The 194,492-nt window shown below is 70.7% G+C and carries 164 protein-coding genes, 5 tRNA genes and 5 pseudogenes (1 of these 174 cut by a window edge); 57 read left to right on the top strand and 117 right to left on the bottom strand.

Annotated elements, in window-relative coordinates; translation table 11 throughout:
• Positions 1–118: 118 nt before the first annotated feature.
• The 3 genes from ACRAKF_RS28200 to thyX all read right to left on the bottom strand — a co-directional run bounded on the left by ACRAKF_RS28200 (position 119) and on the right by thyX (position 3,768).
• The gene (locus ACRAKF_RS28200) at positions 119–1,804 is read right to left on the bottom strand and encodes a ribonuclease J (protein WP_447040342.1); all 1,686 of its coding nucleotides are present in this window, start codon (positions 1,802–1,804) and stop codon (positions 119–121) included.
• Positions 1,805–1,937: 133 nt separating this feature from the next.
• Positions 1,938–2,837 (bottom strand): 4-hydroxy-tetrahydrodipicolinate synthase, encoded by a 900-nt coding sequence (gene dapA / locus ACRAKF_RS28195; protein ID WP_447040341.1) that lies wholly within the window; start codon positions 2,835–2,837, stop codon positions 1,938–1,940.
• Positions 2,838–3,027: 190 nt separating this feature from the next.
• Positions 3,028–3,768 carry an FAD-dependent thymidylate synthase gene (thyX, locus tag ACRAKF_RS28190; protein WP_447040340.1) on the bottom strand — a complete coding sequence of 247 codons (741 nt, stop codon included), beginning with the start codon at positions 3,766–3,768 and terminating at the stop codon, positions 3,028–3,030.
• Between the two features lie 189 nt (positions 3,769–3,957).
• On the opposite strand from thyX, the gene ACRAKF_RS28185 reads away from it, so the two are divergent.
• Both ACRAKF_RS28185 and ACRAKF_RS28180 read left to right on the top strand, forming a co-directional pair.
• Complete coding sequence (locus ACRAKF_RS28185) at positions 3,958–4,197, top strand: hypothetical protein (protein WP_447040339.1); 240 nt, start codon at positions 3,958–3,960, stop codon at positions 4,195–4,197.
• Between the two features lie 122 nt (positions 4,198–4,319).
• Complete coding sequence (locus ACRAKF_RS28180; protein ID WP_447040338.1) at positions 4,320–4,880, top strand: PH domain-containing protein; 561 nt, start codon at positions 4,320–4,322, stop codon at positions 4,878–4,880.
• Between the two features lie 52 nt (positions 4,881–4,932).
• Here the strand turns inward: ACRAKF_RS28180 and ACRAKF_RS28175 are convergent, their stop codons facing one another.
• The 8 genes from ACRAKF_RS28175 to eccD form a co-directional block, all read right to left on the bottom strand.
• A complete protein-coding gene (locus ACRAKF_RS28175) occupies positions 4,933–5,385 on the bottom strand; it encodes a tetratricopeptide repeat protein (RefSeq protein WP_447040337.1) in 453 nt (150 codons plus the stop codon).
• A gap of 29 nt (positions 5,386–5,414) precedes the next feature.
• Positions 5,415–6,167, bottom strand: a complete 753-nt coding sequence (gene dapB / locus ACRAKF_RS28170) for a 4-hydroxy-tetrahydrodipicolinate reductase (protein WP_447040336.1) — start codon at positions 6,165–6,167, stop codon at positions 5,415–5,417.
• 60 nt (positions 6,168–6,227) lie between these two features.
• The gene (locus ACRAKF_RS28165; RefSeq protein ID WP_447040335.1) at positions 6,228–7,607 is read right to left on the bottom strand and encodes a M16 family metallopeptidase; all 1,380 of its coding nucleotides are present in this window, start codon (positions 7,605–7,607) and stop codon (positions 6,228–6,230) included.
• Complete coding sequence (locus ACRAKF_RS28160) at positions 7,604–9,823, bottom strand: polyribonucleotide nucleotidyltransferase (protein ID WP_447040334.1); 2,220 nt, start codon at positions 9,821–9,823, stop codon at positions 7,604–7,606. Before ACRAKF_RS28160 ends, ACRAKF_RS28165 begins: the two co-directional genes overlap by 4 nt.
• A 302-nt stretch (positions 9,824–10,125) precedes the next feature.
• Entirely contained in the window at positions 10,126–10,413 is a 288-nt protein-coding gene (rpsO, locus tag ACRAKF_RS28155; protein WP_447040333.1) for a 30S ribosomal protein S15, read from the bottom strand.
• A 215-nt stretch (positions 10,414–10,628) separates the two neighbouring features.
• Positions 10,629–11,027, bottom strand: a complete 399-nt coding sequence (locus ACRAKF_RS28150) for a hypothetical protein (RefSeq protein WP_447040332.1) — start codon at positions 11,025–11,027, stop codon at positions 10,629–10,631.
• Positions 11,028–11,164: 137 nt separating this feature from the next.
• The gene (locus tag ACRAKF_RS28145; protein WP_447040331.1) at positions 11,165–12,010 is read right to left on the bottom strand and encodes an outer membrane protein assembly factor BamB family protein; all 846 of its coding nucleotides are present in this window, start codon (positions 12,008–12,010) and stop codon (positions 11,165–11,167) included.
• A gap of 133 nt (positions 12,011–12,143) precedes the next feature.
• On the bottom strand, positions 12,144–13,670 hold the full coding sequence (gene eccD / locus ACRAKF_RS28140) for a type VII secretion integral membrane protein EccD (RefSeq protein WP_447040330.1): 1,527 nt from the start codon (positions 13,668–13,670) through the stop codon (positions 12,144–12,146).
• 367 nt (positions 13,671–14,037) lie between these two features.
• Here eccD and eccCa point away from each other — a divergent pair, with 367 nt between their 5' ends.
• Complete coding sequence (eccCa, locus tag ACRAKF_RS28135) at positions 14,038–18,012, top strand: type VII secretion protein EccCa (protein WP_447040329.1); 3,975 nt, start codon at positions 14,038–14,040, stop codon at positions 18,010–18,012.
• A gap of 94 nt (positions 18,013–18,106) precedes the next feature.
• On the top strand, positions 18,107–18,412 hold the full coding sequence (locus tag ACRAKF_RS28130; RefSeq protein ID WP_447040328.1) for a DUF397 domain-containing protein: 306 nt from the start codon (positions 18,107–18,109) through the stop codon (positions 18,410–18,412).
• A 118-nt stretch (positions 18,413–18,530) separates the two neighbouring features.
• On the opposite strand, the gene ACRAKF_RS28125 is transcribed toward ACRAKF_RS28130, so the two are convergent.
• The 4 genes from ACRAKF_RS28125 to ACRAKF_RS28110 form a co-directional block, all read right to left on the bottom strand.
• Entirely contained in the window at positions 18,531–18,833 is a 303-nt protein-coding gene (locus ACRAKF_RS28125; RefSeq protein ID WP_447040327.1) for a WXG100 family type VII secretion target, read from the bottom strand.
• Positions 18,834–18,889: 56 nt separating this feature from the next.
• Positions 18,890–19,228 carry a WXG100 family type VII secretion target gene (locus tag ACRAKF_RS28120; protein WP_447040326.1) on the bottom strand — a complete coding sequence of 113 codons (339 nt, stop codon included), beginning with the start codon at positions 19,226–19,228 and terminating at the stop codon, positions 18,890–18,892.
• An 87-nt stretch (positions 19,229–19,315) separates the two neighbouring features.
• Positions 19,316–20,500, bottom strand: coding sequence for a S8 family serine peptidase (locus ACRAKF_RS28115; RefSeq protein ID WP_447040325.1), 1,185 nt, complete (start codon positions 20,498–20,500; stop codon positions 19,316–19,318).
• A 1,729-nt stretch (positions 20,501–22,229) separates the two neighbouring features.
• Complete coding sequence (locus tag ACRAKF_RS28110; RefSeq protein ID WP_447040324.1) at positions 22,230–22,703, bottom strand: hypothetical protein; 474 nt, start codon at positions 22,701–22,703, stop codon at positions 22,230–22,232.
• Between the two features lie 466 nt (positions 22,704–23,169).
• On the opposite strand from ACRAKF_RS28110, the gene ACRAKF_RS28105 reads away from it, so the two are divergent.
• The 3 genes from ACRAKF_RS28105 to ACRAKF_RS28095 are packed head-to-tail and all read left to right on the top strand — an operon-like array spanning position 23,170 to position 25,960.
• Positions 23,170–23,640: a hypothetical protein gene (locus ACRAKF_RS28105; RefSeq protein ID WP_447040323.1), complete on the top strand. Its 471-nt coding sequence runs from the start codon at positions 23,170–23,172 to the stop codon at positions 23,638–23,640.
• A gap of 9 nt (positions 23,641–23,649) precedes the next feature.
• On the top strand, positions 23,650–25,431 hold the full coding sequence (locus ACRAKF_RS28100; RefSeq protein ID WP_447040322.1) for an alpha/beta hydrolase: 1,782 nt from the start codon (positions 23,650–23,652) through the stop codon (positions 25,429–25,431).
• A 58-nt stretch (positions 25,432–25,489) separates the two neighbouring features.
• A complete protein-coding gene (locus ACRAKF_RS28095; RefSeq protein ID WP_447040321.1) occupies positions 25,490–25,960 on the top strand; it encodes a hypothetical protein in 471 nt (156 codons plus the stop codon).
• Between the two features lie 5 nt (positions 25,961–25,965).
• Here ACRAKF_RS28095 and mycP read toward each other — a convergent pair whose 3' ends face one another.
• Together mycP and eccB are read right to left on the bottom strand one after the other, a co-directional pair.
• Positions 25,966–27,240, bottom strand: coding sequence for a type VII secretion-associated serine protease mycosin (gene mycP / locus ACRAKF_RS28090; protein WP_447040320.1), 1,275 nt, complete (start codon positions 27,238–27,240; stop codon positions 25,966–25,968).
• 19 nt (positions 27,241–27,259) lie between these two features.
• Complete coding sequence (eccB, locus tag ACRAKF_RS28085) at positions 27,260–28,792, bottom strand: type VII secretion protein EccB (RefSeq protein WP_447040319.1); 1,533 nt, start codon at positions 28,790–28,792, stop codon at positions 27,260–27,262.
• A gap of 205 nt (positions 28,793–28,997) precedes the next feature.
• Here eccB and eccE point away from each other — a divergent pair, with 205 nt between their 5' ends.
• From eccE to ACRAKF_RS28070, 3 genes and pseudogenes are all read left to right on the top strand, one after another.
• Positions 28,998–30,329 (top strand): type VII secretion protein EccE, encoded by a 1,332-nt coding sequence (gene eccE / locus ACRAKF_RS28080; protein WP_447042218.1) that lies wholly within the window; start codon positions 28,998–29,000, stop codon positions 30,327–30,329.
• A complete protein-coding gene (locus tag ACRAKF_RS28075) occupies positions 30,329–31,096 on the top strand; it encodes a hypothetical protein (RefSeq protein WP_447040318.1) in 768 nt (255 codons plus the stop codon). The genes eccE and ACRAKF_RS28075 overlap by 1 nt, the downstream gene beginning before the upstream one ends.
• A 127-nt stretch (positions 31,097–31,223) precedes the next feature.
• Positions 31,224–31,496, top strand: a pseudogene (locus ACRAKF_RS28070) (hypothetical protein); the annotation flags it as partial.
• 23 nt (positions 31,497–31,519) lie between these two features.
• Here the strand turns inward: ACRAKF_RS28070 and ACRAKF_RS28065 are convergent.
• On the bottom strand, positions 31,520–31,642 hold the full coding sequence (locus ACRAKF_RS28065; RefSeq protein ID WP_447042316.1) for a hypothetical protein: 123 nt from the start codon (positions 31,640–31,642) through the stop codon (positions 31,520–31,522).
• Positions 31,643–32,918: 1,276 nt separating this feature from the next.
• On the opposite strand from ACRAKF_RS28065, the gene ACRAKF_RS28060 reads away from it, so the two are divergent.
• The 6 genes from ACRAKF_RS28060 to ACRAKF_RS28035 all read left to right on the top strand — a co-directional run bounded on the left by ACRAKF_RS28060 (position 32,919) and on the right by ACRAKF_RS28035 (position 40,856).
• Positions 32,919–34,448 carry a MinD/ParA family ATP-binding protein gene (locus tag ACRAKF_RS28060; RefSeq protein ID WP_447042216.1) on the top strand — a complete coding sequence of 510 codons (1,530 nt, stop codon included), beginning with the start codon at positions 32,919–32,921 and terminating at the stop codon, positions 34,446–34,448.
• A 387-nt stretch (positions 34,449–34,835) separates the two neighbouring features.
• Entirely contained in the window at positions 34,836–36,728 is a 1,893-nt protein-coding gene (locus ACRAKF_RS28055; RefSeq protein WP_447040317.1) for an ABC transporter substrate-binding protein, read from the top strand.
• Positions 36,729–36,731: 3 nt separating this feature from the next.
• Positions 36,732–37,826: an ABC transporter permease gene (locus ACRAKF_RS28050; protein ID WP_447040316.1), complete on the top strand. Its 1,095-nt coding sequence runs from the start codon at positions 36,732–36,734 to the stop codon at positions 37,824–37,826.
• Complete coding sequence (locus tag ACRAKF_RS28045) at positions 37,823–38,794, top strand: ABC transporter permease (RefSeq protein WP_447040315.1); 972 nt, start codon at positions 37,823–37,825, stop codon at positions 38,792–38,794. Before ACRAKF_RS28050 ends, ACRAKF_RS28045 begins: the two co-directional genes overlap by 4 nt.
• The gene (locus tag ACRAKF_RS28040) at positions 38,791–39,816 is read left to right on the top strand and encodes an ABC transporter ATP-binding protein (RefSeq protein ID WP_447040314.1); all 1,026 of its coding nucleotides are present in this window, start codon (positions 38,791–38,793) and stop codon (positions 39,814–39,816) included. Before ACRAKF_RS28045 ends, ACRAKF_RS28040 begins: the two co-directional genes overlap by 4 nt.
• 29 nt (positions 39,817–39,845) lie before the next feature.
• Entirely contained in the window at positions 39,846–40,856 is a 1,011-nt protein-coding gene (locus tag ACRAKF_RS28035) for an ABC transporter ATP-binding protein (protein WP_447040313.1), read from the top strand.
• Positions 40,857–41,004: 148 nt separating this feature from the next.
• Here ACRAKF_RS28035 and ACRAKF_RS28030 read toward each other — a convergent pair whose 3' ends face one another.
• The 9 genes from ACRAKF_RS28030 to rimP form a co-directional block, all read right to left on the bottom strand.
• A complete protein-coding gene (locus ACRAKF_RS28030) occupies positions 41,005–41,955 on the bottom strand; it encodes a bifunctional riboflavin kinase/FAD synthetase (protein WP_447040312.1) in 951 nt (316 codons plus the stop codon).
• 160 nt (positions 41,956–42,115) lie between these two features.
• On the bottom strand, positions 42,116–45,694 hold the full coding sequence (locus ACRAKF_RS28025) for a trypsin-like peptidase domain-containing protein (protein WP_447040311.1): 3,579 nt from the start codon (positions 45,692–45,694) through the stop codon (positions 42,116–42,118).
• 230 nt (positions 45,695–45,924) lie between these two features.
• Positions 45,925–46,830, bottom strand: coding sequence for a tRNA pseudouridine(55) synthase TruB (gene truB / locus ACRAKF_RS28020; protein ID WP_447040310.1), 906 nt, complete (start codon positions 46,828–46,830; stop codon positions 45,925–45,927).
• Complete coding sequence (rbfA, locus tag ACRAKF_RS28015) at positions 46,827–47,279, bottom strand: 30S ribosome-binding factor RbfA (RefSeq protein WP_447040309.1); 453 nt, start codon at positions 47,277–47,279, stop codon at positions 46,827–46,829. The genes truB and rbfA overlap by 4 nt, the downstream gene beginning before the upstream one ends.
• 54 nt (positions 47,280–47,333) lie before the next feature.
• Positions 47,334–47,627, bottom strand: a complete 294-nt coding sequence (locus ACRAKF_RS28010; RefSeq protein ID WP_447040308.1) for a DUF503 domain-containing protein — start codon at positions 47,625–47,627, stop codon at positions 47,334–47,336.
• 161 nt (positions 47,628–47,788) lie between these two features.
• Positions 47,789–50,956 carry a translation initiation factor IF-2 gene (infB, locus tag ACRAKF_RS28005; protein WP_447040307.1) on the bottom strand — a complete coding sequence of 1,056 codons (3,168 nt, stop codon included), beginning with the start codon at positions 50,954–50,956 and terminating at the stop codon, positions 47,789–47,791.
• A gap of 145 nt (positions 50,957–51,101) precedes the next feature.
• On the bottom strand, positions 51,102–51,392 hold the full coding sequence (locus ACRAKF_RS28000; protein WP_447040306.1) for a DUF448 domain-containing protein: 291 nt from the start codon (positions 51,390–51,392) through the stop codon (positions 51,102–51,104).
• 156 nt (positions 51,393–51,548) lie between these two features.
• Positions 51,549–52,538: a transcription termination factor NusA gene (nusA, locus tag ACRAKF_RS27995; RefSeq protein ID WP_447040305.1), complete on the bottom strand. Its 990-nt coding sequence runs from the start codon at positions 52,536–52,538 to the stop codon at positions 51,549–51,551.
• 2 nt (positions 52,539–52,540) lie between these two features.
• A complete protein-coding gene (rimP, locus tag ACRAKF_RS27990; protein ID WP_447040304.1) occupies positions 52,541–53,038 on the bottom strand; it encodes a ribosome maturation factor RimP in 498 nt (165 codons plus the stop codon).
• Positions 53,039–53,265: 227 nt separating this feature from the next.
• Here rimP and ACRAKF_RS27985 point away from each other — a divergent pair, with 227 nt between their 5' ends.
• The 3 genes from ACRAKF_RS27985 to ACRAKF_RS27975 are packed head-to-tail and all read left to right on the top strand — an operon-like array spanning position 53,266 to position 55,254.
• Positions 53,266–53,826: a hypothetical protein gene (locus ACRAKF_RS27985; protein ID WP_447040303.1), complete on the top strand. Its 561-nt coding sequence runs from the start codon at positions 53,266–53,268 to the stop codon at positions 53,824–53,826.
• Complete coding sequence (locus tag ACRAKF_RS27980; protein WP_447040302.1) at positions 53,823–54,326, top strand: ferritin-like domain-containing protein; 504 nt, start codon at positions 53,823–53,825, stop codon at positions 54,324–54,326. Before ACRAKF_RS27985 ends, ACRAKF_RS27980 begins: the two co-directional genes overlap by 4 nt.
• A gap of 28 nt (positions 54,327–54,354) precedes the next feature.
• Positions 54,355–55,254, top strand: coding sequence for an aminoglycoside phosphotransferase family protein (locus ACRAKF_RS27975; protein ID WP_447040301.1), 900 nt, complete (start codon positions 54,355–54,357; stop codon positions 55,252–55,254).
• Between the two features lie 95 nt (positions 55,255–55,349).
• Here the strand turns inward: ACRAKF_RS27975 and ACRAKF_RS27970 are convergent, their stop codons facing one another.
• From ACRAKF_RS27970 to ACRAKF_RS27925, 10 genes are all read right to left on the bottom strand, one after another.
• Positions 55,350–57,044 (bottom strand): proline--tRNA ligase, encoded by a 1,695-nt coding sequence (locus tag ACRAKF_RS27970; RefSeq protein ID WP_447040300.1) that lies wholly within the window; start codon positions 57,042–57,044, stop codon positions 55,350–55,352.
• 123 nt (positions 57,045–57,167) lie between these two features.
• Positions 57,168–57,710: a GNAT family N-acetyltransferase gene (locus tag ACRAKF_RS27965; RefSeq protein WP_447040299.1), complete on the bottom strand. Its 543-nt coding sequence runs from the start codon at positions 57,708–57,710 to the stop codon at positions 57,168–57,170.
• A 60-nt stretch (positions 57,711–57,770) separates the two neighbouring features.
• A complete protein-coding gene (locus ACRAKF_RS27960; RefSeq protein ID WP_447040298.1) occupies positions 57,771–58,619 on the bottom strand; it encodes a GNAT family N-acetyltransferase in 849 nt (282 codons plus the stop codon).
• Between the two features lie 628 nt (positions 58,620–59,247).
• Complete coding sequence (gene ispG / locus ACRAKF_RS27955) at positions 59,248–60,405, bottom strand: flavodoxin-dependent (E)-4-hydroxy-3-methylbut-2-enyl-diphosphate synthase (RefSeq protein ID WP_447040297.1); 1,158 nt, start codon at positions 60,403–60,405, stop codon at positions 59,248–59,250.
• A gap of 209 nt (positions 60,406–60,614) precedes the next feature.
• Complete coding sequence (locus ACRAKF_RS27950; RefSeq protein WP_447040296.1) at positions 60,615–61,916, bottom strand: M50 family metallopeptidase; 1,302 nt, start codon at positions 61,914–61,916, stop codon at positions 60,615–60,617.
• Complete coding sequence (dxr, locus tag ACRAKF_RS27945; protein ID WP_447040295.1) at positions 61,913–63,172, bottom strand: 1-deoxy-D-xylulose-5-phosphate reductoisomerase; 1,260 nt, start codon at positions 63,170–63,172, stop codon at positions 61,913–61,915. Before dxr ends, ACRAKF_RS27950 begins: the two co-directional genes overlap by 4 nt.
• A gap of 97 nt (positions 63,173–63,269) precedes the next feature.
• Complete coding sequence (locus tag ACRAKF_RS27940; RefSeq protein WP_447040294.1) at positions 63,270–65,207, bottom strand: acyl-CoA dehydrogenase family protein; 1,938 nt, start codon at positions 65,205–65,207, stop codon at positions 63,270–63,272.
• Between the two features lie 227 nt (positions 65,208–65,434).
• Positions 65,435–66,880 carry an aldehyde dehydrogenase family protein gene (locus ACRAKF_RS27935; RefSeq protein WP_447040293.1) on the bottom strand — a complete coding sequence of 482 codons (1,446 nt, stop codon included), beginning with the start codon at positions 66,878–66,880 and terminating at the stop codon, positions 65,435–65,437.
• 143 nt (positions 66,881–67,023) lie between these two features.
• A complete protein-coding gene (locus tag ACRAKF_RS27930) occupies positions 67,024–68,736 on the bottom strand; it encodes a PucR family transcriptional regulator (RefSeq protein WP_447040292.1) in 1,713 nt (570 codons plus the stop codon).
• 226 nt (positions 68,737–68,962) lie between these two features.
• Positions 68,963–71,359 (bottom strand): ATP/GTP-binding protein, encoded by a 2,397-nt coding sequence (locus ACRAKF_RS27925; protein ID WP_447040291.1) that lies wholly within the window; start codon positions 71,357–71,359, stop codon positions 68,963–68,965.
• Between the two features lie 247 nt (positions 71,360–71,606).
• On the opposite strand from ACRAKF_RS27925, the gene gabT reads away from it, so the two are divergent.
• Both gabT and ACRAKF_RS27915 read left to right on the top strand, forming a co-directional pair.
• A complete protein-coding gene (gene gabT, locus ACRAKF_RS27920) occupies positions 71,607–72,941 on the top strand; it encodes a 4-aminobutyrate--2-oxoglutarate transaminase (protein WP_447040290.1) in 1,335 nt (444 codons plus the stop codon).
• A 284-nt stretch (positions 72,942–73,225) separates the two neighbouring features.
• Positions 73,226–73,432, top strand: a pseudogene (locus ACRAKF_RS27915) (phosphatase PAP2 family protein); the annotation flags it as partial.
• A gap of 114 nt (positions 73,433–73,546) precedes the next feature.
• Here ACRAKF_RS27915 and ACRAKF_RS27910 read toward each other — a convergent pair.
• Together ACRAKF_RS27910 and ACRAKF_RS27905 are read right to left on the bottom strand one after the other, a co-directional pair.
• On the bottom strand, positions 73,547–73,756 hold the full coding sequence (locus ACRAKF_RS27910) for a hypothetical protein (protein ID WP_447040289.1): 210 nt from the start codon (positions 73,754–73,756) through the stop codon (positions 73,547–73,549).
• Positions 73,753–74,025, bottom strand: a complete 273-nt coding sequence (locus tag ACRAKF_RS27905) for a hypothetical protein (RefSeq protein ID WP_447040288.1) — start codon at positions 74,023–74,025, stop codon at positions 73,753–73,755. Before ACRAKF_RS27905 ends, ACRAKF_RS27910 begins: the two co-directional genes overlap by 4 nt.
• 155 nt (positions 74,026–74,180) lie before the next feature.
• On the opposite strand from ACRAKF_RS27905, the gene ACRAKF_RS27900 reads away from it, so the two are divergent.
• Entirely contained in the window at positions 74,181–75,371 is a 1,191-nt protein-coding gene (locus tag ACRAKF_RS27900; protein ID WP_447040287.1) for a helix-turn-helix domain-containing protein, read from the top strand.
• A gap of 162 nt (positions 75,372–75,533) precedes the next feature.
• Positions 75,534–76,271, top strand: a complete 738-nt coding sequence (locus tag ACRAKF_RS27895) for a phosphatase PAP2 family protein (protein ID WP_447040286.1) — start codon at positions 75,534–75,536, stop codon at positions 76,269–76,271.
• Here the strand turns inward: ACRAKF_RS27895 and ACRAKF_RS27890 are convergent.
• From ACRAKF_RS27890 to ACRAKF_RS27855, 8 genes and pseudogenes are all read right to left on the bottom strand, one after another.
• Positions 76,225–77,229, bottom strand: a pseudogene (locus ACRAKF_RS27890) (chitinase); the annotation flags it as partial. The gene ACRAKF_RS27895 and the pseudogene ACRAKF_RS27890 sit on opposite strands and share 47 nt — an antisense overlap.
• Positions 77,230–77,541: 312 nt before the next feature.
• Positions 77,542–78,960, bottom strand: coding sequence for an NAD(P)/FAD-dependent oxidoreductase (locus ACRAKF_RS27885; RefSeq protein WP_447040285.1), 1,419 nt, complete (start codon positions 78,958–78,960; stop codon positions 77,542–77,544).
• A 48-nt stretch (positions 78,961–79,008) separates the two neighbouring features.
• On the bottom strand, positions 79,009–79,812 hold the full coding sequence (locus tag ACRAKF_RS27880) for an ABC transporter permease (RefSeq protein ID WP_447040284.1): 804 nt from the start codon (positions 79,810–79,812) through the stop codon (positions 79,009–79,011).
• Positions 79,812–80,765: an ABC transporter permease gene (locus ACRAKF_RS27875; protein WP_447040283.1), complete on the bottom strand. Its 954-nt coding sequence runs from the start codon at positions 80,763–80,765 to the stop codon at positions 79,812–79,814. The genes ACRAKF_RS27880 and ACRAKF_RS27875 overlap by 1 nt, the downstream gene beginning before the upstream one ends.
• Positions 80,762–81,946 (bottom strand): ABC transporter ATP-binding protein, encoded by a 1,185-nt coding sequence (locus ACRAKF_RS27870; protein ID WP_447040282.1) that lies wholly within the window; start codon positions 81,944–81,946, stop codon positions 80,762–80,764. Before ACRAKF_RS27870 ends, ACRAKF_RS27875 begins: the two co-directional genes overlap by 4 nt.
• 122 nt (positions 81,947–82,068) lie before the next feature.
• Positions 82,069–83,310 (bottom strand): polyamine ABC transporter substrate-binding protein, encoded by a 1,242-nt coding sequence (locus ACRAKF_RS27865; RefSeq protein WP_447040281.1) that lies wholly within the window; start codon positions 83,308–83,310, stop codon positions 82,069–82,071.
• 75 nt (positions 83,311–83,385) lie between these two features.
• Positions 83,386–84,888: a gamma-aminobutyraldehyde dehydrogenase gene (locus tag ACRAKF_RS27860; RefSeq protein ID WP_447040280.1), complete on the bottom strand. Its 1,503-nt coding sequence runs from the start codon at positions 84,886–84,888 to the stop codon at positions 83,386–83,388.
• A 245-nt stretch (positions 84,889–85,133) separates the two neighbouring features.
• Positions 85,134–85,880 carry a DUF4190 domain-containing protein gene (locus ACRAKF_RS27855; protein WP_447040279.1) on the bottom strand — a complete coding sequence of 249 codons (747 nt, stop codon included), beginning with the start codon at positions 85,878–85,880 and terminating at the stop codon, positions 85,134–85,136.
• An 87-nt stretch (positions 85,881–85,967) separates the two neighbouring features.
• Here ACRAKF_RS27855 and ACRAKF_RS27850 point away from each other — a divergent pair.
• The 4 genes and pseudogenes from ACRAKF_RS27850 to ACRAKF_RS27835 all read left to right on the top strand — a co-directional run bounded on the left by ACRAKF_RS27850 (position 85,968) and on the right by ACRAKF_RS27835 (position 90,092).
• A pseudogene (locus tag ACRAKF_RS27850) lies at positions 85,968–87,126 on the top strand (adenosine deaminase).
• Positions 87,127–87,147: 21 nt separating this feature from the next.
• On the top strand, positions 87,148–87,828 hold the full coding sequence (locus ACRAKF_RS27845) for a glycerophosphodiester phosphodiesterase (RefSeq protein ID WP_447040278.1): 681 nt from the start codon (positions 87,148–87,150) through the stop codon (positions 87,826–87,828).
• 22 nt (positions 87,829–87,850) lie between these two features.
• The gene (locus ACRAKF_RS27840) at positions 87,851–88,735 is read left to right on the top strand and encodes a DUF72 domain-containing protein (protein WP_447040277.1); all 885 of its coding nucleotides are present in this window, start codon (positions 87,851–87,853) and stop codon (positions 88,733–88,735) included.
• Between the two features lie 145 nt (positions 88,736–88,880).
• Positions 88,881–90,092 (top strand): serine hydrolase domain-containing protein, encoded by a 1,212-nt coding sequence (locus ACRAKF_RS27835; protein ID WP_447040276.1) that lies wholly within the window; start codon positions 88,881–88,883, stop codon positions 90,090–90,092.
• Positions 90,093–90,111: 19 nt separating this feature from the next.
• Here the strand turns inward: ACRAKF_RS27835 and ACRAKF_RS27830 are convergent, their stop codons facing one another.
• The 3 genes from ACRAKF_RS27830 to ACRAKF_RS27820 form a co-directional block, all read right to left on the bottom strand.
• Positions 90,112–91,302 carry an ABC transporter substrate-binding protein gene (locus ACRAKF_RS27830; protein WP_447040275.1) on the bottom strand — a complete coding sequence of 397 codons (1,191 nt, stop codon included), beginning with the start codon at positions 91,300–91,302 and terminating at the stop codon, positions 90,112–90,114.
• 102 nt (positions 91,303–91,404) lie between these two features.
• A complete protein-coding gene (locus ACRAKF_RS27825) occupies positions 91,405–93,993 on the bottom strand; it encodes an MXAN_6230/SCO0854 family RING domain-containing protein (RefSeq protein ID WP_447040274.1) in 2,589 nt (862 codons plus the stop codon).
• A gap of 197 nt (positions 93,994–94,190) precedes the next feature.
• Entirely contained in the window at positions 94,191–95,630 is a 1,440-nt protein-coding gene (locus ACRAKF_RS27820; RefSeq protein ID WP_447040273.1) for a gamma-aminobutyraldehyde dehydrogenase, read from the bottom strand.
• A 163-nt stretch (positions 95,631–95,793) separates the two neighbouring features.
• Between ACRAKF_RS27820 and ACRAKF_RS27815 the strand changes: the two genes are divergently transcribed.
• The 6 genes and pseudogenes from ACRAKF_RS27815 (at position 95,794) to ACRAKF_RS27790 (ending at position 102,902) form a co-directional block, all read left to right on the top strand.
• Positions 95,794–96,339, top strand: a complete 546-nt coding sequence (locus tag ACRAKF_RS27815) for an Lrp/AsnC family transcriptional regulator (protein ID WP_447040272.1) — start codon at positions 95,794–95,796, stop codon at positions 96,337–96,339.
• Positions 96,324–97,703: an aspartate aminotransferase family protein gene (locus ACRAKF_RS27810; protein ID WP_447040271.1), complete on the top strand. Its 1,380-nt coding sequence runs from the start codon at positions 96,324–96,326 to the stop codon at positions 97,701–97,703. The genes ACRAKF_RS27815 and ACRAKF_RS27810 overlap by 16 nt, the downstream gene beginning before the upstream one ends.
• Before the next feature lie 249 nt (positions 97,704–97,952).
• Positions 97,953–98,675: pseudogene (locus ACRAKF_RS27805) on the top strand (ABC transporter ATP-binding protein); the annotation flags it as partial.
• 1,298 nt (positions 98,676–99,973) lie between these two features.
• Positions 99,974–101,155: a hypothetical protein gene (locus tag ACRAKF_RS27800; RefSeq protein ID WP_447040270.1), complete on the top strand. Its 1,182-nt coding sequence runs from the start codon at positions 99,974–99,976 to the stop codon at positions 101,153–101,155.
• A gap of 105 nt (positions 101,156–101,260) precedes the next feature.
• Positions 101,261–101,665 (top strand): VOC family protein, encoded by a 405-nt coding sequence (locus ACRAKF_RS27795; protein WP_447040269.1) that lies wholly within the window; start codon positions 101,261–101,263, stop codon positions 101,663–101,665.
• A gap of 85 nt (positions 101,666–101,750) precedes the next feature.
• Entirely contained in the window at positions 101,751–102,902 is a 1,152-nt protein-coding gene (locus ACRAKF_RS27790; RefSeq protein ID WP_447040268.1) for an LOG family protein, read from the top strand.
• Positions 102,903–102,952: 50 nt separating this feature from the next.
• On the opposite strand, the gene ACRAKF_RS27785 is transcribed toward ACRAKF_RS27790, so the two are convergent.
• From ACRAKF_RS27785 to rpsB, 10 genes are all read right to left on the bottom strand, one after another.
• Positions 102,953–103,750 (bottom strand): maleylpyruvate isomerase family mycothiol-dependent enzyme, encoded by a 798-nt coding sequence (locus ACRAKF_RS27785; protein WP_447042214.1) that lies wholly within the window; start codon positions 103,748–103,750, stop codon positions 102,953–102,955.
• Positions 103,751–103,904: 154 nt separating this feature from the next.
• The gene (locus tag ACRAKF_RS27780) at positions 103,905–104,951 is read right to left on the bottom strand and encodes an ABC transporter ATP-binding protein (RefSeq protein WP_447040267.1); all 1,047 of its coding nucleotides are present in this window, start codon (positions 104,949–104,951) and stop codon (positions 103,905–103,907) included.
• A complete protein-coding gene (locus ACRAKF_RS27775; protein ID WP_447040266.1) occupies positions 104,951–106,639 on the bottom strand; it encodes an ABC transporter permease in 1,689 nt (562 codons plus the stop codon). Before ACRAKF_RS27775 ends, ACRAKF_RS27780 begins: the two co-directional genes overlap by 1 nt.
• Complete coding sequence (locus ACRAKF_RS27770) at positions 106,615–107,697, bottom strand: thiamine ABC transporter substrate-binding protein (protein WP_447040265.1); 1,083 nt, start codon at positions 107,695–107,697, stop codon at positions 106,615–106,617. The genes ACRAKF_RS27775 and ACRAKF_RS27770 overlap by 25 nt, the downstream gene beginning before the upstream one ends.
• A 242-nt stretch (positions 107,698–107,939) precedes the next feature.
• The gene (gene rlmN, locus ACRAKF_RS27765; protein ID WP_447040264.1) at positions 107,940–109,046 is read right to left on the bottom strand and encodes a 23S rRNA (adenine(2503)-C(2))-methyltransferase RlmN; all 1,107 of its coding nucleotides are present in this window, start codon (positions 109,044–109,046) and stop codon (positions 107,940–107,942) included.
• Between the two features lie 157 nt (positions 109,047–109,203).
• Complete coding sequence (locus ACRAKF_RS27760; RefSeq protein WP_447040263.1) at positions 109,204–110,316, bottom strand: phosphatidate cytidylyltransferase; 1,113 nt, start codon at positions 110,314–110,316, stop codon at positions 109,204–109,206.
• A gap of 32 nt (positions 110,317–110,348) precedes the next feature.
• A complete protein-coding gene (gene frr / locus ACRAKF_RS27755; RefSeq protein WP_447040262.1) occupies positions 110,349–110,906 on the bottom strand; it encodes a ribosome recycling factor in 558 nt (185 codons plus the stop codon).
• A 156-nt stretch (positions 110,907–111,062) separates the two neighbouring features.
• Positions 111,063–111,827 carry a UMP kinase gene (gene pyrH / locus ACRAKF_RS27750; protein ID WP_447040261.1) on the bottom strand — a complete coding sequence of 255 codons (765 nt, stop codon included), beginning with the start codon at positions 111,825–111,827 and terminating at the stop codon, positions 111,063–111,065.
• Positions 111,828–112,030: 203 nt separating this feature from the next.
• On the bottom strand, positions 112,031–112,867 hold the full coding sequence (gene tsf / locus ACRAKF_RS27745) for a translation elongation factor Ts (RefSeq protein ID WP_447040260.1): 837 nt from the start codon (positions 112,865–112,867) through the stop codon (positions 112,031–112,033).
• A 101-nt stretch (positions 112,868–112,968) separates the two neighbouring features.
• The gene (rpsB, locus tag ACRAKF_RS27740) at positions 112,969–113,910 is read right to left on the bottom strand and encodes a 30S ribosomal protein S2 (protein WP_447040259.1); all 942 of its coding nucleotides are present in this window, start codon (positions 113,908–113,910) and stop codon (positions 112,969–112,971) included.
• 479 nt (positions 113,911–114,389) lie between these two features.
• Here rpsB and ACRAKF_RS27735 point away from each other — a divergent pair, with 479 nt between their 5' ends.
• Positions 114,390–114,935 (top strand): murein hydrolase activator EnvC family protein, encoded by a 546-nt coding sequence (locus tag ACRAKF_RS27735; protein ID WP_447040258.1) that lies wholly within the window; start codon positions 114,390–114,392, stop codon positions 114,933–114,935.
• A gap of 24 nt (positions 114,936–114,959) precedes the next feature.
• Here the strand turns inward: ACRAKF_RS27735 and ACRAKF_RS27730 are convergent, their stop codons facing one another.
• The 17 genes from ACRAKF_RS27730 to ACRAKF_RS27650 form a co-directional block, all read right to left on the bottom strand.
• Positions 114,960–115,517 carry a TetR/AcrR family transcriptional regulator gene (locus tag ACRAKF_RS27730; RefSeq protein WP_447042212.1) on the bottom strand — a complete coding sequence of 186 codons (558 nt, stop codon included), beginning with the start codon at positions 115,515–115,517 and terminating at the stop codon, positions 114,960–114,962.
• 106 nt (positions 115,518–115,623) lie between these two features.
• Complete coding sequence (gene whiG / locus ACRAKF_RS27725) at positions 115,624–116,466, bottom strand: RNA polymerase sigma factor WhiG (protein ID WP_062783716.1); 843 nt, start codon at positions 116,464–116,466, stop codon at positions 115,624–115,626.
• 344 nt (positions 116,467–116,810) lie between these two features.
• Entirely contained in the window at positions 116,811–117,971 is a 1,161-nt protein-coding gene (dprA, locus tag ACRAKF_RS27720) for a DNA-processing protein DprA (RefSeq protein ID WP_447040257.1), read from the bottom strand.
• Positions 117,968–119,587: a YifB family Mg chelatase-like AAA ATPase gene (locus tag ACRAKF_RS27715; protein WP_447040256.1), complete on the bottom strand. Its 1,620-nt coding sequence runs from the start codon at positions 119,585–119,587 to the stop codon at positions 117,968–117,970. Before ACRAKF_RS27715 ends, dprA begins: the two co-directional genes overlap by 4 nt.
• The gene (locus ACRAKF_RS27710; RefSeq protein ID WP_447040255.1) at positions 119,587–119,994 is read right to left on the bottom strand and encodes a YraN family protein; all 408 of its coding nucleotides are present in this window, start codon (positions 119,992–119,994) and stop codon (positions 119,587–119,589) included. The genes ACRAKF_RS27715 and ACRAKF_RS27710 overlap by 1 nt, the downstream gene beginning before the upstream one ends.
• Before the next feature lie 124 nt (positions 119,995–120,118).
• Entirely contained in the window at positions 120,119–120,427 is a 309-nt protein-coding gene (locus ACRAKF_RS27705) for a DUF2469 domain-containing protein (RefSeq protein ID WP_003965949.1), read from the bottom strand.
• 55 nt (positions 120,428–120,482) lie between these two features.
• Positions 120,483–120,992, bottom strand: a complete 510-nt coding sequence (locus ACRAKF_RS27700) for an NUDIX hydrolase (RefSeq protein WP_447040254.1) — start codon at positions 120,990–120,992, stop codon at positions 120,483–120,485.
• Positions 120,982–121,737 carry a signal peptidase I gene (gene lepB / locus ACRAKF_RS27695; protein WP_447040253.1) on the bottom strand — a complete coding sequence of 252 codons (756 nt, stop codon included), beginning with the start codon at positions 121,735–121,737 and terminating at the stop codon, positions 120,982–120,984. Before lepB (ACRAKF_RS27695) ends, ACRAKF_RS27700 begins: the two co-directional genes overlap by 11 nt.
• 80 nt (positions 121,738–121,817) lie before the next feature.
• Positions 121,818–122,780, bottom strand: coding sequence for a signal peptidase I (gene lepB / locus ACRAKF_RS27690; RefSeq protein ID WP_447040252.1), 963 nt, complete (start codon positions 122,778–122,780; stop codon positions 121,818–121,820).
• Positions 122,665–123,750 carry a signal peptidase I gene (lepB, locus tag ACRAKF_RS27685; protein ID WP_447040251.1) on the bottom strand — a complete coding sequence of 362 codons (1,086 nt, stop codon included), beginning with the start codon at positions 123,748–123,750 and terminating at the stop codon, positions 122,665–122,667. The genes lepB (ACRAKF_RS27690) and lepB (ACRAKF_RS27685) overlap by 116 nt, the downstream gene beginning before the upstream one ends.
• Entirely contained in the window at positions 123,743–124,459 is a 717-nt protein-coding gene (gene lepB, locus ACRAKF_RS27680) for a signal peptidase I (protein WP_447040250.1), read from the bottom strand. Before lepB (ACRAKF_RS27680) ends, lepB (ACRAKF_RS27685) begins: the two co-directional genes overlap by 8 nt.
• 45 nt (positions 124,460–124,504) lie before the next feature.
• Positions 124,505–124,855 (bottom strand): 50S ribosomal protein L19, encoded by a 351-nt coding sequence (gene rplS / locus ACRAKF_RS27675; protein WP_447040249.1) that lies wholly within the window; start codon positions 124,853–124,855, stop codon positions 124,505–124,507.
• Between the two features lie 131 nt (positions 124,856–124,986).
• Complete coding sequence (gene trmD / locus ACRAKF_RS27670; protein ID WP_447040248.1) at positions 124,987–125,808, bottom strand: tRNA (guanosine(37)-N1)-methyltransferase TrmD; 822 nt, start codon at positions 125,806–125,808, stop codon at positions 124,987–124,989.
• Complete coding sequence (gene rimM, locus ACRAKF_RS27665) at positions 125,808–126,380, bottom strand: ribosome maturation factor RimM (RefSeq protein ID WP_447040247.1); 573 nt, start codon at positions 126,378–126,380, stop codon at positions 125,808–125,810. The genes trmD and rimM overlap by 1 nt, the downstream gene beginning before the upstream one ends.
• Before the next feature lie 93 nt (positions 126,381–126,473).
• Positions 126,474–126,713 (bottom strand): RNA-binding protein, encoded by a 240-nt coding sequence (locus ACRAKF_RS27660; protein WP_030361979.1) that lies wholly within the window; start codon positions 126,711–126,713, stop codon positions 126,474–126,476.
• Positions 126,714–126,715: 2 nt separating this feature from the next.
• Positions 126,716–127,153: a 30S ribosomal protein S16 gene (gene rpsP, locus ACRAKF_RS27655; protein WP_447040246.1), complete on the bottom strand. Its 438-nt coding sequence runs from the start codon at positions 127,151–127,153 to the stop codon at positions 126,716–126,718.
• A 191-nt stretch (positions 127,154–127,344) separates the two neighbouring features.
• Positions 127,345–127,941 carry a hypothetical protein gene (locus tag ACRAKF_RS27650; RefSeq protein ID WP_447040245.1) on the bottom strand — a complete coding sequence of 199 codons (597 nt, stop codon included), beginning with the start codon at positions 127,939–127,941 and terminating at the stop codon, positions 127,345–127,347.
• A 438-nt stretch (positions 127,942–128,379) separates the two neighbouring features.
• Between ACRAKF_RS27650 and ACRAKF_RS27645 the strand changes: the two genes are divergently transcribed.
• Positions 128,380–129,270, top strand: coding sequence for an SAM-dependent methyltransferase (locus ACRAKF_RS27645; protein ID WP_447040244.1), 891 nt, complete (start codon positions 128,380–128,382; stop codon positions 129,268–129,270).
• Positions 129,271–129,306: 36 nt separating this feature from the next.
• On the opposite strand, the gene ftsH is transcribed toward ACRAKF_RS27645, so the two are convergent.
• The 6 genes from ftsH to nsdA all read right to left on the bottom strand — a co-directional run bounded on the left by ftsH (position 129,307) and on the right by nsdA (position 139,147).
• Entirely contained in the window at positions 129,307–131,235 is a 1,929-nt protein-coding gene (gene ftsH, locus ACRAKF_RS27640) for an ATP-dependent zinc metalloprotease FtsH (protein WP_447040243.1), read from the bottom strand.
• A 117-nt stretch (positions 131,236–131,352) separates the two neighbouring features.
• Positions 131,353–132,906, bottom strand: a complete 1,554-nt coding sequence (gene ffh / locus ACRAKF_RS27635) for a signal recognition particle protein (protein ID WP_447040242.1) — start codon at positions 132,904–132,906, stop codon at positions 131,353–131,355.
• Between the two features lie 211 nt (positions 132,907–133,117).
• A complete protein-coding gene (locus ACRAKF_RS27630) occupies positions 133,118–135,571 on the bottom strand; it encodes a [protein-PII] uridylyltransferase (protein ID WP_447040241.1) in 2,454 nt (817 codons plus the stop codon).
• Positions 135,572–135,659: 88 nt separating this feature from the next.
• Positions 135,660–135,998, bottom strand: coding sequence for a P-II family nitrogen regulator (locus tag ACRAKF_RS27625; RefSeq protein WP_447040240.1), 339 nt, complete (start codon positions 135,996–135,998; stop codon positions 135,660–135,662).
• The gene (locus ACRAKF_RS27620; protein ID WP_447040239.1) at positions 135,995–137,356 is read right to left on the bottom strand and encodes an ammonium transporter; all 1,362 of its coding nucleotides are present in this window, start codon (positions 137,354–137,356) and stop codon (positions 135,995–135,997) included. The genes ACRAKF_RS27625 and ACRAKF_RS27620 overlap by 4 nt, the downstream gene beginning before the upstream one ends.
• 318 nt (positions 137,357–137,674) lie before the next feature.
• Entirely contained in the window at positions 137,675–139,147 is a 1,473-nt protein-coding gene (nsdA, locus tag ACRAKF_RS27615; protein WP_447040238.1) for a transcriptional repressor NsdA, read from the bottom strand.
• A 439-nt stretch (positions 139,148–139,586) separates the two neighbouring features.
• On the opposite strand from nsdA, the gene ACRAKF_RS27610 reads away from it, so the two are divergent.
• Positions 139,587–140,246, top strand: a complete 660-nt coding sequence (locus ACRAKF_RS27610) for a bifunctional DNA primase/polymerase (protein WP_447040237.1) — start codon at positions 139,587–139,589, stop codon at positions 140,244–140,246.
• Positions 140,247–140,377: 131 nt separating this feature from the next.
• On the opposite strand, the gene ftsY is transcribed toward ACRAKF_RS27610, so the two are convergent.
• On the bottom strand, positions 140,378–141,598 hold the full coding sequence (ftsY, locus tag ACRAKF_RS27605; RefSeq protein ID WP_447040236.1) for a signal recognition particle-docking protein FtsY: 1,221 nt from the start codon (positions 141,596–141,598) through the stop codon (positions 140,378–140,380).
• 198 nt (positions 141,599–141,796) lie between these two features.
• Between ftsY and ACRAKF_RS27600 the strand changes: the two genes are divergently transcribed.
• Both ACRAKF_RS27600 and ACRAKF_RS27595 read left to right on the top strand, forming a co-directional pair.
• A complete protein-coding gene (locus ACRAKF_RS27600; protein ID WP_447040235.1) occupies positions 141,797–143,254 on the top strand; it encodes a purine-cytosine permease family protein in 1,458 nt (485 codons plus the stop codon).
• A 157-nt stretch (positions 143,255–143,411) separates the two neighbouring features.
• The gene (locus tag ACRAKF_RS27595) at positions 143,412–144,395 is read left to right on the top strand and encodes an LLM class flavin-dependent oxidoreductase (RefSeq protein WP_447040234.1); all 984 of its coding nucleotides are present in this window, start codon (positions 143,412–143,414) and stop codon (positions 144,393–144,395) included.
• Positions 144,396–144,446: 51 nt separating this feature from the next.
• On the opposite strand, the gene ACRAKF_RS27590 is transcribed toward ACRAKF_RS27595, so the two are convergent.
• The 4 genes from ACRAKF_RS27590 to ACRAKF_RS27575 all read right to left on the bottom strand — a co-directional run bounded on the left by ACRAKF_RS27590 (position 144,447) and on the right by ACRAKF_RS27575 (position 150,770).
• Positions 144,447–145,871, bottom strand: a complete 1,425-nt coding sequence (locus ACRAKF_RS27590; protein WP_447040233.1) for a sugar porter family MFS transporter — start codon at positions 145,869–145,871, stop codon at positions 144,447–144,449.
• Positions 145,872–146,074: 203 nt separating this feature from the next.
• Positions 146,075–149,626 (bottom strand): chromosome segregation protein SMC, encoded by a 3,552-nt coding sequence (gene smc, locus ACRAKF_RS27585; protein ID WP_447040232.1) that lies wholly within the window; start codon positions 149,624–149,626, stop codon positions 146,075–146,077.
• A 255-nt stretch (positions 149,627–149,881) separates the two neighbouring features.
• Positions 149,882–150,085 carry a hypothetical protein gene (locus tag ACRAKF_RS27580; RefSeq protein ID WP_447040231.1) on the bottom strand — a complete coding sequence of 68 codons (204 nt, stop codon included), beginning with the start codon at positions 150,083–150,085 and terminating at the stop codon, positions 149,882–149,884.
• Between the two features lie 403 nt (positions 150,086–150,488).
• Complete coding sequence (locus ACRAKF_RS27575) at positions 150,489–150,770, bottom strand: acylphosphatase (RefSeq protein WP_447040230.1); 282 nt, start codon at positions 150,768–150,770, stop codon at positions 150,489–150,491.
• 129 nt (positions 150,771–150,899) lie between these two features.
• Here ACRAKF_RS27575 and ACRAKF_RS27570 point away from each other — a divergent pair, with 129 nt between their 5' ends.
• Together ACRAKF_RS27570 and ACRAKF_RS27565 are read left to right on the top strand one after the other, a co-directional pair.
• Positions 150,900–151,781, top strand: coding sequence for a CAP domain-containing protein (locus ACRAKF_RS27570; RefSeq protein WP_447040229.1), 882 nt, complete (start codon positions 150,900–150,902; stop codon positions 151,779–151,781).
• Between the two features lie 98 nt (positions 151,782–151,879).
• Entirely contained in the window at positions 151,880–152,263 is a 384-nt protein-coding gene (locus ACRAKF_RS27565) for a winged helix-turn-helix transcriptional regulator (protein ID WP_447040228.1), read from the top strand.
• Here ACRAKF_RS27565 and mutM read toward each other — a convergent pair.
• The 9 genes from mutM to ACRAKF_RS27520 form a co-directional block, all read right to left on the bottom strand.
• The gene (gene mutM, locus ACRAKF_RS27560) at positions 152,236–153,096 is read right to left on the bottom strand and encodes a bifunctional DNA-formamidopyrimidine glycosylase/DNA-(apurinic or apyrimidinic site) lyase (RefSeq protein WP_447040227.1); all 861 of its coding nucleotides are present in this window, start codon (positions 153,094–153,096) and stop codon (positions 152,236–152,238) included. The genes ACRAKF_RS27565 and mutM overlap by 28 nt on opposite strands.
• Positions 153,097–153,223: 127 nt before the next feature.
• Entirely contained in the window at positions 153,224–154,054 is an 831-nt protein-coding gene (rnc, locus tag ACRAKF_RS27555) for a ribonuclease III (RefSeq protein WP_447040226.1), read from the bottom strand.
• Between the two features lie 7 nt (positions 154,055–154,061).
• Positions 154,062–154,235 (bottom strand): 50S ribosomal protein L32, encoded by a 174-nt coding sequence (gene rpmF, locus ACRAKF_RS27550; protein WP_003965982.1) that lies wholly within the window; start codon positions 154,233–154,235, stop codon positions 154,062–154,064.
• 2 nt (positions 154,236–154,237) lie between these two features.
• Positions 154,238–154,951, bottom strand: coding sequence for a YceD family protein (locus tag ACRAKF_RS27545; protein ID WP_447040225.1), 714 nt, complete (start codon positions 154,949–154,951; stop codon positions 154,238–154,240).
• Between the two features lie 102 nt (positions 154,952–155,053).
• The gene (locus tag ACRAKF_RS27540) at positions 155,054–156,193 is read right to left on the bottom strand and encodes a cell division initiation protein (protein ID WP_447040224.1); all 1,140 of its coding nucleotides are present in this window, start codon (positions 156,191–156,193) and stop codon (positions 155,054–155,056) included.
• Between the two features lie 111 nt (positions 156,194–156,304).
• A complete protein-coding gene (gene coaD, locus ACRAKF_RS27535; protein WP_447042211.1) occupies positions 156,305–156,784 on the bottom strand; it encodes a pantetheine-phosphate adenylyltransferase in 480 nt (159 codons plus the stop codon).
• A 26-nt stretch (positions 156,785–156,810) separates the two neighbouring features.
• On the bottom strand, positions 156,811–157,404 hold the full coding sequence (gene rsmD, locus ACRAKF_RS27530) for a 16S rRNA (guanine(966)-N(2))-methyltransferase RsmD (protein WP_447040223.1): 594 nt from the start codon (positions 157,402–157,404) through the stop codon (positions 156,811–156,813).
• A gap of 53 nt (positions 157,405–157,457) precedes the next feature.
• Positions 157,458–159,692 carry an ATP-dependent DNA helicase RecG gene (gene recG / locus ACRAKF_RS27525; protein ID WP_447040222.1) on the bottom strand — a complete coding sequence of 745 codons (2,235 nt, stop codon included), beginning with the start codon at positions 159,690–159,692 and terminating at the stop codon, positions 157,458–157,460.
• Between the two features lie 86 nt (positions 159,693–159,778).
• On the bottom strand, positions 159,779–161,491 hold the full coding sequence (locus tag ACRAKF_RS27520; protein WP_447042209.1) for a DAK2 domain-containing protein: 1,713 nt from the start codon (positions 161,489–161,491) through the stop codon (positions 159,779–159,781).
• A 212-nt stretch (positions 161,492–161,703) separates the two neighbouring features.
• Here ACRAKF_RS27520 and rpmB point away from each other — a divergent pair, with 212 nt between their 5' ends.
• The 3 genes from rpmB (at position 161,704) to ACRAKF_RS27505 (ending at position 166,413) form a co-directional block, all read left to right on the top strand.
• Positions 161,704–161,889: a 50S ribosomal protein L28 gene (gene rpmB, locus ACRAKF_RS27515; RefSeq protein ID WP_125515332.1), complete on the top strand. Its 186-nt coding sequence runs from the start codon at positions 161,704–161,706 to the stop codon at positions 161,887–161,889.
• Positions 161,890–161,999: 110 nt separating this feature from the next.
• Entirely contained in the window at positions 162,000–165,065 is a 3,066-nt protein-coding gene (locus ACRAKF_RS27510) for a BTAD domain-containing putative transcriptional regulator (RefSeq protein WP_447040221.1), read from the top strand.
• 34 nt (positions 165,066–165,099) lie between these two features.
• Positions 165,100–166,413, top strand: coding sequence for an FAD-dependent monooxygenase (locus ACRAKF_RS27505; RefSeq protein ID WP_447040220.1), 1,314 nt, complete (start codon positions 165,100–165,102; stop codon positions 166,411–166,413).
• On the opposite strand, the gene thiD is transcribed toward ACRAKF_RS27505, so the two are convergent.
• A complete protein-coding gene (gene thiD / locus ACRAKF_RS27500) occupies positions 166,386–167,207 on the bottom strand; it encodes a bifunctional hydroxymethylpyrimidine kinase/phosphomethylpyrimidine kinase (protein WP_447040219.1) in 822 nt (273 codons plus the stop codon). The genes ACRAKF_RS27505 and thiD overlap by 28 nt on opposite strands.
• Entirely contained in the window at positions 167,204–168,172 is a 969-nt protein-coding gene (locus tag ACRAKF_RS27495; protein WP_447040218.1) for a thiamine-phosphate kinase, read from the bottom strand. Before ACRAKF_RS27495 ends, thiD begins: the two co-directional genes overlap by 4 nt.
• Positions 168,173–168,381: 209 nt before the next feature.
• Between ACRAKF_RS27495 and ACRAKF_RS27490 the strand changes: the two genes are divergently transcribed.
• Both ACRAKF_RS27490 and ACRAKF_RS27485 read left to right on the top strand, forming a co-directional pair.
• Entirely contained in the window at positions 168,382–168,615 is a 234-nt protein-coding gene (locus ACRAKF_RS27490; protein WP_361173939.1) for an Lrp/AsnC family transcriptional regulator, read from the top strand.
• Between the two features lie 20 nt (positions 168,616–168,635).
• Complete coding sequence (locus ACRAKF_RS27485; protein WP_447040217.1) at positions 168,636–169,133, top strand: DUF3515 domain-containing protein; 498 nt, start codon at positions 168,636–168,638, stop codon at positions 169,131–169,133.
• Positions 169,134–169,136: 3 nt separating this feature from the next.
• On the opposite strand, the gene ACRAKF_RS27480 is transcribed toward ACRAKF_RS27485, so the two are convergent.
• From ACRAKF_RS27480 to ACRAKF_RS27470, 3 genes are read right to left on the bottom strand one after another with little or no spacing between them, the layout of a single operon-like run.
• Positions 169,137–170,318 (bottom strand): D-alanine--D-alanine ligase family protein, encoded by a 1,182-nt coding sequence (locus tag ACRAKF_RS27480; protein WP_447040216.1) that lies wholly within the window; start codon positions 170,316–170,318, stop codon positions 169,137–169,139.
• A 47-nt stretch (positions 170,319–170,365) separates the two neighbouring features.
• The gene (locus tag ACRAKF_RS27475; protein ID WP_447040215.1) at positions 170,366–171,394 is read right to left on the bottom strand and encodes an NAD(P)H-dependent glycerol-3-phosphate dehydrogenase; all 1,029 of its coding nucleotides are present in this window, start codon (positions 171,392–171,394) and stop codon (positions 170,366–170,368) included.
• On the bottom strand, positions 171,391–172,173 hold the full coding sequence (locus ACRAKF_RS27470; RefSeq protein WP_447040214.1) for a lysophospholipid acyltransferase family protein: 783 nt from the start codon (positions 172,171–172,173) through the stop codon (positions 171,391–171,393). The genes ACRAKF_RS27475 and ACRAKF_RS27470 overlap by 4 nt, the downstream gene beginning before the upstream one ends.
• Positions 172,174–172,354: 181 nt before the next feature.
• Between ACRAKF_RS27470 and cofC the strand changes: the two genes are divergently transcribed.
• Positions 172,355–172,990, top strand: a complete 636-nt coding sequence (gene cofC, locus ACRAKF_RS27465) for a 2-phospho-L-lactate guanylyltransferase (protein ID WP_447040213.1) — start codon at positions 172,355–172,357, stop codon at positions 172,988–172,990.
• Between the two features lie 23 nt (positions 172,991–173,013).
• Positions 173,014–173,217: a hypothetical protein gene (locus tag ACRAKF_RS27460; protein ID WP_447040212.1), complete on the top strand. Its 204-nt coding sequence runs from the start codon at positions 173,014–173,016 to the stop codon at positions 173,215–173,217.
• A gap of 98 nt (positions 173,218–173,315) precedes the next feature.
• Here ACRAKF_RS27460 and ACRAKF_RS27455 read toward each other — a convergent pair whose 3' ends face one another.
• The 4 genes from ACRAKF_RS27455 to leuC form a co-directional block, all read right to left on the bottom strand.
• On the bottom strand, positions 173,316–174,029 hold the full coding sequence (locus ACRAKF_RS27455) for an HU family DNA-binding protein (RefSeq protein ID WP_447040211.1): 714 nt from the start codon (positions 174,027–174,029) through the stop codon (positions 173,316–173,318).
• Between the two features lie 162 nt (positions 174,030–174,191).
• Complete coding sequence (locus tag ACRAKF_RS27450; protein WP_447040210.1) at positions 174,192–174,419, bottom strand: SCO5555 family protein; 228 nt, start codon at positions 174,417–174,419, stop codon at positions 174,192–174,194.
• A gap of 237 nt (positions 174,420–174,656) precedes the next feature.
• Positions 174,657–175,250 carry a 3-isopropylmalate dehydratase small subunit gene (leuD, locus tag ACRAKF_RS27445; protein ID WP_447040209.1) on the bottom strand — a complete coding sequence of 198 codons (594 nt, stop codon included), beginning with the start codon at positions 175,248–175,250 and terminating at the stop codon, positions 174,657–174,659.
• 2 nt (positions 175,251–175,252) lie between these two features.
• A complete protein-coding gene (gene leuC / locus ACRAKF_RS27440; protein ID WP_447040208.1) occupies positions 175,253–176,680 on the bottom strand; it encodes a 3-isopropylmalate dehydratase large subunit in 1,428 nt (475 codons plus the stop codon).
• Positions 176,681–176,860: 180 nt separating this feature from the next.
• Between leuC and ndgR the strand changes: the two genes are divergently transcribed.
• A complete protein-coding gene (gene ndgR / locus ACRAKF_RS27435) occupies positions 176,861–177,577 on the top strand; it encodes an IclR family transcriptional regulator NdgR (RefSeq protein WP_329381031.1) in 717 nt (238 codons plus the stop codon).
• A gap of 76 nt (positions 177,578–177,653) precedes the next feature.
• Here ndgR and ACRAKF_RS27430 read toward each other — a convergent pair whose 3' ends face one another.
• The gene (locus ACRAKF_RS27430) at positions 177,654–178,139 is read right to left on the bottom strand and encodes a DUF4188 domain-containing protein (protein ID WP_447040207.1); all 486 of its coding nucleotides are present in this window, start codon (positions 178,137–178,139) and stop codon (positions 177,654–177,656) included.
• A 107-nt stretch (positions 178,140–178,246) separates the two neighbouring features.
• On the opposite strand from ACRAKF_RS27430, the gene ACRAKF_RS27425 reads away from it, so the two are divergent.
• Positions 178,247–178,948 (top strand): MerR family transcriptional regulator, encoded by a 702-nt coding sequence (locus ACRAKF_RS27425; RefSeq protein ID WP_447040206.1) that lies wholly within the window; start codon positions 178,247–178,249, stop codon positions 178,946–178,948.
• 42 nt (positions 178,949–178,990) lie between these two features.
• On the opposite strand, the gene ACRAKF_RS27420 is transcribed toward ACRAKF_RS27425, so the two are convergent.
• The 9 genes from ACRAKF_RS27420 to ACRAKF_RS27380 form a co-directional block, all read right to left on the bottom strand.
• A tRNA-Glu gene (locus ACRAKF_RS27420) sits at positions 178,991–179,063 on the bottom strand.
• A 62-nt stretch (positions 179,064–179,125) separates the two neighbouring features.
• A tRNA-Gln gene (locus ACRAKF_RS27415) sits at positions 179,126–179,197 on the bottom strand.
• Between the two features lie 31 nt (positions 179,198–179,228).
• Positions 179,229–179,301: transfer RNA gene (locus tag ACRAKF_RS27410), tRNA-Glu, on the bottom strand.
• Positions 179,302–179,363: 62 nt separating this feature from the next.
• Positions 179,364–179,436: transfer RNA gene (locus tag ACRAKF_RS27405), tRNA-Glu, on the bottom strand.
• Positions 179,437–179,477: 41 nt separating this feature from the next.
• Positions 179,478–179,549: transfer RNA gene (locus ACRAKF_RS27400), tRNA-Gln, on the bottom strand.
• 87 nt (positions 179,550–179,636) lie between these two features.
• Positions 179,637–180,365, bottom strand: coding sequence for an HAD family hydrolase (locus ACRAKF_RS27395; RefSeq protein WP_447040205.1), 729 nt, complete (start codon positions 180,363–180,365; stop codon positions 179,637–179,639).
• A gap of 67 nt (positions 180,366–180,432) precedes the next feature.
• A complete protein-coding gene (gene gltX / locus ACRAKF_RS27390) occupies positions 180,433–181,911 on the bottom strand; it encodes a glutamate--tRNA ligase (RefSeq protein ID WP_447040204.1) in 1,479 nt (492 codons plus the stop codon).
• Positions 181,904–182,689 (bottom strand): fumarylacetoacetate hydrolase family protein, encoded by a 786-nt coding sequence (locus tag ACRAKF_RS27385; RefSeq protein ID WP_447040203.1) that lies wholly within the window; start codon positions 182,687–182,689, stop codon positions 181,904–181,906. The genes gltX and ACRAKF_RS27385 overlap by 8 nt, the downstream gene beginning before the upstream one ends.
• Positions 182,690–182,825: 136 nt before the next feature.
• Positions 182,826–183,026, bottom strand: a complete 201-nt coding sequence (locus ACRAKF_RS27380) for a hypothetical protein (RefSeq protein ID WP_447040202.1) — start codon at positions 183,024–183,026, stop codon at positions 182,826–182,828.
• 572 nt (positions 183,027–183,598) lie between these two features.
• Here ACRAKF_RS27380 and ACRAKF_RS27375 point away from each other — a divergent pair.
• The 8 genes from ACRAKF_RS27375 (at position 183,599) to ACRAKF_RS27340 (ending at position 194,295) form a co-directional block, all read left to right on the top strand.
• The gene (locus ACRAKF_RS27375) at positions 183,599–187,456 is read left to right on the top strand and encodes a nitrate- and nitrite sensing domain-containing protein (protein ID WP_447040201.1); all 3,858 of its coding nucleotides are present in this window, start codon (positions 183,599–183,601) and stop codon (positions 187,454–187,456) included.
• 9 nt (positions 187,457–187,465) lie between these two features.
• Positions 187,466–187,879, top strand: coding sequence for a roadblock/LC7 domain-containing protein (locus ACRAKF_RS27370; protein ID WP_030787430.1), 414 nt, complete (start codon positions 187,466–187,468; stop codon positions 187,877–187,879).
• 149 nt (positions 187,880–188,028) lie between these two features.
• Complete coding sequence (locus ACRAKF_RS27365) at positions 188,029–188,430, top strand: DUF742 domain-containing protein (protein ID WP_062779230.1); 402 nt, start codon at positions 188,029–188,031, stop codon at positions 188,428–188,430.
• On the top strand, positions 188,411–188,995 hold the full coding sequence (locus ACRAKF_RS27360; RefSeq protein ID WP_369211452.1) for a GTP-binding protein: 585 nt from the start codon (positions 188,411–188,413) through the stop codon (positions 188,993–188,995). Before ACRAKF_RS27365 ends, ACRAKF_RS27360 begins: the two co-directional genes overlap by 20 nt.
• 343 nt (positions 188,996–189,338) lie before the next feature.
• Positions 189,339–192,620: a nitrate- and nitrite sensing domain-containing protein gene (locus ACRAKF_RS27355; RefSeq protein WP_447040200.1), complete on the top strand. Its 3,282-nt coding sequence runs from the start codon at positions 189,339–189,341 to the stop codon at positions 192,618–192,620.
• 10 nt (positions 192,621–192,630) lie between these two features.
• Positions 192,631–193,044 carry a roadblock/LC7 domain-containing protein gene (locus tag ACRAKF_RS27350; RefSeq protein WP_062779227.1) on the top strand — a complete coding sequence of 138 codons (414 nt, stop codon included), beginning with the start codon at positions 192,631–192,633 and terminating at the stop codon, positions 193,042–193,044.
• A 95-nt stretch (positions 193,045–193,139) separates the two neighbouring features.
• Positions 193,140–193,730, top strand: coding sequence for a DUF742 domain-containing protein (locus ACRAKF_RS27345; RefSeq protein WP_447040199.1), 591 nt, complete (start codon positions 193,140–193,142; stop codon positions 193,728–193,730).
• Positions 193,711–194,295 carry a GTP-binding protein gene (locus ACRAKF_RS27340; protein ID WP_447040198.1) on the top strand — a complete coding sequence of 195 codons (585 nt, stop codon included), beginning with the start codon at positions 193,711–193,713 and terminating at the stop codon, positions 194,293–194,295. The genes ACRAKF_RS27345 and ACRAKF_RS27340 overlap by 20 nt, the downstream gene beginning before the upstream one ends.
• Before the next feature lie 126 nt (positions 194,296–194,421).
• Here the strand turns inward: ACRAKF_RS27340 and ACRAKF_RS27335 are convergent, their stop codons facing one another.
• On the bottom strand, positions 194,422–194,492 hold the final stretch of the coding sequence (locus ACRAKF_RS27335; protein WP_447040197.1) for a hypothetical protein. 145 nt of this gene lie beyond the right edge of the window; the window shows 71 of its 216 coding nt (coding positions 146–216); its start codon lies off the right edge, out of view; it ends in the stop codon at positions 194,422–194,424.

The following is a 194,492-nucleotide window of genomic DNA, read 5'->3' as shown; positions in this document are numbered from 1 at the left end:
GGCCCCGGCACGACAGTGCGCGGTGCTTCCCGGTTGGGCGGAGCCGTAAACCTAACGGAGCGGGGCGCCTCGATGCAAATCGAGGCGCCCCGCTCCGGAGTCCGTGCGGTCGGGAGGGTCAGACCTCGACGACCACGGGCAGGATCATCGGGCGTCGGCGGTAGTTGTCCGACACCCACTTGCCCAGCGTGCGGCGGATGAGCTGCTGTAGCTGGTGGGGCTCGACGACGCCGTCCTGGGCCGACTTCTCCAGGACTTCCTGGATCTTCGGGATGACGGTGACGAACACTCCGTCGTCGATACCGGAACCCCTGGCCTGGATGTGGGGACCACCGGTGATCTTCCCGGTGCTGGAGTCCACCACGAGGAAGACCGAGATGATGCCCTCGTCGCCGAGGATCTTCCGGTCCTTCAGCGCGGGCTCGCCCACGTCGCCGACCGAGAGGCCGTCGACGTACACGTAACCGGCCTGGACCTTGCCGACGATCTTGGCCTTGCCCTCGACCAGGTCGACGACCACGCCGTCCTCGGCGATCACGATGCGGTCGTGCGGGACGCCGGTGAGGGCGCCGAGCTCGGCGTTGGCGCGCAGGTGGCGCCATTCGCCGTGGACCGGCATCAGGTTCTTGGGCTTGCAGATGTTGTAGAAGTACAGGAGCTCGCCGGCCGACGCGTGGCCGGAGACGTGCACCTTCGCGTTGCCCTTGTGGACGACGTTGGCTCCCCAGCGGGTCAGGCCGTTGATCACGCGGTAGACCGCGTTCTCGTTGCCGGGGATGAGCGACGACGCCAGGATCACCGTGTCGCCCTGGACGATGCGGATCTGGTGGTCGCGGTTGGCCATGCGGGAGAGCGCGGCCATGGGCTCGCCCTGGGAACCCGTACAGACCAGGACGACCTCGCTGTCGGGCAGGTCGTCGAGCGTCTTGACGTCGACGACGAGGCCCGGCGGCACCCTGAGATAGCCGAGGTCGCGGGCGATGCCCATGTTCCTGACCATCGAGCGGCCCACGAAGGCGACCCTGCGGCCGTACTCGTGGGCGGCGTCCAGGACCTGCTGGATGCGGTGCACATGGCTGGCGAAGCTCGCGACGATGATGCGCTTCTGGGCGCCGGCGAAGACGCCGCGGATCACGCCCGAGATGTCGCGCTCGGGCGGGACGAAGCCCGGTACCTCGGCGTTCGTGGAGTCCGAGAGGAGGAGGTCGATGCCCTCCTCGCTCAGCCGGGCGAACGCGTGGAGGTCGGTCAGGCGGCCGTCCATCGGGAGCTGGTCCATCTTGAAGTCGCCGGTGGCGACGACCATGCCCGCGGGGGTGCGGATGGCGACGGCCAGCGCGTCCGGGATGGAGTGGTTGACCGCGATGAACTCGCAGTCGAACGGGCCGAGGTGCTCGCGGTCGCCCTCGACGACCTCGAGCGTGTACGGACGGATGCGGTGCTCCTGGAGCTTCGCCTCGATCAGCGCGAGGGTCAGCTTGGAGCCGATCAGCGGGATGTCCGGCTTCTCCCGCAGGAGGTAGGGGACACCGCCGATGTGGTCCTCGTGACCGTGCGTGAGGACGATGCCCTCGATGTCGTCGAGGCGGTCCCTGATGGACGTGAAGTCCGGCAGGATCAGGTCGATCCCGGGCTGCTCCTCCTCGGGGAAGAGCACTCCGCAGTCGACGATCAGCAGGCGACCGTTGTACTCGAAGACGGTCATGTTGCGGCCGATCTCACCGAGGCCGCCCAGCGGGGTGACCCGCAGGCCGCCCTTCGGGAGCTTTGGCGGGGCGCCGAGTTCAGGATGCGGATGACTCAAAAGACTCTCCTCACCACGCGCGCCACGTACCTCCGGGGCACGTGGCGCGCGTGACGTTCGTGCGTGAGCAGTTGTTGGGTGGGTGCGGGCCAGGGGCCCGCGGGTGTCGCGTATTCAGTTGTGAAGTCTGTGGTCAGAGCTGTACCCCGCCGGCGGCGAGGTCGATCTTGAGCTGGGCCGTCTCGTCGGGCGTCAGCTCCACCATCGGCAGGCGGAGCGGTCCCGCGGGCCGGCCCTGGAGGGCCAGCGCGGCCTTGGTCGTGATCACGCCCTGCGTGCGGAACATGCCGGTGAAGACCGGGAGCAGCTTCTGGTGGATCTCGGTGGCCTTCTGTACATCACCCGAGAGGTGCGCCTCGAGCATCGCGCGCAGTTCGGGGGTGACGACGTGGCCGACGACCGAGACGAAACCGCACGCGCCGACGGACAGGAGCGGCAGGTTCAGCATGTCGTCGCCGGAGTACCACGCCAGGTCCGAGCGGGCGATGGCCCAGCTCGCGCGGCCGAGGTCGCCCTTGGCGTCCTTGTTGGCGACGATCCTGGGGTGCTCGGCGAGGCGGACGATCGTCTCGGTGTTGATCGGTACGCCGCTGCGGCCCGGGATGTCGTACAGCATGACGGGCAGCTCGGTGCTGTCGGCGATCGCGGTGAAGTGCCGGAGCAGCCCCTCTTGCGGGGGCTTGTTGTAGTACGGCGTGACGGTCAGCAGTCCGTGGGCGCCGGCCTGCTCGGCGGCGCGGGCGAGCTCGATGCTGTGGCGGGTGTCGTTGGTGCCGACGCCCGCGACGATGTGGGCGCGGTCTCCGACCGCCTCGAGTACGGCTCGTACGAGGTCGTTTTTCTCCGCGTCACTGACGGTCGGGGACTCACCGGTGGTGCCGTTGATGACGAGGCCGTCATTGCCTGCGTCCACCAGGTGGGCGGCGAGCTGCTGCGCGCCGTCGAGGTCGAGTGCGCCGTCCGCCCTGAAGGGCGTGACCATGGCGGTGAGGACCCGCCCGAAGGGGGTCTGCGGAGTGGAGGTCGGAGCCATGGGTAACACGCTACTCGCTGCTCAGCGCGGGGTCCCCCCTCGGGGGACGTGAGCGGACCAGTCGGATGCGGAGCCCGGTACTGCCTGCTCGGGGGTTCAGGCAGTACCGGGTCCGTTCGATCAGGCTAGGCGAACTTCACGAAGTGCCGCAATCCGGACACTTCGCTCCTGCTGTCCGCACATCAGTGCCTTACGGGGCCACGCGCCCGTTCTTGTTGAACGCCGCGTGGGTCAGCGGCATCAGTCCGGCCCAGTGCTGCTCCATCTTCTCGCCGACCATCTCGATCTCCCGCTGCGGGAAGGACGGGACCTTGGCGAGCTCGTGCTGCGTGCGCAGACCGAGGAAGTGCATCAGCGAGCGGGCGTTGCACGTCGCGTACATCGAGGAGAAGAGGCCGACGGGGAGCACCGCGCGGGCGACCTCACGGGCGACGCCCGCGGCGAGCATCTCCTGGTACGCCTCGTACGCCTGGCGGTAGGAGTCCTCCATGACGCGGCCCGTGAGCTCCTGCTGGGCCTCGGTGCCCTCGACGAAGACGTACTTGCCGGGGCGGCCCTCCTGGACCAGCTTGCGGGACTCGTCGGGGACGTAGAAGACGGGCTCCAGCTCCCTGTAGCGACCGGATTCCTCGTTGTACGACCAGCCGACGCGGTGGCGCATGAACTCGCGGAAGACGAAGATGGGGGCGCTGATGAAGAACGTCATCGAGTTGTGCTCGAAGGGGCTGCCGTGGCGGTCCCGCATCAGGTAGTTGATCAGGCCCTTCGAGCGCTCCGGGTCCTTCTGGAGCTCGTCGAGGGACTGCTCGCCCGCCGTCGAGACGCGGGCTGCCCACAGGACGTCGGAGTCGGCGGCGGCGTGCTTCACCAGTTCGACGGTGACCTCGCTGCGGAAGCTGGGCTTGAGGTCTTCGGTGGGGGTCTCGCTCACTGGCGGGGTCCTTCCATGTGCATCACTCGGGCGGCGCCCACTCTATGGCCCGGCACCGACAATCGGCCGTTCGGTGACCCGCCGCGACATTCTTCGACTAATTTGCTGAAACGGGGCACCTTTTGGGCGATTCGAGCGTCTGTCTAGGTGAGAGAGAAAGTTCGAGACCCGTGAGGAGAAGCGCGCCCCATGTTCCGTCGGCGAGAGCCCGTCCCGTTCGCCTTCATCGCCGAAGCCGACAAGTTCCGCAGCAACGTCACTCCCCCGCCCCCCGAGCGCGCTACGGCAAGTCAGATCGTGGGCCGCACGCTCATCGGGCTGACCGTCGTCGCCGGTCTCGTGGGATCCCTGCTCTTCGGGATGCCCGCGATGTCGGCCGACCACTCACCCGCGCACACCCAGCAGTCCGAGGCCTCGGACAGTCGCTGACCGGGCAAATTCAGCCCAATCCGGACGTTGACTCGTCCGGACCCCCGAGGGTGGTGGCAGGGGGCACGGCTAGATAACCTCACCGGGCACAGCTCATGCGTGGATCGAGTGAGGACCAGCCCGTGCCCCTGCCTTTCCTGACCGCGGACCGCGCCTTCGACGACGCGGCGTACGACGTGGCGATGCCCTTCGACGACCGCGACCAGTGGCGCCGGCCCTACCGTCCCGGACCTTGGCGGGTGGGCACCGCCGCGCTTCTGCTGCTGCTCGCCTCATTCATGCTCTTCGCCGCGGTGATCATCGCGCTCGCGGACTCGCTCGCGGCCGCGTCGATCTGCGCGGTGCTCGCCGCGGTCATCATCGCGGGCTCCTTGCGGCTGCTGCGCATGGGCACCTGGGTGAGCGCGCACGGGGTGCGCCGGGTCGGCTTCCTGTCCACGCAGACCGTGCCGTGGTCGCAGGTCGCGGCCGTGCGGACCGCGCAGCAGCCGGTGCGCTGGCTGGGCCTGCCCCGCACGGTGCAGGGGCAGGCACTCATCCTCGTACGACGTGGTCAGGCGGCCGATGCGCAGCGGTTGCTGCTCACCGACCGGAACGCCGACTTCCTGGCCCGGCACGAGGCGTTCAACCGGGCGGCCGACTCCATCGAGGTCTGGGCCGACGAGTACCGCACCACCGCCTGAGGCGTCAGGCACCTTCGCCGCATCTCGTACGCCGCACCCCGTGCGCCGCAGGTCAGACGTTCACCGGCCGGCCCTCGCGCAGGGCGATGGCCCGTTGCATGGCCTTGCGTGCCCGAGGTGTGTCCCGGGCGTCGTGGTAGGCGACGGCGAGGCGGAACCAGCAGCGCCAGTCGTCCGGGGCGTCCTCCGTCTCGGCCTTGCGTCGGGCGAAGACCTCGTCGGCCGAGTCGCGGTCGATGCGGCCGCCGGGAGTGCGCCTCAACTCGTCGACGGGCAGGCCGCCTTCGGCGTCGAGTTCGGCGGCGAGCCGGTTGGCACGCTGGACGAAGCGGGTGTTCTGCCAGAGGAACCAGACGCCGATGACCGGCAGGATCAGCACCGCGACACCGAAGGTGACGGTGAGCAGGGTGCCGTGCTGAATGAGGAGCACACCACGGCTGCCGACCAGGACGAAGTAGACGACCAGGACGGCGGCCGTGACGGCGTAGGTGATCTTCGCTCGCATGGAGGCTCGCATCGAGTTCTCTTCCCGGCTCAGCCGAGGTCCAGGAAGTGTTCGAGGCCGAAGGTCAGGCCCGGAGTGCTCACCACGCGGCGGGCGCCGAGCAGGATGCCCGGCATGAAGCTGCTGTGGTGCAGCGAGTCGTGCCGGACGGTCAGGGTCTCCCCCTCGCCGCCGAGCAGCACCTCCTGGTGGGCCAGGAGGCCGCGCAGCCGCACGGAGTGCACCCGTACGCCGTCGACGTCCGCGCCGCGCGCGCCGTCCAGGGCCGTCGTCGTGGCGTCGGGCTGCGCGGCGCTGCCGGCCTGCCGTCGGGCCTCGGCGATGAGCTGGGCGGTGCGCGCGGCGGTGCCGCTGGGGGCGTCGGCCTTGTTCGGGTGGTGCAGCTCGACGACCTCGACGGACTCGAAGTAGGGCGCGGCGATCTGCGCGAACTTCATCGTCAGGACCGCGCCGATGGAGAAGTTCGGGGCGATGAGCACGCCCGTCTCCGGGGACGCGGCGAGGGAGGTGCGCAGCCGCGCGAGGCGCTCGTCGGTCCAGCCCGTGGTGCCGACGACGGCGTGGATGCCGTGGCCCACGCAGAAGTCGAGGTTGGTCATCACCGAGTCGGGGTGGGTCAGCTCGACGACGACCTGGGCGCCGGCCTCCACCAGCGACTCCAGCTTGTCGCCACGGCCGAGTGCGGCGACCAGTTCCATGTCGTCGGCGGCCTCGACGGCCTTGACCGCCTCGGAGCCGATACGGCCCTTGGCGCCGATGACCGCCACGCGCAGCTTGCTCATGTCCTTCATTCCTTACGTCGAGCCGGTTGGGCCGGTTGAGCCGGTTGAGCCCTCGCGGCGTTAGGCGACCGCGTCGTGGAGGCGGGCCGCCTGCTTGTCCTTGAGCGGGCCGATGGCCGACAGGGACGGGCGGTGCCCCAGGACGTCACGGGCCACCTCGCGCACCTCGTCGGGGGTGACCGCCGAGATCCTGGCCAGCATGTCGTCGACCGACATGTGCTCGCCCCAGCAGAGCTCGCTCTTGCCGATACGGTTCATCAGGGCGCCGGTGTCCTCGAGACCGAGGACGGTGGAGCCCGCGAGCTGGCCGATGGCGCGCGTGATCTCGTCGTCCGACAGACCGTGCTCGGCGACCTGGTCGAGCTCGTCGCGGCAGATCTTGAGGACGTCGTGCACCTGGCTCGGCCGGCAGCCCGCGTACACCCCGAAGAGTCCGGTGTCGGCGAAGCCCGAGGTGTACGAGTACACGCTGTAGGCGAGGCCGCGCTTCTCCCGCACCTCCTGGAAGAGGCGGGACGACATGCCGCCGCCGAGTGCGGTGTTCAGCACGCCGAGGGCCCAGCGGCGGTCGTCGGTACGGGCCAGGCCCGGCATGCCGAGGATGACGTGGGCCTGCTCGGTCTTGCGGTTGACGACCTCGACGCGGCCCGCGGTGCGCAGCGACCGGGAGCCCTGGCGCGGGATCACCGGGACGGCGTCGGTGTGCCGCAGCGCGCCGGACTTCTCGAAGGCGGCGCGGACCTGGCGTACGACCTTGTTGTGGTCCACGTTGCCCGCGGCGGCGACCACGAGGTTGGTGGGGTCGTAGTGCTTCTTGTAGAAGCGGCGGATGCGGTCCGCGGTGAGGGCGTTGACGGTGTCCTCGGTGCCGAGGACCGGGCGGCCGAGGGGGGTGTCGCCGAGCATCGTGTGCGCGAACAGGTCGTGCACGCAGTCGCCCGGGTCGTCCTCGGTCATCGCGATCTCCTCGAGGATGACGCCGCGCTCGGCGTCGACATCCTCCTGGAGGATCAGGGAGCCCGTCAGCATGTCGCAGACGACGTCTATGGCGAGCGGCAGGTCGGTGTCGAGCACGCGCGCGTAGTAGCACGTGTACTCCTTCGCCGTGAAGGCGTTCATCTCGCCGCCGACCGCGTCGAGCGCGGACGAGATGTCGAGGGCACTGCGCTTCTTGGTGCCCTTGAAGAGGAGGTGCTCAAGGTAGTGCGTGGCGCCGTTCAGCGACGGGGTCTCGTCGCGTGAGCCGACGTTCGCCCAGATGCCGAAGGTCGCCGAGCGTACGGAGGGCAGGGTCTCCGTGACGACGCGCAGGCCGCCGGGGAGGGTCGTCCTGCGGACCGTGCCGATGCCGTGCTCGCCCTTGATGAGGGTTTGGGTACGGGCGACGGCCCGCGCCTCCGAAGAGGGGCGGGCCGTCGTCGTGGTGCTACGTGACGTCACTTGTCGGTGTCGTCCTTCTGGTCGTCGTCGCCCTCTTCGCCCTCGATGACGGGGATGAGGGAGAGCTTGCCGCGGGAGTCGATCTCGGCGATCTCGACCTGGACCTTCTGGCCCACGCCGACGACGTCCTCGACGTTCTCCACGCGCTTGCCGCCGGCGAGCTTGCGGATCTGCGAGATGTGCAGCAGACCGTCCTTGCCCGGCATCAGGGACACGAACGCACCGAAGGTGGTGGTCTTGACGACCGTACCCAGGTAGCGCTCGCCGACCTCCGGCATGGTCGGGTTGGCGATGCCGTTGATCGTGGCGCGGGCGGCCTCGGCCTGCGAGCCCTGCTGGGCACCGATGTAGATGGTGCCGTCGTCCTCGATCGTGATGTCGGCGCCGGTGTCCTCCTGGATCTGGTTGATCATCTTGCCCTTGGGGCCGATGACCTCACCGATCTTGTCCACCGGGATCTTGACGGTGATGATGCGCGGCGCGTTCGGGGACATCTCGTCCGGAACGTCGATGGCCTCGTTCATCACGTCGAGGATGTGCAGACGCGCGTCGCGGGCCTGCTTCAGCGCGGCGGCCAGGACCGAGGCGGGGATGCCGTCGAGCTTGGTGTCGAGCTGGAGCGCGGTCACGAACTGCTTCGTACCGGCGACCTTGAAGTCCATGTCGCCGAACGCGTCCTCCGCACCGAGGATGTCGGTGAGGGCGACGTAGTGCGTCTGGCCGTCGATCTCCTGGGAGATCAGGCCCATGGCGATACCGGCGACGGCGGCCTTCAGCGGCACACCGGCGTTCAGCAGCGACATCGTGGAGGCGCAGACCGAGCCCATGGACGTCGAGCCGTTGGAACCGAGGGCCTCGGAGACCTGACGGATCGCGTACGGGAAGTCCTCGCGCGAGGGGAGCACCGGCACGATCGCGCGCTCGGCGAGCGCGCCGTGGCCGATCTCGCGGCGCTTCGGCGAACCGACGCGGCCGGTCTCGCCGACCGAGTACGGCGGGAAGTTGTAGTTGTGCATGTAGCGCTTGCGCGTCACCGGGGAGAGGGTGTCGAGCTGCTGCTCCATGCGGAGCATGTTGAGGGTGGTGACGCCCAGGATCTGGGTCTCGCCACGCTCGAACAGCGCCGAGCCGTGCACGCGCGGGATGGCCTCGACCTCGGCGGCGAGCGTACGGATGTCCGTGACGCCGCGGCCGTCGATGCGGACCTTGTCCTTGATGACGCGCTCGCGGACCAGGTTCTTGGTCAGCGCGCGGTACGCACCCGAGATCTCCTTCTCGCGGCCCTCGAACTTCGGGAGCAGCTTCTCGGAGGCGATCTCCTTGACGCGGTCCAGCTCGGCCTCGCGCTCCTGCTTGCCGGCGATGGTCAGCGCCTGGGAGAGCTCCGACTTGACGGCGGCGGTGAGCGCCTCCAGGACGTCGTCCTCGTAGTCCAGGAAGACCGGGAAGTCGCCGGTCGGCTTGGCGGCCTTCGCGGCGAGGTCCGACTGGGCCTTGCAGAGGGCCTTGATGAAGGGCTTCGCGGCCTCGAGACCGGCGGCGACGACCTCTTCGGTCGGCGCCTCGGCGCCGTCCTGGACGAGCTGGATGGTCTTCTCGGTGGCCTCGGCCTCGACCATCATGATCGCGACGTCGCCGTCGTCCAGGACGCGACCGGCGACGACCATGTCGAAGACGGCGTCCTCGAGCTCGGTGTGCGTCGGGAAGGCGACCCACTGGCCCTTGATGAGGGCCACGCGCGTGCCGCCGATCGGGCCCGAGAAGGGCAGGCCGGCCAGCTGCGTGGAGCAGGAGGCGGCGTTGATCGCGACCACGTCGTACAGGTGGTCGGGGTTGAGCGCCATGATCGTCTCGACGATCTGGATCTCGTTGCGCAGGCCCTTCTTGAAGGAAGGACGCAGCGGGCGGTCGATCAGGCGGCAGGTCAGGATCGCGTCCTCGGAGGGACGGCCCTCACGCCGGAAGAACGAACCGGGGATCTTGCCTGCGGCGTACTGCCGCTCCTCGACGTCCACCGTGAGGGGGAAGAAGTCGAGCTGGTCCTTGGGCCGCTTGGAAGCGGTGGTGGCCGACAGCACCATGGTGTCGTCGTCCAGGTACGCGACGGCGGAGCCTGCGGCCTGCTTGGCCAGGCGGCCCGTCTCGAAGCGGATGGTGCGGGTGCCGAACGTGCCGTTGTCGATGACGGCCTCGGCGTAGTGGGTCTCGTTCTCCACTGTTCTCCTACGTGTCTACGTTTCGTCTTCTCGCCCGGGGGCCCGTGTGGCCCGGGGGCGGCGTCCCCTGCGTCCTTCCAAGGACGGGGACTGTGTGGAGAAGCGCGCCGTGTGTGCGGGCCGGTCTTCGATCGAAGCTCCCGGGGATTGCTCCGGGGGCCACTACCGAGGACCGGCGGCGGCTGGGTGCGCCTCTCCCATCCGTCACCAGACTACAAAGCCACGGTGACACTGCGCACGTACAGCAAAGGGAGCGGCCCCCTTCGAGTGCTTCGAGTGGGAACCGCTCCCTTCACGTCGTCTTACTTGGCGCCCGCCGCACCGCGGCGGATGCCCAGGCGCTCGACCAGCGCACGGAAGCGCTGGATGTCCTTCTTGGCCAGGTACTGAAGCAGACGGCGACGCTGGCCGACCAGGATCAGCAGACCACGACGGGAGTGGTGGTCGTGCTTGTGCGTCTTGAGGTGCTCGGTCAGGTCCGAGATCCGGCGGGAGAGCATCGCCACCTGAACCTCGGGGGAGCCGGTGTCGCCCTCCTTCTGGGCAAACTCGGTCATGATCTGCTTCTTCGTAGCGGCGTCAAGCGACACGCGTACTCCTCGTGATGTTTCGTGTGCCTCCGAGTGCCCCTGGTCTAAATCTCAGGGGAGCTTCTGTGACTCGGGGGGCTGGATGGGCCGTCGGACGGACCCTTACGGGTCCGGGTCCCTGCGTTCCCCGTCCTGATCCTTGCGGGATCGGGGGGTATGCAGACTGACGGTCGTTACACAGGCTACCAGCCGGCGTGACGGCCCCGGAGCGGAGGTCAGCCGCTGGTCTCGAACCCTCTCATCACCAGCTGGTGCGGCCCGTCGCCCTTCATCCGTTGGACATGGGTGACCCCGAAGAAGATCCTGCCGCGTTCGTAGACCACATCCGGGGGCTCGAGCGCCGACATCTCCGGCATCTCGGAGTTCCAGAAGAGCAGCAGGAGGGTCTCCTTGCCCGAGTCCGGATCGAGGCTGACGACTACGGAAGGCGCACTCCCCGCTTCTCTGTAGGCGATGACCTTGTCGCCGCTCATCCGCAGGGGGAACAGGGGCCGCCCTGGCTTGGCGTCGAATTTACGTACGCCGTTACCAGTACTCAGGTCAAAGGCCACGACTTCGTTGGAGGGCAGGCCCCGTGAGGTCTCGGGCGAGAAGTCACGCGGCTTCGTCGCCATGTATAGCTGCCGTTTCCCGACGACCACGCCGTTACAGAGCTCCACCTCGGAGCTGAAGGTCCCGTTACAGCCGTGGGCGTACCGGTTGCCCTCCAGTCGGATCGTGCTCCGCTGCTTACCGCGCTCGGTAAGGACGATCAAGGTGGTGACCAGCTCGGATCCTGCCGCAACCGCGATGACAGGCGGCTTCGAGGAGGCGATCCTGACACCCTGGACCCCTGGGCGACCTTGTATGTCCACACAGGCTTCCCCGAGCGGGGAGCGATGCGCTGGATCCGGAACTCGGGATCGGTGCCGTCTCCGCACTGCACCAGGGCAAGAAGGTCGCGGCCTCCGGCGAACCCGCGCTCACGGCAGGTCGAGGGTTTCGTATCGCCCCAGAGCCGCTTGCCGCTGGTCATGTCGTACGCCACCGAGGCCTCACCCGTGGCTGCGACCACGGTGCCCCGTGTCATCGTCATGGTGACGCTCATGGCGGGGGCGCTCTCGCCGAACAGCTTCTTGTCCCAGAGCTTCCTGCCCGTGTCCACGTCGAAGACCGCTATCCGGTCACAGGAAACCGTCGCGCCCTCGTTCCCGTCACTCTTCGACGGGCGCTGCCCGGCGTGGACGACAGCGGTCCTGTCGTCCGTGCTGACGTGCCGGGTCACGGCACAGACGGGTCCGGGAAACTTGATCTGCCACGCCTCTTCGGAGTCCTTGATCCTGATACCTCTGATGAGGTTGCCCGTCCCCTTGGCGACGATCTTGTCGGTCACCCACAGGCCGGGCGCCGAGACTTCCTCACCCTCCTTGAGCGTCTTGGCCGTGTACTCGGCGACGGTGCCGCCTTCCGGAGTCCGGGGACTCTTCTCGACCGTTTCCCGGATCGCGTCGGGTGGTTGCCGAACTGCGGCCGGCCGCTGATCCGATGCGTCACCGCCACCTGTCCCCCAGAGAGCCCACGCGCCGGAGCACAGGGCAGCGATCAGAGCCAGAAGCACACCGATGACCAGTGATGTACGCCTCTTCTTGCCCTCGGCTGCCGCGACCGCGGACTGGGTGAAGCGGGACGGGGGCGGGCCGAAGCTCACGCTGACAGAACCTCTCTACGGGGTGGTCGGGAGACTCGGCGCGTCAGCTCGTCATGGCCCTGACCTCGGCGTACACGCCGAAGACCGCGAGCGTCAGCGGCACCAGGGTGAGCAGGACGAAGGACTCGGCGATCTCAAGGAAGCGGCCCCAGAACGGGGTCACCCTGGCGCGTGAGGCGATCAGGCCGATGCCGGTCACCAGGGTCGCCGCCACCGCGATCACCGCGACGAGCCAGATGGTCCGCAGCTCTAGCGCCGCACTGTCACCGGCCGGGCCGGAGGGCAGGTCGAGGCAGAGGCCGATGCCGAGCAGGACGAGGGCCACCAGGCCTGCGGACAGCACGGCGGCGACCTGCGCGGTGTAGCGGAAGAGGTGCGCTCGCATCAGCATCGCGACACCCGTGGCCAGGGCCAGGACCTGTCCCCACGTCTCCTCGGAGAAGCCGAGTACCGCGGTGGAGCCGATCGCCACCAGCGCGCAACCGCCGACGAGCCCGACGAGGAGTTCCTGGCCTCGGCGGGCTTGGGCGGTGATGCGCTCGGCGTCGACGGGCTCCTGCGGCGCGGGGTCCGTCCCGTAACTGCCACGCGTGCCGTGCGGCGGTTCGAAGCCGATGGGCAGGCGGGCGAAGCGCATGGAGAGGCCGGGCAGGAAGGCGAGCGCCCCCACAGCCAGCGGGGCACACAGGGCGGCCGTCTCAACAGGTTCCAGTTGCCACAACGCCGCAAGGAACGTGGCGAGCAGACCGACCGCGGAGGCGAAGACGAAGGCGACGAACGGGCCGTCGCCACGTGGTGAGAGCAGCCCGAGGATCACAGATGCCGTCAGAACAGCGGCACAAGCCAGCAGGAGCTGGAGCCTGCCCACGCCCTGCCCGTCAGCCACGGGGAGCAGCCCGGAGCCCGCCACCGCCACGTTCGGCAGCGCGCCGAGACCGAGGACGAGGGCAGCGGCCCGGTCGTCGTACACCCGCGCGCGGACCCCTGCGAAGGTGAGCAGCAGTACGCCCGCGACGGCGGCCAGGATCCCCGGCAGTCCATGCATGTCGTGGCGTGGGGCCGCGGCCCAGGCGACGTAAGCGAGGAGGGAGGACAGTACCGTCCCGCCGACGAGTCCGGCGTTGCGGGTCAGATCGCCGGTCCACAGCACGCGATCACGGGTCACCGCGGACGCGACGACCTCGGAAACGTCGTCGAAGACAGCGGGTGGCAGCGATTCGGAGAACGGACGCAGTGTGAGGAGTTCGCCGTCGAGGATGCGCTGGGCCGCGAAGGTGCGGGCGCTGTCGAGAACAGTGCCGTCGCGGCGTACGAGGTGGTAGCCGACCGGTGCGCCCTCGGCCGGGCCCTGCCGGGAGAGCCGTAGGACCTCGGGGTAGATGTCGGCGACCGGGACATCGTCGGGCAGCGCCACGTCGATGCGGCTGTCGGGCGCGACGATGGTGACTCGGCAGAAGCCGAAGGCCGTGCCGGGGCCGGCGCCCGAGCCGCGTCCGGATTCGCTCTCAGGGGTGATTCCGCTGCCCTGCCGCCCGAATCCGGTGGCCCTCGTGGAGGCCGTCATGCTCACCTGCTGCTCCCCCTCAATGCTGATGCCGCTGTCGCCGTCGGTCGCGGTCGGCTCCGGTGCCTGTCGTGCTGATGTGGCGCCCGCGCCCTGTTCACCGACTGTGTCGCATCGCGCGGAGCGGCGTGCAGAAACCGGCCCACCTGGCTGATTGTCGGGCCGTCCCCCCGCCGCATACCCCGAAATGCCCCCATGCTTCGGGCGGTTGCCCTGCACGCCTCCTGGCCGGTTCAACCGCCACTCATGTGCACATCCGGCACCCTATCCCCGAGTGGTGACTGGCGGTGTCAGTAGGATCACACGGCGATCACATCGCCCGGCCACCGGGCGGCGGACCGAACGCCCGCCCCTACAAGGGAATTGGTGCTCAGTGAGCCACATCGTCGTGAAGCGCCCGCCTCGCACGCTGCCCTCCGCGGTCCCCACCGACGAGGTCGTGCTGCAGCCCCCGCCCGAGCTGCCGCGCGGGCAGCAGGAGGGGGCGATGATGCAGCTGCTGCCCATGCTCGGCATGGGCGGCTCCGTGGTGTTCTTCTTCATGCCGAGCGCCCATCCGTTCATGAAGGTCATGGGCATGGTGATGGTGGCGTCGACGGTGGCCATGTCGGTAGCCATGCTGATCCGCTATCGCCGGGGCAACCAGGGGCAGTTGGCGGACCTGCGACGCGACTACCTCGGATACCTGAAGCAGACTCGCCGTGCCGCCGTCGACACGGCGCGGGCACAGCGCGACGCGCAGTACTACCTCCACCCCTCCCCCGAGCAGTTGTGGGCCCTGGTCGCCGAGGGCAGCCGGGTCTGGGAGCGCCGCACGGGCGACGCGGACTTCGGGCAGGTGCGCATCGGCCTGGGGCCTCAGTCGCTCGCCACGCCGCTCGTACCGCCACAGACGGCACCGGTGGACGAGCTGGAGCCGCTCACCGCGGGCGCGATGCAGCGTTTCCTCGCCGCACACAGCACGCTGGAAGACCTGCCCATGGCCATCTCACTGCGCGCCTTCTATCACGTGACGGTCAGCGGGGCCCCCGAGACGGTGCGGGGCACGGCGCGTGCGCTCACCGCCTCCCTCGCCTCGCTGCACTCCCCGCAGGACCTGGTGATCGCTGTCGGGGCGGGCACTGCCGCCGCGCCCGGCTGGGAGTGGACCAAGTGGCTGCCGCACAGCCAGGTCCCGGGAGCCGCGGACGGAGCGGGCAGCCGTCGGCTCATCACCGGTGACGCGATCGAACTGGAAGCCATGCTCTCCGCCCGGCTTCAGGGGCGGCCGCGATTCCACCCCGAGGGGTCCCCTCTGCCGGACGAGCCGCACATCGTCGTCGTACTCGATGGCCTGTCGCTGCCTCCGACTGCCGCGCTCGCGTCGCCCGAAGGACTGCAGGGCGTAACGGTCGTGGAGGTCGTACCAGGCGAGCTGGCGCAGGGCCGTGGCGGATTGTCCCTCGCGGTACATCCGGGGGCGCTGCGGATCGAGTCGGACCACGGCCTGGTGTACGAGGGAACTCCGGATGTCCTTTCCTACGAGGGGGCCGAGGCGTTGGCCCGGCAGCTCGCCCCGCTGCGCGTGCCGTCCGGAGGCGATGACGACGAGCCGCTGCTGGCCAATCTGGAGTTCACCGACCTGCTCAACCTCGGTGACGCCGACTCGGTCGACACGAGGCGGACGTGGCGCGCCCGCTCGCTCGCGGAACGGCTGCGCGTCCCCATCGGCGTCGGCGAGGACGGCCGCCCCGTGATGCTCGACCTCAAGGAGGCGGCCCAGGAGGGCATGGGCCCGCACGGGCTGTGCGTGGGAGCCACCGGCTCCGGCAAGTCGGAGCTGCTGCGCACGCTGGTGCTCGGCCTCGCCGTGACGCACTCCTCGGAGACCCTCAACTTCGTCCTCGCCGACTTCAAGGGCGGTGCGACCTTCGCGGGCATGGCGCAGATGCCGCACGTCGCCGCGGTCATCACCAACCTGGCGGACGACCTCACCCTCGTCGACCGCATGGGCGACTCCATCCGGGGCGAGCTCAACCGCCGGCAGGAACTGCTGCGGGACGCGGGCAACTACGCGAACATCCACGACTACGAGAAGGCGCGGGTGGCGGGTTCACCGCTCCAGTCCATTCCCTCACTCGTCCTGGTCATCGACGAGTTCAGCGAACTGCTCACCGCCAAGCCCGATTTCATCGACATGTTCGTACAGATCGGCCGCATCGGCCGTTCGCTCGGCGTGCATCTGCTGCTGGCTTCGCAGCGCCTGGAGGAAGGGCGGCTCCGGGGTCTGGAGACGTACCTCTCGTACCGTGTCGGGCTCCGCACCTTCTCCGCCGCCGAGTCGCGCGCGGCGCTGGGCGTGCCGGACGCGTACCAACTGCCGAATGTGCCCGGGTCCGGCTATCTGAAGTTCGGCACGGACGAAATGGTGCGCTTCAAGGCGGCGTACGTCTCCGGGGTGTACCGGTCAGGGTCGGGGCAGGCCGCGACTTCAGGCGGCTCACGCCCCGTGGACCGCCGACCGGTGCTGTTCACCGCGGCCGAGGTGCCGGTGCACTACGCGGCCGTGACCGTGCCCGAACCACGTGCCGCCACGGGGCCGGAGACGGACGACGCGCTCGCCGACACCGTCCTCGATGTGATCGTGCGCCGCTTGGAGGCGCAGGGCCCTGCCGCCCACCAGGTGTGGCTGCCGCCGCTGGACAGCCCGCCGTCTCTGGACGCGCTGCTCCCGGGGCTCACGGCGGTGCAAGGGCGCGGCCTCACCCAGCCCGGCTACGAGGGAGCGGGACGGCTCGTCATCCCGCTGGGCCTGGTCGACAAGCCGTACGAACAGCGCCGCGACACCCTGTGGTGCGACTTCGCCGGGGCGGCCGGCCACATGCAGATCGTCGGCGGACCGCAGTCCGGTAAGTCGACCCTGCTGCGCTCGCTGTTCGCGGCCTTCTCCCTCACCCACACCCCGTACGAGGTCCAGTTGTACGGTCTCGACTTCGGCGGTGGCGGGATGGCCTCCGTCGCCGGGCTCCCTCATGTCGGCGGCGTTGCCTCGCGCCTCGACCCCGAACGGGTGCGGCGCACGCTCGCCGAGGTGTACGGCGTGCTGAGCCGACGCGAGGAGTACTTCCGTACGGCGGGCATCGCGTCGATCGCCGACTTCCGGGCACGCAGGGCCCGGGGCGACATCTCGGTGACGGACCAGCCCTGGGGCGACGTCTTCCTGATCATCGACGGATGGGGCAACTTCCGTTCCGAGTACGAGGGTCTTGAGCCCGCCGTTCTCGACATCGCGGCGCGCGGCCTCGGCTACGGCGTCCACCTGATCCTCACCGCATCACGGTCCATGGAGGTACGCGCGAACCTCAAGGACCACCTCATGAACCGTCTCGAACTGCGGCTCGGTGACACCATGGACTCCGAGTTCGACCGGAAGGTCGCCGCCAACGTCCCCGCCGGAGTGCCCGGTCGCGGACAGACTCCGCAGAAGCAGCACTTCATGGCTGCCGTCCCACGTATCGACGGGTTGTCCTCGGACACGGACCTCGCCGAGGCCACGGCTGCCCTGACCGCCGAGGTCACCCGCCACTGGACGGCGCCGGGGGCGCCGGCGGTCCGTCTGCTGCCGCGAGAGCTGCCGGCGGGAGAGCTGCCCCCGGGGCACGTCTTCCCGGACCGGGGCCTGTCCTTCGCCCTCGACGAGAACAGCCTCGAGCCGGTCTTCGTGGACTTCGAGCAGGATCCCTTCTTCCTCGTCTTCGGGGAGAGCGAGTCCGGCAAGTCCAACCTGCTGAGGCTGCTCATCAAGCGGCTGACGGAGCGCTACAACGGCGATGTCTGCAAACTCTTCGTGGTCGACAACCGCCGCTCCCTCCTCGACGCCACCCCGGCCTCCCACCTGGCCGAGTACATCCCGATGTCCAACGCCATGGATCACCACATGGCGGCTCTGGCCGACCTGATCCAGCGGCGCACCCCGCCCGCGGACGTCACCGCACGGCAGCTACGTGAGCGCAGCTGGTGGCAGGGTCCGACGGTGTACGTGATCGTCGACGATTACGACCTGGTCTCCACGTCCAGTGGCAACCCGCTCGGCAATCTCACCGAGCTCCTCCCGTTCGCCCGTGACGTGGGGGTGCGCTTCATCATCGCCCGGTCGACGGCGGGTGCGGGGCGGGCGTCCTACGAGCCGTTCATGCAGCGAGTGAAAGAGCTCGGAGCCCAGGGCGTGGTCCTGGCAGGCGACCCCGACGAGGGTGACATCCTGGGAGGGGTGCGGCCACGGCCCATGCCGGTCGGCCGGGGGATCTTCGTCTCGCGGAAGCGGGGCAAACCGATGGTGCAGACGGGGTTGGCGGACAGGGAGTTCTGAGGGCCTCCGTTCTTCCCAACCCCTGAACAGGGGCGGAGCCCACAAGTAGGGTGGTCCCACAGCTTTTTCGTACGTTGTGAAGGGACCCTCCGCCATGGCCGATGCACCCGACAAAGAGGCGCAGGAAAAGGCTCGCAAGGAACGCGAGAAGGAGGAGCTCTACGCCCTCGACATCTCCGGCATCGAGTGGCACAGCGCGCCGGGCACCGCCGAACACGAGGAGCGGGTGGAGATCGCGTACTTGCCCGAGGGCGCCGTGGCCATGCGGTCGTCACTGGATCCGGAGACCGTGCTGCGGTACACGGCGGCGGAATGGCAGGCGTTCGTCCTGGGCGCGCGGGACGGGGAATTCGACCTGGAGCCTTCTGTGCGCAATGGCGGGGTTCCGGCGGCCGAGTGACGTGACGCCGCGTACTGGTCACGCATAGGACGGGGTGGACGCCTCCCGCGCGCGTCCACCCCGCTTCTTCTATGCGATTCGTTCATGCGTTTCGTCTATGCCATGCACCGGTCCGGGCTCACTGGAAGTAGCTGGCGCCCTTCAGGTCGCCGCCCCGGTAGTCACCGCCGGCCTGGCCAACCTTCTGTCCGATGTCGACGAGCGCCCGGTGAATGGCCTCGACGTGCTTGTCCCATTCCTTCTGCTTCGCGGTATACGCCGTGTGGGCCTCGCCCTCCCAGCCCTCGGCCACCTTGGCCACAGCGCGCTTGATATCCGCGAGGTCGGCTTCCAACTGCCTCGCTTGGATGCCGAGTTCGGTGGTGATGGCGTCAAGGCCGCCGTATTTGACCGCGAGCTCATCCAAGTGCACGTTTGCCATGCCTGCCCCGTCTCTCAGTAGGTGTGGGGAACCCGTTCCCCGAAGGCCTCAGTGGTTCAGTAGCTGTTGATCGCCGACTTCTGTGCGCCGTACTGGACGTCGATGCTGTCCATGGTCGACCGGACCTGGTCCTCGAGCCCGTCCGTGAGCTTCTCGTTGCCGCTGATGCCCTCGAGGAAGTCGACCAGGATATTTCCGACCGCCCTCATGTGCTCGTTGATCTCGGTCTGCTTCCTGTCGAAAGCATGCGCCCCGATGCCCCGCCAGTTGCCTTCCATCATGTCGAGCGTGCCCTGGAGACGCTTGAGCTGCTTCTGGACCGAGTCGTACTTGCCCACGATCTCTTTCTTCAGAAGCGCCACTTGCTGGTTGTTCAACTTCTGGCCTTCAGCCACGGCTGGGCTCCCTTCGTGAACTGTCGTTGGGATGGGTGGGATGGGTTCGGAGCGTGATCAGGCCGAGAGGTCGTGCTCCTGCCCGGTTCAGGTGCGGCGTCGAGTGCGCATCGCGGCGAAGGCGCCACCGCCGATCACCAGGACTGCGGCGAGGCCGCCCAGGATCGGCCACAGAAGGCTGCCGCCGCCGTCATCTTTTGGGGACCGCTCGGCGGCGGAAGCCTTCTTCCCGTCCGGGGCCACCTTCTTCGCGGGTTGCGTGGGCGCGGCGGGCTCGGAAGCGTCAGGCGTCGAGCCACCACCGTCGGAACCGGCACCGGCGGTCTTCTTATTGGTGATGGGATCGACGTCCGCGGGCCCGGGCTTCCCTTGGCCCTTGACGACATTGCGGGCCGGCCGGATCAGCCCATAGCCGAGATAGTCGCTGGGCTCGTCCTTCGGCCAGTCGCGGCCGGCTGTGTCGATGAGGACACGGAGGACCTGGTTGGCGGTCCAGTCGGGGTGCTTGGACCAGACGAGGGCGGCGGAGGCGGAGGCGATGGCAGTGGCGGCGCTGGTACCGCCGCCGCCTTCGTCGCAGTAGGAGCGAAAGGTCTTGTCGCACCAGCGGGGGATGTCGAGGCCGGGGGCGGCGAGGTCGACGTACTCTCCGAATTCGGAGAACTTGGCTACCTTGCCATTCTTGTCCGCGGCGGACACCCCGATCACGTTCGGGTACGCAGCGGGGTAGCCGATGAAATTCTTCTTCCCCGCGTCATTTCCGACACCTGCGAACATCAATTTACCCTTTGATCGAGCGTAGTCCACGGCCTTCTTTTCACTGGGCAGCAGAAATTTGCCCGTGAAAGACATGCTGATGATCTGAGCATCACTGTCGGCCGCTGCTCGAATGGCCTCCGGGATGCCACTCGTCTTCTTGTTCTTAAATTCTTTGCCAAGGCCAACCCGGAAGGAGATGACCTCGACTCCGGGTGCCAAGCCCTTAAGCCCCTCCTGACCGGACCCTGCGATGAGCTCCGCCATCGTGGTGCCATGGCTGTTGTAGTCGTCCAACGGTCCGCCGGACAGTCCAGCGAAATCCTTCCCTGACTTCACGCGTCCTTGGAGAGAAGGTGTTTCGGACACTCCCGTGTCGATGACAGCCACTCTGACGCCTTCACCAGTGCTGGCCTTCCACAGGTTCTCCGCTTCCATTGCTTCCAGATACCACTGCTTCGACCTCACATCATCGGCAGCCGCATTCGGTGCCAGCCCCACGAGCAAAAGCGGCATCGCAGCGACCACAGGCCCGATAAGGGTGAATCTTCTCCGCCTACGGTTCGTCCGCGTGGTGCTCTGCCTGCCACGTCGGTCAGGTCCCGACTTCATGCCCTGCACTTCCTCGCCCACGGTTAGTCGATCACTGGTGGTACTTGGCGCCGCCTGGACAGATCCGTCTCTTCGCCCTCGATGGCCTCAGCGGACCGCGGCGCCACCTGTTCGTCTTCCTGAGCGGAGCGCCGCTGATCACCACTGGTGTTTCGCGCCAGGCCGGCACCTCCAGTGGTGAATCCGCTTCTACGAGTTCCTGAGGTCCGCTCGCGGGGCTTGGGAGTGCCGACCACGCCGCCTTGGGTGTTGCCGATCCGGCGCGAAGCCTGCCCTTTGGCACCGTTGCCCTGAAGACCCGTTCCCGCAAGTCCTCGTTGACCGACGCTGCCGCTCGTGGTGCGCGAGCCACCAGAAGCCTCAGTCCCTACTACAGGCGCCTTCGGCATCCTGGTTCCACCAGCGCCAGGCACTGGTCCTGGGCTGGGCCGACCACCGACTACACCCTGGGCCGGCTTGGCACCGGTCGCGTTCGGAATGCCGGGCGGGACCGGTTCGCCGAGACGCCGCGGAGTACCACCCGTGATGCTGCGACCCATAGGTAGTTGCCCGGAGGACGTCGGGTTAGTGACGCTTCGCCCCTGCGCAGTCGGACTGATGGGAGCAGGGCGACCGTTCGGTACCGCCGGCCCACGCCCCGTACTGTCGTAGGTTCTTCCCGGTCCGGGCGGTCCCGTGCGTCCTTGAGCAGAGGGCACCTGTTTTGAGGTCGCCGCGGGACCGGGTGCACGTGCGGTGAAGTCACCGAGTCTTGGGGTGGAGCGACCGCCACCAAAGGGCAGAACTGGTGCTGTGTCATGAGGCGTTGGGCCGAGACTCGGAGACGGGGGCCCAGGCACTGGGGCAGTGGTCTGCGGAGGCAGGCTTTGAACACTGTCGATCTCCGTACCCACCGCTCGATCCGGAGTGATGATTGGGCCGTGCCCGTCGAGCCGGGGCGTCGAGGAGCCGTGAGACGAGGGGCCGTCGGGTGAGCCGTTGCCTCCTGGGGCCGCCAAGTCCGCGTGGCGATCAGGCGGGCCCGCTTGAGCATTGTGGGCAGTTGCGGCAGGGGACAGCCCACCCGCTCCCTCACCGGGCGACACGGGATCTCGTTCCGGTACCGGCTCTGGCACCCCGATCTCAGGCATCGCCGAGAACGTAGGCGGCTCCTGGCTCGCCATCCCCTCCCTCGACACCAGGTAGAACGACGCCAGCCGGTTCATCTGGTTGATCGCCTCTTGACGGTGCTTCTCCGTCTTGACGGCCGCGTCGTACTCCTCGTCCCCCTCAACCCGCTTCGGGACCGGGATGTCCCCCATGGACTTCGGATCGACTCGAGTGTCCCGGGGCGGCATGGAGCCACGCACCGACGCCAACCCAGCACCAGCCGACTCCATGTGTGAGCTCGCGGCAGCAGCGAAGTCGGACAGCTTGTGCGTGTCCTTGACCAGATTCTTGCCCCACTTGCGGAACGCCTCGCCCGCCTCTCCCTCCCAGTCGACCCGGTCGATGTGCTGTCCGAGTTGCCTGGCAGCAGCGGCGATGGCATTCCGCGCTCCCTGCAGCGCCTTGCCGGCGCTCTCCATGTCCTCCGGTTTGGCCTGCTCGACCAAGTCGATCATGTCGTTGAGGCGATGCCCTTCGAAGCCCACTAGGACCACCCTGCATCGGACGTGTCGCTGCCGTGGCCGCCCTGTGCGTCAGGCTTGCCGTTTCGTTCGTGCCCGTCCGGCATCTCCTGACGGCCGACCCGGGTCTGGATCGTCCAGAAGCGCTGACGCAGGTCTTCCTCAAGGTTGTCGAAGCCGACGTCGGCGCCGTGTACCGCGATCCCCATGGCGTCGATCTGGTCGCCCAGCATCCTGGAGAGCGAGGTCAGCCGCTCGTGGACCTGGTCGTACTGTGAGTACAGAGCGTCGGCCTCGGGAAAGGCGCTGCCGGCGCCGCTGAAGGAGCCCCGAGAGATCTTCTGCGCACCGACTTTCGACGCGCTGCCGGCCGAACCTTCGAATTCAGTAAGAAGCGTGTTGATGCGCCGCCGGAACGTCTTCAACGCTTCCAGCCCGCGCTTGACATCGGCGCCTGAAGACGGCGCAGCACCCCCGTGCCCGTCCGTAGGAAGCACCAGGCATTCCCTCCCCGTTTACCTGCCTGCCCGACCCTCTCGTGATCGTGGCGCGGCTGGTGGCCACTTATCGCGCCCGTGTCACTCTAGTCACACACGGTGAGACGTCCAACCACGCTCATAGTGGACGCAGTTGAGAATGAGCCACTGTTGGCCCTCGCAGACTCGCGCATGCGCATCAGCAGGTCCCACGATCTGGCACCGAGGCACCCATTTCAGGCCAAGGTCGCGTCCTCGCCGGTCGGACCCGCGCTCGTTGCTTGAGCAACTCACCGTCGGTCACAGCATGCACAATGCCACCATCGTGACCGCGAAGCGACGCCGTCCCTACTCAACACATCTGAGTACCTGTACTCAGTCGGTCAGGAGCAACTGCCGTTACGGTCACGGGCGTTCAGGTCCAGCGGAGCTGAACGCCGGGACACATCAGCCCCCGGGTGGCACACCCGAAGGAGGGAGACCACGCATGGCGTGGGATGAGTGGGAACAGCTCAAGGCCAGCGCGGCCGAGCGTCACCCCACACAGATGCAGCTCAACCAGGCTCCGGCTGACCCAGGTGCCAGCGGTGGAGACGGCTGGGACAGCGGTGGCTCGACGGGGCTCAAGTCCAGCAAGGCCGCGTGGAGAAGAGCCGGGGAAGGGGTCGACTCACTGCGGGAGAACATCAGCAAGGCGCTGGCGGAGCTGGAAGACGGCCAAAAGGGTCTCGGTCAAGGCCCTCAGTGTCTTAGTGCGGCAGCTCAGCAGACTGTCCACGATTCATGGGAACGCTACGTCAAAGACGTCAGTCGCAGATGTGGCTCCCTCCAGAAATTGCTGGAGCAGATGGGCCGTCACCAGCAAAAGACCGACGAGGCAGTCGAAGCTGGGCTCGCGAATCTGTCCGTCGTGTACAGGGACACGCCGGCCACGGGTGGCCAAGCGAAGGGTCAGTGACCTCTAATAATGGATTACAAGACGCTCAAAACCCTCATTCCCGCCAAGTTCGAGAACGCAGCGGACGGCTATCGCGCGACCAGCGACATGGCAAGCGCAGCCAAGGACCACATCGAAAAACAAGTCACCGCCGGAATGCGGAAGTCCCTGGAAGGGGAAACGACCAAGGCGGCCCTCAAGCAACTTTCCGAGCTGGCGGAAAATTTCCACTACACCCAAGTCGAGTGCGGCTTAATCGGGACGGCACTCAACGGTTTTGCATACGACCTCGCCGCAGCCAAAAATAAACTCGACGCTGCCATTGACGCTGCCCAGGCAGATAAATTCACCGTAAATCCTGATGGCACGGTCAGTTATCCGTCAGCCGGTAAGAAGACCGACGGCGAACAACCCCCAGGGGGAACAGCGAGCGGCACGACCGACAAGACGGCAGCCGGACTGAATCGCCAGGCTGCCGGGTTCGACCCCAACCCGAACTATGCTCGCGCCCAGGAGTATGCCGACCGCATCGCCGCCGCCATCCGGGAGGCGACAGAGGCCGACGAGAAGTGGGCACCGAAGCTGCGGGCACTCAAGGCTGACGATGATCTCTCCGTCTCCGCTCGGGACTGGTCCGATGCACAGGCCGATATGCATGGGGTTCGAGCGGCGGCGAAAGAGTATGTGGAGACGCTTGGAGGGCCGCCCAAGGACGGTACACCCCAGGACAACGCGAAGTGGTGGAAGAGCCTCACCGCGGAGGAGCGCGCCGATTACGTCGCCGTCCGGCCCGCCTCGGCCGGAGCCCTGGACGGCCTTCCGGCAGATGTCCGCGATGAGGCCAACCGCATGGTGCTCGCCGAGAAGCAAGGCCAATATGAGGTGGCACTCAAAGCCATTCCGCCGGAGCCAGCTAATAAGTGGGTCAACGGCGGCGGCCGCGTGGGCTTGATACACAGCGATGAGTGGATGGACTGGCACCGGAAGTACGGCGAGCGAAAAGAGCACCTCGAGAATGCACTCAATGGAATGCAGAAGATTCAGGACCGTTTCGACTCCGCAGGGGCCGAAGGTCTTCCTGAAGCCTACCTGCTCGGCTTCAACGCAGAAGGCAACGGCCGCGCAGTCATCGCCACGGGGAACCCGGATACTGCTGATCACACAGCTGTCTATGTTCCCGGCACGACCTCGAACCTGGGGAAGATCGGCGGAGACATCGACCGCATGACGAATCTGTGGAGAGAAGCCAACGCGGTCGGCGAAGGCGCATCCGTCTCCACGATCACGTGGCTCGGATACGACGCCCCGCAGAGCATCGTCAAGGATGCACCGTTCAAGCACTACGCGGACGATGGGGCACCGTCCTTCAATCAATTTCTGAACGGACTAGATGCCTCACGCACCGCCGATTCGGAGGGCCATCGAACCGTCATCGGGCACTCATACGGCACCACATTGATCGGCTCCGCGGCCCGGCAGGGCGATCTCAGTGCAGACGACGTAGTTTTCGCGGGTAGCCCAGGAGTGCAGGTTGGTTCAGCCTCGGAGATGGACGTTCCCAGGGGGCACGTCTGGAACCAGGAGGCGGCAGGTGATCCGGTGCCGGACATCGGCCGATACGGGCACGGCGGAAGTCAGTTCAATCTGGGCGGCGGGGTATGGCTCATCCCCAGCGATGACCCCTTCGGGGCGAATCAGATGACCACGGACACACATGGACACAGCGACTATTGGGACAGCGGCACCACCAGCCTCGAGAACCAAGCCCAAGTCGTGCTAGGCAGGACGGGGAACGTAGACCTTGAAGAATGAAACGCGGGCCGGAGCGCTTCTACTGTCTCTCACTTCTGTCCTACTCACGGGATGCGGCATGAATGATTCAAACGGAACCAACAGCTCCGCCCCCTCTTCCGGTACACGGAGCATTGACGTCGCACGGACTGAAACGAAGAAGGTATCCAGCGACATCCTTGACATCATCAACCTGAAGGGGAAGGTCTCCGAGCCCGGCCCCGGCGTGACTCGATGTGGCGGAGAGAAAGACCCCGAAAAGTTCTTTCGCATGCTGCACCCATGGAGCTTCACGCCGGAATCGGCAAAGGGGCTTGACGATGTGATGAAGCGCCTCAGGGAGGAGCTGCCCAAGAATGGATGGAAGGTCGTGGAGTACGAGCGCGACACCAGCCCGAACAAAAACCTGAACCTCACTGCCGACAATAACAAGAGGAAGTTCAGCGTCCACGTCACGCACTACGCGAAGGACAGCCCTCCCAAGTTGGCCGTACGAGTCATCTCAGGCTGCTATCAGGTACCCGAAGGCGAAAGAGTCGATCAGTACTGAGGTCTTCACCTTTCCTCGCGTTGACGTTCCCGCGTCCGTCGGCGTCGCGTATCCCGCACAGCCACCCCCGTTCCACCGAGCCCCGCCACGAGCACCGCCGCCCCCACCGCCACATACGTGGCGATACGTGCCGTGCGCTCTTCCGCTGTCTCACCCAGGTGGAGTTTCGCGGGAGTGGGAGCTTCCGCCCGGGTCACGCCTTCCCGTGGCGTCGGGGATTCGAGTGGGTGGCTGTCCTCCGTCAGAGCGCGGATCGGGTCCGCTATGCCCCAGCCGACCAAGCGGTCGTGCCCGGGCACGGAGCGTTCCGCTGTTTGTTGGATCTGGGCCGTGATCTGACGCGGAGTCCAGGTGGGGTGCTTGGATTTGATGAGGGCGGCCAGGCCGGCGACGTACGGGGCCGCGAAGCTCGTGCCGCTGTCGGCGCAGTGGCCGCCGCCCGGGACCGTGGAGATCATGTCGACACCAGGGGCTGCCACGTCGACGAAGTCGCCGGACTGGGAGAAGGCGGCTCGTTCGTTGTTGCGGTCCGAAGCCGCCACCGCGAGCACGCCGTCGTAGGACGCGGGGTAGGTCTTCTTGATGTTGCCGCCCAGGCCGTCGTTGCCCGCCGAGGCGACCACCACCCGCCGCAGGCCGAGCGCCCTGTCCACTGCCCGCTTCAGCTCCGGTGCGGGCTTCGCCGCGTTGGCGGTGTCCTGGGAGATGTTGATGACGTCCGCGCCGGCGTCGACCGCGTGGTCGATGGCTTTCGCGAGTGTCGTCGCGGTGCCGTGGCCCTCCGCGTCGTTCTGCGTGATCGGGATGATCGTCACGTCCGGTGCGAGGCCCACGAAGCCGGTGCCCTTGGCGGGGCGTGCCGCGATGATGCCCGCGACGCGGGTGCCGTGACCGACCCCGTCCGTCGTACCGTTCGCCTTGCCTCGCTCGATCTTCTCTCCCTTGTCGTCCTTGGCGGGGAGGAAGTTGCGGCCACGGGACACGTCCACCGCGGGTTTCAACTGCGGATTCTTGGTGTCCACGCCGGTGTCGATCACCGCCACGCGCACCCCCTTGCCCGTTGACTGGAGCCACAGTTCGTCCAGGAGCACCCGTTGCAGGGACCAGGGGCGCCCCTCGTAGGGCTTGGAGGGGAACGTGCACTGTCCGGACGACGAGGGATCGGCGGCGGCCGGCGTCGGCGTCGCCACTGCGAGAGTCAGAGCAGCCGCGGCGGCCCCGGCTGCCCTTCTCGTACTGCGGGAAACCACACGGGAAAACGCGACGGAAGCGTTCGTCATCTCAGCGCCCCCTCACGCCTCAGGAGCCCTGCGGCTGGCGGGCCGCGGCCGTCGACAGTCGCGGCCCGGTGGGCAGGAATTTGGACCAGGCCGCTGGGATCGGGATCACGTCCGTGTCCCCGTATCCGAGGCGCGTCTGGGCTTGTTGCGCCTCCTGCTGTTGCTGCTTGCGCTGCTTCGCGGAGGTGCCGATGCCCTCGTCGTCGGTCGCGCTGTCGCTGTTGGACTGCATCGCGTACCGGAGCCCCGTGTCGGTGACCAGGAAGACGCCGCCGGCCTTCGTCTCGGAGCCGAGGAACTGCCGGTAGAGCTGGCCCGAGCCCGGCGTGACGTACGCGCTGGACGAGCCGGTAGGAAGCGGGGCCGGGAAGTCGGTGCCTGCCCAGGTGCTGAGAGTCGTCGCGCCGTCGTCGGCGTCGACGTCGCGCAGGACGTTGCACACGGTGTTGCGACTGCCGCGCGTGGTGGACGCTTCGTTGGTGGTCCTCGGCTCCTCACGCGGCCATCTGTACTCCGCCCCGAACTCCTTCGTACCGGGGCTGAAGGCCGCGGCGCTCAGTTGCCGGGCCCGGCCGTTCTGCCCGAGGGTGACCAGGTCGGGGCTGCTGAGGAGGAGTTTCGCGGTGAAGTCGGAGACCGGGGCGATCCGCCCGGGAAGAACCACGTAGTGCTGGGGCCCTTCGCCGTCCGTCGCTTTGAGGATCATGCCGACCTTGTCAGCCGCGTGGTCCTGCAGGCCCGGCACCTTCGCATCCGCACCCGGAGGGCCGTCGATCTCGGGGAAGGCAATCGCGTCTCGGGGAAGCAGAGTGTCGAGCCACTGTTTGGAGACCCGCTGCGGTTCGCGCCCGGACCCCACGAGGATGCGCAGCAGGAGCCCACGCTCCTCCCTCTCCGAGATCCGGAACGCCCTGCCGTGGGCGTCGACCACGTAGCGTGTCTTGTCCGGGCCCACGACGTACAACAGCTCGCCGCCCTGCAGACGTTCACGGCCTTCGGTCTTGTTGCGGTCACGCTCCCCGAGGACGAACACCGCTTTCTGAATGCTGCTGCCGCCCTCGACCGGACGTTCGCAGACCGCCCAGCGTTTGGCGGAGTCGGCCTCCGATGCCGAGGGCAACCGGTCGGGGGCATACGGGATGCCGATGGTGGCGCCGTGCGGGATCGTGCCCTTGTCGAGCACGGACTCGTCGACGTTGATGACCTCACCCTTGCCGGAGTCGAGAAGGAGCTTCGCCGACGCCATGTTGAGGACCGGGTGCAGTTGGGATTTGCCGTGGGTTTTCAGGACGACGTAACGGGTCGTCGAGTCGCTCGCGATGATGACGTGTTCCTTGGGCTTGTCCCAGCCAGGTTTGGCCGCCGGCCGGAACATCCCCCACGCGCCGAAGACCGCCAGGACGATCACCGCGACGATGAGGCCGGGCACCACCGCACGCAGGGGGCGAGGCGCTCCTTCCTCCGAGCCCGAGGGCGAGGGCTGGATGAACGCGGCCAGCGTGCGGCGCTTCGCGAAGATGTACGCGTTGAGTTCGTCCCGTCGTGATGCCATGCGTGTCTGGTTCTCCCCATGAGCGACCTGAGTGGCTGCTGCTCCCCGTGCGGTGGCGGGCCATGCCCATGCCCGCGCTCTCCGTTGTCGGGCCGGGCCCCTACTATGCCTGTTGAGTAATCGCACGTGCGGGCTGGGTGAGGTTATTGAGGTCCAAGCACCTTGCTCAAGAAGGCGGTTCGGGAGAGTTACGGGGGTGGGGCTGGTGGCTTCAACGTCGCGCAGGCGGAGGGGAAGACGTACGGAGTCCGCCACTCGGACGCCGGCACGGGTCGGCAACGGCTTGCCGGATACGTCAGGGATTCCCGGGCCCGCCGCCACGCTCCACCTGCGGCCGGGCACCGACCAGTTGGGTTCGTTCCGCCTGCTGCGGCTCGTTCTGCTGGAGCTCGCCGCCGCTCTGCTCGTCGCGGCCTGGGCCATCGGTCCACTGGCGCTCGCCCCGGCATCCGTGGTCGCCGCGGTGTTGGTGCTGTTGGCCGTCGTACGTCGCCGTGGGCGCCCGCTGCATCAATGGCTGGGAACCGCAAGGGCGTTGAAAGCCCGGCAACGCAGTTCCGTGGGGAGATCGGTACCGCCGGGCACCGACCCCGCTTTCGCCCCAGCGGTCGAGTGTGACCCTGCCCTCCGTACGTACGCCTACAGCGGCCGCGACCGTCGCGAGGTCGGAATGGTCGGCGACGGAACGTTCGTGACCGCGATGCTGCAGGTGGAATCGGATGTGACCGCGCTGCGGGCCGACCGCGGAAGACAGCCGCTCCCGGTGAACCTGGTGCGGGACGCGCTCGAAGTGGACGGCATCCGGCTCGAGTCCGCCCAGATCGTTCTGCACACCCAGCCCGCCCCCGCGCTGCACCTTCCGCAACAGTCCCTGGCCGTCAGCAACTACGCACCGCTGCAGGCCCTCACGGGGGCACCCGCGGTGCGGATCACCTGGATCGCCCTCAAACTCGATCCGGAACTCTGCCCCGAGGCCGTGGCGGCGCGCGGAGGCGGTCTGGCCGGTGCACAGAAGTGCGTGGTGCGGGTCGCGGACCAACTCGCGAGTCGACTCACAGGAGCGGGATTTCACGTGACCGTACTGAACGAGGAAGAGGTGGCCTCCGCCATCGCGACCTCCGCCTGTGCCAATCCCCTGGTGACGGCTCAGGCCGGCCGGGCCGGGGTTCCGGAGCGCAGGACCGAGGAATCCCCGCGTGCTTGGCGGTGTGACAACCGGCGCCACACCACCTACTGGGTGGCGCGCTGGCCGCAGTTGGGAGGGGCCGGGGGACCTGCGCTGCCGCAGGTCGTAGCCCTTCTCACTGCGGTTCCGGCGCTGACCACGACCTTCAGCCTCACGCTCGGACGCGGCGCACGGCAGGAGATCTCCTTGCGCGGTCATCTGCGGGTGACGGGCCGCGGAGATGCCGAACTGGTCGCCGCGCGAAGGTCTTTGGAGCAGGCTGCCCGTCAGGCCGGGACGGGGCTGGTACGGCTGGACCGCGAACAGTTGCCGGGGATGCTGGCGACGCTGCCGCTCGGGGGTGCTCGTTGATGGCTGTCTCGACTCCTCCGGTCACGGGTTCCCCGGGTGCCCCGGCCAGGGGATCGTTCACTGCTGCGCTGCGGGGCGGATTCGGGCTGATCGGTCCTCGACACGGCAGACACGCGCTCTCCGCGGAGCAGGTGGACGCGCTGGCGCTGCCGATCGGTGACGACGGGGTCGTGATCGGCGTGGACGCACAGGGCAGCCCCGCGACGCTCGGCGTCAATCGCCCCACTCCGTACGACATCCTCTTCATCGGTGGACTGTGGACGGCGCAGGTCATCGCGTTGCGGGCGGCCGCGACCGGGGCTCGGGTGGCGGTGGAGACCGGGCGGGCCGGGGCCTGGGGGGCGTTGGTGCAGGCGCTCGGGGTAGGGCAGAGCGGGATGGCCGTGCATGACGTGGGGCGGGTGCCGCCGCAGGGAGCATCCGCGGGGAGTCCCGTGTTGGTGGTGCGCGACTGCGGGATGCGGCCGCCTCGGGGACGGGTCGTTTCCGCGCCCTGGCAGTCCGTCCTTACGGTGCTGCCCTATCTGAGTCCCGTCGCGCCCCGGCTCGTGCGGCAGGCGCGGCTGGTGGGCGTGCAACGGGTGTCGCCGGACGAAGCGGTGCAGATCGGGCGGTTGCTCGGGCTACCGGTCGCTGACGTCGGGTCGCTGCCGACGCTTGCGGACGGTGTGACCCTGTGGTGCGCCGATCGGGACCGGCAGTACGTGATGACGCAGGCCACGGACGCCGAGACCGGATTGTTGGGTACCGCTCGGCGGATGGACTGATCGGGGCGGGGCGGGGCGAGCGGGGCGTGCGTAGGGTTTCTCAATTCGCAGCGCCGTGTCTGTTGTTGTGCGCTTTGTCCGTCACTGTTTGATGTACGTGGATCGCTCGTGAGTGGGGCGTGACGCGATGGACAGCATTGGTGGGGTGGACTGCCCTGCCGTGCTCCTGGTTTTGGTGATTAGGCTGGGACAAGGCGCGGCACAAGAACCCACGAGTGGGTCGTGCGCGTCCTCAACGGGGAGAGCCAGGCGGATCGGACGACACGAACGGTCGCCCCCCACCACGGCACGAGGGTGCTCGACCACATCAGGAGGCATTGTGAACAGCGATCGGGACGAGATCCGCGGGGGCTGGGACTCACCCGTCGATGATCAGTCCGACGCGGAGTCCGCTGCCGAGACGACGGGCGAGTTCACCATCGACTACGCGCCGCCCGCCTGGTACACGCAGAACGCTTCGGGCAGTGCCGACGAGACGCCTTCGGCTCCGCCGGTCTCCACTCCGGCCGCCTCTACGCCGCCGGTCTCCGCGCCGCCTGCCCCCATGCCTTCCGCTACGGCTCCCTTTGTTCCGCCTGCGGCTGAGTCTGCGTCTGGGCCCGCGTCTGCGGCTGCTGCTTCGGAGCCGGCTCCTGTGCCTTCGTTCGCCATGCCGCCTGTGCCGTTGGCTCCGCCCAGGGGGCCTGTTTCGCCCGTCGGTGCGGAAGCCGGGGCTTCTGACGACGAGGTTGCTTCTCCGGGAGGGCTTCCCAGGGCCGTGCCGAAGCTTCCCGTGGGGAGTGGGTTCCAGCCTGCGGCTCGCGATGATGTCGCAGAGGAGCAGCAAGACTCGGCTGAGGCCGCTGGCGGTGGGGCCACTGACTGGAGTTCCGCCGTTGCCGGGCCCGCCGCCTCCGTGCACGTGACCGGTGCTGTGTCGAAGAACGACGTTGACGACCTCGCCGAGGCCGCGGCCAAGGCCGAGGACACGACCAAGGCCCAGGATGCGGCTGCGGCTGCGGCTGCGGCTGGAGAGGCGGGGGGTGATGGTGCTGAGCTTTCTGGTGGTGACGAGGCGCGGACTTCCCTTGCTTCCGAGTCCTCGCCCGAGCCCGAACCCGCGCCTGCGGTCGACGGGCTGGACAGTGGTGACCTCGAGAGCGGTGCCACCATTCGGTTCTCCGCGCGGGCCTTGAAGAGGGAGATCGAGGAGCGTTCCGCCGCCGACGCGGGGGCTGTCGCCGAGAGCGAGAGCACCGAGCCCTCTGCGGGCGACGAAGCTGCCGGGTCGGCCGAGCTGCCCGGTGACGCTGACTCGGCTGCCGGTGACATGACCGCCGCTGCCGGTGGGGCTTCTCCCGAGGTTGCTCCTCGCGACGTCGTGCCGCCTGCCGTGTCTAGCGTGTCTGCCGTGCCTGGCGCTGCGGCTGACTCGGCTGCCGGCGACAGCAGCGATGAGGAATCTGCGCCTGCCGCCTGGGCTCCGCCGCCGGTCGCGTCGCAAAGTGGGCTTCCGCCGTTGCCGCCCGCCTATCAGCCCGCGGCTCCGACCGCCGCGCCGCAGTGGCCCGCGCCCACCCAGGCCGCGCCGCCGGTACAGGCACAGCCGCCGGTACAGGGCGAGCCGCCGGTACAGCCTGCGGCTTCCGTCCAGGGTGCTCCTCCCGCTCAGGGCGAGCCGCCTGTTCAGGGTGCGCCCCCCGGCCAGGCGCAGCCGCCCGTTCAGGCCGCGGCGCCCGTCCAGGCCCCGTATCCCGTAGCGCCTCAGCCCGTGCAGGCGTCGGCGCCTGGGCCGGAGCCCGTTCAGGCGCAGCCTGCGCCCGTGCCGCCGCAGGCTCAGCCGATGCCCCAGCCCCAGCCGCAGCCGCCCGTTCAGCCGCAGGCTCCGCAGGCCCAGGCTCCCGGCGGGTGGCACACGCCGCAGGGGGCCTATGGGTTCCCGCAGCCTCCCGGCGCCGGCGACGCCCCCGTACAGGCCGGTGGTTACGGGTTCCCCCAGCAGCCGCCGGCCCCGCAGGCACAGCAGGCCCAGCCCCAGCCGCCGGCTCAGCCGCAGCCGCACGCCCAGCAGACCCCCCAGGCCCCCCAGGCCCCTCAGGCCCCCATAGACCCCCGTACCGGCGCCGCCTGGCCGCAGGCTGTTCAGCATGATCAGCGGGAGCGGACCAATCCCGGGGCTCCCCTCGGGTACACCGCCGCCGTCGAGCTGTCCTCCGACCGGCTGCTGCGCAACACCAAGCCCAAGGCCAAGAGCAGCCGCTCCTCCGGGGGCGGTCGCTTCAAGCTCGGCGGCAAGAAGGAAGAGGCCGAGCGGCAGCGGAAGCTGGAGCTGATCCGGACGCCGGTGCTGTCCTGCTACCGGATCGCCGTCATCAGCCTCAAGGGCGGCGTCGGGAAGACCACGACCACGACCGCGCTCGGGTCGACGCTCGCCACCGAGCGGCAGGACAAGATCCTCGCCATCGACGCCAACCCCGACGCCGGTACGCTCGGGCGCCGCGTGCGGCGTGAGACCGGGGCCACCATCCGTGACCTGGTCCAGGCGATCCCGTACCTCAACTCGTACATGGACATCCGGCGGTTCACCTCGCAGGCCGCGTCCGGTCTTGAGATCATCGCCAACGACGTCGATCCCGCCGTGTCGACCACGTTCAACGACGAGGACTACCGGCGCGCCATCGACGTGCTCGGGAAGCAGTATCCGATCATCCTGACGGACTCGGGTACGGGGCTGCTCTACAGCGCCATGCGGGGGGTCCTCGATCTCGCCGACCAGCTGATCATCATCTCCACGCCTTCGGTGGACGGGGCCAGCAGTGCGTCCACGACGCTCGACTGGCTGTCCGCGCACGGGTACGCGGATCTCGTCTCACGGTCCATCACCGTCATCTCCGGCGTGCGGGAGACCGGGAAGATGATCAAGGTGGACGACATCGTTTCGCACTTCGAGACGCGGTGCCGGGGGGTCGTCGTCGTTCCCTTCGACGAGCACCTCGCCGCCGGCGCCGAGGTCGATCTCGACATGATGCGGCCGAAGGTGCGGGAGGCGTACTTCAATCTCTCGGCGATGGTGGCCGAGGACTTCGTACGGGCTCAGCAGCAGCAGGGGCTCTGGACCTCGGACGGGAATCCGCCGCCGCGGGTGGCGCCGCCCATGCCGGGGCAGGTACAGGGGCAACCGCAGCCGCCGCAGTACGGCGGGGCGCCTTACCCGGGACAGCCTCAGCCGTATGCCCCTCAGCAGCCGCCACAGGCCCAGCAGCCTCCGCAGGGCTACCCCCAGCAGCCGCAAGGCTGGCAGGTCCCGCCTCCCGCGCAGCACCCGGAGGCCCCGGCCCCTTACCAGCAGCCCCCACAGCCTCCGCAGCAGTAAGCAGCACCAGCAGTAGCCCCGTATCTCACCTCAGCGGGCCCGTGCCGTTCCTCGGCGCGGGCCCGCCGTGCGTTCCGCCGTCCGGCCGCACCCCACGACTCCCACCGCACGGCTCCCCCACGACCCCCCACGACTCCCAAAGCCGCCCACCTGCTGCTCCCCCAGCCGTCACCCCCTCACCAGCCCCGCGTCAGAGGTCTTGACCAATGCGGGTGAAGTTGCCGTCAAGTCGTTATTTCCGCAGGCCACATGGGGTTCACCTGCCGTTGACGTGTGCTGACCGGCGCTGGTAAACACACAGCAACCAGCTGACGTTCCTTGATCAACCAGCGTTCAACCAGTTCGACCAGCCATTCCTGCGCGAGCGATGACGCGAGGTCACGACCCATGGACACACAAGATCAGCACGGCGGAAGAGCAGTGACGGAAGCGACCGCGCACGCCCCACGGCCCCGCGGCCGTCTGCGGCTCGTGCTCGCCGGGGGTGCCGCCGCGTTCACCCTTACGGCCGGTCTCGCCACGCCGCTCAATCTCGCCCCGCAGCAGGCCGAGGCCAAGGCGGACGACGGGAAGAAGGTCCTCACCGTCGCCGCGGCGCAGAGCGTCGACTCGCTCAGCCCGTTCCTTGCCCAGCGGCTGCTCAGCACCAGCCTGCACCGCCTCACCTACGAGTACCTGACGAACTACGACGCGAAGAACAACCGTGCGATCGATGGGTTCGCCACTGACTGGAAGCCCTCCGCCGACAAGCTGACGTGGACGTACACCATCCGGGACAACTCCAAGTGGTCGGACGGCAAGCCCGCCACCGCCGAGGACGCGGCATGGACGTTCAACAAGGTGATGTCCAAGGAGGGCACCGCCACCGCGAACTCGAACTTCGTCACCAACTTCAAGAAGGTGACCGCGCCCAGCCCCACCAAGCTGGTCATCGAGCTGAAGAAGCCGCAGGCCACCATGGCCGCCCTGGATGTGCCGATCGTTCCCAAGCACGTCTGGGAGAAGGTCGACGACCTCTCGAAGTTCAACAACGACAAGGACTTCCCGGTCGTCGGCAACGGGCCGTTCATCCTGACGGACTACAAGGTCGACCAGTACGTGCGGCTGAAGGCCAACAAGGACTTCTGGCGCGGCGCGCCCAAGTTCGACGAGCTGGTCTTCAAGATGTACAAGGACCAGGACGCGGCCGTCTCCGCCCTCCGCAAGGGTGAGGTGTCGTTCGTGGCAGGGCAGCCGGCGCTCACGCCCGCGCAGGCCGACTCGCTCAAGAACGAGGAGAACATCAAGGTCAACGAGGGTCCTGGCCGGCGTTTCTTCGCCATCGCCACCAACCCGGGGGCCAAGACCCGCGACGGCGAGAAGTTCGGTGACGGGCACCCGGCCCTCCTGGACAAGAAGGTGCGCCAGGCGCTCTTCCTCTCCGTGGACCGCAAGGCCATCGTCGACAAGGTGTTCCAGGGACACGCCGTCGAGGGCGCGGGCTACATCCCGCCGCGCTTCTCCGAGTACGCCTGGCAGCCGGGCAGCGACCAGCAGATGGCGTACGACCCGAAGAAGGCCGCCCGGCTCCTCGACGAGGCGGGCTACAAGAAGAACGGTGACGGCAAGCGCGTCGGCAAGGACGGCAAGCCGCTGGACTTCCGCATCCTCTGCCACGCCACGGACCCCAACGACAAGGCCGTGGGCAAGTACCTGAAGGAGTGGTGGGGGGATCTGGGCATCGGCCTTGAGGTCGAGTGCCTCGACGACGTGTCCGTGCCCTGGTACGCGGGTGAGTACGACCTCGCCTTCGACGGGTGGTCCGTCAACCCCGACCCCGACTTCGTGCTCGGCATCCACACCTGCGCCGCGCTGCCGGTGAAGGCCAAGGAGAGCGCCGCCACGGACAACTTCATCTGCGACAAGAAGTTCGACGACCTGTACGACAAGCAGCTCGCCGAGTACGACCCGGGCAAGCGTGCCGACATCGTCAAGCAGATGCAGTCGTGGCTGTACGACTCCGGGTACATGAACGTCCTCGCGTACCCGAACGCCGTCGAGGCCTACCGCACCGACCAGATCAAGTCCATCACCACCATGCCGACGGCCGCGGGCAACATCTACGGCCAGGACGGATACTGGAGCTGGTGGTCGGCCGTCCCCGCGGATGGGAAGAGTTCCTCCAAGGACGGCAGCTCGACCGGTGTCATCATCGGTATCGCCGCTGCCGCGGTGGTGCTCGTGGGCGGCGGAGTCCTGTTCGCCCTGCGCCGCCGTTCGACCGCAGAGGACCGCGAGTAACGCATGACCGCTGACAGCAATCCCGCACTGCTCGGCACCGAGGGCCCGGGCGGCCCCGGCGTCGACGGCGACCCGGCTCCGGCCGGGGCGCCGTCGGCCCGCGGGCCCCGGAGCCGCGACACCCGGGCCTACCTCCTCTATGTGGCGGGCAAGATCGGCGGCGCGGTCGTGTCGCTGTTCGCCGTGCTCGTCACCAGCTTCTTCCTGTTCCGGCTGATCCCCGGCGACCCCGTCAAGCAGATGACGGGCGGCAAGCGCGTCTCGGCCCAACAGCTCGCCGCGATGCGCAAGGAGTTCGGTCTCGACAAGCCGGTCATGACCCAGTTCTTCGACTACACCGGCAACGTCCTGACCGGCGACTTCGGCACGTCCTACCAGTTCCACACGCCCGTGATGGACAAGATCACCGAAGCGCTGCCCGCGACGCTGCTGCTCACCGGAACGGCGTACGTCCTCTACACGATCATCGGCATCTGGATCGGCACGCGCACCGCCTGGCGCAACGGAAAGCTGGGCGACCGCTTCAACACCGGGCTCGCCCTGACGCTGTACTCCGTGCCGTCGTTCTGGCTCGGTCTGCTGCTGATCATCACCTTCGCGGTGGGGATCGGGCCGATTCCCGGGATGTTCCCGACCGGCGGCCTGGAATCGGGCGGCGAGACCGGCTTCGCGTACGTCATCGACGTCGCGCACCACATGGTGCTTCCCGTGATCACACTGGTCGCCGTCGGGTACGCGCAGACGCTCCTCGTCATGCGCTCCTCGCTCCTGGACGAGATGGGCAGCGACTATCTGACGACCGCGCGCGCCAAGGGGCTCCGCGACGATCTCGTACGCCGCCGGCACGCCGTGCCGAACGCGATGCTGCCGACCGTCACCCTGATGTTCGTCAACCTCGGCACGGTGGTGGCGGGCGCGATCCTCGTCGAGACCGTCTTCTCCTGGCCGGGCCTCGGCGGTCTCTTCTACTCGGCGTTGAGCGTGCCCGATCTGCCGCTCGTGCAGGGGCTCTTCTTCGTGTTCTCCACCACGGTCATCCTCATGAACACCCTGGCCGACGTGATCTATCCGCTGCTCGACCCCCGGGTGGGCCGATGACGACCGAATCCGCCGAATCCGCCGAATCCACTACTCCTCCGACCTCGGCCGCCCCGGCCACGCCCGCCGCCCCCGGCAAGAGCGCGCGCGCACTCGCCCGGGCCCGCAGGCGGCACTCCATGACCCGCTTCTGGCGGGAGTACCGCACACACCGGGCCGGGCTCGTCGGCCTGGCCGCGCTGGTCCTGATCGCCCTCGCCGCCGTCTTCGCGCCGCTGCTCGTCGGCTCGGACGCGCAGAGCGTGACCGACGCCCCGGGCAAGCCGATGGAGGCGCCGAGCGGGGAGTACCCGCTGGGCACCGACCAGTTCGGGCGCGATCTGCTCGGCCTGCTCGTGTGGGGCGCCCGCATCTCGCTCTCCGTGGGGCTGCTCGCCGCGGTCCTCTCGGTGGCCATCGGCACCCTGGTGGGGATCACCGCGGGGCACTTCAAGGGCTGGTACGCCACCGTCATCATGCGTGTCACCGACTGGTTCCTCGTGATGCCGACGCTGGTCCTCGCCATCGCCCTCGCCTCGGTGATGTCCCGTTCCCTCTGGACGATCATCCTGGCGATCGGCGTGACGACGTGGCCGACCACGGCACGCCTGGTCAGGGCGCAGACGCTCGCCGTGGAGTCGCGGCCCTACATCGAGCGCGCGCAGGCACTCGGCGGCGGCCACGGCCACATCATGGCCCGCCACGTGCTGCCCAACGTCATGCCGCTCGTCCTCGCGCAGACCACACTGGTGATCTCCGGCGCCATCCTCACCGAGGCCACGCTCGCCTTCCTCGGCCTCGGCGACCCGACGAGCGTGTCGTGGGGCGGCCTGCTCCAGGACGCGCGCGAGGCGGGCGCGGTCAGCGCCGGGCACTGGTGGTACCTCGCCCCGCCCGGCCTCGCCATCGCCGTCGTCGCGCTGGCGTTCACCCTGTGCGGCCGCGCCGTGGAATCCGTGCTCAACCCCAGGCTGGGGGCCACCCGTTGAACGACGTACAGACAACCGAGCGACGACTGCTCGACGTGCGCGACCTCGAAGTGACGTACGCGAACGGCGCTGCCGCCGTCCGTGGCGTGAACCTCCACGTCGAGGCGGGGCAGAAGCTCGGCGTGGCCGGCGAGTCGGGCTGCGGCAAGTCCACGCTCGCCCTCGCCCTGCTGCGGCTGCTCCCGGCGGGCACCAAGGTGTCCGGGCAGATCCTGCTCGACGGCGAGGACGTCCTCACCATGAAGTGGGGGCGGGTCCGGGCGGTGCGCTGGGCCGGTGCCTCGATCGTCTTCCAGGGCGCGATGCACTCGCTGAACGCGGTGCACCGCATCGGCGACCAGATCGCCGAGCCGATCCTGCTGCACGGGAAGGCGACCCGGGCCGGCGCGGAGAAGAAGGTCGGTGAGCTGCTCGAACACGTGGGCCTGCCCGCCGCGCGCGCCGAGGCGTATCCGCACGAGCTCTCCGGCGGCCAGCGGCAGCGCGTGATGATCGCGATGGCGCTCGCCTGCGAGCCCCGGCTGATCATCGCGGACGAGCCGACCACCGCGCTGGACGTGATGATCCAGGCGCAGATCCTCCGGCTGATCGAGCAGCTCGTGGCCGAGCAGGACCTGGGCCTGATGATGATCAGCCACGACCTCGCCGTGCTCTCCGACACCTGCGACCGGCTCGCGGTGATGTACGCGGGCCGCGTCGTCGAGGAGGGCCCGGCCACCGAGGTCTACGAGCATGCCCGGCACCCCTACGGCAAGGCGCTGTCGGCGGCCTTCCCGCGGATCGGGGACCCGGCGTCGCGGTTCGCGCCGCGCGGCCTGCCCGGTGATCCGCCCGACCCCTCCGCGCTCCCCACGGGGTGCACCTTCCATCCGCGCTGCCCGGTCGCCCTGGACTCCTGCTCCACGGAGGACCAGGCGCTGCGGGACGCGGGCCCGCACCACCGCGCGGCCTGCGTGCACGCGGGCGCCCCGCTTCCGGCGCAGCCCACGGCGGCGCCCGCGACGGCGGAGCGCACGCCGTGACCGAGGAGAACCGTGAAGAGGACCCGCGCATGACCACCGCTCAGGCCCCTCAGGCCCCCCGGAAGCCCGGCGGCACGCTGCTGTCGGCCGCCGATCTGCACATCGCCTTCCCCGGCCGCCGGGGAGCACCGACCGCGCGGGCGGTCGACGGCGTCGACCTCGACATCAGGGCGGGCGAGATCGTGGCCCTGGTCGGCGAGTCGGGGTGCGGCAAGACGACCCTGGCGCGTTCGCTGCTCGGCCTCGTGCCGCCGACCTCGGGCAAGGTGACGTTCGCCGGGGAGCCGCTGAGCTACGCGGGACGCGCCCTCAAGGCGTACCGCAAGCGCGTCCAGCTCGTCCTCCAGGACCCCAGCGGCTCGCTCAACCCCCGGCACACGGTGTACGAGGCCGTGGCCGAGGGGCTGCGCATCCACGGGTACGCGGGGGACGAGCGGGCCGCGGTCGCGGAGGCCCTCTCCCGGGCCGGGCTCCGGCCCCCGGAGCGGTTCTTCCTGCGCTATCCGCACGAGCTGTCGGGCGGCCAGCGCCAGCGTGTCGTCATCGCGGGCGCGCTGGTCCTCGAACCCGAACTCATCGTCGCCGACGAGCCGGTGGCCTCGCTCGACGCCTCCGTACGCGGTGAGATCCTCGCCCTGCTGCTGCGCCTGCGCGAGGAGCTGGGGCTCTCCGCGCTGGTGGTGACGCACGACCTGGGGCTCGCGTGGAACATCGCGGACCGGGTGGCGGTGATGTACCTGGGGCGCATCGTCGAGACGGGCACGGTGGAGGAGGTCCTGACGGCTCCTCAACATCCTTATACGCAGGCCTTGTTGTCGGTGCTGCCGGAGGCGCCGGGCTCGCCCGTGGTCCTCACGGGGGAGCCCCCGGACCCCTCACGGATCCCCGGCGGGTGCCGGTTCCACGCGCGATGCCAGGTCCTCGCCTCGGGCGAGGCGGAGCGGGTCGGCGTCGCCGCTCGCTGCCGTGGGGAGGACCTGCCGTTGCTCGCCGGGGGCGGGCAGACGCAGGTCGCGTGCCACTGGGCGGCGGCGCGTTAGCGTCTGCCGGGTTCGGTTTGGCGGGCGACTGGCGGGTGCGACGTGGTTGCTCGCGCAGTTCCCCGCGCCCCTGAAGCCGGGGCTGCGCCCCGCTTCCCAGGGGCGCGGGGAACTGCGCGACAAGCCCCCACGACCCGCGGCCGAAGAACTACCCCTCGGTCGCCTCGATCAGCTCCCGGGACCTCTTCACGTCGTCCGCGATGGCGACAAGCAGCGCCTCGATGGAGTCGAACTTGGCCTGGCCCCGCACGAAGGCCAGGAAGTCCACGGCCACGTGCAGGCCGTACAGGTCGAGCCCGACGCGGTCGATCGCGTACGCCTCGACCGTCCGCTCGGTCCCGTCGAACTGCGGGTTCGTCCCGACGGAGATCGCGGCCGGCATCGCCTCGCCCTGGGCGTGCAGCCACCCGGCGTAGACGCCGTCGGCGGGGATCGCGGTGTGCGGCAGCGTCTCCACGTTGGCCGTGGGGAAGCCGAGCTCGCGCCCGCGCTGGGCGCCGCGCACGACGACGCCCTCGACGCGGTGCGGGCGGCCGAGGATCTCCGCGGCGCCCGTGACGTCCCCCTCGGCGACCAGGCGCCGGGTCAGCGTCGAGGAGAACGGCTCGCCGCCGCCCGCCGTACCGCTGACGTACAGGTCGACGAGGTCGACCTCGTAGTCGTACGTGGTGCCGAGCTCGGCGAGGAAGCCGACGTTGCCCGCGGCCTTGTGGCCGAAGCGGAAGTTGGGGCCCTCGACGACCACGCGCGCGTGCAGCTTGTCGACGAGGACCTTCACCACGAAGTCGGCGGGCGACAGCTTCGAGAACTCGGTGGTGAAGGGCAGGATCAGCAGCGCGTCCACGCCGAGGTCGGCCATCAGCTCGGCGCGCCGGTGGTGCGGGGCGAGCAGCGGCGGGTGGCTGCCGGGGCGCACGACCTCGCTGGGGTGCGGGTCGAACGTGACGACGACGGCGGGCACGCCGAGTTCCCGGGCGCGCTCCACGGCGCGGCCGATGATGAGCTGGTGCCCGCGGTGCACGCCGTCGTAGGAACCAATGGTGACGACGCTGCGCCCCCAGTCCTGGGGGATGTCCTCCAAGCCACGCCAGCGCTGCACTTCTTTGCTCCTCGCCGAACCTGTGTACGTCCGTTACGTCTGTACGTTCCCATTGCCGATTACGCAGGTCTAAGACTGCCATGCCGGAGGGCCCCGGCTCGCACCGGTATCTCCTCGTCCGGGGTGGCGGGGGTCACTCCCCGGTCCCGGACGTGTGACGTCAGGCCGGTACCCGGACGCCGCCCGCGAGGTTCTCGATCATCCGGCAGGCGCTCGGGCCGACCAGGGCGGTCCACTCCTCGGGGGCTCCGTCGAGCCAGCGGGTCACCAGGGCGGCGAAACCCGGCTCGGAGCGGGCCAGTTCGACCAGGCAGCCCTCGAAGCGGGACGCGCCCTCCGGCGTACGCACGAGCTGCCGCGCCGCCCGGCGCACGCGCTCGCGGGCCGGTGCCTCGCCGCACTCGGCGGCGGCGCGGGCCACGGTCCGCACGACGCTCTCCAGGACCGTGGGGTCCCGCTCCTGGTCGAGCAGTACGTCGAGCAGCTCACCCCGCAGAACACCGGAAGCCGCGCTGCCCGAAGCCGCACAGCCCGAAGCCGCCCTGCCGGGGGCCGCGAGCACGGGCGCGAGCGCGGCTCGGACCGCCGAGGGCGTCCGGCTGTCCAGCAGCCCCGTCACCAGCGGGAAGAGGACGTCACGTGCGCCGGGCCCCTCCTCGATCCGCCGGTCGACATACGCCGCGGCGGCCTCACCGGCCTCGGGGCGGGCCGCGAGGAAGTCCCGCACCAGGGCGGCGACCCGCTGGGCGAGCACGGGCGTGGCCGCGTCGACGAGGCCGCCCAGCACGTCCTCGGCGCCGGGCCCCGGCGCCTGCAACCGAGCCCGGAAGGCGGCGAGCACCGCCTCGGGGTGGGAAGGCAGGGCCGCGGCCGCCGCACTCACCGGCATCCGCGGATCCCCGTCGGCGAGGAGCCGCAGGGCACGGCCGAGATACCGGGTGCGCGTCACCGGATCGCGGACCAGCATCGCAAGCGCCGCCCCGTGCAGGGACTCCTCGGCCGGGCCCGTGAGCAGGCAGAGCGCGGCGTACCGCAGCAGCTCGCGGTCGGCCTCGGCGGTGGTGTGCGCGGCGGCGCGCAGGCCGTGCAGGGCGGCTGCCGCATGCCGTCCCGGCCGCTCGTCCCGCGCCCAGCGGTCGACGGCACGGCAGACGGCGGCGGGCTCCTCCTCGGCGAGCGCGGCAAGGAGATCGTCGGCGCGAGCGTGGCCGCAGTCGACGAGGGCCTCGGTGAGGGCGTCGATGGCGCGGTGCCGGTGGGTGTACAGGAGCGCCTGCGCGGCGGAGGCCACGGTGGCTTCGGGCGCGGCGTCCAGCGGCCGCTCGTCGGAGAACCAGCGCACGAGCAGCGGCTGTGCGCCCGTGGGGTCGGCGGCCAGGAGATCGGCGGCGGCGTCCAGGCAGCGGCCCGGGGTGCCCGGCGGCCCGTCGCGCACGACGAGGCGCCGCAGCAGCGAGAACCGCTCGCTCTGCCCGAGCGGCAGCCGCAGCCAGAAGTCCGTCCCGAACTCCGCGCGGTCGGCGAGGTCATCGAGCACCTGGAGATACGGGGTCGCGTCCGGGACGCGTGACAGGACCCCCCGCAGCAGGTGCCTGCCCCACCACCGCGCGTCGGCGCCCGCCCCGCCGGGGGCCGCGTCCACCGGCTCCGACGCGGCGTCCGCCAGGTCGCGCAGGCGCGGTGCCAGTTCGGCGGGGCCGCGCCGGCGGCCGAGCGACAGCAGGGCCTGGATGACCGGGCCGATCCGGTGGCGGGGCACGGGCAACGGGCGCTCGGCGGCCGGGCCGCGCTGCTCGGGGACGACCGGGTCCTGGGGGCGGCGCCGCTGGACCAGGGCGTCCAGGGCGGCGTCCACGTCCAGATGCGTGCCCTGGAGCCAGTCGGCGAGCTCCTCGTGCGCGAAGCGGTACCCGGCCCCCGCGGGCACGAGCAGACCCTCGGTGAGCACCGCCGACGCCCATCCCGTACAGCCGTGGAACCGCGCGTCCGGCGCCGCTCCCCACGGGAAGACCGCTTCGAAGGAGGCCCGGTCGAGCCCGCCGTGGCCGGGGCCCAGGCAGCGCCGTGCCGCCTCGTGGACCTGCCCCGACACCTTCGCGGCGAGGCGGCGCACGGCGGTGCCCCGCAGCCCGTTCGACGCCGCGAGGCGCACCGCGATCCGCAGGCAGAGCAGGTCCAGGTAGGCGCCGAACAGCTCGTCCCTGGCCGGTGTGCCCGGCGGTGGCGCGTCGGGCCGTGCCGCCCGCACCTCGCCGAGCAGCCGCAGCGCCAGTGGATGCCGGGCGTCGGCCTCGGCGAGCGCTCCTTCCGGGATGCCGTACCGCCCGCGGGCCCCGCGGGCCTGCGGCTCGGGCAGCTCACCGAGGCATACGTGGCTCGGCGGGCCGGTGTCCGCGTCCGTTCCGTGCGGCGTCCCGGGGGCGAAGTGCTCTGCCGCCTGGTCCCAGTACTCCGCCCGGCAGGCGATGACCAGGCGCGCGCCCGTCTTCCGCAGCCAGGCGGCGGTGCCCTCGCTCCACTCGGCCAGGCGGTGCGCCGCCGCGGGCGGCATCTCCTCGGGCCCGTCGAGCAGCAACAGCAGCGGCCGCCCCGCGTCCCGTACGAGCCGTGCCACGCGCCCCGCCGAGATGTCGCCGAGGCCCTGGCCCGCCGGGGTGTCCCTGGCCGCCGCGAGGAGGCGGCCCGCCCGGCCGAGCGCGCGCTCCACGGCGTCGGCCACGGAGGTGTCCGTGCCCCGCAGGTCGCCGCCGCGCAGCCAGAGCGTGGGCAGGGGTGCGGCGCCCCTGGCCCGCCGGGCGGCCAGCACGGCCAGCTCCGTCGTGCGGCCCGTGCCGGGGTCGCCGACCAGGCCGAGCACCGGGGCCGGGCCCGCGGTGAACGCGTCGAGCTCCGCTGCCGTCGCGGGCCGTTCGACCGGTTCGAGCAGCTCGGGGCGCGGCCCGTCGCACCCCACGGACGTCGCCGTCAGATGCAGGGCTCCCGCCAGGTTGAGGTCGGCTCCATAGCCGGGGACCGTAGCGGCATTTCGCCGGAGCAACTCCCTGAGCACCTCGGCCCCCGGCGCCGACCCCGCCTCGGCGGCCGCGGCCGCAGCCCGCAGCGGCACCGCGAAGCCCGCGGGCCGGTGTGTCGGGAGCGGCTCCCTGGGTGTGGCCGGATCGGCGGGGGCCTGCGGCAGCAGTGCCGTTCCGAGGACGCCGAGCACCGCTCCGGACGAGGCGTCCACGACCGGGCCGCCCGCCGCTCCGCCGCCGAGCCGCAGGGCGTCGGCGCCCGAGGTGCCGATCGCCAGCTCCAGGGCGGAGGCCGGCAGGCGGAAGCGGTCCGTCGCCGTGCGGGTCACCGGGGAGCAGCCGAGCACCCGGGCCTCGCGCCAGCCGCAGGCGGCGATCCGCACATAGGTGCCGGTCGCCACGGAGTCCCGCACGGCCAGGGGCAGCGGTCGCAGACCGAGGCCCTCGGTGCGCACCAGGGCGAGGCCCGCCTCGGGCAGTGCCACCACGGCGTCGGCGGAGACGACGCGGGTGCGCCGGCCCGGCGCGTGCAGGACGACCCGCGGCAGGCCGTCCACCGCCTCGTGGCTGGTGATCACCGTGCCGAGGTCGTCGGCGGCGAAGCCCGTGCCCTTGGGGCGCCCCGCCGGGTCGCACACCCGCACCAGGGACATGTCGAGCGCCTCGTGCCCGCCCCGCTCCCCCTTGCCCGGGGCGTCCCCGGCCCCCGGACCCCGTCCCGCCATGCTCGAACCTCCCGGCCGTTCCCCGTAACCCGACCGTAGGTCGGCGGTGATCAGCCGGACAGGAGGCGGTGCGAACGCGCCCCCTTCTGCTCCCCCGATTCACTCCGAGCGCCCGCCCGAAGGGGTGAATCGGCGGCCCGTCCTGGACACATTCCCAGAGGGGGCAGTGGAGCGGCGGACCGAGGTCCGCCGCTCCACGACAACAAGGTCCCGCACAGCGCGGGCGGGCGTCAGGCGAAGACGGCCAGGCTCTTGGCCTTGCCCCGCGACTCCTCCGCGAGGACCAGGAAGCGGCCCTCGTGGTCGAAGACGGCGACGGCACCGGCGCCCGCGTACTCCTCGGGCATGTCGATCCGCACGCCGTTGAGCAGCAGCCGGCCGCGCTTGTCGTCCACGTCCCAGCGCGGGAAGGCCCGGCCCGCGGCCTCGGCCGCCGGCATCACCGTCAGCTCCTCCTGGAGCTGGTCGAGGGTCTTGGCCGCGTCCAGCTTGTAGGGGCCGACGCGGGTGCGCCGCAGGGCGGTCAGATGGCCGCCGACGCCGAGCCCGGCGCCGAGGTCACGGGCGAGCGCCCGGATGTACGTCCCCGAGGAGCAGACCACCGAGACGACCAGGTCGAGTACGGGGGTGCCGTCCTCGGCGACGGCCTCGCGGACGTCGTACACGGTGAAGGCCGAGACGGTCACCGGGCGGGCCGGGATCTCGAAGTCCTCGCCCTTGCGCGCACGCGCGTAGGACCGCTTGCCGTCGATCTTGATGGCGCTGACCTTCGACGGCACCTGCATGATGTCGCCGGAGAGCTCGGCGATGCCCGCGTCGACCATCGCGCGGGTGATCCCCGAGGCATCCGCCGAAGAGGTGATCTCGCCCTCGGCGTCGTCGGTGACCGTGTCCTGCCCGAGGCGGATGGTCCCCAGATACTCCTTCTCGGTCAGCGCCAAATGGCCGAGGAGCTTGGTGGCGCGCTCCACGCCGAGCACGAGAACGCCCGTCGCCATGGGGTCGAGGGTGCCCGCGTGTCCGACGCGGCGGGTCTTGGCGATCCCGCGCATCTTGGCCACCACGTCGTGCGAAGTGAAGCCGGACGGCTTGTCGACGATGACAAGGCCGTCCGGCGTGGTGCCGCTGTTGCTCATGCGGGGGCGTCGCCGTCCTCGTCCTCGTCCTCGGGCTTGCGGTACGGGTCGGCGCCGCCCGCGAAATCGGCGCCCGCCGAGACCTCGCGCACCTTGGCGTCCGAGAGCCGTGCCCTGTCGAGCAGGTCCTCGATGGCCCGCGCGTTGTCCGGCAGGGCGTCCGCCACGAAGGCCAGGCTCGGCGTGAACTTCACGCCCGCGGCCTGGCCGACCGCCGACCGGAGCACGCCCTTGGCGCTCTCCAGGCCCGCCGCTGCGGCGGCACGGTCCTCGTCGTCCCCGTAGACCGTGTAGAAGACGGTCGCCTCTCGCAGGTCACCCGTCACCCGGGTGTCCGTGATGGTCACATGTGAACCGAGCCGCGGGTCCTTGATCCCGCGCTGCAGCTTCTGGGCAACCACCTCTCGGATGAGGTCCGCCAGCCTTTTCGCCCGCGCGTTGTCGGCCACTGCTCCGTCTCCCTTTTCCCCGGGGTGCGTCCCCTGGGGCTTGTCTTGCCTTGTTCAGTCATCATCCCCGTGCAGCCGCCGCCGGACCGACAGCAGCTCCACTTCGGGCCGCGCGGCGACGAGGCGCTCGCACCGGTCCAGTACGTCCGTGAGATGGCCCCAGTCGCCGGACACCACCGCCAGGCCGATCTCGGCCCTGCGGTGCAGATTCTGGTCGCCCACCTCCGCCACACTCACCGCGTGCTTGCGCTGGAGCTCGGCGACGATCGGACGGACGACGGAGCGTTTCTCCTTCAGCGAATGTACGTCGCCGAGGAGCAGATCGAAGGACAGAGTCCCCACATACATGTGTGTCCGGATGTCCCGCCGGTACGGGCTCGAGGCCCCGCCAACCACTTGGCAGGGACATAAGAACCGTACACGGAACGGCCGGGGCCGATCGACGGGATTTCCCCCGTCGACCGGCCCCGACGCTGACCGCGTGGATCAGACTGCTGTGAGGCAGTCGATCAGCCGCGCGGCTTCTCGCGCATCTCGTACGTCGCCACGACGTCGTCGATCTTGATGTCGTTGAAGTTGCCGAGGTTGATACCGCCCTCGAACCCTTCGCGGATCTCGGTGACGTCGTCCTTGAAGCGGCGCAGACCCTCGATGTTGAGGTTCTCCGCGATGACCTTGCCGTCGCGGATGAGTCGGGCCTTGGTGTTGCGCTTGACCTCGCCGGAGCGGATGAGCACACCCGCGATGTTGCCGAGCTTGGACGAGCGGAAGACCTCGCGGATCTCCGCGGTGCCGAGCTCGACCTCCTCGTACTCCGGCTTGAGCATGCCCTTGAGGGCCGCCTCGATCTCCTCGATGGCCTGGTAGATCACCGAGTAGTAGCGGACGTCGACGCCCTCGCGCTCCGCCATCTGCGCGGCACGACCGGCCGCACGGACGTTGAAGCCGATGACGATGGCGTCGGAGCCCATCGCCAGGTCGATGTCCGACTCCGTGACCGCACCCACACCGCGGTGCAGGACGCGGATGTCGACCTCTTCACCGACGTCGAGCTGGAGCAGCGAGGACTCGAGAGCCTCCACCGAACCGGACGCGTCGCCCTTGATGATGATGTTGAGGTCCTGGACCAGGCCCGCCTTGAGCACCTGGTCGAGGTCCTCGAGGGACACCCGGCGGGTGCGCTTGGCGAACGCGGCGTTGCGCTCACGGGCGGCACGCTTCTCGGCGATCTGACGGGCCGTACGGTCCTCGTCGACGACCAGGAAGTTGTCACCCGCGCCCGGGACGTTGGTGAGACCGAGAACGAGGACCGGAGTCGACGGGGTCGCCTCCTCGACGTTCTCGCCCTTGTCGTCGAGCATCGCGCGGACTCGGCCGTACGCGTCACCGGCGACCATCGTGTCGCCGACGCGGAGGGTACCGCGCTGGACGAGGACGGTCGCGACGGCGCCGCGGCCCTTGTCGAGGTGGGCCTCGATCGCGATGCCCTGCGCGTCCTGCTCCGGGTTGGCCCGCAGGTCGAGCGAGGCGTCCGCGGTCAGGACCACGGCTTCGAGCAGCTGCTCGATGTTGACGCCCTGGCGCGCGGAGATGTCGACGAACATGGTGTCGCCGCCGTACTCCTCGGCCACCAGACCGAACTCGGTGAGCTGACCGCGCACCTTGGTCGGGTCGGCACCCTCGACGTCGATCTTGTTGACCGCGACCACGATCGGCACGTCGGCCGCCTTGGCGTGGTTCAGCGCCTCGATCGTCTGCGGCATCACACCGTCGTTGGCCGCGACCACGAGGATCGCGATGTCGGTGGACTTCGCACCACGGGCACGCATGGCGGTGAACGCCTCGTGACCGGGGGTGTCGATGAAGGTGATGGCGCGCTCTTCACCGTTGACCTCGGTGGCGACCTGGTACGCACCGATGTGCTGCGTGATGCCACCGGCCTCGCCCGCGACGACGTTCGTCTTGCGGATCGCGTCGAGGAGGCGGGTCTTACCGTGGTCGACGTGACCCATGACGGTCACGACCGGCGGACGGGAGACGAGCATCTCCTCGCCGCCCTCGTCCTCGCCGAACTCGATGGAGAACGACTCCAGGAGCTCGCGGTCCTCCTCCTCCGGGCTGACGATCTCCAGGACGAAGTTCATCTCGTCCGCGAGGAGCTTCAGCGTCTCGTCGGAGACGGACTGCGTGGCGGTGACCATCTCGCCGAGGTTCATCATCACGCCGACGAGCGACGCCGGGTTCGCGTTGATCTTCTCCGCGAAGTCGGTCAGCGAGGCACCGCGCGACAGACGGACGATCTGTCCGTTGCCGCGAGGCAGCATGACGCCGCCCACCGACGGGGCCTGCATGGCCTCGTACTCCTGGCGCCTCTGCCGCTTCGACTTGCGGCCACGACGGGCGGGCCCGCCGGGACGGCCGAACGCACCCTGCGTGCCACCACGGGCACCGGGACCACCGGGACGGCCACCGAAGCCGGGACGGCCACCGAAGCCGCCGCCGCCACCGGGACGACCGGCACCGCCGCCACCCGGACCACCGGGACGGCCGGCGAAGCCGCCGCCGCCACCGGGACCGCCGGGACGGCCCGCGAAGCCGCCGCCACCGGGACGACCGCCACCGGCACCGCCGGGACGACCGCCGCCGGCACCGGGACCACGGCCACCGCCGGGGCCACCGCCGGGACGCGGACCCGCGGCGGGACGCTGCGGCATCATGCCGGGGTTCGGACGGTTACCGGCGGGGCCGCCGCCGGGACGCGGAGCGCCGCCCTGCGGGCGAGGCATGCCGCCCGGGGTGGGACGGGCGCCGCCCGGACCACCCTGCGGACGGGGAGCGCCACCGGGGCCACCCTGGCCCTGCGGGCGCGGGGCGCCGCCGGGGCCGCCCTGGCCGCCGGGACGCGGGGCACCGCCCGGACGGGGCGCCTGCGGGCGCGCCATGCCGGTGGAGCCACCAGAGGTGAAGGGGTTGTTGCCCGGACGCGGACCCGAGGGACGGGCACCGCCGGGACGCGGGGCACCCTGGCCGCCGGGGCGCGGGGCGCCACCCTGACGGTCGCCGCGGTCGCCGCGACCGCCCTGGGCCTGACCGCCCTGGCCCTGGCCACCCTGGCCGGGGGCCGGACGGCCGGCGGGCTTCGGGGCGCCGGGACGAGCGTTCGGACGGGGGGCCTGCGACGCCGCGGGGGCGGCGGGGGCCGCGGGCGCGGCCGGCGGAGCGGTGAACTCCGGGGCGGCCGGAGCCGGCGAGGCCGGCGCGGGCTTGGCGGCCGGCGGCTTCGGACCCGGCGTCGGGCGCGGGCCCGGGGTCACCGGAGAGCCCGCGGGCTTCTCGGCTGCGGGCTTCTCTGCCGCGGGCTCGGCCGCGGCGGGCTTGGGCGCCGGCGGCTTCGGGGCGGCCGGACCCGGACGGGCGGCCTGCGCGGGAGAGGGGGTCGCCGAGCCCGAGGGGGCCGGCGGCTTGGGGGCGGCCTGCTTGCGCGGCGCGCCGGGCTTGGCGGCGGACTTGCCGTTGCCACCGCCCTGGAATGCGTCAGTCAGTTTGCGTACCACGGGCGCCTCGATCGTCGAGGACGCCGAACGTACGAATTCACCGAGATCTTGGAGCTTGGCCATGACGACCTTGCTCTCTACTCCGAACTCCTTGGCGAGTTCGTATACCCGGACCTTAGCCACTTCGCTCCTTTTAGGTCCGGGTTACGCCGGACCGTCGCTACTTCATGGGCGTACTCATCGCGTGCTCATCGAGTGCTCATCGCAATCTCGACCTACTTCCAACTCGCGGGGTACCAGGGCCGCACGGGGTTCCGTGCGACCTTCCTTACCTTGTTGCCTGCTGGGCAACTGTCTCGACCGCTCGGCGCAAGGCCTCGGTGTCGAGCGGGCCCCGGACTCGGAAGGCCCGGGGAAACGCCCGGCGGCGGACCGCCAGATCCAGACAGACCAGGGCGGGGTGCACATAGGCACCCCGGCCGGGCAGCGTACCGCTTGGATCGGGGACGCAGGCGCCCTCTTTCTCCACGATGCGCAGAAGACCGCTCTGGGCCGCTCGCTCCCGGCACCCCACACAGGTGCGCTCAGGGCGTGCGCGGGTATGCGTCCGGCCAGACACGCTTAAGTCTACCTCCCCGCACCGACCTCACCCCTGCGGGGCAGAAATCGAACGGCTACTCGCCACATACTGTCGTGATCCAAGCGATGATCGCCCGGAATTATTCCCGCGGCCGCCCTCCGGAACCCTCTCCGGGACGGCCGCCGAGCGCGTCCGCTACTGGTCCGCGGGCTGCTCGGTGTCGGGCCTGATGTCGATGCGCCAGCCCGTGAGCCGCGCGGCGAGACGGGCGTTCTGCCCCTCCTTGCCGATGGCGAGCGAGAGCTGGTAGTCCGGGACGGTGACCCGGGCCGAGCGCGCACCGAGGTCGACGATCTCGACCTTGCTGACGCGGGCCGGGGAGAGCGCGTGGGCGACCATGTCCGCCGGGTCCTCGGACCAGTCGACGATGTCGATCTTCTCGCCGTTGAGCTCGGCCATGACGTTGCGCACACGGCTGCCCATCGGGCCGATGCAGGCGCCCTTGGCATTCAGACCCGAGCGGGTCGACCGCACGGCGATCTTGGTGCGGTGGCCCGCCTCGCGGGCGATGGCCGAGATCTCGACGGAGCCGTCGGCGATCTCGGGCACCTCCAGCGCGAAGAGCTTCTTCACCAGGTTCGGGTGGGTGCGCGACAGCGTCACGGACGGGCCGCGGACACCCTTGGCCACCCGGACGACGTAGCTGCGAAGGCGCATCCCGTGGGGGTACTCCTCGCCGGGGACCTGCTCCTGCACCGGCAGGATGGCCTCCAGCTTGCCGATGTCGACCAGGACGTTCTTCGGGTCGCGGCCCTGCTGGACCACGCCGGTGACGATGTCGCCCTCGCGCCCGGCGTACTCACCGAGCGTGGCGTCGTCCTGGGCGTCGCGCAGACGCTGGAGGATGACCTGCTTGGCGGTCGTCGCGGCGATGCGGCCGAAGTCGGAGGGGGTGTCGTCGAACTCCTTGGCCTCCTGGCCCTCTTCGAGGTCCGCCGGGTCCTCCGTCGCCCATACCGTCACATGGCCGCTCTCACGGTCCAGCTTCACCCGAGCGCGGCGGAAGCTGCCTTCGGTGCGGTGGTAGGCGATGAGGAGGGCCGACTCGATCGCCCCGACAAGCAGGTCGAAGGAGATCTCCTTCTCCCGGACCAGACCCCGCAGGGCACTCATGTCGATGTCCACGGCTACGCCTCCTCTTCCTTCTTGTCCTTGCGGTTGAACTCGACCTGCACACGCGCCTTGTCGATCTCGTCGAAGGCGATCCTGCGGGCGGTGGGCTTGCGCCCCTTCACGCCCGGCACCTCCAGGTCGATGCCCTCGTCGTCCACGGTGAGGATGCGGGCGGTCAGCTCGTCGCCCTCGGTGAGCTGGAACTTCACCAGGCGGTTCACCGCACGCAGGTAGTGGCGGCGCTCGGTCAGCGCGCGCTCGGCGCCGGGGGAACCGACCTCCAGGTCGTACTCCCCCTCGCCCATCGCGTCGGTCTCGTCGAGCTTCGCGGAGATCAGGCGGCTCACTTCCGCGATCTGATCCAGGTCCACGCCGTCGTCGGAGTCGATGACGACTCTCAGCACCCGCTTGCGTCCGACGGAGGCCACTTCGATCTCTTCGAGATCCAGTTCCTGCGAGGTGACGAGCGGTTCCAGTAGTTGCCGCAGCCTCTCGCTCTGGGTGGTGCTCATCCGGGTGACTCCTCGGCCGCGTGTGCTGTTGTGGGGATCGTCGCGTGTCTGGTCAAAGGGTATCCGGTCCCGCGGGGTGTTACCGCCAACCCGGGGGGTCGCGCAAGCTTCCGTCCGAGCCGCTCACGTGTGCGGAGACCGGCCGCAGGTACGGTGATCACCGGGCCCGCGCCCATTCCTTCCTTCTCGCTCGCGCCTTATGGCCTTCCTTGCCGAGGATGTCTGCCGTGCCGTCGTATCCCACCGCCTCCCCGTCCCGACCGGGCCCGCGCCGAAGAAGCCTGCTGACCGGGGCCGCAGGTGTCGCCTCGGCGGCACTGGTCACGGGCTGCTCGGACGCCGCGGACACCGACGCCGCCGAGCGCCTTTCCGCCCTACGGCGCCTGCGGGCGCGCGCGGCCGAGGAGAGCACGGAGCTGCTCGGGCGCTACGACGCCGTGCTCGCCGCGCATCCCTCGCTCGCCGGGCGCCTCGAACCCCTGCGGGCCGAGGTGGAGCAGCACACGGCTGCCTTCCGTGACGGCCGCGCCCCGGCCCCCTCGTCCTCCGCCTCGTCCTCGGCCTCCGCCTCCTCCTCCGCGACCGCTCCCGGCGCCGCCGGCCCCTCGCCGTCGGTCCCCCAGGACCCCCAGGAGGCGGTGCGCGGCCTCGCCAGGGCCGAGCGGGAGCTGGCCGACCGGCGGGGCAAGGCCCTGCTCGACGCCCCGGACGAGCAGGCAAGGCTGCTCGCCTCGGTGGCCGCCGCGGGAGCGGCCCACGCATATCTGCTGACGGAGGGCGACAAGTGAGCGGCACGCAGGACAGGTCGAAGCCGGCGGGATCCGAGGCGAAGGACGCCGAGCTCAAGGCCGTACAGGCCGCCCTCGCCGCCGAGCACGCCGCGGTGTACGGGTACGGGGTCGTCGGCGGCCGCATCGGCGGCAAGCGCAGGTCCCAGGCGCGCACGGGGTACGACGCGCACCGCGCGCGGCGGGACGCCCTGCGGCGTGCCGTACGGGACCTCGGCGGCGAGCCGCAGGCCGCCGACGCGGCGTACGCGCTGCCGTTCCCCGTGCCGGACTCCGCGGCGGCCGAGAAGCTCGCCGTCGAGCTCGAGGACCGGCTCGCCGGGGTCTACTCCGACCTCGTACGGGCCTCCTCGGGCACCCTGCGGGGCACCGCCGCCGAGGCGCTGCGGGAGGCGGCGGTCCGGGCGGCGCGGTGGCGCGGCGGGAGCGTAGCCTTCCCTGGGCTCGCCGAGCGGTCCGCCGAAGGCGGCTCCTCGGCTCCGGCGACGCCCAAGGCGTAACCCCCTCGTGGAAGGAAACGACTCGCGCATGGCTTTCGAACCGCCGAAGCGTCTGGTCACCGCACTCGGCGAGACGGCGCGGGACGACGACGACTGGCTGGAGAAGCTGCCCGAAGCGGTGGAACAGGCCGTCGCCGCACGCGGGTTGAGCGTCGAGCGGGTCCATGTACCCGGCGGGCGCAGCAGCCTCGTACTGCTGGTGCGGCGGGCCGACGGCACCCCCGCCGTGCTCAAGCTGGTGCCGCCCAGGTCGCGGCCCGAGAGCGAGCGGGCGGCCCTGGCGAGCTGGGGCGGCCTCGGCGCCGCGAAGCTCCTCGACCCCGAGTGCGCGGACGGGGCGCTACTCCTCGAGCGGCTGCACCGTGACGTGTCCGTGCGGACGCTGCCCGAGGCCAAGGCGCTCCTGGAGGCCGCGGGGACGCTGCGGCGGCTGTGGGTCGCGCCGCCCGCCGGGCACCGCTTCGAGACGGTCGCCGAGCGGACGGGGCGGCAGGCCGAGGCGATGCGGGACACCGCGGCCGCGGAGGCCGACGTCCTGCCCCTGGTCGACGCGGCGCTCACCGCGCGGGCGGAGCTGCTCGCCGCCGAGCCCGAGGCGCGGCTGCTGCACGGCACCTTCCGGCAGAGCAAGGTCCTCGCGGGGGACCGGGTGCCGTGGCTGGCCGTGGGGCCCGACCCGGTGGTCGGTGAGCCCGCCTTCGACCTGGCCCGGCTGGTGCGTGACCGGGTCGAGGACCTGATCGCCTCGCCGTCCGGTGCCTCGATCACACGGCGGCGGGTGAAGAAGCTGGCCGAGTCCCTTGAAGTGGATCAGGAGCGGCTGCGGGGGTGGACCCTGTTCCGGGCGGTGGAGTCGGGGGTCCGCGCGCGGCGCGTCGGCCGCGGACAGGACGCGGAGCTGCTGCTTGAGTTCGCGGGCTGGCTGTAGCGGCCGGCCGCTCGGCATACGCGTACCGTCCGCTCGGCATGCGCGTAAGGGCGCACCCCCTTCGAGGGGGTGCGCCCTTACGCGTGCGGTTGCGGTCAGGCCGTGAGGCGGGCGATCGCCTCGTCGACGGTGAGCTCCTCGCGCTCGCCCGTGCGGCGGTCCTTCAGTTCCACGACGCCCTCGGCGGAGCGGCGGCCCGCGACCAGGATCTGCGGGACACCGATCAGCTCGGCGTCGGTGAACTTCACGCCCGGGGAGACCCCGGCCCGGTCGTCCACCAGGACGCGGGCACCGGCGGCACCGAGCTTCTCGGCGACGTCGAGGGCAAGCTCCGTCTGGAGGGCCTTGCCCGCGGCGACCACGTGGACGTCGGCGGGGGCGACCTCCTTGGGCCAGCACAGGCCCTTGTCGTCGGCGGTCTGCTCGGCGAGCGCCGCCACCGCGCGGGAGACGCCGATGCCGTACGAGCCCATGGTCACGCGGACCGGCTTGCCCTGCTGACCGAGGACGTCGAGCTGGAAGGTGTCGGCGTACTTGCGGCCGAGCTGGAAGATGTGGCCGATCTCGATGGCGCGGTCCAGCTTCAGGCCGGTGCCGCAGGAGGGGCACGGGTCGCCCTCCTCCACCACGACGACGTCCAGGTACTGGTCGACCTCGAAGTCACGGCCGCAGACGACGTTCTTGGCGTGCTTGTCCTGCTTGTTGGCGCCCGTGATCCAGGCCGTGCCGGGCGCGACGCGCGGGTCGGCGATGTAGCGGACCTTCTCCAGGCCCTGCGGGCCGACGTAGCCGCGCACCAGGTCGGGGCGCCCCACGAAGTCCTCGGCGGTGACGAGCTCGACCTCCGCCGGGGCCAGGTGCTCGCCGAGCTTGCCGAGGTCGACCTCGCGGTCGCCGGGGACGCCGACGGCCACGATCTCACCGTCGATCTTGACCAGCAGGTTCTTCAGGGTCGCGGAGGCCGGGACGCCGAGGTGCTCGGCCAGCGTCTCGATGGTCGGGGTGTCGGGGGTGTCCAGCTCCTCGGCCGGGCCGTGCGCCGAGCCGTCGACCGGGGCGAGCGGGAAGGTCACGGCCTCGGTGTTGGCGGCGTAGTCACAGGCCGGGCAGTCCGCGAAGGTGTCCTCGCCGGCCGGTGCGGGGGCCAGGAACTCCTCGGACGCCGAACCACCCATGGCACCGGAGATCGCCGACACGATGCGGTAGTCGAGGCCCAGGCGCTCGAAGATCTTCTGGTACGCGCCGCGGTGCAGCGCGTAGGCCTCGGCGAGGCCCTCGTCCGTGGTGTCGAAGGAGTACGAGTCCTTCATCTGGAACTCACGGCCGCGCAGCACACCGGCGCGCGGGCGGGCCTCGTCGCGGTACTTCGTCTGGATCTGGTAGAGGATGACCGGCAGGTCCTTGTAGGACGAGCACTGGTCCTTGACGACCTGGGTGAAGATCTCCTCGTGGGTGGGGCCGAGGAGGTACTCGGCGCCCTTGCGGTCCTTGAGGCGGAAGAGCAGGTCGCCGTACTCGTCGTAGCGGCCGGACGCCTCGTAGGGCTCCTTGGGCAGGAGCGCCGGGAGCAGCACCTCCTGGCCGCCGATGGCGTCCATCTCCTCGCGTACGACGCGGGCGATGTTCTCGTAGACCTTCTTGCCGAGCGGCAGCCAGCTCCAGATGCCCGCGGCGGTCCTGCGGACGTAGCCGGCCCGGACGAGCAGCTTGTGGTTGAGCGTCTCCGCGTCCGCGGGGTCGTCGCGCAGTGTCTTGACCATCAACCGGGACATGCGCTGGACCTGGGCCATGATGAACTCCTGCAAATGGGGGTCCCCCCTGCTCCGGGAAGCCGGGAACCTGGGGGAAGGTGATGCCAGGAGGTTAGCCGGGGCGCGGGCGCGGGCGGAAATCCATTCTCGCCGCCGCCCGGCTCAGGACCGCTTCGGCAGCGGCAGCGTGGCGCCCATCACGGCGTACGGCATGGGGGCGCTGGGGAACAGGACACGGCGCGCGAGATCCACGTACCCCAGGGAGCGGTAGAGGCCGCGGGCGGGGCTCTCGACGTCGATCGCGGAGAGGATCGAGCGGGGCTCGGCGACGCCCTCCGTGATGGTGGTGATCAGCGCGCGGCCGATGCCCCGGTTCTGGTGGCCGGGGTGGACGTGCAGCTCGGTGATGACGAACGAGTCGTCCAGCCAGTCGTCGATGCCCTGGCCGCGCAGGTACGGCTCGACGACCGTCGACCACCAGTGGCCGCGGCTGTTGGGCATGCCGTAGACGAAGCCGACGAGGCGGTCGTCGGGGGTGGTCGCGCCGAACGAGCGGGCTCCCGCGTACGTCAGGTGGCGCAGCACGATCTGCCTTCGTACGGCCACCTCGTCGTCGCTCAGGCCGAAGGCGTGGGCCTGGACGCGCAGGGCCTCGTCCACCCGCGCGGCGAGGTCGACGGGGCCGATCACGACGTCGTCAGTCATGGAGCGACCCTACTTGGCGGTGCCGCGCTTCTGAACAGGGGCGCTCGGACCCCGGGGCCCTCAGAACAGGACGCTCATGAACGCGCCGACTTCCCTGAAGCCGACGCGGCGGTACGCGGCCCTGGCGGCCGTGTTGAAGTCGTTCACGTACAGGCTGGCGACGGGGGCCACGTCAGCCAGCGCGTACCGCAGGACGGCGGCCATACCGGGGGCCGCGAGGCCCCTGCCGCGGTACTCCGGGGCCACCCAGACGCCCTGCACCTGGCAGGCGTGGGGCGTGACGGCGCCGATCTCCGCCTTGAAGACGACCCTGCCGTCCTCGTCGAGGCGGGCGAAGGACCGGCCCGCGCCGACCAGTTCGGCGATCCGCGCCTGGTAGAGCAGACCGCCGTCGCCCGCCAGCGGCGAGACGCCGACCTCCTCGGTGAACATCGCCACGCACGCCGGCATGATCGACTCCATCTCGTCCTTGCGGACGCGACGGGCGTACGGGTCGGGGACGATGTCGTCCGGGAGCCGGTCGGCGACCATCAGCGGCTGCTGGGCACGGATCTCGCGGGCGGGCCCCCAGGACGGCTCCAGGAGCCGCCAGAGCTGGGCCGTGGCGGCCGCGGGGCCCACGATCGAGGAGCAGCGGCGGCCTGCCCTGCGGGCGCGGTCGGCGAAGCCGCGTACGGCTCGCGGGGTCGCGCAGATCGGCACGAGGTTCGCCCCCGCGTAGCACAGGGATGCCAGCATGCCGTCCTCGTACCAGCCCCACATCTCGCCGCCCAGGCGCCAGGGGTCGAGGCCTGCCACCTGGACGCGGGCGGCCACGAAGGCGTTCGCGACCGGCTCGCGGTCGAGCACGGCGAGCGCGGCGTCGAGGTCACTCGGTTCGAGGACCCGGGTGGTGGTCTGAGTCAACACGTGCGGGGGCCTCACCATACGGTTTGCTGATTCTCCGCACTGTACCTGGCGGGGGCGCCTTGTGCGGGGGGCGCCTTTGCCCGTGCGGGGCCCGGGGCCCGGGGCTCTCCCCTGGCGGGGGCGGGGCCCTTTTCGCCGCTCCGCGCCGTGGCTTCCGCCCGCCCGTTCCCCCCGTGGTCCAACCTGCCCGTATGCGCGCCCGTGCTCCGCTTCCGCCGCTCCGCGGCGGGTCTCCCACCCGCCCGTCCGTTTACCCGGCGGGTTCTTCGGTGCCGTGGGGAGGCGCTGTGCCAAGCGAGCGGATGGGTGGGGGAGCTCCATGCGGAGGCGCAAGCGAGCGGCATGCTGTCGACGTGCCGAGCGAGCGGCTGGGCGGGAAGAGTCCGGGCCGGAGGCCCAGGCCAGCGGCCACGCTGTCGACATGCCGAGCGGGCGGGCGGGTGGGTAAGGCCCGTGCCGAAGACCGACCGGGCGGCACACGGTCGACGTACCCACCCCGCGGGCGGGCAGGCCGCGGTGGAGAAGGCCGCGGCCGGCCTTGCCGGGTGGTCCGCGGTGTCGCGGACGCGCGAGCGCCCCGGGGCCTTGTGGCCGCCGGGGCGCTCCGGGGAGGCGGAGGGACAGACTCTCAGCCCGCGACCGAGATCGTGGGCTCGCCGGAGGCCACCCCGTCCTTCTCCATCTGCTCCGCGATCTTCATCGCCTCGTCGATCAGCGTCTCCACGATCTTCGACTCCGGCACGGTCTTGATGACCTCACCCTTCACGAAGATCTGCCCCTTGCCATTGCCCGAGGCCACACCCAGGTCCGCCTCACGGGCCTCGCCCGGGCCGTTCACCACACAGCCCATCACCGCGACCCGCAGCGGGACCTCCATGCCCTCAAGGCCCGCCGTGACCTCCTCGGCCAGCTTGTAGACATCCACCTGGGCACGTCCACATGAGGGGCAGGAGACGATCTCCAGGCGGCGCTGACGCAGGTTCAGCGACTCCAGGATCTGGATGCCGACCTTGATCTCCTCCACCGGAGGAGCCGACAGCGAGACGCGGATCGTGTCACCGATGCCCTCACTGAGCAGCGCGCCGAACGCCACCGCCGACTTGATCGTGCCCTGGAACGCCGGGCCCGCCTCCGTCACGCCCAGGTGCAGGGGGTAGTCGCACGCCGCCGCCAACTGGCGGTAGGCGTTGACCATCACCACCGGGTCGTTGTGCTTGACCGAGATCTTGATGTCCCGGAAGCCGTGCTCCTCGAAGAGCGACGCCTCCCACAGCGCGGATTCCACCAGCGCCTCGGGGGTCGCCTTGCCGTACTTCTTCAGGAGGCGCGCGTCCAGGGAGCCGGCGTTGACGCCGATCCGGATCGGCGTGCCCGTGGCCGAGGCCGCCTTGGCGATCTCCTTGACCTTGTCGTCGAACTGCTTGATGTTGCCCGGGTTCACCCGCACCGCCGCACACCCGGCGTCGATCGCCGCGAACACGTACTTCGGCTGGAAGTGAATGTCCGCGATCACCGGGATCTGCGACTTCCGGGCGATCGTGGCCAGCGCGTCCGCGTCGTCCTGCGTCGGACACGCCACCCGCACGATCTGACAGCCCGAGGCGGTCAGCTCCGCGATCTGCTGCAACGTCGCACCGATGTCCGACGTCCGCGTCGTCGTCATCGACTGCACCGACACCGGGGCATCCCCGCCCACGGCGACCGTGCCGACCTGGATCTTGCGGCTGACCCTTCGGTCGGCGAGCTTGGTCGGAACGGACGGGATTCCGAGAGAAACGGCAGTCATCTGGCGTGCATCCCCAAGGTGTGGATCAAGGTCCCGAGATCGGCGGGCTCCAGGCTTCGAGATTACGGCACCCCGCGGCGCCCGGACACACCCCGTCGGTATGTCCACTCAATAGTGAGCGGCCCGTCACATAAAGCGCCGGGCCGCCGCAAACTCCTCGTAACCCGGACGTTCCGAACCCCGTGGCGGGATGCGGGACGTCTCGGGCGTCAGGAGATGCGTACGGGGTTCACCACGTCCGCGATGAGCACCAGGATCGTGAAGCAGATGAAGATTCCCGCCACCACGTAGGCGACCGGCATCAGCTTCGCCACGTCGAAGGGGCCCGGGTCGGGGCGGCGCAGGACCTTCGCCGCGTTGCGGCGCAGGGACTCCCACAGGGCGCCCGCGATGTGGCCGCCGTCGAGCGGGAGCAGCGGCAGCATGTTGAAGAGGAAGAGCGAGAGGTTGAAGCCGGCCACCAGGAACAGCATCATCGCGATCTGGTTCTCCGGCGGGATGTCCAGGGTGAACACCTCGCCGCCGACGCGGGCCGCGCCCACGACGCCCATCGGGGAGTCCTGCTTGCGCTCGCCGTCGCCGAAGGCCGCGTTCCACAGGTCGGGGACCTTGGAGGGCAGGGCGACGAGCGACTCGACGCCGTTCTCCATCATGTCGCCCATGCGGTCCACGGAGTCGCCGAAGGACTGCTGGACGATGCCGGTGGCGGGAGTGAAGCCGAGGAAGCCGGCGTAGACGTACTTGCCCTCGACGTAGGCCCCGTCACCGTCGGTCTTGGTGACCTGGTTGCGGATGAGGGTGGCGTGCAGGTCCACGTTCTTGCCGTCCCGCTCGACGGTGATCGTGGCCGGGCCGATCGTGTCGCGGATCTTCGTCTGGAGCGTGGACCACTCGTCGACGGGCTTGCCCTGGAAGGCGACGATCTTGTCGCCCGCCTTGAGGCCCGCGGCCTTGGCGGGGGCCGCCGTGTCGCCCTTCTCGCACTTGGAGCGGTTCTCGCTCTGCTGGATGACGCAGTCGGAGACCTTGCCGACCTGGGTCGTCTGCGAGCTGATGCCGAACGTCATCATCACGCCGAGGAAGATCGCCACGGCGAGGACCAGGTTCATGAAGGGGCCCGCGAACATCACGATCACGCGCTTCCACGGCTTGCGCGTGTAGAAGAGGCGGCTCTCGTCGCCCGGCTTGATCTCCTCGAAGGCCGCCGAGCGCGCGTCCTCGATCATGCCTCGCCAGGGGGACGTCGACCGTGCCTCTATGCGGCCGTCGGGGCCGGGCGGGAACATTCCGATCATGCGGATGTAGCCGCCGAGGGGGATGGCCTTGATGCCGTACTCGGTGTCGCCCTTCTTCCTGGAGAAGAGGGTCGGGCCGAAGCCGACCATGTACTGCGGGACCCGGATGCCGAACATCTTGGCGGTCGACAGGTGCCCCAGCTCGTGCCAGGCGATCGAGAACAGCAACCCGATCACGAAGACGACTATCCCGAGAATCATCATCAGTGTCGTCATGCACGGGCCTCCGCGGTCGTCTTCGCTGCCAGTTCGCGTGCCCGGGCGCGCGCCCAGGTCTCCGCCTCGAGGACGTCCGCGACCGTCAGGGAAGTTCCCGTCGGCGGTGTGCCGTGTTCCTCCACGGTCCTCGTCACCGTCTCCATGATCCCGTTGAAGGGCAGCTCGCCCTTCAGGAAGGCGTCGACGCACTCCTCGTTGGCGGCATTGAACACCGCGGGAGCCGTGCCCGCGAGTTCCCCCACGTGCCGGGCGAGCCCGACCGACGGGAACGCGTCATCGTCCAGGGGGTGGAACTCCCAGCTCGACGCCTTCGTCCAGTCGAAGGCGGGCGCCGCGTCGGGCACCCGCTCGGGCCAGCCGATGCCGATGGCGATGGGGCCGCTCATGTCGGGCGGGGTGGCCTGGGCGAGCGTCGAGCCGTCGGTGAACTCCACCATGGAGTGGACGTACGACTGGGGGTGTACGACGACCTCGATGCGGTCGAAGGGGATGTCGTAGAGGAGGTGGGCCTCGATGACCTCCAGGCCCTTGTTGACCAGCGTGGCGGAGTTGACCGTGATGACCGGGCCCATGGCCCACGTGGGGTGCGCGAGCGCCTCCTCGGGGGTGACGTGGGCGAGGTCGGCCTTCGTACGTCCGCGGAAGGGGCCACCGGAAGCGGTGACGACGAGTCTGCGGACGTCGGCCCGGGTGCCCGCGGCGAGCGCCTGGAAGAGGGCCGCGTGCTCGGAGTCGACCGGGATGATCTGGCCGGGCTCGGCGACCGCCTTGACCAGGGGGCCGCCGACGATCAGGGATTCCTTGTTGGCGAGCGCGAGGGTGCGGCCCGCCTCCAGGGCGGCCAGCGTCGGCGCGAGGCCGATGGAGCCGGTGATGCCGTTGAGGACCGTGTGGCAGTCGGAGGCGGCGATCCGCGTGGCGGCGTCCGGTCCGGCCAGGATCTCGGGGAGCGGCTCCCCCGCCCCGTACTGTCCCCGGAGCGCTTCGCGCAGCGCGGGGACGGCGTCCTCGCGGGCGACCGCGACGGTCCGCACCCGCAGCCGGCGCGCCTGCTCGGCGAGGAGGCCGACCCGGCCGCCGGCCGCCGACAGCGCGGTGACGCGGAAGCGGTCGGGATTGCGCAGCACGAGGTCGATGGCCTGGGTGCCGATCGATCCCGTGGAGCCGAGGATGACGATGTCCCGGGGTTCTTCGCCGGAGACCGGGTCGAAGACGAGATGCGGGTCCGCGAGGGGGAATGGGCTGTCGCTCATCCCCCCATTGTGGCCGTAAGACCGCTCCGCCCGGACCCCGCGGGCCCCGAGGGGCGCACGGGGTGCTCCGCGTGGCCCGGACGCATGCGGCGTGTGCTCAGCGGATCGGGCGGTGGACGTTGTCCCGTTTCGAGGGGCCCGGGGCGGCCTCGGCGATCCACGGGCCTTCCCCGGAGGGGTCGATGACGCCCGCTTCGAGCCAGGTGTACGTCCCGGAGAGGACGCCCTTGACCACCTTGCGGTCCAGGTCGTCGGTGTTGGTCCACAGCCGGCCGAAGAGTTCCTCGACGCGGACGCGGGACTGCCGGCAGAAGGCGTCGGCGAGCTGGTACGCCTCGCGGCCGTGGTCCTCGGTGGTGCGCAGGAGCTCGGCGCGCACGCAGGTCGCGCTCATCGCGAAGAGTTCCGCGCCGATGTCGACGACGCGGCCGAGGAAGCCCTGCTTGGTCTCCATCTTTCCCTGCCAGCGGGACATGGCGTAGAAGGTGGAGCGGGCCAGCTTGCGGGCGCCGCGTTCCACGTAGCGCAGATGGCCGGAGAGGTCCACGTGACCCTCGGGGTGGAACTCCACGTAGGAGCGCGGGAGTTGGCCGGGCCCTGCCACCAGTTTCGGCAGCCAGCGGGCGTAGAAGCCGCCGGCCCGCGCGCCCGCCCGTGCCTTGTCGGAGAGCGTCTTGTCGGGGTCGATGAGGTCGCCGGCGACCTTCAGGTGGGCGTCGACGGCCTCGCGGGCGATCAGCAGGTGCATGATCTCCGTCGAGCCCTCGAAGATGCGGTTGATGCGCAGGTCACGCAGGATCTGCTCGGCGGGGACCGCGCGTTCGCCGCGGGCCGCGAGGGACTCGGCGGTCTCGAAGCCGCGGCCGCCGCGGATCTGGACCAGCTCGTCGGCCATCAGGCAGGCCATCTCGGAGCCGTACAGCTTGGCGAGGGCGGCCTCGATGCGGATGTCGTTGCGGTCCTCGTCGGCCATCTGCGAGGACAGGTCGAGCACCGCCTCGAGCGCGAAGGTCGTCGCCGCGATGAAGGAGATCTTCGCGCCGACCGCCTCGTGGAAGGCGACGGGCTTGCCCCACTGCTCACGGGCGGCGGACCACTCGCGGGCGATCTTCAGGCACCACTTGCCCGCGCCGACGCACATGGCGGGCAGCGAGAGGCGCCCGGTGTTGAGGGTGGTCAGGGCGATCTTCAGGCCCGCGCCCTCGGGTCCGATGCGGTTGGCGGCGGGGACCCGTACCCGGTGGAAGCGGGTCACGCCGTTCTCCAGGCCGCGCAGGCCCATGAAGGCGTTGCGGTTCTCGACGGTGACGCCCTCGGAGGCCGCCTCCACGACGAAGGCGGTGATGCCGCCCTTGTGGCCCTCGGACCTCGGCACGCGCGCCATCACGACGAGGAGGTCCGCGACGACGCCGTTGGTGGTCCACAGCTTCACGCCGTCGAGGATGTAGTCGTCGCCCTCGGGGACGGCGGTGGTGGCCAGGCGCGCCGGGTCGGAGCCGACGTCCGGCTCGGTGAGGAGGAACGCCGTGATGTCGGTGCGGGCGCAGCGGGGCAGGAAGGCGTCCTTCTGCTCCGGGGTGCCGAAGATCTTCAGCGGCTGCGGTACGCCGATCGACTGATGCGCGGAGAGCAGCGCGCCGACGGCGGGGTTCGCTGAGCCGACGAGCGCGAGGGCCTTGTTGTAGTAGACCTGGGTGAGGCCGAGCCCGCCGTACTCCGTGTCGATCTTCATGCCGAGAGCGCCGAGTTCCTTGAGGCCCTTGATGACCTCGTCGGGGATCCGCGCCTCGCGTTCGATGCGGGCGGAGTCGATCTTCGTCTCGCAGAAGTCGCGGAGCCTGGTGAGGAACTCCTCGCCGCGCCGGGTGTCCTCGTCGGGCGGCACCGGGTGCGGGTGGATCAGGTCGAGCCGGAAGCGGCCGAGGAAGAGTTCCTTGGCGAAGCTGGGCTTGCGCCAGTCCTGCTCACGGGCGGCCTCGGCGACCTGCCGGGCCTCGCGTTCGCTCACTGACGGCTTTGCGGATGGTGCGGACATGAGGAGCTCACCTCGCCGCGGAGTGGGGTTACTGACTGGTGCTACTGGATCGTTGTTACCCGATTCGTCCCGGTCCCACCAGTCCTCGCGCAGCGTTCGCTGCCCCCGCGCGGGTCCAGGAGGCGGTGGACCGGGAACGGCCGGAGCCCCCGCACAGTGGGCTCCGGCCGTTGGTCCCGCGTTCTCGCGGGGCTGGTCGTGGGTTCTTACAGGCTGGTCGCGCGTTCTTACAGGGCGAGGCCCGTGAGGACCATGACGCGCTCGTAGGTGTAGTCGTCCATCGCGAAGCGGACGCCCTCGCGGCCCACGCCGGACTGCTTCACGCCGCCGTACGGCATCTGGTCGGCGCGGTAGGACGGGGCGTCGCCGATGACCACGCCGCCGACCTCAAGGGCGCGGTGCGCGCGGAAGGCGGCTTGGAGGTCGTGGGTGAACACGCCCGCCTGGAGGCCGTACTTGGAGTCGTTGACGGCGGCGAACGCCTCGGCCTCGCCGTCCACCTTGCGGAGGGTGAGGACGGGGCCGAAGACCTCCTCGCAGGCGATCGTGACGTCGGCCGGCACGTCGGCGAGCACGGTCGGCGCGTATGTGGCGCCGTCCCGCTTGCCGCCGGCCAGCAGCCGCGCACCCGCCCCGACGGCCTCGTCGACCCAGGACTCCACGCGCTTGGCGGCGTCCTCGCTGACCAGCGGGCCGACGTCGGTCGTGGGGTCGGAGGGGTCGCCGGTGACCTGGGCGCCGACGGCGTCGACGACGCGCGAGACGAGCCGGTCGTAGACGGTCGCGTCGGCGATGACGCGCTGCACCGAGATGCAGGACTGGCCGCCCTGGTAGTTGGAGAAGGTCGCGATGCGCGAGGCGGCCCAGTCGAGGTCCTCGTCGGAGGAGAAGTCGGACAGGACGACGGCGGCGCCGTTTCCGCCCAGCTCCAGGGTGCAGTGCTTGCGCGGCACCGAGTCCATGATCGCGTAGCCGACCTTGTCGGAGCCGGTGAAGGAGATGACGGGCAGCCGCTCGTCCTGCACCAGGGCGGGCATCTTGTCGTTGGCCACCGGCAGCACCGACCAGGATCCCGCGGGCAGCTCCGTCTCGGCGAGCAGCTCGCCGAGGACCAGACCGGAGAGCGGGGTCGCGGGGGCGGGCTTCAGGATGATCGGCGCGCCGACGGCGATGGCCGGGGCGATCTTGTGCGCGCAGAGGTTCAGCGGGAAGTTGAACGGCGCGATGCCGAGGACGACGCCCTTGGGGAAGCGGCGGGTCAGGGCGAGACGGCCCTGGCCGCCGGCGTCGGTGTCCAGGCGCTGGGCCTCGCCGCCGTTGAAGCGGCGGGCCTCCTCCGCGGCGAACCGGAAGACGGAGACGGCGCGGCCGACCTCGCCGCGGGCCCACTTGATGGGCTTGCCGTTCTCGGCGGAGATGAGCTGGGCGATCTCCTCCGTGCGCTCGACGAGCCGGCGGCTCACGTGGTCGAGGGCGGCGGCGCGGACGTGGGCCGGCGTCGCGGCGAACTCGTCGCGCACGGCGTACGCGGCGGCCACGGCCTCCTCGACCTGGGCGTCGGTCGGGACGGCCGCCTTGGCGACGAGCCGCCCGTCCCAGGGCGAGGTGACGTCGAGAGTGGTCTCGCCGGTGGTCTGGCGACCGGCGAGCCAGAAGGCGTGGATGGAAGTCATGTGATTCCCGGCCCTTCCGCGGAGGTGTGTCTGGGGTACGTCCCTCACGGTAGGGGCAGCGGCCTCACCTGGCGTTTGTCCTACGCGGAGTACTGGCATCGGGCCTCGCGCCGGTTTGTACTGCCCGCCTGCCCGCCCCGGCCTCAGTCCGTCGGCGTCGACGTCGCCTTCAGGGACAGCCACAGCTCCATGCGGACGTCCGGGTCGTCCAGGGAGCGGCCGAGGATCTCCTCGACCCGGCGCATGCGGTACCGCAGGGTGTGCCGGTGGACGCCGAGGTCGGCCGCCGCCGCGTCCCACTGGCCGTGCCGGGAGAGCCAGGCCCGCAGTGAGGCGACGAGGTCGCCGCGGCCCGTCGCGTCGTGGTCGTGCAGCGCGCGCAGGAGGCCGTCGGCGAAGGCCCGCACCGCGTCGTCCGCGAGCAGGGGCAGGACCGAGCCCGCGGCCAGCTCCTCGTGCTCGACCAGGGCGCGGCCCCGGCGCCGGGCGACGGACAGCGCCTGTTCGGCCTGCTTGTACGCGGTGGCCGCGGCGATCGGCCCGGCGGGCGCGGAGAGCCCCATGACGAGCTCCTCCTCTTCGCCGGACGCCGCGGTCCCGCGCCCGGTGCCGCGGCCGGCCTCCAGCGCCGCCGCGTACTCCGCGCAGGCCCGTACGCCCGCGCCGCCGTCCACGGTGAGCAGCACGATCCGCTCGCCGTACGGGACGACCAGCAGGGCCTCGCCGGAGCGGGCGGCCGCGGCCTCGACGACGTCGACGAGCGCGGCGAGGGGGTCACCGCCCGCCGATGAGGCGTCGGTCAGCACCGCGAGAGCCGCGGCCTCGCCCGGCGCGCCGGCGTCCCGCGCGGCCTCCTCGCGCCGCTGCTCGGCGCCGCTCCCGGCGCTCGCCCCGGCCCGCACCCGCGCGGCCGACGCGGACGCCACGTCGGCGACGACGAGCCGGAAGGGCGCGTCGAGGAGCCCTCCGTACAGCTCGCCCGCGACCGTGCGCGCGTGGTCGGGCTCGCCCGCGAGGAGCATCCGCAGCACGGCCGCGCCGATCCGCTGCTCGGCGGCGTGCAGCGACCGGGAGCGTTCCGTGGTCAGGGTGAGCAGGGCGATGGCGGAGTGCACCGCGTACCGCTCGGCGGTGCCGAGGGTGGAGGCCGTGCCGACGGCGAGCGCGGCGCGCGGCCTGCGCCCGGTGCCCAGGGAGTGCAGTTCCACGCGGTCCTCGGAGCCTCCGACGACCGCGCTGGCGGGGGCGGGCCGCTCCCGGAGGCGTTCGACGTCGGCGGTGAGGCGGGCGGCCCTGCGGGAGGCCCACTCCGGTGCGGTGGCGACGACGGTGCCCGAGGCGTCGTACAGCGCCGCCCATCCGTCGATCTGTCCGGCGAGGGAGAGCAGCAGTCCCTCGGGGCCGTCGCTCAGCGCCTGCTTGGTCAGTTCGCGCTGGGCGGCGAAGCCGGCGGTGACCGCGCGGTACTGCTCGGCGGCGATGGCGGCGGACACGGCCTTGCTGATGGCGAGGAACGGCGTGCGGCGCGGCACCTCGATGAGCGGCAGGTCCGCCTCGGTGGCCGCGTCGAGCAGCGCCTTCGGGATGTCGGGGTAGTGGACGCCGACGGCGAAGCCGAGGCCGACGACTCCGGCGCCGGCGAGCCGCTTCACGTAGCGCCGCATGGTGGCCGGGTCCTCCGCGTCCAGTTTGAGCGCGGTGATCAGGAGCAGTTCGCCGCCCTCCATGTAGGGCACGGGGTCGGCGAGCTCGCTGGCGTGCGCCCAGCGCACGGGGGTGTCCAGGCGGTCCCCGCCGGCGCGCACGGTCAGCTTGAGCGCGGAGTGGTGGACGAGCGAGGCGAGCGTGGGCGGCATGGGACCTTCAGGTCTGCGGCAGCGGGACGGGGCGGGTCGGGCTTCCCGGCGGCCCCGGGGCCGGGGCCGGTGCTCGGTGCCGGTCGTGGGGGCGCCGGGATGTGGATCTTTTGGCCGGTCCGTATGAACGACCTGTGCCGATTCTGCCTCACCGTACGGTATGGACACACCACAAATCCGCGTAACCGTTCGCTCCACCGAACACGCCCCGCGATGTTCCCCGGAACTACCCCCGCAGGTCGACCAGGAGCGGCGGCGCGTGCTCGCCGCGGACCGTGGTCAGCGAGAGCACGGCGTGGCCCGGGGGCAGGGAGTGGGCGAGGTCGGAGGCGGACCAGCGTTCGCGCTCGACCTTGCGGACGGTGACGGCGTCGGTCGTCACGGCCTTGCCGGTGACCAGCTTGCGCAGCGAGTGCAGTGCCCGGGTCATCGCCTGGTCGGCGAAGACGGTGTGCTGGGCGACCTCCTTGGTCTCGATCCACTCGGTGCCCCACGCCTCGGTGAACCGCCGCCCGTCCCAGGTCGTCACCCCGGAGAACGCCATCCGGCAGCCGACCGCCGCGTACAGCGGTCCCTGGAGCTGCTCCGGCACCTCGCCGATGGTGCGCAGGCCGAGGACGACGCCCGCGTTCAGCGACCGCAGGCGCTGGATGGCACGGACGCTCTCGGTGGTGACGGTGCGGGCCGCGTCGTCGAGGATCAGGCAGGCGAAGTGCGGCCGCCGGGGGCGGCCGCGCACGACGTACCCGAACTGGGCGAGCAGCAGCCGCGCGAGCAGCCGTGCCGCCTCTTCGTGTCCGTGCTCGGGCAGGTCGACGCGGACCCGCAGCGGGTGGTGGACGACGGCCCGCATCGAGAAGGGACGCCCCTCGCCGTCGGGGTCGAAGAAGTCGGCGAAGGCGGGCCGGTCGAGCAGGGCGAGGCGGTCGGCGAGGGCGGGCCCGGGGTCGCCCGGGGTGTGGGACTGGCGGACGCGGGCGTCGAGTTCGCGGCGCATGGCCGAGTGCTCGCCCGCGGCGAGGCCCGCCTGGAGGGCGGCGAGTCCGGCCGGGTCGCCTTCGAGCAGTTCGCGCAGCACGGGGACGGAGGGGAAGCGGCCGTGCAGGGCGCGGTAGGGGCCGAGGAGCTGGGCCAGTGCGGTGGCGGCGCGCTGGGTGCCGACGGCGTCGAGGTCGCCGACCAGGCCCTCGGCGAGGAAGGCGGCCGCCTCGTCGGCGTCGGCGCAGTCCGCGTACAGGTCGATGTCGTGCACGGACGTGGGATCGCCGGGCTTGACCACGACGTCGTAGGAGTCGTCGCTGCCGAGGTCGGTGCCGGCCGCGCACACCGCGACGACCGCGCACTGCCCGGTGAGCGCCCCGAGGGCGAGGGACTCGGCGACGGGCCGCATGAGCCTGCCGGTCTTGCCCGCGCCGGGCGGGCCCACGGCGAGCAGTGAGGTGCCGAGCACGTCGGGTTCGAGGGCGGCGTGGGCGTTGCGCACCTCGTACGGGTTGCGCTGGTCCTGCGCGAAGCGGCCGATCCTGACCTGGCCGACGAGGAGGTCGTGCGTGGCGGTGCGCGCGGGCAGGTCGCGCTGGCCCGAGGGGTGCGTCCAGGCGGCGGCGCCGTGCCGGGCGACCGTGTCGACGAATCCGGCGAGCCCTGCCGGGTCGGTGGCGGCCGTGCGCCAGGCGTGGCCCACCCGGGCGCAGTCGACGTCGTTCATGCGCCCGCTGACCAGCTCGGCGGAGAGCAGGTCGGCGGCCTTGTGGTGGCCGGCCGCGCGCAGCTCGGGCCAGTGGGCGCGGGGGGGTGCGGCGGCGGGGCGGGGCGGGGGCGGCGCGGGGCGCCTGCCGACCGCGGCCCTGACGTCGCGGACCGCCTGCCACCAGCCGCCGATGTGGGCGAAGGGCCACAGGACGGCGGCCGTGATGACCGCGTAGAGGGCGTCGGTGACCACGGGCGAGGTGAAGACGTCGAGGCCGGCGACGAGGGCGACCAGGGAGAAGACGGGATCGGCCACGGGCAGCGGGCGCCAGTCGAGGCCGAGGGCGCTCGGCCAGACGAAGAGCAGGGCGCCGACGGCCGCGACGGAGGCGAGCACGGCACGGGAGGGCTGCGGGCGCCGCATCACGAAGTGGCGGATCGTGTCGGGCCAGGCGCCGAGCCTGCCGACGGTGTAGACGAGCACGCCGAAGACCACTCCGTTGTAGACGATCTTGGCCTCGTCGCCCTGCCACTGCTTGGCCTGCATGCTTCCGGACCAGTACCACTCCCCCGGCGTGAACAGCCTCAGCGGCACCCACTGGTAGGGGACGCCGCCCTGCCGCCACAGCGACCAGAACAGCAGGCCGAGGAAGGTGGAGATGACCAGTCCCACGACGCGCCGCTGGTCGCCGCTCTCGGCGTCCCGTCCCGGCTCCGGGGGCCGGTAGTCCTTGCGCCAGAGGCCCGGCGCGACCTTGGGGCGGGGTGCCGAGAGCCACTCCGCCATGGCGGCGGAGCGCTCGGCTCCGGGCAGCTCCCCCGGCTGCCTCGGCTGCGGCGGGGCGGCGGGGGCGGGGCCGGCAGGTGACGCAGGGCGCGGCGCCGGTACGGCCCGCTGTCCGTCGCGTGCCCCGTGAGTGCCCTCGGTGTCCATGGCCCTTGCCCCCTGACCTGCCGGTCCGTCCGTCGATCCGGGCTCAATCTAGTGCCCGCGCGGGGGGAGTTCACCGTTACGCGGCCGGTCCGCGCGGACCCCCGGGCACCGGTATGTGTCCAAGTCGGACAACGGCACGGCACAATCCCACCCCGATGGAGCATGACCGTCCCCGCGCACCGCCCCTAATCTGCGAAGAAGCCCCCGGCAGCCGCCCAGCCCCCACCCCCAGAACCAGGAGCCCCGCATGAGCGAGATCCCGCAGGAGCGTCGCGTCGTCACCGCCATCCCCGGCCCGAAGTCGCAGGAGCTGCAGGCCCGCCGTACCGCCGTGGTCGCCGGTGGCGTGGGCTCCGTGCTGCCCGTCTTCGCGGCCCGCGCGGGTGGCGGCATCATCGAGGACGTCGACGGCAACCGTCTGATCGACTTCGGCTCCGGCATCGCCGTGACGTCCGTGGGCGCCTCCGCCGAGGCCGTGGTCCGCCGGGCCTCCGCCCAGCTCGCGGACTTCACGCACACCTGCTTCATGGTCACGCCGTACGAGGGGTACGTGGCCGTCGCCGAGGCGCTCGCCGAGCTGACGCCGGGCGACCACGAGAAGAAGTCGGCGCTGTTCAACTCCGGTGCCGAGGCCGTCGAGAACGCCGTCAAGATCGCCCGTGCGTACACCAAGCGCCAGGCCGTCGTCGTCTTCGACCACGGCTACCACGGCCGCACGAACCTCACGATGGCGCTGACCGCCAAGAACATGCCGTACAAGCACGGCTTCGGCCCGTTCGCGCCCGAGGTCTACCGCGTCCCCGTCGCCTACGGCTACCGCTGGCCGACCGGCGCGGAGAACGCCGGTCCCGAGGCCGCCAAGCAGGCCATCGACCAGATCAGCAAGCAGGTCGGCGCCGAGAACGTCGCCGCGATCATCATCGAGCCGGTGCTCGGCGAGGGCGGCTTCATCGAGCCCGCGAAGGGCTTCCTGCCGGAGATCGTGAAGTACGCCAACGACAACGGCATCGTCTTCGTCGCCGACGAGATCCAGTCCGGCTTCTGCCGCACCGGCCAGTGGTTCGCCTGCGAGGACGAGGGCATCGTCCCCGACCTGATCACCACGGCCAAGGGCATCGCGGGCGGTCTGCCGCTCGCCGCCGTCACCGGCCGCGCCGAGATCATGGACGCCCCGCACTCCGGCGGCCTCGGCGGCACCTACGGCGGCAACCCGGTGGCCTGCGCCGGTGCGCTCGGCGCCATCGAGACGATGAAGGAGCTCGACCTCAACGCCAAGGCGAAGGCGATCGAGTCGACGATGAAGGCCCGGCTGACCGCGATGGCCGAGAAGTTCGACATCATCGGCGACATCCGCGGCCGTGGCGCGATGATCGCCATCGAGCTGGTCAAGGACCGCGCGACCAAGGAGCCGAACCCGGAGGCGACCGCCGCCCTGGCCAAGGCCTGCCACGCCGAGGGTCTCCTCGTCCTGACCTGCGGCACGTACGGCAACGTCCTGCGCTTCCTGCCGCCGCTGGTCATCGGCGACGCGCTCCTGGGCGAGGGCATGGACATCATCGAGGGCGCCTTCGCCCGCGTCTGACCGCCGCCCCCGCTCGACGAGGCCCGTACGCACACCCGTACGGGCCTCGCCCATGCCCACGAGCCGGCACCGACGCTTCCCGCCGGGCCTTCCGCACCCCCTCGCACCCGCCCTGACGTGCCTCGTACACGCCCTGACGTGTACGGACACCGCCCCCGAGTGCGCCGCTGACGGCACCGTGCCAACAGGCCATCGTCGGGGCGTGTGAAGAAGGTGTGCGGGCCCCATGTCGGGATGCCGTTGTGCCTGTCGGCTCGCCATCGCCTGCCGTACGGTTTCTGCAGATGAGAGAAACACCCCGCCCGCAGGAGACTGTGGGCGACACCAGGGCGGAGCCTCCCCAGCCCCGCCAGGGTCGTGCCAACGCGCACACACCCGGAGCCTCTGGCTCTGGAACTCCTCACCGATCGGATGGCCGCACGCCCCAAACCCCCCGGGGCGCGCGGCGCCCCGATCACTTCGGCCGCTCCGGAACCACCCCCGTCGCGCCTTCGCACGTAGGCCACGGAGGTCAACCGGGGTAAGGCCGACCGAAGGGCCGGCGCACACCCCCCCTTGCGCCGGCCCTTCGGCATGTCCGCGCCACCGCTTACGGGCGCCTCCGTTCACGGGCCGCCGAGCCTCACTTCCACGACGCCCGCGCGACCGCCGTGGCGGCAGCCGTGGGCGCAGCGGTAGACGAACAGCGGCGGCTCGTCGGGGGCGCGCTTGCCCGGGGCGTGAACGGCCACACCGTCACCGGGGCAGAAGCCGCACTCACCGATGGAGCACGCGGGCGAGAGGTCTTCGGGCCGAGGCCGGGCGGCGGCCCTCATGACGGCAGTTCTCGCGTCGTAGCGGGCAGATGCAGGATCTCGTCCGGCCGCGCCGCGCGGATGTACTCGGGGGAGACATCCCATTCAAGGCCACCACGCGGTGGGCGGCACGCGACGCAGGCCCCGTAGTGCCCCATGACCCTGCCCAGGCGCTGCCTCGCGGTGTCGATCACCAGCGCGCCGATACCCAGGGTGTCGACCACGCGCTTCGCGGCGGCGGCCTTCGGCGTCATCCCGTCCGCATGTCCCGCGCGGATACTGTCGTCCATGTCGGTCTGCTCCTCGGATCGGCCATGCCCGGGGCCGTCAGCACGGTCACCCGGGTCCGTACCTGTCGATGCTTCGATGGCTACGAACCGGGGAGAAGTTGACGTGCGTTGACTACCGTGGACAGTCAGGTCAACGCTTCGTTCGGAGGCCGACCATGACCGAGTTCGCCACCCACGCCCGCGAGGCCCTCGCCGCCCGAGGGATCTCGATACGCCGGGCCGCCCGTCTGCTCAACTTCGACCCTTCGTATCTGTCGCGCGTACTGAACTCGAAGCAAGCGCCGTCCAAGAACCTGGCCCGCGGCATCGATCAGCTCGTAGAGGCAGGGGGCGCACTGGCAGCGTTGGTCAGCGAGCCGGGCTGCTCGCCGGCCCAGCCGCCGTGGGACGCAGCGGACAGCTCGGATGACGATCTGGAAGCCCTGGAACTGGCGCGCCGCGTACGGGCGAGCGACGTGGGGACGGAGACCCTTGACCGACTGGAGGCGGCGTTCGACCGGATGGCCGTTGCCTACCAGACGGCTCAGCCGTCCGCTCTCTTGCGCGACGTACGTCGGCACTCCGCGTACGTGACCAAACTCCTGGACGAGCGGAAGACCCTGAGCGAACACCGCCGCCTGCTCGTACTCGGCGGATGGCTGTCACTGCTCGCGGCTACGCTTCACGTTGATCTCAGAGAGGGCGCCGCCGCCACGGCCCGGCTCCACGCAGCGGCGCTGCTCGCCCAGCATGCGGAGCACTCCGAAATCCACGCCTGGGTGTACGAGACCAAAGCCTGGACCGCCCTCACCGCCGGCGACTACGTGCGTGCCGTCGAACTTTCCCGAGCTGCCCAGGGCATCGCGCCTCGCGGCAGCTCCGCTGAAGTCCAGTCAGCAGCACAGGAAGGCCGAGCGCGTGCCAGGCTCGGGCAGAAGAAGGAAGCTCGCGAGGCCATCGGCCACGTGCATCGGCTCGCCACGACCATGGTCATGCGGGCGCGGCCAGAACATCACTATGTCTACGATCCACGCAAGGCCTTGAGCTACGAGGCCACCACACTGAGTTGGATCGGCGACGCTGCCGCCGAGGCGCCTGCCCGTGAAGTGATCGGACATATCCATCCCGGGACCGCCCCGAGCGAGTGGCCGCGTCGCGTCGTCTCGGCACATCTCGATCTCGCGCTGACATTGCTGTCGCTCGGTCGGCTCGATGAAGCCACCGACGCCGCCGCGAAGGCCATCGCGTCGGGGCGTCTCCTGCCCGCGAATTACTGGCGGGTCCTGGAGATTGTCAGGACGGTCGAAGCGCGCAGGCTCCCCGAGGCGTCGGAGCTCCGCGAGGCGTACGAAGATCTGTGCCCCTAGCGACATCAGCCGTTGCAGCTCACAACGCCCTCAAGCACCCGTAGCAACGCTCCGCGTCGCACCCTCGCGGCGAGGCTTCGCCGGTCCGGCCAGGCAGCCGCGCCCGCCACGCGCGGAGACCCCGAGTACGCGCGTGCGGCCATCCCTGTCAGGCTGTTGACCATGGCCACCTCCCGGGACCCGCAGGACTCGCACACCCCCTGGGCGCCTACCGCGCACGGCGGTAGGCGCCCCGTTCCGGGGCGGTCTTCCCTTCTGCTCTCTCTGTGCGTACTGCTGTTCGCCCTGCTCACCTGGCAGGTCGTCGTCGACGGGCCCTTGCGCCGTGCCGACGAACGCGCCGGACGGGCCCTCGCCGGCAGCCGTTTCCCGGACCGCGCCGCCGAGTTCCTCGCCGACCTCGGCCATCTCGCGGTGGCCGGGCCGGTGCTCGCCGTGGTCCTCGCGTACGTGGCCTGGCGGGGGCGCCGGGCCGGGGCGTACCGCTGGTGGCTGCCGCCGGCGGCAGCGGCCGGCGCGATGGTCCTGGTCCCCCTGCTCGTCGTCCCCCTCAAGGCGGCCGTCGCCCGCCCGGGACCGCCGGGCATGGCGGGCGACGGCTACTACCCCTCGGGGCACACGGCGACGGCCACCGTCGCCTACGGAGCCGCGGCCCTGCTCCTGCTGCCCCTCGTGCGCGGCGCGTACGGCCGCCGCGCACTGCTCATCGGCTGCGCCGCGCTGAACCTGGGGGTCGGCTACGGCCTCGTGCGGCGCGGCTACCACTGGCCCCTCGACGTCGTGGGGAGCTGGCTGCTCCTCGCGATGCCGCTGTGGGCCATGGTGTGGGTGACCGGGCGGCACGGGACGCGGCTCAGCCGAAGTAGGCGTCGAAGTTCCTGGAGAACTCCTGGCCGTTGAAGCGGTCCCAGTTGATCGACCAGGTCATGAGGCCCCGCAGGTCGGGCCAGGTGCCGTGGGTCTTGTACGGGCCGCAGTCCCGGCCCTTCGTCAGACAGTCCAGGGCCTTGTTGACCTCGGCCGTGGAGACGTGGCCGTTGCCCGCGTGGACCGAGGCGGGCATGCCGATCGCCACCTTCCGCGGGGGCAGCGCCGGAAAGACGTTGTTCTTGTCGCCCGCGACGGGGAAGCCGGTCAGCAGCATGTCCGTCATCGCGATGTGGAAGTCCGCGCCGCCCATGAAGTGGTACTGGCCGTCCAGGCCCATGATCGGCCCCGAGTTGTAGTCCTGGACGTGCAGCAGCGTGAGGTCGTCGCGCAGGGCGTGGATGACCGGGAGGTACGCGCCGGCGCGCGGGTCCTGGCCGCCCCACTTGCCGGTTCCGTAGAACTGGTGCCCGAGCTGCACGAAGAAGGTCTCCGGGGCCATCGTCAGCGTGAAGCCGGAGCCGTACTTGGTCTTGAGGGTCTTCAGCGCCGAGATCAGGTTCACGATGACCGGGGTCTTCGGGTTCTTGAAGTCGGTGTCATCGGCGTTCAGCGAGAGCGAGTGGCCCTCGAAGTCGATGTCCAGGCCGTCGAGTCCGTACTCGTCGATGATGGCCGAGACGGAGGAGACGAAGGTGTCGCGGGCCTGCGCGGTCTTCAGCTGCACCTGGCCGTTCTGGCCGCCGATGGAGATGAGGACCTTCTTGCCCGCGGCCTGCTTCGCCTTGACGGCCGCCTTGAACTCGGTCTTCGTCTCCACGTTCGGGCACTCGGCCCTGGGGCACAGGTCGAAGCGGATGTCGCCGGAGGTCGCGGTGGTCGGCTCACCGAAGGCGAGGTCGATGATGTCCCAGCTGTCGGGGGTGTCCGCGAGGCGGGTGTAGCCGGAGCCGTTGGCGAAGCTGGTGTGCAGATAGCCAACGAGGGTGTGGTCGGCGACGGCCTCCGCCCGTGCGGGGGACTCGGCGTCGGCCTTCGCCCGTGCGGGGGACTCGGCGACGGGAGCCGCCGTGGCTCCGGCGGTGGTCAGGCCGGACGCGGTGAGCGCGCAGGCAAGGGCCGAGGCCACGGCGATTCTTCGCAGGCCGCACAGGGGGGAACGCGACGGGGAACGGTCCACTTCTGCCTCCGGGACGGGGTGGGGTGGAGGTGCTCGGGTGGTGGATACGCGCCCCGCCAACTTGGTCCAGACCAATGCCGGTGTCAATACCTTCGGCACTTTCGGCGTGGCCCGCACGTCGCCTCAGCTGTCGAAGCCGAGCCCCAGTTTGTCCATCGTCTTCAGCCAGAGGTTCCGGCTGCCGCCGTGGGCGTCGGCGCGGGCCAGTGACCACTTCGTCAGCGCGACACCCGTCCAGGCGAACGGCTCCGGCGGGAACGGCAGCGGCTTCGTCCGCACCATCTCCAGGTCCGTACGCTCCGTGCGCTCACCGGAGAGCAGGTCCAGCATCACGTCGGCGCCGAACCGGGTCGCGCCGACGCCGAGGCCCGTGTACCCGGCCGCGTACGCGACGCGCCCCTTGTGCGCGGTGCCGAAGAAGGCCGAGAAGCGCGAGCACGTGTCGATCGCGCCGCCCCACGCGTGCGTGAAGCGGACCCCCTCCAGCTGCGGGAAGCAGGTGAAGAAGTGCTCGGCGAGCTTCGCGTACGTCTCGGGGCGGTCGTCGTACTCGGCGCGCACCTTGCCGCCGAACGGATAGATCGCGTCGTAACCGCCCCACAGGACGCGGTTGTCGGCGGTCAGCCGGAAGTAGTGGAACTGGTTGGCGCTGTCGCCGAGGCCCTGCCGGTTCTGCCAGCCGATCGCGGCGAGCCGGTCGTCGGTCAGGGGCTCGGTCATCAGCGCGTAGTCGTAGACCGGCACGGTGTAGGAGCGCAGGCGCTTGACCAGCGAGGGGAAGACGTTCGTGGCGAGCGCGACCTGGCGGGCGAAGACCCTGCCGTAGGGGGTGCGGATCGCCATGCCCGCGCCGGCGGAGGCCAGGTCGAGGGCGGGCGTGTGCTCGTAGAGGCGGACGCCCTTGTCCAGGCAGGCCCGCTTCAGGCCCCACGCCAGCTTCGCCGGGTTCAGCATGGCGACGCCCTCGCGGTCCCAGAGGCCGCCGAGGAAGGTCGGCGAGTCGACGTGCTCGCGCAGGGCGTCCGCGTCGAGCAGCTCGGCGCCGCCGGCCAGGCCGTGGGCGGCCATCTCCTCGTACGTCTCGCGGAGTTCGGCCATCTGGTGCGGCTCGGTGGCGACGTCGATCTCGCCGGTGCGCTCGAAGTCGCAGTCGATGGAGTAGCGCTCGACGGCCGCCTCGATCTCGTCGAGGTTGCGCGCGCCGAGCTCCTCCAGCTTCGCGATCTCGTCGGGCCAGCGGGAGAGTCCATTGCTGAAGCCGTGCGTGAGGGAGGCGGCGCAGAAGCCGCCGTTGCGGCCGGAGGCGGCCCAGCCCGCCTCGCGGCCCTCGACGAGGACCACCTCGCGGCTCGGGTCGCGCTCCTTGGCGATGAGCGCGGTCCACAGGCCGCTGTAGCCGCCGCCGACGACCAGGAGGTCGCAGCGGTCGTCGCCGGTGAGGGCGGGCTCGGGGGCGGGCCTGCCGGGGTCGTCGAGCCAGTACGAGAGGGGCTTGGCGTCGGAGAGTGACGTGGTCCAGCGGGTCATGGCGCGAGGGGCCATGATTTCCACTCCTTAGGTAACGGTAGAGGCGCAAGAGCCGTGGTGGCGCTATTTCGCCTGTTTGTTGCGGCGCTTGCCGGCCAGCATTCCGGTGAGCACCAGGAGCACGGCGACGAGGAACATCGCCGTACCGATCACATTGATCTGAACGGGCGTGCCCCGCTGCGCCGATCCCCAGACGAACATGGGGAAGGTCACGGCCGAGCCCGCGTTGAAATTCGTGATGATGAAATCGTCGAAGGAGAGCGCGAAGGCGAGCAGGGCGCCCGACGCTATGCCGGGTGCCGCGATCGGCAGCGTGACCCTCAGGAAGGTCTGCACGGGACCGGCGTAGAGGTCCTGCGCGGCCTGTTCCAGGCGGGGGTCCATCGACATGACGCGCGCCTTGACGGCGGTCACCACGAAGCTGAGGCAGAACATGATGTGGGCGATGAGGACCGTCCAGAAGCCGAGCTGGGCGCCCATGTTGAGGAACAGGGTGAGCAGCGAGGCGGCCATGACGACCTCGGGCATCGCCATCGGCAGGAAGATCAGCGAGTTGACGGCGCCGCGCGCGCGGAAGCGGTAGCGCACCAGGGCGAAGGCGATCATCGTGCCGAGCACGGTCGCGCCGATCGTCGCCCAGGCGGCGATCCGCAGGCTCAACGAGAGCGACCCGCACATGTCGGCGACGCCGCACGGGTCCTTCCAGGCGTCGAGCGAGAACTCCTGCCAGGAGTAGTTGAAGCGCCCCTTCGGCTTGTTGAAGGAGAATACGGTGACGACGATGTTCGGCAGCAGGAGATAGCCGAGCGTGAAAAGGCCCGCGATGACGACGAGATTGCGGCGCAGCCAACGGAGAACAGCGGCCATCAGAGGAGATCCTCCGTCCCCGACTTGCGGATGTAGAAGGTCACCATGAAGAGAATGGCGGCCATGAGGATGAAGGAGAGAGCGGCGGCCGTCGGATAGTCGAGGACGCGCAGGAACTGCGTCTGGATGACGTTGCCGACCATGCGGGTATCGGTCGAACCGAGCAGGTCCGCGTTCACGTAGTCGCCCGCCGCCGGGATGAAGGTGAGCAGCGTGCCGGAGACGACGCCCGGCATGGAGAGCGGGAGCGTCACCTTGCGGAACGTCGTGGACGGCTTGGCGTAGAGGTCGCCCGCGGCCTCGTGCAGCCGCCCGTCGATGCGCTCCAGGGAGGTGTAGAGCGGCAGGATCATGAACGGCAGGAAGTTGTACGTGAGGCCGCAGATCACCGCCAGCGGGGTGGCGAGGACCCGGTCGCCCGCCGTGACGCCCAGCCAGCTCGTGACGTCGAGGACGTGCAGGGAGTTGAGGGCGCCCACGACGGGGCCGCCGTCCGCGAGGATCGTCTTCCAGGCCAGCGTACGGATGAGGAAGCTGGTGAAGAACGGCGCGATGACGAGTACGAGGACGACGCTGCGCCAGCGTCCGGCGCGGAACGCGATGAGGTAGGCGAGCGGGTAGCCGAGCAGCAGGCACAGGACGGTGGCGGCGCCCGCGTAGAGCACCGAGCGCAGGAACTGCGGCCAGTAGTCGGTGAGCGCTTCCCAGTAGGTGGCGAAGTGCCAGGTGACCTTGAAGCCCTCTTCGAGCGACCCGGTCTGTACGGACGTCGAGGCCTGGTAGACCAGCGGGAGCGCGAAGAAGACGATCAGCCAGAGGATGCCGGGGAGCAGCAGCCAGTAGGGGACGAGGCGCCCGCGCTTGCGGGGCCCGCGCGCGGGGCGTTCGCCCGCGGTGGGTTCGTCCGCGGCGGGGGTCTTCGGTGGGGGTGGTGCGTCGGTCGCGGTCGTCATGCGGAGGCGTCCTCCTCGACCTTCTCGACGCCCGCCGAGCCCGTTGTCCCAGCAAGCAGGGACTGGGCGGCGTCGAGTCCGAAGGTGTGCGCCGGGTTCCAGTGCAGGACGACTTCGGCGCCGGGGACGAGGCGGGTGTCGCGCTCGATGTTCTGCGCGTACACCTCGAAGGACGGGCAGACCGGGCTGTGCACGACGTACTGCGTGGACACGCCGATGAAGCTGCTGTCGGCTATGCGTCCCGTGATGCGGTTGCGGCCCTCGGGGATCTGCCCGGCGTCGTCGGCGTGGGTGAGGGAGATCTTCTCGGGGCGTACGCCGGCCAGGACCTTGCCGCCGGCCGCGGTGGGGCCCGTACATCGCGCCACGGGCAGCGTCAGTTCGCAGTCGCCCGCCTTGAGGACCAGGTCGTCGCCGCGGGAGGCACCCCCTTGGATGTCCGCCTCGATGAAGTTGGAGGTGCCGAGGAAGTTGGCGACGAACGTGGTCCGCGGGTTCTCGTAGAGGTCGGCGGGGGCGCCGAGCTGCTCGACGCGGCCGCCGTTCATCACGGCCACGGTGTCGGCCATCGTCATGGCCTCCTCCTGGTCGTGCGTGACGTGCACGAAGGTGATGCCGACCTCGGTCTGGATGCGCTTGAGCTCCAGCTGCATCTGGCGGCGCAGCTTCAGGTCGAGGGCGCCGAGCGGCTCGTCGAGCAGGAGCACCTTGGGGTGGTTGATGAGCGCGCGGGCGACGGCCACGCGTTGCTGCTGGCCGCCGGAGAGCTGATGGGGTTTCTTGCGGGCCTGCTCGCCGAGCTGGACGAGGTCGAGCATCTCGCCGACCTTGTTCTTCACGGACTTGATGCCGCGGCGGCGCAGGCCGAAGGCGACGTTCTCGAAGATGTCCAGGTGCGGGAAGAGCGCGTACGACTGGAAGACGGTGTTCACGGGCCGCTTGTACGGGGGCAGTGCCGTGACGTCCTGGTCCCCCAGGTGGACCGTCCCTGAGCTGGGTTCCTCCAGGCCCGCGATCATGCGGAGCGTGGTGGTCTTCCCGCACCCGGACGCCCCGAGCAGCGCGAAGAACGAGCCCTGCGGCACGGTGAGGTCGAGCGGTCGCACGGCGGTGAACGACCCGTAGGTCTTGCTGATGCCGGTCAGACGGACGTCGCCGCCGTGTTCTGGTGCAGTGGTCATGGTGAGGTCCAGGAGTCGAGAGGGCGGAACGGAAGGCGCCCTGTTTCGGGGGCGCGGGGAACGGCGCGACAAGCCACGACGGACCGGCGGCCAGAAGACGGCCCCGTACCTGCCAAGAACTACTAGGCGCCCGTGAGCTTCGCGAACTTCTCCTCGTACGCGGTCTCTTCCTTCGGCGTGAGCGACCGGAAGGCCCGGGACTTCGCCTTCATCTCCGCGTCGGGAAGGATCAGGGGGTTGGCCGCGGCGTCCTTGTCGATCTTCGCGAGCGCGCCCCGGACCCCGTCCACGGGACAGACGTAGTTGATGTACGCCGCGAGGCGGGCGGCGGGTTCCGGCTCGTAGTAGTAGTCGATGAGCCGCTCGGCGTTGCTCTTGTGGCGCGACTTGTTCGGGACGAGGAGGTTGTCCGTCGACGTGATGTAGCCCTGGTCCGGGATGTGGAAGCCGACGTCCGGGTTGTCGGCCTGGAGCTGCACGATGTCACCGGCCCAGCCCAGACAGGCGGCGATGTCGCCCTTGTCGAGGTCCGAGGTGTAGTCGTTGCCGGTGAAGCGGCGGATCTGCTTCTTGTCGACGGCCTTCTGGAGGCGGGCGATGGCCGCGTCGAAGTCGTCGTCGGTGAAGTCCGCGGGGTCCTTGCCCATGTCGATGAGCGTCATGCCGACGCTGTCGCGCATCTCGGAGAGGAACCCGACGCGCCCCCTCAGCTTGGGGTCGTCGAGGAGCTGCGACACCGAGGTGATCTCCTTACCGCCGGTCGCCTTCTTGTTGTAGGCGATGACGGTGGAGATGCCGGTCCACGGGTACGAGTACGCCCTGCCCGGGTCCCAGTCGGGGTTCCTGAACTGGGCGGAGAGGTTGGTGTACGCGTGCGGCAGGTTGGCGGGGTCCAGCTTCTGCACCCATCCGAAGCGGATGAGCCGGGCGGCGAGCCAGTCCGTGACACAGATGAGGTCGCGGCCGGTGTCCTGGCCCGCGGCGAGCTGCGGCTTGACCTTGCCGAAGAACTCGACGTTGTCGTTGATGTCCTCGGTGTACTTGACCGTGATCCCGGTACGCCTGGTGAACGCCTCCAGGGTGGGCCGCCGGTTCTCGTCCTTCTCGTCGACGTCCATGTACTCGGTCCAGTTGGAGAAGGTGAGCCGCTTCTCCTTGGCCGAGTGGTCCTCGGACGACACGTCGCCCTGCCCCTTGCCCGCCGCGGGGATGCCGCAGGCGCTCAGGGCGCCGACCCCGCCGACGGCGAGCGCGCCGCCGGTGGAGGCGCGCAGCAGGGAACGGCGGGTCAGTGAGCCCCTGCCGTCGCGCGGGCCGCGGTGCAGGGCGGCCAGTTCGGCCGGGGCGGGCTCGTAGTGCTCCATACGCGTGGTTGCCCTTTCGGGTGGGAAGGCGGCCGCTGGTCAGGCGGTCTTGCGGCCCCTCGGCCATGGCCTGGGTTATCGGTCCCCGAAGATCGTGCGGTGCCAGTCCTTGCGGACCACCGCGGTGTTGTCGAACATGACGTGCTTGACCTGGGTGTACTCCTCGAAGGAGTACGCGGACATGTCCTTGCCGTAGCCGGATGCCTTGTAGCCGCCGTGCGGCATCTCGCTGAGGATCGGGATGTGGTCGTTGATCCAGACGCAGCCGGCCTTGATCTCGCGGGTGGCGCGGTTGGCACGGAACACGTCGCGGCTCCAGGCGGAGGCGGCGAGCCCGTAGGGGGTGTCGTTGGCGAGCCGGATGCCCTCGTCGTCGCCGTCGAAGGGCAGGACGACGAGGACGGGCCCGAAGATCTCGGACCGCACGACCTCGCTGTCCTGCGCGGCGTCCGCGATGAGGGTGGGCTTGTAGTAGGCGCCCGGGTGCTTCGGCGCCTCGCCGCCGGTCACCACGCGCGCGGAGGAGCGGGCCCGGTCGACGAAACCGGCGACGCGGTCGCGGTGCGCGTGCGAGATGAGCGGTCCGAGGTCGGTCGCCGGGTCGAACGGGTCGCCGAGCCGCACGGTCTCCATGAGGTCGGCGACGCCCTGGACGAAGGCTTCGTAGAGCGGCCTCTGCACGTACGCGCGCGTGGCGGCCGTGCAGTCCTGCCCGGTGTTGATGAGCGCACCGGCGACCGCGCCGTGCACGGCGGCGTCGAGATCGGCGTCGTCGAACACGACGAAGGGCGCCTTGCCGCCGAGCTCTAGGTGGAGCCGCTTGACGGTGGCGGTGGCGATCTCGGCGACGCGCTTGCCGACGCCCGTGGACCCGGTGAAGGAGGTCATGGCGACGTCGGGGTGGCCGACGAGGTGCTCACCGGCGTCCTGGCCCGCGCCGGAGACGATGTTGACGACGCCGTCGGGGATACCGGCCTCGGTGGCGGCACGCGCGAAGAGCAGCGAGGTGAACGGGGTCAGCTCGGCGGGCTTGAGGACGATGGTGTTGCCGGCCGCGATCGCCGGGAGCACCTTCCAGGCGGCCATCTGGAGCGGGTAGTTCCAGGGCGCGATGGACCCGACGACACCGATGGGCTCACGGCGTACGTACGAGGTGTGGTCGCCGGAGTACTCACCGGCCGACTGGCCCTGGAGATGCCGGGCCGCGCCCGCGAAGAAGGCGGCGTTGTCGACGGTTCCGGGGACGTCGAACTCCCGGCTCAGTTTGATCGGCTTGCCGCACTGCAACGACTCGGCCAGCGCGAACTCCTCGGCGCGCTCGGCGAGCACGCCCGCGAAGCGGTGCATGGCGTCGGAGCGCTCACCGGGGGTGGCCCCCGCCCAGCCGGGGAACGCCTCGGCCGCGGCGGCCACGGCGGCGTCCACGTCGGCTCTTCCGGCGAGTTCGTACGAGAACACGTCATCGCCCGTGGCGGGGTCGACGACGGCGTGAGTGCGCCCCGACGTCCCCCTGGTCAGGCGCCCGGCGATGTACTGGGCGCCGTCCGCGAAATGGTCCTGCGCCTGGAAGTTGTGCATGACGCTCTCCTCCGCCGCACGCCCCGTCCTACGGGGCCCGGCGTAGCTCCAGATCGATTTGAGTGCCGATCCTGACAGAGCAGTTAATGCCCAACAAGTGATTCCGTTGTTGCCTTTTGGTTACGCGACGGAATCTGTCGACCAGGTGTCGAGTCGTCCCGGAAAACCCAGGACGGAATGTCAGTGGTGCGTGCCGGACGCGCGTGCATGACGGAGATCGCCGGGGAGCGGCCGGGCCGAGCCTGCTAGGCGTTCGCCGAGAGTGGGGCCGTATGGGGCGGGCCGCCGGGCGCACCCGCGTCGTCGTCCCACTCCCCCGCCGACCCCACGATCAAGAAGACCAGCAGGGCCGAGCCCAGCACGATGCCGGCCGCCCCGCAGATGATCCCGGCCAGGGCCTGGCCACCGTTCGTCGCCTCGCCGCGCTTCGCCTTGCCGCGGCCCACCACGCCGAAGATCATCGCGAGGATGCCGAGGACGATGGCCAGCGGCCACAGGCAGAAGCCGACCGCCGAGATGATGCCGAGGACGAGTGCGGCGACGCCTATGCCGTTCGAGGGCGCCATCGGCATGGCGGGCCAGCCGTATCCCGGCGGTCCGCCGGGCATGCCCTGCCCCGGATAGCCGTATCCGGGGTGCCCGTACCCCGGGTGCCCGTATCCGGGGTACCCGCCCCCGCCCGGTGGCCCCTGCTGCCCCGGAAACGCGGGAGGTCCCTGCTGTCCCGGATGACCGGCGAAGCCCCCGTACCCGTACGGCATGGGCATGGGCATGGGCGTCTGCCCCGGCCCCTCAGGCGAAACCGGAGGCGGCGGCACCGGCTCGCCGGGCGCCGCGAAAGGGTTGGCCGCACCGGGAGGCGGCACGGGCCCCGCAGGAACCGGCGGGGCCCAGGGCCCCTGCTTCGGCGGCGGAACCGCGTCCTCCGGCGGCGGCGCCCAGGGGTCCCGCTCCCCCGGCGCCCCCGCGCCGTCCTCGGGCATGGCGGACATGACGACCCCTTCTTTCGTACGTTCCGTCATGCTACGGCCCTCGCTTCGCCCCCACGCCCCGCGGCCTACGATGATCCCGACCCATCGATCAGCCGATCAAGCCCGTTCCTGGGGAGGAACCGTGACCGACCAGCAGCCCGCAGCCGCGGCGACGAAGCCGACACAGCAACCCGCGGGCATGGCCCCGGCCATGCCCACGCCCGCACCGGGTCTCGCGCGAGACCCGCACGCCTTCATCGCAGGGCTGCCCAAGGCGGAACTGCACGTGCACCACGTCGGCTCGGCCTCCCCCCGCATCGTCTCCGAGCTCGCCGCCCGGCACCCCGACTCGGCCGTGCCGACCGACGCCGAGGCGCTCGTCGACTACTTCACGTTCACGGACTTCGCCCACTTCATCCAGGTCTACCTCTCCGTGGTGGACCTGATCCGCACCCCGGACGACGTCCGCCTGCTCACCTACGAGGTGGCCCGTGACATGGCCCGGCAGAACGTCCGCTACGCCGAGCTGACCATCACCCCGTACTCCTCCGTCCGCCGCGGCATCGAGGACCGCGCCTTCATGGACGCCATCGAGGACGCCCGCACGGCCGCCGAGAAGGAGTTCGGCACCGTACTGCGCTGGTGCTTCGACATCCCCGGCGAGGCCGGGCTCACCTCCGCCGAGGAGACGCTGCGGCTCGCCGTCACCGACACGCTGCGCCCCGAGGGCCTGGTCTCCTTCGGCCTCGGCGGGCCCGAGATCGGCGTGCCGCGCCCGCAGTTCAAGCCGTACTTCGACCAGGCCATCGCGGCGGGCCTGCACTCGGTGCCGCACGCGGGCGAGACCACGGGCCCGGAGACCGTCTGGGACGCCCTGAACCACCTGGGCGCCGAGCGCATCGGCCACGGCACCACGTCCGCCCAGGACCCGAGACTCCTCGCCCACCTCGCCGAGCGCGGCATCCCGCTGGAGGTCTGCCCGACCTCGAACATCGCGACCCGCGCCGTCCGCACCCTCGACGAGCATCCGCTGAAGGAGTTCGTCGCGGCCGGGGTGACGGTGACGATCAACTCCGACGACCCGCCGATGTTCGGCACCGACCTCAACAACGAGTACGCGGTCGCGGCCCGCCTCCTCGGCCTCGACGAGCGCGGTATCGCCGCCCTGGCGAAGAACGCCGTCGAGGCCTCCTTCCTCGACCCGGCGGGCAAGGCCAGGATCGCCGCCGAGATCGACACGTACACGGAGACATGGCTCGCCGTGTGATCACGGCAGCACAATGGGGCCATGCGCAACGTGACTGCTGTGGCCCACCGAGGCGATCCCTACCGCGTCCGCGAGAACACCCTCCCGTCCCTGCGCTCCGCACTGCGGCGGGGCGCGGACGCGGTGGAGATCGACGTCCGTCTGAGCGGTGACGGCGTGCCCGTCCTGCTGCACGACCCGACGCTCAAGCGCCTGTGGGGGTGCGAGCGCCCAGTCTCGGTGCTGTCCGCCGCCGAGCTCGACGGCCTCACCGAGGGCGGCCTGCCGACGCTCGCGGCGGCCCTCGCCGCCACCGACGGGCACCGCGTCATGATCGACCTGCCGGGCGCGACGGCCGAGGCGGTGCGCACGGTCGTCGGCGTCGTCGCGGAGTGCGGGGCCGCCGAGCGGGTGTACTACTGCGCGGGCGGCGACACGATGCTCGCCGTGCGCGACGCCGACCCGGGCGCGGAGATCGCGCTGACCTGGACGACGCTCGCCCCGCCGCGCCGCGTCCTGCTCGACGCGGTGAAGCCGCGCTGGCTCAACTACCGCTTCCCGCTGGTCGACCGCGAACTCGCCTTCGACGTGCACCGCATGGGCTGCCTCGTGTCGGCCTGGACCCCGGACACCCGCCGCTCGATGCGCCGCCTGATCGACGCGGGCGTCGACGCCATCACCACCAACCGCATCGACGTCCTGGAGTCCCTGCGCACGCCGTGACCCATCGGGGTACCCGTGCCGGATGAGCGAGATACTGGTGGGGACCTGTTCGTGGACGGACCGCGCGCTGCTGGCCAGTGGCTGGTATCCGAAGGGCCTGAAGGACGCCGAGGGACGCCTGCGCCACTACGCGGGCCGCTTCCCGCTCGTCGAAGTCGACTCCACTTACTACGCGCTGCCCAGTGAGAGCACCTGCCGCTCCTGGGCGGAGCGCACGCCGGACGGCTTCCGCTTCGACGTGAAGGCCTTCTCCCTCCTCACCGGCCACCCGACCCGTCAGGCCGCGCTCCCCGCCGACCTGCGGGACCGGCCGGTGGGCCCCGAGCTGCTCGACACCGTCTGGCAGCGCTTCGACGACGCCCTCGCGCCCCTGCGGGAGGCGGGCCGTCTCGGCACCCTCCTCTTCCAGTACCCGCCGTGGTTCGCGCCCGGCCCCCGGGCCGAGCGGACGCTGGCCGAGTGCGCGAAGCGCGCCGCGGGCCGGCCACTGGCCGTGGAGTTCCGGCACCCCGACTGGTGGCGCGAGGACCGCGGCGCGCGCACCGCAGCGCTCCTGTCCGACCTCGGCATGGCCGCGGTGGCGGTGGACACGGCTCAGGGACTGCCGCGTTCGATGCCTGCCGTGGCTCCGGTCACCGTGGACCGGCTCGCGGTGATCCGCTTCCACGGACGCAGCCCGGCCTGGGGCAACGGCTCCAAGGAGGACAAGTTCCGCCATGCCTACGCGGACGCGGAGCTGGCCGAGTGGCTCCCCCGCGTACGGACGATGTCCGAGCGGGCCGAGGAGCTCCACGTCCTGTTCAACAACTGCTGCGCGGACGCGGCCGTGCGCGCGGCGGAGTCGATGACGCGCCTGCTCGGCTCGGGCTCCCGCGGCTCCGGCGGCTCCGGCGGCTACGGCCCCTAGGGGACACCCCTGCCAATACCCCGGACGGGCCGGGACGTTGACCCCTGAGACGGTACGGGGATCACCCCCTCCGCACCGACGATCCGCGGCGCCCGCCCGCTCACCAGGATGGGAGAACCGAACACCGGCCGATCCAGGAGTCCCCGTGCCGCTGCCCACCCGTGCCGCCATCGCCGCCGCCATCGCGCTCGGCCTCACCGCGGCCGTGGCCGCCCCCGCGCTCGCGCAGGCCCCGAGCGCGCCCGTCGCGGCGGCGGTGTCCCACCCGGCGCCCCTCGCGCGGGCCGACGCGAACGCCCCCGACGGCAAGGCACTGCGCCAGGCGATCGCGGGGCTCCCCAACCCCGACGCGACCGCCGCGCTCGTGCGGGTCGGCGGCCGACACGGAACCTGGCGCGGCAGTTCCGGCGTGCACGACCTGGTCACGCACCGCAAGGCCGACCCGCACGGCCGGTTCCGGGCCGGTTCCACGACCAAGATCGTGACGGCGGCCGTGACGCTGCAACTGGCCGCGGAGGGCAGCCTGGACCTCGACGCCCCGCTCCAGCAGTACATGCCGGACCTGTTCAAGAAGACGAAGGACGGGAGCAAGGACGGGAACGGCGAAGACTTCGCCCCCATCCCCATCCGCACCCTGCTCAACTACACCAGCGGCCTCAGGTCGGGCGACGGCTTCGACGACGAGTTCGCGCACCGCTACGACACGCTGGACCCGCGGACCGTCGTCGCCTCCGCCATCGCCAAGGGCCCCGAGCATGATCCGGGTGACGAGCAGCACTACCGCAACATCGGCTACACCGTCCTCGGCCTGCTGATCGAGCGGGTCACCGGCGACTCGTGCGCCCATCAGGCGGCCCAGCGGATCTTCGGGCCCCTGCGCATGCGCGACACGTACTTCCCCGGCACCGATCCCCGTATCCGTGGCCCGCACAACCGCGGCTACCAGACGATGAAGCGGGCGGACGGCACCACGCATCTCGTCGACGTCACGGAGTGGAACCAGTTCGACCGCTTCGCGGCGGGCGACATGATCTCCTCCACGGCGGACCTGGAGGCCTTCACCCAGGCGCTGTTCGCCGGCGAGGTGGTGCCGCGGCCGCAGCTCAAGGAGATGTTCACGCTGCCCCGCCTGGCACCCGGCGCTCCCGACCCCGTCTTCGGCGCGGGTCTCCAGTACATGAAGATCGACGGCCGGAACATCTGGCTGAAGACCGGCTCCCGCTACGGCTACACGAACATGATCGCCACCACCGAGGACGGCTCCCGCACCTTGGTCTACTCGGTCAACGCGACGGACGCGAAGGGCAAGACCATGAACCCGGTCGCCCACCGCATCGCAGAGGCAGCACTCAACTGAGACCCGCCGTGCCGCGGCTTCACAACCCCGCCAGCGCGTTCCACCGTCTCGCGAACTCCGGGCGTTCCTTCGATGTGATGTCTCGGGCTATGGCGAGGCGGGTGCGCATCGTGTCGTCCGGGAAGATCAGGGGGTCTTCCGCGAGGGCTGCCAGGTCCTTGTCCTTGGAGGAGGCGAGGACGTCGCGGGCGGCCGGGACGGGGCAGACGTAGTTGACCCAGGCGGCCAGTTCCGCGGCGACCTCGGGGTCGTAGTAGTGGTCGATGAGCTTCTCGGCGTTGCGCTTGTGGCGAGCCAGGTTGGGCACCATCAGGGACTCGGCCCAGAGCTCGGCGCCCTCCTCGGGGACGACGAACTCGATGTCCGGGTCGTCCGCCTGGAGCTGGATGACGTCGCCGCTGTACGCCTGGCAGGCCAGGACGTCGCCACTGGAGAGGTCCTTGATGTAGTCGTTGCCGGTGAAGCGGCGGATGTGGTGGCTGTCCACCATCTTCTCGACCTTGTCGCACATCCGGTGGAAGTCGTCGGCCGTCCAGGCGCGGATGTCGACACCATCGCCCTGGAGCAGCAGCGCGAACGCCTCGTCGAGGCCGGAGAGGAGTGTCACCCGGCCCTTCAGGTCGTCGGCCCACAGGTCGGAGACCTGCTTGATCTCCCGGCCCACCTCGCGTCTGTTGTACGCGATACCGGTGATGCCCGACTGCCAGGGCACGGTGTACTTCCGTCCCGGGTCGAAGCGCGGGGAACGCAGCAGCGGGTCCAGGTACTTCGTGACGTTGGGCCGGCGCGCGCGGTCCATTTCCTGGACCCAGCCCAGGCGTACGAAGCGCGCGCACATCCAGTCGCTGATGACGATGAGGTCGCGGCCGGTGTCCTGGTGGTTCATCAGGGACGGGCTGATCTTGCCGAAGAACTCGTCGTTGTCGTTGATCTCCTCCGTGTAGCGGACGTCGATCCCGGTCCGCTTCTCGAAGGCCTCCAGCGAGGGTCGCTCGGAGGTGTTCTCGTCGTCGGTGTCTATGTACAGCGGCCAGTTCGAGAACGTCAGCCTCTTGTCGCGGGCCGAGCGGTCGGCCGCCGACCGCTCGGCCGGTGCGATGTACGCGGCGGGCACACCGCATCCCGCGAGCGTGCCGACGGCCGCGCCACCGCCCAGGGCTCGCAGCAGGGACCGGCGGGAGACGAAGGAGGCTCTGGGGTTCGCTGGCACCCCGGCAGCATGCGCCCCCGCGCCCGCGCCGGACAATGGACGCTGCGTCGAGCCCGCCGAGCCTGAGCCGACACCCTGTCGATCACCGCGCCGCCGTACGGCTCACTCGGCGGGCTCCAGCCATGCCGCCAGGTCCCCCGCCGTGACGCGCTCCAGCGGCCCGGCGTCGACCGGCCCCGGGTAGAGGCGGTACACCGTGCCGGACGTGGCCGTCTCCGCTCCCGGCAACTCGCCGTGCAGCAGGGCGAGAAGGGCCCGGCGTCCCGCCTGCTCCGGCTCGGCGCGGAGCGCGTCCGGCTCCCAGCCCTCGCGGATGCGCAGGGCGAAGTCGGCGCGGGGCTCGTCGTGGGCGCGGCGGTAGCCCCGCAGGACGTGACCGTGCCCGCGGACGTACACGTCCCCGTCGGTGCGGGCCGCCGCCGTCCAGCACGCCAGGTCCCACAGGGTGGCCCGGCCGCCCGGCAGGAAGACGTCGAGGAGGTCGTGGCCGAGGCGCCCGAGCTGCTTGCGGTAGCGCCACACGTCGTGATCGACGCCGGCCGTGGCGAGGGTGACGTCCGCCCACCAAGCGCGGCGCGCCCGCAGGTCGACGACCATCGGCACGGTCAGCTTCGCGTCACCCGCGAGGTCGAAGCGCTGGCGGATGGTCCGCGGGTCGTACCTCGCACGCGTCTTGCCCTCCACCGCCATGAACCCCGCGAAGGCGTCCGGCAGTTCGTCGAAGGGCACGTCGTTGTACGAGATGACGGCCGGCACGACGAACCGCACCCCGGCGGCCGCCAGCCGCGGCAGGTCGAGGTCCAGGTACTCGGTGGCGCCGTGCGGGGCGGGCGCCGAGGTCAGGTCGCCGGAGTGCCGGGCGGCGCCGCCCCCGTACTCCAGGTGCGTGTAGTCGCACAGGCCCACGAACCGCCACAGGTCGTCGTAGAGCGCGACGGACAGGTCGAGGTCGACACGCGTGCCCTTGGGCTGGAGCCAGTGCAGGAAGAGCCGCACGGTCTCGCTGTCCGCGGGCATGGGCAGCGAGCTGCCGCGCGGCACGGCGATCAGCGAGGCCGCGGAGGCACGTTCGGCGAACGGCACGGGCAGGTCGGCGAGCGAGGCGTCCAGTACGGCCACCTCGTACGGCTCCCCCTCCCGCTCGGCGAGGCGCCGCACGGCCTCCGCCTCGATCAGCTCACCGGCGCGGCGCGCGGCGCGGGAAGCCAGTGGCGGCCGGTGGTCCTCGACCGCGTAGGCCTTGGTCACCCGTCCGCGCGGGAAGAAGACGCGGCGGTGCCCCGGCACCGTACGGATCTTGAGCTGTCCGTACGCGCCGAGCAGGGGCCCGGGAGCGGTGCGCGGCAGGGCGTGCGCGAGCGCCTCGCCGACCGGCTCCGGCAGGGTCACGGAGCCGGAGCGGGCAAGGAGCAGGTCGAGGCGGCGCAGGAGTTCACCGGGGCGCCCGCGGAGCAGCCCGGCGGCGGCCGTGGTGTCCCAGCGGCCGAGGGCGTCCTCGACGCGGCTCTGCCAGGTGACGACGCGCAGCCGGTCGCCCACGAGCCGGACGCACTCGTACCGCGCGGCTTCGGCGAGCAGCATGCCGCCGAGGCGGGAGTCGTCGAGCGGTGTCCCCCGCAGCACGGCGAAGGCGAGCGCCACGCGCGCGTGGCGGTGCGCGCCCTCGAAGGGGTGCAGGATCTCGCCGGCCCGCTTCCACGTCCGCGGATGCCGGGCCATGTCCTCGGCGAGACGGGCGAAGTCGAGCCGGTCGAGCAGGGCGAGGAGTTCGCGCCGCAGGGGCCGCGGCAGCCCCCGCAGCCGGGGCGGTTCGAGGAGGTCGGGGTCGCCCCCGGACCGTACGACGAGCAGGCGCAGCACATCCGTGGCGGTGTCCGCGTGCCGCGCGACCAGCGGGCGGGTCTCGGCGTGGTCGAGCAGCGGGGCGAGGGCGAGCGCCTTGCTCTCGCGCAGCGGGACGCTCGCGGGCAGCCACGCGGCGGCGTCGGTGGGAGCCGCGTGGCCGAGGAGCAGCACGAGGTCGTCGTGGTCCTGCGCGGACAGGGGCGTGCGGCGGGCGAGGAGCGCGGCGAGCTCGGCCGCCGCGTCGTCCGGTCCGGCCAGGCGCAGGGCGCGCAGGACGGGGCCGCCGTCGCCGTCGTGGACCGGCTCGATCCAGGGGTCGGTCGGTCCGGTGGTCTCGTGGCGGCTCTCGCAGACGGGGCAGGAGTACCAGACGCAGCAGTCGTCGCAGCAGCCGTCGAGCTCGGCGACGCAGCCGTCGCAGAGCAGATGGGCGCAGGGCGCGAGCGCGCGGACCCGGCGCGCCGACTCGCCGCAGGCCATGCAGGGCTGGTGGGGCTGGGCGGCGAGATGGGCGACCACCGCGGAGGTGTAGCGGTCGCAGGCCCGCTCGTACACCGATTCCTGCGGGAAGTTCCTGAAGAGCGGGGCGTGCTGGCGGTCGGCGCCGAGGTGCGCGTCGGCGTCGGAGAGCAGCCCCAGTCCTGCCTCGCGCAGCCGCCGGAGGGGAAGCGCGGTCAGCGCGCGGCGCAGCGGGGCGGTCAACACGTACCCGCGGTCGGCGAGTTCGGCCTCCAGGACGACCACGGCCGCGTCGGTCTCGGCGGACCGTCCGGCGCCCCCGGAGACGTACACGCTCTGCCGTCGGCGCAGCAGCAGCCCGGCGAGGTCGCCGGTCGGCGTCAGCATCTGGCCCCACCCCCGTAGTACAGACATCCCACCCATGTAGTACAGACAGAAGCGGGGGCGGGAAGTGGGTGCGCTACGAATCTTTTTGCAGAAGAAGAAAGAAGGAAGCACACCACGGAGCCGCCCCCGCGTACGCAACGGTACGCGGGGGCGGCAGGCGCGGGCATCCGGATTTCGGTGCCGTCGAACCGGCGGAATCAGCCCTCGATCGACGTCATGACGTGCTTGATGCGCGTGTAGTCGTCGAAGCCGTAGCCCGAGAGGTCCTTGCCGTATCCCGACTTCTTGAAGCCGCCGTGCGGCATCTCGGCGACGAGGGGGATGTGCGTGTTGATCCAGACGCAGCCGAAGTCGAGGACCTTGGACATGCGCATCGCGCGCGCGTGGTCCTTGGTCCAGACGGAGGAGGCGAGCGCGTACTCGACGCCGTTCGCGTGCTCGACGGCCTGTGCCTCGTCCGTGAAGGACTGCACCGTGATGACGGGGCCGAAGACCTCGTTCTGGATGATCTCGTCGTCCTGCTTCAGGCCCGAGACGACGGTGGGCGCGTAGAAGTAGCCCTTCTCGCCGACCCGCTGTCCGCCCGCCTCGACCTTGGCGTGTGCCGGAAGGCGCTCGATGAAGCCGGAGACCTGCTTGAGCTGGTTGGCGTTGTTCAGCGGGCCGTAGAGCACGTCCTCGTCGTCCGGCATGCCGGTCTTCGTGTCGGCGGCGGCCTTGGCGAGCGCCGTCACGAAGTCGTCGTGGATGGACTCCTGGACGAGCACGCGCGTGGCGGCCGTGCAGTCCTGCCCGGCGTTGAAGAAGCCCGCCATCGAGATGTCCTCGACGGCCTTGGCGATGTCGGTGTCCTCGAAGACGACGACGGGAGCCTTGCCGCCGAGCTCCAGGTGGACCCGCTTGATGTCCTTGGCGGCGGACTCGGCGACCTGCATGCCGGCGCGCACGGAGCCGGTGATGGAGGCCATGGCCGGGGTCTTGTGCTCGACCATCAGGCGGCCGGTGTCGCGGTCGCCCGCGATGACGTTGAAGACGCCGGGCGGCACGATGGAGCCGATGATCTCGGCCATCAGGACCGTCGACGCGGGCGTCGTGTCCGAGGGCTTGAGGACGACGGTGTTGCCCGCGGCGAGCGCCGGGGCGAACTTCCAGACGCCCATCATCATCGGGTAGTTCCAGGGCGCGACCTGCGCGCAGACGCCGATCGGCTCGCGGCGGATGATGGAGGTCAGACCCTCCATGTACTCGCCGGCCGCGCGGCCCTCCAGCATCCGGGCCGCACCCGCGAAGAAGCGGATCTGGTCGACCATGGGCGGGATCTCCTCGGACCGCGTGAGTCCGGTCGGCTTGCCCGTGTTCTCGACCTCGGCCGCGATGAGCTCCTCGGCCCGCTCCTCGAACGCGTCGGCGATCTTCAGCAGGGCCTTCTGCCGCTCGGCGGGCGTCAGGTCGCGCCAGGCGGGGAACGCGTCGGCCGCGGCCTTCATGGCGGCGTCCACGTCGGCCTGACCCGACAGCGGCGCGGTCGCGTACGCCTCGCCGGTCGCCGGATTGATGACCTCCGTGGTCCGTCCGTCGGCCGCGTCCCGGAATTCCCCGTTGATGTAGTTGCGCAGACGGCGCAGCTCGTTGGTCACTTCCGGCCCTCCAAGTCAGATGTCCAGTGGATGAGACACCCACACTAGTCGCTGCACCGACGCTTTCAACATACCCAGCGACCTGTAGCTGCGGAATCCGTTACGAGTGAGGTCACAGACAACGGATTTCATCGGTTCGACCTTGCGGAAGTGACGAGACGTCGTGCAGAGTGAGGGCGTGGCCAGTCGCAGCGCAGACCCCAGCAGCCTTCGCGGCTCCCGCTCCGGAAACCCGGGCGGCAGCGGCAATGGGAACGGCACCCCCTCCGTGGACGCCGTATCCCTGGCGATCATCGAGCAGCTCCAGGAGGACGGACGCCGTCCGTACGCCGCCATCGGCAAGGCCGTGGGCCTCTCCGAGGCGGCCGTGCGCCAGCGCGTCCAGAAGCTGCTCGACCAGGGCGTGATGCAGATCGTCGCCGTCACGGACCCACTCACCGTGGGTTTCCGCAGGCAGGCGATGGTCGGCATCACGGTCGAGGGGGACCTCGACCCCGTCGCGGACGCGGTGACCGCCATGCCGGAAGCCGAGTACGTGGTGATGACCGCGGGCTCGTACGACCTCCTGGTGGAAATCGTCTGCGAGGACGACGACCACCTCCTGGAGGTCATCAACAAGCGCATCCGCGCCCTCCCCGGCGTGCGCTCCACCGAAAGCTTCGTCTACCTCAAGCTCAAGAAGCAGACCTATATGTGGGGAACCCGATAGCCGTGAGCAAGGACCTCAGCCAGACCGCGTACGACCACCTGTGGATGCACTTCACCCGCATGTCGGACTACGAGAACGCACCCGTGCCCACCATCGTGCGTGGCGAGGGCACCTACATCTACGACGACAAGGGCAAGAAGTACCTGGACGGTCTGTCCGGGCTCTTCGTCGTCAACGCGGGCCACGGCCGTCACGAGCTCGCCGAGACCGCCTACAAGCAGGCGCAGGAGCTGGCCTTCTTCCCGGTGTGGAGCTATGCCCACCCCAAGGCCGTCGAGCTCGCGGAGCGCCTCGCCGACTACGCGCCGGGCGACCTCAACAAGGTCTTCTTCACCACCGGTGGCGGCGAGGCCGTCGAGACCGCGTGGAAGCTGGCGAAGCAGTACCACAAGCTCACCGGCAACCACACGAAGTACAAGGTCATATCCCGCGCGGTGGCCTACCACGGCACCCCGCAGGGCGCCCTGTCCATCACCGGTCTGCCGGCCCTCAAGGCCCCCTTCGAGCCGCTGGTCCCCGGCGCGCACAAGGTGCCGAACACCAACATCTACCGCGCCCCGATCCACGGCGACGACCCCGAGGCCTTCGGCCGCTGGGCCGCCGACCAGATCGAGCAGGAGATCCTCTTCGAGGGCCCGGAGACCGTCGCGGCCGTCTTCCTGGAGCCGGTGCAGAACGCGGGCGGCTGCTTCCCGCCCCCGCCCGGCTACTTCCAGCGCGTACGCGAGATCTGCGACAAGTACGACGTGCTGCTCGTCTCCGACGAGGTCATCTGCGCCTTCGGCCGCCTCGGCACGATGTTCGCGTGCGACAAGTTCGGCTACGTCCCGGACATGATCACCTGCGCCAAGGGCATGACCTCGGGCTACTCCCCGATCGGCGCCTGCATCATCTCGGACAAGCTCGCCGAGCCGTTCTACAAGGGTGGCAACACCTTCCTGCACGGCTACACCTTCGGCGGCCACCCGGTCTCGGCCGCGGTCGGCATCGCCAACCTCGACATCTTCGAGAAGGAGGGTCTCAACCAGCACGTCCTCGACAACGAGGACGCGTTCTACCAGACCCTGCGCAAGCTGCACGACCTGCCGATCGTCGGCGACGTCCGCGGCAACGGCTTCTTCTACGGCATCGAGCTCGTGAAGGACAAGGCCACCAAGGAGACCTTCAACGACGAGGAGACCGAGCGCGTCCTGTACGGGTTCCTCTCCAAGGCGCTCTACGACAACGGCCTGTACTGCCGTGCCGACGACCGCGGCGACCCGGTCGTCCAGCTCGCGCCGCCGCTGATCTCGAACCAGGACACGTTCGACGAGATCGAGGGCATCCTGCGGCAGGTCCTCACGGAGGCCTGGACCAAGCTCTGAGCTTCGTAGGTGCTGAGCTTCGTAGGTGCTGAGGCTCGTAGGTGCTGAGGCTCGTAGGTGCTGAGGCTCGTGTGATCGAGTGATCTACAACGTCCCCGGGGGCGCCCGTTCGAGTGAGAACGGGCGCCCCCGGGCCACGTCTTTTCCGGGCAGGTCCGCCCGGATACCTAGCGTGCCAAGTGACCGATCGGCCCCGCCTTCGTTCCCCCGTGCAGGGGAGTCGAGCTGATCTGAACCGAGGTGTACGCCATGGTGGCCCCGCCGGACAACGACGTGCTGTGGGCACGCGAACTGCACGTCACACACAACGGCTCCCCTGCCCTCACCGGCGTCTCGCTCGGTGTCCGCGAGGGCGAGATCCTCGTCGTCAACGGCCCGCGCGGCAGTGGAAAAACGACACTTCTGCATGCCCTCTCGGGCCGGCTGCGGCCCCAGAAGGGCGAGGTCTGGTTCGACGGCAGCCCCATCCACACCTTGCGCGCACACAGACGCAAACGGCTGCGCCGCGAGCGCTTCGGCTGGATCGATCCGGAACCCCATCTCGTTCCCGAGCTCACCGCCTGGGAGAACGTCGCCCTGCCACTGATGCTGCGCGGCGAGGCGCACAAGGCCGCCCGGGCGGCCGCGCAGGAGTGGCTCGACCGCCTCGACATCGGCGGCTGCGCCCGCCAGCGGCCGCACGCCCTCCGCCATGCGGAGCGCCAGCGCGTCGCCGTCGCCCGCGCGCTGATCACCACGCCGTCCGTGCTCTTCGCCGACGAGCCCACGGCGCCGCTCCACCGCGCCGAAAGCTCCCATGTACTCCGCACCCTGACGACCGCGGCCCGCACACACGGCATCACGGTCGTCCTGACCGCACACGACACCGAGGTCCCGGTCCTGGCCGACCGAACCATCACGCTGCTGGACGGACGGCGTGTGAGTACGGGGGGTGTGGGGGCTCCGGGGGCTCCTGGAGGTGCGGGTGCTTCGGGCGCTATGGAGCTGGGGGAGGCGTCGGGGGCTGCGGAGGGATCGGGGGCTGCGGAGGCTGCGGAGGCTCTGGAGACTTCGGAGACTTCGGGGGCTTCGGGGGCTTTGGAGGTCGCTCGGAGCTTGGGGTCTGCTGCTGTGTCGAAGGCGGCTGCGGCCTCGGGGGCTGCTGCGGCCTGGGAGGCGGTTGCGGTCCATGGGGCCGCGGTGGCCCCGGAGGTGGCAGCGACGCCGGCGGCTGCCGAGGCCCTGGAGGCCGTCGACGAGACCCCGGGGGCCGCTGAGACCTCGGGGGTTACCGAGGCCCCGGAGACCGTTGAGTCCCTGGGGGCTGCTGTGGCCTCGGGGGCGGCTGCGGTGCCGGAGGCTGCTGAGATCCTGGAAGTCGCCGAGGCCCCGAAGACCGCCGAAGCCTCGGGGGTCGGCGAGGTCCCGGGGGGCGGCGAGGTCCCGAAGACGGCTGAGACCCAGGAGGCTGCTGCGGCGCCGGAGGCTTCGGATGCTGCTGAAGCCTCGGAAGCTTATGCAGCCTCCGAGGCTACGGAAATGCCGGAGGCTGCTGATACCGCGAAGTCAGCTGAGACTTCCGGGGCTGCCGAGGGTTCGGGCGCTGCTGCGGTGCCGGAGGCTTCCGAGGCTAGTGAACCCTCAGAGGTCAGTGCGCTGCTGGACGCTGCTAAGGCTCCCGAGAACCCTGAGGCCTCAGGCTCTGCTGAGACTCCAGAGGCCGCTGAGACCCTGGCGGTCTCCAAGGCCTCCGGGGCAGTTGAGCCTGCTGAGCCCCCGGAGAACGCCGGATCCCTGGAGACCACCAAGGCCCCCCAAGCGGCAGAGACCGCGAAGTCCGTCGAGGCCCCGCAAGCTGCCGAGGCCTCAGAGACTGCTGCGGCACCAGAGGCACCAGAGACCCCGAAGGTCACCGAGGCCCCGGACGCCGCTGAGCCCCCCGAAGCCCCAGTGCCCCCCGTAAGCCCCGTAACCCCCGAACCCTCTAAGACCCCCCAACCCCAGCAAGCCCCCCAACCCCAACAGGCTCCCCAGGCCCAGCAGGTCCCCCAGGCCCCGCAAGCTCCCCAAGCCCCCGAAGCCCCCGAAAGCGCCACAGTCACGGCCAGCGCCGCCGGCCTAGGCGGCCCCACTGGACCAGCCGACCCAGTCGGCCCCGCCGGCCCCGCCGGTCCCACCGGCACCCCAAGCCCCCCGGCAGCCGAGGCCGCAGCCGCAGGCACCGTCGCAGGCGGTGGTGACGGGAGTCCCGGGAGCGGGCGTTCCGGGGCCGACGTGGAAGGCCGGGCCACGTGCTCGCTCTCCGTCTAGCCCGCGGCGCCCGCCCACTGGTGCAGATGCGGCGGCTCCTGGTGGCCGCCGCGTCCGCCGGTACCGGCTTCCTGCTGCTCTGCACCCTGGCGTACGCGATGGAGCACCCGGGCGCCGGTGCCGTGGCACGCCTCGCCTGGTGCGTCGCGCCGATCACCGCGACCGTCTACTTCGCCGTCGCCGTGGCCCGCACCGACCCCGGCAACAAGCCGCGGGCAGGGCTCTCGGGAGTGGGGCTCGGTCCCGCGCGACTGATGGTGTTCGCCGCGATCTCCACGGCCGTGGCCTGCACGCTCGGTTCCGTGGTGGCGCTGCTCGTCTTCCTGCACCTGCGCGGCGACCTGTCGGGGCTGCCCTTCGACGGCGCCGCCGCCGGGCTGCTCGCCGCCAAGCTGCCGCTGCCCCTCGGTGCCGTCCTGACCCTGCTCACCGTGGTCCCCTTCGTCGCCTCGGCCGTGAGCGCCGCCCTCCTGCGTCCGCGCCCCGCCGAGAGGACCACCACCGACGAGAAGGACGCCGGGGACGCCGGGGCCGCCGAGCCGCCGGACGCCCCCGCCTCCCCGCCCGGCGGTCTGCCGTGGGGCATCGCCCTGCTGGCCGCGGGCCTCGCCGTGGAGACGTACGCGGGCCGCTCGCCCGGCGGCTCCGGTTTCCGCATCCCGGGGGGCGCCGCCGGCAACCCGGCGGGCGTCCTCGGCGGCTGGGCGCTGACCGCGCTCGGCCTCGCCCTCGCGGGGCCCGGCCTCACCTACCTCTGCGGCCGGTTGCTCCAGGCCGCCCGGCCCGGCGCGGTGCGGCTGCTCGCGGGGCGCGTCCTCCAGGAGGAGGCACGGCGCATCGGGCGTCCGCTCGGCGTGCTGTGCGCGGTGTGCTCGGGGGCGTACGCCTCGGTCGCCCTGTACGCGGGACCGCGCACCGGCATCGGGCCGCTCACGGCGCTCGGCGCGCTGCTCGTCACGGGATGCGCCGTGCTGACCCTCGCCACGGCCGCCGTCGAGGCCAGGCAGTCCCGTACGCGGACCACGCGGGCCCTGCTGCGGTTCGGCGCGCCCGCGACGGCGCTGCGCGGCTCCGCGGCGCTCCGCGCGGCTGCGCTCACCGCCCTGTTCGCCCCGTTGACCTGGGCTGTCGCGGAGCTGGCCGCGCTGCCGCTGGCCCGTTGAGAATCCGTACGAAAAAACTTCGCGACCGGCGATGAGTTCTGTGTCGAACGGATGTCTAAGTCTCCGTACAGCACACACACTCACCGCACTCACCGGGAGCCGCTCATGTACCAGCAGATGATCTTCGTGAACCTCGCCGTGAACGACGTCGCCGCGACGAAGAAGTTCTTCACCGGCCTCGGGTACACCATCAACCCGCAGTTCTCCACGGACGACTGCGCGTGCGTCGTCATCAGCGACACCATCATCGCGATGATGATGAGCAAGCAGCGCTACGCGGACTTCACGCACAAGGAGATCGCGGACGCCACGAAGACCAGCGAGACGCTGCTCTGCCTGAGCGCCGAGAGCCGCGAGAAGGTCGACGAGTTGGTCGACAAGGCGATCGCCGCGGGCGGCACGGCGGGCAAGGTCCAGGACTACGGCACGATGTACGGCCGCGCCTATGACGACCTGGACGGGCACACCTGGGAGATCATGTGGATGGACCCCTCCCAGGTGCAGGACTGACAGAGCGCGGGGCTGACAGAGCGCGGGGTTACAGAGCGCGGGGCTGTCGGAGATCGCCCTGAGTGGTGCTGCTTAGCATGGGCGGATGCAGCCGACTTCCGAACACGCATCCGCCCTGCAACAGCCCGGCGACGACCGTGAGATCGAGACCCTCGCCGAGTTCGACGAGGTCTGCGGACGCGGGGCGCTCGCCGGGAGCCGCGTCCAGGCCGTCGACCTGACGGAGCGTACCTCGGCGCTCCTCGCCGCGGACGTCACGGGCGCCGTCTTCCTCGGCTGCCCGATGGACGAGGAGGCGGCGGCGAAGGTCCGGGCCTCCGGCGCGCTGGTCTTCCCGCCGGTCCCCGGACTGCCGTTCAACCCGTACCGGGGCCTGCTCTACTCCCCCGACGACCTGTTCGCGGGCCTGGCCGACGGCGGTTACGAGGCGACCCCGGACGCCCACGCCTACGAGTGGTTCCAGCGCACCAAGGCCGACGGGGACGTCCTGTCGTCGATGCTCCGTGCCATCCACGACGACTCGATCTCCGACGCCCTGGACGAACTGCTCGCCGGCGCGCGCGTGGTGGGCGTGATGGGCGGCCACGCGATGAAGCGCGGCACGGACGCCTACGCGGGTGCGGCGCGGCTCGGCCGCTCGCTGGCCCGCGCGGGATTCACGGTCGCGACGGGCGGCGGCCCCGGCGCCATGGAGGCGGCGAACCTCGGCGCGTACGCGGCCGTCTTCGACGACGCCATGCTGGACGAGGCGCTCGACATCCTCGGCGAGACGCCGTCGTTCACGCCGTCGGTGACCGATTGGGCGCGCGCGGCCTTCGCGGTCCGCGAGCGCCGGCCCTCCGGGGGCACGTCGGTCGGCATCCCCACCTGGTTCTACGGCCACGAGCCGCCGAACGCCTTCGCCTCCCACCTGGGCAAGTACTTCGCCAACGCCACCCGTGAGGACGGACTCCTGGCCCGTTCGAACGCGGGCGTGGTCTTCCTGCCCGGAGCGGCGGGCACGGTCCAGGAGGTCTTCGACACCGCCACCCCGAACTACTACGAGTCGCGCGGCGAGCCCACCCCGATGGTCCTGGTCGACCGGGCGCACTGGACGGACCACCTCCCGGTCTGGCCCCTGCTCCGGTCGCTGGCCCGCGGCAGGGCGATGGAGCCGCGGATCGCGCTGGTCGACACGGTGGAGGAGGCGCCGGACGCCCTCGCCTCGCTGCTGTCCGGCCACGCCGGCACTTCGTAGAACCGGCGTGGCCGCGCGGCGCCACAGCGGCTCGCGGCGGCTCGTGTGGCTCAGGCGAACGTCGCGCGCTCCAGCCAGAAGTCGAGCAGCTCGCGGTCTCCGATGACCTCGACCTGTCCGCCGTCCACCGGTCGCCGCCGGTAGAAGGCGAGCAGCACCTCGGTGAGCGGCCCGCGGAGCGCGACCGCGGCCTTCGCGTGGCCGCGGCGCCAGGTGAAACCGTCGTCGCCGAACTCGATGAGCCACTCGGCGTCGAGACCCTCGGGGGCGTCGGTCGCGTGCAGATGTACGGAACCGCGCCCGGCGCCCTTGAGCTCGGCCGCGCTGTCGTCGGGGTCGGAGCGCTGGACGAACCGCACGATGTCCAGCCACTCGTCGATCGCGTCGGCGGCCACGTCCGGCGCCAGCTCGTACGCGACCCCGGCGGCGATCGCGGCGTCCGCACGGTGGATCGCCAGCTCGTGCGTCATGCGCCGCGCCCAGAACCCGGCGGTGTGGTCGTCGGTCCACGACCACGCGGAGGCGTCGGCACCCGCGTGACGGAACGTCTTCGCGCCGAGCGCGGCGGTCTCCGCCAGCCAGGCGTCGAGCGCGGCCGGGTCGTCGCCCTCCGGCCCGCCGGCGGCCGGAACGTCCTCGTCCGGGATGTTCCGCTCGGCACGGGTCGCGACCAGCCGTTCGCTCCAGCGCACCGCGCCGCCCATGTGCCGCGCGAGCTGCGCGAGCGTCCAGTCGGGGCAGGTCGGCACCGTGACGGAGAGGTCGGCGCCGTTCAGCGTGGCTCTCAACAGGTCGATCTGGTGGGCGACTTCATCGCAGTAGCGGTCGTGACCGAGGGCCTTCGTCATCGTCATGGATCGAACTCTAGATCGAATCACACTCAACGACACACACGTTTTCCCCACGCCCCCCCACATCCCCCGCTGCCCTCGCTTCCCCCGTGGCTCACGCCACCTGCCCCAGCGGTCCGGGCGGTCCCGGCGGTCCCGGCGGTCCGAGCGCTCACCCCAGTACGACGACATCCCCCGCGTCGAACGCGATCTCCACCCGGTCCCCCACCTCGGGCGCCTCGCGCAGCGTGCACGCCGCCTCCAGGCGCGGGCCCTCCTTCGGCTGGAGGTGCACGGCGACATGGGTGCCGCGGAACGTCCGTGCCGTCACCTCGCAGGGCAGCCCCTCGTCGGCGGGCACGAGCCGCACGCCGGCCGGGCGCACCAGCAAGCCGCACCGCCCGGCGGGAGTGCCGCCCGGCACCGGAATCCTGCCCCACACCGTCTCGGCGCCCCCGCCCGAGACCGTCGCCTCGGTGATGTTGTCGAAGCCGAGGAAGCGCGCCACGAACTCGTCGGCCGGGTGCTGCCACACCTCCAGGGGCGTGCCGGACTGGGCGATCCGCCCGTCCCGCATGACGATCACGCGGTCGGCCAGCGCGAAGGCCTCGCCCTGGTCGTGCGTGACGGCGAGCACCGTCGTGCCCAGCTCGCCGAAGAGTTCCCGCAACTCGACGACCAGGCGCTCCCGCAGCGAGCGGTCGAGCTGGCCGAGCGGCTCGTCGAGCATGAGGAGCCGTGGCCTGGGCGCGAGGGCACGGGCCAGCGCGACCCGCTGCTGTTCACCGCCGGACAGCGAGGCCACCGCGCGCCGCTGCGCCTTCGGCAGCCCGACCAGCTCAAGCAGTTCGGCGACGCGGTCGGCCTGTTCGCCGCGCGAGGCGCCTCGCATGCGCAGCCCGAAGGCGACGTTGCCCGCCACGTCACGCTGCGGGAAGAGCTGGTGGTCCTGGAACATCAGGCCGACGCCCCGCTTGTGCGCGGGCACGCCGCGCTGGTCACGCCCGTCGAGTTCGATCCGCCCCGCGTCAAGGCCCTGCAACCCGGCCACGGCCCGCAGCAGCGTCGACTTACCGCTGCCGCTGGGACCCAGTACGCACACGATCTCGTGCTCGGCGACCTCCAGGTCGACGGCGTCGAGCACGGTCCGCGCCCCGAAGCGGACCGTCGCCTCCCGCAGACTCAGCAGGGCGGTCGTCCTCGGCAGGGCGGTCCTCATCAGAACTCTCCCGTGGTGCGGTCGGCCCGAAGGCGTTCGAGAAGCAGCAGGGACACCGCGCACACCACCATGAGGATCGTGGAGAGGGCCATCGCCTGCCCGTAGTTGAGATCACCGGCACGGCCGAGCAGCCGCGCCACGGCGACCGGCAGCGTCGGGTTGTCGGGCCGCGCGATGAACACCGTCGCCCCGAACTCGCCGAGCGACACGGCGAACGCGAACCCCGCGGCGATCAGCAGCGCCCGCCGCACCATCGGCAGGTCGACCTCCCGCCACGCCCGCAGCGGCGAGGCGCCGAGCACGGCCGCCGCCTCGCGCAACCGCCCGTCGACCGCGCGCAGGACGGGCAGCATGGTGCGTACGACGAACGGCACGCCTACCAGGGCCTGGGCGAGCGGCACCAGGATCCAGGTGGCCCGCAGGTCGAGCGGCGGCTCGTCGAGCGTGATCAGGAACCCGAAGCCGACGGTGACCGCCGAGACGCCGAGCGGCAGCATGAGCAGTGCGTCGAACCCGCGTACGAGGCGACCGGCGCGCCGGGTGAGGGCGGCCGCCGCGAGCCCTCCGACGAGGACCGCGATGGCCGTGGCCACGAGCGCGTACTGGAGTGAATTCCAGATCGCCTCGATCGGCGGTACGAGGAAGGCACCGCCGTCCGCCGAGGTCAGCTCGCGGTAGTAGGCGAGACCGAAGCCGTCGGGACCGGCGAACGAACGCTGGATCAGCACTCCGAGCGGCAGCAGGATCAGCCCGGCGACCGTGGCCATGACCAGGCCGAGCAGCGTCCACTGGCCAGGACCGCGCGGGCGGCGCGCGACGGTGGAGGCGTCCACGAGCTTCAGCGCGCTCTCGCGCCGCCGCGCCGTCCACGCGTGGACGGCCAGGACCAGCCCCACCGCCACGAACTGCACGAGGGTCAGCACGGCGGCCGCCGGCAGATCGAGCAGTTGTGCGGTCTGCCGGTAGATCTCCACTTCGAGTGTCGAGTACGCGGGCCCGCCGAGGATCTGTACGACGCCGAAGGAGGTGAAGGTGAAGAGGAAGACCATGAGCGCCGCCGCCGCGACGGCGGGTCCGAGCGCGGGCAGCGTCACCGTCCGCCAGGCGGTGAAGCGCGAGGCGCCGAGCATCCGCGCGGCCTCCTCCTGCCGCGGGTCGAGCTGGGACCAGAGCCCGCCGACCGTGCGGACGACGACCGCGTAGTTGAAGAAGACGTGCGCCAGGAGGATCGCCCACACGGTGGTGTCCAGGCGCACGCCCCACAGCTCGTCGAAGAGCCCGCCACGCCCGATCAGCGCGAGGAACGCCGTCCCGACGACGACCGTCGGCAGGACGAACGGCACGGTGACGACGGCCCGCAGCACCTGCTTGCCGGGGAAGTCGAAGCGCGCGAACACATACGCGCCGGGGAGTGCGATCAGCAGCGTGAGCGCGGTCGACGCGAGCGCCTGCCAGGTGGTGAACCACAGCACGTGCCGGATGTCGGACTGCCCGAGCACCTCGGTGATCCGCGCGAACCGCCAGCCGCCGTCGACGTGCAGCCCGCGCGCGACGATCGCCGTGACCGGGTAGGCGAAGAAGACCGCGAAGAACGCGACGGGCAGCGCCATCAGACCGAGCCGCGCCGCGCTCCCCCGGCCACGCCCCTCTCGGGGGCGGGACGTCACTTCAGTACGAGCGAGGTCCACGACTTGATCCACGGCTCGCGGTTGTCGGCGATCTTCTGGGGGTCCATGGTCTGCGGCTCGTCGACCGTCACGCCGTGCTTGGTGAACAGCTCGGGCAGCTTCGTGCCCTCGCGCACCGGGTTGACGAACATGCTCAGCGGCATGTCCTCCTGGAACTTCTCGCTCGCGAGGAAGTCCAGGAGCGCCTTGCCGCCCTTGGTGTTCCCCGCGTTGCTGAGCAGGCCCGCGTACTCGACCTGGCGGAAGCAGGTTTCGGTGGCGACGCCGGTCGGCGCCTCCTTGGGCTGCGGTTCGGCGTAGCGCACCTCGACGGGCGGGGAGGAGGCGTAGGAGACGACGAGCGGCCGGTCGCCCTTGGTCTTCTTGCCGCCGGCGGAACCGGAGAACTCCTCGTTGTAGGCCTGCTCCCAGCCGTCGACGACCTTGACGCCGTTGGCCTTGAGCTTCTTCCAGTAGCCTTCCCAGCCCTTGTCGCCGTACTTCGCGGCGGTGCCGAGCAGGAAGCCCAGACCGGGCGAGGACGTCGAGGCGTTCTCGGTGACCAGAAGGTCCTTGTAGGCGGGCTTGACCAGATCGTCGAAGGACTTCGGCGGCGCCAGCTTCTTGTCGGCGAAGTACTTCTTGTCGTAGTTGACGCAGATGTCGCCGCTGTCGACGGGCGTCACCCGGTGCTTGTCCCCGTCGACCCGGTACCGCGCATCGATGCCGTCGGCGCCCTTGACCTCGTACGGCTGGAAGAGGCCGTTGTCGAGCGCCCGGGAGAGCAGGGTGTTGTCCACGCCGAAGAAGACGTCGCCCTGGGGGTTGTCCTTGGAGAGGATCGCCTTGTTCACGGCGGTGCCCGCGTCGCCGTCCCCGAGGACGGTGACCTGGTAACCGGAGCTCTTCTCGAAGTCCTTCAGTACGTCCTTGGAGACCTTGAAGGAGTCATGCGTGACGAGCGTGACCTTCTTGGAGTCGGCCTTGTCCGAACCGCTGCCGGAGCCGCACGCGGAGAGCGCGACGAGTCCGAGGCCCACCGCGACGGCGGTGAACGTCAGGTGCTTGTTGATGCTCACTGAAATGTCCTCCTGGGAGACCAGGAAGAGACGCGGCCCCGCCCGCGCACCGGTGGCACGCGGGCAGGGCGCTACAGCTTGAGTAATGCCCGAACTTCCTACCCAGAATGACCTGGGCGAGGTTCAGAGGGTCTGCGGCCCACCTGTCCAAGGTGCCGCACTCTCAGCGCTGTGGCGCTCCCCTGTCGGAATATGCAGATGTGTGTACGGACCCGTACGACCGGACCCGTACGACCGTCAGACTACCTCTCGGCGGCGGCGAGCTGGCCGCACGCCCCGTCGATCTCCTGACCACGGGTGTCCCGGATCGTCACCGGCACCCCATGGGCGGCGATGGCCTCGACGAACGCCTTCTCGTCCTCGGGCCGCGAGGCCGTCCACTTGGAGCCCGGCGTCGGGTTCAGCGGGATGAGGTTGACGTGCACCGGCTTGCCCTTGAGCATCCGGCCGAGTCGGTCGCCGCGCCAGGCCTGGTCGTTGATGTCGCGGATGAGCGCGTACTCGATGGAGAGGCGGCGGCCCGACTTCGCGGCATACTCCCAGCCGGCGTCGAGCACCTCGCGCACCTGCCAGCGCGTGTTGACCGGGACGAGGGTGTCGCGCAGCTCGTCGTCCGGCGCGTGCAGCGAGATCGCGAGGCGGCACTTGAAGCCCTCGTCGGAGAACCGGTGGATGGCCGGCACGAGGCCCACCGTCGACACCGTGATCCCGCGCTGCGAGAGGCCGAGGCCGTCCGGCTCGGGGTCGGTGAGGCGGCGGATGGCGCCGGTCACGCGGTTGTAGTTGGCCAGCGGCTCACCCATGCCCATGAAGACGATGTTGGAGAGCCGCGCGGGGCCGCCGGGGATCTCACCGTCCCGCAGCGCGCGCATGCCGTCCACGATCTGGTGCACGATCTCGCCCGTCGACAGGTTCCGGTCGAGGCCGGCCTGTCCGGTGGCGCAGAACGGGCAGTTCATGCCGCAGCCCGCCTGGGAGCTGATGCACATGGTCACCCGGTCGGGATAGCGCATGAGCACGGACTCGACGAGCGTCCCGTCGAAGAGCCGCCAGAGCGTCTTGCGGGTGGTGTCGTCGTCACAGCTGATGTGCCGCACCACGGACATCAGATCGGGCAGCAGCGCTTCCCGGAGCTTCTCGCGCGCCCCGGCGGGGATGTCGGTCCACTCGGCCGGGTCGTGGGCGTATCGCCCGAAGTAGTGCTGCGAGAGCTGCTTGGCGCGGAACGCCTTCTCGCCGGTGGCGGCGACGGCTTCCTTGCGCTCGGCGGGCGTGAGGTCGGCGAGATGCCGCGGCGGCTTCTTGGCACCGCGGGGCGCGACGAAAGTGAGTTCTCCAGGTACAGGCATGGTCCATCCAGTGTCGCAGACATACGAAGAGGGACCCGCCGCCCTGTGGACAACGAGCCCCTCCGTACGTTTACGCAGGTCAAACGGTCGAACAGTGATGCGAGCAGCGGACCGCCGCCCCGCGGGGCCGACGGAGCACCCCGACCCCGCCGACGGATCAGCCCGACCCCACGAAGACGACCAGCAGAAGCCAGACCACCGGGGCCGTCGGGAGGAGGGAGTCGAGACGGTCCATGATGCCGCCGTGGCCCGGGAGCAGCGTGCCCATGTCCTTGATCCCGAGGTCCCGCTTGATCATCGACTCGCCGAGGTCGCCGAGCGTGGCGCTCGCCGCGACCGCGAGGCCGATCAGCAGGCCCTGCCACCACGCGCCGCCCTCGATCAGGAACTCCATGCACAGCGCGCCCGCGGCCATCGCGAACGTGACCGCGCCCAACAGGCCCTCGCGGGTCTTGCCGGGGCTGATGCGGGGCGCGAGCTTGTGCTTGCCGAAGCGCCAGCCGATCGCGTACGCCCCGGTGTCGCTGACCACGGTCAGGAGCAGGAACGTGAGCACCCGCTGGGGACCGTCGTCCGCGGTGAGCATGAGCGCCACGAACGTCGCGAGGAAAGGTACGTAGAACGTCGCGAAGACGCCCGCCGTGACGTCCTTGAGATAGCCCTCGGGGGGCTCGATCATGCGCCAGACGAGCACCGCGAGCGCGGTGAGCGCCATCGCCACCCACGCGCCCTCGGTCCCGCGGACGTAACCGGCGACGACCATCGCGGCGCCGCCCAGCGCGAGCGGCACCAGCGGCGCCTTGATGCCCTTGCGCTCCTGGAGCCGTGAGGTCAGCTCCCAGAGGCCGACGACGACGGCGACCGCTATGACACCGATGAAGACGGCCTTCACGATGAACAGCGAGGCGACGATCACCGCGCCGAGCCCCACGCCGACTCCTATGGCCGCCCCGAGGTCGCGGCCCGCGCTCTTCTTCTGCGGAGGCTGGGGAGCTGCCGGGGTTGGCTGTGGTGCGCTGGGCATGGGCTCCTGCGGGGGCTCGTCACGGAACGGGGGGCCGCCCATCCGAGTGGCCCCCCGGTCGCCGACCTGGTGTGAGCCGCTCACGGGAACGCCAGGCACGATGGGCATGGGCCGCGTCTCGGACGGAAGCAGCGCGTTCTGCGCATCGTACGCGGGACCTGCCGGGGGCGCGCCCTGACCGGGTCCCTGGTCGGGCGTCCCCCAGTACCCGGCTCTGGGCGGCGCCCCCCAGGAAGAGTCGTTCACGGATCGGTTTCCTGATTCCTCGGACCGGAGCCTCAGACCTCGAGCAGCTCGGCTTCCTTGTGCTTGAGCAGCTCGTCCACCTGAGCGACGTACTTGGCGGTGGTGTCGTCAAGCTCCTTCTCGGCGCGACGGCCCTCGTCCTCGCCGATCTCGCCGTCCTTGACCGCCTTGTCGATGGTGTCCTTGGCCTTGCGGCGCACGGAGCGGATCGACACCTTCGAGTCCTCGGCCTTGCTCTTGGCGACCTTGATGTAGTCCCGGCGGCGCTCCTCGGTGAGCTCCGGGAACGTCACCCGGATGATGCTGCCGTCGTTGCTCGGGTTGACGCCGAGGTCGGAGTCGCGGATCGCCTGCTCGATGTTGCGCAGGGCGCTCTTGTCGAACGGGGTCACCACGGCCATCCGCGGCTCGGGAACCGAGAACGAGGCCAGCTGGTTGATCGGCGTCAGCGCGCCGTAGTAGTCGGCCACGATCTTGTTGAACATCGCCGGGTGCGCACGGCCGGTGCGGATCGCGGCGAAGTCCTCCTTGGCGACCACGACAGCCTTCTCCATCTTCTCCTCGGCCTCGAGGAGGGTCTCTTCGATCACCACTTGCTCCTGCGTGTCTTGAGTAGGCCCGGCCGGCACGGGATGGCCGGCTGCGTCGCGTGTCTTTCCTGCACGGTGTCCGACCGGCAGGGCTTTGTCCATCCCCTCAAGGGACGTCTCGCATACGTTCCTTGAGGCTGGTTCAGGTCCCTGGGGTCAGGCTCGGCTTCCCTGATCGCCCACGAGTGTGCCGATCTTCTCACCCTTGACGGCCCGGGCGATATTGCCCGCGGAGAGCAGCTCGAAGACCAGGATGGGCAGCTTGTTGTCCCGGCACAGCGTGATCGCGGTCATGTCGGCGACCTTGAGGTCGCGGGTGATGACCTCGCCGTAGCCGAGCGCGTCGAACTTCACCGCGTCGGGGTTGGACTTCGGATCCGAGTCGTAGACGCCGTCCACGCCGTTCTTGCCCATGAGCAGCGCCTCGGCGTCGATCTCCAGGGCGCGCTGGGCGGCGGTGGTGTCGGTGGAGAAGTACGGCATGCCCATGCCCGCACCGAAGATGACCACACGGCCCTTCTCCAGGTGGCGCACGGCTCGCAGCGGGATGTACGGCTCCGCGACCTGCCCCATGGTGATGGCGGTCTGGACGCGGCAGTCGATGCCCTCCTTCTCCAGGAAGTCCTGGAGGGCGAGGCAGTTCATGACCGTGCCGAGCATGCCCATGTAGTCGGAGCGGGCGCGGTCCATGCCGCGCTGCTGCAGTTCGGCGCCGCGGAAGAAGTTGCCGCCGCCGATGACCACGGCGATCTGGGCACCGCCGCGGACCACGGCCGCGATCTCCCGGGCGATGGCGTGCACCACGTCGGGGTCGACCCCGAGGCCGCCACCACCGGCGAACGCCTCACCGGAGAGCTTCAGCAGGAAGCGTCCGGCCCCTTTGCCGTCGTCGTCAGTCTTGGAGTCGGCCTTGGTGGTCATGGTGATCTCGCTTCTCTTACTTGACGCACATGCGAAGAAGGCCACTGCCGGCGGGGTGTCGTTCGCATCCCATGCTCGGCAATGGCCTCCTCGTCAGATCCTGCGGTCGTACATCGCGCTCGAGTATCCCCTGAGCGGAGATCCCCGTGCGCGGGCGACCGCTGTCGACCCTAGCGGGGTCTACCGTCGATCGCGGTACGGACTCAGATGCCGACCTTGATGCGCGAGAAGCGCTTCAGGGTGACGCCGGCCTCGGCGAGAACCTTCTCGACCGACTTCTTGTTGTCCAGCGCGTACGGCTGGCCGAGGAGGGTGGCCTCCTTGAAGAAGCCGTTCACGCGACCCTCGACGATCTTCGGGAGGGCGGCCTCGGGCTTGCCTTCGGCGCGGGTGGTCTCCTCGGCGACGCGACGCTCGGTCTCGACGACCTCGGCCGGAACGTCCTCGCGGGAGAGGTACTTCGGCGCGAAGGCGGCGATGTGCTGAGCGATGCCCTTGGCGACGTCGGCGTCGGCCTTGTCCAGCTCGACGAGGACACCGATCTGCGGGGGCAGGTCGGGCATCGTGCGGTGCATGTACGCGGAGACGTAGGCGCCCGAGAACTGCGCGAAGCGGTCCAGGACGATCTTCTCGCCGAGGTTGGCGTTGGCCTCGTCGACGTACGCCTGGACGGTCTTGCCGGCCTCGATCTCGGACGCGAGCAGCGCCTCGAGGTCGGCCGGGGACGTCTTGGCGATGTGGGCGGCGAGGTTGTTCGCCACGGCCTGGAACTTCTCACCCTTGGCGACGAAGTCCGTCTCGCACTTCAGCTCGACGATGACACCGGAGGTGTTGTCGTCGGCGATGAGGGAGACCACGGCGCCGTTCTCGGCGGAGCGGCCCTCGCGCTTGGCGACGCCCTTCTGGCCCTTGATCCGGAGCGCCTCGACGGCCTTGTCGACGTTGCCCTCGGCCTCGTCGAGCGCCTTCTTGCAGTCCATCATGCCGGCGCCCGTGAGCTCACGGAGCTTCTTGACGTCGGCGGCGGTGTAGTTCGCCATGATCGAAAATTCTCTCTCGGAGTCTGAAAGATCTACGAAGGTGTACGGGTGAACGGCGGGGGCCGATCGGGCCCCCGCCGTCATCTACCGAACCTGTGCGGTCAGGCCTGCTCGGCGTCCGCGGCCGGGGCCTCGGCGGCGGGCGCCTCAGCGGCGGCCGGAGCCTCGACGGCCGGAGCCTCAGCGGTGTCCTCGGCGGGCGCCTCAGCGGCGGCCTCGGCCGGCTTGTCCTCAGCCTTGGGGGCCTCGGCGTCGTCAGCCTTCTTCTCGCCCTCGAGCAGGTCGCGCTCCCACTCGGCGAGCGGCTCGCCGGCGGCCTTCTCGCCCGGCTTCTGGTCGCCCGTGGCGACACCGGAGCGGGAGATGAGGCCCTCGGCGACGGCGTCGGCGATCACGCGGGTGAGCAGGGTGACGGAGCGGATCGCGTCGTCGTTGCCCGGGATCTTGTAGTCGACCTCGTCGGGGTCACAGTTCGTGTCGAGGATCGCGACGACCGGAATGTTGAGCTTCCGGGCCTCGCCGACAGCGATGTGCTCCTTCTTGGTGTCCACGATCCAGACGGCGCTGGGCACCTTGGACATCTCGCGGATACCACCGAGGGTCTTCTCCAGCTTGGCCTTCTCGCGCGAGAGCACGAGAAGCTCCTTCTTGGTCAGACCGGAAGCGGCGACGTCCTCGAAGTCGATCTGCTCGAGCTCCTTGAGGCGCTGCAGACGCTTGTAGACGGTCGAGAAGTTGGTGAGCATGCCGCCCAGCCAGCGCTGGTTGACGTACGGCATGCCGACGCGGGTGGCCTGCTCCGCGATGGCCTCCTGCGCCTGCTTCTTCGTGCCGACGAACATGACCGTGCCACCGTGGGCGACGGTCTCCTTGACGAACTCGTAGGCGCGGTCGATGTACGACAGCGACTGGAGCAGGTCGATGATGTAGATGCCGTTGCGCTCCGTGAAGATGAAGCGCTTCATCTTCGGGTTCCAACGACGGGTCTGGTGACCGAAGTGGACGCCGCTTTCCAGCAGCTCCCGCATCGTGACGACGGCCATGGCCGTTCTCCTTGAGATTCTCGGTTGTGCCGCGTGTGCCGGACGGCACTCGCGCCTGACGCCCGCTGTGCGCCTTGCCACTAGCCTTGCCGCTAGGGACCGAGGGGCGCTGACACCGGCTTTTGAGGGCCTGGTGTCGGGGCGTGCGAAGTCGACCCGGTGACCCGGATCGCCACAAGAAGTGTACGGGACCCGCGGGGCCCCCGATGACGCCACCGCCCGTGACCAGCCGACAGGGCTTCGAAGGGCTTTTCGACGGGGGCCTTCGGCGGTGGCTTCCGGCGGTGGCTTCCGGCGGGGCGGGTGTATGGGCGGGGCGGGTGCCTGGCGGGGCGGGTGCCTGGCTGGGCCCAGGTGGGCGTTCACCGAGGTATGGCCGTCGTCTTCGGACGAGTGACGGAGTTATGCACAACGGGCCGGTCGTCCACTGATCCGGACCATGATCCCCGCGGAGCGCCGGAACGCGGGACGGTTCAGCAATGCGCCTGCAACTGCTGCTGACCACGCTGGCCGCCCTCTTGGCGACAGCCCTGAACCTGCCCGCCCCCGCGCCTGTCTCCGCACCGGACCCGCCCCCGGCCACCGCATGGCCGGTCGGCACGCGCCCCACGGTCCTGCGCGCCTGGGACCCGCCGGCGACGGGCTACGGCGCGGGCCACCGCGGAGTGGATCTCGCCGCGCCTCCGGGCAGCCCGGTGCGGGCGGTGGCTCCCGGCCGGGTCTCGTTCGCGGGGCAGGTCGCGGGCCGGGGCGTGGTCTCGGTGGAACTGGACGGCACGGGCGACCCTCCGCTGCGCACGACGTACGAACCGGTACGGCCGGCCCTGAAGAAGGGGGCGAAGGTCGCCGCGGGCGAGCGGGTCGGCACCCTGGCGCTCCCTACGGGCCACTGCCCCGCGAGCTGCCTCCACTGGGGGCTCCGCAGAGCCGACACCTACCTGGACCCACTGGCCCTGCTGCCGCCTTGGCTGCTCACCCGCGGCCCGTCGCGACTGCTCCCGGTCGAGGGGGCACCCCTGCGCTGAGAGACGCCGCGCCCCCGCAGGGCCTCAGCCCCGCACCCCCCGCAGGGCCATGGAGACCGCCGCTTCGGTGATGGCTACGGGGTCCTCCGCCGCGCCCAGTTCGATTCGCCGCACCGCCGCGTCCACCACGCCCTGGAGCAGCATCGCGGCCAGCCGCGGCTGCTCGTGCCCGAGAGTTTCGAGCGCCTCGACGATCATGGCGATGAGCCCGCCGTGCGCGGCCCGGATCTTCTCCCGGGCCCCCGCGTCGAGCTCGCTCGCGGAGATGGCCACGACCGCCCGGTGGCGCCGGTCGCCCACCAGGGCGAGCTGCTGCCTGACGTACGCCTCGACCTTGCCCTCGGCCGAGTCCGCGCCCTGCATCGCCGCCGAGACCTCGGCCGCCCAGACGGGGAAGTCGACTTCGCAGAGCTCTTCGACCACGGCCGCCCGTGACCGGAAGTACTCATACACGGACGACCGGGCGAGCCCGGTGCGTTCGGCGAGAGCGGGGAAGGTCAACGCCTCCGTACCGCCTTCGGACAGCAGGGACCGCGCGGCGTCCAGCAGGGCCCCGCGCTGCATCGACCGGTGCTCGGCCACTGAGGCCGCTCGAATCCTTGGCACAGCTCCACCTTACGGACGGGACGCCTCGCACGGGAGCCGCTCCCCCCTGCCGGGCACCTCCGGCAGGACCGATTCAGCGCGCTCAACGCCCGAAACTCGCCAGCTTCGCCCGCAACTGCAGCACCGATTTCGTGTGGATCTGGCTCACGCGGCTCTCGGTCACCCCGAGGACGTTGCCGATCTCGGCGAGCGTGAGGCCCTCGTAGTAGTAGAGCGTCACGACGGTCTTCTCGCGCTCCGGCAGCGTGTTGATCGCCCGCGCGAGAAGCCGGCGCAGCTCCCGGTCCTCGGCCACCTCGACGGGGTTGTCGGCCGCGTGGTCCTCGAGCGTGTCCATCAGACTGAGACGGTCGCCGCCGTCGCCGCCGACGTGCAGGAGCTCCTCCAGCGCCACCACGTTCGCCAGCGACAACTGGCTGAAAATGGCGTGCAGTTCCTCCACGGCGATACTCATCTCGGCGGCCACCTCGCTCTCCGAGGGGGTCCGCCGGAGCTGCGCCTCCAGCGTTGCGTAGGCGCGCTCGACGTTGCGGGCTTTCTGCCGCACGGACCGCGGGATCCAGTCGAGCGCCCGCAGCTCGTCGATCATCGCGCCGCGGATACGCGTGATCGCGTAGGTCTCGAACTTGATCGACCGCTCGATGTCAAACTTCTCGATCGCGTCGATCAGCCCGAACACCCCGGAGGAGACGAAGTCGGCCTGCTCCACATTGGGCGGCAGTCCCACGCTGACCCGGCCCGCGACGTACTTGACCAGCGGCGAGTAGTGCAGGATCAGCTGCTCCCGCAACCGCCCGTCCCCCGTCTCCTTGTACGAGCGCCACAACTCGTCCAGCGACGAGGGGGCGGGAGGCCGCTCCTGCTCGCCGCTACGGGCGGCGGGGGGAACCGCTGCCCGGTCGGACCCTGAGGTGTGCTGGGGCATTCTTCGCCTTGAGCCGTTCTGCCGTGTACGGGTGAGGTCGCGTCGGTCGCTCTGGTCGCGCGGAGCGGTGACGTCGCCGGTGCCGCTCCCGCCACCGCGGTGGGAAGTGTCCGTGAAGTGAATGAGGTTGTCCGTCTGGCTGCCTTCCGCGTCGGAACGCACGTGAGCGTAGCGTGACTGAAGCGTCGCAGTGTGCGAAGGCTGGGGGCTCAAGCGTGCGCAGATACGTTCCGCTGGGGCCTCTAAGGTGTCCCTGTCGTCGCAGTGTGTGACGGCATCGACGCGCCAACTCGGCCATTCCGCAAGGGCCGTCGAGAGTCATCCGTCCGGCGGAACACGCTCGGTCACGATTCACCTCCGCCGGGGAAGACGGCCGGCTTCGCCTGGCGTGTCAACTGCCAGCCGTCGCCGTGTCGTTCGACGAACCCCATCGATTGAAGTTCGTACAGGCGCCCTACGGCGTCGTCCTCGGACGTGCCCCCGCCGACCGCGAGGTCACGCGCCGTCGCCCGCCCCCGCGCGGGCAGGGCCGCCAGGACGCGTGCCGCCCCCGGGTCGAGAAGGTCGCGCGGCAGCACGGGGCCGCGCCGCTCCGGAGCCAGCTCGCCCATGCCTCCGACCAGCTCGACGACTTCCGCGGCGTCGGTCACGAGGGCAGCGCCTGCCCGCAGCAGCTCGTGCACCCCGGCGGAGAGACCGCTCGTCGCGGGCCCAGGAACCCCCATGGTGAAGCGCCCCAGCTCCTGCGCGGAGCGGGCCGTGGCGAGCGCCCCGCTGCGGTACGCGGCCTCGACCACCACCGTCCCCCTGGTCAGGGCGGCGATGACCCTGTTCCGCTGGATGAAGCGGCTCGGCGTCGGATGGTCCCCCGGCGGCAACTCGCCGACGACCAGGCCCTGTTCCGCGATCCGTCCGATCAACTCGGCGTGGCCGCGTGGATAGGGCCGGTCCACCCCGCACGCCAGCACGGCCACGGTGGCTCCCCCCGCGCCGAGCGCCCCGCGGTGCGCGGCGCCGTCCACTCCGTACGCCCCACCGGAGACCACGATCCAGCCGCGCTCGGCCAGCCCCGCCCCGAGCGTGGCCGCCATGTGCGCGCCATACCCCGTGCAGGCGCGTGAGCCCACGACGGCCACCGACCGCAGTGCCCATATCCGCAGCGAGGGCCGGCCCCGCACCCAGAGCCCGACCGGCCGCCCGTCACCGAGGTCGTCCAGCGGGGAAGGCCACTCGATGTCTCCCGGGCACACGAACCGCGCCCCGACGTCCCGCGCCACCGCCAGGTCCCGCTCCGGCCGCGGCTCGGCGGCCCGCGCCCGCAGCCCTTCCCACCGCCGTGCGCTCACCCCGGGCAGCGGCTTCTCGCCTCGGAGGCCGTGCAGCACCTCGACCGGACCGCGCTCGCGCAGCCACCGGCCGCCGATCGTGTCGCCGGGTTCGAGCACGCGCGTCAAAGCGGCCCTGGCCAGTCGCTCCTCGTCGGTCGGCGGGCCCACCCCGGTCACCGCGCCGCCCCGATCGCCGTCGGGACGCCGCGTGAGATTCCCGTACGCAGTTGCAGTGCGAGGGCGACGTCCTGTGCGCAGGGCCGGTCGTGTCCCGCGAGGTCCGCGACGGTCCATGCCACCCGCAGGACGCGGTCGAGGCCGCGGGCGGTGAGGAAGCCACGCTCCAGGTCCAGCTCGGCCGCGTCCAGCGCGCCGGGGACGGCGGGCCATCGGGTGCGCAGGGCGTGTCCGGGAACTTCGCTGTTGGTCCGCCAGCCGGTGCCGGACAGCCGGGCCGCCGCTCGCTCCCGTGCGGCGCGCACCCGGTCGGCGACGGTCCGGGTGGACTCGCCGCGGGTGGCATAGCCCGCCAGTTCGGAGCGGGTGACGGCCTCCACCTCCACCCTGAGGTCGATCCGGTCGAGCAGTGGGCCCGAGAGCCGGGCCTGATAGCGCCGGATGACGGAGGCGGGGCAGTCGCAGCCGTCGCCGAGCAATGTGTGCCGTCCGCAGGGGCAGGGGTTGGCCGCGAGCACCATGAGGAACTTCGCGGGCAGCCGCACCACGCCGGCGCTGCGGGCGATGACCACGTGACCCGATTCGAGGGGCTGCCGCAGGGAGTCCAGGGCCTGGCTGCTGAACTCCGGCGCTTCGTCCAGAAAGAGCACCCCCCGGTGAGCCAGTGATACCGCGCCCGGCCGCGCCAGTCCCTTGCCGCCGCCCACCAGGGACTGCATCGTCGCGGAGTGGTGGGGCGCGCAGTAGGGCGCGGCGTCCAGCATCGGCCTGCCCAGCGGCAGCATGCCGGCCACCGAGTGGACGGCCGTCACCTCCAGGGAGTCCTCGCGGCTCAGCGGCGGCAGGATCGCCGGCAGCCTCTCCGCGAGCATGGTTTTCCCCGCGCCCGGCGGACCTTGCAGGAAGAGGTGGTGCGCCCCGGCGGCGGCCACCTCGATGGCGGTCCTCGCCGCGGCCTGTCCCACGACGTCCGCCAGTTCCAGCGCGTGGGCGTCGTCCAGCGCGCCGCCGAGACCTGTGCCGACTCCGGTGCCGGGGACGCAGAGGCCCGCGAGCATCGGGTCGGGTCGCCCTGGTTCCTCCGGTTCCTCGTCCGGCACCGGCTCGTCGGTGAGCACCGCGACGAGCTGCCGCAGGCTGCGCACACCGAGTACCGAGACGCCCGGCACCAGTGAGGCCTCGGCGGCCGTGCACTCGGGGACGACCACCTGCTCATAGCCCGCGTCCGCCGCCGCGAGGACGGCCGGCAGGACCCCCCGCACGGGCCGCACCCGTCCGTCGAGTCCCAGCTCCCCGATCATGACGATGTCGGCGAGCACCCTGGGGTCGATGCGCTCGGCCGCACCGAGGACGGCACAGGCGACGGCCAGATCGAAGCCGCTGCCGCCCTTGGGCACCGAGGCCGGGCTCAGCCCCACGGTGAGCTTCTTCTGCGGCCACTCACCGCCCGAGTTGACCACGGCGGCCCTGACGCGGTCGCGGCTCTCCGTCAGGCTCTTGTCCGGCAGGCCCACCAGCGTGAACGCCGCCACGCCCGGCTCCAGGCCGGCCTGCACCTCGACCACGACGCCTTCGACGCCCACCAGCGCCACGGAACACGTACGCGCGAAGCCCATCACGCCACCCCCCGCGCGTGTTCGACGACGGGGGCGCCGCGTCGCGGGAGCAGGATGCCGACGAGGTCGATGCGGACGCCGCCCGGCGGTGGGCCGCCGCGCTCCTCGATCCAGCGCTCGGCCAGCCGCCGGAGCCGCTCCGCCTTGCCCGGGCCCACGGCCGCCATCGGATGCTCGAACAGCGTGGAGCCGGCCAGGCCCGCTCTGCGCGTCTTGACCTCGCAGACGACGAGGGCCTCGCCGTCCAGGGCCACGATGTCGATCTCGCCGGACCTGCCCGCGCGCCAGTTGCGCGCCAGGACCGTCATCCCCGACTCCACCAGCCGCCGGGCGGCCAGTTCTTCGCCGTACCTGCCGAGTGCTCCACGTGCGTTCATGTCGGCACCACCTCCGACACACACGGTCACGGATCCGCTCGCACCTATTGGATCTTGGTGCGTTACTCGCCGGTTGTGGACAACTCCGTCACCCTGACGAGGGCCTCAGCCGGGGATGACCGGCGACTCAGCCGGAGTGACCGGCGACTCAGCCTCAACCCCCGGGCAGCTCGAGATCGCTCTTGTTGAGCTCCTCGATATTCACGTCCTTGAACGTGAGAACGCGCACCTGCTTCACGAACCGCGCCGGCCTGTACATGTCCCACACCCAGGCGTCCGCCATCGACACCTCGAAGAACACCTCACCCTGGACGGAGTGCACCTGCATCTCATAGTCATTGGTGAGGTAGAAACGCCGCTCGGTCTCGATCACGTATTTGAACAGACCGACGACATCGCGGTACTCCCGGTAGAGCTTCAGCTCCATCTCGGTCTCGTACTTCTCGAGGTCCTCGGCGCTCATGGCATGTTCCCCTTCAGCCGTGCGTCCCCCTATTGTGCGTCAGCCCCGAGAGCCCCTACACGATTTCCGTGTCCAGGACCTCGGGCCGCTCAGGGGGCCCTTCGTCGAGCAGTCTGCGCAACAGCTCGGCGAGTCTGGTCGGGTACACCGTCTCATGACCCCCGGTCAGTTCCCGGCACGTCCACCAACGTGCTCCGGCGACACTGCGGCGCTCCAGCTCCGTCAGGCCCTCCGCGGCGATCGTCGTCCGTGCCGTGCGCGCCAGGTAATACCACTCGTCCTGGTCCCAGCGCCGCCCGTCGAAGGGGAAGGAGCAGACCCGCCGCCACAGGACGGGCCCGAGCTCGACCTCCGTGATGCCCGTCTCCTCGCGCAGCTCACGCAGCGCGGCCTCTTCCCGCGTCTCGTCGCCCTCCACGCCGCCGCCCGGCGTGAACCACCAGTCGTCGGCCGGATCCCCCGGCTCGTGGCCGTGCAGCAGCAGAATGCGGTCTTCCGGATCGAGCACGACCACCCGCGCCACCCTGCGCAGCGGCCGTCCCGCCAAAGAGGCCTCAGCCGACACGAGCCGCCTCCGCCGCACGGCCCCTGTCGCGTCCGCGCCCGACCCGCTTGGCCACCGGCCCGTACGCCGCCCCGCCGAGCACCAGCGCCATGCCCACGACGATCGCGATCACCATCAGGCGCAGCGGTCCGGGCTCGGAGAGGCCGCCCGGCATGTCCGCGAAGCCCTCGGGCCGCTCCAGCATGCCGAACTTGTCCATGGGCCAGGCGACCGCGTCGACCCGGGCCTGCACCGCGCCGCGCGGCACCGAGCCCTTCTCACCGTCGCCCAGGTGCACGCTGGAGTCCATGGAGCCGCTGCGCTCGTCGCCCAGCAGGAACAGGCGCCCTTCGGGGACCGTCGTGGCGGGGATGCCCGTGGCCGCGGCGCCCGTGCCGTCGGGGAGATAGGGTTCCGCGATTTCCTCGCCGTTGACGGTCAGCTTGCCGTCCTCGCAGCAGGCGATCTTGTCGCCGCCCACGCCGACCACGCGCTTGACCATCGGCAGGTTGCCCCAGGTCGACTGCTCGAAGACGACGACGTCACCGCGGCGCACCTCGTCGCCGTCGATGCGCTGGGCGAGCACGCGGTCGCCCGCGCCGATCGTCGGCGTCATCGACCCGGTGGGCACCGTGTACGGCTGGTACAGGACCGCGCCCCAGACGAATCCGCCGAGGAACAGCACACAGCCGAGGGCCACGGCGACGCCCGACAGCATGCTGCCCAGCCGTCCGTGGCCCTCGGCCGTACGACGTGTCCTGCTCATCCCAGTGCTCCCCCGTCTCGGAGACGACCCCGCCGCCCACACCCGCGGACGGCGGAAGATCGGTGATCTGGGACGGCACCCTACCCGGCGGTAGTGCCGCCAGAAACCCTCGCGGCCCGCCCGGCGGCGACCGTGAGGCGGCGTCGGCGCCACAGCACGATCGGCACCGCGCCCGCGAGGCCGAGGGCGCCGGGAGCGGCGCTCGACAGGGCGTTGAGACCCGACTGGTCGAAGGTGTCCGGCTTGGGCAGCGTCGCCCAGCGGGTGGGCGGCCAGGCGATGACGATGGCACGGCCCACGACGTTGTCCACGGGGACCGCGCCGCCGCCGGGCTGGTTCTGGTGGTAGCGGGAGTCCAGGGAGTTCTGCCGGTGGTCCCCCATGACCCAGATCTTGCCCGGCGGTACGGTGACCTTGAACTGGCCGCCCTGGTCGTCGGAGCTGCACGGGGTGTTGCCCGCGAAGACGTAGGGCTCGTTCAGCGCCTTGCCGTTGACCTTCACCGGGCCCGTGCCCTTGCACTCCACCGTGTCGCCCGCGACACCGACGACGCGCTTGATGAGGTCCTTCTCGTCGGCGGACGGCATCAGGCCGATCCAGCCGAGGACCCGCTGGATCGCGTTCGGGTCGGGGGTCGGCTCGCCGTCCAGCCAGTGGCCCGGGTCCCTGAAGACGACGACCTCGCCGCGCTCGGGCTCGGAGCCGAACCACGGTGTCAGTTTGTCGACGAGAACGCGGTCGCCCTGCTGCAGCGTGTTCTGCATCGAGTCCGACGGGATCGAGAACGCCTGGACCAGGAAGGACTTGATGATCAGCGCCAGGACGAGGGCGATGCCGATGAGGAGCGGCAGCTCCTTCCAGAAGGACCGCGGCTTCTTCGGCGGCCCGATGGCCCGCTCGCCTTCCGTGCTGTCGCCGTCCCCGGCGTCATTCCCGGGGTGTGCGCCGTCCGCGGCGCCTTCGACGCCCGGCTCGTCGGATCCTCCCGGCCGCTCCTCGGGCCCCTCGTGTTCGGATCGTGCGCCGACCGCCAAATCCCCCACATCCACTCCTCAGTCCGTGCCACCGCCTGCCCCAGATGTGATGCAGGCCCACCACTCCCATAACGAGCGGGAGTTCCGCAGGGGTCGGGAGCCGGATCAATCCATGTCGATCGCCGAGGGCCACCCTATGCGAAGCCCCTGTGGCGGCGTCCGACGCCGCACGCGCGTCGGGCACGGACGCGTACGTCTCCGGCTCCTCCAGCCTGCGCCAGTGGCCGAAGGGCCAGGCGATGACGAGGGCTCGCCCGACGACCTGGTCCTCGGAGACGGTGCCGCTGAACTTCTCGGTGCGGTGGAAGCGGGAGTCGGCCGAGTCGCTGCGGTGGTCGCCCATCATGAAGAGGCGGCCTTCGGGGACCTTCACCCGGAACTCGAAGGCCGAGGGCTTGTCGCCGGGGTGGATGTAGGGCTCGTCGAGCGGTACGCCGTTGACGGTGACCTTGTCGTTCTTGTCGCAGCACTTCACGGTGTCGCCGCCGACGCCGATCACCCGTTTGATCAGGTCGCGCTCGCTGTCGGAGGGCAGCAGACCTATCTGGGTCAGGCCCTCCTTGACCTGCTTGACGACCACGGGGTCGTCCTTCTTCTTGCCCTGTTCCTCTTCGAGCCAGTTGCCGGGGTCCTTGAAGACGACGACGTCACCGCGCTCCGGCTTCGAACCGAACCAGGGGGTGAGCTTGTCGACCAGGACCCGGTCGCCGATGCGGATCGTCTGCTCCATGGAGCCGGAGGGAATCACGAAGGCCTGCACCAGGAAGGTCTTCAGGACGAGGGCTATGAGCAGGGCCACTCCTATGAGGAGCGGTATCTCCTTGATCGCCGAGCGCCGTCTGCGCCGCTTGACCTTCTTGGCGAGTTTGCGGCGCTCGGCCCGGCCGGGCAGGGCGGGACCGCTGGTCGGCCGGGAGCCCGTGGGCAGCCGGGTGTCGGCCGCGTGCCCCGCGGTCCGCGCCCGCCCGCGGTTACCCATGCGCGCCGCCCGGTTCGGGCACGCGCGCGTAGCTGTCGGGACGGTCCAGGGAGGTCCAGTGGCCGACCGGCCAGGCGATCCAGTCGGCCCGGCCGATGACCTCGGAGACCGGGACCATGCCGCCGCCCGGCCGGCCCAGGTGGTCCCGGGAGTCGCTGGAGTCACTGCGGTGGTCGCCCAGCAGGAACAGGCTGCCCTCGGGCACCACGACGTCGAACGGCACCTGCGAAGGGGCGTCCCCCGGGTACAGGAAGGGCTCGTCGACGGGCGCGCCGTTCACCTCGATCCTCCCCCGCTCGCAGACCACACGGTCTCCCCCCACGCCCACGACCCGCTTGATGTAGTCGGCGTCCCCGAAGTACCCACTGCCGTCGAAGACGACCACGTCGCCGCGGCGCGGCTCGGAACCGAAACGGTACGCCAACTTGTTGACGAGTACCCGGTCCCCGACCCGGAACGCGGGCTCCATGGAGCCGCTCGGGATCTGGAAGGGCTGCACCACGAAGGCGCTGACAAGGAGCAGGGTCCCCACGCACAGCAGGAACGTGGCGGTGTACCCGCCGCCCGGCAGCCGGGCGATCAGGGACATGAAAACGGAGCGCGACCGTTCCTCCGTCTCCTCGGGTGCTTCGGCGACGTCGGGGACGTCTCCGGGACCGGAGGGTGTGGAGGAGCGGTCGCGCTCCGTGTGCTGTGCTTCGCTGTCCATCGGGGCCAGATGCTATCCGGCCCCGCCATGCACCCGTGCGGGAGCTCAGCTGGCGCGCTTCTCCTTGATCTTCGCGGCCTTGCCGCGCAGCTCACGGAGGTAGTACAGCTTGGCGCGACGCACGTCACCGCGGGTCACGAGCTCGATCTTCTCGACGATCGGCGTGTGCACCGGGAAGGTGCGCTCGACGCCGACGGAGAAGGAGACCTTGCGGACCGTGAAGGTCTCGCGCACGCCGGCACCCTGGCGACGGATGACTACGCCCTTGAACTGCTGCACACGGGAGCGGTTGCCCTCGATGACGCGGACGTGGACGTTGACGGTGTCACCCGGGCGGAACGCGGGGACGTCGCTGCGCAGCGACGCGCTGTCGACGGAGTCGAGCAGGTTAGCCATGATCGTCTGCTTTCTTCACTGATGCCACAGGTCATCAGCGGTATGTGGTGATGAGGATTCGGTAGCTGATCGCGTCGGGCGGGCGTCATTCCCCCTGTGGCAGGGGCGCACGCTGGACGTACAGCAGCGGCCTATTCTTCCACGGCGTCGGGGTCTCGCCCAAATCGGCCGTCGGGACCGGGCCGCCATCCCAGGATCGAGAGCATCTCGCGGTCCTTCTTGTCGAAGGTGGCGGGGTCACAGCGCTCGATGAGGTCGGGCCTGTTGCGGGTGGTGCGGCGCAGCGCCTCGTCCCGGCGCCAGCGCGCGATCTTGCCGTGGTGGCCGCTGAGCAGGACGTCCGGGATGCCGTGGCCACGCCACTCGGGGGGCTTGGTGTAGACGGGCCCTTCGAGGAGGTTGGCCATGGCGCCGGGGGCGAAGGAGTCGTCCCGGTGGGACTCGGCGTTGCCGAGGACGCCGGGCAGGAGCCTGGCCACCGCCTCGGTGACGACCAGTACGGCGGCTTCTCCGCCCGCGAGGACGTAGTCGCCGATGGACACCTCGTAGACGGGCATCCGGGTCGCGTACTCGTCCATGACGCGGCGGTCGATGCCTTCGTAGCGGGCCGGCGTGAAGATGAGCCAGGGGCGCTCGGAGAGCTCGACGGCCAGCTCCTGGGTGAAGGGACGGCCGCTCGGCGTGGGGACGACGAGGACGGGCCCGTGGGCCCCCGTCTCGTACCCCTCGGCGAGTACGTCGTCGAGGGCGGCGCCCCAGGGGTCGGTCTTCATGACCATGCCGGGGCCGCCGCCGTAGGGAGTGTCGTCGACCGTGTTGTGGCGGTCGTACGTCCACTCCCTGAGGTCGTGCACGTTCACGTCGAGCCGGCCACGCGCGCGTGCCTTGCCGACGAGGGAGACGTTCAGGGGCTCCAGGTACTCGGGGAAGATCGTGACGACGTCGAGCCGCATCAGGCGCCGTCCTCCTGGGCGGCCGCTTCCTCGGCGGCGTCCCTGGCGGAGGCGATCTCCGCGCGGTCGTCGATGAGGCCGGGGGGCGGGTCGATGACCGCGCGCTGCTCTTCGAGGTCGATCTCGGTGACGATCTCCTCGACGAAGGGGATCATGACCTCGCTGCCGTCGGGGCGCTCCACGATGAACAGGTCCTGCGAGGGCAGGTGCGAGATCTCCGTGATGCGGCCGACCTCGGCGCCGTCCGTGGTGACCACGTCCAGGTCCATCAGCTGGTGGTCGTAGTACTCGTCGGGGTCCTCCGGAAGCTCCTCCGGGTTCACCTCGGCGATCAGGAGGGTGTTGCGCAGCGCTTCGGCGCCGGTGCGGTCGCGCACGCCCTCGAAGCGCAGCAGGAGGCGGCCGCTGTGCACCCGGCCGGTCTCGATGGTCAGCGGTCCCGTGGCGGCGGGGTCGGTGGCGAGCACGGCGCCGGGGCCGAGCCGCAGCTCCGGCTCGTCGGTGCGGACCTCGACGGTGACCTCACCCTTGATGCCGTGGGCTCGGCCGATGCGGGCGACTACCAACTGCACTGCGTTTCTCCTCATCCAACGACTACGGGCCGGGGAAGGCCCTGAAGCCATCCCCGGCCCGAGCCGGTGCTGCTGTGGTTCTGCGAAGCCGGTTCAGTGAACCTGGTCCACGTCGACGAGGTCGACGCGGACACCGCGGCCACCGATGGCGCCCACGACAGTGCGCAGAGCGCGCGCGGTGCGGCCGTTACGGCCGATCACCTTGCCGAGGTCGTCGGGGTGGACCCGGACTTCGAGGACGCGCCCGCGACGGAGGTTGCGCGAGGCCACCTGCACGTCGTCGGGATTGTCGACGATGCCCTTCACGAGGTGCTCGAGAGCCTCCTCGAGCATGCTCAGGCCTCGGTCGACTCGGTGGACGTGGCCTCGGCCTCGTCCGCCTTCTTGTCAGACTTCTTGGCCTTCTGGGTGATGGCCTCACCCTTGGCGTCGTCGCCCTCAAGGCCCTTGGTGAAGGCCTCGAACGCGGCGCGCTTGTCCTTGGGCTCGGCGACCTTCAGCGGCGCCGGGGCGGGCAGGCCCTTGTGCGCCTGCCAGTCACCGGTGAGCTTCAGGATGGCCATGACCGGCTCGGTCGGCTGAGCGCCGACGGACAGCCAGTACTGGGCACGCTCCGAGTTGACCTCGATGCGCGACGGGTTCTGCACCGGGTGGTACAGACCGATCTCCTCGATGGCCCGGCCATCACGGCGGGTACGGGAGTCGGCGACGACGATGCGGTAGTGAGGCGCGCGGATCTTGCCCAGACGCTTCAGCTTGATCTTGACTGCCACGGGAGTGGTGTCTCCTGGTCTTGACGTGGGTGGGCACAACGAAGATGCCGCGTGGGGTTGCGGTACTCGAGTGCCCGATGGACGCGTCAGCCGGAGGAGAGAGGGGTCCTATGCGACTGTCGAGTACAGCTAGCCATTGTGCCATACGTCGGCGGGGCGCCCGCACCCGGTGAGGGCGCCCCCGGTCCAGCTCAGCCCACGCCCGCGCCGACCACTTCCGGGATACGGAAAGGCTTGCCGCAGCCGCCGCACATGATGGGCGCCTGGGCGAGGACGGAGGGGACCACGCGCACATTGCGTCCGCAGTCGCAGACGGCCTTCACGCGCACGCCGCCCCCGGAGGAGCCGTGCCGGGCGGCCGGCCCGCGGAAGCTGCGCGCGGTGTCCGCGGTCGTCGCCACGGTGTGCGCCTTCAGGGCTCGCTGGAGCCGCTCGATCGTCGGGCGATACCGCTTGCGGGCCTCGGGATTCAGCGTGACCAAGGAGAAGCCGCTGCTGGGATGCGGTTCCTCCGGGTGGTCCAGGCCGAGCTCCTCGGCGATCGCGAGGAATCTGCGGTTGTGATAGCGGCCGGCTCGTGAAGTGTCGCGTACGCCGCGCGAGGCGGCGATGCCATGGACTGCCTCGTGAAGCAGTCGCTCGAAGGAGAGCTCGGCGCCGCAGGCGGACGACGACTCTCCGATCAGGGATTCGGGCGCGGCAAGGTCGGGCAGCTCGGAGTGGTGCCGCTGAATGTCGGCCCACGCCTGTGCCAGCTCTGCGGCGAGAACAGGTGGTGTCGTGCTCACGTCGTGACAACGAGCCGGGTGCCCTGGGGGTTCCATTCCGGGGCATCTCAAATAATTTGCACGTACCCGTCAGTTGCCATTGATGCGTCCGGACGAGGGCGGGTGCGCTGATCTGCGGAGAAGCCTCACAGCTCACACCAAGCCGGTACGTAGCGGCGCGTACGCCCCGGCGCGTAGGGCGCTTCCTCACGCCGACGGGCCATGACCGCGACGTTACCCGGCCTCTCCTCCGCCGCGGGCACCGCCCCGTTCGCGTCGGCGGCCTTTTCCCGGGGGGCGCACGACCGGGGCACGCAAGCAGTCCCCGACAACCTCTGGACGTCAGGACCGATGCGGAGTTCTCTGGCATACGGGGGAAGTGCGGGCGCACTGCACGGGGGCGGACGAACCGTTGACCACCGGAACGGCCATAACTCTCAGCGGATTGGGGCGCTTTCGATGACACCAACACTCGCGCAATCGCACCTTCCCCACGCGGGCTCAGCGCCCCGTGCGGACATGTGCGCACGCGCGCGTGACTGGGCGGAGATTCAGGAACGGATGCTGGTCCCGCTCTATGAAGCGGTGTACGAACGGCTCGAAGTGGGCCACGGCACCCGGTTGCTCGGCCTCGGCTGCGGCTCCGGGCTCGCCCTTCTGATGGCCGCCTCCCGGGGTGCCACGGTCACCGGCGTCGAGGCGTCGGCGCCCGAGCGGCTGGACCTCGCGCGGACACGACTGCTGCGGGACGCCACGGCGGACGCCGCGCCACGGCCACGCGCGCGTCGCGGCGCCGCGACTCTCGTCGAGGGCGGCCCGGCGGACGCGGCGGTCCCCGAAGCACCCGCGTACGACCTGATCACCGCGTTTCACCCGATCGGGTGTGTGGCGGGTGACTCCGAAGGGCTCTCCTCACTCCTGGAGGGAGCGGCTCCGCTCGCCGCGCGCGGCGCGAGCGTCGTGCTCGTCGGATGGGGGCCTCCGGAGCGCTGTGCGACCTCCACCGTTCTGCGGGTGGCGACCAAGCTCGCCGATCCGCTGCGCAGTACGGGAAGCTGGCGCCCGGCGCTCCGGGACGACCTGGAGGAGGTCGCCCAGCGGGCGGGGCTCAAGCCGGACGGCTCGGGGCGGGTCGCGTGCCCGTTCGGCTACGCGGACGTCGACAGCGCGGTCCGTGGGCTGCTCTCGACCGGCCTGTTCGACGCGGCGGTGGGCGCCACGGACCAGGAGCAGGTCGACAAGGAGCTGACGGAGGCGCTGCATCCGCACCGCAGGCACGACGGGACCGTGTGGATGTCGAACGTCTTCAGGTATCTGATCGCCCGTGTCCCCGGACGCCCGGAGTCCTGAGCGCTCCCGCCAGGCGGGGCGCCCTCCGCGTAGACGTCAGGTGCCGTTCTTGGTCACCCTGGTGATGCCCGCGACCCGGTAGGCGTGTGCCTCCTCCAGGGTCTCGTTCTCCAGCAGCGCCGCGGCCAGCGCGTCGAGCCGGTCGCGGTGCTCGCGAAGCTGGCGGCAGGCGCTCTCGTAGCACTGGTCGACGATCCGCCGCATCTCACCGTCGATCGTGTCGAGGGTCTGCGGGGCCGCCGCGAGCCCGTAGGCCTGCTGGGCGTCGCTCGGGAGCGCGGAGAAGCGGCCGACGCGCTCGCTCATGCCCCAGCGGCCGACCATGCCGCGCGCGATGTTGGTGACCTGCTCCAGGTCGTTCTCCGCACCGGTGGTGATGACTCCGTAGACGACGTGTTCGGCGGCCATGCCCCCCAGAGCACCGATGATGCGCCCACGGAGGTAGTCCTCGGTGTACGCGTACTTGTCGGAGTCCGGGGTGGACAGGGTGACGCCGAGGGCACGGCCGCGCGGCACGATCGTGATCTTGCGGACCGGGTCGGCGCCGGGCTGCAACATGCCGAGCAGGGCGTGACCGCTCTCGTGGTACGCCGTGCGCCTGCGCTCCTCCTCCGGCATGACCAGCGGCCGCTCGGCGCCGAGCTGGACCTTCTCCATGGCTTCGGAGAGGTCGGACTGCGTGACCGTGCGCTGCTTGCGCTTGACGGCGATGAGGGCGGCCTCGTTGGCGAGGTTGGCGAGTTCCGCGCCGGTCATGCCCGGGGTCGTACGGGCGACCTGGGCGAGGTCGACGTCGCCGGCCAGCGGGATGGCCCGCGTATGGATCCTGAGGATCGCCTCGCGTCCGCCGCGGTCGGGGGGCGAGACGTTGACGACGCGGTCGAACCGCCCGGGCCGGGTGAGCGCCGGGTCGAGGACGTCCGCGCGGTTGGTGGCGGCGAGCACGATGACGCCCTCCGCCCCCGAGAAGCCGTCCATCTCGGTGAGGATCTGGTTCAGGGTCTGCTCACGCTCGTCGTGACCGCCCATCCCTCCGCCGCCGCCCCGGGAGCGGCCGATGGTGTCGATCTCGTCGATGAAGATGATCGACGGCGCGACCTTGCGGGCCTCGGTGAAGAGTTCCCGTACCCGCGAGGCGCCCACGCCGACGATCATCTCGATGAACTCCGACGCGGAGGCCGAGAAGAAGGGCACTCCCGCCTCGCCCGCGACGGCACGGGCGAGCAGCGTCTTGCCCGTACCGGGTGGCCCGGCGAGCAGCACGCCGCGGGGCATCTTGGCGCCCATGGCGCGGTAGTCGTCCGGGTTCTTGAGGAAGTCGACGACGTCGTTGAGCTCGCCCTCGACCTCGTCGATGCCCGCGACGTCCTCGAAGGTCGTCCGCTTGGCGCCGGTCTCGATCTCGACCGGCTTGGGCGGGGTCTTCCGCCCGAGCATGCCACCGCCCATGCCCGCGCGCATGCGCCGCGCGATGAAGATCCACAGGACGACGAGCAGCAGCATGGGGGCGAGCGAGATCAGCAGGTTCGAGAGGAAGCTGCGCTCCTGCACCACGGGTTCGGCGGTGACGGTGACGTCATGCTCGGTCAGGTCGTCCCAGAGCTTGTCGTCGGCGAAGGCGGGCCGCTGGGTGGTGAACTTGGTGTACGTGCCCTTGCCGTCGCCGGGCTTGTCCTGCTCCTTCGTGAGCTGCCCCTGGATCGCGTCGCCCTTGGAGTAGATCTTCGTGACGTTGCCGGCGTCGACCTGCTTGCTGAACTCCGTGTACGAGATGGTCGGCTCGTCGCCGTCGCTGAAGAAGCTCAGCACGATGTTGGCGATGAGGTAGACGATCAGGGCCGTCAGGATGAGGCCGCCCCAGCCGCCCGGCATCTTCCTCTTCGGCGGCGTGGGCTCGGGCGAGGGCGCGCCCTCGGAGCGCCACGGCTTGTCGGACGCCCGGTCCGGCGACACGGGGTTGCTCATATCCGGACGTTACGACACATACGTTCTGCGGGCACCCGCTTCTGGAAACGCCTGGGGGCGCCTCCGGAACCGGAGGCGCCCTCAGGCGACGCGGAAGGCGTACGGGACGCCGCGCGCTCAGCCCATGAACTTCTTGAACTCGTCCGGCAGCTCGAAGTCCTTCCCGGCCGGAGCACCCGGCAGGCCGAGGGCGGACCCCGCCTGACCGGCGGCCTCGCGGCGGGCCGCGGCCTCCTGCTCCTCCTGCTTGCGCTTCATCGGGTTGCCGGACTTCCGCTTGCCCTTGGCCTGCTTCTGCTTCTTCTTCTGCCTGCCGGCACCACCGCCCATGCCCGGCATCCCGGGCATACCCGGCATGCCGCCGCCCTGGGCCATGCGGGACATCATCTTGCGCGCCTCGAAGAACCGCTCGACGAGGTTCTTCACGGCGCTGACCTCGACGCCGGAACCCTTGGCGATACGGGCACGCCGGGAGCCGTTGATCAGGGTCGGCTCGTGGCGCTCGGCCGGCGTCATCGACTTGATGATGGCGGCGGTGCGGTCGACGTCACGCTCGTCGAGGTTGGCGATCTGGTCCTTGATCTGCCCCATGCCGGGCATCATCCCGAGCAGCTTGCTGATGCTGCCCATCTTCCTGACCTGCTCCATCTGGGCCAGGAAGTCGTCGAGCGTGAAGTCCTTGCCCTTGCTGCTCGCCAGCTTGGAGGCCATCTGCTCGGCCTCTTGCTGGGAGAAGGTCTGCTCGGCCTTCTCGATGAGCGTGAGCATGTCGCCCATGCCGAGGATGCGGGACGCCATGCGGTCCGGGTGGAACGCGTCGAAGTCGTCCAGCTTCTCGCCGTTGGAGGCGAACATGATCTGGCGCCCGGTGACCTGCGCGATCGACAGCGCGGCACCACCGCGGGCGTCGCCGTCCAGCTTGGAGAGCACCACGCCGTCGAAGCCGACGCCGTCGCGGAAGGCCTCCGCCGTGTTGACGGCGTCCTGGCCGATCATGGCGTCGACGACGAAGAGGACCTCGTCGGGGCTGACCGCGTCGCGGATGTCCGCGGCCTGCTGCATCAGCTCCTGGTCGATGCCGAGGCGGCCCGCGGTGTCGACGATGACGACGTCGTGCTGCTTGGTCCGCGCGAACTCGATGGAGTCCTTGGCGACCTGCACCGGGTCGCCCACGCCGTTGCCCGGCTGGGGGGCGTAGACGCCGACGCCCGCGCGCTCGGCGACGACGCTGAGCTGGTTGACGGCGTTGGGGCGCTGGAGGTCGCAGGCGACCAGGAGGGGCGTGTGGCCCTGTCCCTTCAGCCAGAGGCCGAGCTTGCCCGCGAGGGTCGTCTTACCGGCACCCTGGAGACCCGCGAGCATGATGACGGTCGGAGGCGTCTTGGCGAACCGCAGGCGTCGCGTCTCGCCGCCGAGGATGCCGACGAGCTCCTCGTTGACGATCTTGATGACCTGCTGGGCGGGGTTGAGGGCCTGGGAGACCTCGACGCCGGCCGCGCGCTCCTTGATCTGCTTGATGAAGGCGCGGACGACGGGGAGGGCCACGTCGGCCTCGAGCAGGGCGATGCGGATCTCGCGCGCGGTGGCGTCGATGTCCGCCTCGGACAGACGGCCCTTGCCCCGGAGGTTCTTGAATGTCGCTGCGAGGCGGTCGGAGAGAGTATCGAACACGGCGGTCGCGAATCCTCGGGTCGAAGGGGGCACCCCCTGCTCCGGCGTGGCCGAGGCTCGGGGGAGGGTGACAGGTCGCCCTCCAGGGTATCTGCCACGGGTCAGTGCCTGGGGCTCTGGGCAGTTCTTCCCCCTGCGGCCGGCCTCGCCTCTCCTCGACGGTCCCCTGCGGCCGGCCCCGCCTCTCCCGGGCGGACCCCGGCGTCGTACGTCAGGCGGGTGCGCCCCGCAGTGCCGCCTCCACGCCCCGTGCGACCCCCGCCGCTCCCTCCCCCTCCAGCGGCAGGCCGTCCAGGCCCGTCACGTAGAAGGCGTCGACCGCGTTCGCTCCCAGCGTCGAGACGTGGGCGCTGCGTACCCGCACGCCCGCGTCCTCCAGCGCCCGCCCGATGCGGTGCACCAGCCCGGGGGCGTCCTGGGCCCGGACCTCGATGACCGTGGCGAGGCGGGAGGCGGCCGGGGCCACCGTGACGCGGGGCGGCGGCGCGACCGAGCCGCGGCGGCGGGGGTAGGCGGCGTCGCGCTCCGCGAGGCGGCCCGCGATGTCGAGCGAGCCGTCGAGCGCCCGCACCAGATCGGCCCTGAGCCGCGACACCTGCGGCAAGGACCCGTACTCCGCGGCGACCCGCCAGCTCAGCAGCAGTACGGAGGAGCCGACGCCGGACGGCAGCGGCACCTCCCGCAGCTCCGCCGTCCGCACCGCGAGCCGGTGCAGCGCGAGCACCCCGGCCGCGGCGGACAGCACTCCCGGCTGCTCGGGCACGGCCACGACCAGCTCCACGCCGAGCGCCTCCTCCTCCGAGGGCCGCAGCGCGAGGACCGGACCGCCCGTGCGGAACGCCTCCATGCCCAGCCGCTCCTGCTCCGCCGAGGGTGCGGCCCCGCCCGGCGACCCGTCCGCCGACGCGCCGTCCGGCTCGTCGCCGGAGAGCACCGCGTCCACCCGCTTGACCAGGTCGTCGACGAGCACGCCGCGCCACGCGGACCAGGCCGCGGGCCCGGTGGCCAGCGCGTCCGCCTCGGTCAGCGCGTGCAGCAGCTCCAGCGTCCCCGCGCAGCCGACGGCCTCGGCGACACCTCGTACCGTCGCCGGATCGTCGAGGTCGCGTCGCGTGGCCGTCTCGACGAGCAGCAGGTGGTGGCGGACGAGGCGGGCGAGGACGGCCACGTCGGCGGGGTCGAAGCCGATCCTGGCCGCGACGTCCCGCGCGATGGTCTCCCCGGCCACGGAGTGGTCCCCCGGCCAGCCCTTGCCGATGTCGTGCAGCAGGGCCGCCACGAGGAGCAGGTCGGGGCGCCCCACCCGCCGGGTCAGCTCGGCGGCCCGTACCGCCGTCTCCACGAGGTGCCGGTCGACCGTCCAGGTGTGGACGGCGTTGCGCTGCGGCCGGCACCGCACCCGCTCCCAGTCGGGCAGGAGCCGGGTGATCAGCCCCTCCGCCTCCAGCGCCTCCCACACCTGCACGGTCGGCCGTCCGGCGCCGAGGAGCGTCACGAGCTGCTCCCGCGCCTCGGCGGGCCACGGCGTGGGCAGGGGCCGCGCGGCGGCGGCGAGACGGCGTACGGCGTGCAGGGACAGCGGCAGCCCGGCCTGCGCGGCGGCCGCCGCTGCCCGCAGCGGCAGGACCGGGTCGCGCTCGGGCCGCGCGGCGCGGGCGAGCACGGCCTCCCCGTCCTGTTCCACGACCCCCTCGGCCAGCGGCGTCCGCTCGGCCGCGGTCCTGCCGCCGCCCAGGACGGCCCGCAGCCGTGGCCGTACAGCCCTGGCCCGCAGGACGCGGCCGACCTCGCGCCAGGTGACGTCACCGGCGTAGGAGACGACGCGGGCGGCCTCGTACACCTGGCGCAGCAGTGTGTCGGCGTCCAGCAGGTCGAGCCCGGCGGCGACCTGGTCCTGCTCCTGGAGGGCGAGCCGGTCGGTGGCCCGTCCCGTGGCCAGGTGCAGCGCGTCGCGGACGTCGAGCAGCCGCCGCTGGGCGTCGGCGAGGCCCTCGCGCGGGGCGTCGGCGAGCCAGGAGGCGGCGACGGCACGCAGCGCGGTGAGGTCCCGCAGCCCGCCCCTGGCCTCCTTGAGGTCGGGTTCGAGCAGATGGCCCAGCTCGCCGTGGCGCTCGGCCCGTTCCTCGCACAGCTCGCGCAGCTCGGGCAGCCGCTTGGGCGCCTGGTTGCGCCAGTCGGCGAGGATGGCGGCCCGCAGGCCGGCGGTCAGCCCCGCGTCGCCCGCGATGTGCCGCGCGTCGAGCAGCCCGAGGTGGACCTTGAGGTCCTCGGCGGCGGTCCTGCGGGCCTGGGACGGCGTGCGCACGGAGTGGTCGAGGGCGATCCCGAGGTCCCAGACGGGGTACCAGAGGCGGTCGGCGAGGGCGGCCACGCGCGCGGCGTCGTTGCTGCCGTCGTGGAGCAGGAGCAGGTCCAGGTCGCTGCGCGGCGAGAGTTCGCCGCGGCCGTATCCGCCGACCGCGACGAGCGCGGTGCCCCGGGGCACGCCCTCGGGGCCGCCGCCGGCCTGGAAGAGCCCGGTGAGCCAGCCGTCGGTGAGGCCGGAGAGGGCGAAGCGGCGCGGCGGCCCGGACCGCGACTCCTCGGTCAGGAGCCGCAGCCGGGCCGCCGCGTAGCCGCCGGGTCCGGAGTCTTCCGTTTCTTTTCGTACGTCCATGCCCGTCACCCGGCAGCTCCTGTCCAGTCCCGAATCGATCCTGCTCGGTCCCGCTCGGTCTCGCTCGGTCTCGCTCAGTGGCGTGTTCGTTCGCCGGTCAGAGCGCGTCGGGTCCGCGCTCGCCGGTGCGCACCCGCACGGCCGTGTCCACGGGGACGCACCAGACCTTGCCGTCACCGATCTTGCCGGTGCGGGCGGCCTTGACCACGACCTCGATGAGCTGTTCGGCGTCATCGTCCTCGACGAGCACCTCGATACGGATCTTCGGCACGAGGTCCACCGTGTACTCGGCGCCCCGGTAGACCTCGGTGTGTCCGCGCTGGCGGCCGTATCCGCTGGCCTCGGTGACGGTCAGGCCGTGGATGCCGAAGGCCTGGAGCGCCTCCTTGATCTCGTCGAGCCGGTGCGGCTTGACGACCGCGGTGATGAGCTTCATGCGTCCACCTTCTTGTTCCGCTGTGCCTGGGGGTTGTCCGCGGCCGGGGCGGGCGCCGCCGCCGTGCGCGGGGCCGTGCCGCCGCCGGCGCCGCTGAAGTCGTACGCGGTCTCGGCGTGTTCGACCTGGTCGATGCCGGCGACCTCGACATCCTCGCTGACCCGCATCCCGATGGTCTTGTCGATCAGGAGGGCGAGGATCGCGGAGGCGACCAGGGAGTAGGCGAGGACGGCCCCGACCCCCGCGAGCTGCTTCCACAGCTGGGTGAAGGTGTGGTCTCCGTAGAAGAGGCCCGTGGCGTCCGACTGGCCGCCGCCGGTGGCGAAGAAGCCGACGAGGACGGAGCCGACGACACCGCCGACGAGGTGGACGCCGATGACGTCGAGGGAGTCGTCGTAGCCGAACCTGAACTTCAGGCCGACCGCCATGGCGCAGAGCAGCCCGGCGATGGCGCCGATGGCGATGGCGCCGAGCGGGGAGCAGGAGCCGCCGGACGGGGTGATGGCGACGAGCCCCGCGACGGCGCCGGAGGCGGCGCCGAGGGTGGTGCAGGCACCGTGGCGGACCTTCTCGTAGATGAGCCAGGCGAGCATGGCGGCGGCGGTGGCGACCTGCGTGTTGAGGAACATGAGGGCGCCCACGCCGTCGTCGTTGCCCAGCCACGATCCGGCGTTGAAGCCGAACCAGCCGAACCACAGCAGGGCCGCGCCGAGCATCACCAGCGGCAGCGAGTGGGGCCGCATCGGGTCCTTCTTGAAGCCGACGCGCTTGCCGATGACCAGGATGACGCCGAGCGCCGCGGCTCCGGCGTTGATGTGCACGGCCGTGCCGCCCGCGAAGTCGATGACGCCGAGTTCGAAGGCCCAGCCCCCGGCGCCCCACACCCAGTGCGCGACGGGGAAGTACACGATCGTGGCCCACAGGACGACGAAGAGCGCCCAGGCCGTGAACTTCACGCGGTCCGCGAGGGCGCCGCTGATCAGGGCGGGCGTGATGACGGCGAACATCAGCTGGAAGACGGCGAAGACGTAGACCGGGATGGTGTAGCCGTCCCAGAGCTGGTTGATGCCGAGACCACTGAGGCCCACGTAGTCACCGTCCCAGCCGAAGAGGCCGCCGTGGTCGGTGCCGAACGCGACGGAGAAGCCGTAGAGCACCCAGAGGATGGTGACGATGCCCAGGCTGATGAAGCTCATCATCAGCATGTTCAGGGTGCTCTTGACGCGGACCATGCCTCCGTAGAAGAAGGCCAGTCCCGGCGTCATGAGCATCACCAGGGCGGAACAGATGAGCATGAACCCGGTGTTTGCGGCAGACAGCTCGGGGGCTTCTGCGGCGATCGTGATGCCTGGGGGCATCGGCGTCTCCTCGTCGTCGTATGCGGCCGTGCGGCGGAACCTGTGGGGAGGGGCGGGCCTGTTGTGCGCCAGACATTGGCGCAGCGCCGTTTCGGCGGGGGCCCCTCGGTGTTTCGCCGCAGTGACGAAGAGGTCGTGCGTGTTACGCGTCCATGAACTGCCGGGCCGGGCGGGACGGGCCCGCATACCCTGCGCACGACGCGGGAACCGGCCGCGGCAGCCATCCTGCTGACCTGGCGCGGGGGAGCCGAGTCGGGCCGTGAGGGATGGGTCTGCCGCGGCCGGAGCCGGTGGTGCCGGAGCTCAGAGCACAGGCTCTCAGACCGCCTCCGCGGTCTCCGGCATCTCGACGGCGAGCCGCTCGGTGATCTGCACGACTTCGGCCACGTCGCCGAAGTCGCGCACGGCGGTGTCGACGGTCTTGCGCAGTCGGGTGTTGACCCGCTCCGAGCGGACCTTCTTGGCGATGTCCAGGGCCTGCCCGGCGAGGACGGTGCTCTGCTCGGGCTCGCGCTGGAGCAGGTGGACGGTGGCCTTGCCGATGAGGTTCAGCGCGTACGAACGCTGGTGCTCCTGGTCCTTTCCGAAGAGCTCCACGGCGCGGTCCATGACGGGCGCGGCCAGTGAGGCGTAGGCCGGGCTGCGGCCGGCGACATAGGCCAGGTCGCGGTACGAGTGGGCGTTCTCGCCGTTCAGCTCGGCCTCGGAGAAGAAGCGGATCCAGTCCGGCTCGGGCTCGTCGAAGTCGTCCGCGTCGGCGAAGGTGTCCTCGGCCATGCGCACGGCCCGCTTGCACTTGCCGGGCTGGCCCATGCCGGCGTACGCGCGGGCCTCCATCGCATACAGCATGGCCTGGGTGCGCGGTCCCGCGCAGTCCCGGCTGCCGTACTGCGCGAGGTGGATCAGTTCCAGCGCGTCGTCGGGCCGGCCGAGGTGGATCATCTGGCGGCTCATGCTGGAGAGAATGTACGACCCGAGCGGTTTCTCGCCCGCTTCCTTCGCCGCGTGCAGGGCGAGGACGAAGTACTTCTGGGCGGTGGGCTGGAGCCCGACGTCATAGCTCATCCAGCCGGCCAGCTCGGCCAGCTCGCCCGCGACCTTGAACAGGCGCTTGGAGGTGGCCTCGGTCTGGGGCTCCTGGAGCAGGTCCGTCACCTCATGGAGCTGTCCGACGACGGCCTTGCGGCGCAGCCCGCCGCCGCACTGGGCGTCCCACTGGCGGAACATCGCCGTGGTGGACTCCAGGAGGTCCAGCTCCGGCTTGGAGAGCCTGGCCGGGCGGCGCGAGGCGACGGTCTCGAACTCCTCCGGAGGTGTCGACGGCGAGGGCACGAGCCAGCGCTGCATGGGCTCGATGAGGGCGGGGCCGGCGGAGAGCGCGAGCGAGGCGCCGAGGAAGCCGCGGCGGGCGAGCATCAGGTCGCTGCGCGAGAACTCGCTCATCAGCGCCACGGTCTGTGGCCCGGTCCAGGGCAGGTCGACGCCGGTGGAGGCGGGCGTGCGGTGGGCGGCGCGCAGCCCGAGGTCCTCGACGGCGACGACACAGCCGAACCGCTCGGAGAACAGCTCGGAGAGGATGCGCGGAATGGGCTCCCGGGGATTCTCGCCGTCCAGCCAGCGGCGCACGCGCGAGGTGTCGGTGGAGATGTGGTGAGCGCCCAACTGCCGTGCTCTGCGGTTCACCTGGCGGGCCAGCTCGCCCTTCGACCAGCCGCTTCGCACGAACCAGGAGGTGAGCAGCTCATTGGGGCGCTTCTCAGCGTTCGCACCGCTTCCGCCATTGCCGCCCACTGGAACGCCCCCAACTCTTGAGACACCTGCGCACCGTCCACGCCGTGCACTGTCACCGCCAAGCCCTAACAGAATGCCGCCTGTCGCGGCCGCCCGTCCGGAGAACGTCACCCGTCGAACAGGAACCCGACTTGCCTCCGGCATACCCACGGGCGCTCGACATTCCCAGGGCCGTGTACCGAAAGTAATCCCACGATCACTGCCTCGGCGAGGGCGTTCGCGGAAACGCCACCATTCGCCACCCCTTCGTATGAACTCCCGTACCGCTACAAGCGATTCACTTGACATAGGGCGACCGAAAGTGGGCGGAGTGGAGTACGCCGGGGCGTGTGTCGCCGTGCACACAACCCCTGGAACCATCGAGCGCCGCCTTTAGAGCACAGCGTCACGAACCGATTCCTATACGTAACCGTGGCACGCTCGACCCGTTGGAGGGGGCATGGGCTTCACGATCGGCGGCACCCGAGGGACCGAAAGGCCCCGGGCCGGAGCACGACGGCGCGGCCGCACGTCGGACTGCACGGTGGTGGCGGAGTACACGGGCCTGTGGGGCTGGGACGCGGTGCCCGGTGCCCGCGCCCTGGACGGCGCCTGCTCCTGCGGCACCCCCGCCTGCGCCGCACCCGGCGCCCACCCCCTGGGCTTCGCGCAGGAGGTCCCCGCCGGGGCCACGCTGGACGAAGCGGCCAAGGCCTGGGCCGAGTTTCCCGGAGCGGCCGTGCTGCTGCCCGTGGGGCGGGCCTTCGACGTCCTGGAAGTGACGGAGTGCGCGGGGCGGCGCGCCCTGGCCCGCCTGGAGCGGATGGGCCTGCCGCTCGGCCCCGTGACGGTCACGCCCGAGGGCCGTGCGCAGTTCTTCGTCGCCCCCGGGGCCGCCGCCGAACTTCCCGGGCTGCTCTACCGCATGGGCTGGGACGACGCGGGCCTCGACCTGCACGGCCTCGGCCCGGGCGAGCACATCACCGCGCCGCCGTCCGACCGCGGCGGCCTCGGCCCGGTGCGCTGGCTGCGCTCCCCCGCACTGGACTCGGCGAGCGCCCCGCCGCAGGCCCGCGTCATCCTCGGCACCCTGGCGTACGTGGTCCACCGCTCGGCCTGACGCACCCCCCGGGCCCCGAGAGGCCCGGCGCACACGGAAGGGCCCCCTCGCATCTGCACCATGCGAGGGGGCCCTTCTTCACGTACGAGCCTTCACCGTACGAGGGACATGAGCCGTACGGCGTCTGCGCCTCAGTCGCCGATGAGCGCGTCCACGAACGCCTCGGGCTCGAACGGCGCCAGGTCGTCCGCGCCCTCGCCCAGGCCGATGAGCTTGACCGGCACGCCCAGTTCCCGCTGGACCGCGACGACGATGCCGCCGCGCGCGGTGCCGTCGAGCTTGGTCAGGACGATGCCCGTGATGTTGACGACCTCGGCGAAGACCCGCGCCTGCACCAGGCCGTTCTGGCCGGTCGTGGCGTCCAGGACGAGCAGGACCTCGTCGAGCGGGGCGTGCTTCTCGACGACGCGCTTGACCTTGCCGAGCTCGTCCATCAGGCCCGTCTTGGTGTGCAGCCGGCCCGCGGTGTCGATGAGGACGACGTCCGCGCCCTCCGCGATGCCCTCCTTGACCGCGTCGAACGCGATCGAGGCCGGGTCACCGCCCTCGGGGCCACGGACCGTGCGGGCGCCCACGCGCTCGCCCCAGGTCTGGAGCTGGTCGGCGGCGGCCGCGCGGAAGGTGTCGGCGGCGCCGAGCAGGACCGAGCGGCCGTCGGCGACGAGGACACGCGCGAGCTTGCCCGTGGTGGTGGTCTTGCCGGTGCCGTTGACCCCGACGACCATCACGATGCCGGGCGTCTCCAGGCCCGACTCGGTCTTCACGGCGCGGTCGAAGTCCGTGCCGACGAGCGTGAGCAGTTCCTCGCGCAGCAGCGCGCGCAGCTCTTCGGGCGTACGGGTGCCGAGCACCCTGACGCGCTCGCGCAGCCGCTCCACGAGCTCCTGCGTGGGTGCCACGCCGACGTCGGCGGTCAGCAGCGTGTCCTCGATCTCCTCCCAGGTGTCGTCGTCCAGGTGCTCGCGGGACAGCAGCGTGAGCAGTCCCTTGCCGAGCGCGTTCTGCGAGCGGGAGAGCCGGGTGCGCAGCCGGACCAGGCGGCCGGCGGTCGGTTCGGGGGTCTCGATGGCCGGGGCGGCCGGCTCCTCGACGACAAGCTCGTCGACGACCGGGGCCGAGGCCGTCGGCTCGACGAGCGGGAGTTTCACCTCCTCGATCGTTCGGCGCGTTTCGTCGCGCGGCGTCTCGGCCTCGTCGCCGACCTTCGGTTCGGCGGGAGGGGCGGTGATGGTGGGTGCGCTCGACGGGGCGTTCGAGGGCAGCCGCTTCTTCTTGCGGCTGCCGATCACGAGCCCGCCGAGCGCGCCGATCACGACCACGGCGATGACTACAGCAAGGATGACGATTTCCATAACCCGTCCAGTATCGGCCATGGCTCCCTCAGAGGCCCGGTTTGTGTCTTCGTCCAAATAACATAAGCCGTAGGAGGGCACTACTCGGACTAAAGTACGATGGAGCTGCCCGCATCAACGCGCGTAGAGTCCATCGCGATCACCCCCACCGACGGATCGCGACGTTGCGAGCCGAGCGAGAGGCACGGACCCACCCCCATGAGCACCACCGCCGAAACCGAAGGCGCCCTCGAGACGCGCGGCCTTGAGCCCGTCCCGGACGCCGAGCGCACGGGCCGGACCCGCGAGCTCTTCCCCACCTGGGTAGCGGCCAACATCAGCGTTCTGCTGCTCACCATGGGCGCGGGTCTGATCGTCTCCAACGGCCTGAACTTCTGGCAGGTCCTGGTCGTCGCGCTCGTCTCGCCCCTGCTGAGCTACGGCCTGGTCGGGCTGATCTCCATCGCGGGCAAGCGCGGCGGCTCGCCGGGCATGACGCTCTCCCGCGCGGTCTTCGGCCAGCGCGGCAACCTCTTCCCCGGCGCCCTGATCTGGGTCGCCCGCTGGGGCTGGGAGACGATCAACGCGGTCACGGGCGCGTACGCGATCATCACGGTCCTGAACATCTGCTTCGACGTCGAGTCCAGCACCTGGCTGACCGTCGTGACGCTGGTCGCCTTCGTCACCTGCACGTTCCTGATCAGTGGCCTCGGCCGGAAGATCCTGCACATCTGCAGCACGTGGTCGACGTACGCCTTCGGCGCCTTCAGCGTGCTCGTACTGGTCTATCTCCTCGCCGAGACCGACTGGTCCGCCGTCTTCGACAAGCCCGCGGGCTCCACCGCGATGATGGTCGCGGGCGTCGGCACGATCGCCGCGGGCGGCATCAGCTGGGTCCCGACCGGCCCGGACTTCACCCGCTACCTGCCGCGCACGGCGTCCAACAAGCCGCTGGTCGGCCACGCGGTCGGCGGCGCCGGCATCGTCGTCGTCCCGATGGTCCTGATGGGCGCCGTCATGGCGGTCTCCGCGCCGAAGCTCTCCTCGGCCCAGGACCCGGTCTCCTTCCTCGGCTCGCTGCTCCCGACGTGGATCGCGGTGCCGTACCTGATCATGGCCCTGATCGGCATGCTCCTGATCAACTCGATGTCCATGTACTCCGCGGGCTTCACCGCCATGACGCTCGGCATCAAGGTCCCGCGCGCGTGGGCCGTGAGTGTGAACGCGGTCATCAGCCTGATCTTCGGCTACATCCTGATGAACGTGGCGACGAGCTTCATGGGTTCGTTCATCTCCTTCCTCACCCTGCTCGCGGTCGCGTTCTCCGCCTGGATCGGCGTCTTCGGCGTCGACATGCTGCGCCGCAAGACGTACGACGGCGAGGCCCTGATGGACACCAAGCGCACCAGCGCCTACTGGTACAAGGCGGGCTTCGCCTGGCAGGCCATGACCGCGTGGGCGCTCGCCCTGGTGGCGGGGCTGCTCTTCACCAAGGTCGACTGGTTCAGCGGCCCGCTCGCCACCTCCTGGATCGGCCGCCACGGCCTGGGCTGGCTCGCCACGATCGTCATCTCGGCGGTGCTGTACGCGATCCTGCCGAAGACCCCGCTGGTCGAGAAGGACGCCGCGGCGCCGGGCGGCAAGGGCGACGGCGAGGCCGAGCTGGTCTCGGCCTGACGGCGATCCGGTCTCGGCCCGACGGGCGCCCCGGGCGCCCGATCCTCGCCAACTTCCTCATGAGACCCCCATGAGGCCCCCATGAGGCTACCCATCTGACATCGCGTCAACTAACGTCCCCCTTCGCCGCCCACGCACGGTGAAGGGGGACGTTCCCATGCCCGTCACAGTCGTACGCTTCAACCTCGTCGACCCCGCGGCCACACCCGCCGCGCTGAGCGACCGCTACAAGGCCGCCCTGGAGATGTCCACGTACGCGGACGACCGCGGCATCGCCACCATCCAGACCGAGGAGCACCACGGCGCCGAGAACAACTGGCTGCCCTCTCCCTTCACCTTCGCCGGAGCGGTCTTCGGGGCCACCCGGCGGATCTCCGTGACGGTCTCCGCGGTCATCGGCCCGCTGCACGACCCGCTGCGGCTCGCCGAGGACATCGCCGTACTGGACCTGCTCAGCGGCGGCCGCCTGGTCACCGTGGCGGGCATCGGCTACCGGCCCGAGGAGTACGAGCGGGCCGGCGTCGACTACACGCGCCGCGGCGAGCTCCAGGACGAGCTCCTCGAAACGCTGCTCAAGGCCTGGACCGGCGAGCCCTTCGCCTTCCGCGACCGCACGGTCCGCGTCACCCCGCGCCCCCTGACCCAGCCGCACCCCCTGCTCCTCGTCGGCGGATCGTCGAAGGCGGCGGCGCGGCGCGCGGCCCGGCTCGGCCTGCCGTTCTTCCCGAGCGCCCACCTCCCCGAGCTGGAGGCGTACTACAACGAGCGGCTCGCGGAGCACGGCACCGAGGGCTGGACGATGATGCCCGCCGCCGAGACCACGCTGCTGCACATCGCCGACGACCCCGAGCGGACCTGGGCGGAGCACGGCGAGCACTTCCTGCACGAGGCCCGCACCTACGCCTCCTGGCAGTCCAAGGACATCCGCTCGGCGGTGCGGTCGGCGGCGACGACGGTCGAGGAGCTGCGCGCCGAGGGCGTCTACCGGGTGCTCACGCCCGAGGAGTGCGTGACGTACGCGAAGGGCGACACCGGGAGCCTCATCCTGCATCCGCTCTCCGGCGGGATGCCCGTGGACGAGGGCTGGCGCAGCCTGCACCACTTCTGCGAAAACGTACTGCCCCGGCTGAAGGACAGGTGAACACGAGTCCTTCGGCCGGGGCAGCATCCTGAAGAGGAGGGGCAGCGGGGTTTAGCCCATCTCCTCCAGGGCCTTGCCCTTCGTCTCCTTGACGAACTTCATGACGAAGGGGATCGAGATCGCGGCGAAGGCGCCGTAGATGATGTACGAGCCGGTCAGCGACCACTCGGACATGCTCGGGAAGGTCTTCGTGATCGCGAAGTTGGCGAGCCACTGGGCGGAGGCGGCGACACCGAGCGCGGCGGCGCGGAGCCGGTTCGGGAAGATCTCGCCGAGCAGCACCCAGACGACCACGCCCCAGGACAGGGCGAAGAAGAGCACGAAGGTGTTGGCGGCGATGATCGCGACCAGGCCCTGGGCGTTGGGCAGCGAGACGGAGTCACCGGCACCGGTCTTGTACGAGAAGGCCCACGCCATGGTGAACAGGGCGACCGCCATACCCGCGGAGCCGATGATGGCCAGCGGCTTGCGGCCGATGCGGTCGACGAAGATCATCGCGATGACCGTGCCGATGATGTTCACGATCGAGGTCTCGAACGAGTACAGGAACGAGCTGGACGGGTCCTTGCCGATCGACTGCCACAGCTGGTTCGAGTAGTAGAAGATCACGTTGATGCCGACGAGCTGCTGGAAGACCGAGAGGCCGATGCCGATCCAGACGATCGGCAGGAAGCCGACCTTGCCGAGCAGGTCCTTGAAGGACGGCTTGTGCTCCCTGTGCAGGCCGCGTTCGATCTCGTCGACGCGCGCGTCCAGGTCGACGTTGACGCCCTCGACCTCGCCGAGCACCTTCTTGGCCTCGGCGTGCCGGCCGACCGAGACCAGGAAGCGGGGCGACTCCGGGATGATGAAGGACAGCAGCCCGTAGAGGAGCGCCGGGATGACCATGACGCCGAGCATCCACTGCCAGGCTTCGAGACCGGCGAGCTTGCCGCGCTGGTCGCCGTCCGCCATGTTCAGGATGCCCCAGTTGACCAGCTGGGAGACGGCGATGCCGATGACGATGGCGGCCTGCTGGAACGAGGCGAGCCGGCCGCGGTAGGCGGGCGGCGCGACCTCGGCGATGTAGGCCGGGCCGATCACCGAGGCCATGCCGATGCCGATGCCGCCGATGAGGCGCCACATCGTGAGGTCCCAGGCCGCGAAGGGCAGGGAGGAGCCGATGGCGCTCGCCGCGAAGAGGACCGCGGCGATCTGCATGCAGCGGATGCGGCCGATGCGGTCGGCGATGCGTCCGGCGACGGCGGCACCCACGGCACAGCCCAACAGCGCGGTGGCGATGATCCATCCGAGCGTGTCGGCGTCGACGTCGAAGCGGTGCTGGATGGCGACGGTCGCGCCGTTGATCACCGAGCTGTCGTAGCCGAACAGGAAGCCACCCATCGCGGCAGCCGCCGTAATGAAGATGACATGGCCGAGATGGTCCGGGTGGGCCTCTCTGGCTCCGGACGGGGGCGCCTTCGATGTGCTGGTCACGTGTACTCCTCGGGCCACCGGCAGCGTCGCCGGGGGTGGGGGCGAGTCATTCAAGTGGCGCACAACTTCACGCCGCCCACCACCTGAAGGTAAAAGCAACGTTGCAGAGACTATGCCTTCAAGTTTCGAAGTCAATAGGGGGGCTGTTGTGAATTTGAGAGCATCTTGAGGGCATACATGTTCAAGTCTTGAAGCCTGAATGCCTAGCGGAGCCGCTGGCTGATCACCTTGGAGACGCCGTCTCCCTGCATCGAGACGCCGTACAGGGCGTCCGCGACCTCCATCGTGCGCTTCTGATGCGTGATCACGATGAGCTGCGAGGCCTCCTGCAGCTCCTGCATGATCCGGATCAGGCGCTGGAGGTTGGTGTCGTCGAGCGCCGCCTCGACCTCGTCCATCACGTAGAACGGGCTCGGCCGTGCCTTGAAGATCGAAACGAGCAGCGCCACGGCCGTGAGTGACCGCTCACCGCCCGAAAGGAGCGAGAGCCGCTTGACCTTCTTGCCCGGCGGCCTGGCCTCGACGTCCACGCCCGTGGTGAGCATGTTGTCGGGGTCGGTCAGGATCAGCCGCCCCTCGCCGCCGGGGAACAGCCGCGAGAAGACGCCCTCGAACTCCCGGGCCGTGTCCCGGTACGCCTCCGCGAAGACCTGCTCGACGCGTTCGTCGACCTCCTTGATCACCTGCATGAGGTCGGCCCTGGTCTTCTTCAGGTCTTCCAGTTGCTCGCTGAGGAACTTGTGGCGTTCCTCCAGTGCCGCGAACTCCTCAAGAGCCAGCGGATTCACCTTTCCGAGCTGCTGATACGCCCGTTCGGCCGACTTGAGCCGCTTCTCCTGCTCGGCGCGGACGAAGGGCACCGGCCTGTTGCGCGGATGCGCGGGGTCCTCCGGCAGCTCCTCGCCCTCGGCGGGGGGCGAGGGCGGCACGGGCTGACCCGGGCCGTAGTCGGCCACGAGCCCCGCCGGTTCCACACCGAGTTCCTCCAGTGCCTTGGTCTCCAGCTGCTCGATGCGCAGCCGCTTCTCAGCACCAAGTACCTCGCCGCGGTGAACTGAATCAGTCAGCTTGTCCAGCTCGGCCTTGAGCTCGCGCCCCTGAGTGCGCTCGGCGGCCAGCTCCCGCTCCCGCACCTCCTTGGCGCGCTCGGCGGCGGCACGTTCCTGCTCGGCCCGGAGCAAGGACACCTCGACGTGCGCGAGGAGCTGCCGTCCACCGGCGGCGACGGCCCCCGCCACGGCGGCCTCGTGGCGCAGGCGCGCCTTGCGCTGCTCGGCACGCGCGCGTGCCTCGCGTTCGGCGCGCGCGGCCCGGTCCAGGGAGTCGGCGCGTCCCGCGAGCCCCTTCACCCGCTCCTCGTGCGTACGGGCCTGGAGCCGGGCCTCCATCTCGGTCTGGCGGGCGTTGGCCCCGTCGGCGGCCAGGCGGTCGCGCACGGAGGTGTCGGGCTCCTCATCGGCCGGTGCCTCCTCGGCGACGGCCAGCCGCTCGGCCAGTTCCTCGGCCTCCGCGACGGCCCGCTCCAGCGCGTCCTGCGCCGTGGCCGCCGCCGCGGCGCTGCGCTCGGCCTCACCCGCGGCGCCCCGCGCCTGCCCGGCGAGCGCCCCGAGCCGCTGGGCGACGGACGACTTCTCCCGGTCGGCGGCCCTGCGCCGCTCCCCCAGCTCCTCCACGAGCGCGGCGGCCAGGCCGCGCCGCTCGGCCGCGGTCCGCTGCGCCTCGGCCAGCTCCTCGCACCGCACGGCGAGCTGTTCCAGCTCGGCGGCGGCCTCGTCCACGGAGGCCTGCACTTCGAGCAGGCTCGGCGCCCCCGCGGAGCCGCCGTGCGCGAAGTGCGCCCCGAGCAGGTCGCCCTCCGCGGTGACGGCGGTCAGCTCGGGGTGGGCGTAGACGAGGTCCTCGGCGTCCTCCAGGGTCCCCACGGCGACCGTCCCGCGCAGCAGCCGCCGCACGGCCGGCATCAGCTCCTCGGGACCGCGTACGAGGTCGGCGACGTAGGGCGGGCCCTCGCGCCGATCCTGGCGCACGTCCTCCGGAGCGCCCCCGAGCAGCAGCGCGGCGCGCCCCGCGTCCTGCTTGCGCAGCAGCCGGATGGCCTCGGCGGCGGTGCCGGGACCGCTCACGGCGAGGGCGTCGGCTCCCGCCCCGAGCGCGGCGGCGACCTGCACCTCATGGCCGGGGGCGACCTCCAGGAGTTCGGCGGCGGGGCCGAGCAGCCCGGTGAGCTGGTCCCTGGCCGAGAGCAGGGCCCCGGTGCCGTCCTTGCGCCGCAGGCCGAGCGCGAGCGTCTCGTGCCGGGCGGCGACCGCGGCCCGCTTGCGCTCGGCGGCGGTCGCCGCTTCCCGTGCCGCGGCGAGAGCGGCCTCGGCCTCCGCGAGGTCCCGCCGGGCCGCGTCGTGCCGTTCGCCGAGTTCCGCGTCGTCCGCGTCCAGGCCCTCGACCTCGGCCTTGAGCTGCTCGTACTCCTCCTGGGCGGTGACCGCGCGCCCGGCCGCCGCGTCGCGCGCCTCGGCGAGGCGGTCGATCTCGGCCTGGGCGGACGCGGCCCGCGAACGCGCGGCGTTGACCTGTCCGCCGAGCCGCGCGAGGCCCTCCCTGCGGTCGGCGATGGCCCGCGCCACGTCCTTGAGCCTGCGCTCCTCGACCGCGAGACGCTGTTCGAGATCGGCCCGGTGGGCCACCGTGTCGTCAAGGGCGTGCTCGGCGGCTTCGAGGGCCGCTGTCAGCTCGGCCTCCTGCTCCCGCACGCGGGCGGCCTCGCGCTCCATGTCCTCGGGGTCACGACCGCGCCGCTCGTCGGGCGGCGTCGCGGTGGCGCTCCTGACCCGGGCGTCGGCCAGCGAGACGGTGCCGCGGACCCGTTCGGCGAGCTGCGACAGTTCGTACCAGGTCTGCTGGGCCTGTTGCAGCCGCGGGGTGAGGCGCCGCACCTCCTCCTCCAGGCGGGCCTCGCGCTGGAGGGCCGCCTTCAGTTCGGCCTCGGCGCTGTCCTTGCGCTCCTTGAGGGCGGCTTCGTCGGCGACCTCCGCGTTCAGCGCCTCGCGCAGCTTCACGAGGTCGTCGGCGAGCAGCCGGAGGCGGGCGTCGCGCAGGTCGGCCTGGATGACGGCGGCGCGGCGGGCCACGGCGGCCTGGCGGCCGAGGGGCTTGAGCTGGCGCCGCAGTTCATCGGTGAGGTCCTGCACGCGCGCGAGGTTGGCCTTCATCGCGTCGAGCTTGCGCAGGGCCTTCTCTTTGCGCTTGCGGTGCTTGAGGACGCCCGCGGCCTCCTCGATGAAGGCGCGGCGGCCCATGGGGTCGGCGTGCAGGACGCCGTCGAGCTGCCCCTGGCCGACGATGACGTGCATCTCGCGGCCGATGCCGGAGTCGGAGAGCAGCTCCTGGATGTCGAGGAGGCGGCAGGTGTCGCCGTTGATCTGGTACTCGCTGCCGCCGTTGCGGAACATGATCCGCGTGATGGTGACCTCGGCGTACTCGATGGGCAGCGCGCCGTCGGAGTTGTCGATGGTGAGGGAGACCTCGGCGCGGCCGAGCGGTGGCCGCCCGGTGGTGCCGGCGAAGATGACGTCCTCCATCTTGCCGCCGCGCAGCGATTTGGCGCCCTGCTCGCCCATGACCCAGCTCAGCGCGTCCACGACGTTGGATTTGCCGGAGCCGTTGGGTCCGACGACGCAGGTGATGCCCGGCTCGAACTTCAGCGTCGTCGCCGACGCGAATGACTTGAAGCCACGCAGGGTCAGGGCCTTGAGATGCACGCCGTCGGACTCTACCTTTCACCGCTCGTTTCACCGATGAAGGTGCAGGGCACATCAGACGGTAAAGGAAGCGGCGTACAGGGATGTGGCGTACGGGGGGACCGAAAGACGCGTCCGGGGGACAGAAAGAAGGGACGCCGAAGCGTCCCTTGCAGATCTGGATGCAGGCGGCTGACAGGCCGGCCCGACCACATGCTTACTGGGCGCCTTCCTTCATCTGCGAGAAGGCCCTGTGTGAGCGTGCTCAAATAGGGGTCAGGTGAGCGCAGGCTCCGCCTGGGGTACGTCGATGCTCTCCAGGAGAGATTCGTGAGAAGCGGCAGCCGCGAGCGCGTCGTTCTCCTGCTGAATCCGAACGAGTTCGGATTCCAGGTCTTGTACGCGCTGCTGGAGCCTTCGCATCTCAGCGAGAAGTCGCGGGTCGCTGCCGCCGACGTAACCGAGAAGCGCCTTTGCCATGATGGATGGTCCTCCACACTGGTGACCGACCGAAGCGGTGTGGGTCGTGAGGGAATCGCACCCGCCGTGCTTGGCACTCGTTGTTCTGCGGGTCTTGCTGGGCCGTTCTCACATGCCAAACAGCTAAGGTGCGCGGGGCTTTCAGAGTCTCACCAAAAAGTTTGACGGTCAACACGATCACGCCCTGCGCCGACGGGCGTCCCGGGGGCGCGCGGCCCTGGAACGGGCGGCGCTGCTTCTCCTGCGGGACCCCTGGGGGTGTGGAGATCATCCTTACTCGCGGAGCGTGCCACTGCAAGGGGTTGTCGGCAACCACCAGGCTCTTTCTGCCTCAGGCAGTTGCCCGGGACACCCGTCACGGCCCCGCGCGAGACCCGTCCGGACGCGTCCGCCCGGGTCAGGGTCAGCGGATGGCGAAGGTCTCGTATATGCCACGTGGTGTGTCCCAGATCTCTGTGACGCCATCGACCCGCCCGGGTGTGTCGCCCTCCTGGAGCCAGTCGAGCAGCTTCTGGCAGGCGGCCCGGGGGCCCTCGGCGACCACTTGCACGCGGCCGTCCTCCAGATTGAGAGCAAAACCACTCAGGCCGCCGATCTCCAGCGCCTTGGCACGGGTGAACCAGCGGAAACCCACAGCCTGCACGCGTCCGCGCACCCAGGCGACAAGTCGTACGTCGTCGTTCATGGCTGCACGCTAACCGGCCAATTGCTCCGGGAGCACTTCGTCCCCATCCGCCATCGCGTACAGTCCCGACTCGATGAGCCTCACCCGTATGGGTGAGTCACGTTGACCGCGGGAACGAAAGGCCAGGAGATGGGACGCCACCGACGCTCCGGCGGTGCGCGAGCCGCCGCCACCCCTGAGAACCATCCGGGCAGGGCGACGCACCACCGCCGCGGGAACCGGGCCTCGGCCCCGGTGCGGACGGGCCTGCTCGGCGTCTCGGCCGCGGTCGCCATGGGCGCCGTGGCGGTCGGTACGGGCGTCCTGCCCGGCGGTGACGGCTTCCGGCTCGGCGGCGACACCGAACCCGGCACGGTGCGCGCCGCGACCGCTCCGGCCGAGGTGGACGCCCAGGGCGGCTCCGGCGCCGGCGTCGACCGCGGGGAACCGTCGCCCAGCCGTGGCTCCGGCCGCGCACAGGTGCCCTCCCCCACTCCCTCCAAGGCCTCGCCGGAGCCGTCGAAGACGCCGTCCGAGAAGCCTTCGACGCGGGCGCCGAAGCCCGACGCCGGCAAGGAGTCGAAGCCGAGCCCGTCCCGTGCGCCGGAGCGCGCGCCGAAGGCGCCCCCGAAGAGCACGCCGTCGCCGTCCGCCGAGAGCGCGGCCGAGACGGCCGTCCTGACGCTGGTCAACGAGGAGCGGGCCAAGGCGGGCTGCCGCCCTGTGACCGCCGACAGCGGCCTCGCCTCGCTGGCCGGGCGGTTCAGCACGGACATGGCGCAGCGCGGCTTCTTCGACCACACCGACCCGGACGGCGCGACGCCGTGGGACCGCGCCGAGAAGGCCGGCATAACCGACCTCGGCGGCGAGAACATCGCCCGCGGCCAGGCGAACGCCCGGTCCGTGATGGACGCCTGGATGAACAGCTCGGGCCACCGCGCCAACATACTGAACTGCGACTACAAGACCCTCGGCGTCGGCGCGCACTTCGCGTCGGGCGGCCCCTGGTGGACGCAGGACTTCGGCTTCTGACCAGCCGTTCTCCCCGCCGGACCGCTCCCGCGCGGAGCCCGCTTACTTTTGGTGAGCGCAATCTTCTGGGCTGCGCTGTCCAGGAGTACGGTGTCTGCATGGTGGATTCCACGGACATGGCGTTCGACGTGTTCTCCCGGCACTGCCCGTCCCGGAGCACGCTGGAGCACGTCACCGGACGCTGGGGGGCGCTCACGCTCGGAGCGCTGCACGACGACACGTTCCGCTTCAACGAACTGCGGCGCCGCGTCGACGGCGTGAGCGAGAAGATGCTCTCCCAGACCCTGCACGCGCTGGAACGCGACGGCCTGGTGCAACGTGACGCACAGCCGACCAATCCGCCCCGCGTCGACTATCGGCTCACCCCGCTCGGCCGGGAGGTCGCCGATCGCCTGCTGGCCCTGATCCACTTCGTGGAAGGCCGCCAGAGTGACGTACTCCGGGCGCAGGAGCGTTACGACGCCACGCGCGGCGGCCGCTGACAGCGCGGGCAGAAGTAGCTGGAGCGGTTCATCCAGGGGCGGCGGCGGATCGCCGTGCCGCAGCGGCGGCAGGGCTTCTCCTCACGGCCGTAGGCGTCCAGCGACCGCTCGAAGTAGCCGGATTCGCCGTTCACGTTGACATAGAGGCTGTCGAAGCTGGTGCCGCCGACGGCGAGGGCCTCGTTCATCACGTCGCGCACATGGCCGAGGAGTTCCGCCGTGCGCGGGCGCGTGAAGGTGGCGGTGGGGCGCTCGTAGTGCAGGCGCGCGCGCCACAGGGCCTCGTCGGCGTAGATGTTGCCGACGCCGCTGATCAGCGACTGGTCGAGCAGCGCCCGCTTGATCGTCGTACGGCGGCGGCGCAGCGCGAGGTGGAAGGCGTCGTCGTCGAAGGCGGGGTCGAGCGGGTCGCGCGCGATGTGCGCGATGACGTCGGGCAGCCCGTCGGGGGTGTTGTCGTGCAGCGAGAGCCCGCCGAAGGTCCGCTGGTCGACGAAGCGCAGTTCGGTGCCTTGGGCGTCGTCGAACCGCACGCGGATCCGCAGGTGCTTCTCGTCCGGGGCGTCGTGCGGCTGCACGAGGAGCTGACCGCTCATCCCGAGGTGCGCGAGGACCGACTGGGCGGAGTCGGCGAGCGGCAGCCACAGGTACTTGCCGCGCCGCTGGGCGAGCCCGACCCGGTGGCCCCTCAGCCGGGCGCCGAAGTCCTCGCCGCCGGCGATGTGCCTGCGCACGGCACGCGGGTGCAGCACTCGCACCTCTTCCACCACACGGCCGCTGACCCAGCGCTCAAGGCCGCGCCTGACGACTTCGACTTCGGGCAGCTCGGGCACGTGAACACTCCGGATGACGAGTGAGGACGGTGGGTGACGGGTGACGGGTAACAGGTGACGCGTGACGGGGAAAAGGCTGGTGCCGGCCACCCCGAAGGGCGACCGGCACCAGACAGTGAAGCGACTGTCAGGCCGACGGGGCTTCGGCGCCCCCGTCGGCCGTCTCGGCAGCGGCGACGGCGATGACGGCCTGCGCCGCCTTCAACCGCTCGTCCGCGGCGGCGCGAATCGCGCGCCACGCGGACTCCGCGGCCTGCTGCTCCGCTTCCTTCTTGCTGCGGCCGGTGCCGGTGCCGTACGAGACGCCTCCGACGCGGGCGGCAGCAGTAAAGGTCTTCTCGTGGTCGGGTCCGCTCTCCGTGACGAGGTACTCGGGCACGCCGAGGCTCTCCGTCGCGGTGAGCTCCTGGAGACTGGTCTTCCAGTCCAGGCCCGCTCCCAGGTTCGAGGACTTCTCGATCAGCGGGTCGAAGAGCCGGTGTACCAGCTCACCCGCCGCGTCCAGGCCCTGGTCCAGATAGACCGCGCCGATCACCGCTTCCAGGGTGTCGGCGAGGATGGATGCCTTGTCCCTGCCTCCCGTGCCCTCTTCACCCCGGCCGAGCCGGATGAAGGAGCCGAGTTCGAGGCCACGGCTGACCTCCGCCAGTGCACGCGAGTTGACCACCGCGGCCCGCAACTTGGCCAGCTGGCCTTCGGGCAGGTCGGGGTGGGTGCGATAGAGCGTGTCCGTGACGACGAGGCCGAGCACGGAGTCCCCGAGGAACTCCAGCCGCTCGTTCGTCGGCAGGCCGCCGTTCTCGTACGCGTACGAACGGTGGGTCAGCGCACGCACCAGAAGGGCGGACTCGAGCTTGTACCCGAGCCGCCCTTCCAGAAGCGTGTGGGACGAGGCCGTTGTCTCCGCCAGTTTCTTGGCGTCTTCCGCCTTCTTGGGGCTAGACACGGTGCCTCTCACCAGCCGCTCAGACCTCGAGGACCTGGCGCTTGTTGTACGTGCCGCAGCTCGGGCACGCGATGTGCTGCAGCTTGGGCTCCTGGCAACGCTCACACGAAACCAGAGTGGGGACCGCAGCCTTCCACTGCGACCGGCGGTGGCGCGTGTTGCTGCGCGACATCTTCCGCTTCGGAACAGCCACGGCTACTTCTCCTGCTTCTCGTCGACGTGCGCTGATCGAGGCGCGTCGCCGCTCATCTCGTCCTTCTCGCCGTCCTGGATGGTTCCAGCGAGTCCCTGCAGTGCCGCCCAACGGATGTCGACGGCGTCATGGTGGTGGTCCGGGTCGTCCGCGAGCCGCACTCCGCATTGGGAACACAGGCCCGGGCAGTCTTCCTGGCACACCGGCTGCATCGGCAGTGCGAGCACCACCGCGTCACGCAGCACAGGCTCGAGGTCGAACATGCCGTCCTCGAGAAAGAGCCTGTCCTCGTCTTCCTCGGCGTCGTCGGCCGGTTCCGCGGTGCGGCCCCGGTCGTCGGCGTCAGGGTACGAGAACATCTCCTGGAAGTCCGCTGCGAGCTCCAGCTCGAGCGGCTCCAGACACCTTACGCACTCCCCCTCGGCCGATGCACGGGCGGTGCCTGTGACAAGCACCCCTTCCATGACCGACTCAAGACGGACGTCGAGCTGGACCGGGGCGCCCTGCGGCACTCCGATGACCCCTTCGATACCGAGGACGCCGGGCGGACCGGGTGCCTCGATCTCGCGGGCCACCCGCTGCATGGCACCAGGACGCCGACCCAGTTCGTGTGTGTCGAACACGAGTGGGTTGCGGTGGTCGAGGCGCGTGCTCAGGGCTTCTCCTGCTTTCGATCCGGGAAGTTCAAAGGGGGCCGACGCACTGCCGCGGCTCATGCACCGCTTGCGTGGGCAGCCTGAGTCGCGGACGTATGCGCGACCGAAGAGCCAGGGTACTTGACCATTCGCTCTCGGCCCAATCCGGACCGATCTACCCCGTTAGCGCCCCTGCTGGCGCCCCTGCTCGTACTGGCGGAGCTGCTCGGCGCTGATCATGGTCGTATCGAAGAGGCTGGCCTCCTCCAGCGCCCCCGCGCCCTCGTACTGGGGCTGCTGGGGCATCTGGGGCTGCTGGTGCTGCTCGTAGGGCTGCTGCGGCTGTTGCTGCTGCTCGTAGCCGTACTGCTGGTCCGGGTGCAGGTCCTGGTGCTGGTACGCGTACGGGTCCTGCTGGCCGTAGGGCTGCTGGTACGCGTACGGGTCCTGGGGCTGCTGCTGGTATCCGTACGGGTCCGGCTGCTGCTGCGGCTGCGCGTACGGGTCCTGCGGCGGCAGCGGCGGGGCCTGGGGCGGCTGCACCGGGGGCTGCTGCATCGGGGGCTGCTCGGGCGGCGGGGCCTGACGCTGAGGGGGCGCGTCGACCGGGGTGCCCGCGAGGTCCGCGAGGTACTCGGCGTCGGTGGTGTGCCCCTGGGTGGCGCTGCCGTCACCGAGCGCGCCCAGCTCGTCGGCGGGCGCCCGGCCGTGCAGGGTCTGGCGGCCGCGGCCGACCGCCTCCAGGGTCTTGGCGAGGACCGCCTCGAAGGCGCCGAGCTTGGCGTCGACGTACGCGTCGGCGTTTCGGCGCAGCGTCTCGGGGTCGTGGCTGCGCTCGGGGGCGTCCTCGTCCTCGTAGCCGTGCTCGTCGACGCCGGGACCGGTGCCGAGGAGCTTCTCGCGGCCGCGGCCCACCGAGCCGAGGGTCTTGGTGAGGACGACCTCGAAGTTGGCGAGCTTGCTGTCCACGTAGTCGTCGGCCTCGGCGCGGACGTCCTCGGCGGCCTGGCGGGCGTCGGCGAGGATGCGCTCGGCCTCGCCCTGGGAGCGGCGGGCGACCTCGGTGTCGGAGATCAGGGAGCCGCGCTCGGCGTGCGCGCCGCTGATGATGCGCTCGGCCTCCTGGCGGGCCTGCTCGACGAGCTGCTCACGGCCGCCGATCAGCTCCTGCGCCTGGGCGAGGGAGCCCGGCAGCGCCTGGCGCACCTCTTCGAGCATCGAGAGCAGATCGGCGCGGTTGACCACGCACGAGGCCGACATGGGCATGGACCGGGCGCTGCCGACCGCCTTGACGATCTCGTCGATCTTCTTCTGCACGTCCACCGTGTGCTCGCCACTCTCTACAGCTGGTTGGGAGACGGACGGGACGACTGTAAGGCCAGTGGCCGCCCGCCCGACACCGGGTGACGAACTGTCAGTGGGCCGTCCCGGGCGTCACTTCTCGCCCAGGCGTTCGACCAGGGCCTCGTGGACCACCGGCGGCAGCAGGTGCGCGACGTCGCCGCCCCAGGCCGCGACCTCCTTGACCAGCGAGGAGGAGAGGAAGCTGTAGGTGGGGTTGGTGGGGACGAACAGGGTCTCGACGCCCGAGAGGCCGTTGTTCATCTGGGCCATCTGGAGCTCGTAGTCGAAGTCGCTGACCGCGCGCAGGCCCTTCACGATGGCCGGGATGTCGCGCTGCTTGCAGAAGTCGACGAGGAGGCCGTGGAAGGACTCCACCTCGACGTTGCCGAAGTCGGCCGTGACCTGGCGGATCAGCTCGATCCGCTCGTCGATCTCGAACAGGCCCTTCTTCGACTGGTTGATCATCACCGCGACGTGCACCACGTCGTACAGCTTGGAGGCGCGGGCGATGATGTCGAGGTGTCCATTGGTGATGGGGTCGAACGACCCCGGACAGACGGCGCGGCGCAACGTGAGTCCCTCGCTCTCCGGTCCGGTCATGGCGCGATCTCTGAGTCGTCGCACGTAGAGGCGGCGCGACCGTACCAAAACGTCCCTTCGCCGTAGCGACGGGACCTGAGGGCCTCGAAACCCTCCGGCCAGCCGAAGACACCGCCTCTTGTACTGCGTTCAACGGTGACGAGCGCGTCGCCCGTGAGCCAGCCTTCCGAGCGGAGTGTGAGCAGTATCTCCCGAAGATCGTCATCGGTGACGGCGTAGGGCGGATCGAGGAACACCAGGTCATACGGGGCGGAGGGCCGCCCCTGCCGGATGATCTGGGCGGCTTTGCCCGCTCTCACCTCGGCGCCGGGCAGACCGACCGTCTTCACGTTCTCCCGGATGGTGCGGGCCGCTCGGGCGTCCGCCTCGACAAGCAGGGTGTGCGCGGAGCCCCGGGAGAGGGCCTCCAGGCCGACGGCTCCCGAGCCCGCGTACAGGTCGAGCACGCGGGTGCCGTCGAGCGTGCCCTGGAGGGCCTGCCAGGTGGAGAAGAGGCCCTCGCGCGCACGGTCGGACGTGGGACGGGTGCCGTTCCCCGGCGGTACGGCGAGGCGGCGTCCGCCGGCCGTACCGGCGATCACGCGGGTCATCTGAGTCCTTCTGGCTGGGCTGTGGTCCCTCCACGATATGGCGTGCCCGGGCGTCAGCCCTTGTCGAGGTACTGCTCGCGCTCGGCGTCGAGCAGCGCGTCGAGGGCCGTGCGCAGCTCGGGCAGGTGCTCCAGGTCGGGGTCCTCGGCCACCACCGTGACCGCCTCCTCGCGGGCGGCGGCGATGATCTCCTCGTCCTCGATGACCGCGAGCATGCGCAGGCTGGTGCGGACGCCGGACTGGGCCTGGCCGAGTACATCGCCCTCGCGGCGCTGCTCCAGGTCGATGCGGGAGAGCTCGAAGCCGTCGAGCGTGGCGGCGACGGCGCCGAGGCGGGCGCGGGCCGGCGCCGCCTCCGGCATGTCGGTGACCAGGAGGCAGAGGCCGGGCGCGGAGCCACGGCCGACCCGGCCGCGCAACTGGTGGAGCTGGGAGACGCCGAAGCGGTCGGCGTCCATGATCACCATGGCGGTGGCGTTCGGCACGTTCACGCCGACCTCGATGACCGTCGTCGCGACCAGGACGTGGGTCTCGCCCGCGGCGAAGCGGCGCATCACGGCGTCCTTGTCGTCGGGCTGCATGCGGCCGTGCAGCGGCTCGATCCGCAGGCCACGCAGCGGGCCGTGGGTGAGCTGCTCGGCGACGTCGAGGACGGCGAGCGGCGGCCGCTTCTCGGCGGTGGCCTCTTCCTCCGCCCTGTCCTCTGCCGACTTCTTCTTGCCGGTCTTCGCGGCCTTCTTGGGGTCATCCTCCTCGTCGCCGATGCGCGGGCAGACCACGTACGCCTGGTGGCCCTTCTCGACCTCCTCGCGCACGCGCTCCCAGGCGCGGGCGAGGAAGTGGGGTTTGTCCTGGGCGGGGACCACATGGCTGGCGATCGGCGAACGGCCGGCCGGGAGCTGGTCCAGGACGGAGGTCTCCAGGTCGCCGAAGACCGTCATCGCGACCGTGCGGGGAATGGGCGTGGCCGTCATGACGAGCAGGTGCGGGGGCTGCTTGCCCTTGCCGCGCAGGGCGTCGCGCTGCTCGACGCCGAAGCGGTGCTGCTCGTCCACGACGACCAGGCCGAGGTCGTGGAACTGCACCTTGTCCTCGATCAGCGCATGGGTGCCGATGACGATGCCGGCCTCGCCGGTGACCAGGTCGAGCAGGGCCTGACGGCGGCCGGCCGTACCCATGGAGCCGGTGAGCAGTGTGACCTTGGTGGCCTGCTCGGCACCGCCGAGCATCCCGCCCTCGGCGAGCTCCCCCATCATCTCGACGATCGAGCGGTGGTGCTGCTGGGCGAGGACCTCGGTCGGCGCGAGCATGGCGGCCTGCCCACCCGCGTCGACCACGGCGAGCATGGCGCGCAGGGCGACCATCGTCTTGCCCGATCCGACCTCTCCCTGGAGGAGGCGGTGCATCGGGTGCTCGGTCGCGAGGTCGTCGAAGATCTCCTTGGAGACCGACCGCTGGCCTTCGGTGAGGGTGAAGGGGAGCTTGGCGTCGAAGGCGTCCAGGAGGCCGCCCTCCCTGGGTCTGCGGGCCACGGCGGGGAGCTGCGCGTCCGCGTGCCGCCGCCTGGCCAGGGCGACCTGGAGGACGAAGGCCTCGTCCCACTTCAGGCGGTCGCGGGCGGCGGCGATGTCCGCCTTGGTGTGCGGGCGGTGGATCTTCAGGAGGGCTTCGGGGAGCGGGACGAGTGCGCGGCCCTCCCGGAGCGAGGCGGGCAGCGGGTCGAGGGCTTCCTGTGCGCTGGGCAGGACCGTCTCGACGGACTTGGCGATCTTCCAGGACTCCAGTTGCTTGCACGCCGGATAGATCGGGATGAGCGCGCCGGCCCAGCTGTCCACGGCGTCCGGGTCACCGCCGCGCAGCAGTTCATACGCCGGGTGGGCGAGCTGGAGGCGGTGGTTGAAGACCGAGACCTTGCCCGCGAACATCGCGCGGGTGCCGGGCAGCAGCTCCGTGTGCGGCTTGTGGACACCGCGGCCGAAGAAGACGAGGCGGAGCTCGCCGCTGCCGTCGGTGATGGTGACTTCGAGGCGCTGGCCCTGGCCGCGGGGCGCCTTGGGCGACTTGAACGTGTGCAGGCGCGCGCTCGCGACTTGGGCGACCACCGTGACGTGCTCGTCCAGCGGGAGGTCGGCGAGGCGGGTGAGCTCACCCCGCTCGGCATACCGTCGGGGGTAGTGGTGCAGCAGGTCGCCGACCGTGTGCAGGTCGAGGTGCTCGGCCATCACCTTCGCGGTGGCGGGACCGACCACTTTCTTCAGGGGTTCTTCGAGCGCAGGCACGAGATCCATTGCACACCACCCCACTGACAATCCGCCGCAGGACCCTCGTATCCGCAGGTCATCGGCTACGTGAGCGCATCCGTCCCCGCGTTGCGCTACTCCACGCCGATCAGCATCAGCGCCGCCTGGCGGCCGCCGCGGTAGACGACCGTGTCGACGGCCAGGTACGTCTCGCGCACGTGTTTCTCCAGGTGCTCGGCGAGCGTGTCGGGGACGGATTCGCCGAGGACGAGCGTGACCATCTCGCCGCCGGCGGACAGCATGCGGTCGAGGACCGACGTGGCGGTGCGCGCGACCTCCGAGCCGATCACCGCGACGTCACCGTCGATCAGGCCGAGCACGTCACCGGCCTGGCAGATGCCCGCCATGGTCCACGACTGCCGCTCGGCGACGGCCAGTTCTCCGTAGCGGGTCGCGCCGGCCGCCGACGTCATGGCGACCACGTCCTCGTCGAAGCCGCGGTCCGGCTCGTGCACGGCGAGGGCCGCGATGCCCTGCACCGCGGAGCGGGTGGGGATCAGCGCGACGCGCACGCCCTCCGTCCTCGCCTGCTGCGCCGCCGCGGCCGCGGTGTGCCGCAGCTCCGCGTCGTTGGGCAGGAGCACCACTTCGCGCGCGTGCGCCCGCCGGACGGCGTCGACCAGCTCGCCGCTCGCCGGCGGCTCCCCCACGCGCGTGGGCACGGTGGTCGCGCCGGCCTCGGCGTAGAGCCCGGCGAGCCCCTCGCCGGGGACGACCGCGACGATGGCCCGCTGGGCGCGCTCCCTGGGCGGCTGAGCGGTGGTGTGCGCGTCGCCCACCCCGAAGTGGGTGATGCGGATGCGGTGCGGGCGGCCCGCCTCCACGCCCGCCTCGACGGCCGCTCCCGCGTCGTCGACATGGACGTGGACGTTCCACAGTCCGTCGCCGCCGACCACGACCAGGGAGTCGCCGAGCCGGTCGAGCCGGGTCCGCAGCCGGGCGACCGCGGTGTCGTCCGCCTCCAGGAGGTAGATCACCTCGAAGGCGGGGCCGCCCTCCTCGGCCGGGAGGTCGTCGCACTCGACGGCCTGCTCCGCCGCCGGGACGCGGTCACTCCCGCCGGCCACCACGCGTGCGTGGCTTCCCTCGGCGCCACGGAACGGCACCGTCTCGCCGGACAGCGCGGCCACCAGCGCCCCGAGCACCGCGACGAGGCCGCGTCCGCCCGCGTCCACCACGCCCGCGCGGCCCAGCACGGCGAGCTGTCCCGGGGTCAGGTCCAGGGCCGTCCGTGCCCCTTCGTAGGAGGCTCGTGCCACGGCCTCGCAGTCGCCGGTGCCCTCGGCCGCCGCCGCCTTCGCCGCGGCGGTCGCCACGGTGAGGACAGTGCCCTCGATCGGGTGGGCGACCGCCTCGTACGCGGACTCGGCGGCCTGCCGCAGTGCCAGCTCCAGGGCCCGCCCGTCGGCCTGATCCGCGTCAGGGGCGCCTTGGCCGTCCGGGCCGCCGAGGACCTGGGCCATGCCGCGCAGGAGCTGCGAGAGGATCGTGCCGGAATTTCCGCGGGCCCCGATGAGGGCCCCGTGCGCCATCGCGCGCACCGTCTCCGCCAGCGAGGGCGCGGACGGCTCGTGGCCCGTGAAGGCCGCGTCCACCGCCAGGCACGCCGACTCCATCGTCAGATAGAGGTTCGTTCCGGTGTCCCCGTCCGCGACCGGATAGACATTGATGGAGTCGATCTCCTCGCGGGCCCTGCCGAGGGCCTCCAGAGCCAGCCGGGACCAGGCGCGCACCGCGACCGCGTCGAGGTTCTGCGGCACCTGTTCGCCTCCTTGACCATGCGGAATGGACGCAGCGTAGACCCAGGGTGAACGGAGGCCGTGGGGCGGGGGCCGGGGAAGACATGGTAGTTTCGTTCTACCGAAGCGGTCGTTGTATGCTGCTCCGGTTGCCCGATACCCATCGGGCCATTCCTCCTGGCAACGCCATTCCGATCATTGCACTGATCCCGGCATGCCGGGATTAACCGTAAGTGCATCTGAAGTCTTTGGAGTGACCCGTGGCTGCCAACTGCGACGTCTGCGGCAAGGGGCCGGGCTTCGGCAACGCCATCTCGCACTCACACCGCCGTACGCCCCGTCGCTGGAACCCGAACATCCAGCGTGTGCGTGCCGTGGTGAGCGGGACGCCGAAGCGCCTCAACGCCTGCACCTCGTGCATCAAGGCCGGCAAGGTCTCGCGCTGACGTCAGCGCGGCCACCTAGCTGGTTGCTGAATGAGCCGGTTCCCCGTCAGGGGGACCGGCTTTTTCGTGTGCCCACGCGCGGGGACGACACCCCTGCCAGAATCGGCCGGATGCGCTTCGGCATCCTCGGCCCCCTGGACATACGTTCCTGCGACGGCACTCCCCTGGACCCCGGCGGGCCGCGCCCGCGCGCGCTGCTCACCCTGCTGCTCCTGGACGCGGGCCGCCCCGTCTCCGTCGAGCGGCTCACCGACGGGCTCTACGGGGACGACCCCCCGGCGGGTGCGGGCAACGCCCTCCAGTCGCAGGTCTCCCGGCTGCGCAAGCGCCTCGGTCTGGACATCCGGGCGGCTCCCCCGGGGTACCTCATCGCCGTCTCCCCCGAGGACGTCGACCTCCACCGCTTCGAGCGCCTGGCCCATGAGGGGCGGCGGGCGCTCGGCTCCGGGGACCACGCCGGGGCCGCCGCGCTGCTCAAGGAGGCGCTCGGGCTGTGGCGGGGCCCGGCCCTCGCGGACCTCCCGGACGCCCGTCCCCTGGTCGCCCGCCTCGACGAACAGCGGCTCGCCGCCACGCAGGACCGTGCCGAGGCGGACCTCGCGCTGGGCGGCGGCCCCGCGCTCGTACCGGAGCTGCGTGAACTGATCGCCGCGCATCCGCTGAGCGAGCGGCCCCGCGCGCTGCTGATGCGGGCCCTGCGGGCGGCCGGGCGGCCCGCCGAGGCCCTCACCGTCTACGAGGAGGCGCGGCAGGCCCTGGCGGACGCCCTGGGCACCGACCCCTCGGCCGAGCTGTCCGCGCTCCACCTGGAGCTGCTCCGGGGCCGGGAACCGGCCCGGCAGCGCGGCGTGCCCGCGCAGCTGACCCGGTGCGTGGGGCGTACCGACGAGCTCGCGCGCATCGGCGCCCTGCTGGCCGGAGCCCGGCTGGTCACGCTCATCGGCCCCGGCGGCGCGGGCAAGACACGGCTGGCGATCGAGGCCGCCCGCCCGCTGCCCGACGTCTGCTACGTGGAGCTGGCGCCGCTCGGCGACGGGGCGCAGGTCACGTATGCCATCCTCTCGGCGCTCGGCGTACGGGAGGGCTTCCACACACCGGGCGGCGACACCACCGAGCGGCTCCTTTCCGCCCTGGAGGGGCGCGAGCTGCTGCTGGTCCTTGACAACTGCGAGCACCTCGTCGACGAGGCGGCCCGGGTCACCGGGCTGCTCCTCGGCGCCTGCCCCGGCGTGCGGGTGCTCGCCACCAGCCGGGAGGGCCTGGGGATCACCGGAGAGGTGCTGTGGCCGGTGCCGCCGCTCGCCCCGGAACCCGCGGCGCTGCTCTTCGCCGAGCGCGCGGCGGCCGTACGTCCTGACCTCCTGACCGGCAGCCCGGGCAGCCCCCACGCGCGCGTGGCCGACGATGAGCACGCGCGCGTGGCCGACGCCGACCGGCACCGGCTCATCGATGAGATCTGTGCCGCTCTCGACGGGCTTCCGCTCGCCATCGAACTGGCCGCCGCCCGGCTGCGCACGCTCTCCCTGGAGGAGCTCGCGGCCCGGCTCGGTGACCGTTTCCGGGTGCTTTCCCGCGGCGACCGCACGAAGGCGCCCCGGCACCGCACCCTGCACGCGGTCGTGGAGTGGAGCTGGGAGCTGCTCGACGGCGAGGAGCGGGAGCTGGCCCGCCGCCTGACGGTGTTCTCCGGCGGCGCCACCGCGGAGGCCGTGGAGGCGGTCTGCGGGGTGCCGCAATCCGAGGACCTGCTGGCCTCCCTGGCGGAGAAGTCGTTCCTCGACGTGGCCGACGGGCGCTACGGCATGCTGCGGACCATCCGCGCGTTCTGCGCCGGGCACCTGGCGGAGGCCGGCGAGGAGGACCGGCTGCGGGCCGCGCACGCCGCGTACTTCCTGCGCCTGGCCGAGACCGCCGACCCCGAGCTGCGCGGCGGCGGCCAGCTTCCCTGGCTGGCGCGGCTCTTCGGTGAGCACGGCAACCTGGACGCCGCGCTGCGGCACCTGACCCGCACCGATCCGCGCGGCGGGCTGCGGCTGATGGCGGCGCTGTCCTGGTACTGGCGGCTGCGGGGCATCTACGGGGAGCGCAGGGCCCTCGCCCTCGCGCTGCTCGACGCGGTGGGCACCGAGCCGCCCGAGGGGCTCTGCGAGGAGTACGTCCTCTGCCTGATCAACACGATCGCGGGCGACGGCTCCGACCCCGGTGAGCCGGAGCGCCTGGCACGCACGGACACCCTCCTCGCGGCGCTCGCGGGACCGCTGCGGCTGCCGCACCTGGTGGTGCTCTGGTCGGTGGCGGGCGGGCCCGCGCGGGCCATGGAGGACCAGGTCCGCGCCCAGGTCGGCGACGACCCCTGGGGCGTGGCGCTCCTCGACCTCGGGCAGGGCTTCCAGGAGCTGTTCGCGGGGCGCGCCGAGGCGTCGGAGGCCGCGTTCGCCCGCTCCCTCGCCGGTTTCCGTACGACCGGCGACCGCTGGGGCACGGCCAACTGTCTCGACCCGCTCGCCATGTTCGCCGACTGGCGGGGCGAGCGCGCGACGGCACTGGAACTCCTCGACGAGGGCCTGGTCCACGTACGCGAGCTGGAGGCGCCGGAGGAGACCGCCGACCTGCTGCACCAGCGGGCCACGGTCCTGCTGCACGCCGGCGACCTCGAAGGGGCCGCGGCCCACTACACGCGCTCCGCCGCCCTCGCCCGCACCACCGGCGTCCCGGACAAGGTGGCCACCGCCCGGCGCGGCCTCGGGCACGCCGCCCGGCTCGGCGGTGACACGGCACGCGCGCGTGAGCACTACGAGGCCGCCCTAGAGACGTACGCGGCCAACTGGTTCAGCCTCGGCCAGAGCGTGCGGGCCCTGGTCGGCCTGGGGCGCACCGCGCTCGCCGAGTCCCGGCGCGAGGAGGCGGCCGAGTGGTTCGAGCAGGCGCGCGCCCTGGCCGCGGACACCGGAGAGCTGGCCGAGGTCGCCGAGGCGCTGGCAGCCGTCGCCGCGCACCCCGAGGAGGCCGCCCGCCTCCTGGGCGCCGCCCACGGCCTGCGCGGCGCCCTGATCGCCGGGGACCCCGACGTCGCGGCCGTCGAGCGCTCGGCCCGCGCGCTGCTCTCCCCCGAGGAGTACGAGCAGGCCTACGACCAGGGCAGGAGCCTGCGGTCAGCGGCGGTCAGGGAACGGTAGGCGGGCGGTAAGCAGCCCGCCCGAAGCTCCTCCCATGAAGCCGAACAAGACCCAGAAGACCCAGAAGACCCAGAAGAAGACCCGGACCACCCCCACCCACAGCCTCGCCCACCTGGACGTCCTGATCTCGGGCGCCAGCGTCGCGGGACCGGCGCTCGCGCTCTGGCTCGCCCGCCACGGCGCCCGCGTCACCGTCGTGGAGAAGGCGCCCGCCCTGCGCGAGGGCGGCTTCGCCGTCGACTTCCGCGGTGACGTCCACCGCACGGTGCTGCGGCGCATGGGCATCTGGGACGAGGTGCACCGCCGTCAGACGCACATGGGCCGCCAGACCATCGTCGAGGCCGACGGCACGGAGCGGGTGGAGCTGCCCGCCTTCCTGATGAGCGGTGACGTGGAGATCTTCCGCGGCGACCTCTCCGGAATCCTGTACGAGCGCACCAGGGACGCCGTGGAGTACGTCTTCGGGGACTCCGTCGCGACGCTGACCGAGCACTCCGAAGGCGTCGACGTGACCTTCGACCGCGGTGCTCCCCGCCGCTTCGACCTGGTCGTCGGCGCCGACGGGCTGCACTCCCACACCCGCCGCCTGGTCTTCGGCGACGAGTCGCGCTACCTGCGCCACCTCGGCTACTACGTGGCCGGCTTCAGCATCCCGAACCACCTGGGCCTCGACCGCACCGCACTCATGTACAGCGAGCCCGGCCGCACCCTGATGATCAACAACTATGACGGTGACCCGCAGCGGGCCGGCGCCGGCCTGGTCTTCGCCTCCGAGCGGCTCGACCACGACCGCCACGACAAGGAGCAGCAGAAGCGGCTGCTCGCCGACCGGTTCGCCGGCATGGGGTGGCCGCAGGCCGCGAAGGCCCTGGAGGGCCTGGAGAGCGCCGACGACCTGTACTTCGACGCGATCGCCCAGATCCACGTCGACCGGCTCTCCCGGGGCCGCGTGGTCCTGCTCGGGGACGCCGGGTACGGCGCCACGATGGGCGGCATCGGTACGGGCACCGCGCTGGTCTGCGCGTACGTCCTGGCCGGTGAGCTCGCGGCGGCGCGCGGGGACCATCGCGTCGCGTTCGCCGCGTACGAGGCCGAGGTCCGGGACTACGCCAGGGGCTGCCAGAAGATCTCCGGCAACGCGGGCCCCTTCCTCGCGCCGCCCACGGAGAAGAAGATCCGCAGCCGGGACCGGGCGTACCGGGTACTCGCCTCGCGCTTCCTGGCGGGCTTCTTCAAGAGGCTGACGGAGAAGGCCGCGAGCGGCATCACGCTCAAGAACTACCAGCCCGTGGACGCCGCCGACCGGCCCTCCGCGCGGGACTACGCCCCCCTGAACCGCCAGCCGTGATCGACCGGGCCGATGCCGCCGCCGAGCGCGAATCCGGCGGCGATCGCCCCGGTCACGTACTCCTTGGCGGCCGCGACGGCCGTGGGGACGTCGTCGCCCCGGGCGAGCCGCGCGGCGATCGCGCTGGCCAGGGTGCATCCCGTGCCGTGGGTGTGCCGGTTGTCGTGGCGGGGAGCGCGCAGGACGTGCTCCTCGGAGCCGTCGGTGAGCAGGTCCACGGCGTCGCCCTTGAGATGGCCGCCCTTGATGAGCACCCACGTGGGCCCGTAGGCGAGGACCGCGGCGGCGGCGCGCCGCAGGCCGTCCTCGGAGGCGACCTCGATGCCGGTCAGTTGCGCGACCTCGTCGAGGTTGGGCGTCGCGACCGTGGCGGCCGGCAGCAGCTTCGTGCGCACCGAGTCCAGGGCGGACGCCGCGAGCAGCGGGTCGCCGTGCTTGGAGACGCCGACCGGGTCGACGACGGCGGGCGCGTCCGTACCGGCGAGCAACTCCGCGACGGTCTCCACCAGTTCGGCGGAGGCGAGCATGCCGGTCTTCACGGCTCCTACGCCGATGTCGTCGACGACGCTGCGGTACTGGGCCCGCACCGCCTCCGCCGGGAGCTCCCAGAAGCCCTGCACGCCCAGTGAGTTCTGCGCGGTGACGGCCGTGACGACGCTCATGCCGTGCGTGCCGAGGGCCAGCATCGTCTTCAGGTCGGCCTGGATGCCCGCGCCGCCGCCCGAGTCGGAGCCCGCGACGGTCAGGACGCGTGGCGGCGCCGATGCGGGCGCGGCATCGGGGTGGGTGCTCACGCGTCGTCTCCGTTGTCCCCGAAGTGGTCCCAGCCCTTGCTGGTCCAGGGCGCGCCGTCCACGGTCACCTGGGGCAGCGCGGAGGGGTTCTGGACCTCGCCGATGACCTTCCAGCGGGCGGGCAGCTTCACGTCGGCGGGGAAGGTCGCCACGATCGCGTGGTCCTCGCCGCCGTTGAGCACCCACTGGAGCGGGTCGACGCCGACGGCCTGGCCGATGTCGTTCATCTGGGAGGGCACGTCGACGTCTCCGGAGCGGATGTCGATGCGCACCTTGCTCGCCTCGGCGATGTGGCCGAGGTCGGCGATGAGGCCGTCGCTGACGTCGGTCATGGAGGTCGCGCCGAGCCCGGCGGCCGCGGGGCCCGCGTGGTAGGGCGGTTCGGGCCTGCGGTGCGCCTCCACGAAGGCGCGCGGTGAGCGGAAGCCGCGCGAGAGCACCGCGTGGCCGGCCGCGGACCAGCCCAACCAGCCGGTGACGGCGACGACATCGCCGGTCTTGGCGCCGCCGCGCGTGACGGCCTCGTGGTTGCGCAGGTCGCCGAGGGCGGTGATCGCGACGGTGATCGTGTCACCGCGCACGACGTCGCCGCCCACGACGGCCGCGCCCGCGACCTGGCACTCGTCCCTGATGCCGTCCATCAGCTCGGTGGGCCAGCTCACGGGCAGCTCAGCGGGGACGACGAGGCCGAGCAGGAGCGCGGTCGGCACGGCGCCCATGGCGGCGATGTCGGCGAGGTTCTGCGCGGCGGCCTTGCGGCCCACGTCGTACGCGGTGGACCAGTCGCGGCGGAAATGCCGCCCTTCGAGGAGAATGTCGGTGCTCGCCACGACCCTGCGGTCCGGAGCGGACACGACCGCGGCGTCATCGCCGGGGCCGATCCGTACGGCCGGGGTGGAGGTGAGCCGTGAGGTGAGCTCCCTGATGAGCCCGAACTCCCCCAACTCGCCCACGGTTCCCTTCACCGAGTCTCACCATGCCCTTTCACACTGCTCGGCTTGCGGTCGCGAGCCGTCTGCGTCGTCGGTACGGTCGACGTGACCGTCGAATTCTGCTCTCCGTCCACCACGATGTGCGCCACAGCCCGCCCGGGTCTCCCCGCGGCGAGCGACGACGCGGTACCGTGGCGTCCCTTCTCTCCCCACATGATCCTCGTGGCCGCCCTGGAGGTTCCGTGGTACAGGCGTACATCCTGATCCAGACAGAGGTCGGCAAGGCGTCGACCGTCGCCGAGCTGATCGGCAAGATCCCGGGAGTGATCCAGGCCGAGGACGTGACCGGCCCCTACGATGTCATCGTGCGCGCCCAGGCGGACACGGTGGACGAACTCGGCCACATGGTGGTCGCCAAAGTCCAGCAAGTGGACGGCATCACCCGAACCCTGACCTGCCCGGTCGTACACTTGTAGCCCCCGTCTACCCTGGCCCGGTGAACATCCCCCGTCTCCGGCGCCGCTGCCTCACAGGAACGTCCGCCCTCGCGCTGTTGATCACGACGGCGGCCTGCTCATCTTCGGACGACGAGACGCCGGTGGTGGTTCCGTCCCCGGCCGCGAAGGCCGCGGGACTCTGCCGGGACCTGCACGAACAGCTCCCGGAGAAGGTCGAGGGACTTGAGCGGACCGACCCCGGGCCCACGTCGGAGCTGACCGCCGGGTGGGGAGACCCGGCGATCATACTGCGCTGCGGTGTCGAGCGGCCCCCGGAGATGATCGATCCCGCGTACGCCGCGAAGAACGGCGTCAAGGTGAACGGCGTCGCCTGGCTGCTGCAGAAGCGCGACGACGGGTCGTACACGTTCACCACGGGGGCGCGCCTCGCCTACGTCGAGGTGACGCTGCCGGAAGAGCGTGCCGGGGACGGTCTCGGCCCGCTCACGGATTTCGCCGGGCCCGTCAAGAAGACCGTCCCCGAGGGCATCGCCTGAGGTTCAGCGCAGCCCGGTGGGGCGGTTCAGCGCCGCCTGGATGAGGCGGTCCACCAGTTCCGCGTAGCCGACTCCGCTCTTCTCCCACATCTGCGGGTACATCGAGATGGGCGTGAAGCCCGGCATGGTGTTGATCTCGTTGATCACGAAGCGGCCGTCCTCGGTGAGGAAGAAGTCCGCGCGCACCAGGCCCTCGCAGGACGCCGCCTCGAAGGCCTCGACGGCGAGCCGCTGGATCTCCGCGGTCTCCTCGGGCGTCAGCGGCGCCGGCACGATGCCCGGCGTCGAGTCGATGTACTTCGCCTCGAAGTCGTAGTAGTCGTGCGTCTGCACGGGCGGGATCTCGGCGGGCACGCTCGCCCGGGGGCCGTCCTCGAACTCCAGGACGCCGCACTCGATCTCCCGGCCGCGCAGCAGCGCCTCCACGAGGATCTTGGGGTCGTGGCGCTGCGCCTCGGCGATCGCGTCGTCCAGGCCCTCGAAGGAGTCCACCTTCGTGATGCCGATCGAGGAGCCCGCGCGCGCGGGCTTGATGAAGAGCGGCCAGCCGTGCTCGCCCACGAAGTCCGCGACGCGCTGCCGGGCGCCCGCCTCGTCCTGGCGCCACTCGCGCGGGCGGATCACCAGGTACGGGCCGACGTCGAGGCCGAAGGAGGTGAACACCCGCTTCATGTAGTCCTTGTCCTGGCCGACGGCCGAGGCGAGGACACCGGAGCCCACGTACGGCACTCCGGAGAGTTCGAGCAGCCCCTGCAGGGTGCCGTCCTCTCCGTAGGGACCGTGCAGCATCGGGAAGACGACGTCGACCTCGCCGAGCGCCTTGGGCACGGAGCCGGGCTCGCTGTAGACGACCTCGCGGTTGCCCGGGTCGACCGGCAGCACGACACCGCCCTCCATGGAGTCGGCGATCTCCGCGACGTTCGGCATCCTGCGGTCGGCGATGGCCATCCGCTCGGGCTCGTCGGCGGTCAGCGCCCAGCGGCCGTCCGTCGTGATGCCGATGGGCAGGACGTCGTACTTGGTGCGGTCGATCGCGCGCAGCACGGCGCCGGCCGTGACGACGGAGATGCCGTGCTCCGAACTGCGGCCGCCGAAGACGACGGCCACGCGCGGCTTGCGGAGCGGTCGCTCAGAGCTCGACTCGGGGCGCTGCTCAGGGCTCTGGGGGAGGTTCTCGCTGCTCATATCGGCTTGAGAGTACCTGTTCGTGCCTGGCGGAGTCAGTCGTGCCGTCAGCGGCGCTCGGGCTTGGCGCTGCGCGACATCAGCTCCTTCAGGGCGACCAGCGGGGGTGTGCCCTCGTGCACGATGCCCACGACGGTCTCCGTGATGGGCATGTCGACGCCGTGCCTGCGGGCCAGATCGAGCACCGACTCGCAGGACTTGACGCCCTCGGCGGTCTGCTTGGTGACCGCGATGGTCTCCTGAAGGGTCATGCCCTTGCCGAGGTTGGTGCCGAAGGTGTGGTTGCGCGAAAGCGGCGACGAACAGGTCGCCACCAGGTCGCCGAGACCGGCGAGTCCGGAGAAGGTCAGCGGGTCCGCGCCCATGGCGAGCCCGAGCCGGGTGGTCTCCGCCAGGCCGCGCGTGATGAGCGAGCCCTTGGTGTTGTCGCCGAGGCCCATGCCGTCCGCGATGCCGACGGCGAGACCGATGACGTTCTTGACGGCACCGCCGAGCTCGCAGCCGATCACGTCGGTGTTGGTGTACGGGCGGAAGTACGGCGTGTGGCAGGCCCTCTGGAGGCGCTGCGCGACGGCTTCGTCCCGGCAGGCGACCACGGCGGCGGCGGGCTGCCTCGCGGCGATCTCGCGGGCCAGGTTGGGACCGGTGACGACGGCGACGCGCTCGGCCGCCACCTTCGTCACGTCCTCGATGACCTCGCTCATCCGCATGGCGGAGCCCAGTTCGACGCCCTTCATGAGGGAGACGAGAACGGTCTCGGGGGCCAGGAGCGGCGACCAGGCGGCGAGGTTCTCGCGCAGCGTCTGGGAGGGCACGGCGAGGACCGTGAAGTCGGCGCCCGCGGCGGCCTCGGCCGCGTCGGTGGTCGCGCGGAGGTTCTCCGGCAGCTCGACGTCCGGGAGGTAGTCGGGGTTGCGCCGGGTGGAGTTGACGGCCTCGGCGATCTCGGCCCTGCGGCCCCACAGGGTGACGTCGCACCCCGCGTCGGCGAGCACCATGCCGAAGGCCGTACCCCAGGAGCCCGTTCCGAAGACGGCGGCCCTCACAGGTCCTGCCGCGTTCTCGGGGTTCGTCACTTGCTTTCCTCCGGGGTGTTCTTCGCGGTGCCTTGCGTCGCGCTGTGGCCCGCTGCCTTGCGTCGTTGTTCCAGCCGCGCCATGCGCGGGTCGTACGGTGTCGCGGGGGCCTTCTCGCCCCTGATCTCCGCCAGGAGTTCGGTGATCGCGGCCATGATGGCCTCGGTCGCCTCGCGGAGCACCTCGGGCGTCGGCTCCTTGTCGTAGAAGCGCGACAGGTCGACGGGCGGGCCCGCCTTCACCTGGAGGGTCCTGCGCGGGAAGAGGGTGAGCTTCTTGCTGTACGGCGGCAGGGCGAGGTTGGCGCCCCACTGGGCGACGGGGATCACCGGGCAGCGGGTTTCGAGCGCGACCCGCGCGGCACCGGACTTGGCCGTCATCGGCCATACGGCGGGGTCCCTGGTGAGGGTCCCCTCGGGGTAGAAGGCGACGCACTCGCCGCGTTCGATGGCGTGCACCGCGGCCCGGAAGGCGTCGAGCGCGTTCGTGGTCTCGCGGTAGACCGGGATCTGGCCGGTGCCCTTCATGACCTTCGCGACGAAGCCGCCCTTGAAAAGGCCGTCCTTGGCCAGGAAACGCGGCACTCGTCCGGTGTTGTACTGGAAGTGCGCGTACGACAACGGATCGATATACGAGTTGTGATTCACCGCCGTGATGAATCCACCGTCAGCCGGGATGTGCTCCATTCCACGCCAGTCCCGCTTGAACAGAACCACCAGCGGCGGTTTTGCGATCACCGCCGCCAGGCGGTACCAGAAGCCGATTCTGCGGCGGGACACGCGGGCACCTTCCTTCATGAACTGTTCGGCCGCACAAGTGTCGCCCCGGGCTGCCGGTCTGTCGAGAACACCGTACGCCCACCCGTCTGCCGCCACCGCCCCCGCGCCGCGCCTTTCCCGTGGCCGGTGCCCGGGCCCGCCGACAGGTCACAATGGGCGCGACGACAAGGACGGAGCGCCCGTGCAGTGGACCCTGGTCATACCTCTGAAACCGCTGGCGCGCGCCAAGAGCAGGCTGGCCGCCACCGCCGGTGACGGGCTGCGTCCCGGTCTCGCCCTGGCCTTCGCCCAGGACACGGTGGCAGCCGCTGTGGCCTGCCCCGCGGTGCGGGATGTGGCGGTCGTCACGGACGACGCCCTGGCGCGGCGCGAGCTCTCGGCGCTGGGCGCCCGCGTCGTCCCCGACACCCCCGCAGAGGGCCTCAACGCCGCGCTGCGGCACGGCGGCGAAGCCGTGCGCGCGATCCGCCCCGAAGCGGCTGTCGCGGCCCTGAACGCCGATCTGCCGGCACTGCGGCCGATGGAATTGGCCCGCGTACTCGACTGTGCCGCTCTTTTCCCTCGCGCATTTCTGCCGGATACCGCAGGAATCGGTACGACGCTCCTGACAGCATCGGCGGGAACGGAATTGTCCCCAGAATTCGGTACGGACTCGCGCGCCAGGCACGCGGCGTCCGGTGCCGTGGAAATCACGCTGGAAGGCGTCGATTCCGTGCGCCAGGATGTGGATACCGGCGAGGATCTGCGGGCCGCTCTCGCGCTCGGCGTGGGCCCGCGCACCGCCGCGGCCGCCGCCCGGCTGCTCATCGCCGACTGAAGCCACCGAAGTACGCTGCCTCCATGCAGGCGACCGCGTACACATACGACTCCGAGAACCGCAGCGGCAGCGTGCTGCTCGACGACGGCACCCCGGTGCCCTTCGAGGCCCCCGCGTTCGACGCGGGCGGGCTGCGGCTGCTGCGGCCAGGTCAGCGGGTGCGCATCGAGGTCGACGGCGAGGGCGAGGGCCGCCGGATCACCCTGGTGACGCTCCAGACGTTCTGACCCGTACGGCGCAATGGCGGAACGGGCCGACGACGCAACGACGCGGGCCGGGCTCCCCTGGGGGAGCCCGGCCCGGCGCGTGAGTGCCCTCTGTGCCCCTACTTCTTGCGGGCGGTGGCCTTCTTGGCGGTCGTCTTGCGCGCCGTGGACTTCTTGGCGGGCGCCTTCTTGGCGGTGGCCTTCGTCGCCGGAGCGGTCTTCTTCGCCGTGGCCTTCTTGGCGGCGGGCGTGGCCTTCTTGGCGGTGGTCTTCTTCGCCGTCGCCGTCTTGGCGGCCGGCGTGGCCTTCTTGGCGGCGGGCGTGGCCTTCTTGGCCGCGGCCTTCTTCGCCGTCGCCGTGGTCTTCTTGGCGGGCGTGGCCTTCTTCGCGGCGGTCTTCTTCGCCGTCGCCGTCGTCGCCGGCGTGGCCTTCTTCGCGGTGGCCTTCTTGGCGGTCGTCGCCTTCTTGGCCGCGGCCTTCTTGACCGTCGCCGAAGCACCGCCGGTCAGGCTGCCCTTGGGCGCCTTCTTGACCGCGACGTCGTTCTTCGGGAGCTTCTTCGAACCGCTCACCAGGTCCTTGAACCCCTGGCCGGCGCGGAAACGCGGGACCGAGGTCTTCTTGACCCGCACGCGCTCCCCGGTCTGCGGGTTGCGGGCGTAACGGGCCGGACGGTCGACCTTCTCGAACGAGCCGAAGCCGGTGACCGAAACACGGTCCCCGCTGACCACGGCGCGCACGACGGCGTCCAGGACCGCGTCCACGGCGTCGGCGGCCTGCTGACGGCCCCCGACCTTGTCGGCAATCGCTTCTACGAGCTGCGCCTTGTTCACGTCTTCCCCTTCGGAGACATTGCCGGGAGCGAAATACTCCGGCTTTTTCGCACGTTAGGCAGATATATACCGCAAATCAAACACGAAACGGGCTAATCACCCTTGTGCCGCAACGAACTGGCTCATCTCGGAGTTCCTCGAAGGCCCGTTGAGGCTCGGCGCTCAGGCGTCTTCCGGGAATCGGCCCTCATCGAGGTCCGCCATGAATCGCTCCAGACGCCTTGCCGCATCGGCGAGATCGTGTTTGGCCGCGGCCGTAATGACCAGCAGCTTCCGGGTCAGCGCCATCCGTACGCCCTCCGGGACTTGCAGTGCGCGCACTTTTGAGTGCGCTTCCTTCAGTTGGTCCGCGACGAGCCCGTAGAGCTCGAGTTGGCTGTCACGTCCCATGCACCGATTGTGCCATCTGGGGCGAGTTGTCGCCTCCGCAGGGGGTAACTGCCGCCGTCCGCCGCTGTTTCGAGGGTACCTTGCCCGGCCGAGTACAAGGGGATTTCCGGCCTCTTCTTCCCGCCAGGGCACGGGAGTTGACACCCCCGTTCAGGCCGTCTGCCCCTGTTCGGGGGCCACACACAGAGGTACCCCCAACCGTCCACGATTGGGGGTACATCAGGGTGTTGCGGAGTGTCAGACCTGAACGGTGCTGGGCTTGAAGGAGGGCCGCCCGCTCTCGTACGCGGAGATGTCCTGCTCGTTCCGGAGCGTGATGCTGATGTCGTCCAGGCCGTTCAGGAGCCGCCAGCGGGCGTTCTCGTCGAGGTCGAAGTCGGCGGTGATGCCCGCCGCGCGGACCTGGCGGTCCTCCAGGTCGACCGTGACCTCGGCCTGCGGGTCGTTCTCCGTCAGCTCCCAGAGCGCGTCCACGACCTTCTGGTCGAGCACCACGGTGAGCAGGCCGTTCTTCAGCGAGTTGCCCCGGAAGATGTCGGCGAAGCGGGAGGAGACGACCGCCTTGAAGCCGAAGTTCTGGAGCGCCCAGACGGCGTGCTCGCGCGAGGACCCCGTGCCGAAGTCGGGCCCCGCCACCAAGACGGACGCGCCCTGGCGCTCGGGCTTGTTGAGCACGAACTCCGTGTCCTTGCGCCAGGCCTCGAAGAGACCGTCCTCGAAGCCGTCCCTGGTGACCTTCTTCAGCCAGTGGGCGGGGATGATCTGGTCGGTGTCGACGTTGCTGCGGCGCAGCGGGACGGCCCGGCCGGTGTGCTTGGTGAATGCTTCCATGGCTATCGGACTCCGGCGGTGACGGGGGCGTCGGACAGATCGGCGGGCGAGGCCAGGTGGCCGGTGACCGCGCTGGCGGCGGCGACCTGCGGCGAGACCAGGTGGGTGCGCCCGCCCTTGCCCTGCCTGCCCTCGAAGTTGCGGTTGGACGTGGATGCCGAGCGCTCGCCGGGGGCCAGTTGGTCGGGGTTCATGCCGAGGCACATCGAGCAGCCCGCGTGCCGCCATTCGGCGCCGGCGGCGGTAAAGACCTTGTCCAGGCCCTCCGCGACGGCTTGCAGGGCCACCCGGACCGAGCCGGGGACGACCAGCATCCGTACGCCGTCGGCGACCTTGCGGCCCTCGACGACGGAGGCCGCCGCGCGCAGGTCCTCGATGCGGCCGTTGGTGCAGGAGCCGACGAAGACGGTGTCGACCTTGATGTCCCGCAGCGCCTGCCCGGCGGTCAACCCCATGTACTCCAGGGCTTTTTCGGCGGCGTGGCGCTCCGATGCGTCTTCGTACGAAGCGGGGTCGGGGACGTGTCCCGACAGCGGCGCGCCCTGGCCGGGGTTGGTGCCCCAGGTCACGAACGGCGCCAGTTCGGTGGCGTCGATGTAGACCTCGGCGTCGAACGCGGCGTCGTCGTCGGTGCGCAGGGTCTTCCAGTACGCGACGGCGGCGTCCCAGTCCTCGCCCTCGGGGGCGTGGTCGCGGCCCTTGAGGTAGTCGAAGGTGGTCTGGTCCGGGGCGATCATCCCGGCCCTGGCGCCCGCCTCGATGGACATGTTGCAGATGGTCATGCGGGCCTCCATCGAGAGCTTCTCGATGGCCGGGCCGCGGTACTCCAGGACGTAGCCCTGGCCGCCGCCGGTGCCGATCCTCGTGATGATCGCGAGGATCAGGTCCTTGGCGGTGACGTCGTCGGGCAGCTCGCCGTCGACGGTGATGGCCATGGTCTTGGGGCGGGCCATCGGCAGCGTCTGGGTGGCCAGCACGTGCTCGACCTGCGAGGTTCCGATGCCGAACGCCAGCGCGCCGAAGGCGCCGTGCGTGGAGGTGTGCGAGTCGCCGCAGACCACGGTGGTGCCCGGCTGGGTCAGACCGAGCTGCGGTCCCACGACGTGGACGACGCCCTGCTCGACGTCGCCCAGCGGGTGCAGACGGACGCCGAAGTCCGCGCAGTTCTTGCGCAGCGTCTCCAGCTGGGCCCGCGAGACCGGGTCGGCGATGGGCTTGTCGATGTCGAGGGTCGGGGTGTTGTGATCCTCGGTGGCGATGGTGAGGTCGAGCCGCCGCACCGGGCGGCCCGCCTGGCGGAGGCCGTCGAAGGCCTGGGGGCTGGTCACCTCGTGCAGCAGGTGCAGATCGATGAAGAGGAGGTCGGGCTCGCCCTCGGCGTGCCGGACGACGTGGTCGTCCCAGACCTTCTCCGCGAGTGTCCTACCCATCGCTTTCCCTCCGGCCGGCGGCGTCGCCGGCCCAACTAGAGAATCCGTTCGCCGACGCGCGTACCCCTCGTGCCGCACGTCGACCGCCGATCCGTTGGTCCGCGGATCGCTCGTACAGAGTGGCGCGTCCCGCGAAAAATTGAACTTGCGTTTCACAGAGTGAGACGCGAGTATCGACGCATGGACAACTCTAGCGGCGTCGGCGTTCTCGACAAGGCGGCTCTCGTCTTGAGCGCCCTGGAGTCCGGCCCGGCCACCCTCGCGGGGCTGGTCGCGGCCACCGGGCTCGCACGACCCACGGCCCACCGACTGGCCGTGGCACTGGAACACCACCGGATGGTGGCGCGGGACATGCAGGGCCGTTTCATTCTCGGCCCCCGCCTCGCGGAACTCGCGGCGGCGGCGGGCGAGGACCGCCTGCTCGCCACGGCGGGTCCCGTCCTGACGCATCTGCGGGACGTGACGGGCGAGAGCGCGCAGCTCTACCGCCGCCAGGGCGACATGCGCATCTGCGTGGCCGCGGCCGAGCGCCTGTCCGGCCTGCGGGACACCGTCCCGGTCGGCTCGACGCTCACCATGAAGGCGGGCTCCTCGGCGCAGATCCTGATGGCCTGGGAGGAGCCGGAGCGCCTGCACCGCGGCCTCCAGGGGGCCCGCTTCACGGCCACGGCCCTCTCGGGCGTACGCCGCCGGGGCTGGGCCCAGTCGATCGGTGAGCGGGAGCCGGGCGTCGCGTCCGTCTCCGCGCCCGTGCGCGGGCCCTCCAACCGCGTGGTCGCCGCCGTGTCGGTCTCGGGCCCGATCGAGCGCCTGAGCCGCCACCCGGGCCGTATGCACGCCCAGGCGATCATCGACGCCGCGGGCCGCCTCTCCGAGGCCCTGCGCCGCACGGGCTGACGTACGCACACCGGAGGGACCGCCCCAACGCCGCGGCGACCCCTCCGGCCCTCCCCCGCCGGCCCCCTCGGCCCTCTCAGGACAACTTGAGACGATCGGCCGCCCCCTCTCCCCGGCGACCCACCGGGATCACCCCGGTCGCCTCCGCCAGGCCGAAGGCAGGCATGTTCATGTAGATGGACTCATGGGCGCCGGCCCGCACGACATACGTCTCGTGCCAGAAGCCGACCTTCCCCTTGCCTTCCCGGATCCGCCGGTTGAAGGCCGCCCACGCCGGCCGGTGCTCCTTGTCCTGCGCCGCCGAGTAGGCCATCAGCTTCTCGTGCGACTCCCAGTACTGAACGATGTAGAACAGGCGGGGCCCGCCGAGGAGTATCCGGTACCCCAGCATGCCGCTCTCCCGGTCCTGTGACAGCTCCTTGAGCATGCGCGGCATCGCCATGGAGACGGGCCACCAGCTCCGTACGGCACGGAAGTTGTTGATGCGCATCCCTATGTGGAAGACGACCACATCCCCTTCCGCCGCCGCGGTCATGCGTCCTTCGATCGGCTTGCCGCTCATGGCACTTCCCCCTTGATAGAGCCCTGATCGAACGTTGGATAGCGTCGCTATCCATGCTTAGATAGTGGCACTCTCCAACCGGAGACGCAAGAGGGAGGCACGACTCGATGAGACTGGCGGAGCTGAGCCGGCGCAGCGCGGTCCCCGCGGCCACGATCAAGTACTACCTGCGCGAGGGGCTGCTGCCGCCGGGCCGCCGGGTGAGCGCGACCCAGGCCGAGTACGACGAGACGCACCTCCAGCGGCTGCGCCTGGTGCGGGCCCTGGTCCAGGTGGGCCGGGTGCCGATCGCGTCGGCGCGCGAGGTCCTTGCCGCCCTGGAGGACGACTCCCTGGACCACAGCTCCCGGCTCGGCACGGCCGTCTGGGCCCTGCCGCACGGCCCGGAGCCCGACGGCGACGACGCGGTACGGGAGGACGCGCGCCGCACGGTGGACGCGCTCCTCGACCGCCTGGGCTGGACCTACGCCCAGGGGCACGCGGCCGAATCCCCCGCCTACCGGATGCTGGTGACCTCCGTGGTCACCCTGGCGCGGCTCGGGTATCCGTGCTCGGTGGACGACCTGGCGCCCTATGCCCGCTCCGGGCAGCAACTGGCCGCCTCGGACCTGGACTTGATCGAGCGGTACGAGTCGCCGGACGAGCAGCTCGAGGCGGCGGTGGCGCTGACCGTGCTGTACGAGCCGGTGCTGCTGAGCCTGCGCCGCATCGCACAGGCGGAGGAGTCGGACCGCCGCTACGGCTACGACTCCGGGCAGGACAACCTTGCGCAGGACGGTGCCGGGCAGGTCGGTTCCGGGCGGGCATGACGAAGGGGCCCTCCCTTACGGGAAGGCCCCTTGCCGTTTCTGTACCCCCGACCGGATTCGAACCGGCGCTACCGCCTTGAGAGGGCGGCGTGCTAGGCCGCTACACAACGGGGGCCCTAGCGATCCTGCGCCGCCACATCCAACATGGCGGAGACACGATCAGTACTGCGTTCTGCGCTGGGCTACCAGGACTCGAACCTAAACTAACGGAACCAGAAACCGTCGTGCTGCCAATTACACCATAGCCCAATGTGGTCTAGACCAGGTCTAGTACCGACAGTACCCCCGACCGGATTCGAACCGGCGCTACCGCCTTGAGAGGGCGGCGTGCTAGGCCGCTACACAACGGGGGCCCTAGCGATCCTGCATCAGTGACAGTGGGTGCGACCCGATCTGTCCCCGCGGGAAGGATCTGTACCCCCGACCGGATTCGAACCGGCGCTACCGCCTTGAGAGGGCGGCGTGCTAGGCCGCTACACAACGGGGGCATTGTGGATGAGATCCACGTGTTGCAGATGAGCTCTGCGAGCTGGCCTACCAGGACTCGAACCTAGACTAACGGAACCAGAAACCGTCGTGCTGCCAATTACACCATAGGCCATCAAAGCGCCACCCCTTGATGGGGTTTTGTTTGACTTACGCTTCCCTGCCGGACCTTTCGGCCCTCTTGGGCGGCGCAGGAAGAACATTACCCGAAGGTGGACGGCGCTCCAAAACGGGTATCCGCCCGCAGCAGCGCGGGGAGCTCGGAGAGGTCCCTGACGCGGTGCACGCCCGTCGGGCCCTCGCCCGCCGTGCCGTTCCGGTCGAGCCAGATGCCGAGGAGTCCCGCGTCCCTGGCGCCCCTCGCGTCGATCTCCGGCTGGTCACCGACGTACGCGATCTCCTCGGGTGCCAGGCCCAGGTGCGTGCAGGCCGCCAGGAAGGCCTCGGCGGCCGGCTTGGAGACGCCGAGGTCGGCGGCGCACAGCACGGCCTCGAAGCGGTCGCGCAGGCCGAGGACGCGCAGCTTGCGGTCCTGGACGACCAGGGCGGAGTTGGAGAGCACCGCGTGGCGGTAGCCGTCGGCGAGGGCGTCCAGGGCGGGGACGGTGTCGGGGAAGAGCGACCAGGCCGATTCGTAGTGCCCCACGTAGCGCTCGAACCAGGCGTCGACGTCGGGGTCGGCGAGGGCCGGGGCCTCCAGGAAGTCCCGCACGCGGTCGCGCCGCTGCTGCTCGAACGTCACTCCCCCGGCGCTGAAGCGGGCCCAGTGCCGCTCGGTGAGCTCCTTCCACCGGACGAGAGCGCGCTCGGCGGACCCGTACCGCTCCAGGAGCCCCTCGGCGGCGAGATGGGCGTGCATGCCGGTGGCGTCGGCGCGCGCGTAGTCGAAGAGGGTGTCGTCGATGTCCCAGACCACGGCTTTGATCGGCATAGGACGACGGTAGGCGAAGGACCCGGCAGCCGTGGTGGCTTCCGGGTCCTTCGGTGCGTGTGTCCGCTCAGCCGGCGAGCTTCGCCAGGGCCGCGTCGATGCGGGTCAGGGTCTTCTCCTTGCCCAGGATCTCCAGGGACTCGAAGAGGGGCAGGCCGATCGTGCGGCCGGTGACGGCGACGCGGACCGGGGCCTGGGCCTTGCCGAGCTTGAGGCCGTGCTCCTCGCCTGCCGCCAGGACGGCGTCCTTGAGGGACTCCGGGGAGCTCCAGTCGGCCGCGTCCAGCTTGGCGTGGGCCGTGCGCAGGAGCGCGTCGGAGCCCTCCTTCATGGCCTTCGTCCAGGACGGCTCGTCGAAGACCGGCTCCGAGCGGAACAGGAAGTCGACGTTGGCCGTGATCTCGGAGAGGACCTTGAGGCGGGTCTGCGCGTGCGGCGCGATGGCCTGCCAGGCGGCCTCGTCGAACTCCTCGGGCGCCCAGTTGGCGTGCGGCGCCCGCAGCCACGGCTCGCAGGCCTCGGCGAAGGCCTTCACGTCCAGCATGCGGATGTGGTCGGCGTTGATCGCCTCGGCCTTCTTCAGGTCGAAGCGGGCCGGGTTGGCGTTCACGTCCGCGAGGTCGAACTTGCCGACCATCTCCGGGATGGTGAAGACGTCCTGGTCCGCGGAGAACGACCAGCCCAGGAGGGACAGGTAGTTCAGCAGGCCCTCGGGCAGGAAGCCGCGCTCGCGGTAGAGGTTCAGGGACGCCTGCGGGTCACGCTTGGAGAGCTTCTTGTTGCCCTCGCCCATGACGTACGGCAGGTGGCCGAACTCGGGGATCGCCTTCGCGATGCCCAGCTCGATCAGCGCCTTGTAGAGGGCGATCTGCCGGGGCGTGGAGGAGAGCAGGTCCTCGCCGCGCAGGACGTGGGTGATCTCCATCAGGGCGTCGTCGACCGGGTTGACCAGCGTGTACAGCGGAGCGCCGTTGGCACGCACGATGCCGTAGTCGGTGACGTTCTCGGCCTGGACGGTGATCTCGCCGCGGACCAGGTCCGTGAAGGTGGTGGCCTCGTCCGGCATCCGGAAGCGGACGATGTGCTTACGGCCTTCGGCCTCGTACGCCTCGATCTGCTCGGCGGTCAGCGCGCGGCAGTGGCCGTCGTAACCGGACGGCTTACCGGCCGCGCGGGCGGCCTCGCGGCGGGCGTCGAGCTCCTCGGTGGTGCAGTAGCAGGGGTAGGCGTAGCCGCCGTCGAGGAGTTTCTGCGCCACGTCCTTGTAGACGTCCATGCGCTGCGACTGGCGGTACGGCGCGTGGGGGCCGCCGACCTCGGGGCCCTCGTCCCAGTCGAAGCCCAGCCAGCGCATCGAGTCCAGGAGCTGCTCGTACGACTCCTCGGAGTCGCGAGCCGCGTCGGTGTCCTCGATGCGGAAGACCAGGACGCCCTCGTTGTGCCGGGCGTAGGCCCAGTTGAAGAGGGCGGTGCGGACCAGGCCCACGTGGGGGTTGCCGGTCGGCGAGGGACAGAAACGTACGCGTACGGGGGTCGCGTTAGCCACGCTTGATCACCTTGTTGGTGAGAGTGCCGATGCCTTCGATGGTGACGGCGACCTCGTCGCCGACGTTGAGGGGCCCGACGCCTGCCGGGGTACCCGTGAGGATGACGTCGCCGGGGAGCAGCGTCATGGCCTCGGAGATGTTGACGATCAGGTCCTCGATGGAGTTGATCATCTCGCTGGTGCGGCCGAGCTGCCGCTGCTGTCCGTTGACCGTGCACTGGATCGTGAGGTCGCCCGCGGCCGCCAGGTCGAGCTCCGTCTCCACCCAGGGGCCGAGCGGGCACGCGCTGTCGAAGCCCTTGGCGCGGGCCCACTGCTTCTCACGGCGCTGCACGTCGCGTGCGGTGACGTCGTTGGCGCAGGTGTAGCCGAAGATCACGTCCTTGACCCGCTCGCGCGGGACCTCGCGGCACATGCGGCCGATGACCACGGCCAGCTCGGCCTCGTGGTGCAGCTCCTCGGAGAACGAGGGGTACGTGATGGCGTCGCCGGAGCCGACCAGCGAGGTGGACGGCTTGAGGAAGGCGAAGGGGACGTCGGGCACGTCGTGGCCGAGCTCCGCCGCGTGCTCCCCGTAGTTGCGGCCGTAGGCCACGATCTTGTTCGGGAGCACCGGCGGCAGCAGGCGGACCTTGCTCAGCGGGACCTTGGTGCCGGACAGCTCGAAGTCGGCGTACGGGATGCCCTTGATGATGTCGAGGACGAGCCCGTCGGGGCCCTCTCCCTCGACCACGCCGTAGCCGACATTGCCGTCGATGGAGAACCTGGCGATACGCACGCTTGAGCCTCTTGAGGTGGTTGCGGTCTGACACCCCAGGCTAACGCGGTGGCCTGCGGGCCGCTGACGACTTATCCACCGGGTGCCGCCCCGCCCCCGGGTGCCCCGCCGCTCCGTGCGCGGCCGTCGCCGCGGTTCAGGCGCCGGCCGGGGTGTGCGCCTCGGGTGCGACCATGAGAACCGTGCGCTTCGGGTTGGCCGTCTGGGCCGGCAGTTCGACTGCGTGCTGCGGCTGCTCCGGCGCCGCCTGGACGTCGTCGGCGTCCTTGAGGTGCGCGAGAGTGGTGCGGCGGGGGTTGGCTATGTTTCGGAACATCGTCGAGTGCACAGTCTTCATCTGCTGTCTGACCTTGTCGTTGAGGCGCCTTCTGACGGACGCGGCTTGTCGGATTCGCCATCCCTGTAAAGCGTCAGGCTAAACATCCAATTCCCGGCCAAAGTCCGGAAGAAGCCATGATCTTCATGTGAGTTTGCTCACGAAGGACTGGGCAAAAGGGTCAATTCACCCTCTCCATCACGCCCTCGGAAACGGACAATGCACCACTGAAGGCACCATTCCGCTCCTGATCATGAACACTGGGACACCCCCTCCCCGCAGGAGCTACATGGGGAAAGGTCCGTTTTCCCCTAGATCACTTTCTACGTCTCGTGACCCCTTACTCACGTGGCGTCACGCCCGTCGAGGCGCAGCACATGGGCCTTGTTGGAGATCCTGCACTGTGCTGGAATTCCCGGGACCGCCGCGGGATCGAACCGGCGCGCAGGGGCGCAACGCAGCGCCGAGTGGCGGCGGGAAGGGGAAGCAGCGCCGGTCACTCACGACCACCCATGGGGCGTTTCACGCCCCACGACGCCGACACCGTCCCGCCGTCATGCGGCAGGACGCCTGGTCCAGAGGTTGCGACGCTAGTGCAGGGACGTTTCAAGAGGGATGGCAAGGGGTCTCCCCAGGCCGGCCGAGGGGAAGCCGCGGCGGAGCCGGAGCGCGGCGGCAACGACCGCGGCTCCTCGCCCCAGCACGCCCAGAACCCCGGCCCGGGCATGCCCGGCAACGGCGGCCAGGGAGCCGGGCGCCAGGGCCTCACGGGCAGCCCGGCGGCTCCCCCCGCCCAGGACACCAAGGACAAGGGCTCGTCCGGTGCCAAGGCACCCACCGGGCCCGGCCCACGAATAGCCCTGCGCAACTGGCGCATCTCGACCCGCCTGATCTCGCTGCTCGCACTCCCCGTGATCACCGCGACCACGCTGGGCGGGCTCCGCATCAACTCGTCCCTGGACGAGATCCAGCAGCTCGACAACATGAAGCTGCTGACCGACATGACCAAGCAGGCGACCGCGCTCGCCGTGGCGCTCCAGGAGGAGCGCGACAAGTCCGCGGGTCCCCTCGCGCACAACGCGCCGGCCACTGACTACACCGTCAAGGGCGCCCGCGAGAAGACCGACCGGGTCTACCGCGAGTTCCTGCGGGGCACCCAGAACCTGAACGACACCGACGGCGAGAACGGCCTCCTCGGCGTCCGCCACAGTGCCGTCCAGATCACCCAGCAGCTCCAGGGCATCAACGACGTCCGCAAGAAGGCCTACAAGGACAAGAAGTCGACCTCGCAGACGGTCGAGGCCTACAGCCAGCTCGTCGAGCAGCTCCTGGCGCTGTCGCAGGACATGGCGCAGGCGACGTCCAACCCCGACATGATCCAGCGCACCCGCGCCCTGGCCGCCTTCTCCTCGGCCAAGGAGTACGCGTCGGTGCAGCGCGCGATCATCGCCGCAGCCCTGCCCGCGAACGACAGCGAGTACGGCAAGATGTCCGAGACGGACCGCACCTTCGGCCTCAGCGCCAACGCGAAGGAGCGCTCCGAGCTGGTCTCGTTCAGCAAGATCTACGCCGGTAACCCCGACGAGCTGACCGAGCCCATCGACGGCGGCAACGCCGCGGTCAAGTCCGCCAACGAGTACGCCAAGCGCGTGCTCGAGCAGGAGGGCGGCATCAAGCTCCAGGACAAGCGGTCCTACAAGGACTGGGTCGACCAGGACACGACCAAGATCGACGCGATGTCGAAGATCGAGCTGACGCTGCTCGGCGAGATGGAGCAGAAGGCGCGCGAGCTGCGCAACGAGTCGGAGCAGTCGGCCATCCTCAACGGTGCGCTGATCCTGCTCGTGCTCGGCGTCTCGCTCGTCGGCGCGTTCGTCGTGGCCCGGTCCATGATCCGCTCGCTGCGCCGGCTCCAGGACACCGCGACCAAGGTCGCCCAGGACCGTCTGCCCGAGCTGGTCAAGCAGCTCTCCGAGTCGGACCCGCAGGACGTCGACACCTCCGTCGAGTCCGTCGGTGTGCACTCCAGGGACGAGATCGGCCAGGTGGCCGCGGCCTTCGACGACGTGCACCGCGAGGCCGTCCGCCTCGCCGCCGAGCAGGCCCTCCTCCGGGGCAACGTCAACGCGATGTTCACCAACCTCTCGCGGCGTTCGCAGGGCCTCATCCAGCGCCAGCTCTCGCTCATCTCCGAGCTGGAGTCGCGCGAGGCCGACCCCGACCAGCTCTCCTCGCTGTTCAAGCTCGACCACCTCGCGACCCGCATGCGCCGTAACGGCGAGAACCTCCTCGTCCTCGCCGGTGAGGAGCCGGGCCGCCGCTGGACGCGGCCCGTCCCGCTCGTCGACGTGCTGCGTGCCGCCGCGTCCGAGGTGGAGCAGTACGAGCGCATCGAGCTCTCCGCGGTGCCCTCGACCGAGGTCGCCGGACGCGTCGTCAACGACCTCGTGCACCTCCTCGCCGAGCTGCTCGAGAACGCGACCTCGTTCTCCTCGCCGCAGACCAAGGTGAAGGTCACCGGTCACGCGCTGCCCGACGGCCGCGTCCTGATCGAGATCCACGACACCGGCATCGGCCTCTCCCCCGAGGACCTCGCCGCGATCAACGAGCGGCTCGCGTCGCCGCCCACCGTGGACGTCTCCGTCTCCCGCCGCATGGGTCTGTTCGTGGTCGGCCGCCTCTCGCAGCGCCACGGCATCCGCATCCAGCTCCGTCCCTCCGACTCCGGTGGTACGACCGCGCTGGTCATGCTGCCCGTCGATGTCGCGCAGGGCGGCAAGAAGGTTCCCGGCAAGCCCGGTGGCCCCGGCCCGACCGGCGGCCCCGCGGCCGCCCAGGCCGCGGCCGGTGCCGCCGCCGCGCGCCGCGGTGTCGGCACGGGCAACGCGAACCCCGCGCTCGGCCAAGGTCCCGGCCCCGCCGGTGGCCCCGGCCGCGGCGGTCCCGCGCTCGCCGGTGGCCCCGGAGCCGGTGCTCCCGGCCGGCCGGGTGCCGGTGCCGGCGGCCCGCGCCAGCAGGTCGGGGGTTCCGGTCCGCGGGCCGCGCTGCCCTCCAGGGACAGCGGCCAGCAGCAGCGTCCGGCGGGCGCCCCCATGGGCCAGCAGCCGCAGGCGCCGCAGGGCGGCCGTGGCGGGGCACAGCAACCGCCGGTCCCCCAGCAGCGTACGAACTCCATGAACCCGCCGGCCGACGCCGGTGACCAGGGGCGCCGCCCGCAGCTTCCGCCGCGCGGGGGTCCCCGCGCCGAGCTGCCCGGCGGCAACCCGCAGCCCCGCGTACCCAGTTGGAGCGACGAGAACGCGCAGCCGCAGGTGGCGCGCGAGCCCTTCGACACCCCGCGCGGTCACGAGGAGCACGAGTCCACCGGGCAGTACGCGCAGCCCGGTCTCCCCGCCGACGACCGGCAGGGCCCCGGCTCCACCGCGGAGTTCGCCCGCCCGGACTTCGACGGGCCGCCGCCCGGCACCCAGGCGCCGGAGGACCCGGGCGCCACGGGCCAGTTCGTCCGCTCGGACGTCTTCGGCAACCCGGCCGACGCCCGGCAGGCCCCGCAGCAGGGCCGGCCGCAGCAGAACCAGCAGCCGCAGCAGCCCCAGCAGCAGAACCAGCAGTCGCCGCAGCAGGACCAGGGCAACGGCCCCGGCCGGCACGGCAACCGGGAGATGCCCGACTACACCGTGCCGCGCCCGCCGGCCCCCCGCCGGGGCCAGGGCGAGCCGCAGTCGCAGCAGGGCTTCCCCCAGCAGCCGCAGCAGCAGGACCAGCAGCCGCAGCAGAGGCAGCAGCAGCACAGCCTGCCCTCGGAGCTGGAGGCGCCCCTGCCGCCCGACGCCGGGCTGGGTGACGGGCCCACTCCGCTGTACGACACGCTGGAGACCAACTGGTTCCAGCAGCAACAGCAGAGCCGTCAGGCCGCGCAACAGCAGCAGGAGCAGCAGGAGCAGCAGCGGGACCACCGGCCGGAGCCGCAGCACGGTCAGCAGCACGACCAGCAGCAGCACGGTCGGCGCCAGGAGCCGCAGCGGAGCCGCCAGGCCCCCGACGCGGCGCCCCAGCAGCCCCAGCATGGCCGGCGTCCGCTGCCCTCGCGCCCGACGGGCCAGGAGCCGTCCGCGGCCCCGGCCCCGGCGGGTGCGGGGAACGGCACGGGAGTCACCGCCGGTTCCAACTGGCGCACCTCCCCCAACGACGAGCTGGGCCGCCAGGCCGAGCGCGTCCGGCAGCCCTCCGCGGGCGGCATCACCACATCCGGTCTGCCGCGCCGCGTCCCGCGGGCCAACCTGGTCGCGGGCACGGCCCAGCAGCAGCAGGAAAGCACAGGTCCGCAGGTATCGCGTGCCCCTGAAGAGGTACGTGGCCGGCTGACGAATCTCCGTCGGGGCATCCAGCAGGGTCGCCAGGCCGGTACCGGCCAGACCGGCAGTTTCCCCACTCACCAGCAGGAGCGTTAGTTGAGTCCGATGAGCCAGGCGGCACAGAATCTGAACTGGTTGATCACCAACTTCGTGGACAACACCCCCGGGGTGTCCCACACGGTCGTGGTCTCCGCCGACGGCCTCCTTCTGGCCATGTCCGAGGGGTTCCCGCGGGACCGCGCCGACCAGCTCGCCGCGGTCGCCTCCGGGCTGACCTCCCTGACGGCCGGCGCCTCCCGGATCTTCGAGGGCGGCACCGTCACACAGACCGTGGTGGAGATGGAGCGGGGGTTCCTCTTCATCATGTCGGTCTCCGACGGGTCCTCCCTCGCCGTACTCGCCCACCCCGAGTGCGACATCGGCCTCGTCGGTTACGAGATGGCACTGCTCGTCGACCGAGCCGGTGCCGTCCTCACCCCGGACCTCCGCGCCGAGCTGCAAGGGAGCCTGCTCCACTAGGCCCGCAGCGAGACCGGTACGCACGACGCCTTGCCCTTCGGCCGCCCCACCGACCGAACGAATTGACCAACCGTCCGGCCGCCACACTGCCCCCACCGGCTCTGTCAGACGGCACACGCAGATGACCTGCTGTCCCGCCCGGAGGATCCATGACCCCGCCCACCGCCTCTCACAACCCGTACGGCGATGCCTCGTACGGGATGGAAGGCGACCAGCCGCTGGTGCGTCCCTACGCGATGACCGGCGGCCGGACCCGGCCGCGCTACCAGCTCGCCATAGAGGCGTTGGTGAGCACCACGGCCGACCCGGCGCAGCTGATGGGGCTGCTCCCCGAGCACCAACGGATCTGCCACCTCTGCCGTGAGGTCAAGTCGGTGGCCGAGGTCTCGGCGCTCCTTTCGATGCCGCTCGGCGTCGCCCGGATCCTGGTGGCGGACCTGGCGGAGGCCGGACTTGTCGCCATCCACCAGCCCGGCGGCGACGAGTCCGCCGGCGGCCAGCCTGACGTGACACTGCTCGAAAGGGTGCTCAGTGGACTTCGCAAGCTCTAACGGCTCGGACTCAGGCCGTTCCACCACTTCTGCCAAGATCGTGGTGGCGGGCGGCTTCGGCGTGGGCAAGACCACGTTCGTGGGGGCCGTCTCGGAGATCAACCCGCTGCGCACCGAGGCCGTCATGACGTCCGCGTCCGCGGGCATCGACGACCTCACCCACACCGGGGACAAGACCACCACGACGGTGGCCATGGACTTCGGCCGCATCACCCTGGACCAGGACCTGATCCTGTACCTCTTCGGTACGCCGGGCCAGGACCGCTTCTGGTTCATGTGGGACGACCTGGTCCGCGGCGCCATCGGCGCCGTCGTACTCGTGGACACCCGCCGTCTCGCCGACTGCTTCCCCGCGGTCGACTACTTCGAGAACAGCGGGCTGCCGTTCGTCATCGCCCTCAACGGCTTCGACGGCCACCAGCCGTACACCCCCGACGAAGTGCGCGAAGCACTCCAGATCGGACCGGGCACGCCGATCATCACGACCGATGCCAGACACCGTGCAGACGCAAAGAGCGGCCTGATCACTCTGGTCGAACACGCACTTATGGCACGACTCAAGTAGGCAGGACATATACGGTAGTTACCGTAGACAACACGGTTCGGGCTGTGTCCTTTGACACGAGTGCACGCCGTGTTCATAACGTTTCGACAGAGAATTGCCAGGTGACCGCCACGCGACGCGGTCGCCTGGTGTCGCTGCGCGCACGCGAGCCCCGCCTTTTGGCGGGGCTCGCTCTTTATGACCGATTTATCTGAGGCTTGTGCCACTCGGAACTTCCGCTTCCCAGTGTTTGGTGCGGCAGCGTCTGACGTGCTGGAATGCGCTGAACTGCCCAGTAGCACGGGCCTTGGAGACGACAGCGGTACGACGCGAGTGGTGCCGCCGCCGAGAGGTTGTTGGTCGAGTGAGGCGAAGCAAGACGAGCCCCGCGGCACCCCCCACCGGGGACACGCGGGGCAACTTCACCCCGCCGCCGCGCACAGCGGCGTCCCCCGTTGACGTGACCGCCGCATCCGGCAATGAGCCCCCGGCTCCCTCCGGTGGGCGGATGTCCCCGCGCAACTGGCGTGTGCCCACCAAGCTGAACGCGATCATGCTCGTACCCGTGCTGGTCGGCCTCGTCATGGGCGGCTTCCAGGTGAAGGGCTCGATCGACACCTGGAGCGAGGCGCAGGACGCCGAGAACACCGCGCGCCTGGTGCGGGCCTCCCTCGACTACGGCAACCGTCTCGTCGAGGAGCGCGACCTCACCGCCGCTCCCCTGCTGAACGGCAAGCGGAACGACCCGACCGTCATCAAGGCCCGCAAGGCCACCGACAAGGCCGCCGCCGCGTTCGATGCCGCCTCAAAGAATATGCCGGACAAAGAGGGCCTGAACCGCCGCCTCAAGGCCTTCCACAAGGTCGAGCCCCACCTGGCCCCGCTCCGCCAGAACGCGTACACCACCAAGCTCAGCGGCGTGAAGACCGAAGAGGGCTACGTCGCCATCCAGCACCCCCTGATGGAGTTCGCCAACGAACTCGGTCTGGGCACCGGCAACATCACCAGCTACGGCCGCACCGTCTACGCGATCTCGCTCTCCAAGGCAGCGCTCTCGCTCCAGCGGTCCATCGGCACGCACCTGCTGGTCAAGCCCGGTCCGGGCACCGGCTCGCTGACCCTCCAGCGCACGTCCCTCGCCTCGTACGCCTACCTCGAGCGCATCGCCATCGAGGAGTACACCGGCGGCGGCACCCCCGAGGACGTCGCCAAGCTGGAGGAGATGAAGAAGGACCTCACGGCCGCCGGCGAGAAGCAGGCCAAGGAGGCGGCAGCCGCCGCCAAGGCCCAGGGCAAGACCTTCGTCCCGCCGCCCTCGCAGGAGAAGATGGTCTCCGCCATCGCGACCCTCCAGAGCACGCAGCCGAGCGCGCGCGTCGCGCTGGCCGGCAAGGGCGTCACGCGAGAGGCCTGGTGGGCGACCACCTCCGCCAAGTTCGACGCCTACCGCACCATCGAGTCGGAGCTCGCCGACAAGGCCGTGGACGAGGCGTCCGACATCGCCGCCGACGCGCAGCGCAACGCCTACATCACCGGCGCCATCGTGGTCGTCGCACTGCTGGCGGCCTTCATCCTGGCCGGGCTCATGGCCCGCCACATGTCCCGCTCGATGCGCCGCCTGCGCACCGCCGCCTTCGGCATCGCCGAGCAGCGCCTGCCGATGCTCGTCGACCAGCTCTCGCGCACCGACCCGGGCCGCGTCGACACCCGGGTGCAGCCCATCCCGATCAACTCCACGGACGAGATCGGCGAGGTCGCCCGCGCCTTCGACCAGGTGCACCGCGAGGCCGTGCGGCTCGCCGCCGAGCAGGCGCTGCTCCGGGGCAACATCAACGCGATCTTCACCAACCTCTCGCGCCGCAACCAGTCGCTGATCGAGGGCCAGCTGACCCTCATCACCGACCTGGAGAACAACGAGGCCGACCCGGACCAGCTGGAGTCCCTCTTCCGCCTGGACCACCTGGCGACCCGTATGCGCCGCAACGGCGAGAACCTCCTGGTCCTCTCCGGCGAGGAGCCCGGCCGCCGCTGGGACCAGCCGGTCCCGCTGGTCGACGTGTTGCGCGCCGCCTCCTCCGAGGTGGAGCAGTACGAGCGCATCGAGCTCTCCGGGGTGCCGGAGGCCGAGATCCACGGCCTCGCCGTGACCGACCTCGTGCACCTGCTCGCCGAGCTCCTGGAGAACGCCACCACCTTCTCCTCGCCGCAGACCAAGGTCCGCGTCACCGCGACCCGTCTCCCCGACAGCCGCATCATGGTCGAGATCCACGACAAGGGCATCGGCCTCACCGCCGAGGACTTCGCGGACATCAACCACAAGCTGGCCAACCCGCCGACCGTGGACGCCGCGATCTCGCAGCGCATGGGCCTGTTCGTGGTCGGGCGGCTCGCCGACCGGCACGGCATCCGCGTCCAGCTCCGCCCCTCGGGCGAGCAGGCGGGCACGACCTCGCTCGTCATGCTGCCGGACCCGATCACGCACGGTGGCGGTGGCGAGCACAGCCAGGACCCCGAGTTCACCGTCTCCCAGATCATCCCGGAGCAGCAGAGCCTGGCGGCCGAGCCGCTGCGCACGGCCGCGGAACTGGGCTTCGACGACACCCGGTACCAGGGCGGCCTCGAGGCCCAGCCGGAGCTGGACCCCGTCGGCCGCTCCCTGATGCGCGAGGAGCGCCGGGCCGCCCTTGAGGCGCAGGCCCAGCAGCCGGGCGACGACCGCCCGCTCTTCCGCGACGAGGTCGAGCCGCGCCCCGGCTACGACCAGCAGCAGCCTCCGTACGAGCAGCAGCAGCCCTCGTACGACCAGCAGGGCGGCTTCGACCAGCAGGCCGGGTACGACCAGCACGCTCCCGCGTACGAGGAGCGGAACCCCGGATTCGACCAGCAGGCGCCCGCCTATGACCAGCAGCAGCCCTCGTACGACCAGCAGGGCGGCTTCGACCAGGGCGGCTATGACCAGGGTCAGGGTCAGGGTCAGCAGGGCTACGGGAACGAGCAGTACTTCCCCGGCCAGGACGGCTATCAGGACGGCTACCAGGACGGTTACGGGAACGCTCATCAGAACCCCGCGGTCAGCTATCCGGAGCGGTCCCAGCAGGACGACTGGCCCACCGGCGACGGCCACCAGGGCGGATACCAGAACGAGTACGCCCCGGAAACGGAATCTGTCCGGGCCGACCACGCGGGGGAAGCGGACCGCGTAGGCTTCGAGCGTCCCGGTCCGGTCCCTTCCACCGTCCACGAAATGACCGACGCGGGCCTCCCGCGCCGCGGTTCGGCCGCCGCCGGTGGCAACGGAAGCGCCCCCGCCGATTCTCCGCAGACACCCGACAACGAGAGCGAATCCGGCACCGACTCCTGGCGTTCGTCCAACGACGACCGCTGGCAGCGGGCCGAGCGCCTCAAGGAGCCGAAGGCGGGCGGGGTCACCCCGTCCGGGCTCCCGCGGCGGGTTCCCAAGGCCAATCTGGTCGAGGGCACCGCCGAACAGACCCCACAGGGCGGCCCCCAGGTCTCCCGTGACCCCGAGGACGTCCGGGGCCGGCTGAGCAATCTGCGCCGGGGCGTCCAGCGTGGACGTACAGCGAACAGTGACACGAATGGCCAGGGCTTCAGCCCTGACAGCACCTACAACCAGGAGCGTTAGTGTGAGCCCGATGAGCCAGGCGGCGCAGAACCTGAACTGGTTGATCACCAACTTCGTGGACAACACCCCTGGGGTGTCCCACACGGTGGTGGTCTCCGCCGACGGACTCCTTCTGGCGATGTCCGAAGGCTTCCCCCGCGACCGTGCCGATCAGCTCGCGGCCGTCGCGTCGGGTCTGACTTCCCTCACCGCCGGGGCCTCCCGGATCTTCGAGGGCGGTGCGGTGACCCAGACCGTTGTGGAGATGGAGCGAGGATTTCTCTTCATCATGTCCATTTCTGACGGTTCTTCTCTCGCAGTTCTCGCTCACCCGGATGCGGACATCGGTCTCGTTGGGTACGAAATGGCACTTCTTGTCGATCGGGCGGGCACTGTTCTCACACCGGACCTGCGTGCGGAGCTCCAGGGGAGCCTTCTCAACTAACAGACAGACGGTGCGTTTTCGCGTCCCGTGCCCGTAAGGTTTCGGGACGCGGCTCCACAGTGATGGTGCCCGGCACAGTTGGAGGAGGAAGCAACGTGGCAACACCCCCAGACGGTCCGTCATCGGCGAACTGGTCCCCCGGCCATGGCCAGGGCGGCCGGCACGACGGCGGAGCGAACCGGTACGACTTCCCCCCCACGCCGAACCACCGCCGGCAGCCATACGCACAGCCCCAGCAGCCGGGCCCCCGCCCGTACGACCAGGGCACGCCGGGGCACGCACCCCGTATCCAACCCGTACAACCCCAGCGGCGCGCTCCTCAACCGGCGCCCGCCGGGTCGGCGAACAACCCCCTGGTGCGCCCGTACGCCATGACGGGTGGCCGCACCAGGCCCCGCTACCAGCTCGCCATCGAGGCGCTGGTGCACACCACGGCGCAACCGCATCAGCTCCAGGGCCAGTTGCCCGAGCACCAGCGGATCTGCAACCTGTGCCGCGAGATCAAGTCGGTTGCTGAGATCTCGGCACTGCTCTCCATCCCCCTCGGCGTCGCCCGGATCCTCGTAGCCGACCTGGCGGAGGCCGGACTTGTCGCCATCCATCAGCCCGGCGGCGACGAGTCCGCCGGCGGCCAGCCAGACGTGACACTGCTCGAAAGGGTGCTCAGTGGACTTCGCAAGCTCTAGCGGCGGAGCAACAGCCCGCTCCACCACCAGCGCGAAAATCGTGGTGGCGGGCGGCTTCGGCGTGGGCAAGACCACGTTCGTCGGGGCGGTCTCTGAGATCAACCCGCTGCGCACCGAGGCCGTCATGACGTCCGCGTCCGCGGGCATCGACGACCTCACCCACACCGGGGACAAGACGACGACCACCGTCGCCATGGACTTCGGCCGCATCACCCTGGACCAGGACCTGATCCTGTACCTCTTCGGTACGCCGGGCCAGGACCGCTTCTGGTTCATGTGGGACGACCTGGTCCGCGGCGCCATCGGCGCCGTCGTCCTGGTCGACACCCGCCGTCTCGCCGACTGCTTCCCCGCGGTCGACTACTTCGAGAACTCGGGCCTCCCCTTCGTGATCGCCCTCAACGGCTTCGACGGCCACCAGCCGTACAACCCCGACGAGGTCCGCGAAGCACTCCAGATCGGCCCGGACACCCCCATCATCACCACGGACGCGCGCCACCGCGCGGACGCGAAGAGCGCACTGATCACCCTGGTCGAGCATGCGCTGATGGCACGGCTGCGGTAGGCGGTCTCATCGTCTGGATGAGGGGCGGCAGCCAGCATCAACGGCCACCGCCCCCATCAGCGTCCCAGAAGGATCGCCTGGCTCCTCGGCGCGCCAGGCTGCCCAGGCCGGCTCATGAACGTGCGCTCAGATCGCGACCAGATCGATCACGTTGATCACCACGTGCCGGTTCGACACCACGTACGTGATGAAGCCCC

Source organism: Streptomyces sp. DSM 118878, from assembly GCF_052936595.1.
This window is presented reverse-complemented; position numbering and strand designations above follow the sequence as displayed.

What these genes read in the sequence shown, in the direction of transcription:
- dapA (WP_447040341.1), bottom strand. Translation starts at nt 2,837, where the DNA reads ATGGCTCCGACCTCCACTCCGCAGACCCCCTTCGGGCGGGTCCTCACC.
- ACRAKF_RS28185 (WP_447040339.1), top strand. Translation starts at nt 3,958, where the DNA reads ATGTTCCGTCGGCGAGAGCCCGTCCCGTTCGCCTTCATCGCCGAAGCC.
- ACRAKF_RS28175 (WP_447040337.1), bottom strand. Translation starts at nt 5,385, where the DNA reads ATGCGAGCGAAGATCACCTACGCCGTCACGGCCGCCGTCCTGGTCGTC.
- dapB (WP_447040336.1), bottom strand. Translation starts at nt 6,167, where the DNA reads ATGAGCAAGCTGCGCGTGGCGGTCATCGGCGCCAAGGGCCGTATCGGC.
- ACRAKF_RS28150 (WP_447040332.1), bottom strand. Translation starts at nt 11,027, where the DNA reads ATGGCGACGAAGCCGCGTGACTTCTCGCCCGAGACCTCACGGGGCCTG.
- ACRAKF_RS28130 (WP_447040328.1), top strand. Translation starts at nt 18,107, where the DNA reads ATGGCCGATGCACCCGACAAAGAGGCGCAGGAAAAGGCTCGCAAGGAA.
- ACRAKF_RS28125 (WP_447040327.1), bottom strand. Translation starts at nt 18,833, where the DNA reads ATGGCAAACGTGCACTTGGATGAGCTCGCGGTCAAATACGGCGGCCTT.
- ACRAKF_RS28115 (WP_447040325.1), bottom strand. Translation starts at nt 20,500, where the DNA reads ATGCCGCTTTTGCTCGTGGGGCTGGCACCGAATGCGGCTGCCGATGAT.
- ACRAKF_RS28105 (WP_447040323.1), top strand. Translation starts at nt 23,170, where the DNA reads ATGGCGTGGGATGAGTGGGAACAGCTCAAGGCCAGCGCGGCCGAGCGT.
- ACRAKF_RS28100 (WP_447040322.1), top strand. Translation starts at nt 23,650, where the DNA reads ATGGATTACAAGACGCTCAAAACCCTCATTCCCGCCAAGTTCGAGAAC.
- ACRAKF_RS28095 (WP_447040321.1), top strand. Translation starts at nt 25,490, where the DNA reads ATGAATGATTCAAACGGAACCAACAGCTCCGCCCCCTCTTCCGGTACA.
- mycP (WP_447040320.1), bottom strand. Translation starts at nt 27,240, where the DNA reads ATGACGAACGCTTCCGTCGCGTTTTCCCGTGTGGTTTCCCGCAGTACG.
- eccB (WP_447040319.1), bottom strand. Translation starts at nt 28,792, where the DNA reads ATGGCATCACGACGGGACGAACTCAACGCGTACATCTTCGCGAAGCGC.
- ACRAKF_RS28075 (WP_447040318.1), top strand. Translation starts at nt 30,329, where the DNA reads ATGGCTGTCTCGACTCCTCCGGTCACGGGTTCCCCGGGTGCCCCGGCC.
- ACRAKF_RS28065 (WP_447042316.1), bottom strand. Translation starts at nt 31,642, where the DNA reads ATGGGGGCAGGCGGCGCGGAGACCGGCGGCGTAGAGGCGGCCGGAGTG.
- ACRAKF_RS28060 (WP_447042216.1), top strand. Translation starts at nt 32,919, where the DNA reads ATGCCCCAGCCCCAGCCGCAGCCGCCCGTTCAGCCGCAGGCTCCGCAG.
- ACRAKF_RS28055 (WP_447040317.1), top strand. Translation starts at nt 34,836, where the DNA reads ATGGACACACAAGATCAGCACGGCGGAAGAGCAGTGACGGAAGCGACC.
- ACRAKF_RS28050 (WP_447040316.1), top strand. Translation starts at nt 36,732, where the DNA reads ATGACCGCTGACAGCAATCCCGCACTGCTCGGCACCGAGGGCCCGGGC.
- ACRAKF_RS28045 (WP_447040315.1), top strand. Translation starts at nt 37,823, where the DNA reads ATGACGACCGAATCCGCCGAATCCGCCGAATCCACTACTCCTCCGACC.
- ACRAKF_RS28035 (WP_447040313.1), top strand. Translation starts at nt 39,846, where the DNA reads ATGACCACCGCTCAGGCCCCTCAGGCCCCCCGGAAGCCCGGCGGCACG.
- ACRAKF_RS28025 (WP_447040311.1), bottom strand. Translation starts at nt 45,694, where the DNA reads ATGGCGGGACGGGGTCCGGGGGCCGGGGACGCCCCGGGCAAGGGGGAG.
- truB (WP_447040310.1), bottom strand. Translation starts at nt 46,830, where the DNA reads ATGAGCAACAGCGGCACCACGCCGGACGGCCTTGTCATCGTCGACAAG.
- ACRAKF_RS28010 (WP_447040308.1), bottom strand. Translation starts at nt 47,627, where the DNA reads ATGTATGTGGGGACTCTGTCCTTCGATCTGCTCCTCGGCGACGTACAT.
- rimP (WP_447040304.1), bottom strand. Translation starts at nt 53,038, where the DNA reads ATGAGCACCACCCAGAGCGAGAGGCTGCGGCAACTACTGGAACCGCTC.
- ACRAKF_RS27975 (WP_447040301.1), top strand. Translation starts at nt 54,355, where the DNA reads ATGGCTTTCGAACCGCCGAAGCGTCTGGTCACCGCACTCGGCGAGACG.
- ACRAKF_RS27970 (WP_447040300.1), bottom strand. Translation starts at nt 57,044, where the DNA reads ATGGCCCAGGTCCAGCGCATGTCCCGGTTGATGGTCAAGACACTGCGC.
- ACRAKF_RS27965 (WP_447040299.1), bottom strand. Translation starts at nt 57,710, where the DNA reads ATGACTGACGACGTCGTGATCGGCCCCGTCGACCTCGCCGCGCGGGTG.
- ispG (WP_447040297.1), bottom strand. Translation starts at nt 60,405, where the DNA reads ATGACTGCCGTTTCTCTCGGAATCCCGTCCGTTCCGACCAAGCTCGCC.
- ACRAKF_RS27950 (WP_447040296.1), bottom strand. Translation starts at nt 61,916, where the DNA reads ATGACGACACTGATGATGATTCTCGGGATAGTCGTCTTCGTGATCGGG.
- dxr (WP_447040295.1), bottom strand. Translation starts at nt 63,172, where the DNA reads ATGAGCGACAGCCCATTCCCCCTCGCGGACCCGCATCTCGTCTTCGAC.
- ACRAKF_RS27940 (WP_447040294.1), bottom strand. Translation starts at nt 65,207, where the DNA reads ATGTCCGCACCATCCGCAAAGCCGTCAGTGAGCGAACGCGAGGCCCGG.
- ACRAKF_RS27935 (WP_447040293.1), bottom strand. Translation starts at nt 66,880, where the DNA reads ATGACTTCCATCCACGCCTTCTGGCTCGCCGGTCGCCAGACCACCGGC.
- ACRAKF_RS27930 (WP_447040292.1), bottom strand. Translation starts at nt 68,736, where the DNA reads ATGCCGCCCACGCTCGCCTCGCTCGTCCACCACTCCGCGCTCAAGCTG.
- ACRAKF_RS27925 (WP_447040291.1), bottom strand. Translation starts at nt 71,359, where the DNA reads ATGGACACCGAGGGCACTCACGGGGCACGCGACGGACAGCGGGCCGTA.
- gabT (WP_447040290.1), top strand. Translation starts at nt 71,607, where the DNA reads ATGAGCGAGATCCCGCAGGAGCGTCGCGTCGTCACCGCCATCCCCGGC.
- ACRAKF_RS27910 (WP_447040289.1), bottom strand. Translation starts at nt 73,756, where the DNA reads ATGAGGGCCGCCGCCCGGCCTCGGCCCGAAGACCTCTCGCCCGCGTGC.
- ACRAKF_RS27905 (WP_447040288.1), bottom strand. Translation starts at nt 74,025, where the DNA reads ATGGACGACAGTATCCGCGCGGGACATGCGGACGGGATGACGCCGAAG.
- ACRAKF_RS27900 (WP_447040287.1), top strand. Translation starts at nt 74,181, where the DNA reads ATGACCGAGTTCGCCACCCACGCCCGCGAGGCCCTCGCCGCCCGAGGG.
- ACRAKF_RS27895 (WP_447040286.1), top strand. Translation starts at nt 75,534, where the DNA reads ATGGCCACCTCCCGGGACCCGCAGGACTCGCACACCCCCTGGGCGCCT.
- ACRAKF_RS27885 (WP_447040285.1), bottom strand. Translation starts at nt 78,960, where the DNA reads ATGGCCCCTCGCGCCATGACCCGCTGGACCACGTCACTCTCCGACGCC.
- ACRAKF_RS27880 (WP_447040284.1), bottom strand. Translation starts at nt 79,812, where the DNA reads ATGGCCGCTGTTCTCCGTTGGCTGCGCCGCAATCTCGTCGTCATCGCG.
- ACRAKF_RS27875 (WP_447040283.1), bottom strand. Translation starts at nt 80,765, where the DNA reads ATGACGACCGCGACCGACGCACCACCCCCACCGAAGACCCCCGCCGCG.
- ACRAKF_RS27870 (WP_447040282.1), bottom strand. Translation starts at nt 81,946, where the DNA reads ATGACCACTGCACCAGAACACGGCGGCGACGTCCGTCTGACCGGCATC.
- ACRAKF_RS27865 (WP_447040281.1), bottom strand. Translation starts at nt 83,310, where the DNA reads ATGGAGCACTACGAGCCCGCCCCGGCCGAACTGGCCGCCCTGCACCGC.
- ACRAKF_RS27860 (WP_447040280.1), bottom strand. Translation starts at nt 84,888, where the DNA reads ATGCACAACTTCCAGGCGCAGGACCATTTCGCGGACGGCGCCCAGTAC.
- ACRAKF_RS27855 (WP_447040279.1), bottom strand. Translation starts at nt 85,880, where the DNA reads ATGTCCGCCATGCCCGAGGACGGCGCGGGGGCGCCGGGGGAGCGGGAC.
- ACRAKF_RS27845 (WP_447040278.1), top strand. Translation starts at nt 87,148, where the DNA reads ATGCGCAACGTGACTGCTGTGGCCCACCGAGGCGATCCCTACCGCGTC.
- ACRAKF_RS27840 (WP_447040277.1), top strand. Translation starts at nt 87,851, where the DNA reads ATGAGCGAGATACTGGTGGGGACCTGTTCGTGGACGGACCGCGCGCTG.
- ACRAKF_RS27825 (WP_447040274.1), bottom strand. Translation starts at nt 93,993, where the DNA reads ATGCTGACGCCGACCGGCGACCTCGCCGGGCTGCTGCTGCGCCGACGG.
- ACRAKF_RS27795 (WP_447040269.1), top strand. Translation starts at nt 101,261, where the DNA reads ATGTACCAGCAGATGATCTTCGTGAACCTCGCCGTGAACGACGTCGCC.
- ACRAKF_RS27790 (WP_447040268.1), top strand. Translation starts at nt 101,751, where the DNA reads ATGCAGCCGACTTCCGAACACGCATCCGCCCTGCAACAGCCCGGCGAC.
- ACRAKF_RS27785 (WP_447042214.1), bottom strand. Translation starts at nt 103,750, where the DNA reads ATGACGAAGGCCCTCGGTCACGACCGCTACTGCGATGAAGTCGCCCAC.
- ACRAKF_RS27780 (WP_447040267.1), bottom strand. Translation starts at nt 104,951, where the DNA reads ATGAGGACCGCCCTGCCGAGGACGACCGCCCTGCTGAGTCTGCGGGAG.
- rlmN (WP_447040264.1), bottom strand. Translation starts at nt 109,046, where the DNA reads ATGCCTGTACCTGGAGAACTCACTTTCGTCGCGCCCCGCGGTGCCAAG.
- pyrH (WP_447040261.1), bottom strand. Translation starts at nt 111,827, where the DNA reads ATGACCACCAAGGCCGACTCCAAGACTGACGACGACGGCAAAGGGGCC.
- tsf (WP_447040260.1), bottom strand. Translation starts at nt 112,867, where the DNA reads ATGGCGAACTACACCGCCGCCGACGTCAAGAAGCTCCGTGAGCTCACG.
- rpsB (WP_447040259.1), bottom strand. Translation starts at nt 113,910, where the DNA reads ATGGCCGTCGTCACGATGCGGGAGCTGCTGGAAAGCGGCGTCCACTTC.
- ACRAKF_RS27735 (WP_447040258.1), top strand. Translation starts at nt 114,390, where the DNA reads ATGCGCCTGCAACTGCTGCTGACCACGCTGGCCGCCCTCTTGGCGACA.
- whiG (WP_062783716.1), bottom strand. Translation starts at nt 116,466, where the DNA reads ATGCCCCAGCACACCTCAGGGTCCGACCGGGCAGCGGTTCCCCCCGCC.
- ACRAKF_RS27715 (WP_447040256.1), bottom strand. Translation starts at nt 119,587, where the DNA reads ATGGGCTTCGCGCGTACGTGTTCCGTGGCGCTGGTGGGCGTCGAAGGC.
- ACRAKF_RS27705 (WP_003965949.1), bottom strand. Translation starts at nt 120,427, where the DNA reads ATGAGCGCCGAGGACCTCGAGAAGTACGAGACCGAGATGGAGCTGAAG.
- lepB (WP_447040253.1), bottom strand. Translation starts at nt 121,737, where the DNA reads ATGAGCAGGACACGTCGTACGGCCGAGGGCCACGGACGGCTGGGCAGC.
- lepB (WP_447040251.1), bottom strand. Translation starts at nt 123,750, where the DNA reads ATGGGTAACCGCGGGCGGGCGCGGACCGCGGGGCACGCGGCCGACACC.
- lepB (WP_447040250.1), bottom strand. Translation starts at nt 124,459, where the DNA reads ATGGACAGCGAAGCACAGCACACGGAGCGCGACCGCTCCTCCACACCC.
- rplS (WP_447040249.1), bottom strand. Translation starts at nt 124,855, where the DNA reads ATGGCTAACCTGCTCGACTCCGTCGACAGCGCGTCGCTGCGCAGCGAC.
- trmD (WP_447040248.1), bottom strand. Translation starts at nt 125,808, where the DNA reads ATGCGGCTCGACGTCGTCACGATCTTCCCCGAGTACCTGGAGCCCCTG.
- ACRAKF_RS27660 (WP_030361979.1), bottom strand. Translation starts at nt 126,713, where the DNA reads ATGCTCGAGGAGGCTCTCGAGCACCTCGTGAAGGGCATCGTCGACAAT.
- ACRAKF_RS27645 (WP_447040244.1), top strand. Translation starts at nt 128,380, where the DNA reads ATGACACCAACACTCGCGCAATCGCACCTTCCCCACGCGGGCTCAGCG.
- ftsH (WP_447040243.1), bottom strand. Translation starts at nt 131,235, where the DNA reads ATGAGCAACCCCGTGTCGCCGGACCGGGCGTCCGACAAGCCGTGGCGC.
- ACRAKF_RS27625 (WP_447040240.1), bottom strand. Translation starts at nt 135,998, where the DNA reads ATGAAGCTCATCACCGCGGTCGTCAAGCCGCACCGGCTCGACGAGATC.
- ACRAKF_RS27620 (WP_447040239.1), bottom strand. Translation starts at nt 137,356, where the DNA reads ATGCCCCCAGGCATCACGATCGCCGCAGAAGCCCCCGAGCTGTCTGCC.
- ACRAKF_RS27610 (WP_447040237.1), top strand. Translation starts at nt 139,587, where the DNA reads ATGGGCTTCACGATCGGCGGCACCCGAGGGACCGAAAGGCCCCGGGCC.
- ftsY (WP_447040236.1), bottom strand. Translation starts at nt 141,598, where the DNA reads ATGGAAATCGTCATCCTTGCTGTAGTCATCGCCGTGGTCGTGATCGGC.
- ACRAKF_RS27600 (WP_447040235.1), top strand. Translation starts at nt 141,797, where the DNA reads ATGAGCACCACCGCCGAAACCGAAGGCGCCCTCGAGACGCGCGGCCTT.
- ACRAKF_RS27595 (WP_447040234.1), top strand. Translation starts at nt 143,412, where the DNA reads ATGCCCGTCACAGTCGTACGCTTCAACCTCGTCGACCCCGCGGCCACA.
- ACRAKF_RS27580 (WP_447040231.1), bottom strand. Translation starts at nt 150,085, where the DNA reads ATGGCAAAGGCGCTTCTCGGTTACGTCGGCGGCAGCGACCCGCGACTT.
- ACRAKF_RS27575 (WP_447040230.1), bottom strand. Translation starts at nt 150,770, where the DNA reads ATGAACGACGACGTACGACTTGTCGCCTGGGTGCGCGGACGCGTGCAG.
- ACRAKF_RS27570 (WP_447040229.1), top strand. Translation starts at nt 150,900, where the DNA reads ATGGGACGCCACCGACGCTCCGGCGGTGCGCGAGCCGCCGCCACCCCT.
- ACRAKF_RS27565 (WP_447040228.1), top strand. Translation starts at nt 151,880, where the DNA reads ATGGTGGATTCCACGGACATGGCGTTCGACGTGTTCTCCCGGCACTGC.
- ACRAKF_RS27545 (WP_447040225.1), bottom strand. Translation starts at nt 154,951, where the DNA reads ATGAGCCGCGGCAGTGCGTCGGCCCCCTTTGAACTTCCCGGATCGAAA.
- rsmD (WP_447040223.1), bottom strand. Translation starts at nt 157,404, where the DNA reads ATGACCCGCGTGATCGCCGGTACGGCCGGCGGACGCCGCCTCGCCGTA.
- recG (WP_447040222.1), bottom strand. Translation starts at nt 159,692, where the DNA reads ATGGATCTCGTGCCTGCGCTCGAAGAACCCCTGAAGAAAGTGGTCGGT.
- ACRAKF_RS27510 (WP_447040221.1), top strand. Translation starts at nt 162,000, where the DNA reads ATGCGCTTCGGCATCCTCGGCCCCCTGGACATACGTTCCTGCGACGGC.
- ACRAKF_RS27505 (WP_447040220.1), top strand. Translation starts at nt 165,100, where the DNA reads ATGAAGCCGAACAAGACCCAGAAGACCCAGAAGACCCAGAAGAAGACC.
- ACRAKF_RS27480 (WP_447040216.1), bottom strand. Translation starts at nt 170,318, where the DNA reads ATGAGCAGCGAGAACCTCCCCCAGAGCCCTGAGCAGCGCCCCGAGTCG.
- ACRAKF_RS27460 (WP_447040212.1), top strand. Translation starts at nt 173,014, where the DNA reads ATGCAGGCGACCGCGTACACATACGACTCCGAGAACCGCAGCGGCAGC.
- ACRAKF_RS27450 (WP_447040210.1), bottom strand. Translation starts at nt 174,419, where the DNA reads ATGGGACGTGACAGCCAACTCGAGCTCTACGGGCTCGTCGCGGACCAA.
- leuD (WP_447040209.1), bottom strand. Translation starts at nt 175,250, where the DNA reads ATGGAAGCATTCACCAAGCACACCGGCCGGGCCGTCCCGCTGCGCCGC.
- leuC (WP_447040208.1), bottom strand. Translation starts at nt 176,680, where the DNA reads ATGGGTAGGACACTCGCGGAGAAGGTCTGGGACGACCACGTCGTCCGG.
- ndgR (WP_329381031.1), top strand. Translation starts at nt 176,861, where the DNA reads ATGGACAACTCTAGCGGCGTCGGCGTTCTCGACAAGGCGGCTCTCGTC.
- ACRAKF_RS27430 (WP_447040207.1), bottom strand. Translation starts at nt 178,139, where the DNA reads ATGAGCGGCAAGCCGATCGAAGGACGCATGACCGCGGCGGCGGAAGGG.
- ACRAKF_RS27425 (WP_447040206.1), top strand. Translation starts at nt 178,247, where the DNA reads ATGAGACTGGCGGAGCTGAGCCGGCGCAGCGCGGTCCCCGCGGCCACG.
- ACRAKF_RS27395 (WP_447040205.1), bottom strand. Translation starts at nt 180,365, where the DNA reads ATGCCGATCAAAGCCGTGGTCTGGGACATCGACGACACCCTCTTCGAC.
- ACRAKF_RS27380 (WP_447040202.1), bottom strand. Translation starts at nt 183,026, where the DNA reads ATGAAGACTGTGCACTCGACGATGTTCCGAAACATAGCCAACCCCCGC.
- ACRAKF_RS27370 (WP_030787430.1), top strand. Translation starts at nt 187,466, where the DNA reads ATGAGCCAGGCGGCACAGAATCTGAACTGGTTGATCACCAACTTCGTG.
- ACRAKF_RS27365 (WP_062779230.1), top strand. Translation starts at nt 188,029, where the DNA reads ATGACCCCGCCCACCGCCTCTCACAACCCGTACGGCGATGCCTCGTAC.
- ACRAKF_RS27350 (WP_062779227.1), top strand. Translation starts at nt 192,631, where the DNA reads ATGAGCCAGGCGGCGCAGAACCTGAACTGGTTGATCACCAACTTCGTG.